Below are 161,954 nucleotides of genomic sequence, written 5' to 3'. Positions count from 1 at the left end.
GGAACGGACGCTTCCTTTGTACTCACCCGAGAGACTCTCTCAGGCTTTCCTCCGGGCGCTTCCCTTCGGTCTTGCGTTTCCGACTCTATCAGATCCTTTCGGGCCCTGATTCCCTGTCGGCGGGATTTGTCGTGGCCTTCTGGCTTTCGCCTGTCGGCCTTTCGACATTCACTACGTTAGCCGATTTCCCTGCGGACTCATAATCGAGTCTTGCGAGTTGGAATTCAGGCATGCGGACACGCCGAATTCGCCCCCGCTGAAGGGAAGTCGTAGGTAGTGGGTTGGCCGCTTCCGGCTGCAGGCGAATGCCGTACCCGGGTCAAGCGGCTCGGGCCACGTTACGCGTCTGCCAAGGGAGAGTCAACTTCGGCGTCGCCGGGGCACATGGGCCCGATAGGGGCTGACCGTCGGGTCGTCGGCAACCCAGTAGCGCCAGGGGTGGACGCCGCCCTCGCCGGCCACGCCGGTGCGTGGGCCGTTGCGTACCTGGTCGCGGGGCACAGGTGCGCCGGTCAGGACACGCAGGGGGGCGGCCTCGTCGGCGCACGCGTCCGTGCCGTTCAGGGCTCGGTCCACGCCCAGGGCGGTGGCCAGGCGGGCCGGGCCTTTGGCCAGTTCCTTGTCATTGCGGGCGGAGAGCCGACGGGTGCGGGCCAGCTCGGCGCCCTCGATGATCTCGCCGGCGCGGAGCAGAACGGCGCTCGCCCTGCCCTCGGGACCGCACACCAGGTTCATGCAGAACCACATGCCGTAGGTGAAGTAGACGTACACGTGTCCGGGGGGACCGAACATCACGTCGTTGCGGGGCGTGCGACCGCGGTAGGCGTGGGAGCCGGGGTCGTTCTGACCGTCGTAGGCCTCGACCTCCGTCAGGCGGAGGGCGATCGGCCCGTCCGGGGTGTCGCGGACGAGGATGCGGCCCAGGAGGTCGGGGGCCACCTCGAGGATGGGGCGGTCGAAGAATTTCCTGGGCAGAGGCGTACGGTCGGGGCTCGCGATCATGCTGTCCGAGCGTAACGCAGCCGGGTTCGTGCGCGGGGTGGCCACGCAACGTCCGCCTTGCCAGGGTGTGGGGCGCGGAACCGGCCACGGCCGAATCGCGTTTGTAGGGATCAAGGGTTCACACAAAGCCTGGAGAGGGAGAGACATGGCGTTCAAGAAGCTGCTCGCGAGCCTGGGGGCCGGCGGGGCTTCGGTCGAGACCGTGCTGAGCGAGGTCAACGTCGTTCCGGGCGGTGTCGTCCAGGGCGAGGTGCGGATCCAGGGCGGGTCCGTCGACCAGCAGATCGAGGCGCTGTCGGTCGGGCTGCAGGCCAAGGTCGAGGTGGAGAGCGGCGACCAGGAGTACAAGCAGGACATCGAGTTCGCGAAGAACCGGCTCGGTGGTGCCTTCGAGCTGAAGGCGAACGCCGTGCACGCCGTGCAGTTCGGGCTCGAGATTCCCTGGGAGACGCCGATCACGACGATCGACGGGCAGACGCTGCGCGGGATGAACATCGGCGTGACCACGGAGCTGGAGATCGCGCGCGCCGTGGACTCCGGTGACCTGGACCCGATCAACGTGCACCCGCTGCCGGCGCAGAAGGCGATCCTGGACGCGTTCATCGGGCTGGGCTTCCGCTTCAAGAGCGCGGACATGGAGCGGGGCCACATCCGCGGTACACGGCAGAAGCTGCCGTTCTACCAGGAGATCGAGTTCCTTCCGCCGCAGCAGTACCGGGGGCTGAACCAGGTCGAGCTGAGCTTCGTCGCCGACGCCCAGGCGATGGACGTCGTGCTGGAGATGGACAAGAAGCCCGGGCTGTTCAGCGAGGGCAGCGACACGTTCCGTTCCTTCAAGGTGGGGCTGAACGACTACCAGGGGACTGACTGGACGGCGTACCTCAACCAGTGGCTGTCCGAGGTCGGCAGCAAGCGGAACTGGTTCTAGGGGTTCTAGGCTCGGACTCCACTGCACCGAACGATCAGGAGGTACCGAGGTGACCGAGCTCAAGCGGCGGCCGCTCCCCCATGACTTCCACCCGCCCGTGCCGGCGTTCACGGTCACGAGTGAGGACGTCCAGGAGGGGGCGACGCTCAAGGACGCTCAGGTTCACGCGGCCGGCAACACCTCGCCGCAACTGCGGTGGGAAGGTTTCCCCGCCGAGACCAAGAGCTTCGCCGTGACGTGCTACGACCCGGACGCCCCGACGGGCAGCGGGTTCTGGCACTGGGTGGTGTTCGACATCCCGGCCTCGGTGACCGAGCTGCCGGTGGGCGCGGGCAGTGGCAAGTTCGAGGGGCTGCCGGAAGGGGCCGTACAGGCACGCAACGACTTCGGCAGCAAGGACTTCGGCGGTGCCGCGCCGCCGGCCGGGGACGGGCCGCACCGGTATGTGTTCACGGTGTACGCCGTGGACCAGGAGAAGCTGGGGCCGGACTCGGAAGGCACCCCGGCGTTCGTCGGCTTCAATCTGCGGTTCCACACGATCGCGCGTGCCCAGCTGATCGGTGAGTACGAGGTGCCCGCCGAGAGCTAGTGTTCCGAGCGTTCATGGAACGTTTGCCCGCCCCTGGTCTTGGAATGGATCAGGGGCGGGCATTTTTGTTGCCGGGGGTCGCGGGGGGAGCGTCCCCCGCAGGAGCAGCAGATATTGCGTTGTCCATCTCGGCGTGCCCGGCCAGAGTTGATCCCAGCCCGCCAGGGGGTGGGCCGGTGCGCACGGGAGGTGGGCTGATATGCGGGACACGCTGGTACTGAACGCGAGCTTCGAGCCGTTGTCGACGGTGACGCTTCACCGAGCCGTCGTTCTGGTGCTCCAGGACAAGGCCGTCGTCGAACAGGCCCACCCCGAACTGCGGATGCGCGGAGCCGCGCTCGACATACCGGCGCCCCGGGTGATCAGGCTGTGCCGATACGTACGGGTGCCCTTCCGAAGACGCGCTCCGTGGTCGAGGCGGGGCGTGCTGGTCCGGGACCGGCACCGGTGCGCGTACTGCGGGCGGCGGGGGACGACCGTCGACCACGTGGTGCCGCGGTCGCTCGGCGGGCAGGACACCTGGCTGAACACGGTGGCCTCGTGTGCGGAGGACAATCACCGGAAGGCGAACCGGACGCCCGAGCAGGCGGGTATGCCGCTGCTGCGGGAGCCGTTCGAGCCGACGCCTGCCGACGCGATGCTTCTCGCCTTGGGGCAGGACGACTTCGACGCGCTGCCGGAGTGGCTCGCCCAGCCGGCCGCGTAGCCCACTACGCCGATGGGGGCGTACCTCTCACCAGAGGTACGCCCCCATCGGCGTAGTGGGTACTGCCGTCAGTCGATGGACGGCTTCTCGCGCCGCTCCTGGGCCGGGACGCTCGCGCCGCCGCCGCCCGAACCACCGCCCATGCCACCGAAGTTGCCCATGGCACCGGACAGGCCCTTGAGAGCGTCGCCGATCTCGCTGGGGACGATCCAGAGCTTGTTGGCGTCGCCCTCGGCGATCTTCGGGAGCATCTGGAGGTACTGGTAGGAGAGGAGCTTCTGGTCCGGGTCGCCGGCGTGGATGGCCTCGAAGACCGTGCGGACGGCCTGGGCCTCGCCCTCGGCGCGCAGGGCGGCGGCCTTGGCCTCACCTTCGGCGCGCAGGATCTGGGACTGCTTCTCGCCCTCGGCGCGCAGGATCTCGGACTGCCGGACACCCTCGGCCTGGAGGATCGCGGCGCGCTTGTCACGGTCGGCCCGCATCTGCTTCTCCATCGAGTCCTGGATGGAGGTGGGCGGTTCGATGGCCTTGAGTTCCACGCGGTTGACGCGGATGCCCCACTTGCCGGTGGCCTCGTCGAGGACGCCGCGCAGGGCCGCGTTGATCTCCTCGCGGGAGGTGAGGGTCCGCTCCAGGTCCATGCCGCCGATGATGTTGCGGAGTGTGGTGACGGTCAGCTGCTCGATGGCCTGGATGTAGCTGGCGACCTCGTACGTCGCGGCGCGGGCGTCGGTCACCTGGTAGTAGATGACCGTGTCGATGTTGACGACCAGGTTGTCCTGGGTGATGACCGGTTGCGGCGGGAAGGGGACGACCTGTTCGCGCAGGTCGATGCGGTTGCGGATGGTGTCGATGAACGGGACGACGATGTTGAGGCCCGCGTTCAGTGTCCGCGTGTAGCGGCCGAAGCGCTCGACGATGGCGGCGCTGGCCTGTGGGATGACCTGGATGGTCTTGATCAGGGCGATGAAGACCAACACCACCAGGATGATCAAGACGATGATGACCGGTTCCATCGTGGTTGTCCGTCCCCTTCTCCGCCTCGGCGCTCTGGCAGATCCTATTGACCCTGACTACTGATCCTGACTACTGCTGATCTTACGGCTGTTGAGGATCTTGCTGGTCGAGTCTGTCAGACCGTCGCGTACCGCGGAGGGTGTTCGGTCCACTTGTGTACGGCGAGGTCACATGATGATCGCCGTGGCCCCCTCGATGTCCACAACGTCCACTTCCTCGCCCGCCTCGTAGGCGCGTCCGCTGTCGAGTGCGCGTGCCGACCAGACTTCTCCGGCGAGCTTGATCCGGCCGCCGGCGCCGTCGACCCGTTCCAGTACGACGGCCTGTCTGCCTTTCAGCGCGTCCACTCCCGAGGCGAGTTGGGGCCGTTGGGAGCGGTGCCGGGCGGCGATGGGCCGTACGACGGCGATGAGGGCTACCGAGACGATGACGAAGACGAGTACCTGGACGACGACGTCCGCGCCGAATCCGGATGCGACGGCGGCGGCGACCGCGCCGACGGCGAGCATCCCGAACTCCGGCATCGCGGTCACGACGAGCGGAATTCCGAGCGCTGCCGCGGCGACGAGCCACCACACCCATGCGTCGATGTCGTTCACATGGTCATGGTAGGTCCGGGTGACGTGCCGGGGACAGGGCGCACGGGGGGCGGGTCAGGACAGAGGGAGCCCCTGCGCGGTCCAGCGGTCGCCGACCTGCTCGACGACGAGCGGGAGTCCGAAGCAGAGGGAGAGGTTGCGGGAGGTGAGCTCCAGCTCCAGCGGGCCCGCGGCCATGACCTTGCCCTGACGGATCATCAGGACGTGGGTGAAGCCCGGGGCGATCTCCTCGACGTGGTGGGTGACCATGAGCATCGAGGGGGCGATCGGGTCGCGGGCGAGCCGGCCGAGGCGGCGGACGAGGTCCTCGCGGCCGCCGAGGTCGAGGCCGGCGGCCGGCTCGTCCAGGAGCAGCAGCTCGGGGTCGGTCATCAGGGCGCGGGCGATCAGGGTGCGCTTGCGCTCGCCCTCGGAGAGGGTGCCGAACTGCCGGTCCAGGTACTCGGTCATGCCCAGGCGGTCGAGGAAGGCGCGGGCGCGCTGCTCGTCGATGTCCTCGTACTCCTCCTGCCAGCCGGCGGTCATGCCGTAGGCGGCGGTCAGTACGGTCTGCAGGACGGTCTGGCGCTTGGGCAGCTTGTCGGCCATGGCGATGCCGGCCATGCCGATGCGCGGGCGCAGTTCGAAGACGTCCGTGCCGGGCCGGCCGAGGGTCTCGCCGAGGATGGTGGCGGTGCCGTTGCTGGGGTAGAGGTAGCTGGACGCGACATTGAGGAGGGTGGTCTTGCCGGCGCCGTTGGGGCCCAGGATGACCCAGCGCTCACCCTCCTTCACCGACCAGGAGACCTGGTCCACCAGAGCCCGGCCCTCGCGGACCACGGATACGTCCTGAAGCTCCAGAACATCGCTCATGAGCGCGTTGTCTCCCCTTGCATTGTGGCCGGTCTCGGCTGTCGCGTACGCCTCTGGCTCGGGCCGCCGCGCCGGTGGGCGCAGGCCCTCCAGGAAATCTACGCCACCGGTCGGCTTCACCGTTCCATCGGTCCGGTCCTTAGGGTGGGGGCATGCTCTCGGAACCACGCGCAGGGCGCCTCGCCGCCTGGGGAAATGCCCTTATTGCCGGAATGGTCTCGCCGGACGACGCCGCGGTCGCGATTGTCGGCGACGACGCGGTGCACCGGGTGGAGGGGCTGCCGGACGAATCGGCGCCGGTCGGTCTCACGCTGGCGCTGGGGCGGCTGCGGGCGCTCGGGGCGACCGGGCTGCGGGTCGCGCTGCCCGCGCCGGGGCATCCGCTGGGGCTGAGCGGGCCGCCGGAGTTCAACGCGCGGGCGCTGGAGGCCGAGGAGGCGGTGGTCTGTCACGGTGCCGCGCTCGGGCTGGTGCCGGAGGTGTACGAGGCCGGGCCCGAGGGTGACGTGCATGTCGAGGTCGTCTGGCACTGCCTGCCGGTGCGGGAGGCACCGCCCGCCGATGTGCCCTCGCTCGGGGAGGCCGAGCGGGAGCTGGCGGAGGCGCTGCGGGACGCGACGGAGGTGTTGACGCGGCTGGATGTCGCCGGGTCGGGGCCGGTGGCGGAGGCGGCGGTCGCGGCGTACCGGGCGCGGGCGGAGCGGGGGCGGGAGGTTCTTGCGCCGGGGTATCCGCCGCGGGCGGTGCGGGTGCTGGAGTTGGCGCAGCGGGTGGGGGCGTTGGTGTCGCTGGCGTGTGAGAACGGGCACGGGGGTGCGGTGAGCGCGTCCGAGATGGTGGCGCGGGGGGAGGCGTTGCGGCCGGTGGAGCGGACGGCTCGGCGTGCGCAGGTGGCGGCGTACAACTCCGTTGTGGAGGAGCGGGAGAGGGGGCGGGGGGTGGGGTGACGCCTCTCGGTGGGGGTGGCCGGCGTCGTGGTGGGCCGGGGGTGGGTCGCGCGGCCCGGCGCTGACGGGGTGCCGCTGCGCCCACCCGTGCCGCCTCAGCGGCACGACAGCCCGCAGCTGCGCGGGGCTCGCGGGGCGGCTGCCCGCAGTCACGGCGGCGTGCGACTGCCCGCAGCGGCGGGATGGGGGGCGGGAAGCACGACCGGCCTCCCGGGTGGGGGCCCGGGAGGCCGTGGTTGGCTTGGTGGCCTGGGTCAGTGGTTGACGCCGAGGTTGCCGAAGGCCGGGTTCAGGACGCCGATGACGTTGACGCTGTTGCCGACGGCGTTCACCGGGATGTGGACCGGCGCCTGGACGACGTTGCCGGAGGCGACGCCCGGGGAGCCGATGGCCTCGCCGTGGGCGGCCGAGCCGTCGGTGGCGGAGGCCATGCCCGCGCCGGCGGCGATCAGCCCGCCGGCCACCATCGTCACGGCCGCTGCCTTCTTCAGGTTCTTCACTTACAAGCCCTCCTTGCGATTGCCGCGGCAGTCGCCGCAGCACGCACTGAAGAACGGCCGGACCCCTCGAAGGATGCGCCATATGGGGGACATTCCCACGACGGTATGAATCTCTGACCGGAAGGGAACCCTCCGGGTTGCCGCCGCGTACGGGGTCGGCCGGTGGTCAGCCGACGGCCCCGTGGCGCACGGCCCACAGTGCGGCCTGGGTGCGGTCCGCGAGATCGAGTTTCATCAGGATGTTCGACACGTGGGTCTTCACCGTCTTCTCGGAGAGGACGAGGGCGCGCGCGATCTCCCGGTTGGAGCGGCCGTCCGCTATCAGGCCCAGCACCTCGCGCTCCCGCTCCGTGAGGGCACCCGCTCTGCCCTGCCCGGAGTTGTTCTCCTCCTGGGACAGCAGGGCGCCCGCGACCTCGGGCTGGAGCAGGATGTGGCCGGCGTGGACGGAGCGGATGGCGCCCGCCAGCGCCTCGGGATCGACGTCCTTGTAGACGTAACCGGCCGCGCCCGCCCGCAGGGCCGGGACGACGGTGCGCTGCTCGGTGAAGCTGGTGACCACCAGCACGCGCGCGCGGTTGTCCAGCTCGCGGAGTCTGCGCAGCGCGTCGACGCCGTCCATGCCCGGCATCTTGACGTCCATGAGGATCACGTCGGGTTTCAGCTCCTCGGCCCGGTCGACGCCCTCGGCGCCGTCCGCGGCCTCGCCCACCACCTCGATGTCGTCCTGCACCTCCAGGAAGGTGCGCAGGCCCCGGCGGACCACTTGGTGATCGTCGACGAGCAGCACCTTGATTGCGTCAGCCACCGGGGGCCTCCATCTCGATCGTGGTGCCCTTGCCGGGCGCCGATTGCACGGTCAGCCTGCCGCCGGCGCCGCTCGCCCGGTCCCGCATCGAGACCAGGCCCAGGTGGCGTCCCGCGCGGCGCACCGTACGGGTGTCGAAGCCGCTGCCGTCGTCGGTGACCCGCAGCACGGCTCCGGCGCCGCGCCGGTGCAGCGTCACGTCGACGTGCTGCGCCCCGGAGTGGCGCAGGGCGTTGTGCAGTGCCTCTTGGGCGACGCGCAGCATCGCCTCCTCCTGGGCGGCGGGCAGGGCCTTGACCCCGTGGCCGGTGAAGGTCACGCGCGCGGTGTGGGCGCGGTCCAGGACCTGGATCTGGGTGCGGAGGGTGGCGACGAGGCCGTCCTCGTCCAGGGCGGCGGGGCGCAGCTCGACGACGGCGGCGCGCAGTTCGTCGGCGGCCTCCGCCGCGAGCGCGGCGACCTGCTGCAGCTCGCCCTTGGCGCGCGTGGGGTCGCGGTCGACCAGGGTGGCCGCGGCCTGGGCGGTCAGGCGCAGCGAGAACAGTTTCTGGCTGACCGCGTCGTGCAGTTCGTGGGCGAGGCGGGAGCGCTCCTCGGCGATGGTCAGCTCGCGGCTGCGCTCGTACAGGCGGGCGTTGGTGAGGGCGATCGCGGCGTGCTGGGCGAGGATGCCCAGCAGTTCCTCGTCGTCCGGGGTGAAGCCGCAGCCGCCGTCGGGTTTCGGGCAGTTCTTGTTGGCGAGGAAAAGCGCGCCGATGACCTCGTCGCCGTCGCGGATCGGCAGTCCCAGGAAGTCGACCAGGTCCGGGTGGGCGGACGGCCAGCCTTCGAAGCGGGGGTCCTTGCGGACGTCGCCGAGGCGCTGGGGCGTCGCCTCGTGCAGCATCGCGGCCAGGATGCCGTGCTGGCGCGGCAGGGGGCCGATGGCCTTCCACTGCTCGTCGCTGACGCCGTCGACGACGAACTGGGCGAAGCCGCCGTGGTCGTCGGGGACGCCGAGGGCGGCGTACTGCGCGTCGAGCAGCTCGCGGGCCGAGGCGACGATCGTCTTGAGGACGTCGCGCACCTCGAGATGCCTGCTCATGGCCAGCAGCGCGGAACTGACCGCGGCGAGGCCGGACCGGGGGCCGTGACTCATGTCCTCACGGTACCGGCGGGCGCCGACAGCGGGATCGGACCTGTGGCCGCCGTCGCCTAGGGCGGTGGGCCTAGGCCCGAGGTCCCGCCCGCCGGTCCTAGGGCGAAGGGCCCCGCGCGGTTGCGGCCCGTGCCCGAGGCGGCCGGTGCGGCGCGGTTCCTACGTTGAGGATCACGCCGGCCGCTCAGGAGGCGTGGACGACGAGGGGACGTGTGTCATGCCGGTTGCGATCATCACGGGAGCTTCGAAGGGACTGGGCCGGGCGCTCGCCGAGGCTTTGGCGGCGCGGGGCTGGGACCTGGTGCTGGACGCCAGGACGCCGGAGGTGCTCAAGGAGACCGCGGCGGTGCTGGAGGCGTACGGAACGCGCGTGACGGCGCTGCCCGGGGACGTCACCGACGCCGGGCACCGGGCCGGGCTGATCGCGGCGGCCCGGCGGCTGGGCGGGGTGGATCTGCTGGTCAGCAACGCCAGCGCGCTGGGCGCGGAGCCGCTGGTGCGGCTGGAGGAGCTGCCGCCGGCCGGGCTGCGGCGGGCCCTGGAAGTGAACGTCGTGGCCGCGCTGGGCCTGGTCCAGGAGGCGCTGCCGTCGCTGCGCGCGGCCCCGGCGGGCGCGGTGCTGACGGTCAGCTCGGACGCCGCGGCGGAGGCCTACGAGACGTGGGGCGGCTACGGGGCGTCCAAGGCGGCCCTGGACCAGCTGGCGGCTGTGCTGGGCGCCGAGGAGCCGGGGCTGCGGGTCTGGGCGGTCGATCCCGGGGACATGGCCACCGACCTGTACGCGGCGGCCGTACCGGACGACGACGATCCGCGGCCCGATCCGGTGAATGTCGTCCCGGCGCTGCTCAGGTTGCTGGACGAGCGGCCGGCCAGCGGTCGCTACGGCGCTCCGGCGCTACTGGAGGGACCGCGATGACGCTGGCGCTGCGCGTTCCGGAGGAGCTGTCGGCGCGGGTACCCGCCGAACAGCGGGGGCCCGGGCTGGACCGGGACGGCGTACGGCTGCTGGTGTCGCGTGGCACCGAGGTGTCGCATCACGGGTTCCGGGAGCTGCCGGGGCTGCTGCGGGCAGGGGATCTGCTCGTCGTCAACACGTCGGCCACGCTGGCCGCGGCCGTCGACGGGCGTGTCGGGGACGCGCGCGTGGTGGTGCACTTCTCCACGCGCGGGGACGACGGCCTGTGGGCGGTGGAGCTGCGGGATCCCGACGGAAGCGGCACCACGCGCGCGCGTGCGGGCGGGCCGGAGGGGACGGAGGTGCGGCTCCCCGGCGGTGCGCGGCTCGTGCTGGAGGAGCCGTTGAGTGCGCGCGGGGAGCGGTTGTGGTGGGCCCGCGTGTCGGGGGCGGAGGTGCCCGTGGTGCTGCGGGAGAACGGACGGCCCATTCGTTACTCCTACACGGAGCGGGATCAGCCGTTGTCCGCGTACCAGACGGTGTTCGCGCTGCCGTCCGCGGACGGGACGGGCAGCGCGGAGATGCCGAGCGCGGCACGGCCCTTCACGGCGCGGTTGGTGGCGGAGCTGGTGAGCCGGGGGGTGCAGTTCGCGCCGGTGACGCTGCACACGGGGGTGGCTTCGGCGGAGTCGCACGAGCCGCCGTATCCGGAGCGGTTCTCCGTGCCGGAGGCGTCGGCACGGCTGATCAACGCCGCCGGGGCCGGTGACGGGCGGGTGGTGGCGGTGGGGACGACGGCCGTGCGGGCGGTGGAGTCGGCGGCCGGCGCCGACGGGGTCGTACGGGCCCGGGCGGGGTGGACCGATCTGGTCGTGACTCCGGAGCGCGGGGTGCGGGTGGTCGACGGGCTGCTGACGGGGCTGCACGAGCCCGAGGCCTCGCATCTGCTGATGCTGGAGGCGGTGGCGGGGCGGGCGGCGATCGACCGTGGGTACGAGGCGGCGGTGCGCGGTCGCTACCTGTGGCACGAGTTCGGGGACGTCCATCTCCTCCTGCCGTAGGAGCTGCCGCGGGCGGGGGTGCGCAGGCCCTCACACACTGCATTGCTTCAGCAACCAACGGTGAGAAGGGCGGGGGGCGGGTGTGAGCCCGCGCATAGGGCGCACGTCACGTACGAAGGGGAGTAGGAGAGCGACTCGTCCGTTTTGAGCGGGGCGGATGGTCCAATCTGCCCCGCTTCGCCCTTCCCTGATCCACTATCCCGGATCGTACGTCACACCTTTGCCTCCGAATTTTGCGGCCGCTAAGAATTGCTCTCGTCGCTCAACGCCGTGGGTTGTCGCCCCGCGGCGTTTGTGCCGGAAGCATCCCTGTCCCCACCGGACGAGAGCGACCTCCGCGCTATTCGAAGAGGTCTATCCCGCCATGCCCAAGAACATCTTCACCCGTGGTCATAGTCGTCCCCTGAACCGCACCCACAAGCTCGCGATAGCCGGTGTCGGCACGTTCGGCGCCGCCGCCGTCGCGCTCACCGCGGTGCCGGCCAGCGGTCAGACGACCACGAGCGAGGCTGCCGCTCCGAAGGCCAAGGTGGCGTACAGCACCGAGCAGATCCAGGACGTGCACGCCGGTGTCACCGGCCAGCTCGCCGGCGCCAGCCAGAAGGTCGCCTCCATCGAGGCGAAGAAGGAGGCGACCGCCAAGGCCGCCGCCAAGAAGAAGGCCGCCGCCGAGAAGGCCGCGGAGAAGCGCGAGGCCAAGGAGACCGCCAGCCGGTCCGCCAAGCGCGCCGAGGTCAAGAAGGCCTCGACGAAGAGCTACTCCGACAACCTCGACGGCTGGATCCGCGAGGCCCGGGACATCATGAAGAAGCACGGCATCCCGGGTACCTACGAAGGCATCCACCGCAACATCATGCGGGAGTCCTCCGGCAACCCGAAGGCCATCAACGACTGGGACATCAACGCCATCAACGGCATCCCGTCCAAGGGCCTGCTCCAGGTGATCCCGCCGACGTTCGAGGCCTACCACGTGCCCGGCACGTCCAAGAACATCTACGACCCGGTCGCCAACATCGTCGCCGCGTGCAACTACGCCGCGGACAAGTACGGCACCATGGACAACGTCGACAGCGCGTACTGAGGTCGGCGCGGACCTCTTCACGACGTCGCCGACGCCGATCCGAACGCCGAAGGGCGGCACCCTCCTGACGGGGTGCCGCCCTTCGGGGCGTCGCGGCCGCGGGTTACTTGCGCATGACCTCGGGCTCGTGGCGACGCAGGAAGCGGGCCACGAAGAAGCCGCAGATCACGCCGAGGACGATCAGCGCGGCCATGTTCAGGCCCCAGGCGCCGACGGTGTGCTCCCACAGCGGATCCGCCTCGGCGCCCTTCTCGGGCGGGCTGATCCTGTTGAAGTCCAGCGTGGCGCCGGCCGCGGCGACCGCCCAGCGCGACGGCATCAGGTACGAGAACTGGTTGACGCCGACCGCACCGTTCAGGGCGAAGAGGCAGCCGGTGAAGACGACCTGGATGATCGCGAACATGACCAGCAGCGGCATGGTCTTCTCGGCGGTCTTCACCAGCGAGGAGATGATCAGGCCGAACATCATCGAGGTGAAGCCCAGCGCCATGATCGGCAGGGACAGCTCGACGAGCGTCAGCCCTCCGAGGACCAGTCCCTCCTCCGGGATCTCCCGGGTGGCGAAGCCGATGACGCCGACCAGCAGACCCTGCAGGACGGTGATCATGCCGAGCACGAAGACCTTGGACATCAGGTACGCGGAGCGTGACAGGCCGGTCGCGCGTTCCCGCTCGTAGATGACCCGTTCCTTGATCAGCTCACGGACGGAGTTCGCGGCGCCGGCGAAGCAGGCGCCGACCGCGAGGATCAGCAGGACCGTGGTGGCCGTGCCGTTGGGAATGATCCGGCCGGTCTGCGGGTTGGCGGGATTGGGCAGCAGGCCCTTGTCGGCATCGATGAGCAGGCTCACCGCGCCGAGTACCGCCGGCAGGATCACCATCAGGGCGAGGAAGCCCTTGTCCGAGACGATCACCGACACGTAGCGCCGCACCAGCGTGACGAACTGGGACATCCAGCCCTGCGGCTTCGGCGGCTTCATCGCCTGCATCGCCGGTACCTGTACGGACTGCGGCGCGACGGCGTCGATGTCCGCGGCGTACATCTGGTAGTGCTGCGAGCCCTTCCAGCGGCCCGCCCAGTCGTAGTCGCGGTAGTTCTCGAAGGCGGAGAAGACGTCGGCCCAGGTGTCGTAGCCGAAGAAGTTCAGCGCCTCCTCGGGCGGGCCGAAGTAGGCCACCGAGCCGCCCGGCGCCATCACCAGCAGCTTGTCGCAGATCGCCAGCTCGGCAACCGAGTGGGTGACGACCAGGACGGTGCGGCCGTCGTCGGCGAGGCCGCGCAGCAGCTGCATGACGTCGCGGTCCATGCCCGGGTCGAGGCCGGAGGTCGGCTCGTCCAGGAAGATCAGCGACGGCTTGGTGAGCAGTTCCAGGGCCACGGAGACACGCTTGCGCTGGCCGCCGGACAGGGACGTGACCTTCTTGTCCTTGTGGATGTCCAGCTTCAGCTCGCGCAGCACCTCGTCGATGCGGGCGTCGCGCTCGGCGGCCGTGGTGTCGGCCGGGAAGCGGAGCTTGGCCGCGTACTTGAGGGCCTTCTTGACGGTCAGCTCCTTGTGCAGGATGTCGTCCTGCGGGACCAGACCGATGCGCTGACGCAGCTCGGCGAACTGCTTGTACAGGTTCCTGTTGTCGTAGAGGACCTCGCCCTGGTCGGCGGGCCGGTAGCCGGTGAGCGCCTTGAGCAGGGTCGACTTGCCGGAGCCGGACGGGCCGATGACCGCGATCAGCGACTTCTCGGGTACGCCGAAGGAGACGTCCTTGAGGATCTGCTTGCCGCCGTCGACCGTGACGGTCAGGTGACGGGCGGAGAAGGACACCTCACCGGTGTCGACGAACTCTTCGAGCCGGTCGCCGACGATGCGGAACGTCGAGTGGCCGACGCCCACGACGTCGGTCGGGCCGAGCAGCTGGGAGCCGCCCTTGGCGATCGGCAGACCGTTGACGTACGTGCCGTTGTGCGACCCCAGGTCGCGGATCTCCATGCGCCCGTCGGGCGTCGCGTGGAACTCCGCGTGGTTGCGGGAGACCTGCAGGTCGGAGACGACCAGCTCGTTCTCCAGGGCACGGCCGATGCGCATCACGCGGCCGAGCGAGAACTGGTGGAACGTGGTCGGGCTGCGGTCCCCGTGGACCGGCGGCGCCCCCGCCGCGCCACCGGGCCCCTGCTGCTGGGGGAAGGGCGGCGCGGCCTGCTGCGGCTGCGGCGCGTGCTGCTGCCAGCCGGCCTGCTGCTGCCCGTGCTGCTGGGCCTGGTACGGCGGGGCCTGCTGCTTCTGCGGCTCCTGCGCCGGTGCCTGCTGCGCCCAGCCGGCGTTCGCACCCTGCGCGGCGTACGGCTGCTGCTGGGGCTGGGCCTGCGGATTGCCGACGGCGGCCTGGGCGCCGGTCAGGCTCACGCGCGGTCCGTCGGTCGCGTTGCCCAGGTTCAGCACCGTGCCGGCGCCGAGCTCCACCTGCTGGATCCGCTGCCCGTGCACGAACGTGCCGTTGGTACTGCCGTGATCCTCGACGACCCAACCGCGGCCGTTGAAACTGATCGTGGCATGCCGCCAGGAGACCCTGGCATCGTCGAAGACAAGCTCCCCCTGCGGATCGCGTCCGAGCGCATATGACCGGGACGGGTCGAGCGTCCAGGTCTGTCCATTGGATTCCAGTACGAGTTCCGGCACTCCATGCCCCACTGAGTTGTCCCCCGATGTGCTCCCGTCGCGGGGAGTCTAGGGATGTCGAACATCGGGGGGAACTATTTCAGGCTCGGCCCCCTGACCGAAAGTCGGGCCTTGTGAAGAGTGCGTAGGCACCCTCCCGGCCGTTCCCGTTGACGGGGTTGAAACCTGCCCGGAGAGTGGTATTCCACGCGAGGGGGACATGCGCGGCAACTCCGCCGCGCAGCGGATCGGGGGGTCTGCCATGAGCGCGTCCACAAGCGTCGGAACCGAGGGGTACGACACCAAGGTGCCCTGGGGAGACGTCCTGCTGTCCGCGATCGCCTCCGTGAGCTGGGCGTTGATCGGTATGGCGGGGACGGCGGCGCTGGGTCTGCATCTGCTCGACGCGGACGCCGCGGGCTCGCTCGGCCCGATGACCGCGGCGGTCGTGGCGCTCGGCGCGGGCGGTTCGGTCACACCGGCCGGTGATGTGTCCGCGTTCGGGCTGCAAGGGGCCCAGGCGCACACGGCCATCGAGATCACGCCACTGGGTGTCGGTCTGGTCGGTGCGCTGCTGCTGTCGTTCTTCTTCCTACGGTCCCTGCGGGCGGCCGGAGTTGTGGTCGCGCCCGCCGAACTCCTCGCGCGCGCGGGTGCGGTGATCGCCCTTTTCGTGGCGATGACGGGCGGGCTGGCCTGGGCGGGGCACGGCGTCGTCACGATCGACGGCGGCTCGCTCGGACTGGACGACCTGCCCGGCGGGGGTGGCGGCGGCATCGAGATCCCGGGGCTCGGTGACGTGGGCGACATCGGCGGGCTGCTGCCCGACCGGATCGGTGACGTCGTCGACGCCGAGGCGGCCGTCGGCTTCACCGTCGACACCGCGCCGACGCTGCTCGGCGGGCTGATCTGGTCCGCCGGGGTCCTGCTGATCGCGCTGCTGGCCTCGCGTCGCACTCCCCTGCCGCGCGGGTTCGGGGCCGTGCACCGGGTGGTGCGACCGGCGGTGTCGGCCATCGTCACGGTGGCGCTCACCGCGGTGGCGGCCGGTTTCGCGGCAGCGGCCTGCGCGGCGATCGGCGACGACCACCCCCGGCGGATCGCCGGGGCCGCGCTGCTGGGCGCGCCGAACGGGGTCTGGCTCGGTGTTCCGATCGGCCTGTACGTGCCGTGGGACGGGCGGGCCACGGGCGGGCTGGTCGGGGTACTCCCCGCTCCGCTGGACGAGCTGCTGAGCGCCGGCGCCGAGGAACCGGTCACGCTCGGGCGGCTGGCGGAGCTGGACGGGCGGGTGTGGCTGCTGGGGGTGGCGGCGGCGCTGATGATGCTGCTGGCCGGTGTGCTGACGGCGGTACGGACACCGGTGGTGCGGGGCGACGCGCGCTCCCTCGCTTTCGCCGGGCGGTGTGCTCTGCGGCTGGGCGTCGCGACCGCGCCGGCGCTGCCGCTGCTGGCCTGGCTGACGGAGGTGTCCGTGAACGCCTCGCTGTCGGTGCTCGGCGTCGACGCGTTCGGCGCGGGCATCGCCCTGCGTGGACACCTCGGCACGGCGCTGCTGCTGGGTGCCGTGTGGGGCGCGGGGGCCGGAGCCGCCGGGGCGCTGCTGGCACGGGCGAGCGGGGCGGCCGGGGCGCGAGCGACGCCCTTGGCACGGGGTGCCGGGACGGCTGGCGCGGAGGCCGCGGTCGGGGGTGGCGGAATCGCGGGCGACATGACGTACGCGAGGCCACCGTCGGGACCGTACTGGCCGGGCGCGCCGCAGCGGCCGCCCGCCCCCGGCGCCAATCCGTACCTGCGGTTACGGGAGGGGGCGGGAGAACCCGAGGATGCGCGGCCGGCGGGGCCGCGTACCCCGCCACCGCCCGCTGCGGGGCGGACGCCGGCGAGCGGACGGCCCGCCCCCGGAGCCCAGCCGCACGGCGGCGCGGGGCAGGGGCGCGAGGACGTGGGTCGGCGCCCCGAAGGCGCAGGGCAGCAGCCCGACGGCGACGAGCAGCCCGACGGCGACGAGCGGCACGGCGGCGACGATGTGTACGGCGCCCCTACGGTGGCCGGGCCGCTGGGGCCGCCGCCGCGACGGCCTCCGCGGCCCGGGGGCCGGCCACGGTCCCGGTGGGGCGAAGGCCCCCCGCCCCCGCCTCCCCCGCCTCCGGCGCCGCCGCGGCACCCCGGGGACGGCCGGTGAAGCGCTCGGCCCCGGGCCGGGGTGGCGGTGGCCGACCCCGACGTCGCCGTACCGGAGCAGCCGCCGTCCCGGGCGGTGGCCTCGACGCCGGGAACGGCCGGCCGAGACGGGTCGCCGTCCCCCTGGGAGCGGAAGCCCCCTGCCGTCTCCTCCAGCAGCGCCGCGACGGACGAACAAAGGGCGGAACATGATGCGGGCGGCCCGCGTGGGTGTCTCGTATGCCTCCGGGCCGCGGTGGCCACCGCCCTGAGCGGTACGGCGGCCGCCGCGGCCTGGAGGACGGCCCGAGGTCGTGGCACCCGGCCGGGGTGGAGGCCGGCGTGCGCCGGGCCGCCGTCCTCGCCGGGGCGAGGAGCGATCGGCTCCCCGGGCTCCAGCGCCCGCGCTCGCCCTCGCAATTCCAGGAGGCGACAGTGGAAGGGAAGGGGCGAGTCGGCCCGTCCCGGGTGTCGTGTCCGTCAGGCGGACCTCGGGGGCGGGAGGCACCGGGTGCCGGATACGGTTGGAGCACCATGAGCGCTTCGCAGACCTCTGACGTTCCCACGCTTCTCGTCAAGATCTTCGGCAAGGACCGACCGGGCATCACGGCCGGCCTGTTCGACACCCTCGCCGCCTACTCCGTCGACGTGGTCGACATCGAGCAGGTCGTCACCCGTGGCCGGATCGTGCTGTGCGCGCTCGTGACCGAGCCGCCCCGAGGGCTGGAGGGCGACCTGCGGGCGACCGTCCACGGCTGGGCGGAGTCGCTGAAGCTGCAGGCGGAGATCATCTCCGGCATCGGCGACAACCGGCCGCGCGGTCTCGGCCGCTCCCTGGTCACGGTGCTCGGCCACCCGCTCACCGCGGAGGCGACCGCCGCCATAGCGGCCCGGATCACCGAGTCCGGCAGCAACATCGACCGTATCTTCCGGCTGGCCAAGTACCCGGTCACCGCCGTCGAGTTCGCAGTGTCCGGCGTGGAGACCGAGCCGCTGCGCACCGCGCTGGCCACCGAGGCCGCGGCGCTCGGTGTGGACGTCGCGGTCGTCTCGGCGGGGCTGCACCGGCGGGCGCAGCGCCTGGTCGTGATGGACGTGGACTCCACGCTGATCCAGGACGAGGTCATCGAGCTGTTCGCCGCGCACGCCGGCTGCGAGGACCAGGTCGCCGAGGTGACGGCGTCCGCGATGCGCGGAGAGCTGGACTTCGAGCAGTCGCTGCACGCGCGTGTGGCGCTGCTGGCGGGGCTCGACGCCTCGGTGGTGGAGAAGGTGCGCGGCGAGGTGCGGCTGACACCGGGTGCCCGCACGCTGATCCGCACGCTGAAGCGGCTCGGCTACCAGGTGGGGGTCGTCTCCGGCGGCTTCACCCAGGTCACCGATGATCTCAAGGAGCGGCTGGGGCTGGACTTCGCCCAGGCCAACACGCTGGAGATAGTCGACGGCAAGCTGACCGGCCGGGTCACCGGGGAGATCGTGGACCGGGCGGGCAAGGCGCGGCTGCTGCGCAGGTTCGCCGCCGAGGCGGGCGTGCCGCTGTCGCAGACCGTGGCGATCGGCGACGGGGCCAACGACCTGGACATGCTGAACGCGGCCGGGCTCGGCGTCGCCTTCAACGCCAAGCCGGTGGTGCGCGAGGCGGCGCACACCGCGGTGAACGTGCCCTTCCTGGACACGGTCCTGTATCTGCTGGGCATCACCCGCGAGGAGGTCGAGGCGGCGGACACGTCGGACGAGGGCCTCGGCGAGGGCCTCGGCCTCCCTCTCGACCGGATCTGACCCGGCGGGCGAGCGCCCGGCCCAGCCAGCACCCGACACAGCCAGTACCCGACACGGCGAGCACTCGACACGGCGAGCACTCGACACGGCCAGGAGCCGACAAGGCCAGGCCCCCCGCCCCGCGCAGGGCCCGGACCGCCTGGGTGCCGGGCCCTGCGGCGTGGGGTCGGATCAGTCGGTCGGCGCCCAGTAGTCGGCCAGGGAGGCCGCGCCCGGCTCCACGTCCTTCCAGGAGCCCGTGAAGGTCAGGACGGCGAAGGCCGCGGTCGGGAAGCCCCGGCTGCCCATCCGCTCGCGGGCCTCGTCCTCGGTCGAGCCGGCCAGGATCTCGGCGAGTCCCTCCATGCCCGGGTTGTGGCCGATCACCAGCACGTTCCGCAGGTCGTCGGGGGTCTCGTTGAGCACGGCGATCAGCTCGCCGGGCGAGGCCTCGTAGATCCGCTCCTCATAGACGGTTTTCGGCCGCTGCGGGAACTCCTGGACGGCGAGTTTCCAGGTCTCGCGGGTCCGGATCGAGGTGGAGCACAGGGCCTGGTCGAAGGGGATACCGGTATCCGCCAGCCGGCGCCCGGCCTCTGCGGCGTCCTTGCGGCCCCGATCGGCGAGCGGTCGCTCGTGGTCGGTCACCTGTGGCCAGTCGGCTTTCGCATGCCGGAAAAGGACAATCCTGCGGGGTTCTGCGACGCTCATGGCATCCAGCTTCGCATGAAACAGGCCACGGGGCGCAGGGAGTTGACATGCGGATTCGTCGCCTGGGGCGCATCCGGGCGCCGATCCGGCCTCAGTGCGCGGTCAGCTGCCGCACCCGCTCCAGGAGGTGGGCGATCGCGGGCTCACCGGCGGCGGCGTGTGCCTCGGCGGGATCGAGTATCAGCAGGAGCAGCGTGACGAAGGCGAGCACGGGCAGGGCGAGGGCCCACCAGGGCAGCCGGATCTCGACGCCGCCCCGGGTCGCCTGGGGAGGCCGGGTGTGGGTAGGGGCCGACATGAGTGCCTCCGCTGGTCTTCGGGCGTCCCGGTCCGTGCTCCGCGGCTCGCCTGTCGCGGCCACATCTCGAAACTACGGAATCCGCGGGCCCCAACCCATCCGGAAGTCCACCCACTTGACCCTGACCCTCGCCCCCTAGGGGATGGTGGGGTTAACCCCACCATCAGGCGGACGAGGCCGGCATCACGGCGAGGCGATCGTCGCGATGATGCCGATGATCACGAAGATCGCGAGGAAGCCGCCGAAGACGTACAGCATCTTCTTCTGGCCGTGCTGAGGGTTCGGGTCGAGGACTGGCATGAGGCAAGTCTCGCATCCGTCGCCCGCTCCGGGGCAGGCGGGCCGCCGACCGGGCGGGCGGGCCGCTGCCGGGATCAGCGGGCCGCTTCCTCCTCCACCGTGCGGTCGCGCCCCGCCAGGAAGCCCACCACGATCTGCGGCACCATCAGGGCGCTCATCAGCGCGATCGGCAGGCCCCAGCCCCCGCTGTGCTGGTAGAGCACGCCCACCAGCAGCGGGCCCGGGATGGAGATCAGGTAGCCGGTGCTCTGCGCGAAGGCGGACAGCTGGGCGACGCCCGCGCCCGTCCTGGCCCGCATCCCGACCATGGTCAGCGCGAGCGGGAAGGCGCAGTTGGAGACGCCGAGCAGCAGAGCCCAGGCCCAGGCGCCGCCGGCCGGGGCGAAGTACAGGCCGGCGTAACCGGCGAGCCCGCACACGCCCAGTACCAGCACGATCGGGCCCTGATGGGGCAGGCGGGTGGCCACGCGCGGGATGACGAAGGCGAGCGGCACGCCCATCATCATGATGACGGCGAGCAGCAGCCCCGCGGTGCCGGCGGACACGCCCGCGTCCCGGAAGATCTGCGCCATCCAGCCCATCGTGATGTAGGCGGCGGTGGCCTGGAGGCCGAAGAAGACGGCGAGCGCCCAGGCCGTACGGCTGCGGGTGATCCGCAGCGGGGGCTGTTCGGCGGGCTGCTCCGCCGGCCGGTCCGCACGCGCGGTCGCGGGCTCGGCGGTGCCCTCGTCGGCCCCGCGGGAGGCGTCCTGGGCGGGCGACGGGGTGGGCGGCGCCTTCCGGGGCCGTACGAACGGGATCCACGGCAGGACGGCCGCCGCCGCCAGCGCCGCCCACACCGCGAGGCCGGGCTGCCAGTGCCCGCCCAGCGCGTTCGTCACGGGCACGGTGGCCGCGGCGGCGATCGAGGTGCCGAAGGCGAGGGCCATCGAGTACAGGCCGGTCATGGTGCCGACCCGATCGGGGAAGAAGCGCTTGACGATGACCGGCATCAGGACGTTGCTGACCGCGATGCCCATCAGGGCGAGGGCGGTGGCGGCCAGGAAGCCTGCCGTGCCGCCTGCGTACGGGCGTATGAGCAGGCCCGCGGTGATGGCGGCCATGCCCGCGCAGACCACCGCGCCGGGCCCGAAGCGGCGGGCCAGCCGCGGGGCGGTGACCCCGAAGACGGCGAAGCAGAGAGGGGGCACGGAGGTGAGCAGTCCGGCCACGCTGCCGCTCATGCCGAGCCCGTCGCGGACCTCTTCCAGGAGCGCGCCCAGGCTCGTGATGGCGGGGCGCAGGTTGAGCGCGGCCAGGACGATGCCGAGGATGAGCAGGCGGGTCGTCCACGTCGTCCACGCGCGCGTGCCGGGCGCCGTGCCGGGCTCCTGGGCCTCGTGAGCGGCCGGCTCGCCGAGGGGCGCGGACTTGGAGGTTCCCGTCCGAGTTCCTGTCCGCGTTTCCGTCCGCGTTTCCGTCCGGGTTTCGTCACTAGCCATGAGACCCATCATAGAATCATGGGATGATTGATTGTCCACTCGCGTGCGAAGGTGAGCCATGCCTCTGAGTCACCCCCGTCGTTCGGCGCTGTCCGAGCAGGTCATCGCGGCACTGCGCCAGCAGATCACCTCGGGCGAGTGGCCGGTCGGCTCCCGCATCCCGACGGAGCCCGAGCTGGTCGAACAGCTCGGCGTCGCCCGGAACACGGTCCGTGAGGCGGTCCGCGCGCTGGCCCACAACGGCCTGCTGGACATCCGCCAGGGCTCCGGTACGTACGTCGTGGCGACCAGCGAGCTGGCGGGGGTGATGCAGCGCCGCTTCGCCGACGCCGACCCCCGGCACATCGCCGAGCTGCGTTCGACCCTGGAGTCCGCCGCCGCCCGGCTGGCCGCCGAGCGGCGCACGGAGAAGGACCTCAAGCAGCTCGACGCGCTGCTGGTACGCCGCGAGGAGGCCTGGGAGACGGGCGACACGGAGGCGTTCGTGACGGCGGACGCGACCTTCCACCTGGCCGTCGTGGCCGCCTCGCACAACGACGTGATGACCGCCATGTACGCGGACCTCGGCGAGGTGATGCGGGACTGGCTGCGCGTCGACGTCGGCAGCGAGCTGACGCCGGAGACGCACATGGACCACACGCGGCTGGTCGACGCCGTCCGCGCGGGGGACGCCGTGACGGCCGCGGAAGAGGCGGCCGGCTATCCGTTCCTGTGCCGCCCGGGCCGGGTCAGCGCGCCCGCTGGTGACTGACCCACGCCGCCTGGACCTCCTTCCAGCACCGTCCGTCCAGACGTACGGTCTGCGCGGGGCCGGCCCGGACCGCCGAACCGTCGCTGTCGAGGTCCCACCAGCGGGCGCACTCGACGTGCAGACGCACGTGGTCGGTCTCCGGGTACGGGTTGTGGCAGTAGGCGGTCACGTCGGAGTCGTCGACGCGAACCCTGCATTCGGCGCCGAACAGCTGTCCCGACACGCTGTCCGCGGCGGGCACGCGCGCGTGGGACATGGCTTCGTACGGCAGGACCAGCACGAACGCGAGGGCGACGGTCGCTGAGGCCAGGCGAGGGAGCAGACGCACAAGGGACCTCCTCGGCCGTACTGGGGAGGGAGAACGCGGGGTGGACCCGTGCTTCAGCGTGCGCCGCCGGCCGCCCCGCCGCCCGGCCGACTGGGCCGAACGGGTGACATGCCAAAGGCCCGCGCCCGGGAAGGACGCGGGCCCCGGAAGGGCGACCGGTCAGGCGCCGATGGCGTGCAGGCCACCGTCGACGTGGACGATCTCGCCCGTGGTCTTGGGGAACCAGTCGCTCAGCAGCGCGACGACACCGCGGCCGGCCGGCTCCGGGTCCTTCAGGTCCCACTCCAGCGGGGAACGGCTGTCCCACACCGAGGCCAGCTCGCCGAAGCCCGGGATGGACTTGGCGGCCATGGAGCCGAGCGGGCCGGCCGAGACCAGGTTGCAGCGGATGTTCTGCTTGCCCAGGTCACGGGCCATGTAGCGGTTGGTGGCCTCCAGGGCGGCCTTGGCCGGGCCCATCCAGTCGTACTGCGGCCAGGCGAACTGCGCGTCGAAGGTCAGGCCGACGACCGCGCCGCCGTTCTGCATCAGCGGCAGGCAGGCCATGGTCAGCGACTTCAGGGAGAAGGCCGAGACGTGCATGGCGGTGGCGACCGACTCGAACGGCGTGTTGAGGAAGTTGCCGCCGAGCGCGTCCTGCGGCGCGAAGCCGATGGAGTGGACGACGCCGTCGAGGCCGCCCAGCTCCTCGCCGACGACGTCGGCCAGGCGCCCGAGGTGCTCGTCGTTGGTGACGTCCAGCTCGATGACCTTGGTGGGCTTGGGCAGCTTCCTGGCGATGCGCTCGGTCAGCGTGGGCCGCGGGAACGCGGTGAGGATGACCTCCGCGCCCTGCTCCTGGGCCAGCTTGGCGGTGTGGAAGGCGATGGAGGCCTCCGTCAGCACACCGGTGATCAGGACGCGCTTGCCCTCGAGAATTCCGCTCATGGTGATCAGTGACCCATTCCCAGTCCGCCGTCAACGGGGATGACGGCTCCAGTGATGTACGAGGCGTCGTCCGAGGCGAGGAACCGCACCGTCGCGGCGATCTCCTCCGGCCGCGCGTACCGGCCCAGCGGCACCTGCGACACGATGTTCGACCGCTGCTCGTCGGTGAGCGCCTTGGTCATGTCCGTGTCGACGAAGCCCGGCGCGACGACGTTGAAGGTGAGGTTGCGCGAGCCCAGCTCACGGGCGAGGGAGCGCGCGAAGCCGACCAGGGCGGCCTTGGAGGCGGCGTAGTTCGCCTGCCCCGCGGAGCCGAGCAGCCCGACCACCGACGAGATGAGCACGACGCGGCCCTTCTTGGCGCGCAGCATGCCCCGGTTGGCACGCTTGACGACGCGGAAGGTGCCGGTGAGGTTGGTGTCGACGACGGAGGTGAAGTCCTCCTCGGACATGCGCATCAGGAGCTGGTCCTTGGTGACGCCGGCGTTGGCGACCAGGACCTCGACGGGACCGTGCGCTTCCTCGATCTCCTTGTAGGCCTGCTCCACCTGCTCGCTGTCGGTGATGTCGCACTTGACGGCGAGGCAGCCCAATTCGGTCAGGGCCTCCGGCGGCTCACCCGAACGGTACGTGATCGCGACCTTGTCACCGGCGTCGGCGAAAGCGCGGGCGATGGCGAGGCCGATGCCCCGGTTGCCTCCGGTGACGAGAACCGAGCGGCTCAACGGATCACCCTTTCGATAGCGTTCTGGTACCCGCCCGGACACCCGGTTGACAGGCGGCGATGACAGGCGGCTTCCTCGAAAACCTATCGGTCCCCGCCCGTCCGCAAAGACTCGGGCGCCCACAGTGGCTTACGGGGCTGGCTGTCGGGTCCCTACAGAAAGGACCCGGCCGCGGAGGCCCGGCCACGGCCCGAAAGGTGTGGTCCCCGTCCGGCCCGACGCGACATGATGCGGCGCAGCCCCCGGTGTCGCGGCAGACGACCGGTCACGTCGACAGAAAGAGACGCAGGTGCCTCACAGCATCGACGAAGCCTTCACGGCACTCCCCCTACGAGCCCTCGCCGACGCCGCCCTCGCACGCGCGCGTGCCCTCGGTGCCGAGCACGCCGACTTCCGGCTGGAGCGGGTGCGCGACGCCTCCTGGCGGCTGCGGGACGCCAAGCCCGCCGGGTCCTCCGACACCACCGACCTCGGGTACGCGGTGCGTGTGGTGCACGGCGGTACGTGGGGCTTCGCGTCGGGGGTGGACCTGACGATGGACGCCGCCGCCAAGGTCGCCTCCCAGGCGGTGGCGATGGCGAAGCTGTCCGCGCAGGTGATCAAGGCGGCGGGGTCCGAGGAGCGCGTGGAGCTGGCCGACGAGCCCGTGCACGCCGACCGGACGTGGATCTCGTCGTACGAGATCGATCCGTTCACCGTGCCGGACGCGGAGAAGTCGGCCCTGCTGGCCGACTGGAGCGCGCGGCTGCTGGCGGCCGACGGGGTCGACCACGTCGACGCCTCGCTGCTCACCGTGCACGAGAACAAGTTCTACGCCGACACCGCCGGGACCGTGACCACGCAGCAGCGGGTGCGGCTGCATCCGGTGCTCACCGCCGTTTCGGTGGACGACTCCAGCGGCGAGTTCGACTCCATGCGCACCCTCGCGCCGCCCGCCGGACGCGGCTGGGAGTACCTGACCGGCACCGGCTGGGACTGGGACGCCGAGCTGGCCGAGATGCCGGAGCTGCTGGCCGGGAAGATGCGGGCGCCGAGCGTCGAGGCGGGCCTGTACGACCTGGTCGTCGACCCGTCGAACCTGTGGCTGACCATCCACGAGTCCATCGGGCACGCGACCGAGCTGGACCGCGCCCTCGGCTACGAGGCCGCCTACGCCGGCACCTCCTTCGCCACCTTCGACCAGCTCGGCACGTTGCGCTACGGCTCGGAGCTGATGAACGTCACCGGCGACCGCACCGCCGAGCACGGGCTGGCGACCGTCGGTTACGACGACGAGGGCGTCGAGGGCCAGTCCTGGGACCTGGTGAAGGACGGCACGCTGGTCGGCTACCAGCTCGACCGGCGCATCGCGCGGCTCACCGGGTTCGAGCGGTCCAACGGGTGCGCCTACGCCGACTCCCCCGCCCATGTGCCCGTGCAGCGCATGGCCAACGTGTCGCTGCGGCCGGATCCCGGCGGGCTGTCCACGGAGGACCTGATCGGGGGCGTGGAGCGCGGGATCTACGTCGTCGGGGACCGGTCCTGGTCCATCGACATGCAGCGCTACAACTTCCAGTTCACCGGGCAGCGGTTCTTCCGGATCGAGAACGGGCGGCTCGCCGGTCAGCTGCGGGACGTGGCCTACCAGGCGACGACCACCGACTTCTGGGGGTCCATGGCGGCCGTCGGCGGTCCGCAGACCTATGTCCTGGGCGGCGCCTTCAACTGCGGCAAGGCGCAGCCGGGACAGGTCGCGGCCGTCTCGCACGGCTGCCCGTCCGCCCTCTTCAAGGGAGTCAACATCCTCAACACCACCCAGGAGGCGGGTCGATGAGCGCGGGTACGAACAGGCCGCACGAGATCGTCGAGCGGGCGCTGGAGCTGTCCCGGGCCGACGGGTGCGTCGTCATCGCCGACGAGGAGTCCACCGCCAACCTGCGCTGGGCGGGCAACTCGCTCACCACCAACGGCGTCACGCGCGGCCGCACGCTCACCGTCGTCGCCACCGTCGACGGCCGGGAGGGCACGGCGTCCGGGGTCGTGTCGCGCTCCGGCGTGACCGTGGACGAGCTGGAGCCCCTGGTGCGCGCCGCGGAGGCCGCCGCACACGGCGCCGGACCGGCCGAGGACGCGCAGCCGCTGGTCACCGGTGTGCCCGCCTCGCCCGACTTCACCGACGCGCCCGCTCAGACGTCGTCGGCCGTGTTCGCCGACTTCGCCCCGGCCCTCGGGGAGGCGTTCGCACGCGCGCGGGCGGGCGGCCGGGAGCTGTACGGCTTCGCCAACCACGAGCTGACGTCGACGTACGTGGGCACGTCCACGGGGCTGCGGCTGCGGCACGACCAGCCGGGCGGGACGCTGGAGCTGAACGCCAAGTCGCCGGACCGCACCCGGTCGGCGTGGGCGGGGCGCGCCACGCGGGACTTCAAGGACGTCGACCCGGCGGCGCTCGACGCCGAACTGGCCGTACGGCTCGGCTGGGCTCAGCGGCGGGTGGATCTGCCCGCGGGCCGGTACGAGACGCTGCTGCCGCCGACCGCGGTCGCGGACCTGCTGATCTACCAGCTGTGGTCGGCCTCGGGGCGGGACGCGGCCGAGGGGCGCACGGTGTTCTCGAAGCCGGGCGGCGGCACGCGCGTCGGCGAGCGGCTCGGCGAGCTGCCGCTGACCCTGCGCAGCGATCCGCACGAGCCGGGTCTGCAGAGCGCGCCCTTCGTGGTCGCGCACTCCTCGGGCGGCGATCAGTCGGTGTTCGACAACGGGCTGCCGGTCGGGGCCACCGAATGGATCCGCGCGGGCGAGCTGAACCGGCTGACGACCACCCGGCACAGCGCCGGGCTGACCGGGCTGCCGGTGGCACCGGCGATCGGCAACCTGATCCTGGACGGCGGCGACCCCGACCGGTCCCTGGACCGGATGGTCGCCGGCACCTCGCGCGGGCTGCTGCTCACCTGCCTCTGGTACATCCGAGAGGTGGACCCGGCGACGCTGCTGCTGACCGGGCTGACCCGGGACGGCGTCTACCTCGTCGAGAACGGCGAGGTCGTCGGCGAGGTGAACAACTTCCGGTTCAACGAGTCGCCGGTGAGCCTGCTGGGCCGGGCCACGGAGGCGGGGCGCACGGAGAAGACGCTGCCCAGGGAATGGGGCGACTGGTTCACCCGGGCCGCGATGCCCGCGCTGCGCGTCCCCGATTTCAACATGAGCTCTGTCAGCCAGGGCGTATAACCTCGTAGTCGGCTGTCACCCGACTGCCCGAAGATCATGAGCACGTAGGAGACACGAGAACCGTGACGGACATCGTCGACGAGCTGAAGTGGCGCGGGCTGTTCGCCCAGTCCACCGATGAGGATGCTTTGCGCAAGGCGCTCGCGGACGGTCCCGTCACGTTCTATTGCGGTTTCGACCCGACCGCGCCGTCGCTGCACGTGGGGCACCTGGTGCAGGTGCTCACCGTGCGCCGGCTCCAGCAGGCCGGTCACCGGCCGCTGGCGCTGGTCGGTGGCGCGACGGGCCAGATCGGCGACCCGCGCCCGACCGCCGAGCGCACGCTGAACTCGCCGGAGACCGTCGCGGGCTGGGTCGAGCGGCTGCGCGGCCAGATCGAGCCGTTCCTGTCCTTCGAGGGCGAGAACGCGGCCGTGCTGGTCAACAACCTCGACTGGACCGCGGGCCTCTCCGCGATCGAGTTCCTGCGGGACATCGGCAAGCACTTCCGGGTCAACAAGATGCTGACCAAGGACTCCGTCGCCCGGCGTCTGGAGTCCTCCGAGGGCATCAGCTACACGGAGTTCAGCTACCAGCTCCTCCAGGCGATGGACTTCCTCCAGCTCTACCGGAGGTACGGCTGCACGATGCAGCAGGGCGGCAGCGACCAGTGGGGCAACCTCACGGCCGGCCTGGACCTGCTGCACCGCCTGGAGCCGGACGCCACCGCGCACGCCTACGCCACGCCGCTGATGACCAAGGCGGACGGCACCAAGTTCGGCAAGACCGAGGGCGGCGCCGTCTGGCTCGACCCGGAGATGACCACGCCGTACGCGTTCTACCAGTTCTGGCTGAACGTGGACGACCGGGACATCTCGACGTACCTGCGCATCCTCTCCTTCCGCTCCCGCGAGGAGCTGGAGGAGCTGGAGCGGCAGACCGAGGAGCGTCCGCAGGCCCGGGCCGCGCAGCGCGCGCTGGCCGAGGAGCTGACGACGCTGGTGCACGGCGCCGACCAGACGGCCGCCGTGATCGCCGCGTCCAAGGCCCTCTTCGGCCAGGGCGACCTGGCCGAGCTGGACGACCGGACGCTGGCCGCGGCCCTCTCCGAGCTGCCGCACGTGCGGATCGCCGAGCTGGGTCCGGTCGTCGACCTGTTCGCCGAGGTCGGCCTGGTCGCCAGCAAGTCCGCCGCGCGCCGCACGGTCAAGGAGGGCGGCGCCTACGTGAACAACGCCAAGGTCACCGGCGAGGACGCCGTCCCCGCCAAGGAGGACCTGCTGCACGGGCGCTGGCTGGTGCTGCGCCGCGGCAAGAAGAACCTGGCCGCGGTGGAGGTCACCGGCGCCTGAGCGCGCGTGCGAGGGGCGGTTTCCGGTGCCTCGCGGCTTGCCGGAGGCCGCCCCGTCGCCGTACGGGTGTCGTACGCGCCGTCAGGCCCGTTCGCGCCGCTTGTTGCCCCGCACCGCCATGTAGATCGCGTCGCCCACGGCCACGATGATGATCGCGGCCACCAGCTGGAAGACGTGCCGCCACCAGTCGATGCCGGCGGTCGCGTCCACGCCGGCCGCCCGCGCGATCGCGTTGCCGGCGATGGCGCCGAGGATACCGAAGATGGTGATCAGCCACAGAGGGCTGTGCTGCTTGCCGGGAATGATCGCCTTGGCGATCAGACCGAGCACGAATCCGACGATGATCGCCCACAACCAGCCCATGACTGCCTCCTCATACGGCTCTACGCGAGCATTACCGCCAGTGTTCGGCCGTACCGCGTACAGCGCATGCCGGGTACGGCCGAACGAGGTACCCGGCTACGCGGTACGGCGCACGCCGTGCGCGCGAGTCGGGGGTGCCCCGGTCTCGTAAGCGGCGCAGGTGCGGCGTAACGTGGGGAGTTGTCCGGGACCGGAGTCCCCGAGCGGCCGCGGACGGGAGCGGGCGGGGAGAGTCCGATGCGGGCGGATGGTGGAACCAGATGCGGAAGCAGAGCGCCGGCGGCAGCACCGAGGTGTTCCGGATCACCGGGGCCCGGACGGGTCTCCAGGAGGATGTGCGCGGGCGGCAGCGCCGGTACATCATCTCGATGTCGGTCCGTACGGTGTCGGTGGTCCTCGCGGCCTGCCTGTGGAACGTGGAACGGCACGTCGCGATCGTGGCCCTGGTCCTCGGCGCGGTCCTGCCGTACATCTCGGTCGTGATCGCCAACGCCGGGCGCGAGAACGCGCCATCCTTGCCGTCGACGTTCGTCACCGTGCCGACCCCGCCGATGATCATGCCGCCGCGGGCCGACGACGGGGCCGCGGAGCCCGGCCCGGAAGATGTCGTGTCCGACCCGCCGCGGGGTGCGGCGAGCGAGCCCCGCGGCAGATCGTGACCGCGAGTGCCCCGCCGGGGCGGGCATCGATTCCGCGCCAGGCCTGAGAAATCCTCAGATCAATCATGTTGTTCCGGTGCCGGGCGATGGGTGACCCGTGACATACTTCGTACGCGCTCCGCATCCCCCGTCGGAGCGACGGACCGACGCCGGGCAGCTCCCCCCGTGGCTGCTCGGCGTCGCCTTGTGTGTGGACCTGTGAGACGAACCTGTGAGTGACGAGACCACCCCGATCTGCTCCGCCAAGGGCTGCCGCACCGCCGCCGTGTGGGTGCTGGCGTGGAACAACCCCAAGATCCACACGCCGGAGCGCCGCAAGACGTGGATCGCGTGCGAGGAGCACCGGGAGCATCTGTCCCAGTTCCTCGGGGTGCGGGGCTTCCTGAAGGACGTGGTCCCGCTGGCGGACTGGGAGTCCCCCGGCACCCCCTAGCCCCGGCTAGCCTCCGATCGCCGACATCGGCCGGTCGGGCTGGACGAACGTCGGGTCGTCGAGGCCCGCGCCGGCCTTCTTGCCCCACATGGCCAGCCGCCAGACGCGGGCGATCTCCTCGTCCGGGGCGTCGGAGCGCAGGGCGGCGCGCAGGTCGGTCTCCTCCGTGGCGAACAGGCAGGTGCGCACCTGGCCGTCGGCGGTCAGGCGGGTGCGGTCGCAGGCCGAGCAGAACGGCCGGGTGACGGAGGCGATGACGCCGACGCGGTGCGGGCCGCCGTCCACGAGCCAGCGCTCGGCCGGGGCCGAGCCGCGTTCCTCGGAGCCCTCGGCGGTCAGCTCGAAGCGGGTGCGCAGGGAGGCCAGGATGTCACCGGCGGTGACCATGCCCTCGCGCTTCCAGCCGTGCTGGGCGTCCAGCGGCATCTGCTCGATGAAGCGCAGCTCGTAGTCGTGCTCGACGGCCCAGGCCAGCAGGTCGGGGGCCTCGTCGTCGTTGAGCCCCGGCATCAGGACCGAATTCACCTTGACCGGGGTCAGACCGGCCTCACGGGCGGCTTCCAGGCCCTCCAGGACGTCCTTGTGGCGGTCCCGGCGGGTGAGGGTCTTGAAGACGTCCGGGCGCAGGGTGTCCAGCGAGACGTTGACCCGGTCCAGGCCCGCGGCCTTCAGGGCGGACGCCGTGCGGCGCAGGCCGATGCCGTTGGTCGTGAGGGACATCTGGGGGCGCGGCTCCAGGGCGGCGACGCGCTCGACGATACCGACCAGACCGGGGCGCAGCAGGGGTTCGCCGCCGGTGAAGCGGACCTCCTCGATACCGAGGGAGGTGACGGCGATGTCGATGAGGCGGACGATCTCGTCGTCCGTGAGCAGGTCGGGCTTGGCCAGCCACTGGAGGCCCTCTTCGGGCATGCAGTAGGTGCAGCGCAGGTTGCAACGGTCGGTGAGCGAGACCCTCAGGTCGGTGGCCACTCGGCCGTAGGTGTCGATGAGCACGTGGGCCCCCTCCCTCGACGCGGATCGGTGGAGCACTTCTCTCCTCCGACACCTGCGAGCCTACGTGACGGGTCCGACATCGACAGCGGCCCGATCCCACGACGTGGGACGCGGCCGCGTCGTAGGGATCTACGAGCGGCCGCGTCCTCGACGGGTCGGTACGGGGTTCAGTGTGCTCCGGTGCCGGTCAGGGACCGGACCTCCAGCTCCGCGTACTTCTTCACGTTGGGCTCCTCCTTCGACAGGACCGTGCCGAGCCAGCCCATGAGGAAGCCGAACGGGATGGAGATGATGCCCGGGTTCTTCAGCGGGAACCAGGCGAAGTCGACGTCCGGGAACATCGCCTTCGGGTCGCCGGAGACCACGGGTGAGAACAGCACCAGGCCGACGGCGACGATCAGGCCGCCGTAGATCGACCACAGGGCGCCCTGGGTGGTGAAGCGCTTCCAGAAGAGGCTGTAGAGGATGGTCGGCAGGTTGGCGGACGCGGCGACCGCGAAGGCCAGGGCGACCAGGCCGGCCACGTTCAGGTCGCGGGCGAGGGCGCCGAGCGCGATGGAGACGATGCCGATGAGGACGGTCGCCCAGCGGGCCGCCCGCATCTCCTCCTTCTCGGTGGCCTTGCCCTTGCGGATGACGTTGGCGTAGATGTCGTGCGCGAAGGACGAGGACGAGGCCAGGGTGAGGCCGGCGACCACGGCGAGGATGGTCGCGAAGGCCACCGCCGAGATCGTGGCGAGCAGGATCGCGCCCCAGGCCGAGTCGACGCCGCCCACGTGCAGGGCGAGCAGCGGCGCGGCCGTGTTGCCGGACGGGTTGGACGCGATGATCTCCTTCTGCCCGACGAGCGCGGCGGCGCCGAAGCCGAGCGCGATGGTCATCAGGTAGAAGGCGCCGATGATGCCGATCGCCCAGTTCACGGACTTACGGGCGGCCTTCGCGTTGGGCACCGTGTAGAAGCGGATCAGGATGTGCGGCAGGCCGGCCGTGCCGAGCACCAGGGCGATGCCCAGGGAGATGAAGTCGAGCTTGGTGGTGCCGCTGGCGCCGTACTGGAGACCGGGCTCCAGGAAGGCGGCGCCCTTTCCGCTGTTCTCGGCGGCCGTGCCGAGCAGGTCGGAGATGTTGAAGTTGAACTTCAGCAGCACCAGGAAGGTGATCAGGATGGTGCCGCCGATCAGCAGCACGGCCTTGACCATCTGGACCCAGGTGGTGCCCTTCATGCCGCCGATGGAGACGTACACGATCATCAGCAGACCGACGAGGGCGACGATCAGGATCTTGCCCGCGTCGGAGGTGATGCCGAGCAGCAGCGAGACGAGGATGCCCGCGCCCGCCATCTGGGCCAGCAGGTAGAAGATCGACACGACGATGGTGGAGGTACCGGCGGCCGTGCGCACGGGGCGCTGGCGCATGCGGTACGCGAGGACGTCGCCCATCGTGTAGCGGCCGGAGTTCCGCAGCGGCTCGGCCACCAGGAGCAGGGCGACCAGCCAGGCGACCAGGAAGCCGATGGAGTAGAGGAAGCCGTCGTAGCCGAAGAGGGCGATGGCGCCGGCGATGCCGAGGAAGGACGCGGCCGACATGTAGTCGCCGGAGACGGCGAGTCCGTTCTGGAAGGCGCTGAACTGGCGGCCGCCCGCGTAGAAGTCGGCGGCGTCCTTGGTCTGGCGGCCCGCCCAGACGGTGATGCCGAGCGTCGCGAGGACGAAGACCGCGAAGAGCGTGATGATCAGCGGGCGGTGCTCACTGGCCTCGTTGGCGGCCAGCTCGGCGGCGAGAACGGTCTGTGCGGGGCTCATGCGCCGCCCTCCATCCGGGACTTGATGGCCTCGGCCTTGGGGTCGAGCTTCGCGGCGGCGTACCGCGAGTACCACCAGGCGATGAGGAACGTGGTGACGAACTGGGCGATGCCGAAGACGAAGGCGACGTTGATGTTGCCGAACAGCTTGGTGCCCATGAAGCCGCCGGCGTAGTTCGACAGCAGTACGTACAGCAGGTACCAGGCCACGAAGGCGATCGTCAGGGGGAACGCGAAGGAGCGGAAGGAGCGGCGCAGTTCGGCGAACTCAGCGCTCTGCTGCACTTCGGAGAACTCCTCGGCGGAGGGAAGTGGGCGTTCCTCTTTCGAGGGGGGTGGTGCGTCGGTGGCCACGGAGTCTCCTCGTACGACGGACATGACGGCTTGGACCTCGGTGTTCTCACAGGAAGCCGGTGGTGCTCGGGCTTCCTGTCCAACGACACGGCGCCCCGCGGGCACCGGTTCAACACCCGGGGCACTTTCCGAAGTCACCGGTGGCGGGTCATTGCTGGCCAGCGGCTCCTGGGGATAGCTTCGCCCTGCACTACTCCGTCATGTACCTGCCCGAGCACCACCTGTGTCTCGGGCCGGTTTCGTTTCCGGATGATGTGGAGACCCCATGGATCATCTGTACGCGCCGCGTTCGTCGCGTTCCGCGCCTTCCAGACGACGGCTCACCCTCGCCGTACCCGTCGTACTGTCGCTGACCGCGTCGCTCGGCTTCCTGCCGGCGGCCGCCTCGGCCGCCCCGCAGGCGGAAGCCGCCGCGGAGGCGGCGCGGGCCGACCGGGCGGCGGACGCGCCCAGCCTGGCCTACGTCGTCAACACGAGGACGGACCACCGCACGATCGCGTCCGTGAAGCGGGCGATAGCCGAGGCCGGCGGCAGTGTCGTCACCACGTACCAGAAGATCGGCGTGATCGTCGTCCACTCGTCGAACCCGGAATTCGGCGAGCGGATACGCGAGGCGCGCGGAGTGCGGTCGGCGGGCGCGACCCGTACCGCGCCGCTGACCGCCGCCGGGACCACCGATCAGGGCGCCGCCGAGATGCTCTCCGCGGAGCAGGCCGCGAGGACCGCGAAGGCCTCCGAGGCAGCGGGCGCCGGCGAGCCGCTGGAAGCGGACCAGTGGGACCTGCGCGCGATAGGCGCCGACGAGGCCGCGAAGATCAACCCGGGCAGTTCCCGGGTCACCGTCGCCGTGATCGACACCGGCGTCGACGACACCCACCCCGACCTCGCCCCGAACTTCTCCGCGTCGCAGTCCGCCAACTGCGTCGGCGGCAAGGCGGACACCAGCGAGGGCGCCTGGCGGCCGTACACCGCCGACGACTACCACGGCACCCACGTGGCCGGTGAGATAGCCGCCGCCCGCAACGGCATCGGCGTCGCCGGTGTCGCGCCGGGCGTGAAGGTCTCCAGCATCAAGGTGAGCGACCCGGACAACGGGCTCTTCTACCCCGAGAACGTCGTGTGCGCGTTCATGTTCGCCGCCGACCACGGCGTGGAGATCACGAACAACAGCTACTACGTGGACCCCTGGCTGTACAACTGCATGGACGACCCGGACCAGCGCGCGATCGTCGACGCGGTCAACCGGGCCCAGCTGTACGCCCAGCGCAAGGGCACCCTGCACCTCGCCTCGGCCGGCAACTCCAACCACGACCTGGACTCCGACGCGATCGTCGACGACTCCAGCCCCGACGACTCCACGCCGGTGACGCGGACCATCGACCCGCACGAGTGCTTCGACGTGCCGACCCAGCTGCCGGGCATCGTCACGGTCAGCGCGACGGGCGTCGACAAGGAGAAGTCCTACTACTCCACGTACGGCAAGGGTGTCGTGGACATCGCGGCGCCGGGCGGCGACGCGCGCTACCAGATCCCTGACACGCCGTCGAAGAACGGCCGCATCCTGTCGACCATGCCGAACAACGAGTACGCCTGGCTCCAGGGCACCTCGATGGCCTCGCCGCACGCCGCGGGCGTCGCCGCGCTGCTGAAGTCGAAGCACCGGCACGCGTCCCCGGCGATGCTCCAGGCGCTGCTGAAGGCCCAGGCGGACAACCCGGGCTGCCCGGCCTCCTACGACCAGGACGGCGACGGCACGCAGGACGCCACGTGCGAGGGCGGCAAGCGGATCAACGGCTTCTACGGCTTCGGCATCGTCAACGCGCTGCGCGCGGTGAAGTGACCGGCCCGTCCGACTCCGAACGCCTGCTCCACCGTCCACGAACCACGAAGTTCCTCGAAGCAGATCCTCGAAGCAGATCCTCGAACCAACTGGAGACATCGCACATGACAGCGCCCCACCCGCGTCACCGTCGTGCCCTCGCGATCCCGGCCGGCATGGCCGTGGCAGTGTCCCTCGCCTTCCTGCCGGGCGTCCCGGCCTCCGCCGCGGAGGCTTCGGAGGCCGCTCAGGCCGCACCCTCCGTCTCGGCCGACTCGGCGTCCTCCCTCAGCTACGTCGTCAACGTCCGCCCCGGGCACGGCCCCTCGGCACACGTGAAGCGGGCGATCGCCAAGGCCGGCGGCACGATCGTGACGTCGTACGACCGGATCGGCGTGATCGTCGTCCATTCCTCGAACCCGGACTTCGCCAAGTCCGTCCGCAAGGCGCGCGGCGTGCAGTCGGCCGGTGCCACCCGCACCGCGCCGCTGCCCTCGGCCGCCACGACGGACACGGGCGCGCCGAAGGTGCTCAGCGGCAAGGAGATGGCCGCCGCGGAGGCCGCCGAGGGGCAGGACCCGTTGCAGCCCCTCCAGTGGGACCTGCCCGCCATCAAGGCGGACAAGGCGCACGAGAAGTCGCTGGGCAGCAGCAAGGTGACGGTCGCCGTCATCGACACCGGCGTGGACGACACCCACCCGGACATCGCCCCGAACTTCGACCGGGACGCGTCCGTCAACTGCGTGTCGGGCAAGCCGGACACCGCGGACGGCGCCTGGCGGCCCAGTGCGGCGGAGAGCCCGCACGGCACGCACGTGGCCGGGGAGATAGCCGCCGCCAAGAACGGCGTCGGCATGACCGGGGTGGCGCCCGGGGTGAAGGTCGCCGGCATCAAGGTGTCCAACCCCGATGGCTTCTTCTACACCGAGGCCGTGGTCTGCGGCTTCATGTGGGCGGCCGAACACGACGTCGACGTGACCAACAACAGCTATTACACCGACCCCTGGTACTTCAACTGCGAGGACGACCCGGACCAGAAGGCGCTTCTGGAAGCCGTCACCCGGGCCTCGCGGTACGCGGAGAAGAAGGGCGCGGTCAACGTCGCCGCGGCCGGCAACGAGAACTACGACCTCGCGGCCGACGAGATCACCGACCCGGTCTCCCCGAACGACTCCACGCCCTCGGACCGGGTGATCGACCCGTCCGAGTGCCTGGACATGCCGACCCAGCTGCCGGGTGTCGTGACGGTCGCGTCGACCGGCGCGAAGGACCTCAAGTCGTCCTTCTCCAACCATGGCCTCGGTGTCATCGACATCGCCGCGCCCGGCGGCGACTCGACGGCCTACCAGAGGCCGGAGCCGCCCGCCACCAGCGGACTGATCCTGGGCACGCTGCCCGGCGGCAAGTGGGGCTACATGGCCGGTACGTCGATGGCGTCGCCGCACGTCGCGGGCGTCGCCGCGCTGATCAAGTCGACGCACCCGTACGCCTCCCCGGCCATGGTCAAGGCCCTGCTGTACGCCCAGGCCGACGCCACGCCGTGCACCAAGCCGTACGACATCGACGGCGACGGCAAGGTCGACGCGGTGTGCGAGGGCTCGAAGAACCGCAACGGCTTCTACGGCTGGGGCATGGCCGACGCGCTGGACGCGGTGACCTGGTAAGCGGTACGCGCGCGTGAAGCGGGCCGGGAGACTGCTCCCGGCCCGCTTCCGCTTCGTGCGCACGGTTTCGCGCGTACGGCAGGATCTTCGTCACGCACACGTACGAGGACCCCGCGACCTGGACGCCCGAACCGGCCCGGCCGCGATGGCGATTGGCACCTCGCTTCGCCGCGACCCTGGTGTTCGTCCCGCTGCTGTGCGCGGTACGGCCGGCCGTCGCCGCCGTGCTCTTCGTGGTGAGCCTGTTCGCCGACGCGACAGCGGCCGTCAGCGAGGACTTCGAACGCGGCTGCATGAGGTTCATGGACGACACCCTGGACGGAATCGCGCGGCTGGGCTCCTGGTGCGTGTCCTGGCGATCCTGCCGGACCGCACGGGCGGTGCCGAGGACGCGGCGCACCCGGGGCCGCAGCCGTGGCTCGCCGAGCGGGACGGCAGGCTGGGGCGACCGACGCGGTACGCCCTGCCGCCGGTGTCCTTCACGGACGGTGGGTGTGACGCGTTACTCACCTGTTCCCCGGCCCTCCCGAACCGTTCGGCGGCCGAAAACGTCCTCATGTGCGGAATGCCGGACCGCCAGTCGTTTTCCGGAACTTGCCCGGATCTGGGGGAGCTGGTGAAGATCTCGAGGTGACCTTGACAAGACCCCCGTCCCGGACCCTCGGCACCGGACGGCACGCGCGGCCCGCCGGTACCGGCCGGACCGTGGCATTGCTCGTGCTGGTGGTGCTGGCCGCGCTGATACCCGTCCTCGGCCCGTCCCCCGCCCTGCGCGGCACCGGGGAGGCCGAGGCACCCGGCACCGGCGGCATAGCCCTGCTGCGTACGGTGCTCTTCGCCGCGCTGAGCGTTCCGGTCGGCGAGCTCTTCGTGAACCGGCTCACCCGGTCGCTCCCCGGCGCTCCCCCTCAGCGGCCCCGCATCTGGTCGCCGTACGCGGCCGCGGCCGGTTTCGTCGCCGCGCTGGGTCTGGCGTCGGTCGTGGCCACGGGCAATCTGGTGCCGGACAGCGTCGCCGACATCGACGTCGGCGGCCTCTACGAGTCCCGTGACGGCAAGCTCGCGCTCCTGGAGGTCAACGGGTTCCTCGCGGCCGGCCTGTGCGCCACCTCGCGCCGGCCCGGTCTCCAGGTCTGGCCGCTGGCCGCCGTGATCGTCGCGGAGGCGCTGCGCGCCCACCCCACGACCGAGTACAGCCCGCTGCTCGGCTCCGGTCTGACCCTCGTCCACCTGACGTGCGCTTCGCTGTGGGTGGGCGGTCTCCTGTACGTGCTGCGGACGCTGCGGCGGTGGCGGGGCGCTGAGGCGGGTCCGGCGCTGCTGGGTCTCTACGCGCGCGTGGCGGCCGTTCTGCTCGCCGCCATCACGGCGACGGGGGTGTGCAGTTCGCTGCGCCGGATGCCGCCGGGCACGATCGCGGACCAGCTGACGGAAACGGCGTACGGGCGGGTCCTGCTCGCCAAGGTGATCCTCGTGGCCGCCGTCGCCGCGCTCGCCCTGTGGGCCAGGATCCGGCTGGGCCGCGCGGCCGACCCGCTCACCGCGTGCTCGCCCGCGCGCGCGGAGGTCGTCGCCCTGGGTGTGGTGGTCGCGGTGTCGGGCCTCCTGACGGCCCTTCCGGTGCCGATCCGGTGGTGATCCCGCGCCAGGGCCCGGCCGCACCGACCGGTCGGGCCCTGGCCTCGCGATCGCGTGGCTTCCGTCACACGCGCCGGCCGACGCCACAACCCCGGCCGGAGGGAGGCACCTTGACGGAGGGACCGTTTCGCCGGGCGCCGCGGGGCATCTGCGGGTCCGGGGTGTCAGTCGCGGCCCGTATCCTCATTGACCATGCTCGAAGACCGCACGACCGCACCGCCGTCCGCCACGGCGTGGCCGGCCGCGTACCCGCAGGGGTACGCGGTCGTTGACGTGGAGACCACCGGCCTGGCCCGCGACGACCGCATCATCTCCGCGGCCGTCTACCGACTGGACGCCCGCGGTGAGGTCGAGGACCACTGGTACACCCTGGTCAATCCGCAACGGGATCCCGGCCCGGTGTGGATACACGGTCTGACGAGCGACGTGCTCGGGGGAGCACCGCTCTTCCCGGACGTCGCCGAGGAGTTCGCGGCCCGGCTCGACGGGCGGGTGCTCGTCGCGCACAACGCCGTCTTCGACTGGCAGATGATCGCCCGCGAGTACGCGCGCGCGAAGCGCGAGGCGCCGGTGCGCCAACGGCTGTGCACCATCGCGCTCTCCAAGGAACTGGGCCTGCCGCTGCCCAACCACAAGCTGGAGTCGCTGGCCGCCCACTTCGGCGTCGTACAGCAGCGGGCGCACCACGCGCTGGACGACGCGCGGGTGCTGGCGGAGGCGTTCCGGCCGAGCCTGCTCGCGGCGGCGGCGGGCGGTGTGCGGCTGCCGCTGCACGAGTGCCGGCCGCTGACCGAGTGGTCGGACCGGCCCGCGCCCCGGATCGGACAGCAGGCGGGCTACGGCGGCTACCGGTCGACCAGTTGGCGCCCCTCCCGCAAGAGGCCCGCATGCCCGTATCCCAACCCAGGCCGGTACGAAGAAGGCAAATGCCTCAAGCAGGGCATGCGGGTCGCCTTCTCGGGTGACACCTCCGTCGAGCGGGACCTGCTGGAGGACCGCGCGACCGAGGCCGGGCTGCACGTCGCCACCAGCCTGTCCCGGCTGACCAGCCTGCTGGTCACCAACGACCCGGACTCGGGCACGTCGAAGGTGGTCAAGGCCCGCCAGTACGGGACGCCGGTGGTGGACGAGGCGGCGTTCGGACAGCTGCTCGCGGACGTCGAGCCCGCGGACGGCTGAGCCGCACGTGAGCCGTACGGACGGGTGATTCCGGGCGACTCGCCCGGCGCCCGCTCGCCCGCGTCGCGGAGACGGCTCACCCTGTGGCGCATGGCGACATGTGAAGTCTGCGGCAACAACTACGGAATGACCTTCGAGGTCCACGCCCAGGGAGCGGTGCACGTCTTCGACTGCTTCTCCTGCGCGATCCACCGGATGGCGCCCATCTGCGAGCACTGCCGGGTGCAGATCATCGGCCAGGGCGTCGAGGTCGAGGGCCACTGGTACTGCGGCGCCCACTGCGCCCGCGCGGAGGGAAAGGCGGGGGTCGTCGACAAGGTCTAGCTCCACGGCCGACGGCCCCGCAAGGCCGTACCCGCCGCATCGCACCCCACGACCGAGTTGTACCGTCGTGGGGTGTACCGCTTCCTGTTGTCCCGCCAGTGGGTGATCCTCACCCTCGTGGCGCTCGCGCTCATCCCGACGATGATCGAGCTGGGCTTCTGGCAGCTGCACCGCCACGAGCGCAGGGTCGAGCTGAACGGCGAGATCGCCGACTCCCTGGCGGCGGAGCCCGTGCCGGTCGAGTCCATGTCCTCGCCGGGAGCGGAGGTCGACGACGAGGTCCGCTACCGCAGGGTGACCGCGAAGGGGCACTTCGACCCCGCCGACGAGGTCGTGGTCCGTCGCCGCACCAACGCGGACGACCGGGTCGGCTACCACGTGCTGACACCGTTCGTCCTGGACGACGGCAAGGTCCTGATCGTCAACCGGGGCTGGATCCCGTCGAGCGGCGGAAGCCAGACCGCCTTCCCGAAGATCCCGGCGCCCCCGGCGGGCGAGATCACCGTCACCGGCCGGCTGATGCCCGACCAGACGACCGAGGACAGCGGCATCAAGAACGTCGAGGGCCTGCCCGACCGCCAGGTCATGCTGATCAACAGCGAGCAGCAGGCCGAGCGCCTCGGCAAACCGGTCCTCGGCGGCTACGTCGAGCTGACCGAGCCCAAGCCCTCGGCCGACACCCCCGAGCTGATCACGGAGCCCGACCACGACAGCATCGGCAACCACATGGCGTACGCCGTCCAGTGGTGGCTGTTCGCCGCGGGCGTCCCGGTCGGCTGGTTCGTCCTGGCCCGCCGTGAGGCCCGGGACCGGGCGGCGGAGGACGCGCAGGAGACCGCGGAGGCGGAGCCCGCGGCGGTGTAGCCGGTACGGGGCCGTCCGGCGGGCGGACGGCGGCGGATCCGATTGCTCCGCCCCCGCTCGGGAAGACGGAATCCCGTGCACCCCCAAATCGAGGACTACGCGCTCATCGGCGACCAGCAGACGGCGGCCCTGGTCGGCACGGACGGATCCGTGGACTGGCTCTGTCTGCCCCGCTTCGACTCCGCCGCCTGCTTCGCCAAACTCCTCGGCGACGAGGACAACGGCCACTGGCGCATCGCCCCCAAGGGCGCCGAGCGCTGCACGCGGCGCGCCTACCGGCCGGACACCCTCGTCCTGGACACCGAGTGGGAGACCGAGGACGGCTCGGTGCGGGTCACCGACCTGATGCCGCAGCGCGACCGCGCCCCGGACGTCGTACGCATCGTGGAGGGCCTGAGCGGTGAGGTCACCATGCACAGCGTGCTCCGGCTGCGTTTCGACTACGGCTCGATCGTCCCGTGGATGCGCAGGGCCGACGGGCACCGGGTGGCCGTGGCCGGGCCGGACGCGGCGTGGCTGCGCAGCGAGCCCGAGGTACACAGCTGGGGACAGGACTTCGGGACGCACGCGGAGTTCACCGTCGCCGCGGGCGAGAAGGTCGCGTTCGTCCTGACCTGGCATCCCTCGCACGAGTCCCGCCCGCCGCTGGTCGACCCGTTCATCTCGCTGGAACACAGCGTCGAGGACTGGCGCGACTGGGTCGCGCACTGCCGCTACGACGGCCCGTACCGGGACGCCGTCGTCCGTTCGCTGATCACCCTGAAGGCGCTCACCTACCTGCCGACCGGCGGCATCGTGGCCGCCCCCACCACCTCGCTGCCCGAGGAACCCGGCGGCGTGCGCAACTGGGACTACCGCTTCTGCTGGCTGCGCGACTCCACCCTCACCCTGGGCGCGCTGCTGTCGGCCGGGTACCTGGAGGAGGCCGAGGCCTGGCGTGACTGGCTGCTGCGCGCGGTCGCGGGCAACCCGGCGGACCTGCAGATCATGTACGGCGTGGCGGGTGAGCGGCGGCTGCCCGAGTTCGAGCTGCCGTGGCTGTCCGGCTTCGCCGAGTCGACGCCCGTACGGATCGGCAACGACGCCGTGAACCAGCTCCAGCTGGACGTGTACGGCGAGGTCATGGACTCGCTGTCGCTGGCCCGGCTGGCGGGCATGCACCCGCAGCCGCAGATGTGGGAGCTGCAGTGCGCCCTGATGGACTTCCTGGCCACGGCGTGGCGGGAGCCCGACGAGGGGCTGTGGGAGGTGCGCGGCGGGCGCCGGCAGTTCGTGCACTCGAAGGTCATGACGTGGGTGGCCCTGGACCGGGCCGTGCGCACGCTGGAGGAGCATCCCGAGCTGGGCGGTGGTGACCCCGACGGCTGGCGCGCGCTGCGCGAGGAGGTGCACCGCGAGGTGTGCGAGAAGGGCTACGACCCGGAGCGCAACACCTTCACCCAGTCCTACGGCTCGCGGGAGCTGGACGCCGCACTGCTGCTCATCCCGCGCGTGGGCTTCCTGCCTCCGGACGACCCGCGGGTCGTCGGCACGGTGGACGCGATCGGCAAGGAGCTGACCCGGGACGGCCTGGTGCGCCGCTACAGCACCGAAGGGGACCCGGTCGACGGGTTGCCGGGCAGCGAGGGGACCTTCCTGGTGTGCTCGTTCTGGTACGCGGACGCGCTGTACGCGACCGGCCGGGCGAAGGAGGCCCGGGAGCTGTTCGAGCGGCTGGTGGGGCTCGCCAACGACGTGGGGCTGCTGGCCGAGGAGTACGACCCGGTGGCCGGCCACCAGCTCGGCAACTTCCCGCAGGCGTTCAGTCACATCGGCCTGGTGAACACGGCCCTCGCCCTGTTCGGTGACCAGGGGGCAGGATAGGGCCATGGATCTTGGACTGAAGGATCGGGTGTACGTCGTCACGGGAGCCACCCGGGGCCTGGGCAACGCCGCCGCGCGCGAGCTGGTCGCCGACGGGGCGAAGGTGGTCGTCACGGGACGGGACGAGAAGAGCGTCACCGACGCCGCGGCCGCGCTGGGCCCGGACGTGGTGGGGGTGGCCGCCGACAACGCCGACCCCGGGGCCGCCGGCCGGCTGATCGCGACCGCCCGTGAGCGCTTCGGCCGCTTCGACGGCGTACTGATCAGTGTGGGCGGGCCGCCGCCCGGCTTCGTCGCCGACAACACGGACGAGCAGTGGCAGGCGGCGTTCGAGTCGGTGTTCCTCGGTGCGGTGCGGCTGGCCCGGACGGCGGCGGCGGAGCTGGAGTCGGGCGGTGTCATCGGCTTCGTACTGTCGGGCTCCGTGCACGAGCCGATCCCGGGCCTGACCATCTCCAACGGCCTGCGCCCGGGGCTGGCCGGTTTCGCCAAGTCCCTCGCCGACGAGCTGGGGCCGCGCGGCATCCGTGTCGTCGGCCTGCTGCCGGGCCGTGTAGACACCGACCGGGTGCGCGAGCTGGACGGCCTGTCCGCCGACCCTGATGCGACCAGGGCGGCCGCCGAGTCCCGCATCCCGCTGCGCCGCTACGGCGCCCCGGAGGAGTTCGGCCGCGCGGCGGCGTTCCTGCTGTCCCCGGCGGCGTCGTACGTGACGGGCGTCATGCTGCCGGTGGACGGCGGGGTCCGGCACGGGTTCTAGACCCGTCGCCGAGCCACGCGGGCCCCGCCCGGGCTGTGCGGAACCGGCGTGACGCACCCCGCGCGCGGATGGCTCGCCCGGCCCGCTCGGGCGGGCGTTCTTCCCCGCCCTGGCCCGGCAGCGGATGCCCTTACGGGCGCGGGCCACGATCGTCGTCGGCCGGGGCCTGCCCGGAGGGCCGGCCCCGGCCTGCCCGGAGGGCCGCCTCCGCACTGCCGGCGCGTCCTACGGCTCTGCTGGCGCGTGGTTTTGCCGACCCGCGGCCCGGAGCGGATTCCCGGGTGCGTGGGGTCCCCGGTCGGCCGGGGCCCAGTAGTAGGCGCAGGCCCCGGTCGGCCGGGGCCCAGTAGGCGCGGGGTCCCGGTCGGCCGGGGCCCGCCCGGTCGACCCCGTCCCCTTCGCGCCCATGACTCCCCCGGCCCACCCGTCCGGCGCGGTAGGGCCACGCCCCTGGCCCTGGCCCTGGCACTGACCTCGGCCCGGCGACGGATGCCCCATGCACGCGGGACGGCCGGTCGCTGTCGGGAGGGCCGCTCACGGGGCCGTGCCCGGGCTGCCCGTGCCGACCTCAGTTGACCCGCTCGGCGCGGTGTTTGACGCCCCGGAGGTGGACCTCTGCGGGGAGGTCCTCGACGTTCGCCGAGGCGCGGGCGTGGGTGAGGGCGTGGGTGGTGAGGTCGTTCAGGGCGGTGCCGGGGTCCACATGGGGGGCCAGGAGCAGGCGGATGCGGGTTGCCGGGGCGGTGCGACGGCCGGTGAGGCGGACCTTGGCCCGTTCGACCCCGTCCACCCGGTCCGCCTCCTGGGCGAGGACGGCTTCCAGGGCCCGGCCGCGCAGCGCCGCGCCCTCGCCGTCTCCGGTGTCGACGAGGACCTCGGCGAGCCGGCGGCGGCGCACCACCGCGACCAGCCACCACAGGGCGAGCAGCAGCAGGACGGCGAGTGCGGCGATGACGACCGGCCACCACCAGCCGGCGTCCCGCCACCGGGTCCGCTCGGCGTCGCCGAGCAGCACGTCGCGCGGCCCGTCGTGGAGCCACCAGGAGGGCGCGGGGGCGCCGAGCCCGATGGCGAGGACCGAGCCGCCGAGGGCGAGCAGGATCAGGCCCACGAGCCCGAGCAGCACACGGTCGACGGTCCTGAGCACCGCCCTCACCCCTTTCGCCCCGGCCGCGCGACCCGCAGCGACACGGCGGGCGGCCGGGCCAGCCCCAGCCCCCGCACCGCGTCGTCGAGCGCGCCGTCCAGATCGGTCCGTACGTCGTCCAGTTCGCGGAAGTGTGACAGCGCGCGCACGCGGGCCTTCCGGCGGCGCATCCGGACCCGCGCGGACTGCACCCCGGCGACCTCCATGGCCCGGTCGCGCAGCACCGTGGCGGCGGCGTCCCGGTGGAGCCCCGCGCGTACGTCCGGGCGGGTGCGCCGCATCGGGAGCACCTTGCGCAGGCCGGGGGTGAGGGCCAGGGCGAGCAGCCAGAGCCCTAGGGCAGCGGCGACTCCCGCGCCGACGAGGACCCACGTGTCGTCGAGGGGCCGGTCGGCGAGCTGCCGGGCCAGTTCGCGGCGCCAGCCGAGGGCGGACCGGCCGGCGCGCACGGCGACGACGTCGTAGAGGAAGGCGCCCGTGACGAGCAGAAGCAGCAGCGCGACGATGCCCGCGGGGACGCGGCGCGCCGACCAGAAGCGGCCGGCCCGTCCGCTGCCGGGGTCGGGGTCGGGGACGGGCGGCGGCCCGGTGCCGGCTGCCGTCTCCTTCTCCATGACGGGCTCCATGACGGGCAGGCGCCGCGTGCTGCCTTCGGTGCCCTGGGGCTCGCTCATCGCGTCCTCCCCTGTCTCGCGCCGTACTCCGCCGCCAGGTGCAGCCGCTCCACCTGGACCGCGACCTCCGGCACCGCCATCCCCACCAGCGCGCGTACCCGCTGGACGACTTGGTGACGCACCCGCCCGCAGCGGGCGCCGATGTCGCACGGGTAGTCGAGTTCCAGGTGGACCCGGACGCGGGCGGTGTCGTGGTGGACGACGACGGTGGCGTGCGGGCGCTCGGCGTCCGGGGGGAGCGGGCCGACCGCCTCGCGCGCCGCCTGCGCGGCGACCTTGGCGACCACCCGGTCGGCGATCCGCGTGGCACCGCGCTCGCCCGGCGGAACGACGGCCGGGGGTTCGAGGAGCTCGCCGGCCCCACCGCTCACGCCGGTCACCGCCGCCGGTCGTCTCGGCTGCGGAAGAAGTCACCGAGGTCCATGTCCCCCTCCAGAAGGCGGCCGACGACGAACCCGACGGCTCCCAGGGCCGCCACCAGCAGAAAGGCTCCGAACCCGCCGAAGTACCCGGCGAATCCCAGTGCCATGCCGGCGATCATGCCGACCACGGCCATGCTCATGGTGCGCTCCCCTCGTTCACCGTTCAGTTCCACCGCTCAGTTCCACCGCTCAGTTCCACCGCTCAGTTCCACCGTTCGGTCAGTGTCGCGTCACTTGATCCGGGGCTCCGGCTCCTCGTCCTCCTCGTCGGGCAGTTTCACGTCGCTCACCGCGATGTTGACCTCGACGACCTCCAGGCCGGTCATCCGCTCCACCGCCGCGACCACGTTCTCCCGTACGTCCCCGGCGACGTCCGAGATCGACACGCCGTACTCGACGACGATCTCCAGGTCGAGCGCGGTCTGCTTCTCGCCGACCTCGGCCTTCACTCCGCGCGAGACACCCGACTTGGTCCCGCCTGGTACCCGGTCGCGCACGGCGCCGAAGGTGCGGGACATCCCGCTGCCCATGGCGTGCACACCGGCGACATCGCGTGCCGCCATTCCGGTGATCTTCTCCACGACGCCGTCGGCGATGGTGGTGCGGCCGCGGTCGGCGGGGGCTCCCCCACCGCGCCGGGCTCCCTGCCCACGCTGTGCGCCGGTCTCGGTCGTTTCCTTCTCCGTCAAGTCACTCATCGCCGCAGTCCCTTCCGGTCCATCCTTCTTCGACCACCGTAAGCACGGTTGCGCGATCCCGCGTCGTGGATACGGCAGGCTGGAGGAATGACGACGGCGGACCGGTGGGCGCGGACGGTGCGGGATCAGTTGGGGCTCGGCAGATTGCTGCCGCTGGGCGGACCTCGGGACGGCGCGTGGATCGCCGAACGTGCGGCACGGGAGGTACTGCTGGCCGCCGCCCGGGGCGTGGCGGGTGTGCGTCCGGGCGGCCTGCGTATCGCGCCCGCCGGCCGGGACGACGCGCACGAACCGGCCGTACCGCCGCCGCCGAGTGCCCTGCCGCCCGGCCCGCTACGGGTGACGGCCGACTTCGCGGCGACCGTCGGTCCCTCGGCGACGGGCGAGCCGCTGCCGGCGACGGCCGCCCGGCTGCGCGCCGTGCTGACGGCGGCGGCGCGGGGGCTCGGTCTGACGGTGACCGACGTGGACCTGCGGGCGACGGCCCTGCTGGACGCGGCCACGGAGCCGGACCCGGAACCGGCGCCTGGACGCGAGCCGGGGCGTCCCCCGGCCGTTCACCCCGGCGACGGTGACGAGGGCCGCGCGGCCGGCGCCGCGCTGGCGGTTCCGGGCGTCACCCGGCTGACGGCGACGCTGGGCCGTCCGGTGGACGTCACGGAGCTGCCGCAGGAACAGGCCTCCCTGCCGCGCCGCCATGTCCGGGTGGAGCTGGCGGTGGACGCGGACCACCGGGCCGTGGAGGTGGCCCGACGGGTCCGCGTGGCGGTGTCGGAGGCCCTGGCGGACCATCCGTCGGTCGCGGTGCTGGTGACGGCGGTCGGCTGAGCGGGCCCGCCCCGGGACCTCTCCCCGGACCGTCCGGACCGACCGTCCGGACCGACGGATCGTCGCGACGGTGCCGAACAGCCGCCTGCGGTGCCCGGACTACTCCCCGAGCCCGGCCAGGTCGCGCAGGCGGCGTGCCTGCGCGGCCCGCTCGGCGGCGCGCTGGGCCTCGTAGTCCCGGCTGTGGGCGCCCTGGAGCAGCGCCTTGGTCTCGATGACCGCGTCGCGCGGCGCGGCCAGGACCGCCGAGGCCAGATCGTGCACGGCGCCGTCGAGCTGGTCCGCGGGCACGGCGAGGTTGGCCAGCCCGGTGTTCACGGCCTCCTCGGCCATGACGAAGCGGCCCGTCGCGCAGATCTCCAGCGCGCGGGCGTAGCCGACCAGGGACACCAGGGGGTGCGTGCCCGTCAGGTCCGGCACCAGGCCGAGGCTGGTCTCGCGCATGGCGAACTGCGCGTCGTCGGCGACGACCCGCAGATCACAGGCGAGGGCGAGCTGGAAGCCGGCCCCGATGGCGTGGCCCTGCACGGCGGCGACCGACAGGATGTCGCTGCGCCGCCACCAGGTGAACGCCTCCTGGTATTCGGTGATGGTCGCGTCCAGCTCGGCGTCGCCGCCCCGTGCGAGGTCGATGAACGACGGTTCGCCGTCGAAGCCCTCGGGGGTGAACGCCTGCCGGTCGAGGCCGGCCGAGAAGGACTTGCCCTCGGCCCGCAGCACCACGACTCGGACGGAGCCCGGCAGCAGCCGACCGGCCTCGGTGAGCGCCCGCCACAGAGCGGGGCTCTGCGCGTTGCGCTTGTCCGGGTTGGTCAGCGTCACCGTGGCGATCGCGTCGTCGACGGTGAGCCGCACGCCGTCCTTGTCGAGTACGGGAGCGGGGTCGTGGGCGTGCGAAGCCATGGGGTGCCTCCGAAAGGTGCGGTCGTCGTCCCCGCCGTGCGCCGGCTGCAACGCCGTACGACGGCAGAGCTAAGTGACTGCACAGTAACCACCCGGACGGTCGGACGACCGGCCGGGTGGCCACCTTCACTTTCGGAGTCGAGGGGCCGCCCGGGACATCAGGCCGATGTGGCCTTTTTGCCCCGGGTAGCCCCGCCACGCCCTCGGAGCGTGACACCCGACTCGCTGAGCATGCGGTGCACAAAGCCATACGAGCGGCCGGTTTCCTCGGCCAACGCCCGGATGCTCGCACCGGCGTCGTACTTCTTCTTCAGGTCTGCCGCGAGCTTGTCGCGCGCGGCGCCGGTTACCCGGCTGCCCTTCTTCAGAGTCTCGGCCACCCGTGCCTCCTCATGGGAAGTGCGCTCTGGTCTCCTCATGATCACCCCTCCAGGGCTTCATGGCCACCCATTCGGCAAGGTCGATGAGACAAGGTTGTGACGACAGGAGCGAGTCCCCACATACGGAATCCGTGATTCCAGAGAATCGCGTCCGTACCGCCGAACGGGTTTTTCCGCGAAGTTCCAGGTCAGAAAGGCGTCGCGGCCGGACCCCCGGCATTGGGGCGTCCGGCCGCGAAATCGATGTAGGACACACCTCGTGATGAGGAGATCTCACACAGATGGTGGATCACGGATCGGCCGAATGATCCATACCCAGTGGATCATCCATTCGATCAAGCCAGGGCGACGAGATCCGCGTAGTCGGCGCCCCACAGGTCCTCGACGCCGTCCGGGAGCAGAATGATCCGCTCCGGCTGGAGTGCCTCGACGGCGCCCTCGTCGTGGGTGACCAGGACGACCGCGCCCTTGTAGGTGCGCAGCGCGCCGAGGATCTCCTCGCGGCTGGCCGGGTCGAGGTTGTTGGTCGGCTCGTCGAGCAGCAGCACGTTCGCCGAGGACACCACGAGGGTGGCCAGCGCGAGGCGGGTCTTCTCGCCGCCGGACAGGACGCCGGCCGGCTTGTCGACGTCGTCGCCGGAGAACAGGAACGAGCCCAGCGTCTTGCGGACCTCGACGAGGTCGAGGTCGGGGTTGGCCGAGCGCATGTTCTCCAGGACGGTGCGCTCGGGGTCGAGGGTCTCGTGCTCCTGCGCGTAGTAACCGAGCTTGAGTCCGTGGCCCTCGACGACCTCACCGGTGTCGGGCTTCTCGACACCGCCGAGGAGGCGCAGCAGGGTGGTCTTGCCGGCGCCGTTGAGGCCGAGGATGACGACCCGGGAGCCCTTGTCGATGGCCAGGTCGACGTCGGTGAAGATCTCCAGGGAGCCGTAGGACTTGGAGAGGCCCTCGGCGGTCAGCGGGGTCTTGCCGCAGGGCGCCGGCTCGGGGAAGCGGAGCTTGGCGACCTTGTCGGACTTCCGCTCGGCCTCCAGTCCGGCCAGCAGCTTGTCCGCGCGGCGGGCCATGTTCTGCGCGGCGACGGTCTTGGTGGCCTTGGCGCGCATCTTGTCGGCCTGCGAATGGAGGGCGGAGGCCTTCTTCTCCGCGTTCTGCCGTTCGCGTTTGCGGCGCTTCTCGTCGGCCTCGCGCTGCTGCTGGTAGAGCCTCCAGCCCATGTTGTAGACGTCGATCTGGGAGCGGTTGGCGTCCAGGTAGAACACCTTGTTGACGACCGTCTCCACCAGGTCGACGTCGTGGGAGATCACGATGAAGCCGCCGCGGTAGGACTTCAGGTAGTCGCGCAGCCAGACGATCGAGTCCGCGTCGAGGTGGTTGGTCGGCTCGTCGAGCAGCAGGGTGTCCGCGTCCGAGAACAGGATCCGGGCCAGCTCGATACGGCGGCGCTGACCGCCGGAGAGTGTGTGCAGGGGCTGCCCGAGCACCCGGTCGGGCAGATTGAGCGCGGCGGCGATGGTGGCGGCCTCGGCCTCGGCGGCGTATCCGCCCTTGGTGAGGAACTCCGTCTCCTGGCGCTCGTACTGCTTGAGCGCCTTCTCGCGGGTGGCGCCCTGGCCGTTGGCGATGCGCTGCTCGTTCTCCCGCATCTTGCGGATCAGGACGTCCAGGCCGCGCGCGGACAGGACGCGGTCGCGCGCGAGCACGTCGAGGTCGCCGGTGCGCGGGTCCTGCGGGAGGTAGCCGACCTCGCCGGAGCGGGTGACGTTGCCCGCGGCGGGCTGGCCCTCGCCGGCGAGGACCTTGGTGAGGGTGGTCTTGCCGGCGCCGTTGCGGCCGACCAGGCCGATGCGGTCGCCCTTGGCGATACGGAAGGTGGCGCTTTCGATGAGGACGCGGGCACCGGCGCGCAGCTCGATGCCGGAGGCGGAGATCACGGTCAGACTCCTGGGCGGGTGGTTGGCGGGATGGGCGGCTGGAGGACGTTCCCGCCGTCTAATGCGCGAGGAGAATGGCCATGGGGCCAGTCTAACGGGGCGGTGCAACCGCTTTTCCCGGGTTCCGGTGGCCGCGGCCTCCTGTTCGGGGTCCCCGTGTTCGGGAGCGCGGGTCCGGGGCGTTGTCAGTGGGCGGTGCAAGACTGGGCGACAGGGCTGGATTCCGTGATTTTCCGGGCTTTGGGGATCTTCGCGGCATCCGCTCCTCCGGCTTACCGGCTCACAAGGGAGTGATCGGCATGGCAGGCAACGACGGCGGGCGCCCGAGCATCTGCCCGACGCTGCTGTACGCGGACGCCAAGGCGGCGGTCCGGCAACTCACCCAGGCCTTCGGCTTCACGGAACTGGCGGTGTACGAGGGCGAGGACGGCTCGGTGGCCCACGCCGAGCTGGCCCAGGGCAACGGCGCGGTCATGCTCGGCTCGAAGGGCACGGGCAGCCGCTTCGACGAGGCGATGAAGAACGCCGGCACGACGGGGGTGTACGTCGTGGTGGCGGACGTCGACGCCCATCACCGGCGTGCGGTGGAACACGGCGCGGAGATCCTGATGCCTCCGACGGACCAGGACTATGGATCGCGGGACTACATGGCCCGGGACCTGGAGGGCAACATCTGGAGCTTCGGGACGTACGCGCCGGAGATCCACGGGTAGCCTCCGGCGGTTCGCGGTGGCCTTCGCGGCGGGCCGGTCGGTGAGGTGAGGTGGTGTTCCGGGCGTCCGGGGCCGGCGTCCCCGGTCCGTGCGGAGGGCGTCCCGGGCGGGTGGGGCGGGACACGTTCCCGTGGGTGGGCCGGGCCGGGCCGGCGGCGGGGTCCCGCAGGCCCGGCCGGGCGTGGGGTCGCGTCGTCCCCGAGTGCGGGTGCGGGTGTCCCAGGTGGTCAGCTGCCTCCGGTGTGGACCTGGAAGGCCGCCCTGCGCACGGCCTTGGCCAGGGCCGGGTCGGGGTGCGCGGCGGCGAGGGCGACCAGGACCTGCACGGTGCGGGGATGGCCGACGGCCCGGACCTCGTCCAGCAGGGCCGGGACGGTGGGCTGCACCGCGGACTCCAGGTGCCTCACGAGCAGCGGGGCCTCACCGTGGTCGGCGACGGCGGCGGCCGTGTCGACCCACAGCCACGTGGCCTCCTGGCGGGTGAGGACCTCGTGGGCGTCCTCGGGGTCGGCACCGTCGTGCTCGGCCAGCCACAGCAGGGCGTACGGCCGCAGCGTCGGCTCGTCGAGGGCGGCGCGGACATCGGGCTCGGCGGGGGCGCCGACGACGCGCAGCGCCTCGAAGGCGAGGCCGCGCAGCAGGGCGTCCTCACCGCGGGCGCCGTCGAGCAGCTCGGCGACGGCGCTGCCGACGGGGCGGGCGGCGAGCCAGGCGCGGTACTCGGCGCGGGCGGCGTTCGGGCGGAGCTGCGCGCAGCCGCGGAGCATGTCCTCCGCCGACTGCTCGATGTTCCCGGCGGGGCTCTGCGCGGCGACGCAGATCTGCTCGAGCTTGACCCAGACCGCCCAGCTGCCGAGCGGAGTGAGCGTGGCGTGCCCGTCGCCGCAGGTGAGGGCACCGACGGAGGCGAGGGCGTGCAGGGCCCAGTCCAGGAGGGGGGCGAGCGAGGTGTCGGCGGTGGCGGCCGGGAGCGGCGCGGCGGCGGCCGCGGCGGTCTGCGGCGTTCCGGGTTCGAGACGGGGGCCGTAGGGCACTTCGCAGCGCTCGGTGCGCAGTTCGGTGACGCGCTGCTCCAGCAGGTCCAGGAGCTGCGCCACCGGGACGGGCCCGGCGGACAGCTGGAGGAAGGAGAGCACCTGGGGCATCGCGGAGATGACCTCGGCCACGGCGGCGGGCTCCTGCCCGTCGGGCTCGGGGTGGGCCAGCGACCAGGCGTCGAAGAGGGCGACCCAGCCGCGCAGTACGGCGCTGTCGTCGCGGTTCCAGGCGCGCAGCCGCCAGCCCGGGCGGGCGCTGCCGCCGTGCACCTCGACCAGTCCGGCGAGTCGGGCGGTGTCCCAGTCGGCGCGGACCTTGGCGGTGGTCAGGCCCAGCTCCCGGGCCGCGTGGTCGGCGGTCGAGTCGGAGAGGGTGGCCTTGCCGTCGGCGGTCGCGCTGCCGCGCCCGGGGCCGAGGGCGGTGTCGGCCCAGCGGGCGACACGGGCCGCGTCGGCCAGACCGGAGCGCGCCATTCTGGCCAGCTCCGAACGGGCCGGTGTGCCCTCCGGGGGTCGCGGCGCGGCGCGGCGCGGACGCCGCTGGTTCATCGCTGGAGGGGCGGCGGCCAGGGGTCGCGGGCGGACGAGTCGAAGCCTGGAGTCGCGCGGGATACGGGACGTCACGGGTGCAGTCTTCCGGTTGACGGTCCGAAAACCCAAACGGAATGCCCCGGCGGGCGTCCGGGGCTGCGGACGCGTCGGGCCGGGACGGCGTCGGGGCATCGGAACAGGCCAGTGGTACGGCGCTAAGCGGAACCGGAGCGGCGTGCGGTGGGCCGGGCGTGCGGCGGGGTCACACCAGTGGGGTCATGAAGCGGCGCAGGGTCTCTTCGTAGTCGTCGGGGTCGGCGTTCCACATGGCGCCGTGCGGGGCGCCCTCGACCGTGTGGAGGGCGACCAGGCGCGGGTGGGTGTCGGCGAGGCGGCGGGAGAGCCGCCACGGGGCCACCACGTCGTCGGGGCCGTGGAAGATCAGGGTCGGGACCGCCGGGCGGTGGAGACCGGCGGTGTGGACGTCGCTGTCGGCGTGCAGTCCGGCGCGGCCCTGGGCGGCGCGGACGGCGAGCGGCAGCAGCGCGCCCGGGGTGTGGCGGGCGGCGGCCAGGGCGCGCAGGGTGGCCTCCCAGCTGAGCACCGGGGAGTCCAGCACGAGCCCCGCGACGCGCTCGCGTACGCCGGAGAGCGCGGCCGTGCGCAGGGCCATGGTGGCGCCGGTGGACCAGCCGAGCAGGACGACCTGGCGGGCGCCGTGGTCGAGGGCGTAGCGGACGGCCGCGTCCAGGTCGCGCCACTCGGTCTCGCCGAAGTGGTGCAGGCCGTCCGGCGAGGGCGGGGCTCCGACGTCGCCGCGGTAGGCGAGGGCGAGCACCGGGACGTGCCGGCGGCACAGCGGGGCCATGAAGTTCATGGCGTGTTCGCGGGTGGCCCCCAGGCCGTGCACGGCGATGATCCAGGTCGGGCGGGAGCCGGGAAGGAACCAGGCCGGGAGGGGGCCGAGTTCGCCGGGGACCTCGACGTCGGAGTACTCGAGGTCGAGGGCGGTGCCCGGGTTTCCGACGTACAGGTTCGGGGTGAACCACGCCCGGTCGCCGGCCGCGAGGGTGCCGTGTGTGACGCGTTCGAGGCGGCGGACGACGGTGTCGGCGCCGTGCTCGGCCGTGCCGAGGACCGGGCCGACCACCGCGTGCGAGCCGTCGCCGGCGAGGCCGTACCGGCCGGGGCGCAGCGCGGCCAGATCCCGGGTGAGGGTGATCTGCCCGGCGGCGGTGCCGTGCACGGTGAGCCGGGGTTCGGTGGGCAGGGGCCGGCCGGGAGGCGCCTTGAGCGCGGCGTCGCTGGCGAGCCGGCCGGCGGCGACGCTCGCTGCGCCGGCCGCCAGGGCCGCGGTGACGGCGGCGGCCGTTGCTGTCACAGTGCGCATGGGGCCAGTCTCCTGGTGGAGTCCTCGGGCGGCCAGTGGGCGGGCGGTGGGGAGTGACGAGCCCCCGCCGATCGCCCGGTCGGGCCCGGAGCCATGTGTCGGTCCCGCTGCCGGTACCCCCGAAGCAGCGCGGTACGCGCTTCGCCGCCGGCGGGTTCCGCCGCAGGGGGTGTCGGCGGCGCGGCACGGCGGGTGCCCGGGGTTCGCGGCGCGGCACGCCGGGTGCCCGGGGTTCGCGGCGCGGCACGCCGGGTGCCCGGGGCTCGCGGCGCGGCGCGGCGGGTGCCCAGGGATTGCGGCGCGGCACGCCGGGTGCCCAGGGCTCGCGGCGCAGCACGCCGGGTGCCCGGGGCTCGCGGCGCGGCGCGGCGGGTGCCCAGGGATTGCGGCGCGGCACGCCGGGTGCCCAGGGCTCGCGGCGCGGCGCGGCGGGTGCCCAGGGATTGCGGCGCGGCACGCCGGGTGCCCAGGGGGTGCCCCCACGCCAGGAAGGGCCGGCTGCCGCCCATCGCGCCGGCGACCGGCGACCCGATCGGCCGGGGCGTCCGGGGTGGCCCACGCCCTCCACCGGACGCCCTCGCCGCGCTGCCCGCGCTCCGTGCCCGCGCTCCCGAGCCGCCGCACCACCCTCTCTCGGCTCGACGGACGCGTCGGCGGCCGACCGTCCAGTCGGCCGCCCGAAGGCCCGAGGGGCGAGGCGCGAGGGGGCGAGGGGGCCGAGGGGCAGAACCCACGCCGGCCACCGAACACGCTCCCGACCCACCGCACCTCTCCCCCGCCCCGAGCCGCCCCAGCACCAGCCCCCCCCCCCCGGCCGGACGCGCCGACGACCGGCCGTTTCGTCGGCGTCCCGAGGGCCCGCAGGCCCGGGCCCCGCGCCCGTCGCCGGACGTCCGCGGCCCCGGCGGGCAACCGTTCGTCAGCCCCGTTGCCCGTACCCCCGGAGCCGTTCCGTCACCTCCGTCAGCTGGTCGTCCGTCAGCAGTGACGGTGTGCGGCCCGGTACCGAGGAGGCCGTCAGCCAGAGGTGACACATCCACTCCAGCTGGGCCGTGCGGTCGTAGGCCTGGTCGAGGGAGGTGCCGTAGGTGATCGTGCCGTGGTTCCGGAGGAGGCAGCCGGTGCGGTCGGTGAGGGCGTCGAGCATGTGGCGGGCCAGTTCGTCGGTGCCGTAGGCCGCGTAGGGGGCGACCCGGACGGGGCCGCCGAGCGCGGCGGTCATGTAGTGGACCGGCGGGAGCTCGGGGACGAGGAGCGAGACCGCCGTCGCGTGCACGGCGTGGGTGTGGACGACGGCCCGGGCGTCGGTGGCGCGGTACACGGCGAGGTGCATGGGCAGTTCGCTGGTGGGCACGAGCCTGCCGAGCACCTGCCGGCCGTAGAGGTCGACGCCGGTGGCGTCGGCCGGGGCCAGACGGTCGTACGGCACACCCGAAGGGGTGACCAGCACCGTGTCGCCCACGCGCACCGAGACGTTGCCGGAGGTGCCGACGACCAGGCCGTCCGCCACCGTTCGCCGGGCTGTCGCGACGAGGGCCTCCCAGGCTGCCTCCCTGGCCCGTTCCTCGTCCGCGCCCACCCCTCCGACCCGCGAATACGTCACAGTCACCGTCTCCCCTCGGGCACTTACGCGCCCCTCACGAACCACCGCCGACCGGCCTCGCGGCGATCCTGCCAGGCACGTCTCCGGAGAGCATCGGACCGGGCACACAGAGGGATGCGGCGGCGCCGGTTCCGGTCACCGTGACGCCCTGCCCAGTTCATCTTCCGTTCACTCTGGTTACCTACGTTCGTCCAGCCAATGACCTCGAACGATTGCCTGGGTAAATGGAAAGCTTCTCGCTGATCCTCGCGATTGTGGTAGTAACCGCACTCGCGTTCGATTTCACGAACGGTTTCCACGACACCGCGAACGCGATGGCAACGACCATTTCGACCGGTGCGCTCAAGCCCAAGGTGGCGGTGGCGATGTCCGCCGTCCTCAACCTTGTCGGCGCCTTCCTCTCGGTGGAGGTCGCCAACACGATCTCCAAGGGTCTCGTCGACGAGACCGGCATCCGTCCCGAGGTCATCTTCGCCGCACTGGTCGGCGCGATCCTCTGGAACCTGCTGACCTGGCTGGTCGGGCTCCCGTCCAGCTCCTCGCACGCCCTCATGGGCGGCCTGATCGGTGCCGCGGTCGCTTCGGCGGGCATCGGCGCGGTCAACGGCGACGCGCTCGTCACCAAGGTGCTGATCCCGGCGATCGCCGCTCCGCTCGTCGCGGGCGTCGCGGCGCTGCTCGGCGCACGGCTGACGTACAGGCTCGGCCGCAAGGCCGACGGAAAGGCCGCTGCCAAGGGTTACCGCGCCGGGCAGATCGCCTCCGCCGGGCTGGTCTCGCTGGCCCACGGCACCAACGACGCCCAGAAGACGATGGGCATCATCACCCTCGCCCTGGTCGCCGGCGGCGCCCTCGCCCCCGACTCCGACCCGCCCATGTGGGTGATCCTGTCCGCCGGTATCGCCATCGCGCTCGGCACCTACCTCGGCGGCTGGCGCATCATCCGCACCATGGGCAAGGGCCTGACCGACCTCCAGCCGCAGCAGGGCTTCGCCGCCCAGACCAGCGCCGCGACGGTCATCCTGGCCTCCTCCCACCTCGGCTTCTCCCTGTCCACCACGCACTCGGTCTCCGGCGCGGTGATGGGCGCGGGCCTCGGCCGCAAGGGCGGCGTGGTGCGCTGGTCCACGGCCACCCGGATGTTCGTCGCCTGGGGTCTGACCCTGCCGGCCGCGGCCCTGGTCGCCGCGATCGCCGAGTGGGTCTGCGGCCTGGGTGACTGGGGCACCGCGCTCGTCGCGGTCTTCCTGGTCGCCTCCAGCGCCGCCATCTGGAAGCTCTCCCGGCGCGAGGTCGTCGACCACACCAACGTCATCGACGAGCCCGAGCAGGCCGGTGTGGTGACCACGGCGATGGCCGCCGTGTCCCCGCCCCCGGCGGGCGTGACCGAGGACCTGGCCGCGGCCGGCGCCCCGGGGTCCGCGTCCGACTCCAAGGCCCCCCCGGCCACCACCTCCGTCTGAACCCCCGCCCGGGTACGAAGGAAAGCGAACCTCCATGAGCATCGACTGGGCAGCTCTCGGCTCCGTCTTCGGGGTCAGCCTCGTGGCCACCGTGGCCCTGGTGGGCCTGTTCACCCTCGGCATCGTCGGCCTCTCCCGCCAGGAGCGGGCGGCCGAACAGGGCGGCTCCGCCGCCCTAGCGGTCACCGGCGCGTACGCCTGCTTCGCGGCCTGCGCGGCCGCGGTGGCGTACGGCATCTATCTGATCGTCGCCTGAGCGACCGCGCGCGGACACCGCGCACATCCCCCTTCGAGGCGGGGCGCGGGACGGACAACGGCCGTCCCGCGCCCCGCCTCTTCTCGCGTTCCTCGCGCGCCGGGGCGCACCGCCCGCGTGTGGGCCTTCGCACACTCCCCCGTCGCAGGTCAACGCCAGGTTGACGGGTGTTCGCGGGCCGTGGTGGACTGCCGGAGCCAATACGGCGGCAGGAGAGGAAGCCCGGTGCGAATCCGGCGCGGTCCCGCCACTGTGACCGGGGTACAGCCCCGGGAGCCAGGAACTCTCACCGCCGGTCTCTTCTAACCAGGGCGCGGACACCCTGAGTGAGGACATATCGCCATGCGCGGCTGCCGTTCCAGGCACAGCGGTCCCGGGTACACCGGTTCCGGGCACACCAGCGACACGCTCTCCCACCCCGCGGCCGGTTGAGCCGTGCGCGCCGAACGCGTCTTCGCGTACGGCGCCGCCGCCGGCCTTCTCGGTGACCTCCTCCTCGGCGACCCGCGCCGCGGACACCCGGTCGCCGCGTTCGGCCGTGCCGCCGGTGCCGTGGAACGGGTGCTGTGGCGGGACCACCGGGGCTGGGGCGCGCTGCACACCGCCGTGTGCGCCGGTGGCGCCGCCGCCCTCGGGCTGGCCGCCGCCCGCGCCGTACGCCGCTCCCCCGCCGCCTCCGTCGCACTGACCGGCGCCGCCACCTGGGCCGTCGTCGGCGGCACCTCGCTCGCCCGCGAGGCCCGTGCGATCGGCCGTGCCCTGGAGGCCGGCGACGTCGCGGCGGCCCGCGCACGGCTGCCGCACCTGTGCGGCCGGGACCCCCATGCGCTGGACGCCGACGGGATCGCCCGGGCCGTCGTGGAGTCCGTCGCCGAGAACACCTCGGACGCCGTCGTCGGCGCCCTGGTGTGGGGCGCCGTGGGCGGGGTGCCGGGGCTGCTCGGCTTCCGGGCCGTGAACACCCTGGACGCCATGGTCGGCCACAAGTCCCCCAGGTTCCGGCGGTACGGCTGGGCCTCGGCCCGCCTCGACGACCTCGCGGGCTGGCCGGGGGCCCGTCTGACCGCCGTACTGACCACCGTGGCCGGCGGCGATCCGCGCGGCGCCGTACGGGCCTGGCGCGCCGACGCCGCACAGCACCCGAGCCCCAACGCCGGTCCCGTGGAGGCGTCGTTCGCGGGCGCCCTGGGCGTCCGGCTCGGCGGAACGCTCTCCTACGGCGGGCGGGTGGAGCACCGGCCCGTCCTCAACGGGGCGGCGGGACGCGCCGTCCGGGCCGGTTCCGGCGACATCGACCGGGCCGTCCGGCTCTCCCGGCGCGTGGGCTGGCTGGCGCTCGGCGTGTGCGCGGGCGCGCGGCTGCTCGCGCGCGGGGACGTCAGGAAGGGACGTACGCCATGAGCGGTCGCCTCCTCGAGAAGGGACGTACGTCATGAACGGTGGCCTCCTCGTCGCCGGCACCACCTCCGACGCCGGCAAGAGCGTCGTCACCGCCGGGATCTGCCGCTGGCTGGTGCGGCAGGGCGTCAAGGTCGCGCCCTTCAAGGCGCAGAACATGTCGCTCAACTCCTTCGTCACCCGCGAGGGCGCCGAGATCGGGCGGGCGCAGGCCATGCAGGCCCAGGCGTGCCGCGTGGAGCCGACCGCGCTGATGAACCCGGTGCTGCTCAAGCCGGGCGGCGAGCGCAGCAGCCAGGTCGTGCTGCTCGGCAAGCCGGTCGGCGAGATGAGCGCCCGCGGCTACCACGGCGGGCGGCAGCAGCGGTTGCTCGGCACGGTGCTCGACTGTCTGGCCGAGCTGCGGGGCACGTATGACGCGGTGATCTGTGAGGGGGCGGGCAGTCCGGCCGAGATCAACCTGCGCCGGACCGACATCGTGAACATGGGGATCGCCCGGGGCGCCGGGCTGCCCGTGCTGGTGGTGGGCGACATCGACCGGGGCGGGGTCTTCGCCTCGTTCTTCGGGACGGTGGCGCTGCTCGCGCCCGAGGACCAGGCACTGGTCGCCGGGTTCCTCGTCAACAAGTTCCGCGGTGACGTGTCGCTGCTGGAACCGGGGCTGGAGATGCTGCACGGGCTCACCGGGCGGCGCACGTACGGCGTGCTGCCCTTCCAGCACGGGCTCGGCATCGACGAGGAGGACGGGCTGCGTGTCTCCCTGCGGGGGACCGTGCGGGAGTCCGTCGTCGCGCCGCCGGTCGGCGAGGACGTGCTGCGGGTCGCCGTCTGCGCCGTCCCGTTGATGTCCAACTTCACGGACGTGGACGCGCTCGCCGCCGAACCCGGTGTCGTGGTCCGGTTCGTGGACCGGCCGGAGGAGCTGGCCGACGCCGATCTCGTCATCGTGCCGGGAACGCGCGGGACGGTCCGGGCGCTTCAGTGGCTGCGGGAGCGCGGGCTCGCGGACGCCATCGCGCGCAGGGTCGCCGACGGCCGGCCCGTGCTCGGTGTCTGCGGCGGGTTCCAGCTCCTCGGCGAGCACATCGAGGACGAGGTCGAGTCGCGCGCCGGGCACGTCGACGGACTCGGGCTGCTGCCCGTGCGGGTGCGGTTCGCCCGCGAGAAGACCCTCACCCGGCCGGTGGGCGAGGCCCTCGGCGAGCGCGTCGAGGGATACGAGATCCACCACGGGGTCGCCGAAGTGACGGGCGGCGCCCCCTTCTTGGACGGCTGCCGGGTCGGCCAGACCTGGGGCACGCACTGGCACGGTTCCCTGGAGTCGGACGGCTTCCGGCGGGCGTTCCTGCGCGAGGTGGCCGCCGCCGCGGGCCGCCGTTTCGTACCGGCCCCCGACACCACCTTCGCCGCGCTGCGCGAGGAGCAGCTCGACCGGCTCGGCGACCTGATCGAACAGCACGCGGACACGGACGCGCTGTGGCGGCTCATCGAGTCCGGCGCGCCACGAGGTCTGCCCTTCATTCCACCGGGAGCGCCCGCATGAGCACAGTGTTGTTGTTGTCGACCGCCGACACGGACCTGCTGGCGGCCCGAGCGTCGGAGGCCGCCTACCGGATCGGCAACCCGACCCGGGTCGACGTACGGGAGGAGCTGCCGGGGCTCGTCGACGGCGCGGACATCGCCGTCGTACGCCTGCTGGGCGGCAAGCGTGCCTGGGAGGACGGGCTCGCCGCGCTGAAGGCCGCCGGCATCCCGACCGTCCTGCTGGGCGGCGAGAGCGTGCCGGACGCGGAGCTGATGGCCGAGTCGTCGGTGCCGGCCGGAGTGGTGGCGGAGGCGCTGCGCTACCTCGTCGAGGGCGGGCCCGCCAACCTCACCCAGCTCGCCCGGTTCCTCTCCGACACCGTGCTGCTGACCGGCGAGGGCTTCGACGAGCCGGAGAAGATGCCGGAGTTCGGCGTCCACGGCTCCCGGGTCGTCGTGGCGGGGCGCCCGACGGTCGGCGTGCTCTTCTACCGCGCCCACCAGCTGAGCGGCAACACCGCCTTCGTCGACACGCTGTGCGACGCGATCGAGGCGCACGGCGCCAACGCCCTGCCCGTGTACTGCGGTTCGCTGCGCGGCGCGGACGCCGGGCTGTACGAGCTGCTGGGCCGGGCCGACGCCCTGGTCGCCACCGTCCTCGCGGCCGGCGGCACGCACGCCTCGCAGGCGTCGGCCGGCGGCGACGAGGAGGCCTGGGACATCGGCGCGCTGGCCGACCTGAACGTCCCGGTGCTGCAAGGGCTCTGCCTCACCTCCTCCCGCGCCGCCTGGGAGGCGTCCGACGCCGCCCTCTCCCCCATGGACGCGGCGATGCAGGTCGCCATCCCGGAGTTCGACGGACGCCTGGTCACCGTGCCGTTCTCCTTCAAGGAGCAGGGGCCGGACGACGTACCGGTGTACGTCGCCGATCCCGAGCGGGCCGGGCGGGTCGCCGGGATCGCCGTACGGCACGCGGCGCTGAAGCACAAGGCGAACGCCGACAAGAAGCTGGCGCTGGTCTTCACCGCGTACCCGACCAAGCACTCGCGCGTCGGCAACGCGGTGGGGCTGGACACCCCCGCCTCCGCGGTCCGGGTCCTGGACGCGCTGCGGGACGCCGGGTACTCGCTCACCGAGTACCCGGCCGGCGGCGACGAGTTGATCCACCGGCTCATCGAGGCCGGCGGCCACGACGTCGAGTGGCTGACGGAGGACCAGCTGGCGGCGGCGCCCGCGCGGGTGCCGCTGGCCGACTACCGGGCGTGGTTCGAGAAGCTGGACCCGCAGTTGCGGGAGGGCATGCGGGAGGCGTGGGGGGAGCCGCCGGGTTCGCTGTACGTCGACGGGGACGACATCGTGCTCGCGTCGCTCCAGTTCGGGAACGTCGTGGTCATGATCCAGCCGCCGCGCGGCTTCGGCGAGAACCCGATCGCGATCTACCACGACCCGGACATGCCGCCGTCGCACCACTACATGGCGGCGTACCGCTGGCTGGACAACAGCTTCGGCGCCGACGCGATCGTGCACATGGGCAAGCACGGCACGATGGAGTGGCTGCCGGGCAAGGGCCTCGGGCTGAGCGCCGGCTGCGCGCCGGACGCGGTGCTGGGCGACCTGCCGCTGATCTACCCGTTCATCGTCAACGACCCCGGCGAGGGCACCCAGGCCAAGCGCCGCGGGCACGCGACGGTGGTCGACCACCTCGTGCCGCCGATGGCGCGCGCCGACACGTACGGCGACCTGGCCAAGCTGGAGCAGCTCCTCGACGAGTACGCGCTCGTCTCCGACCTGGATCCGGTCAAGGCGCCGGCGGTCCGCGCGCAGATCTGGACCCTGGTCAAGGCGGCCGAGCTCCATCACGACCTGCACGTGGACGACCAGCCGGACGACGACGAGTTCGACGAGTTCGTCATGCACATCGACGGCTATCTGTGCGAGATCAAGGACGTGCAGATCCGCGACGGCCTGCACATCCTGGGCGGTGGCCCGGTCGGCGAGCCGCGCGTCAACCTCGTGCTGGCGGTGCTGCGGGCCTCGCAGGTGTGGGGCGGGCAGGCGAACGCGCTGCCGGGGCTCAGGGCGTCCCTGGCCGAGCACTTCGGGCTGGTGGAGAAGGAGCTGCTGGCCGAGCCGGGCGCGCCGGTGAAGGTGCCGGTGGAGCTGACGGATCTGGTCGAGGGGCCGTCCCGCAGCGCCGCCGACGCGGTCGACCTGCTGGAGCAGCTGTGCCGGCGGATGGCCGAGGGCATGGAGTCCCGGGCGTGGGACGCCGCGGCCGTACCGGCTCTGGTGCGCGAGGTGCTGCGCACCGAACTCCCCGACGCGGTGGCCGTGCTGGAGTTCGCCTGCACGGAGGTCGTGCCGCGGCTGGCCCGGACGACGGACGAGATCGGGCACATCCTGCGGGCCCTGGACGGCGGTTACGTCCCGGCGGGTCCGTCGGGCTCCCCGACCCGCGGGCTGGTCAACGTCCTGCCGACCGGCCGGAACTTCTACTCCGTCGACCCCAAGGCGATCCCGTCCCGGCTGAGCTGGGAGGTCGGGCAGTCCCTCGCGGACTCGCTGATCCAGCGGTATCTGAGCGACACCGGCGAGTACCCGAAGTCCGTCGGCCTCACGGTGTGGGGCACGTCCGCCATGCGCACCCAGGGCGACGACATCGCCGAGATCCTGGCGCTGCTCGGCTGCCGTCCGGCCTGGGACGACGCGTCGCGCCGGGTGACGGGCTTCGAGGTCGTGCCGGTGGCGGAACTGGGCCGGCCGCGCGTCGACGTCACGGTGCGTATCTCGGGCTTCTTCCGGGACGCGTTCCCGCACGTCGTGGGGCTGATCGACGACGCGGTGCGGGCGGTGGCGGAGCTGGACGAGCCCGCCGACCAGAACTACGTGCGCGCCCACGCCGACGCGGACACCGCCGAGCACGGCGACCGGCGCCGGGCGACCGCACGTATCTTCGGCTCCAAGCCGGGCGCGTACGGCGCCGGTCTGCTGCCGCTGATCGACGCCCGCAACTGGAGAAGCGACGCGGACCTGGCCGAGGTGTACGCGGTGTGGGGCGGCTACGCCTACGGGCGCGGGCTCGACGGGCGGGCGGCGCGCGGGGACATGGAGACGGCGTTCCGGCGGATCGCGGTCGCGGCGAAGAACGTGGACACCCGCGAGCACGACCTCGTCGACGCCGACGACTACTTCCAGTACCACGGCGGCATGGTCGCCATGGTGCGGCACCTGACGGGGACGAGTCCGGAGGCGTACGTCGGCGACTCGGCCACCCCGGACCAGGTGAAGACGCGGACGCTGGGCGAGGAGACGCACCGGGTGTTCCGGGCGCGGGTGGTCAACCCGCGCTGGATGAGCGCCATGAGAAGGCACGGCTACAAGGGCGCCTTCGAGATGGCGGCCACCGTGGACTACCTCTTCGGGTACGACGCCACGGCCGGGGTCGTGGACGACTGGATGTACGAGAAGCTCAGCGCCGAGTACGTCTTCGACCCGGAGAACCGGGACTTCATGAAGAAGTCCAACCCGTGGGCGCTGCGGGGCATCACCGAGCGGTTGCTGGAGGCGGCCGACCGCGGGCTGTGGGCCGAACCGGACGCGGAGACGCTGGAGCGGCTGCGCGCCACCTATCTGGAGCTTGAGGGCGACTTGGAGGGCGACGAGAAGTGAGTACCCCGTTCCCGTTCACGGCCGTCGTCGGACAGGACGACCTGCGGCTCGCGCTGCTGCTGAACGCAGTCTCCCCGGCCGTCGGCGGCGTGCTGGTGCGCGGCGAGAAGGGCACCGCGAAGTCCACGGCGGTGCGCGCGCTGTCGGCGCTGATGCCGGAGGTGGACGTCGTCTCCGGGTGCCGGTTCTCCTGCGACCCGGACGCACCCGACCCCGACTGCCCGGACGGCCCGCACGAGCCGGGGGCCTTCGCGTCCCGCCCGGCCCGCATGGTGGAACTCCCCGTCGGCGCCTCCGAGGACCGGCTCGTCGGCGCCCTCGACATCGAGCGGGCGCTCTCGGAGGGTGTGAAGGCCTTCGAGCCGGGCCTACTGGCCGACGCGCACCGCGGGATCCTGTACGTCGACGAGGTCAACCTGCTCCACGACCACCTGGTCGATCTGCTGCTGGACGCCGCCGCGATGGGCGCCTCGTACGTCGAGCGCGAGGGCGTGTCGGTGCGGCATGCCTCGAAGTTCCTGCTCGTCGGCACCATGAACCCCGAGGAGGGCGAGCTGCGGCCGCAGCTTCTGGACCGGTTCGGGCTGACCGTCGAGGTCGCCGCCTCGCGCGAGCCCGACCAGCGGGTCGAGGTCGTGCGGCGCCGGCTCGCCCACGACGACGACCCGGCCGGTTTCGCCGCCCGCTGGGCGGACGAGGAGGCCGCCGTACGGGCGCGGATCGTGGCGGCGCGGGAGCTGCTGCCCTCGGTGCGGCTCGGCGACGGGGCGCTTCGTCAGATCGCCGCGACCTGTGCCGCCTTCGAGGTGGACGGCATGCGGGCCGACATCGTGATGGCGCGGACGGCCACCGCGCTGGCGGCCTGGGCCGGGCGGACCGACGTACTGGCGGAGGACGTACGGCAGGCCGCTCTGCTGGCCCTCCCCCACCGGCGGCGGCGCAACCCGTTCGACGCGCCGGGACTGGACGAGGACAAGCTCGACGAGACGCTGGAGCAGTTCGGCGGGCAGGGCGGGGACGGTGGCGGGGACGACGATCCCGACCCGGGCCCCGACGGTCCCGGTGGTCCCGGTGGGCAGCCGGAGCCCGACGACGCCCCGCAGGGCGACGGTGACGCCGCCGCGCGCCCCGAGGCCGGGGAGGGCGGGGAGCCGCAGCCTTCCGGCGGCGCCGGTGAGCAGTCGCCGGCGCGGGCCGCCGAGCCGTTCCGAACCAAGGTGCTGAGCGTGCCCGGACTCGGCGAGGGCGCCGCCGGGCGGCGTTCGCGGGCGCGGACCGAGCACGGGCGGACCACCGGGGCCCGCCGGCCCCAGGGTGCGCTGACCAAGCTGCACCTGGCGGCGACGGTGCAGGCGGCGGCGCCGCACCAGCGGGCGCGGGGCCGGTCGGGGCGCGGGCTGGTGGTGCGCAGGGACGACCTGCGGCAGGCGACGCGCGAGGGGCGTGAGGGCAACCTCGTGCTGTTCGTCGTGGACGCCTCCGGGTCGATGGCGGCCCGGCAGCGGATGAGCGCCGTGAAGGGCGCCGTGCTGTCGCTGCTGCTCGACGCCTATCAGCGGCGGGACAAGGTGGGACTGGTGACCTTCCGGGGTTCGGCCGCCGAGGTCGCGCTGCCGCCGACCTCGTCGGTGGACGCGGCGGCGGTCCGGCTGGAGTCGCTGCCGACGGGCGGGCGGACGCCGCTTTCGGCCGGGCTGCTGCGCGCCCATGAGGTGCTGCGGGTGGAGCGGCTGCGGGATCCCGCGCGGCGGGCGCTGGTCGTGGTGGTGACGGACGGGCGGGCCACCGGTGGTCCTGAGCCGGTCGCGCTTGCCTCGCGGGCGGCGCGGCTGTTCGCCGCCGAGGGCGTCGCGTCGGTGGTCGTGGACTGCGAGTCGGGGCCGGTGCGGCTGGGGCTGGCCGGGCAGCTCGCGGGTGAGCTGGGCGGTACGGCCGTGACGCTGGACGAGCTGCGGGCGGACTCGATCGCCGGTCTGGTGAAGGACGTTCAGGGCAACAGGAGGGCCGCGTAATGCCGCAGGGGAAGCCGAGTGTCGTGCCGGACGACGGACTGACGACGCGTCAGCGGCGGAACCGTCCGCTGGTCGTCGTGCACACGGGTGTGGGGAAGGGCAAGTCCACCGCCGCCTTCGGGCTGGCGCTGCGGGCCTGGAACCAGGGGTGGCCGATCGGGGTGTTCCAGTTCGTCAAGTCGGCGAAGTGGAAGGTCGGCGAGGAGAACGCGCTGCGGGTGCTGGGCGCCAGTGGTGAGGGCGGGTCCGTCGACTGGCACAAAATGGGCGAGGGCTGGTCCTGGGTCCAGCGCGACGCGCAGATGGACAACGAGGAGAAGGCCCGGGAGGGCTGGGAGCAGGTCAAGCGGGACCTCGCCGCCGAGACGTACAAGCTGTACGTCCTGGACGAGTTCGCCTACCCGATGCACTGGGGGTGGGTCGACACCGACGAGGTCGTGTCCGTGCTGCGTGACCGGCCCGGGACCCAGCACGTCGTGATCACCGGGCGGAACGCCCCGGAGAAGCTGGTGGAGTTCGCCGACCTCGTCACCGACATGTCCAAGGTCAAGCACCCGATGGACGCGGGGCAGAAGGGGCAGAGGGGCATCGAGTGGTGACCTCGCCCTCCGTTCCCCGGCTGGTCGTTGCCGCGCCCTCCTCGGGCAGCGGCAAGACCACCGTCGCCACGGGGCTGATGGCCGCGCTCGCCGCGCGCGGGCTCGCCGTGTCGCCGCACAAGGTCGGGCCCGACTACATCGACCCCGGGTACCACGCGCTCGCCACGGGGCGGGTGGGGCGGAACCTGGACGCGTACCTGTGCGGGGCGGAGCTGGTGGCTCCGCTGTTCCTGCACGGGGCGCGCGGCTGCGACATCGCGGTCGTCGAGGGTGTGATGGGGCTGTACGACGGTGCCGCCGGGGAGGGTGAGCTGGCGTCCACCGCGCACGTCGCCAAGTCGCTGCGCGCGCCGGTCGTGCTGGTCGTCGACGCGTCGTCGCAGTCGCGGTCGGTGGCGGCGCTGGTGCACGGGTTCGTGTCCTGGGACCCGGAGGTGCGGGTCGGGGGCGTGATCCTCAACAAGGTCGGGTCGGATCGGCACGAAGCGCTGCTGCGGGAGGCGTTGGAGTCGGCCGGGGTGCCGGTGCTGGGCGTGCTGCGGCGGGCCGCGCCGGTGGAGACGCCGTCGCGGCATCTGGGGTTGGTGCCGGTTGCCGAGCGGGGGGCGGAGGCGGTCGACGCCGTCGCGGCGATGGCGGCGCTGGTCTCCGACGGGTGTGATCTGGAGGCGTTGGTGGCGCTGGCGCGGGCTGCCGGGCCGTTGCCAGGGGGCTCCGCCCCCTGGACCCCCGGGCCTTTGCCCACCCACCGCCCGACTCGGTCGGACAAGAAGTTTCCGTTGCGCGTCGCCGTCGCCGGCGGGTCCGCCTTCACCTTCTCCTACGCCGAGCACTCCGAGCTGCTCGCCGCCGCCGGGGCCGAGGTCGTCACCTTCGATCCGTTGCGGGACGAGGAGCTGCCGGAAGGCACTCGGGGGCTCGTCATCGGGGGCGGGTTCCCCGAGGTGTACGCCGCCGAGCTGTCCGCCAACGAGCCGCTGCGCAAGGCCGTCGCCGAGCTGGCGCTGAGCGGTGCTCCCGTCGCCGCCGAGTGCGCGGGGCTGCTGTATCTGTGCCGGGAGCTGGACGGGTTGCCCATGTGCGGGGTGCTGGACGCCTCCGCGCGGATGTCGGAGCGGCTGACGCTGGGTTACCGGGATGCCGTGGCCGTCACCGACAGTGCGCTGGCCGTCGCGGGGACGCGGATGCGGGGGCACGAGTTCCACCGGACGGTGGTGGAGCCGGGAGCCGGCGCGGCACCGGCGTGGGGGATGCGGGCGCCCGAGCGGCGCGTCGAGGGATTTGTGGAGCGCGGTGTGCACGCGAGCTATCTGCACACGCACTGGGCGTCCGAGCCCGGTGTCGCCCGTCGGTTCGTGGAGAGGTGCCGGACGTCATGAGCAGCAGGCTGATCGGGGTCGGAGTCGGGCCCGGGGACCCCGAGCTGGTGACCGTCAAGGGGGTCAACGCGCTGCGGGCCGCCGATGTCGTCGTCGTACCCGTGATGGACACTGGCGAGCGGGGACGCGCCGAGGCGACCGTGCTGCACTACGTGGGCGCGGAGAAGGTCGTACGGGTCGTGTTCGCGCTCAACGAGCGCACCGACCGGGCTCGGCGCGAGGCGGCCTGGGACGCGGCCGGGGAGCGGGTGGCCGCGCTGCTCAGGGAGCACGGCGGCGTCGCCTTCGCCACCATCGGCGACCCCAACGTGTACTCGACCTTCACCTATCTCGCGCAGACCGTCGGCGAGCTGGTGCCGGGCACCGTCGTGGAGACCGTGCCGGGCATCACCGCCATGCAGGACCTCGCGGCACGGTCGGGCGCCGTGCTGACCGAGGGCACCGAGCCGCTGACACTGGTGCCGGTCACCGCGGGGGCCGCCGTGCTCAAGGACGCGTTGAACGGGCCCGGCACGGTCGTCGCCTACAAGTTCGGCCGGCAGGCGGCCGAGGTCGCCGAGGCACTGCGGGAGACCGGGCGGCTGGACGACGCCGTGTGGGGGTCGGCGCTGGGGCTGCCGGAGGAGTCCGTACGGGCGGCGGCCGAGCTGGACGGCGGGCCGCTGCCCTATCTCTCGACGCTCATCGCGCCCGCGCGGCGCGAGGGCGGGCGGGGCGGCAAATTGTGAGCCGGGGTCCGTCACTCCGCCACGCCCACCACCAGCCAGATGAACGCCGCGCCGGCGACCGTGCACAGCAGGGTCGAGCGGGCGGGGTGCTCGTGGTGGGCCTCGGGGAGGATCTCGGCGGCGGCGAGGTAGAGCAGTACGCCGCCGAACAGGCCGAGATACGCGCCGAGTACGCCCTCCGGGATCGAGAAGAGGAGGGTGGAGGCCGCGCCGGCCACGGGCGCCACGGCGTCGGCGAACAGCATCGCGATCGCGCGGCGGCGGGCGTTCCCGTACAGGCTGGTCAGCGTGTAGGTGTTGAAGCCGTCCGCGAAGTCGTGGGCGATCACGGCCATCGCGACCGCCGCGCCCATGCCGCCGCCGACCTGGAAGGCCGCGCCGATCGCGACGCCGTCCATCGCGCTGTGCCCGACCATCGCGGCGGCGGCCGTCAGGCCCACCTGGGGCGAGCGCTGCCCGTGCTCGTCGGCGCCGTGCGCGGCGCGGCGGGCGGCCAGCAGGCGTTCCACGAGGTGTGCGAGCAGGAATCCGGCGACGAAGAGCAGCAGTGCCTCGGGCACGCCGAACACCTCGTCGCCCGCCGCCTCCAGCGCCTCCGGCAGCAGGTCGAGGCCGACCACGCCCAGCATCAGGCCGCCGGCCAGGCCCAGGACCAGGTGGCGCCGGTCGGTCACGCGCTGTGCCGTCCAGCCGCCGGCCAGCGTCATCAGGAACGCGCCGAGCGCGACGAAGACCGCCATGGGCCCTTGCTATCCGATCAGAGCGCGTATCCGTGCGCACGACAGCGACAACCGCAGTAAATATGCGTAGGAAAGGACCCCATCCCATGGCTTCCGTGGCTTCCGAGGCCTCCGTGGCCGATGTTTCCGTGGCCGACGCTTCCTCCGGCAAGGTGACCTTCGTCGGTGCCGGTCCCGGCGCCGCCGACCTGCTGACGTTCCGCGCCGCGCGTGCCATCGCCGAGGCCGACGTCGTGATCTGGGCGGCGAGCCTGGTCCAGGCCGAGGTCCTCCAGCACGCGCGCGGGGACGCGGAGGTCCTGGACTCGGCGACGATGTCGCTGGAGGACGTCGTCGCCGTCTACCGGCGGGCACGGGAGGAGGGGCTGCGGGTGGCCCGCATCCACTCCGGCGACCCGGCCCTGTGGGGCGGCACGCAGGAGCAGCTCGACCGGTGCGCGGAGATCGGCGTCGCGACCGAGATCGTGCCCGGCGTCTCCGCCTTCTCCGCGGTCGCCGCGCTCGCGCAGCGGGAGCTGACCATCCCGGAGGTCGCGCAGTCCGTCGTCCTCACCCGGCTCGGCGGCGGCAAGACGCCGATGCCGCCCGGGGAGGAGGTCCGCGAGTTCGCGAAGCACGGCACCACCATGGCGATCTTCCTGTCGGCGGCCCGCAGCGGCCAGCTGGTGCGGGAGTTGCTGGAGGGCGGCTATCCGACCGAGACGCCGGTGGTCGTCGCCTACCAGGCCACCTGGCCGGAGGAGCTGGTCGTGCGGTGCACGATCGGCACGCTGGAGGAGACGGTCAAGGAGCACAAGCTCTGGAAGCACACCCTGTTCCTGGTCGGCCCGGCTCTCGACGCGCACGGCACCCGCTCGCACCTGTACCACCCGGGGCACTTCCACGGCTATCGGAAGGCCGACCCGGAGGCTCGCAGGGAGCTGCGCACGCGGGGTGCGAGCACGTGATCACCGTGGTGGGGATGGGGGCCGGTGCGCCGCCCGGCGCGGACGTCGCCGCCGGTGCCGAGCTGGTCGTCGGAGGGCGGCGGCATCTGGACGCCGTACGGCTGCCGGAGGGGGCCGAGCGGGTCGTGCTCGGGGCGCTGGCGCCCGCCCTCGACACGGTCGCGGAGTACGTCGCGAAGGAGCGGCGGGTGGTCGTGCTGGCCTCCGGGGACCCGGGGTTCTTCGGGATCGTGCGGGCGCTGGCCGAGCGGTTCGGGCCGGAGCGGCTCGACGTACGGCCCGGTGTCTCCTCCGTCGCCGCCGCCTTCGCGCGGGCCGGGCTGCCGTGGGACGACGCCGTGGTGGTCAGCGCGCACGGGCGGGATCCGCGGACGGCGGTCAACCTGTGCCGGGCGCACCCGAAGGTCGCCGTGCTGACGGGGCCCGGGGCCGGTCCGGCGGAGATCGGCGCCGCGCTGCGGGCCGACGCGCGGGTCCTCGTCGTCGCCTCCGCGCTGGGGTCCGCCGAGGAGCGCGTGGAGCGGGTGACGCCCGCCGAGGCCGCCGTCCGTGACTGGGGGGCGGCGGTGAGCGTGGTGCTGTGCCTGGACGAGGCGCGGACGCTGGGGCCGGTGCGGACGGTCGCCGGGCCGCCGCGGCCGGGAGCCGCCGGGTGGGCACTGGACGAGGCCGAGTTCGCGCACCGCGACTCGATGATCACCAAGTTCGAGGTGCGGGCGCTGGCGCTGGCCCGGCTCGGTCCTCGCCCCGGTGACCTGGTGTGGGACGTCGGCGCGGGCTCCGGGTCCGTGGCCGTGGAGTGCGCGCGGCTGGGCGCCGCCGTCACCGCCGTCGAGAAGACGCCGGACGGTGTCGCGCGCGTCCGCGCCAACGCCGCCGCGCACGGTGTCGACGTCCGGGTGGTGCACGGGGCGGCGCCCACGGTGCTGTCCGACCTGGACGACCCCGACGCCGTGTTCGTCGGCGGTGGCGGGCGCGAACTGCCCGCGATCGTCGCGCAGTGCGCGCGGCGGGCGCGGCGGGCCGTGGTCGTCGCCATGGCCGCGCTGGACCGGGTGCCGGCGGCCCGCCGGGCGATGCTCGACGCCGGGCTGGTGTGCGACGGGGTGCTGTTGCAGTCGTCCCGGCTCGCGCCGCTGCCGGGGGACGTGACCCGGCTCGCGGCCACGAATCCCGTCTTCCTGCTGTGGGGCGCGAGGCCGCACAGCCGTACCGAAGGAGTTGCCCCTTGATCGGCCTCATTTCCGCCACCGCGGCGGGCGCGGTCGCGCGGGACCGGCTGGCCGCGGCGTGGCCGGACCGCACGCGCGTGTACGAGGGTCCCGTCGCGGACGCCGTACGGGCCGCGTTCGCCGAGTGCGAGCGGCTCGTGTGCTTCCTGGCCACGGGGGCCGTGGTCCGGCTCGTGGCGCCGCTGCTGGACGACAAGCGGACCGACCCCGGTGTGGTGTGCGTCGACGAGGGCGGGCGGTTCGCCGTGTCGCTGGTCGGCGGCCACGGGGGCGGCGCCAACGAACTCGCCCGTGCGGTCGGCGAGGTGCTGGGTGCCGAGCCGGTGGTGACGACCGCGACGGACGCCGTCGGGCTGGCCGGCCTGGACACGCTCGGGCTGCCCGTGGAGGGTGATGTCTCCGGGGTCTCGCGGGCTCTGCTGGACGGCGAGCCGGTCGCGCTGCGCTCGGAGGTGCGGTGGCCGCTGCCGCCCCTGCCCGTCGCCGAGGAGGGGGCGTACACGGTCCGGCTGACGGACCGTCTGGTGGAGCCGGCCGAGCGCGAGGCCGTGCTGCGTCCGCCGTCCCTGGTCGTCGGCGTCGGCGCCTCGAAGGGGGCGCCGGTCGACGAGGTGCTCGGGCTGGTGGAGGAGGCCCTGCGCGGCGCCGGGTTGTCCGCCGCGTCGGTCGCCGAGCTGGCCACCGTGGACGCCAAGGCGGAGGAGCCCGGGATCGTCGGGGCGGCCGAGCGGCTCGGTGTCCCCCTGATGACGTACTCCGCCGGGGAGCTGGCGGGCGTGGAGGTGCCCAACCCCTCCGACGCGCCGCTCGCGGCCGTGGGCACGCCGTCCGTCGCGGAGGCGGCGGCGCTCGTGCGCGGCGGCGAACTCCTCGTGCCCAAGCGGAAGTCGGCGGCGAGCCCCGCCATGGCGACCTGCGCCGTCGTACGGCGGCCGGGGCGCGGGCGGCTCGCGGTGGTCGGGCTCGGGCCGGGCGCCCGGGACCTGGTCACGCCGCGCGCGCAGGCGGAGCTGCGGCGGGCCTCGGTGCTGGTCGGCCTCGACCAGTACGTCGACCAGATCCGCGACCTGCTGCGGCCCGGCACACGGGTCCTGGAGTCGGGGCTCGGCGCGGAGGAGGAGCGGGCCCGGACCGCGGTGGAGGAGGCCCGCCGCGGGCACGCCGTCGCGCTGATCGGCAGCGGGGACGCCGGGGTGTACGCCATGGCCTCGCCCGCCCTGGCGGAGGCGTCCGACGACATCGACGTGGTCGGGGTGCCCGGTGTGACGGCGGCGCTGGCGGCCGGGGCGATCCTGGGCGCGCCGCTGGGCCACGACCACGTGTCGATCAGCCTGTCCGACCTGCACACGCCGTGGGAGGTCATCGAGCGGCGGGTGCGGGCGGCTGCCGAGGCGGACATCGTCGTGACGTTCTACAACCCGCGCAGCCGGGGCCGGGACTGGCAGTTGCCCAAGGCGCTGGCGGTCCTCGCGGAACACCGGGAGCCGGCGACGCCGGTCGGGGTCGTACGCAACGCGTCGCGCGCCGACGAGTCCGGCCGGCTGACCACGCTCGCCGCTCTCGACCCGGCGACGGTCGACATGATGACGGTCGTCACGGTGGGCAACACCGCGACCCGGGAGATCGCCGGGCGCATGGTGACGCCGCGCGGCTACCGCTGGCAGGAGGAGCCGAAGTGAGCCGTGTCGTGCACCCCATCGAGCAGGAGTCCTTCCGGCGGCTGCGCGCCCGGCTGGACACCTCGCCCTTCCCGCCGCTGACCCGGGCGGTGGTGGAGCGGGTCATCCACTCCGCCGCCGACCTGGAGTACGCGTCCGACCTCGTCATGGACGAGGGCGAGCTGGCGCGTGCGCATGCCGCGCTGCACGCCGGGGCGCCGGTCGTCGTGGACGTGGAGATGGTCGCGGCGGGGATCACCCGGCGCCGGACCGTGTGCCGGCTGAAGGACGCCGTCGCCGGTCCCGGGCTGACGCGTTCCGCGCACGCGATGCGGCTGGCGTACGAGCAGGTCGGGCCCGGCGCACTGTGGGTGATCGGCTGTGCGCCGACCGCGCTGGAGGAGCTGCTCGCCCTCGACGCCTCGCCCGCGCTCGTCGTCGGGCTGCCCGTCGGCTTCGTCGGGGCGGCCGAGTCCAAGGCCGCGCTGCGGGAGAGCGGACTGCCCGCCGTGAGCAACGTGTCCGAGAAGGGCGGCTCGGCGGTCGCCGCGGCCGCGCTGAACGCCCTGCTGTACCACCCCACTTCGTACGCCGATCCGTACGCCGATTCGTACCCCGAGGAGAAATCGTGACCACCCCCCCGCCCGCCCTGCTCATCGCCGGACACGGCACCCGGGACGAGGCCGGAGCCGAGGCGTTCCGCGACTTCGTGCGCGAGCTGGGCCACCGCCACCCCGAACTGCCCGTCGCGGGCGGCTTCATCGAGCTGTCCCCGCCACCGCTGGGCGAGGCGGTCGCCGAGCTGGTCGAGCGAGGTGTGCGCCGGTTCGCCGCGGTGCCGCTGATGCTGGTGTCCGCCGGGCACGCCAAGGGCGACATCCCGGCGGCGCTCTCCCGCGAGAAGGAGCGGCATCCGGGCATCTCCTACACGTACGGGCGTCCGCTGGGCCCGCACCCGGCGCTGCTGCGGGTGCTGGAGCGGCGGCTGGCGGAGGCGGTCGACCCGTCCTGGGACCTCGGCGAGGTGACCGTGCTGCTGGTCGGGCGCGGGTCGACGGACCCGGACGCCAACGCCGAGGTGTTCAAGGCGGCGCGGCTGCTGTGGGAGGGGCGCGGGTACGCGGCCGTGGAGACGGCGTTCGTGTCGCTGGCGAAGCCGGACGTGCCGGGCGGCCTGGAACGGTGTGTGCGGCTGGGGGCGCGGCGGGTCGTGGTCCTGCCGTACTTCCTGTTCACCGGCATCCTCCCGGACCGGGTCCGGCACCAGACCGAGGAGTGGGCCGCGGCGCACCCGGAGACCGAGGTCCGGTCGGCCGACGTGATCGGACCGGAGCCGGAGCTGCTCGACCTGGTGTGGGAGCGGTACGAGGAGGCGGTGAAGGGCGACCTCCGGATGAACTGCGACTCGTGCGTGTACCGGATCGCGCTGCCGGGGTTCGAGGACAAGGTGGGACTGCCGCAGCAGCCGCACTTCCACCCCGACGACGACGGCCATCACCACCACGGGCACCATCACGGGCATGGACACGCACACTCCCATGCGCACTGAGGCCGGTTCCGGGCCCGGGGGTCCCGATCTTCGGCACCACGGGGACGCCGAGGTCCGCGACGACGGCTCGGCGCTGGTGGACCTCGCGGTGAACGTCCGCGCGGACACGCCCCCGGCCTGGCTGCGCGAGCACGTCGCCGCCTCGCTCGGTACCCTCGCGGTCTACCCGGACGGGCGGGCCGCGCGGGCGGCGGTGGCGGCGCGGCACGGACTGCCGGTGGAGCGGGTGCTGCTGACGGCGGGAGCGGCGGAGGCGTTCGTGCTGCTGGCGCGGGCGCTGAAGGTGCGCCGGCCGGTCGTGGTGCACCCCCAGTTCACTGAGCCGGAGGCGGCGCTGCGGGACGCCGGGCACCCGGTCGACCGGGTGCTGCTGCGGGAGGCGGACGGCTTCCGGCTGGACCCGGCGGCCGTCCCGGAGGACGCCGACCTGGTGGTGATCGGCAACCCGACGAACCCGACGTCGGTACTGCACCCGGCGGCCACGATCACGGGACTGGCCCGCCCAGGGCGGACGCTGGTCGTGGACGAGGCCTTCATGGACGCGGTGCCGGGCGAGCGGGAGGCGCTGGCCGGGCGTACGGACGTGCCCGGACTGGTCGTCCTGCGCAGCCTCACCAAGACGTGGGGGCTGGCCGGGCTGCGCATCGGATACGTCCTGGCGGCCCCGGAGACGGTCACCGACCTGGAGCGCGCGCAGCCGCTGTGGCCCGTGTCCACGCCCGCGCTGGCGGCGGCCGAGGCGTGCGTGGCCCCCCGGGCTCTGGCGGAGGCCGCCCACGCCGCCCACCGCGTCGCCGCGGACCGGGGACATCTCGTCGCCGGGCTGGCGGAGTTCACCGGCGCCGGGGTGCGGGCCGTCGCCCCCGCCGAGGGTCCCTTCGTCCTCCTCCGCCTCCCTCACGCCGCCGCGGTACGCCACCGGCTGCGCGATCTCGGGTACGCGGTACGGCGCGGGGACACGTTCCCGGGGCTGGGCGAGGAGTGGCTGCGCCTGGCGGTACGGGACCGGACGACGACGGACGGCTTCCTACGGGCCCTGGGGCGAGCGGTGACCCAACCGGCCTGACGCGGCGCCCGGGCCCCGCCCCCCCCAACCGGCCTGACGCGGCGTCCGACCCCGGCCCGGAACTCCCCTCGACGCACCCCGCCACGTCCGGCGGGACCATCGGCCCCGGCGCCGGCAACCGGACCCACACAAGCCCGGCCCGGCCCGCCGCGCCCACGCAGGCCCCGAACCCACCCGACCCCGTACGCCCCGGGCAGGGCCCTGACCCGCACAAGTCCAGCTCGGCCCGGCCCGGCGCGCCCACGTGGGCCCCGAACCCACCCGACCCCCGTACGCCCAGGCAGGGCCCCTGACCCGCACGCCGTACGGTGTCCGGCCCCGCCCCGGAACTCCCCTCGACGCACCCCACCACGTCCGGCGAGACCATCGGCCCCGGCGCCGGCAACCGGACCCACACAAGCCCGGCCCGGCCCAGCCCGACCCGGCGCGCCCACGCACGCCCCCAGACCCACCCGACCCCCGTACGCCCCAGCCAGGGCCCCCGACCCACACGCCGTACGGTGTCCGGCCCCGCCCCGGAACTCCCCTCGACGCACCCCGCCACGTCCGGCGAGACCATCGGCCCCGGCACCGGCAACCGGACCCACACAAGCCCGGCCCGGCCCGCCCACGCAGGCCCCCAGACCCCCCTCCCCGACCCCCGTACCCCCAGGCAGGGCCCTGGCCCGCACGCCCGTGCGGCGGCCGGCACCGCCCCCGAGGTGGGCCGGGAGCCGCGTGACCGGGCCACATCCCGAACCACCGGGCACCCCCAACGCCCCGGCAGGCCCCACGGGCCCCCGCCCCCGCTCGGCTCCGGCCCCCTCGGCCCCAGCCCCGCTCGGCCCCCCTCACACGAGCCCTCCCCGCCCAATCCGCGCCGGCGCCCGCCCCGCCCCCCCTCTGCCATCAGCCGCGCCTACGGCGAGCCGGAAGCCACCGGGACGGGCGGCCGCTCCCCCGGCGCCCCCAGGCACCACGAGGGCCCCCAGGCACCACGAGGGCCCCAGCCGCGCCCCGTCCGCCCCGTCCGCCCCGCACCTCCGTTCGCCCCTCCCGCCGACCGCCCGGGACGGGCAGCGTTCGCGCCCTCCTCCTGCGGTCAGCCGCGCCTGCGGCGGGCCATGGCCAGGGCTCCGCCGCCCGCCAGAACCAGCGCGGCAGCGCCTGCGGCGATGTACGGGGTCGCCGAGCTGCCGCCCGTCTCGGCCAGGTCCGCCTCGGCGCGGGAGCCCTGGGCCTGCACGTCGGCCGCCGGTTCGGCGTCCGGCTCGGCGTCCCGTTGCGCGGGCGGCTCCTCGGCCTTCGCCGGCGGCTGCCCGGCCTCGGCCGCCGGAGCCGCCGGGGATTCGCAGGTCGCCTGCGCCAGGGTCAGAGTGCCGTCGACCTCGGCGACGTTCAGGTCGAGGGGGTTGACGGACACCCTGAGTTCGAGCGCGGTGGCGGCGGCCGTACGGGACGTGGTCTCCGTCCTGGAGAGGTCGAGCCGTACCTCGCCGACGCCGGGCACCTTCACCTCCGTCGTCCCGCCGGTGGTCAGCGTGACCTTCTTGCCGAGGACGGTCACCGCTCCCAGCAGGTTCGCGTCGGCGACCGGCTGCTTCCCGGCCTCGCAGGTCGCCACGGAGGTGACCTGCTCGACCTCGACCACCGACAGCAGCGGCAGACCGGGGACGTGGAGCCTGGCGCGGGCCAGGTTGGTGTAGCCCTCGCTCTTCGCCGCGGTCGCCGTCGCCTTGGCCTCGGCCACGTCGGCACGCAGGACGCTGAAGGGCTTGCCGCCGTCGACGCCGTCCAGCCGTGCGGTCAGCGCGGTCTTCTGGGCGGTCTCGGGCGCGTGCACCTCGTTGAGGGTGACCGCGAGCGGGACGTTCACGGTCTTGTTGAGCAGGGACACGTCGAGCCCGGTACGCAGGACGGTGGCGCTCGCGCGGCCGTGGTCGCCGGTCGCGTGTGCGGTGCCCGCGCCGGCCAGCACAGCGGGACCGGCGGCCAGGGCCGTGGCCGCCGCGACGGTGACGAGGCGGCGTGCGGGCATGCGGAAGGTGTTGCCGTTCAAGGTGGTGGGACCCCCAGTGAGACATGCGTGCGGGACACGCATGAGCGACATGCTTGGGACCCGGAAAGAATGTCTCCGCGCACGCCGAACCGTCAGCGATCCCGGGGCACTTCACCCCTTCGTGGGGTTTCCGCGTGCCTATTCGAATCTCCGGGCACGGTTGTTCCCCGGCCTCACCCGCGTCGGCTAACCGACGACCCGCCCGTTCAGCACCACCCGGCGCGGAGCGGCGAGCACGCGCACGTCCGCGCGCGGGTCCTCGTCGAACACCACCAGGTCCGCCGGCGCGCCCTCGTCCAGGCCGGGACGCCCGAGCCAGTTCCGGGCGGCCCAGGTCGTCGCGGCGAGGGCCTCGACGGGCGGAATGCCGGCGGTGACCAGTTCCGCGACCTCCGCCGCCGCCAGGCCGTGGGCCAGGGAGCCGCCCGCGTCGGTGCCGACGAAGACCGGGATGCCGGCGTCGTAGGCGCCCCGCACGGTGTCGTAGCGGCGTTCGTGGAGCCGGCGCATATGGGCCGACCAGCGCGGGAACCTCGACTCGCCGCCGTCCGCGAGCGCGGGGAAGGTGGCGATGTTGACGAGGGTGGGCACGATGGCGACGCCCCGCTCGGCGAAGAGGGGGATGGTGTCGTCCGTCAGTCCCGTGGCGTGCTCGACGCAGTCGATGCCGGCCTCGACCAGGTCGCGCAGGGAGTCCTCGGCGAAGCAGTGCGCGGTGACGCGGGCGCCCAGCCGGTGGGCCTCCGCGATCGCCGCCTCGACGGCGCCGCGGGGCCAGCAGGCGGACAGGTCGCCGAGGTCGCGGTCGATCCAGTCGCCGACCAGCTTCACCCAGCCGTCGCCGCGCCGGGCCTCCTGGGCGACGTAGGCGACGAGGTCCTCGGGCTCGACCTCCCAGGCGTAGTTGCGGATGTAGCGGCGGGTGCGGGCGATGTGCCGGCCGGCCCGGATGATCTTCGGGAGGTCCTCGCGGTCGTCGATCCAGCGGGTGTCGGAGGGGGAGCCCGCGTCGCGGATGAGGAGGGTGCCCGCCTCGCGGTCGGTCAGCGCCTGCTTCTCGGCGACGTCCTCGGGGACGGCCCCGTGCTGGTCGAGGCCGACGTGGCAGTGCGCGTCGACCAGGCCGGGCAGCGCCCAGCCCTCGACGGTGCGGACGTCGGCGGCCCCGGTGGGGCGGTCGTACGAGACCCGGCCGTCGATCACCCACAGCTCGTCGCGGACGTCCTCGTCCCGCGGTCCGACGAGCACCCGACCCTTCACGTGCAGCACCGTGTGATCGCTCATGTCCCGCACCCTAGACCGGTGCGGCGGGGTGTTCGAAGGCCCGGTCACCGGCCGCCCTCGCGAGTGGCTGCGCGGGTGCGGAGCTCGGTCGCGTACCCGGCCGCGACGGCGCCGGCGACGGCGGTCAGGGCGAGGACGGCGACGCCGGGGTTGACGTAGCCGGGGATGTAGGCGGAGTCGTAGCCGTCGCCGTCGGCGGTCTCGCAGCGGAAGCCGAGGGGCAGGAGGGAGGCGTCGTAGTCGATCACCCGCCCGGACAGCTCCGGGGACACGCCGGTACGGCAGGGCTGCATCGGCGAGGAGCCCGCGCCGCCGTCTTCCGCCCCCAGGACCGCGAGCCCCACGCACAGCGCGCCCCAGGCGTACAGCAGGGCGGCGGCCGCGCCGGCGGCCACGGCGACGGCGCGGAAGGGCGCGCCCGCCCTGCGCGGCGCCGCAGCGGCGGCCGGAGGACCTGCCGCCGGGTAGGGGCGGCGCCCGTACGTGCCGGCGCCCCGGCCGAGGACGACGGCCGTCGCCACCGCGACGAGGACGAGAAGGAGGAGGATCACGGGGGCGAGTCCATCACCCGGGCGATCACCATGACTGTGGCGGAAGCCACAATTCCGGGCGTGGGGGTGTCGCAACGGATGCCCTCCGGCGCGAGTGGCGGCAGGGGCCGTGGTTACTCTCGACTCCGTACGTGCCGTACACCTGCCCGTGAGCGAAGAGAGCAGCACAGTGACCCACCCCTTCCTGGACCTCGCCCCGCTGAGCGCCGGCCGTTTCGCCGCGATCGAGGACCGGGTCGCGCGCCTGCTCGGCACCGGCCAGGACGTCGTGATCATGCAGGGTGAGGCGCTGCTGCCGCTGGAGGGCGCCATCCGCGCCGCCGCGGGGCCGGGCACCGTCGCGCTGAACGTCGTCACGGGGCCGTACGGGCAGACCTTCGGGAACTGGCTGCGGGACTGCGGCGCGACCGTGCACGACCTCTCCGTGCCCTTCCACACGGCCGTCTCCGCCGAGCGGATCCGCCAGGCCTTCACCGAGCACCCGGAGATCGACTTCGTGTCCCTGGTGCACGCCGAGGCGGCGACCGGGAACACCAACCCGGTCGCGGAGATCGGCGAGGTGGTACGGGCGCACGGCGCGCTGTTCTACCTGGACGCCGTGGCCTCCGTGGGCGCCGAGCCGGTGCTGCCGGACGCGTGGGGCGTGGACCTGTGCGTCATCGGCGCGCAGAAGGCGATGGGCGGTCCGGCCGGTGTGTCGGCGGTGTCGGTGAGCGAGCGGGCGTGGGCGCGGATGGCCGCGAACCCCGGGGCGCCGCGCCGGTCGTACCTCTCGCTGCTGGACTGGAAGGAGCGCTGGATCGACGGCGGGCGCAAGGCGCTGCCGCACGCGCCGGCGCAGCTGGAGATGCTCGCGCTGGAGGCGTGCGTGGAGCGCATCGAGGCGGAGGGCCTCGGGACGGTGATGGCGCGGCACGCGTCGGCGGCGGCGGCCACGCGGGCCGGCGCGCTCGCGCTGGGCGGCGGTCTGGAGCCGTACGTGTACGAGGCCGGGGACGCGGCGCCGGTCGCGACGACGCTGCGGGCGCCGTCGGACGTCGACGCGTCCGAGCTGGTGGCCCGGGCCCTGGCGTCCGACCCGGCGCTGCCGCTGGCCGCGGGCGGGGGCGCGCTCGCCACGGAGATGATCCGCGTCAACCACTACGGTCCGGACGCGACACGCGGGGTCGTGCAGGGCTGTCTGGCGGCACTGGGTGCCGCGCTGGCCGAGAAGGGGCTGAAGGCCGACCTGGAGGCGGCTCGGCGGGCCGTCGAGGACGCCTGGGTCCGGCCGGCCGGACCCGACCTTCCGGAAGCATGAATTCAGCGGAATTCCCGAAGCTCACACAAACAGAATTAAGTAATTACACTCAGCACAGCTTCCCGTATTCTTCTGCCCGCTTTCCCGAGACCTAAACACAAAGATTTCGCGAACCTCGATCTTCGCATTTCGGACACGTCTCGCACGGGTTACGCGATTGTGACCCGATCCACATGCTGCCCGTTTCGCGGCCTATGACCGGGCCAAACCCTCACATATCGCCGCCATCTCGCGCGGAAGCACGCGCCCGCGTGATAACACAGGACGCGTCCATACGTAACCCCATCCGGCGATGCAATTTCGAATTTCGCTGGGTAAATTCAATTTGCATGACTGCCGCGCAAGCAGACCTGCAAATCGACCGTCCGAGAGTGGCCGACGGGGCCGCCCTGTGGCGGATAGCGAGGGATTCGAAGGTCCTCGACCTGAACTCGTCCTACAGCTATCTGCTCTGGTGCCGGGACTTCGCCGCCACGTCGGCCGTCGCCCGGGACGGGCACGGTGTGCCGGTCGGCTTCATCACCGGGTACGTACGCCCGGACCGGCCGGACACACTGCTCGTGTGGCAGGTGGCGGTTGACGAGGCGTATCGCGGGCGCCGGCTCGCCGCCTCCCTGCTCGACGGGCTGGCCGCCCGGACCGTCGCGGAGCGCGGACTGACCACCGTGGAGACCACCATCTCACCCGACAACACCGCCTCCCAGCGGCTGTTCACCTCGTTCGCCGAGCGCCACGGTGCCCGGCTGGAGCGCGAGGTGCTGTTCGACACGGACCTGTTCCCCGACGGGCCGCACGAGCCCGAGGTCCTGTACCGCATCGGCCCCCTGTCCGCAGCCGGCCGCTGACGCCCGGCTCCCCGGGCGGTCCGGCCACCCCAGACCGTCCGGCCCCCTCAGACTTCCCGGCCGGGACCGCACCGGTTCCGCCGGACCAGTACGACCTTCCTCTCCCACCCTCACCCAACGAGGAGCGATTCGTCGTGACCATCACCCAGCCCGACCTCAGCGTCTTCGAGACCGTCGAGTCCGAGGTGCGCAGCTACTGCCGCGGCTGGCCCACCGTCTTCGACCGCGCGCTCGGCAGCCGCATGTACGACGAGGACGGCCACGAGTACCTCGACTTCTTCGCCGGAGCGGGCTCGCTCAACTACGGGCACAACAACGCCGTCCTGAAACGCGCGCTGATCGACTACCTGGAGCGGGACGGCGTCACGCACGGTCTCGACATGTCGACCACCGCCAAGCGCCGCTTCCTGGAGACGTTCCAGAACCTGGTGCTGCGGCCGCGCGACCTGCCGTACAAGGTCATGTTCCCGGGCCCGACGGGCACCAACGCCGTGGAGTCCGCGCTGAAGCTGGCGCGGAAGGTGAAGGGGCGCGAGTCGATCGTGTCGTTCACCAACGCCTTCCACGGCATGTCGCTGGGCTCGCTCGCCGTGACCGGCAACGCCTTCAAGCGGGCCGGCGCCGGCATCCCGCTGGTGCACGGCACGCCCATGCCGTTCGACAACTACTTCGACGGCACGGTCGAGGACTTCCTGTGGTTCGAGCGGCTCCTCGAGGACCAGGGCTCCGGCCTCAACAAGCCGGCCGCCGTGATCGTCGAGACCGTGCAGGGCGAGGGCGGCATCAACGTCGCCCGGGCCGACTGGCTGCGCGCCCTGTCCGAGCTGTGCCGGCGCCAGGACATGCTGCTCATCGTCGACGACATCCAGATGGGCTGCGGCCGTACCGGCGCCTTCTTCTCCTTCGAGGAGGCGGGCATCACGCCGGACATCGTCACCGTCTCCAAGTCGATCAGCGGCTACGGAATGCCCATGGCGCTGACCCTGTTCAAGCCGGAGCTGGACGTCTGGGAGCCGGGCGAGCACAACGGCACCTTCCGCGGCAACAACCCCGCCTTCGTCACGGCGACCGCCACGCTGGAGGCGTACTGGGCCGACGGGTCGGCGATGGAGAAGCAGACCCGCGCCCGCGGCGAGCAGGTCGAGCAGCACATGATCGCCATCACCGAGGAGAACCTCGCCGACGTCAAGGAGTACCGCGGCCGCGGCCTGGTCTGGGGCCTGGAGTTCCACGACAAGGGCCGTGCGGGCCGGATCGCCAAGCGCGCCTTCGAGCTCGGGCTGCTGATCGAGACGTCCGGCCCCGAGAGCGAGGTCGTCAAGCTGCTCCCGGCGCTCACCATCACGCCCGACGAGCTGGACGAGGGCATGAAGACCCTCGCGCGGGCCGTGCGCGAGACCGCCTGACACCACCACTGCTTCCGGCGCCTTCGGCCCGTGCGGCCGAAGGCGCCGGGGACCATGGCACACCCTTCACCTAGGAGGCATCGCAACACCGTGATCGTCCGTTCGTTCAAGGAGATCGAAGGCACCGACCGGCACGTGAAATCGGCGTCCGGCACCTGGGAGAGCAAGCGCATCGTCCTCGCGAAGGAGAAGGTCGGCTTCTCCGTGCACGAGACGATTCTGTACGCGGGTACGGAGACGTCCATGTGGTACGCGAACCACATCGAGGCCGTCGTCTGCACCAAGGGCGACGCCGAGTTGACCGACCGGGAGACGGGGAAGACGTACCGCATCACGCCGGGCACGATGTACCTCCTCAACGGCCATGAGCGGCACACGCTCAAGGTCAAGGAGGACTTCCACTGCATCTGCGTCTTCAACCCGCCCGTGACCGGACGGGAGGATCACGACGAGAACGGCGTCTACCCGCTGCTCACCGAGGAGGTGTGAGTCACCGTGACCATCACGACCACGAACGTCACCGATCTCTATCCCACCCGCGGCGCCACCGAGGTGGCGACTCCCCGGCAGGACCCGGTCGTCTGGGGCTCCCCGGACACGCCCGGTCCCGTCTCGGCCGGTGACCTCCAGGCGCTGGACCGCGACGGCTTCCTCGCCATCGACCAGCTCATCGGACCGGACGAGGTCGACATCTACGCGCGTGAGCTGGAGCGGCTCACCACGGACCCGGCCATCCGCGCGGACGAGCGCTCCATCGTGGAGCCGCAGTCCAAGGAGATCCGGTCCGTCTTCGAGGTGCACAAGATCAGCGAGGTCTTCGCGAAGCTGGTGCGCGACGAGCGGGTGGTCGGGCGGGCCCGGCAGATCCTCGGCTCGGACGTCTACGTCCACCAGTCGCGGATCAACGTCAAGCCGGGCTTCGGGGCCAGCGGCTTCTACTGGCACTCGGACTTCGAGACCTGGCACGCCGAGGACGGCCTGCCGAACATGCGGACGATCTCGGTCTCGATCGCGCTCACGGAGAACTACGACACCAACGGCGGTCTGATGATCATGCCGGGGTCGCACAAGACGTTCCTCGGGTGCGCGGGGGCCACGCCGAAGGACAACTACAAGAAGTCCCTGCAGATGCAGGACGCGGGGACACCGTCCGACGAGGCGCTGACGAAGATGGCCTCGGAGTACGGCATCAAGCTGTTCACCGGCAAGGCCGGCTCGGCGACCTGGTTCGACTGCAACTGCATGCACGGGTCTGGCGACAACATCACGCCGTTCCCGCGCAGCAACGTGTTCATCGTGTTCAACAGCGTGGAGAACACGGCTGTCGAGCCGTTCGCGGCACCGATCCGGCGGCCGGAGTTCATCGGCGCGCGGGACTTCACTCCGGTGAAGTGACCCGCGTCTGAACTCGGGCAGGGGCCTTTTCGTGTGGGACGGGAGGCCCCTGCCCGATGTCGTCCCGGCCCGGGCGTCTCAGTCCGCCAGTACGTCCAGCAACCGGTCGACGTCCGCCGCCGTGTTGTACAGGTGGAAGGCGGCCCGCAGATTGCCCGCCCGGTCCGAGACCTGGACGCCGGCCCGGCCCAGCTCGCCCTGCCGGTGGCCGAGTCCGGGCACGGACACGATCGCGGAACCCGGCGCGGGCACCGGCTCGTGGCCGAGCGAGCGCACCCCCTGCCGGAACCGGTCGGCGAGGCCGGTGTCGTGGGCGTGCACGGCGTCCACGCCCAGTTCCTCGATCAGGGCCAGGGAGTGCCGGGCACCGGTGTAGGAGAAGAGGGCCGGGCTCTCGTCGAAGCGCCGCGCGGAGTGCGCGAGTTCCTCGACGGGTCCGTAGCAGCTGTCCCAGGGGTGCTCTCCCGACGCCCACCCGGCGAACAGCGGCGTGAGCCCACCGAAGTCCTCCGGTACGACGAGGAAGGCGACGCCCCGGGGGCAGAGCACCCACTTGTAGGCCACGGCGGCCACGTAGTCGAAGTCGTCGGCGGCCAGCGGCAGCCACCCGTTGGACTGCGAGGCGTCGACCAGCGTCCGCGCGCCGTGCGCCCGGGCGGCGTCCCGCAGCGCCGAGAGGTCGGCGATCCGCCCGTCGGCGGACTGCACGGAGCTGACCGCGACGAGCGCGGTGTCCGGGCCCACCGACTCGGCGATCCGCTCCAGCGGCACGCTGCGCACCTTCAGGTCGCCGCGGGAGTGCAGGGGGTTCACCAGGGAGCTGAAGTCGGCCTCCGCGGTGAGGACTTCGGCACCCGCGGGCAGCGAGGCGGCGACGAGCCCGCTGAACGTGGCGACCGAGGCGCCGGCCGCGACCCGGGTGGCGGGCACCCCCACGAGCCGGGCGAAGGCGGACCGGCACGCCTCGACGTCGGCGAACATGTCGAGCGGCTGCCCCTCGGCGGCGGACGCCGCCGCGTCACGCATCGCGACGAGGGTCCGGGCGGGAAGCAGGCCGGTGCTGGCGGTGTTCAGGTACGTGGTCTTCGGGGCGAACTCGGTGCGGACGAGGTTCTCGAAGCTCTCCATGGCACCACTGTGCGGCTCCCGCGACCTCCCCGTCCATCGCGTATTCCTACGCGGTTCCTCCAAGCGACGCTTATGTACGGGCCCTCACCTGGGGTTCTCGGTCCCCGGCACCGCACAGCCGTCGGGACCGCACGCCTCGGCACCCCCGTCGTCGATCAGCTTCAGGGGCGTGCGCTCGCCCCACGCCTGGGTCAGCGCCTGGGCGAAGACCTCGGCGGGCTGGGCGCCGGAGACGCCGTACGCCCGGTCGAGCACGAAGAACGGCACGCCCGTGGCCCCGAGCTGCGCGGCCTCGTCCTCGTCGGCACGCACCTCGTCGGCGTACGCGGCGGGGTCGGCGAGCACCTCGCGCGCGGCGTCCGCGTCCAGTCCGGCGGCCACGGCCAGCTCCACGAGCCGCTCGTCGTCGTTGAAGACGGAACGCTCGTCGGCGAAGTTGGCCCGGTAGAGCGCGTCCAGCAGCGCTTCCTGCCGGCCCCGCTCCTTGGCGAGGTGCAGCAGCCGGTGCATGTCGAAGGTGCTGCCGTGGTCGCGGCCCCGGGTGCGGTAGTCCAGTCCCTCGGCGGCGGCCTGCGCGCCGAGATTGTCCTCACCGGCGTGCGCCTGCGCCTCGCTCATGCCGTACTTGGCGGTGAGCATCGTCAGCACGGGCTGAACGTCGTCCTTGGCCCGCCCGGGGTCCAGCTCGAACGACCGGTGGACCACCTCGACACCGTCACGGTGCGGGAAGGCCGCCAGCGCCTTCTCGAAGCGGGCCTTGCCCACGTAACACCACGGGCAGGCGATGTCGCTCCAGATCTCGACGCGCATGTCTCGGCTCTTCTCCAGGTCGTACGGGTGCGGAGGCCCTCTCCACCCCGTACGTGAACGTTCAAGCAGCGGGCCTCATTCCCCCGGTACGCCAAAACGCAGGAGCAGGTGGTGGTCGCCCTCGGCGGGCGGGTTCGCCGGGTCGGGGTGCCAGCCCCGGCGGGCGTAGAAGGCCTGGGCGCGCCGGTTGCCGACGTGCACGCCCAGTACGGCCGTCCGCCTGCCGTCGGCCCGCCACTGCTCGACGCAGGCCGTGTGCAGGGCGGTGCCGATGCCGGAGCGCCAGTGGTCCGGATCGACGTGGAACTGGAACAGCTCGACCGTGTCCGCCGGGCCGCCGTCCGGGACCCGGAAGGAGGCGATGCCCACCAGGCTTCCCCGCTGCACGGCGCACAGCACGTGCCCGTCGGCCCGCCCGGCGGCGCTGCGCCAGGCGGCGACCCAGTCGAAGCCGTCATCGGGGAGCCCGTCCGGATAGTACGTCGCCCGGGCCCGGGCGTGCAGGGCGGCTACGGTCTCCGCCTCGGCGGGCAGGACGGTGCGGATCACCCGGCCTCCGGTCACACGTTCGTTGATCATGCACCGCAGGACGCGGGAGCCGGGCCTTCCGGTTGCGTCAGCCGCCGTCGCGCAGGTTCGCCGGCCAGGCCGGCCGGAACTCCAGGTGGTCGTACGTCACCACGCACCCCTCCCCCGTCGGCGCCTGCGCCAGGAAGCCGACCAGCGCCGCGCCGGCCTCCTCCTCGTCGCCCAGGGTGAACAGCCGGACGAAGGTCCAGCGTTCGCCGTCGAGGGAGGCGTGGAAGGCGAAGGCCCGTCCGGTCCGGCTGACCCGCAGCCAGACGGAGCTTCCCGCCACCGTGAAGGAGTTGCAGTCGTCGGAGTGGCCCCGGGTGACCACCGTGCAGACGGTGGGCACGTCCGGGGAGTACTCCAGGCACAGCTTGGCCCAGGCCCGCTCGCCGACGTGGACGTAGAGGACCCCGGCGTCGAAGGCGCCGTTGAACCCGACCGTGACACGGGCGATCAGCTGGAAGTCCCCGTCGGGGGCGCCCAGCAGCCGGGGCGCGTCGGAGGCGGGGTCCAGTGCTTCCCCCGTCGGCGGCACGAACCGGTCCTGCCGGGGGCCGGCCGCCCCGGTGAGCGCGCCGTCCTTGTAGGACCAGTGGCCGTCGGGTCCATAGGGGCGGAGGGGAAAGGGCAGTTCGGATGGTTCGATGTCCATCTGCGGATTGTCTCCGATCCGTGCGGATCCCCAGGGGCGCGGGGCTGCATCGATTTGCGGCTCCGCCGCGTGGGCGCGAACAGCCACGGCGGCGCAGCACCCCGCAGACAACCGAACCCTGACGGCGCTACCGCTCCAGAACCCCGTTGAACCGCCGAGGCAGCCCCAGCGGATTGTCGTCCCGCAACTCCGGCGGCAGCAACGCCTCAGGCGCCCCCTGATACGCGACCGGCCGCAGCCACCGCTCAATGGCCGTACCCCCCACCGAGGTGGACGTCGACGTGGTCGCGGGGTACGGCCCCCCGTGCTGCTGAGCCGCCGCCACGGCGACACCGGTCGGCCAGCCGTTGACCAGCACCCGCCCCGCGAGCGGCGTCAGCTCCGCGAGGATCTCCGCCCCGCGCCCCTGACCCGCCGCCTCCTCGGCGGAGAAGTGCACGGTCGCCGTGAGGTTGCCGGGGAGCCGGGACAGCACGCCCCGCACCTCGGCCTCGTCCTCGTAGCGGGCCACCACGGTGACCGGCCCGAAGCACTCCTCGAGGAGCAGGTCGTGCTCGCCCTCCGCCGCCAGCCGCCCGGCCGGCACGGTGAGGAACCCGGCGGCGACGGTGTGCTCGCCGCCCGAGCCCGGCGTCACCGGGGAGTCCACGTCGGGCAGCGCCGCGCGCTCGGCGACGCCGGCGACGAAGTTGTCCCGCATGCGGTGGTCGAGCAGCACGCCGGCGTCGGTGTCGCTGACCGCGTCCGTGAGGGACTTGACCAGGCCGTCACCGGCGGCGCCCGACGGCACCAGGACCAGGCCGGGCTTCACGCAGAACTGGCCGACGCCCAGCGTCATCGAACCGGCCAGGCCGGCACCGATCGCCTCCGCCCGCTCGGCGGCCGCCGCCTCCGTGACGACGACCGGGTTCAGCGAGCCCAGCTCGCCGTGGAAGGGAATGGGGACGGGGCGGGCCGCCGCCGCGTCGAACAGCGCGCGGCCACCCCGGACGGACCCGGTGAAGCCGGCCGCCGCGACCAGCGGGTGCTTGATCAGTTCGACGCCGGACTCGAAGCCGTGCACCAGGCCGACGACGCCGTCCGGGATGTCGTGCCGGGCGGCGGCCCGGCGCAGCACCTTGGCGACCAGCTCGGACAGGGCCGGGTGGTCGGGGTGGGCCTTGACCACGACCGGGCAGCCGGCCGCGAGCGCGCTCGCCGTGTCGCCGCCGGGGACGGAGAAGGCGAAGGGGAAGTTGGAGGCCGAGTAGACGGCGACGACGCCGAGGGGCACCTTGTAGCGGCGCAGGTCCGGGATGGGCGGGGTCGCGGTGTCGTCGGGGTGGTTGACGACGACGCCGAGGAACTCGCCCTCGTCGACGATGTCGGCGAAGGCCCGCAGCTGGTAGCAGGTGCGGGCGAGTTCGCCGGTGAGCCGGACCGGGCCGAGCGCGGTCTCCGCGTCGGCCACCTCGACGAGGGTGCTCTCGGCCGCCTTCAGCTCGTCGGCGGCGGTACGCAGGAACGCCGCGCGGACGGTACGGTCGGCGAGCGCGTCCCGGGCGGCGTGCGCGGCGCGGACGGCGGCGTCCACCTCCTGGGCCGTGGCTTCCACCGCGACCTGTTCACGCTGCTTCCCGGTACGGGGGTCGACACTCCAGACTGGTGCTGCTGCCACCGCGGGTCCCTCCACGTGCTCTGCTCGGAACGTGCTCTGCGCCGGACTCGTTCGCCATCGACTCGTCCGCCATCGACTCGTTCGATATACTGAACGCTGTCTCTGATGATGAATATGCTGTCGGAGACTATTTCCCGTCTAACGAAGGGGTCAAGGGCGATGTCGGCTGTCGAGACGGGGGGCGGAGCGCAGGTCAAGTCCGCGGTACGGACGGTTGAACTGCTCGAGTACTTCGCCGGACGCCCCGGTATGCACTCCCTGGCGTCGGTCCAGGAGGCCGTCGGGTATCCCAAGTCCAGTCTCTACATGCTGCTGCGCACGCTGGTGGAGCTGGGCTGGGTGGAGACGGACGCGACGGGCACGCGGTACGGCATCGGTGTCCGGGCGCTGCTGGTCGGCACGTCGTACATCGACGGCGACGAGGTGGTCGCGGCGGCGCGGCCGACACTGGACCGGCTCTCCGACGACACCACGGAGACCATCCACCTCGCGCGCCTGGACGGCACCAACGTCGTCTACCTCGCCACCCGCCAGTCGCAGCACTACCTGCGGCCGTTCACCCGGGTCGGCCGCCGGCTGCCCGCCCACTCGACGTCGCTGGGCAAGGCGCTGCTGAGCACGTACACCGACGAGCAGGTCCGCAAGCTGCTCCCTCAGACCCTGCCCGCGCTGACCGAGCACACGATCACCGACCGGGAGAGGCTCATCGAGGAGCTGCGGCAAGTGCGGGAGCAGGGCTTCGCCGTGGACCGCGAGGAGAACACGCTGGGGCTGCGCTGCTTCGGTGTGGCGGTCCCCTACCGCACCCCCGCGCGGGACGCGATCAGCTGCTCGGTGCCGGTGGCGCGGCTGACGCCCGCGCACGAGCAGATGGTGAAGGACGCGCTTTTCGACGCGCGGGACCGGCTGACGCTGGCCACGCGTAGGCTCTGATCCATGCACATCGCTCTGCGCGAGGTACACGACAGTGATCTGCCCGTCTTCTTCCGGCAGATGAACGATCCGGAGGCCCTGCGCATGGCGGCCTTCACCCCCGAGAATCCGGCGGACTGGGACGCCTTCGAGACCCACTGGAGCAAGATCCGGGCCTCGGCCGACGTCGTGCGGACGATCCTCGGCGACGGTGACGTCATCGGCAGCGCGGCGGTGTACGGGGAGCCGGGCGAGCGCGAGGTGACGTACTGGGTGGACCGGGCCTACTGGGGCCGGGGCGTGGCCACGGCGGCGCTGCGCGTGTTGCTGGCCGAGGTGCCGGACCGTCCGCTGTACGCGCGGGCGGCGGCGGACAACACCGGGTCGCTGCGTGTCCTGGAGAAGTGCGGCTTCGAGGAGAGCGCCCACGCCCGGGGGTTCGCCCCGGCCCGGGGCGAGGAGATCGACGAGCTGGTACTCCACCTCGCGGGCTGACCGGCTCCGCCGCGCGGCGGAGCCGGATCGTCGGTGCGCAGGACGTGCCCGGGGTGGTCCGCGCGGGAGCGTGGAGGCATGACGCAGACGTTCGCATCCACCCCCTCCCCGGCCACCGCGTCCCCCGGCACCGCCCGGACCCGCCGGCTGCTGCGGGCGGTCGCCGTCCTCGCCTGCCTGCCGTACGTCGGTCTCAAGGTCGCCTGGATCGCGGGGAGTCGGACCGGGATCCCGGAAGGCAGCGTCCTGCTGGACCACCGGGCCACCATGATCGCGGCCAACGGGCTCACCCTGCTGCTGGACAGCTGTGTGATCGTGCTGGCGCTGATGCTGACCCGGCCGTGGGGCGTGCGGGTGCCGGCGTGGCCGCTGGCGTTCCCGGTGTGGGTCGCCGCGGGGCTGCTCGCGCCGATCATGACGGGGTTCCCGCTGCAGCTCCTGACGCGGGCGCTCGGCGGCGACACCGCCACCGAGTCCGGTCCGGGGCGTGAACCCTTCCTCGACGCATGGGTGTTCGGCATCGTGTACACCGGGTTCATCGTGCAGGGACTCGCCCTCGGGACACTGTTCGTGTTCTACGCACGGGACCGCTGGGGACATCTGTGGCGCGGGCGGGTGTGGGAGCTGCCGGTCGGCGTCGTCCGGACGCCGTTCAAGGCCGTCGCCGTCGCCGGGGCGGCCCTCGCGTCGTTCCCGCTCGCCGTGCGGCTGTACTGGGCGTGCGGCGGCACGGCGGGGCTCGGGGCCGGGGACCGCACCAGCGACTTCCGGGTGCTGGAGGGCATGCACGTCGCCTTCCTCCTCGCGGCGGTCGGCGGCACGCTGCTGCTCGCCTTCCACCGCGCCCGCGTCCTGCCGGTGACGGTGCCGCTCGCCGCCGCCTGGGTCGGTTCCGGTGCCGCGGCCTGCTGGGGCGGCTGGGTGCTGCTCGCCGCGCTGCTGCCGGCCGATGATCCCGCCGACCGCCCGGCACAGCTGATGTTGCTCGCCTACGCTGGGCAGATGACCGTCGGTCTTCTCCTCGCCTCAGTCGGCGCCCACTTCCTCGCCCGGCGGTCGGCCACGGCCCGCAGGCTGCCGTGACCGCACTCGCCCGGTTCCTGTTCGGCCGGCGGGCGCGCCTGCGGTGGGTCCACCTGATCCTCGGTGGCGCGCTCGCCATGCCGTACGTCCTCGTCGGCTCGGTCGTCGTAGGCCCGGTCGCCGGGGACGCGGACGTCTTCCGCTCGTTCTCCCTGCAACTGGCCTCGTTCGCCTTCGGTTTGCCGCTCGCCGCCGTCACCTCGCTGTTCCCCCTGACCCGCCCCCTGGAGTCCGGCGTGGTGCGGTGGCTGTGCGGGGTCGGGGCCGACCGGCTCGCCTACGGGCCCGCCCGGACCAAGGGCGAGAAGGGGCGCACGGCGGCCTGGTTCACGCTGCACCTGGGGGCCGGCGGGATCATCGCGGGGATGTCGCTCGCGGTGCCGCCGTTCGCGGCCGCGCTGATCGCGCTGCCCTTCGTGCCGGCACTGCGCGACGAGCGGGCGGGCCTGCCGGGCGTCCTCCACCACACCTGGGCGCTCGCGCTCGCGCCGGTCGCGGGCGCCGCGATGCTGGTCGCGCTCGCCGGATGCGCCGCCGGGTGCGGCGCGCTGCTGGCCCGCTGGGCGCCCGCGCTGCTCGGCCCCTCCCCCGAGGACCGGGTCGTGGCGGCCGAGGCACGCGCCGCCGACCTCGCCGTCCGCAACCGGCTCGCGCGCGAGCTGCACGACTCCGTCGGCCACGCCCTGAGCGCGGTCACCCTCCAGGCGAGCGCGGCCCGCCGGCTCCTGGACACCGACCCGGAGTTCGCCCGCGAGGCCCTCGCCGCGATCGAGGACACCACGCGGCGCACGGTCGGCGAACTCGACGCCGTCCTGGGCGTCCTGCGCGACGGCGACGCGCCCGGCACCGCGCCGGCGCCGACGCTCGCCGCCGACCTCGACGGCCTGCTGCGCCGCACCCGCGCGGGCGGACTGCGGGTGACGGCCACCGTCGCCACCGACCCGGAGGCGCTGCCGCCGCTGGTCTCCCGCGAGGCGTACCGCATCGTGCAGGAGGGGCTGAGCAACGCGCTCAGGCACGCGGGCGGACAGGTCGCCGTGGCGCTGTGCGTCGACGTGATGGACGATCACCTGCGGATCACCGTCGAGAACCCCCTCGGCGAGGCAGGCGAGGCCGGCCGGGCCGACGACACGTCACGCCGCCCCGGTGGCGGCCACGGCCTGCGCGGCATCGCCGACCGGGCCCGTCTGCTGGGCGGCGCGGCGGAGGCGGGCAACGTCGAGGGGACGTGGCGGCTCCACGTACGACTGCCGCTGAAGGGAACCGTGTTCCCCCCGCCCGAAGGTGACCGTGTGACCCACTCGCCAGAGAACGCGTGACCCGTCCGACGGAGACCGTGTGAGCCCGCCCGAAGCCAGACCGTATGGCGCCGCCCGAAAAAGACCGCGTGACCCACCCCAAGGAGACCGTGTGACCCGCCCGCCGATCCGGATCGTCCTCGCCGACGACGAGCGCATGGTCCGCAGCGCCCTGCGCGCCATCCTCTCCGCCGAGCCGGACATGGAGGTCGCCGGCGAGGCGGCCACCGGGGCCGAGGCCGTCTCCGTCGTGCGGGAGACCCGGCCGGACGTGGTCCTCATGGACGTCCGCATGCCCGAGGTCGACGGCATCCGCGCCACCGAGCAGATCCTCGCCACGCTCGACGCACCGCCCCGCATCGTGGTCGTGACCACCTTCGAGAACGACTCCTACGTCTACGACGCGCTGCGCGCCGGAGCCGCCGGCTTCCTGCTCAAGCGCGCCGACGCCGACACCCTCGTCCAGTCCGTACGGCTGGTGGCGCACAGCGACACGCTGCTGTTCCCGGCGGCGGTACGGACGCTGGCCGCCGAGCACGCGCGCGCGAACCCCGCCCCGCCGGCCTGGGTGGCGCGGCTCACCGAACGCGAGGGCGAGGTGCTGCGCCTCATGGCGACCGGGCTGACCAACGCGGAGATCGCCGAGCGCATGCGGGTGGGGCCCGCCACGGTGAAGACCCACGTCGCGTCGGTACTCGCCAAGACCGGCACGCGGGACCGTACCCAGGCGGTGATCCGGGCCTACGAGGCGGGCTTCACCAAGCCCCTTTCATGAACGGAAGATGAGAAATCGGGGCGGACGGAACGATTCGCTCCCGCCCGTTCGTCCTCTCAGTGGGATGAACAAGACGATCAGGCGCGCATCGGTCTTCACGCTGCTCCTGGTGTTCGCTCTGCTGGTCAGGGCGACCTGGGTGCAGTTCTACGACGCCGAGGCACTCGCGGACGACAAGGAGAACCGGCGGAACGCGATCGAGACGTACGCGGAGCCGCTCGGGAACATCATCGTGGCCGGCCGGTCGATCACCGGCTCGGCGCCGACGGAGGGGGGTGACCTCGCCTACAAGCGCACGTACGACAAGGGCAGGCTGTACGCGGCGGTGACGGGCTACGCCTCGCAGGCGTACGCGCCGACGCAGCTGGAGGGCATCTACCAGGACGTGCTCAACGGCACCGACCCGCGGCTGAAGACGGTGATGGACACGATCACCGGCACGCGGGCCGAGCCGGGCAACGTGGTCACGACGATCGACCCGGCCGTGCAGAAGGCCGGGTTCGAGGCGCTGGGCGAGACCAAGGGCGCCGCCGTCGCGATCGACCCGAAGACGGGCCGGATCCTGTCGGTCGTGTCGACCCCGTCGTACGACCCGACGTCGCTGACCGACGCCAACACCGCAGGTGAGGCCTGGGAGAAGCTCACCAGCGACCCCGACAAGCCGCTGACCAACCGCGCGCTGCGCCAGCCGCTGCCGCCGGGCTCGACGTTCAAGCTGGTGGTGGCGGCCGCCGCGCTGGAGGACGGGCTGTACGGCTCGGTGGACGAGAAGACCGACAGCCCGGACCCCTACACGCTGCCGGGCACCGTGACGGACCTGACCAACGAGAACCCCAACGCGCCCTGCGAGGACGCCACGATCCGCACCGCGCTGCAGTACTCGTGCAACAACGTCTTCGCGAAGATGGCCGTCGACCTCGGCCAGGACAAGCTGCGGACGACGGCCGAGAAGTTCGGCTTCAACGACGAGTCGCAGGACGTGCCGGTGCGCGCCTACACGAGCGTGTACCCGAAGGACATGAACGAGTCGTCGACGGCCCTGACGGGCATCGGCCAGTTCGACGTGACGGCGACCCCGCTCCAGATGGCGATGGTCTCCGCGGCCCTCGCCAACGGCGGTGAGCTGGCCTCCCCGCACATGGTGTCGCAGATCACCGACAGCGGCGGCGACGTCCTGGAGGACCACACCGACCCGGACTCGAAGCGGATCGTCAGCGCCTCCACCGCCGAGCAGTTGCAGTCGGCCATGGAGACCGTCGTCGACAAGGGCACGGGGTCGAACGCGCAGATCTCCGGCGCGACCGTGGGCGGCAAGACGGGCACGGCCCAGCACGGCGAGAACAACAGCAAGACCCCGTACGCCTGGTTCACCTCGTACGCCAAGTCCGACACGTCGGACAAGGAGGTCGCCGTGGCGGTCATCATCGAGCAGTCCGACGCGGCCCGTTCCGAGGTCAGCGGCAACGGCCTGGCGGCCCCGGTGGCCAAGGCGATGATGGAGGCGGCGCTCAAGGGCTGACTCTCCCGGGCCGGTTCGGTCTGCCATACGGCGTTCGACGCACCGCACGGTCGGTGCGTCGAACGCTGCTACAGTTCCGGACTCGGGCCCGGCGCACGGCTGTTCGACGCCGGGGAAGCCGCTGCGAGGAGAGTCCGCCGTGGGGACAGTCGTCGACGACGCCGCCTCCGCGGAGTTCCACGCCTTCTTCGAGCGCCACTACGCCGAACTCTCCCGCCTCGCCCACCTGCTGACCGGCGAGCCGGACGCCGCCGACGACCTGGCGGCGGACGCCCTGCTGGCCCTGTGGCACCGCTGGGACCGGGTCCGCGCGGCCGACCATCCGGCGGCGTACGCGCGCGGTGTCGTCGCCAACCTCGCCCGCACCCGGGTCCGCACCGCCGTACGGGAGCGCAGACGGGTCGCCCTGTTCTGGTCGCAGCGCGAGGAGAGGACGGAGAACCCGGACGTCGCGGGGGTGGTGGACGTCCAGGAGGCGCTGCGCCGGCTGCCGTTCCGCAAGCGGGCGTGTGTGGTGCTGCGGCACGCGTTCGACCTCTCCGAGAAGGACACGGCGCTCGCCCTGGGCGTCTCGGTGGGTACGGTGAAGAGCCAGACGTCGAAGGGGATGGCCGAACTGCAGCGGTTGCTCGGTACGCGGGCGGCTCCGAAGCAGGTGCACGCGGCGATCGCGCGCAGCGGTGGAGCCGCGGGAAGGAACCGATGACCGGGCAGCGGGACGTGGACGAGGAGCTGCGCGCCCGGCTGCACGGGGCGGCCGGTGCGCACGAGCCCGACCGGGCGCGCATCCTGGCCCGGGTCGAGCGCGGCATGGCGGGCCAGGGCCGGGACCGCCCCGGGCACCACCGGGCGACGCGACCACCGCTGCTGGGCTGGGCGCGGGTGGCCGGTGCCACGGCCGCGGTGGCGGGCGTCCTGGCGGTCGGCGGCTACGCGGTCGCGTCCGCGGTCAGGGACGACGCTCCCCCGCAGCGTTCGGTCGCCACCTCGCCGACCCCCACGCCGTCACCGGAGGCCACCACCAGCCGGGCCCCCGTCCCGCCGGCCGACCCGACGCCGAGCGCCCCGCCCGGGACGAAGACCCCGGACGCCCCCGCGTCCTCCCGGCCACCGGCGGCGACCGGGAGCGCGACCGCCCGGCGGCCCGTCTCCGCCGTCGAGGACGGCCCGCTGTGGTCGGACGGCTCGGTGGACCCGCACAGCAACGACTTCTGGGCACAGAGCAACATCACCTTGAAGACCGGTGAACCGCTGACCGCGCTCACCGTCGAACTCCGGGTGGCGCAGACCGGCGGGGTCACGTCCACCGGCGCCTGGCGGTCGCTGCCGGAGGACGACTTCACGTTCACGGTCGAGGAGCGGGACGGTTTCCTCGTCCACCGGTGGACGCTCGAGCAGGGCCGTACGGTCCCGGCGGGCGAGTGGATGTTCGCCGGCCAGTACGACCACGAGCGCGGCGGCCGGGACGCGGGCGGCGACCGCTACTCCGCGACGGCCACCGCCGGCTCCGAACGACTCTCGGTGCAGGGCGACTTCGCTCCCCGCGACGGCGGTTCGTGAAGAGCCGCCGCGTGGCAGCCGAGTCATGAGAAACCTTGAGGACGCGGCAACCCTTTCCTCACCAGTGGCGACCAGGAAGCGCGAAGATCCTCTCCCCACGCAAGGAACACGAGCATGACTGCACGAGCTGAACAGCGCGTCCGCCACCGCCGCCGGGTCACCAAGCGGCGGGCGGTGATCGCCGGAACCGCTGCCTTCGGCCTCACCGGTGCGGCGGTCGTCACCACGACGATGCTGTCCACCGCGGGTGCCGCGTCGTCCTGGCCCACGGACACCGGCGGCAAGCCCGTCTCGTCGACGATCCCGGTCAAGGGGACGTACGACGGCGGGATGAAGAAGTTCTACGGCACCGGCGCCCTGGGCGGCGACAGCCAGGACGAGGGCCAGGATCCGGTCTTCGAGCTGGCGGACGGCGCCACGCTGAAGAACGTCGTCATCGGCACCCCGGCCGCCGACGGCGTCCACTGCAAGGGCTCCTGCACCCTGCAGAACGTGTGGTGGCTGGACGTCGGCGAGGACGCCGCCAGCTTCAAGGGCACCTCGGCCTCGGCGGTCTACAAGGTGTACGGCGGCGGCGCGAGGAACGCCGACGACAAGGTGCTCCAGTTCAACGGCGCGGGCAAGCTCGTCGTCTCGAAGTTCCGGGTCGAGAACTTCGGCAAGCTGGTCCGCTCCTGCGGCAACTGCGGCAAGCAGTACCAGCGCACGGTCATCATCAACGACGTGGACATCACCGCGCCCGGCAAGTCGATCGTCGGCGTCAACCAGAACTACGGCGACACGGCGGCCCTGCGGAACATCCGCGTCCACGGCGACGGCAAGAAGAAGATCGAGACCTGTGTCCGCTTCGAGGGCAACAGCTCGGGCAAGGAGCCCAAGAAGCTCTCCCCGGTCGGCCCGTACGGCAAGACGTGCGACTTCACCGGCTCGGACATCGCGTACGAGTGACCGCCGGGGCGCACCCCTGATCCGCCGGCCCGCCCCCCGGGCCGGTGCGCGCCGTCCGAGCCCCCACTCGGCCGGCCGTCGAACGCCCCCGCCGGTGACGACCGGTGGGGGCGTTCCCCTTCTCAGGGACCGGGCCCGGTCCGAAACTTTCGCCCCCTGCCGTCCCGTTGACGTCTCGACTCCCACCGGTGACACTCCGAGGGCACACCATCCAACAGAACCCCTCAGACTCCCACAGGAAGTGTCATGCGCCGCCACACCGCCCGTCGCACGCTTCTGATCCCCTTCCTCGCTCTCCTCCTCGCCCTGCTCGCCGCCCCGCCGGGTGCCGCACACCCGGGAGCACCGCCCGTGAGCCCCGCCGGGTCCCCGAAATACGCGGGATACCTCTTCGCCTACTTCACCGGCGAGGGCACCGCCGACGGCGAGCAGATCCGCTACGCCCTCAGCCGCGGCAACGACGCCCTGCACTGGCGCGAGCTGAACGCCGGGAAGCCGGTGCTGACGTCCACGATCGGCGAGAAGGGGCTGCGCGACCCGTTCGTGATCCGCTCGCCCGAGGGCGACAAGTTCTACATGATCGCCACCGACCTGCGGATGTACCGGAACAGCAGCGGCAGCTGGGACGAGGTCCAGCGGCACGGCAGCAAGTCGATCATGGTGTGGGAGTCCACCGACCTGGTCCACTGGACCGACCAGCGCCTGGCGAAGGTGTCCCCGGACAACGCGGGCAACACCTGGGCACCGGAGGCCTACTGGGACGACGAGCTCGACGCGTACGTGGTCTTCTGGGCGTCCAAGCTCTACGCCGACGACGACCCGGACCACACCGGTTCGACGTACAACAGGATGCTGTACGCGACCACCGAGGACTTCCGCACCTTCAGCGAGCCGAAGGTCTGGAACGACCCGGGCTACTCGGTCATCGACTCGACGGTCGTCGAGCACGACGACACGTACTACCGCTACACCAAGGACGAGCGCGACCCGTCCTCCGGCTCGCCCTGCTCGAAGTTCATCACCGGCGAGAAGTCGACGTCCCTGACCGACACCTCGTACGACTTCGTCTCGGACTGCATCGGCCGCGGCGCGATGGACCGCGGCGAGGGACCGACGGTGTTCAAGTCCAACACCGAGGAGAAGTGGTACCTGTTCGTCGACGAGTACGGCGGCCGGGGATACCTCCCCTTCGAGACCACCGACCTCGACTCGGGCGAGTGGACGCCGTCGACCGACTACCAGCTGCCCGCGAGCCCGCGGCACGGCACGGTGATCCCGGTGACGCAGGCGGAGTACGACCGGCTGCTGGGCGCCTACCCGGCCAGTCCCGCGTCGGTCGTGGACGTCACGGCACGCGGCCAGAAAGGGTACGCGGTCGTCAGCGAGGAGACGAGCAGGGTCGTCCTGCCGATGGAGCCCCGCGCGAACCCGCGCGACCTCGCCCCGAAGCTGTGGGCCGGCGAGGGCGCGACGGTCAGCCCGAGGTCCGGCACGCGCCGCGACTTCCGCAAGCCGCAGACGTACACGGTGACGGCCGCGGACGGCACGAAACGCGCCTGGACGGTCGAGGCGGTGCCCACCCGCAGCCCGGTCCTGCCCGGCCTGTACGCGGACCCGGACGTCCGGTACATGGACGGCCGGTACTGGATCTACCCGACGACGGACGGCTTCCCCGGCTGGAGCGGTACGCGGTTCAAGGCGTTCTCGTCGAAGGACCTGGTCCACTGGAAGGACCACGGCGTCATCCTCGACCTGGGGCCGGACGTCGCCTGGGCCGACAAGAACGCCTGGGCCCCGGCGATCGCCGAGCGGGACGGCAAGTACTACTTCTACTTCTGCGCCGAACAGCAGATCGGCGTCGCGGTGGCCGACTCGCCGGCCGGCCCGTTCCGGGACGCGCTGGGCAAACCGCTGGTGGCCAAGGGGCGGTTCGGCGGGCAGATGATCGACCCGTCCGTCTTCACGGACGACGACGGGACGTCGTACCTGTACTGGGGCAACGGGCGCGGCTACGTCGTCCCGCTCAACGACGACATGGTGTCCTTCGACGCCTCCCGGGTGAAGGACATCACCCCGGAGGACTTCCGCGAGGGGTCCTTCGTCGTGGAGCGCGACGGCACGTACTACTTCATGTGGTCCGAGGACGACACCCGCAGCGAGAACTACCACGTGGCCTACGCGACCGGACCGACCCCGCTCGGCCCGTGGACCGAGCGCGGCACGATCCTGTCCAAGCGCCCGGAGTACGGCATCCTCGGCACCGGCCACCACTCCGTGGTCAACACGCCCGGCACCGACGACTGGTACATCGTCTACCACCGCTTCGCGCTGAACGGGCCCGGGAAGCCGGGCGGGGACGGCACGCACCGGGAGACCACGATCGACCGGCTGCGCTTCGCGGCGGGCGGCACGATCGAACCGGTGGTGCCGACCCTGGAGTCGGTCAGGCCGGTGCGGCGGTGACCGACTCCAGCCACGCGAAGACCTCGTCCTGCATGCGCCGCGGAAAGGCGTGTCCGACGTCCGGCCAGGTCTCGGTGCGCAGCCGATCGGCGGCGCCCCGGGAGTGCCAGACGGCGCGCAGCCTGTCGTAGGCGGTGCGCACACCCTCGGCGGTGAACAGGTGGTCCTGCGCACCGCCGAGGAACAGCATCGGCCTGGGCGCGGCGATGCTCGCCACGTCGGGGAGGTCGAGGTGCCGGGCGAGGCCGGGGTGGAGCATGTGGAACGCGGACTGCCCGCGCAGGGTGTTGCTGCCGGGCACCAGCAGCTCCTTCAGGCCGGTCATCCAGCACACGCTCACCGCGGCGGCGACGGCGTCGCTGAGGGCGGCGGTCTGCCAGGCGCGGTAGCCGCCCATGGAGAAGCCGACGGCCGCGATCCGCCGGGCGTCCACGCGGTCGAGGGAGGCCAGGAAGCCGGCGGCGCGCTCGTCCTCCCGGGCCAGGAGCCCGGCGAGCGAGCTGCCGAGGTGGAAGAGGCCACTGGCGAGGGCCTGTTGCCGCTCGTAGGTGAGCGGCTCGCGGTCGCCCCAGCCCAGGGCGTCCGCGCAGAACACCACGTACCCGCGCCGGGCCAGTTCGTCGCCGGGGAAGCGCCCGTCGAAGTGCCGGTCCGCCCACTCTTCGGCGGCGGCGAGCCGGGAGTCGTCGTACCAGGGCCGGACCGCCTTCTCCTTGCCGATGTCGAAGCGGGAGCCGTGGTCGTGCAGGAGCAGGACGGCCGGGAAGGGCCCGGCGCCGTGCGGGGTGAGCAGGGCGCCGCGGACCCGTCCGTAACGGGTGAGGGAGAGGGTGACCAGTTCCCGTGTGTACCCGTCACCGTCCGAGCGGGCGGCGAACTCCGGGGCGTAGGGCGTGTCGTCCTGCCGGTCGACGAGGAGATGTTCCTCGACCGTCGCGCGGGCCGTCCGCCGCCACGCCTCGAAGTCCCGCACCGGCGAGCTGCCCCAGGCGAGCGGGAACGTCAGCTCGTCCTTGAGCGCCGGATGGAAGCCGGGCAGCCCACCGTGCGGGCCGCCGGCCGGGTCGTCGGGCAGGTCACCGCCGGCCGTCATACGGGCGCCAGTCGCCGAGGTACGCCTCCCGGGTGTGCGACGCGGCCTCGGCGCGGGTGAGCTGGGGCCGGTTCTCGGGGACGGTGATCGCGGCGCCGGGGCCGGTGTTGCGGTACTCCCGGAACCGCTGCTCCTGCCAGGGGTGGGCGTCCCGCATGTTGGCGTAGGGCGCGGCCGCGTCGATGCCCGCGCCGAGGCGGGTCTCGCGCACGGTGAGCATCGGTCGGGCGGTGGTGTCGGAGCTGGGCACCCAGGGGCGGGCCAGCTTGTAGTAGCCGTCGGGGGCCGCACTGCTGACGCGGCCGTGCGTGACGAGGTAGCCGCGCGGGTTCTCGCCCACCGTGGACGGCGCGAACACGAAGCCGTGGGGGGCGCCGGACAGGTCGGTGCGGACCAGGGTGCGGAAGTGGCAGTGCTCGTACACGGCCGTCGCCCGGCCGAAGACGAAGTCGACGTCGCCCTCGACGTAGCAGTGGGCGTAGTACTGGCGGGCGAAGAGGCCCCGGTCGCGGGAGTCGGCGTAGAGGGTGTCCTGGTGGCCGAGGAAACGGCAGTGGTGGAACGCCGAGCGGTCGCCCTGGACCTTGATGGCGACGGCCTGGGTGCCGCTGAAGCCGGGGTGGTCGGCGCGCAGCCAGTCGTTGGCGAAGGTGATCCGGTGGGCGGTGAAGCCGTCGGCCCGCACGGTGGTGGTGGCGGAGCCGCTGGTGCCGTAGTTGCCGGAGCCGTCCGGCTTGGGGGTGCCGGCCGCGTTGTCGTAGACGACGACGACGTCGCGCGGGTCCTCACCGGCGCCGATCCAGGTCGCCTCGGTGCGGTCGGCGTCGACGGAGACCGTCTCACGGTAGATGCCGGGGGCGAGGACCAGCGTCCAGCCGCTGCCCTCGGCGGCGGTGACGGCGGCCTGGACGGAGGTGAAGTCGCCGCGGCCGTGCGGGTCGACGTACAGGGTCCTCGGGGTGCGGCGGTCGGCCGGTGAGCCGTACCGGCCGAAGGGGCGCGGGCGCGGCCGGGTGCCGGCGGCGGCGGGGCCGGCCGCGAGGCCGAGGGCGGCGCCCGCGCCGGCGGTCGTCAGGAGGAAGCCTCTGCGGGAGGGGGCGGGTCGGTGCATGCCGGTGCTCCTTCGGTGCGCGTACGTTGCGGGTGCGGGAGGGCCGGGGCGGTGCGGGCGCCCCGGCCCTCGGTTCTGGGGCGTCAGCGCAGGCGGCCGGCGCCCGCGCCGTGGTCGACGACGACGGGGACCGCCCAGGCCGGGAGGACCTTGGTGCGCAGGGTGGGCGTCCAGCCCGCGCCGGACCGCAGGGGCGTGTCCGGGTTCTCGGCGTTGTGCGCGGCGATCAGGTCGACGCTCCGGCCGTTGACGCGGTTGTGCGCGGCGGTGAGCGGCGAGTCGTTCCACCGCTTCAGCACCTTCCCCGGGCTGACGCCGTCCGGCAGGGTGAAGGCGTTGTGCTCGGCGACGAGCTGGGACTCCTTGCCGACGCCGAAGCTGTAGGCGTAGTCCTCGCCCGCCACGAAGTGGTTGTTGTAGACGTCGACCTGCCCGAACCGCACCCGGGGCGCGCGCTCGACGAGGCCCTTGAAGACGTTGTGGTGGAAGGTCGTCTTCAGGTGCCCGCGGTCACCGGCGGCGGTGGACTCGCTGTCGCTGTTGCCGATCAGGATCGTCTTGTCGTGTTCGGTGAAGACGTTCCAGGAGGCGGTGACGTAGTCGGCGCCGCGCACGATGTCGAGCTGGCCGTCGTGCTGCTGGTAGAGCATGCCGAAGTAGGTGGGTGCCGCGCTGTCGGGGTGCTCGCCGTCCGTGAAGGTGTTGTGGTCCAGCCACACGTGCGTCGACCCGTACACGACGGCGCTGTCGTACTCGGAGTTCCAGTTGCCCTTGTCGCCGTCGGTGGGGTCCCACTGGGGGAAGCAGTCGACGGGGCTCTCGAAGGTCAGGTTGCGGACGATGACGTTGTCCACGCCCTTGATCTGGAGGCTGGCGCCCTTGATACCGGCGTTCCGCCCGACGCCGATGATCGTGGTGTCGGCGGGGACGTTCGCCTTGATGGCCCGGTCCTGCCGGTCGGCGGAGGCGCGGCGCAGTCCCTCGGGGCTGTCGTCGGGCTCGTCGCTCAGGTCGGTCTCCAGGCCCCAGCTCTGCGGGGAGTACTTCTCCAGGTAGGCGTCGAAGTCGTACCCGGGTTCGGCGAAGGCGTCGCAGCCCTCGGAGACGGCGTCGATCGTGCCCTTCACCTTGATGATCCGCGGCGCGGTGCCGCCGGCGGCGAGGGCGGCCTTGAACTCGGCCCAGGTGGAGACGGTGTACACGTGCTCCGCGTCGGCGGCGGCCCCGCCGGTGGTGCCGGTGCCGTGGGAGGCCCAGCCGTCGTTCGCCGGCAGCGTCTGACGGGCGGTGTCGCGGGGGTGGTGGTGGCCGGGGCGGGCCTGTGCGGTGGCGGCGGTCAGGGTCAGTACGAGGGCGGTGCAGCCGACCAGCGCGGCGGCTCTCTTCGTGGCATGCCCATGCCATCTCTGTGTGCTCATGAAGCGGCTCTCCCTTTTCCGTGGTTCGGGGGTGCTACGCGCCGGCCGGCGCCGGCCAGTTGATCCAGGACTCGGGGATCTCCTCGTCCAGCCGGCGCACGTCCCGGTGCGCCAGCACCCGCGTGCGCAGCAGCTCCCGTGCGACGAGCCGGGCGACCGCGATCGCGCCGGGCGGGTTGAAGTGGGTGTTGTCCTGCTCGGTGGCGGTCCAGTTGAAGTACGCCTTGGTCCCCTCGGCGCCGAGCCGCTGCCACAGCGCGAGCGACAACGCCTGTGCGTCGAGCAGCGCCACGCCCTCCTGTCGCGCCAGCGCCCGCATCGCCGCCGGGTACTCCCCGTGGCTCGGCCGCGCGTCGCCCGCCGCGTCGAACCGCCGCCGCTCGACGGACGTGGCCAGCACCGGCCGCGCCCCGCGGGCCCGGGCGCCGTCGACGTACAGCCGGAGGTGGTCCTGGTACGTCGTCCAGGGCTCGGTGTAGCGGGTGGGGTCCTCGTCCTTCTCGTCGTTGTGCCCGAACTGGACGAGCAGGAGGTCACCGGGTCGGATCGCGTCGAGGACGACGTCCAGCCGCCCTTCGTCGACGAAGCTCTTGGAACTCCGCCCGTTCACGGCGTGATTGGACACACCGAGGTCCTTGCGGAGGAAGAACGGCAACGCCATCCCCCACCCGGTCTCGGGCGCGGCGTCGGTGTACTTCTGCGCGGCGGTGGAGTCGCCGGCGATGTAGAGGGTACGGGGGCGACGTCCGCCGGCCTGGGCGGTGCCGGTGGCGGCGAACGCGAGGGGAACAGCGGAGACGGCAGCCGAAGTGACCTGTCTTCGGGTGAGTGACACGCCGGAACGCCTTTCGAGAGAGGGGACGGGGCAGGGACGGCCCGCGGGCCTGCGATTCGCGGGCCGCCCCACGGCGAAGCACAGGACTAACCCATCTGCTCCGTCCACTCGGCCTGTGCCTCGTTCAGCTGCTCAGCCATCGTGTCGAGGAACGACTTCGCACTCATCTTCCCGAGCAGCACCTTCTGCAGGTTCGGCTCGTTGTCCGCCTTGGAAATGGTGTTCCAGTCCGGCAGGTAGTACGGCAGCTGGACAATGGTCGTGGAGCCGTCGTTCAGCGCCTTGGCCGCCAGCTTCGTCGGCTCCGCCTTCTGGATCCACGCGTCCTTCGCGGCCTCCGTGTTCGACGGCACCTGCCCCGCCGACTCGTTGAACTTCGAGTTCTGCTCGGGTGAGGTGGCGAACTCGATGAACTTCCAGGCGGCCTCCTTGTTCTTGGAGCTCTGGAACACGCCGAGCCCGTCGACCGGGTTGGACACCTGGACCCGCTTGCCGGAAGCGCCGACCGGCTGCGGAATGCCGCGGAACTTCTCGACGCCGAGCGCCTTCACGTGATCCTGGTAGGAGCCCAGGTTGTGGTTCAGCATGCCGATCGTGCCGGAGTCCCACTGGGCGACCATCTTGGCGAAGTCGTTGTTGACGTCGGCGGCCGGCGTGGCCTTCTTGTAGAGGGCCGCGTACTTCTCCAGCGCCTCCACGTTCTTCGGGTCGTTGACGGTGGTCTTCTTCTTGCCGGCGTCCCAGAACGAGGTGATGCCGGACTGCCCGTACATCGCGTCGAGCGCCTGCGCGATGGAGCCGGAGCCGCCGCGGATGGTGTAACCGAACTCGTTCTGGTCCTCGTCGGTCAGCTTCTCGGCGGCCTCGTAGAACTTGTCCCACGTCGTCGGCGCGTCCAGACCGGCCTTGTCGAACAGGTCGGTGCGGTAGTAGAGGACGCCGTTGTTCGCGGAGGTCGGCACCGAGTACAGCGTGCCGTCGCCGCCGCCGGCGGCCTTCAGGGACTCGACCATGTCCTTGTTGAGCTTGCCGCCGAGGGAGGACTTGGCGAGCCGGTCGTCCAGCGGCTCCAGGGCGTTCTGGGCCGAGAACCCGGCGAGCATCGCCGCGCCGACACCGCCGACGTCCGGCAGGCCGCCGCCCTGGATGGCGGTGTCGACCTTGGACTGGTACTCGGTGGCGGCGATCCCGACGTACTCCACGTCGATGTCCGGGTTCGCCTTCTCGAAGTCGGCGATGATCTCCTTCCAGACGGCCGTACGGATACCGCCGTTGTTGTCCCAGAAGACGATCTTCCCCTTGCCGCTGCCCTCGGCGCCCTTGTCGCCGCCCGCCCCGCTGCCGTCGTCACCGCAGGCGGTGGCGGTCAGCGCGAGCACGGCCCCCAGGGCGACGGCGGCGGAGGTCCGGCGCCTGCCTGTGCTTCTGCTGCTGCGATTGCTGGTCTTCATTGATCGGCTCTCTTCTTCTGGATCCAACGGAGCGGTGAACGTGCTGAACACGTGGGGGAGTCAGTGGTGGTTCAGTGTGCCGAGCTGCTTCTGCGGCCCGGAGAAGCGCTTGACCAGGGCGGGAACGGCGGCCGCCGGGTCGAGCCGGTAGTCGTAGAAGTCGCGCGGTTCGAAGGCGTCGCCCCATGCGTCATGCCGGCCGGTCGTGTCCTTCAGGACCGATCCTCGCTGCACCAGTTCCGCGGTGGCGTCCGCCTGGTAGGGGTGCTGGACCCCGTCGTAGTAGCTGTTCTCGATGACCATCCGCGTCGCGCCGCGCGCCCAGTTCCCGTACGTCCACAGCGGGTCGCCGTCGACCACCTGTGCGGAGAGGTAGTTGTTGTACAGGTGCGCGTAGGCGCAGTTGTCGGCGGACGGGTTGCGCTGTTTCGTACCGGCGAACCAGTTGTGGTCGATGGTGATCTGGGTGCGGACGTTGTCCGTCCAGCCGATACCGAGCGCCTTGTTGTGGTTCTCGAACCGGTTGTAGGAGACGGTGACGTACTCGCTGTCCTTGCGGATGTCGAGCAGTCCGTCGCCCATGTGCGTGAGGCGGTTGTGGTCGATCCAGACGTGGTGGACGGAGTCCATCTGGATCGCGTCGAAGTCGGTGGTCTTGCCGTCCCAGTCGCCCTCGACGTAGCTGTCGCGGATCGTGAGGTTGCGGATGATCACGTTGTGCGTGCCGGGGTCGAGGTGCAGCTCGCCGTGGACGATCTCGCCCGTGTCGCCGACACCGATGATCGTCTTGTCGGAGCCGACCACGATGTCCGAGCCGAAGGGGGCGACGGCGATCGAGCCCGCCACCCGGATGACGTACGGCTCCTTCGCCGCCGCGTACTTCGCCAGCGCGGCCTGGTCGGTGACGGTGACGACCTCGCCGCCCGCGCCGCCGGTGGTACCGCCGGCGAGGGAGGCGAAGCCGTGCGCCCTGTCGGTGAGGCGGGGTGAGCCCGTCTCGTGGGCCGGGGCGGCCTGTGCCTCCCCGGCCGTCCCGAGGGCCAGGGCGGCGACCAGACCGAGGACGGCGGCCAGGGTCCTGCCGGTTCCCGGCAAGCGCTTGCTACGGAGGTGCGTCATTGCGGCTCCCAACAGGCGTACGGGTGGGGTGACTTAACGGGGCTCGATCCGGAACTGCGTGAAGGTGGCCGCGCCGGCGTCTCCCTGGCCGACGGGCGCGAGCGCGAACAGGCCGAGCAGGGCGCCGACCCAGCGCCACGGAGTGGCGGCGAAGACCTGGCCGGTGGGGCGCGGTCTGTCGCCGAGATCGTAGGAGAAGCGGCAGCGTGCCCCGGGGCCGGCCTCGATCCGCAGCCGTGCCCGGCCCTCGGGCGCGGGGCGGGGGTGGTCGGCGTCCCGGTCGGCCTCCGCCACCGACTCGGCGAACCGGTGCACCAGGCGCACGGTCCCGTCCGCGCCCCGCTGGAGCCCGATCCAGCGGTAGGCGTCGCCGAGCACCGCGAGCCCGGCCCGTGCGCCCGGCTCCTCGCTGTCCAGGCGCAGCTCCACCTCGATGGCCGCGGGGCCGCCGGGCAGCCGCTGCGTGAGCACGTTCGGCAGTCTGCGCAGGTCGTGCGCGTCGGCCGAGCGGACGCAGGCGAGGCGCAGCCCGTCCCCGGAGTGCTGGGTGGCCCAGCCGTCGCGGGGGTTGGCCGTCCACGACCACTGGCGGCCGAACCGTCCGCCGGGGAAGTCGTCGTCGGTCGCGGGCGCGGCGGGCGGCTGCGCTGGCAGCGCGGGGCGCGTGTGCTCGGTGACCGGGGCGCCGTCGTCGCCCAGGACCGGCCAGCCGTCCGTGCCCCACCTCATCGGCTGGAGGTGGACCACCCGCCCGTACGCGCCGCGCTGCTGGAAGTGCAGGAACCAGTCCTCGCCGGTCCCGGTGCGTACCCAGCCGCCCTGGTGGGGGCCGTTGACGTCGGTGTCCTTCTGCTCCAGGACGACCTTCTCCTCGTACGGCCCGAAGAAGCCGCGGGAGCGGAAGGCGCCCTGCCAGCCGGTCTCCACTCCCCCGGCGGGGGCCAGGATCCAGAACCAGCCGTCGTGCTTGTAGAGCTTGGGGCCCTCCAGGGTGAACCAGCCGGGGAGGCGGTCGGCGTCGACGATCACCTTGCCCTCGTCGAGGAGTCCGGTGCCGTCGGGGCGCATGCGGTGGCCGGTGAGACGGTTCTTGATGCCGGAGCGGGACCTGGCCCAGGCGTGCACGAGGTAGGCCTCGCCGGTCTCGTCGTCCCACAGGGGGCAGGCGTCGATCAGGCCCTGGCCGGCCTTGACCAGGTGGGGCGCGGTCCACGGGCCCCGGATGTCAGGGGCGTTGACCTGGAAGATCCCGTGGTCGGGGTCGCCCCAGAAGATCCAGAAGCGGCCCGCGTGGTGGCGCAGGGACGGGGCCCAGACGCCGCAGTCGTGACGGGGCGTCGCGAACGCCTCCGCCGGTTCCAGGCGGGTCAGGGCGTGCCCGACCAGGGTCCAGCCGACCAGGTCGCGGGAGTGCAGGAGCGGCAGGCCGGGGACGCGGCCGAAGCTGGACGCGGTCAGGTAGAAGTCGTCGCCGACGCGAAGCACGTCGGGGTCGGACCAGTCGGCGTTCAGGACGGGGTTGGTGTACGTCTCCGCGGTCTCGGGGGTGGTCTCGGGGGTCACGGGCTCACCGCCTTTCGTACGAGGGTTGCGGCGCCGTCGGCGTCGAGCCGGCCGTCGGCGACGACGGTGACGATCCGGCGGACGAGGGTGTCGCCGGGGGCTATCGCCGGCCGCTCGTCGTGGGCCAGGGAGGAACCCACGCCCGGGTACTCCTCGGTGCGCACGAACCACGGGTCGCGCCGGGTCTGCTCCGTGGCCCCCGCGAACACCAGCGTCCAGGTGTCGCCGGTCAGGGCGAGCCAGTCGGCGCGGGTGCCGTGGACCGCCCGCTCGCCCTCGCGGTCGGCGGTGAAGACCCGGGGGGCCGTGCTCTCCTTGCGGGCGCGCCAGAAGAAGCCGCCGTAGGCGGCGCCGGGGCGCCCGTTGGTGGCGGGGCTGCCGATGCTGAGCGGGTGCGGGGTGACGTTGGTGAGGGAGAAGGTGAAGTCCAGCGCCCAGGCGGTGGCGGTGGAACCGGTGGCGGCGGGTCCGGTGGCGGCGAGTTCGGTGGCCGCGACGGTGCGGCGCTCGCGCAGCAGCTCGCCGCCGGCGGCGACCCAGCGCAGCTCCTCGACGAAGCCGTCGGGGTCGCGGAGCTGGAAGGCGGCGTGCCGCTGCGAGCCGTGGTTGTCCAGCTCGGTCGGACCCCGGTCCCGCACGTAGGTGCGCCCGCCCCAGAAGTTGTGCCCCTCGACGTCGGGAACGGCGACACCGACGCCGAGGTGATGGAGGTGGTCGGCAGGGCTGAACTCGGTCACGGCCGTGCCGGCCAGGGTGGTGACGGGGTGCAGGTAGGGGCGCGGGGAGAGCCGGGCGGGCAGCTCGGGTCGGGTGACGTACCGGGCGACGGGGCGGCCCGCCACGCGCAGCACCGGGGAGTCGTTGCCGGTCATCGGGTGGTCACCTCGTTCAGCGGGCGCTCCGTGCGCGGTGCCCAGGGCGCGCCCAGCTCGGAGTAGAGGGAGAGGGTGTCGGCGGCGGCTGCCACCAGGCCGTCGATGCCGGGAACCACGCGGCGGCTCTCACCGGGGACGCGGCGCCAGGCGGCGTCGGGCAGCGGCTCCGGGTCGGGGGCCAGGCGGATCGCCTCCACGACCCGCATGAAGGCGCCCGTCTCGTCCGGCGGGACCAGCAGGGCGGCGCCGGTGGTGAGGTGTTCGACCAGGTTCTCCAGCAGGTCGGTGCGGCCGTGGTGGTACTCCTCGGGACCGTGGCCGCCGCGCTGGAGCAGGACGCGGTCCTGCTTGTACCAGAAGGTGACGCGGCCGCTGCTCCCGTGGACCAGGACGTACGGCTCGTCGGCCCGCTCGGCGCACAGGGTCGCGGCGACGGTGACGCGGTGCCCGCGCGCGGTGGTGATCCGCACGCAGGAGGTGTCGTCGGCCTCGATGTCGTTGGCGTGCGCCAGCTCGGTCTCGATGCCGGCGACGTCCTCGGCGCGGGTGGAGCCGCCGAGCGCGAGGGCGGTGGCGACGGCGTGCGCGAGGGGGTTGGTCAGCGCGCCGTCGATCACGTCGGCGCCGTCCAGCCGCCGCCGGCCCGACCAGGGCGCCCGGCGGAAGTAGGCCTCGTCGCGCACCCAGGCCCCGGCCCCGCCGATGCCCACCACCTCGCCGACCGCGCCCTGGGCGATCAGCTCGCGGACGGCCGGCACGGCGTGCGAGCCCAGCGACTGGAACCCGACCTGGCAGGCGACGCCGGCCTCGGCGACCCCGTCGGCCATCCGGCGGAACTCGGCGTACGAGGGTGCCGGGGGCTTCTCCAGCAGCAGGTGCACGCCTTTGCGGGCGGCGGTCAGGGCGAGGTCGGTGTGGGTGGGGATCGGCGTGCAGATCACGGCGATCCGGGCGCCGGTGGAGTCGAGCAGGGCGCCGAAGTCGGCGGACTGCTCGGGGAGTTCCCCGCCGGCCTCCTCCTGGGTCAGCGGGGTGAGTTCGCAGATGCCGGCCAGCCGGACGAGTCCCGCCCGCTCCAGGCGGCGGATGTTGGCGACGTGCCAGCGGCCGTGGCCGCGGGCGCCCGCCAGGACGACGGGCAGCGGTGTCCTCATCGAAGCCTCCCCGCGCCCGCACCCCTCGCCACCGCCCGGTCGGCCGCGGCGGCGCTCTCGACCTCGCCGTACAGGGTGGGCGTCCAGCCGACGTCGGCGGTCAGGTCGCGCTCGCTGCCCGAGTTGTAGGCGTTGTGGATGGCGAGCAGGTCGACCGGATAGCCGTTGAAGAGGGTGCCGCTCTGGTGCAGGGCGCTGCCGTTCCAGCTCTTGACCAGGTCGGCGGCCTCCACGTGGCCGGGCGTGGTGAAGGCGTTGTTCTCCGCGTAGAGGGCGGACTCGGTGCCGACGCCGAGGGAGTAGCGGTGGCCGGCGTCCCGGTCGTCGATCACGTACCGGTTGTTGTAGAGGTGCACCTGGCCGAAGCGGACGCGCGGGGCGCGCTGGGCGACGGACTCGAACTCGTTGTGGTGCAGGGTGACCCGGAGCCTGCCGCGGTCGCCGGTGGCCGAGTCGCTGTTGCCGATGAGCATCGCCTTGTCGTGGTCGGCGAACCGGCTCCACGAGACGGTGACCAGGTCGGACCCGTTGGTGATGTCGAGCAGGCCGTCGTGGCGCAGGTAGTTGCGGGCGAAGTGTGTGGGCTCCTTCCCGTCCGGGTGGCCCTTGTCGCTCGCGGTGACGTGGTCGATCCAGACGTGGGTGGCGCCGTTCAGCCAGAGGTTGTCGTACGCCGTCTTCCAGTCGCCGAGGCCACCGGTGTTGGGCTGCCAGGCGGGGAAGCAGTCGTAGGCGTCGCGGAGTTCGAGGTTGCGGACGATGACGTTGTCCGCGTTCTTCACCTGGAGGCTCGCGCCCTTGAGGACGGCGTCGTCGCCGAGGCCGATGAGGGTGGTGTTCGAACCGACGGGCAGCACGATCCGTTCGGCCTGCCGGGCGGCGGACGCCTTGCGGGCCTCCTCCTGCGGGCCGCTGGGCTTGGCCGGTCCCCAGGTGCGCGGGTCGTAGGCGGCCAGGTACCTCTTCAGGACGTAGCCGTCGGTGGCGTAGTCGGCGCAGTCCAGGCGGCGGCCGTCGTCGTCGGTGTTGGCGTCGATGGTCCCGGCGATCTTGATGATCTTCGGGGTGTCGCTGCCGCCGTCGAGGGCGCGGACGAGTCCGGCCCGGTCGGTCACGGTGTACACGTGGGTGTCGTCGGCGGCGGCGCCTCCGGTGGTGCCGCCTTCCGCCGCGGCCCATCCGTCGTTCGGGGCGAGGGTGTCGCGGCCGATGCCGTGGGTGGCGGGGCCGGCGCCACGGACGTCCTGGCCGGCGGCCGGAACGTCCTGACCGGTGGCCCGAACGTCCTGACCGGTGGCACGTGCGCCGTCGGCGTGCGCCGGCCCGCAGAGCAGGCTCAGCAGGGTGGCGGCCACGGCCGCCTGACGCAGTCTCATCCCTTGACCGCCCCCGCGCTGAAGCCGGTGATCAGCCACTTCTGGATGAAGGCGAACACGAGCACCACGGGCACGGCCGCGATGATGCCGCCGGCGGCGAGCGCGCCGAGGTCGACGCTGTCCGCGCTCATCAGGGTGTTGAGGCCGACCGGGATCGTCTGCTTGTCCTGGTTGTTGAGGAACATCAGGGCGAACAGGAAGTGGTTCCAGGAGTGCACGAAGGCGAAGGAGCCGACGGCGATCAGGCCCGGCCGCAGCAGCGGGAGGACGACGACCAGGAAGGCCCGCATCCGGCCGCAGCCGTCGACCCAGGCGGCCTCCTCCAGGGAGTACGGCACGTTCTTGATGAAGTTGCTGATCAGGATCATCGACAGCGGCAACTGGAAGACCGTCTCGGCGATGATGACGCTGCCGAGCGAGTTGATCATCTGGAGTTCGGCGAAGATCTCGAAGAGCGGGACCAGCAGCAGCGCGCCGGGCACGAACTGGGAGCAGAGCAGGGCGAGCATGAAGGCCCGCTTGATCTTGAAGTCGAACCGGGCGAGGGCGTAGCCGCCGGCCAGGGCGACGAGTGTGGTCATCACCAGGGTCGCGAGTCCGACGTACACGCTGTTCTCGAAGAAGGTGCCGAAGCTCCGGTCGGTCCACACCTTCTCGAAGTGCTCGAAGGTCATCGGCCAGGGCACGAGCGAGGTCGAGCCCGCCGGGCGCAGCGCGAAGAGCAGGATCCAGTAGAACGGGATCAGGGTGAAGACCAGGTAGACGCCGAGCGGGAGATAGATCTGCCAGCGGGGGACCTCGTCCCAGGCGGGGCGGCGCTTCTTCGCCTGCCGCGGCGGTTCGTGGTCGGCCGGCGCGGGCGCGGGGGCGGGCGCGGTGGCCTCCTTGGTGATCACTTGTTCTCGCCTCCGAACTTGCTCAGCCGCAGATAGACGATCGAGCAGAAGAGCAGGATCACGAACGCGACCGTGGTGAGGGCCGACGCGTAGCCGAAGTCGTGGGCGTCGACGCTGGTGTTGGCGATGTACAGCGGCAGTGTCGTGGTCACTCCCGCGGGTCCGCCGCCGGTCAGGGTGTAGAGCAGGTCCACGTTGTTGAACTCCCACACCGCGCGCAGCAGCGTGGACAGGATGATGGCGTCCTTCAGGTGCGGCAGAGTGATGTGCCAGAACTGCTTGATCCGGCTCGCCCCGTCGACCTCGGCGGCCTCGTACAGGTCCTTCGAGACGGACTGGAGGTCGGCGAGGATGAGGATCGCGAAGAAGGGGACGCCGCGCCACAGGTCGGCGACGACCGCCGCGGAGAACACGGTCGAGGTGTCCGACAGCCAGCTGGTGCCGTAGTCGCCGATGCCCATGTCGGCGAGGTAACGGGTGATGCCGGTCTGGGAGTTGTAGAGCAGCACCCAGATCGCGGAGGTCAGCACGCCGGAGACGGCCCACGGGGAGAAGACCAGGGCGCGCCCGATGCCCCGGCCCACGAAGGTCTGGTTGACGATGAGCGCCAGTGCCAGACCGAAGAGCAGTTGCAGCCCGACCTCGACGAAGACCCACTTGGCGCTGAAGACGAGGGTGTCCCAGAACATCGGGTCGTCGGTGAAGATCTTGACGAAGTTGTCGAAGCCCGCGAAGCCGTTCCGCCACGGCTTGGTGGGGTTGTACTCCTGCAGGCTGTAGTAGAAGACGCTGATGACCGGGTAGGCGATGAAGCCCAGCATCAGCAGGGCGGCCGGTGCGATCAGCAGGTACGGGAGCCTGCGCGGTGTGGCGGAGGTACGGCGCCGCCGGGGTGGCGCGGGCGGTTTCGCCACGGCTGCGGCTTGGGCCATGACAGTTCTCCGTTCTGGTACGTCGTGCGTGGGTGGTGCGTGGTCGCGCGGGAAGCGCTTTCTCGCCCGGCAGGGGTGTGCGCGGTTCTGCCGTGTGGTTCAGCCGGCGTACGGGTCCTGCACCTTGCCCGGGCGGGCCAGGAACTCGAAGTCGCAGCCGGTGTCGGCCTGGGTGATCTGTTCGTTGTAGAGCGCGCCGTAGCCCCGCTCGTAGCGGGCGGGCGGTGGTGTCCACGCGGCCCGGCGGCGCTCCAGCTCGTCGTCCTCCACGTGGAGCCGTAGGGAGCGGGCCTCGACGTCGAGGGTGATCGAGTCGCCGGTGCGCACCAGCGCCAGTGGTCCACCGACGTACGACTCGGGGGCCACGTGCAGGACGCACGCGCCGTAACTCGTGCCGCTCATCCGGGCGTCGGAGATCCGGACCATGTCCCGCACGCCCTGCTTGAGCAGGTGGTCGGGGATGGGCAGCATCCCGTACTCGGGCATGCCCGGTCCGCCCTTGGGGCCGGCGCCCCGCAGGACCAGCACACTGTCGGCGGTGATGTCCAGGGCCGGGTCGTTGATGGTGCGCTGCATCGTCCGGTAGTCGTCGAAGACGACCGCGGGGCCGGTGTGCTTGAGCAGGTGCGGCTCGGCGGCGATGTGCTTGATGACGGCGCCGTCGGGGCAGAGGTTGCCGCGCAGGACGGCGACCCCGCCCTCGGCCGCGACGGGGTTGTCGCGGGGCCGGATGACGTCGTCGTCGTGGACGAGGGCGCCGTCCAGCTGCTCCCGCATCGTGTCGTGCGCGACCGTGGGCCGGTCCAGGTGGAGCAGGTCCGGGATGCGGGAGAGGAAGCCGGGCAGACCGCCGGCGAAGTGGAAGTCCTCCATCAGGTACGTCTGTCCGCCGGGGCGGACGTTGGCCAGCACCGGGACCGTGCGGGCGATGCGGTCGAAGTCGTCGAGGGTGAGGGTGACTCCCGCGCGGCCCGCCATGGCGATCAGGTGGATCACGGCGTTGGTGGAGCCGCCGAGGCCGAGGACCGTGGTGACGGCGTCCTCGAAGGCGTCGGCCGTGAGGATGTCGCTCAGCTTGCGGTCCCGGTGGACCAGTTCGACGATGCGCAGTCCGGCCGCCGCCGCCATCCGGTCGTGTCCGGAGTCGACGGCCGGGATGCTGGAGGCGCCCGGGACCGTGACGCCGAGGGCCTCGGCGGCGGCGGTCAGCGTGGACGCCGTACCCATCGTCATGCAGTGGCCGGGCGAGCGCGCCAGGCCGCTCTCCAGCTCCTGCATCTCACAGTCGCCGATGAGGCCGGCCCGCTTGTCGTCCCAGTACTTCCACATGTCGGTGCCGGAGCCGAGGGTCTCGCCGCGCCAGTGTCCGGGGAGCATCGGGCCGGCGGGCACGAAGACGGCGGGCAGGTCGACGCTGGCGGCGCCCATGAGCAGCGCGGGCGTGGACTTGTCGCAGCCGCCCATCAGCACGGCGCCGTCGACCGGGTAGGAGCGCAGCAGCTCCTCGGTCTCCATCGCGAGCAGGTTGCGGTAGAGCATCGGGGTCGGCTTCTGGAAGGTCTCGCTGAGCGTGGAGACCGGGAACTCGAGCGGGAAGCCGCCCGCCTGCCAGACGCCCCGCTTGACCGCCTGGGCGCGGTCGCGCAGGTGGACGTGGCAGGGGTTGATGTCGGACCAGGTGTTGAGGATCGCGATGACCGGCTTGCCGAGGTGCTCCTCGGGCAGGTAGCCGAGCTGGCGGGTGCGGGCGCGGTGGCTGAAGGAGCGCAGGCCGTCGGTGCCGTACCACTGGTGGCTGCGGAGGTCCTCGGGGCGCTTGCGGCCGGTCGAGCCGGTCAGGTCGGTCATATCGACCACCCCGCGGCGATGGCGGCGACCTCGGCGCGCTCGTCCTCGGGCAGCGGCTTGCTCGGCGGGCGGACCTCCCTGCGGCACAGGCCCAGCGAGGCGAGGGCCTCCTTGACCACGGTGACGTTGTTGGCGGAGCCGTTGGCGGCGCGCAGCTCCTCGAAGCGGCGGATCTGCTCCCAGACCTTCATCGCGGCCGTGTAGTCGCCGGATCGCAGCGCTTCGATCATGTTCAGCGAGACGGCCGGGGCGACGTTCACAAGACCCGAGGTGAATCCGGTGGCGCCCGCGGAGAAGTACGAGGGCGCGTACGGTTCGGCCAGCCCCGCGACCCAGACGAAGCGGTCGAGGCCGGCGTCGCGGGCGAAGGCGGCGAACCTGGCGGCGTCCGGGACGGCGTACTTGACGCCGATGACGTTGGGGCAGGCGTCGGCGAGTTCGGCGAGGCGGGCGCCGGTGAGCTGTGGGTTGCGGATGTAGGGGACGACGCCCAGCGCGGGCACGGCCTCGGCGATGGCGCGGTGGTAGTCGACCCAGCCGCCCTGGGAGACGTAGGGGTGGACGGGCTGGTGGACCATCACCATGGAGGCGCCCAGGTCCCGGGCGTGCCGCGCGGAGGCGACCGCGGTCGGCACGTCGTGGCCGACGCCGACCAGGACCTCCGCGCGGTCGCCGGCCTCCTCGACCGTCAGCTCGGTGACGAGGCGGCGCTCGGCCGGGGTGAGGGCGTAGAACTCGCCGGTGTTGCCGTTCGGGGTGAGGGTCGTGATGCCACCGTCGAGGAGACGACGCAGCAGGGCCCGGTAGGTGGCGGGGTCGACGGTGCCGTCCTCGGCGAACGGGGTCACCGGGATCGCCACCACGTCGGCCAGGGCCGCCCGCTGGGTCTCGAACGTCGCTGTCATGCCTGACCGTCCTCTTCCTGGGCCGCCGTCCCCGCCTCGGGGAAGGCCCGCTCGACGAACGAAGCGATGTGCGCGTGCAGGGCGCGGGCCGCGCCGTCCGCGTCACCGGCGAGGGCGAGGCGCAGGATCTCCTGGTGCTCGCCGGCCTCCCGCTCCCAGGAGGGGTCGGCGGCCCAGGCGACGGCGGAGACGAGGGCCGCCTGGTCGCGGACCTCGTCGAGCATCCGGCCGAGCAGCGGGTTGCCGCACGGCACGTACAGGGCGCGGTGGAACTCCCGGTTGGCGAGCGACCGTTCGGCCGTGTCCGTGGCCTGGTCGGCGCGGGTCAGCGCGTCCCGGGCGGCCTCCAGGGTGGCGCCGCGGCGCACGGCGCGCCCCAGCGCCTCGGGCTCCAGGAGCAGCCGCACGTCGTAGACCTCGCGCGCCATGTCCGCGTCCACCATGCGCACGGTGACGCCCTTGTACTGGCTCATCACGACCAGTCCGGTACCGGCCAGCGTCTTGAGCGCCTCGCGCACCGGTGTCTTGGACACCCCGAACTGTGCGGCGAGGTCGGTCTCGACCAGGGCCTGGCCGGGCGTCAGCCGGCCGGTGAGGATGCGGCGTTTGATCTCCTCCAGCACGTACTGCGTGCGGGAGGGGATCGGCGTGGGCACAGAGGTCATGCGCGCCTCTCGGAATCTCGCGTCGGATGCGCGGGCCGGATGTCGCGTGTCGGACCCGGTGGGATCCCTCGCGTATCTGATCTCGCGTATCGCGTCTCATATATGACGTACGGAGTACGACGCGTTGAAGGTAAGAGGGGCGCGGAGCCACGTCAATGCTTCTGACAAAGGAAGTTGAGGTTGTGGTGCTGTCCCTACGCGGGCCGCGTCCAGCCGGGGTCGCGTCCGCTCAGGCCCACGGACCGGTCCAGCAGCGGGGCGCCGGCGGGGACGGCGACGACGGGACCGAACATGCCGGAGTCCCGGTCGGACTCCTCGGCGGACGCGGAGAGCAGGCCGTACGCCACCTGGAGAGCGGCCGGGTCGGGCTCGTACTCCTGGCCGGTCGCGCGGGCCAGGTCCCAGCCGTGGATCACCAGCTCGTCGGCGACGACGGCACCGGCGACCTCGCCGGGCAGGTCGATGCCGCCCGCCCGGGTCATGCCGGTCCAGGCCTGCGGCGCGCGCCACGCCTCGGCAAGCTCACCGAGCACCTTCGGCAGCTCCTCGCGCCAGCCGGGCCCGATGTCCGGCACGGTCGCTTCGGGGCTGGTGTCGGTGGTGGCGCCCAGGTCCTTGCGCGCGGCGTCGCGGAAGGCGATGGCCAGGCCGGTCAGATGGCCGAGCAGATTGCGGACCGCCAGGTCCGGGCACGGTGTCGGGTCGCCGAGCCGCGCGTCGCTCACGCCCTCGGCGAGGCGCGCCAGGACTCGCGCCTGCGGTCCGAGGTCGAGGGTGGTGGTGTCGTGGGTCATCGGTTGCTCCTCGGGAGGCATGGCCTGCGCTGTCGGAAGGTAGACCGATCACGGCCGCGAAACTCATCGGCCGCCGGGCCCGCTTCCAGGGCATCCGCCCGATGCCGGCCCGCCCGCCTTAGACCCACGATGGCCAGGCATGACGGCAAGGATCACACATACGAGGAAGACGACGCGCGGGGACTGGCCCGTGGCCCGCGTCCTGCGCGACCGCGACGCGGGCCTGTATCTCGCCGGGGCGGTGGTGTCCGGCTTCGGCACCTCGGCGCTGTGGCTGGCGTCCGGCGTCTGGGTGAAGGACCTCACCGGCTCGGACGGACTCGCGGCGCTGTGCATGCTCGCGATGTGGGCGCCGACGCTGGTGGGCCCGGCGCTGGGCACGCTCGCCGACCGCGTCCGCCGCAAGCCGCTGCTGATCGCCACGAACCTGCTGTTGGCCGGCCTCCTGCTCTCCCTCTTCGCGGTGGACTCGCCGGACACGCTGTGGCTGCTGTTCGCGGTGCTGTTCGTGTACGGCGCGGCGGGCGTCGTCCACGACGCGGCCGAGTCGGCGCTCGTCGCCGCCGTCATCGCCCCTCGCCTGCTCGGCGACTTCAACGGGCTGCGCATGACCGCGGGCGAGGGCATGAAGCTGGTGGCGCCGCTGGCGGGGGCGGGCGTCTACGCGGCGTACGGCGGCGCGAGCGTGGCGGCGCTGGACGCGGCGACGTTCGTGCTGGCCACGGGGTTGTACGCGGCTCTGCGGGTACGGGAGGCACCGCCGCGGCGGCCCGCGGTGAACTGGCGGCGGCGCACGGCCGAGGGCGCGCGGTACCTGTGGGGGCACCCGCGCCTGCGCCCGCTCGTCGTCGCGGGCGGCGTCATGATGCTGTGCGCGGGCGTCTGCGGGCCCACGCTGTACGCCGTGGTCGACGCGCTGGGGCACTCCCCCACGTACGCCGGTGTGCTGTACGCCCTCCAGGGCGCCGGCTCGGTGGCGGCCGGCCTGCTGGCCGGGCCCGCCCTGCGGCGACTGGGCGAGCGGCGGTTCGCGGCGGCCGGGATCGCGCTGCTGGCGGTGGCGGTGGCGGCGCGGGCCGTTCCCCACGACGCGGTGGCGCTGGTGTCCGGCGCGGCGGCCGGAGCGGGGATGCCCGCGGTGCTGATCGCCGCCCTGACCGCCGTCCAGCACGAGACGCCGGGACCGCTGCTGGGCCGGGCCACGGCGACGGCCAACTCCCTGATCTTCGTACCGAACGTGCTCGGACTGGCGGTCGGCGCGGCCCTGGTGGAACTGGCCGACCTCCGGCTGCTGCTACCCGCCCTGGGGGCCGTACTGCTGGCGACGGCGGTACCGCTCGCCCGACGACCGGCGAACACCGATACCGTCGCCTCCGGGCCGCCGCCGACCACCGACCCGGCATGAGTCGGCCACCGGCCCGGCATGAGTCGGCCACCGACCCGGCATGAGTCGGCCACCGGCCCGGCATGAGTCGGCCACCGGCCCGGCATGAGACGCCCGGGCCCCGCCGCACTCACCTCACCTCGCCTCGGCACGCTCACCACACCAGACCACACCGCACACCACACGGCACTCACCGCCCCGCAAGCCCCGCCCGTACCGCCTCCAGGTCACCGTCCGACGCCAGCCCGGCGTGGTAGAGCCGCAGTTCCGTCGCGCCCAGCTCACGGGCGCGTGCCGCGTCCTGGGCGAGCGCGTCCGGTCTGCCGCCCATGCCGGAGACCACGGTGAGGTTGGCCGCGAGTACGGCCCCGGCGCGGTCCTGCTCGGCGAACGGCGTCAGCAGGCCCGCGCCCCCCGTGCAGGGCACGACCACGCCGTCCGCGACGGACAGGATGTGCGCGGGGTCGACGCCGGCGTTGGCGCCGCAGTGGTAGGAGACCGGGTCGGCGTGCAGCAGGACCCGGAAGCCGCCGGGCGCGGCGGCGCGTACGGCCGCGATCGCCGCCTCCTGGAGCGTGCGGGCGGTCTCGTCCCGCCACGCGCGCGTGGCGTTCGCCGACGCCTCGCCGAGCAGCTTCTCCACGCCCGCCCAGCCCCCGTCCGACGGCACCGCTCCCCGCCACACCGGTTCGAGCGCGGCGCGTACGGCGGCGGCCAGTTCGCCGGGGTCGAGGCCCTGCCCGCCGTAGCCCGCCCGGCAGTCCGGGCAGAAGCACAGCGACATCAGGTACTGCCCGGCGTCCCCGAGGCCGACTCCGCCGGTCTTGTCGTGGGCGTGCAGGTGGGCGAGGCCGTACCAGCCGAGGGACTCCAGTTCGGTGCCGCGCGCCCCCGGCCGTACCGCCGCCTCGGCGGCCAGGCCGGTGAGGTACGCGCGCGTGGCGGGCTGCGCGATACAGGGCGCCCATGGGTAGCGGTCGCCGTAGGCGTTGACGACGGACGTATGCGGACGCTCGGCGCCGAGGCGGGAGTTGTGGGCGAGGACGACCCAGGTGTGCACTTCCAGGCCCACGCCCGCGAGGGCGGCGGCGGCCTCGCCCCAGGCGTCACCGGGCGCCCAGTCCCCGGCCTCGTACGGGCGCAGGTCCCGTCCCTCCCAGCGGGCGCCCGGCGGGTAGAGGACGGCGGCGTACTCGGCGGTGACGACGCGGTGGCGCGGGTGGCGGGGGGTGAGGGCGCGGGTGGAGTGGTAGGCGGCGGCGAGCGTCACCTGCTCGACGCCGGTCCCGGCGATGCACTCCGCCGCCGCCGGGTCCCCGTTGACGTCCCAGGGGTAGACGAATGCCGACGCCTTCACTTGGGGCCCTCCTCGTCCAGCAGCGCGTATCCCCGCTCGATCACCTGGGCCAGTTGCTTCACATGGTCCTCGGTCGGCTCCTGCAACGGCGGCCGCACCTCCCCCACGTCCAGCCCGCGCAGCCGTACGCCCGCCTTGACCAGGGCGACGGCGTACCCGCGGCCCCGTGCGCGCAGTTCGACGAACGGCCGGTAGAAGCCGTCCAGCAGGCGGTGCGCGACGGCGTCGTCGCCCGAGCGGAGCGCCCGGTGGAAGGCGAGGGCCAGCTCGGGGGCGAAGCAGAACACGGCGGACGAGTAGAGGGTGACGCCGATCGCGCGGTAGGCGAGCTGGGTCTGCTCGGCGGTCGGCAGCCCGTTGAAGTAGAGGAAGCCGTCGTCTCCGGGCGCCTCCCCGTCGCCGGGCACCTCGGTGCGCACGGCGCTGACGATCCGCTGCATGAGGTCGAGGTCGCCGAGCCCGTCCTTGAGGCCCACGATCCCGTCCGTGCGGGCCAGTTCGACCACGCTCTCCGGCGTGAACACGGCGTTGTCGCGCTGGTAGACGATCACCGGCAGGGAGGCCGCGGCGGCCACCTCCCGGTAGTGCCGCAGCAGTCCCTCCTGCCCGGCGAGCACCAGGTACGGCGGCATGGCGAGCAGCCCGTCGGCCCCGGCCTCCTCGGCGAGGCGGGCGTAGCGCACGGCGAGGGCGGTGCCGTAGCCCGCGCCCGCCAGGACGGGCACCCGCCCCGCGGTCTCCTCGACGGCCGCCCGGACGCAGGCCTGGAACTCCTCCGGGGTGAGCGCGTGGAACTCGCCGGTGCCGCAGCAGGCGAACACGGCGGCGGCTCCGGCCTCGACCCCGCGGCGCACGTGCGTGCGGTAGACGGCGAGGTCGACCTCGCCGTCGGGGCCGTAGGCCGTGACGGGGAAGAACAGCGGACCGCTGGGTGTGGTGAGCCGGGCGGCGAGAGGGGCTGAGGTCACGGGCGCTCCCCATTCCATAGGTAAGGTCTGCGTCATACGCGTGCTTCACACTCATGATCTGTGTCTACATTTCTGAACGCGACCACGTTAAGCCGCCCTGTGAACACCGTCAAGCAGGCCGCCTCTTGACGGGCCACCACCGGTTCTTTAGCGTGTCCACGCATATGAACGCCAGGCGCCCATACGCACGTCTAGGCACGGCTGGCGATTCAGGAGACCCACAGGAGACCTAGGAGTCCCGAGGATGCCCGCTCCCCGCACCGTCCTGCTCACCGGCGCCGCCGGCGGCCTCGGCACCCTGATGCGGGACCTGCTCCCCGACCACGGGTACACGCTGCGCCTGCTCGACCTGCGCCCGATCGAGGGCGAGCCGGACGCGGTGGTCGCCGACCTCGCCGACCGGGCGGCCGTGCGCGAGGCGGTCCGGGGCGTCGATGCGATCATCCACCTCGCGGGCATCTCCCTGGAAGCCCCGTTCGAGAAGATCCTGAAGGCCAACATCGAGGGGACGTACAACCTCTACGAGGCCGCCCGCGAGGAAGGCATCGGACGTATCGTCTTCGCCTCCTCCAACCACGCCGTCGGCTACACCCCGCGCCCCCAGGGTGACGACCCCCTCATCCCGGTCGACACCCCGCGCCGCCCGGACACCTTCTACGGCCTGTCCAAGTCCTTCGGCGAGGATCTCGCCCAGTTCTACTGGGACAAGCACGGCATGGAGACCGTCTCGGTCCGCATCGGTTCCTGCTTCCCCGAGCCGACCAGCGTGCGCATGCTCTCGGTGTGGATGAGCCCCGCCGACGGCGCCCGCCTCTTCCACGCCGCCCTGACCGCGGAGAACGTCGGGCACACCGTCGTCCACGGCTCCTCCGCCAACACCCGCCTGTGGTGGGACCTCACCTCCGCGCGGGCGCTCGGTTACGAACCGCGGGACGACTCCGAGCCGTACGCCGAGAAGCTCGTCGCCGAGCAGGGCGACCTCGACCCGGACAATCCGGCGCACGCCCGCCTCGGCGGCCACTTCGTGACCGACCCCCCGATCTGGCCGTACTGACCGGAACCGATCGATCACGAGGCGGGCGGGCACCGAACGGGCCCGCCCGCTTCCGCATGCGGGCATCCGCAGTGCCCGTTCTCACGCCCCGCCCCGCCGCGTTCCAGGTCCGCGACGGGCACCCGGCGACCGGAACGGGCACAAGCGGGCAGTATCGGGTCCGCAACAGGCCTGGTCAGTGCCGCACGGCCGCTGTAGAAATTCCCCCATGGCCCCCACGGGCCCGAACGGGCAAGGACACGGCGACAAGGCGGTGAGGCAGGTGTTCGGCATGGGCACGAGGACGGCGGAAGAACGCCGGCACGAGATCGTGCGGGTCGCCCGCGCCACCGGCTCGGTCGACGTCACCGCGCTCGCGGCCGACCTGGGCGTCGCCAAGGAGACCGTACGACGGGATCTGCGCGCTCTGGAGGACCACGGCCTGGTCCGCCGCACCCACGGGGGCGCCTATCCCGTGGAGAGCGCCGGGTTCGAGACGACGCTCGCCTTCCGCGCCACCAGCCACGTGCCCGAGAAGCGCCGGGTCGCCGCAGCGGCGGCCGAACTGCTCGGCGACGCGGAGACGGTCTTCGTCGACGAGGGCTTCACTCCCCGGCTCATCGCCGAGGCCCTGCCCCGGGACCGGCCGCTGACCGTGGTCACCGCGTCCCTGCCGGTCGCCGGCGCGCTCGCCGAGGCGGGCGACACCTCCGTCCTGCTGCTCGGCGGCCGGGTCCGCTCGGGCACGCTGGCCACCGTCGACCACTGGACGACGAAGATGCTGGCCGGCTTCGTCATCGACCTGGCGTACATCGGTGCCAACGGCATCTCCCGCGAACACGGCCTCACCACCCCCGACCCGGCGGTCAGCGAGGTCAAGACCCAGGCGATCCGCGCCGCCCGCCGCACCGTCTTCGCGGGCACGCACACCAAGTTCGGGGCGGTCAGCTTCTGCCGGTTCGCGGAGGTCGGCGCCCTGGAGGCGATCGTCACCAGCACACTGCTGCCCACGGCCGAGGCCCACCGCTACTCGCTGCTCGGGCCGCAGGTCATCCGCGTCTGAGAAGCCGACTCCCTCCCCGCAGGCCCGACTCACGCCCCCGGAGGGCAAGCGCACGCCCTCCTCTGCCCCATACCTCCCCATATGTTCAGGAGCGATCCATGCGAACCCAGAGCCGACGGAGGCCGCGAGCCACGCTCGCCATGGCCGCCGCAGGGACGCTGCTCGCCCCGCTGCTCACCGGCTGCTGGGTCGGCGCGGGCGGGGCCGGATCCGGCGGCAACGCCATCAACGTCCTGATGGTCAACAACCCGCAGATGGTCGAGCTGCAGAAGCTCACCGCGGACCACTTCACCGAAGAGACCGGCATCAAGGTGAACTTCACCGTCCTGCCGGAGAACGACGTCCGCGACAAGATCAGCCAGGACTTCGCCAACCAGGCCGGCCAGTACGACGTCGCCACCCTCTCCAACTACGAGATACCGATCTACGCCCGCAACGAGTGGCTGCGGCCGATGGACTCCTACGTCGCCGAGGACCCGGCGTACGACGAGAAGGACATCCTGGGGCCGATGCGCGAGTCCCTCACCGGCGACGACGGCAAGCTCTACGGCCAGCCCTTCTACGGCGAGTCGTCCTTCCTGATGTACCGCAAGGACGTGTTCCAAAAAGAGGGCCTGACGATGCCCGAGCACCCCACCTGGACCCAGGTGGCCGAGCTGGCCGCCGAACTCGACGGGGCCGAGCCGGACATGAAGGGCATCTGTCTGCGCGGCCTGCCCGGCTGGGGCGAGCTGATGGCACCCCTGACGACGGTCGTGAACACCTTCGGCGGCACCTGGTTCGACCAGGACTGGCAGGCGCGGCTGGACTCCCCCGAGTGGGAGAAGGCGACGAAGTTCTACGTCGACCTCGTCCGCGAGCACGGCCAGTCCGGCGCCGCCCAGTCCGGTTTCGCCGAGTGCCTGAACAACATGACCCAGGGCAACGTCGCCATGTGGTACGACGCCACCTCCGCCGCCGGCTCACTGGAATCGGCGAACTCCCCGGTCAAGGGCAAGATGGGCTACGCGCCCGCCCCCGTGGAGAAGACCGAGTCGGCCGGCTGGCTCTACACCTGGGCCTGGGGCATCCAGGATGCCTCCCGCAACGCCGACAAGGCGTGGCAGTTCGTCTCCTGGGCGTCCAGCAAGGAGTACGAGCAGTTGGTCGGTGACGAGATCGGCTGGTCCGACGTGCCGGCCGGCAAGCGCGCCTCGACGTACGAGAACCCCGCCTACCGGGCAGAGGCCGCCGCCTTCCAGGAGATGACCAGGGAGGCCATCGAGGGCGCCAAGCCGAACGACCCCGGAGTGCAGCCGCGCCCCGCGCCCGGCATCCAGTTCGTCGGCATCCCCGAGTTCACCGATCTCGGCACCCAGGTCTCCCAGGAGATCAGCGCGGCCATCGCCGGACGCCAGTCCGTCGAGGAGGCCCTGAAGAAGTCCCAGCAGCTCGCCGAGAAGATCTCCGAGGAGTACGAGGGACGATGACCGCCACGACAACGGCCCCCTCGGCCGCACCCGACCACGCACGCCCCACCGTCCGTCCGCCGTCCTCCCGACTGCGGGCCTGGGCCACCCGGGCCCCGCTCCTCCCCGCCCTGATCTTCATGATCGTGGTCACCCAGCTGCCCTTCGTGGCGACCCTGGTGATCTCCTTCTTCGACTGGAACGCCCTCTACCCGGACGCCCGCGCCTTCACCGGCTTCGGCAACTACGGCGAGGTCCTCAGCGACCCGGACCTGCGCGGGTCGGTGTGGACGACGATCCTGCTGACGGTGGCGGTGGTCCTGGCCAGCCTGGTCCTCGGCCTGGCACTCGCCCTGCTCCTGGACCGCCGGTTCAAGGGCCGGGGCGTGGTCCGCACCCTGCTGATCGCCCCTTTCCTGGTGGTCCCGGTGGCGGCGGCCCTGCTCTGGAAGCACGTCCTCTACAACCCCGAATACGGCCTGCTGAACGGCCTGTTGCACTACGTCGGCGGCCCGCAGCCCGACTGGATCTCGAACACCCCGCTGCTCGCGGTCGAGGCCTCACTGGTGTGGCAGTGGACGCCCTTCATGATGCTCATCCTGCTGGCCGGACTGCAGAGCCGGGACCAGCAGCAGATCGAGGCCGCCCGGGTGGACGGCGCGAGCGACTGGCAGATCTTCGTCCACCTCACCCTTCCCCACCTGCGCCGCTACCTGGAGCTCGGCGCCCTGCTGGGCTCGATCTACATCGTCCAGAACTTCGACGCCGTCTTCACGATCACGTCCGGCGGCCTGGGCACGGCCAACCTGCCCTACACCGTCTACCAGAGCTTCTACCAGGCCCACGAGAACGGCCTCGCCTCGGCCGCGGGCGTCCTGGTCGTCATCGGCTCGATCATCATCGCCACCTTCGCGCTGCGCGTGGTGTCGTCCCTGTTCCGCGAGGAGGTCGGCCGCGCATGAGCGCCACCGCCGTACGACCCGCCGCCACCGGCACCACCGGCACCGAGCCCGTACGAGCCCGCCGGAAGGCGGGTGCCGGTCTGGGCCTGGTGGCCTGGCTGGCCGGAATCGTCTTCTTCCTGCCGATCGCCTGGATGGCACTCACCTCCTTCCACTCGGAGGAGGACGCGGCCACCAACCCGCCGTCCTTCGCGGCGTCGCTGACGCTGGACGGATACCGCGAGTTCTTCGGCGCGGGCGGTGGCGCCAGCCCCTGGCCGGCGCTGATCAACTCGGCGGTGGCCTCCGTCGCCTCGACCCTCTTCGTCCTGGTCCTGGCCCTGCCCGCCGCGTACGCCCTCTCCATCCGCCCGGTGAAGAGGTGGACGGACGTCCTCTTCTTCTTCCTCTCCACCAAGATGCTGCCGGTGGTGGCGGGCCTGCTGCCGATCTACCTGTTCGCCAAGAACACGGACATGCTGGACAACATCTGGCTGCTGGTCATCCTCTACACCTCCATGAACCTGCCGATCGCGGTCTGGATGATGCAGTCCTTCCTGGCCGAGGTCCCGGTCGCGATCATCGAGGCGGCCCGCGTGGACGGCGCGAAACTGCCGACCATCCTGGCCCGGGTGGTCGCCCCGATCGCCCTCCCCGGCATCGCCGCGACGTCGCTCATCTGCTTCATCTTCAGCTGGAACGAACTGCTCTTCGCCCGGGTGCTGACGGGCGTGGTCGCCGAGACCGCCCCCGTCTTCCTGACCGGCTTCATCACCAGCCAGGGCCTCTTCCTGGCCAAGGTGTGCGCCGCGTCGCTCGTCATCTCCCTGCCGGTGCTCGCCGCGGGGTTCGCCGCCCAGGACAAACTGGTCCAGGGCCTGTCGTTGGGAGCCGTGAAATGAAGGCCGCCGTCATCGAGTCCGTGGGCCGTGCCGTCGTCACCGAGGTCCCCGACCCGACGCCAGGGCCGCGCGAGGTCGTCGTGGAGGTCGCCGCCTGCGGCCTGTGCGGCACCGACCTGCACATCCTCCAGGGCGAGTTCGCGCCCAAGCTCCCCATCGTGCCGGGCCACGAGTTCGCCGGCGAGGTGGTCGGCGTCGGCGCACAGGTCACGGAGGTGTCCGTCGGCGACCAGGTCGCGGTGGACCCGTCCCTCTACTGCTACGAGTGCCGTTACTGCCGCACCGGCCACAACAACCTCTGCGAACGCTGGGCGGCCATCGGCGTGACGACGGCGGGCGGCGCCGCGAAGTACGCGGTGGCACCCGTGGCGAACTGCGTGCAGCTCCCCGAGCACGTCCGCACCCAGGACGCGGCCCTGATCGAGCCCCTGTCCTGCGCGGTCCGCGGCTACGACGTCCTCCAGTCCCGCCTCGGCGCCCACGTCCTGATCTACGGCTCCGGCACGATGGGCCTGATGATGCTGGAGCTGGCCAAGCGCACCGGCGCGGCCAGCGTCGACATGGTCGACCTCAACCCGGCCCGCCTGGAGACGGCCCGCGGCCTCGGCGTCTCGGCCTCGGCCGCGACCCCGGACGAACTGGACCGCCCCCAGGGCTGGGACCTCGTCATCGACGCGACCGGCAACGCGGCGGCCATCCAGGACGGCCTGGACCGGGTCGCCAAGGCGGGCACCTTCCTCCAGTTCGGCGTGGCCGACTACGCGACGCGGGTGCAGATCGACCCGTACCGCATCTACAACCAGGAGATCACCATCACCGGCTCGATGGCGGTCCTGCACAGCTACGAACGCGCGGCGGAGCTGTTCGCGAACGGCGTCCTCGACCCGGACGTCTTCATCAGCGACCGCATCCCGCTGGTCCGCTACCCCGAGGCGCTGGAGCAGTTCGCCTCCGGCGTCGGCAGGAAGATCGTCGTCACGCCCTAGTGGACGGCGTGCCGGTTCAGCACTCGCCGTCGTCCGAAGCCGGGCCACCGCCCAGGACGTGGGCGGTGGCCAGTTCCCGGTAGGCCGGGCTGGAGGCGAGGAGTTCGTCGTGCCGGCCGCCGGCCACCGTACGACCGTCCTCGAGGACGACGATCCGGTCGGCGTGCCGCACGGTGGCGAGGCGGTGCGCGATGACGAGCACCGCGCAGTCCCGGCTGACGGCGTTCAGCGTCCGGATCAGCGCCGTCTCGTTGACGGCGTCGAGGTGTGAGGTGTGCTCGTCGAGGAGGAGCAGTCGCGGCCGGGCGAGCAAGGCGCGGGCCAGGGCGACGCGCTGGCGTTCCCCCGCGGACAGGGTGCCGCCGCGGTCGCCCAGTCTGCCGTCCAGGCCCCCGGGCAGCCGCCGCACCACGTGCTCCAGCCGGGTCAGGCGTACGACACGGAGGACGTCGTCGTCGGTGGCTCCGGGGGACGCGTAGGTGATGTTCTCCCGCAGGGTGCCCTCCAGGACGTGCGTGTTCTGGTCCACGAGGGCGATGCCCGCGCGGCACTCCCGGCGGCTCAGCTCCGCGGTCGGGCGGCCGTCGAACCGGATGGTCCCGGCGTCGGGTTCGTACAGGCGCGCGACCAGGGCGAAGAGCGTGCTCTTGCCGGCTCCGGAGCGGCCGACGAGTGCCACCAGGCCGCGCCGCGGCACGGTGAGGCTCGCCCCGCGCAGCACCGCCCGGTCCGGGACGTAGCCGAAGCGGACGTCGGTCAGCTCCAGCACGGGGGCCGGGAGACGCGGGGTGGCCGGTGGGGCGCCGGGGGCCGTGCGGCCGGGCTCCTTAGAGGACCGCTGGGCTTCCTGGGGCTCCTGGGGAAGGGCCAGGACTTCGTCGATCCGCACACACGCGCCCGTGCCGCGCTGGATCAGGCCGATGGCGCGGAACACCGAGGACAGCGGCATGACCAGGTACGACGCGTACAGCAGGAAGGCGACCAGATCGCCGAGGGAGCCGGCGCCCCCGCTGCCGACCCGCATGCCGCCGACGACCAGCACGAGCAGGAAGGAACCCTGGACCGCGAGTTCGACGGCACTGCTCATGACCGCGGCCAGCTTCGCGGCCCGCACGCCCGACCGGTAGGCCGAGTCCACCCGTTCGCCGATGCGGCGCTCCTCGCGTTCCTCGGCCCGGTACACCCGTACCACCGGCAGGGCGCCGAGGGCACGCTCCAGTTCGGCCGCGACGGCGCCCACGGAGGCCTGCATGTGCTGCGACGCCACCCGCATGCCCTTCAGGAGCGTGGTGACGACGGCCGCGGCGAGGGCGACCGTCAGCACGACGAGGAGCAGCAGCAACGGGTCCAGCCACAGCATCAGCAGCAACGCCCCGGCCGAGACGAGGCAGCCGGTGAGCAGGTCGACCAGCGCCTGGGACACGACGTCCCGCAGCAGGGTGGTGTCGGCGGTGACCCGCGAGACCAGGTCGCCGCCGCGGTGCCGGTCCGCCTCGCGCATCTCCAGCCGCAGCAGCCGCGAGACGAGTCCGTGCCGCACCATGCGGATCACGCCCTCGCCCATGCGGTCCAGCAGGAAGCGGCCGGCCGCTCCCGTGACGGCCTCCGCGACGAAGAGCCCGCACAGCAGCAGCAGGAACGGCCACAGCAGCTCCCCGCGGGCGCTGGAGTCCACGACGTGCTTGGCGACGAGCGGCTGGGCGAGTCCGAGCGCCGATGCGGCCAGGGTCAGCGCGGACGCCACCGTGATGCTGCGCCGGTGGCCGGACGTCAGGCGGAACAGGGAGGCGACCGAGCCCCGCGTCGTCCGGCTCGCGGACGGCACGCGGGACTCGGGTCCTCGGTCGCCGGTGTCAGTGCCGGTGCCGGTGCCGGCACCGGGCGCAGCGTCGTCCGCGACGACCGTCTCGCTCACGTCCGCGTCCGCCGTGCCGGGGCCACCGTCACCAGCCGCGCGAAGTAGTCGTCCGGGACGCCCTCCCCCACCGGGCGGCCGTCGGCCTCGATCCAGGCGTGGGCGGAGAACGGCGGCACCTTGCGCACCCCGGTGCACCAGGTGGGCCAGGTGCCGTGCAGTCTGCAGAGCAGGGCCGCCCCCAGCGACCGCGGCAGGCAGCCGCGCGGCCCCGCGCAGCGCAGGCTCACCGCGCACAACGCCTCCCGGGCCGCCGCGGCCTGTGCGGTGGTGGCGGGCCGCGCGCCACGGCGTACCCGCTCCAGTACGGCGCGGATGTGCCGCGGCGGCAGGAAGGACAGGGCCAGCGCGGGGACGAGGACGAGACGGGCGGCCAGTCGCCGGGCGAGGGGGACTCCGGTGGGCCGGTCCAGGGCACTGGGCGTGGTCACGAGACCAGCCCCGCGGCCCGCAGGTCGCGCACCAGCGCCGTCACGTCCTGCTCGGCGCGGTCGCGGTCGATCTCGAACCGCGCGACCAGCGCCGCGGCGGCGGCCGCCTCGTCGCCGCCGTCCATGAGGGTGCGCACCACCAGTTCACCCGTGGGGTTGAGTTCCCAGTAATCCCCGGTGCGTTGGTCGAGCAGCACGGTTCCGTACTGGGTCTGCGCGGTGGAGACGTCGGTGTCGAATCGGAGCGTCATGGGAGCGGCACCTTTCTGCTGTCTCGCGTCATCCGAGGGCGGATCCGGGACGTGGGGCGCGGTCGCGGGAGCGCAGCCACACCTCGCCCGCGATGGTCGAGTAGAGAATCGCGTCGCGCAGGCCCGGCGCGGACGGCCGCTGCGCGAGCCGGCACAGATCACCGCCGTCCACCAGGCCGAGGTTCTCCAGTCGGGAGCCGGTCCACAGGGTCATCAGGTCGCCCCGGTGGCGGCGCAGGCCGTCCGACGCGTCCATCGACGCCTCGGCCTTGTTGGCTCGTCGCAGGCACTCCTCGGGGACGACACCGCGCATCGCCTCGGTGAGCAGCGGTTTGTACCGCCACGGCGTGACGCGTTCGTCGGGCCGCACCGCGAGGCACGCCTCGATGACGCGGTCGTCCAGGTACGGCGATGCCATCGGAAGTCCCGCCCGGGCCGCCATCCGCTCCCACTGCCGGATGATGCGCGTGCAGGTGCGGATCAGCTCCAGGTCGGTGTGCAGGCCGCGGTCCGCGTGCAGCGACTCGGCCCGCGCGGCGGAGTCCAGCAGGGCCCGGCGGGCCAGCCGTTCCGTCTCGGCGGTCATCCAGGGGAACAGGCGGGGGGACATCCCCCAGCCGAGGCCGCCGGTCACCGAGGACTCGGGCATCGGATCGCGCAGGTGCCGCACGGAGTCCGCCAGCCAGCGCGGGTAGGAACGGGAGTCGGCGAGGGCGCGCGCCGTCCCGCCGAGTGGCCAGTTCCACAGGGCCCGAAAGCCCCGCAACTGGCGCAGCGCGAACAGCGGGCGGGTCCGCAGCAGCCTGTGGTAGTACGCCTCCGAGCACCAGGCGACATGGTCGCCGCCGATGCCGGTGAGGTGCACCCGGCTGCCGCGCTCGGCGAGCCACGGCAGGTGCTGCAGGACACGTGAGCGGTCCATCACCCCGATGGTCGGCTCGTCGAGCAGGTCGTCGACGCCGAGCAGGTCCGAGTAGACCAGCGCCGAGGCGTCCGCGTCCCAGACGACGTGGTCGATCTGCGGGAGGTGCCGCGCCGCCTGTCCGGCCCAGGCCAGATCGGTGTCCGCGGGGTCCCGTCCGGGCCAGGTCGCCGCCACCACGGACGCGTCGGAGCGGGCGGCCAGGAAACAGACGGAGGTGGAGTCCAGCCCGCCGGACAGGTCGCAGCTGACCACGCCGCCCGTCCGGGTCCGGACGTCCACGGCCTCGGCCAGGGCATCACGGACGGCCGGGGCACCCTGCGCGAGGGTGCGGGTGGCCTCCGGGGGCCGCCACCACCGTGTGGTACTGACCCTTCGTCCGTCCGCGGAGACGAGCAGGGCGTCCTCGGGGGAGACCGCCTCCACTCCCTGCCAGACGGAGGTCTCGTACAGCGGGTGCGGCACCGGCCACAGGAGCCGGACCGCCAGCCGGCCGGTGTCCGGGCTGCTCCCCAGGGCCTCGGCGAGCAGGTCCGCGCTCGTCGCGGCCACGTGGACACCACCGATTCGCGCGTGGAAGACGAGACGCAGCCCGGAGGCGGTGCCCTGCACCCGCAGCCGCCCGCCGTGGGTGGCCACCAGGTGGAAGCTGCCCGGCAGGGACCGGGCCAGGACGTCGAGTTCGGTGAGGTCGCGCAGACGGGCGGCCCGGCGTTCGAGCTGTTGGCCGTCGGCCGGACACCAGCCGACGGCGGCGAGGGCCGTCGCGCCCGCCCGGGCCGTGGTGATCTCCGCGCCGGACCACCGGCCGATCAGCCAGGGCCGGCCCGAAGCGTGGGGCAGGACGCGGGTTCCGGGGCGGCGGAAGAAGCGGGCCGCGGCGGCCGCCTCCTCGCAGTCGGGGAAGACCGCGAAGTGGGCGTCGCCGCGACCCGGTTCCGCGCTCTCGTGCATGTCGGACATGCAGTCGCGCTACGTGCCGGCCGTCAGTTCTTGCTGAGGATCAGACGGTCGTTGCCGCTGCGCTGCAGCAGCCCGGTCTTCTCGCGGAAGGACCCGAGCCGGACGAGCGTCGGGGCCTCGTACGTCTTCTTCATGCCATCACCTCGATGTGAGCGGTGCCGTCGGCCCTCCTTGCGGCCGGCGGCGGGAACACCAGGTAGCGGGGCGGCGCACGGCACAGGCAAGACAGCCGAAATAAGACATATGATCAGACTTTAAGAGGTCTGGTCCGGACGATATGCGCCCCGTCGGTCACCCTCCCCGGAAACCAAGGGGGGTGGCGTGGGGAGGCGAACGGGCGGCGCATGCCCTCCGACCTGCCTGGCACGGTCGACGCACCGGACAGGGAGACCGCCGGAGCCGGGACGTGCGGTGCGGGGGCGCCGACCGGCGCACAGCGCACCGGGAACGCAACCGACGGGCCCGGAATCCGGTCGGCAGGCGGACCGCCCCCGCCTCCGGCCACCCCCGACCCGATTGGCCCCCGGGTAAGGGAACGGTAAAACGCCCTCGCTCGTTCACCCGGCATGACAGCTATGACCCCCGGCTCGAACATCCCCCTCTCCGCCGCCCGCGTGACGGTGGACGTCGCCGCGCCCGTGCGGCTCGACGTATCGGGCCTGCTGCTCACCGCCGACGGCAAGGTGCGCTCCGACGACGACTTCATCTTCTACAACCAGCCCACCGGCCAGGGCGTGACCTACCGCTCCGGCGGCGGCACCGCCCCGGACGCGATCGTGGTCGACACCTCCGCCGTCCCGCCGGGCATCGAGAAGATCGTCGTCACCGCCAGCCCGGACGCGGCCGGGCAGACCTTCCAGGGCATCGAACCGACCGCCACCATCCGCAACGCGGACGACAACTCCGCCCTCGCCACCTTCACGCCCCCGCAGCTCGGCACCGAGACCGCGCTGGTGATCGTGGAGGTCTACCTGCGCAACGGCGCCTGGAAGGCCCGCGCGGTCGGCCAGGGCTACTCAAACGGCCTCGCCGGCATCGCGACGGACTTCGGTGTCTCGGTGGAGGAGCCCGCCGCCCCGGCCCAGCCCGCCGCCCCCGCGCAGCCCGCGCCCCCGGCACGGGCGCAGGCGGCCACCCCGCCGCCCCCGCCCGCCGCCGCGCCGACGATGCCCGCCGCTCCCCCCGCGGCACCGGCCGCCCCGGCGGCCCCCGCCCCGGGCGCCGGGAAGATCAACCTCGACAAGGGCCGGGTCAACCTCCAGAAGAACCAGACCGTCTCCCTGGTCAAGGGCGGCCGCCCGGTGCTGTCGCAGGTCAAGATGGGCCTCGGCTGGGAGCCGGCCTACCGCGGCAAGGACATCGACCTGGACGCGTCGGTCATCGCCTACGGCCCGCAGCGCAACCACATCGACAGCTGCTACTTCGGCAAGCTCCAGATCGTGGGCGGCGCGATCAAGCACTCCGGGGACAACCTCACCGGTGAGGGCGGCGGGGACGACGAGGTGATCACCGTCGACCTCGGCCGACTCCCGCAGGAGGTCAGCGGCCTGGTCTTCACGGTGAACTCGTTCTCCGGGCAGAAGTTCACGGAGGTCGCCAAGGCCTACTGCCGCCTCATCGACGCCGCGAGTGGCGAGGAGCTGGTCCGCTTCGACCTCACCAGCGCCGAGCCGCAGACCGGCGTGATGATGGCGAAGCTGATCCGCCAGTTCTCCGGCGAGTGGGAGATGACCGCCATGGGCGAGTTCGTCAAGTCCCGCACGGTCCGGGGCATGGTGAAGCCGGCGGCGAAGGCGCTGTAGCCCTTCCGGACAGTGGGGCGCTCGCCACTCGGCGGGCGCCCCACCGCCCCTTACGCCCGCAGCCCGTCCCACATCAGCGACAGATACCTGCGGATCGACTCCCCGTCCTCCCCGCCCTCCCCGTCGGTCGCCCCGGCCGCCGTGGCCACCCCGTGCACCAGCCGCAGCACCTCGATCGGCTCGACGTCCCGTCGCAGCGTCCCCGCCTCCTGCGCCGCCCGCACCAGCCGCCCGGCCGCGCCCCGCAGGCAGTCGCCGCACGCCGTGTCCACCGCCGAGCCCCCGGCCGTGACTGCGGTGCCGAGCAACGCCCTCATCCCGCGGACCTGGATCATGCCGACGGCCAGCTCGTCCAGCCACTCCCGCAGCGCCTCGCCCGGCGCCCGGTCGCCCGCGACGATGTCCGCCCGCGCCGCGATCGCCTCGATCCGGTCGAGGTAGGCCGCCTCCAGCAGCGCCTGTCGCGTCGGGAAGTGCCGGTACAACGTGCCGGTCCCGACCCCCGCGCGCCTGGCGATGTCGTCCAGGGAGGCGCCTTCACCGTGCTCGGCGAAGGCCGCCGCCGCGACCTCCAGCAACCGCTCACGATTGCGACGGGCATCCGCGCGCATGGGCCTGACCTGCGCCATCCCACTACTCCCTGCACCCGGGGTCTTCCGCCGAACCCTACCGCCCGCCCGCGGGCCGCCGCCCGGCCCACCGAACGGAGGGAACCATTCCGCACCGGCCGGGTCTCCAGTCCAAGGATGACAGCCTTGTTGATGTTGCTGTTCGCGCTGTACGCGATCAGCGGTTGGGTGGCGGTCCTCATCGCCTTCGGTTATCTGCTGGGCGCGCTGGCGCGCACCCGGCCGGCGGACCTGATGCGCGACGAGGGGCCGCGGACGGTGCGACTGCTGTTCCCGACACCCGCCTACCTGCGCCTGGACCGGATCGCGACCCTGTGCCTGGTCCTCTTCGACCTGTGGGTCGTGTCCCTGATCCTGCTGCTCGGGCAGGACGGCATCTTCACCGAGGACTGGATGGGATCTCCGGGCATGATGGACTCCACCGGCGCCTCCTTCCAGGACGACGCCGTGCACGGCCTGCTCACCGTGATGGGGTGGACGTGCGGTGTCACGGTCCTGTTCCGGTGGTGGACGGCCGCGGTGACCCAGCTGTGCCTCCTGTCCGCCGCGGCCTGGTGGATCGCCTCCTTCGAGACATGGTGGAGCGGCTGACGCCCCGCGGACTAGAACAGCGCGCTGTACGCGTTCAGCGCCGGCTGCCCGCCCAGGTGGGCGTAGAGGACGGTGGCGTCGCGGCCGATCTCGCCGCGGGTGACCAGGTCGACCAGTGCCGCCATCGACTTCCCCTCGTAGACCGGGTCGGTGACCATGCCCTCGGTCCGGGCGGCCAGCCGTATCGCCGCGAGCGTGGTGTCGTCGGGGACGCCGTACGTGCCCGCGTGGTACCGCTCGTCCAGCTCGACGTCCGCCTGGGTCAGTTCCGCCGACACGCCGATGAGCCGCCCCGTGCGGTGTGCGATCCGCGCGATCTGTTCCCGGGTGCGGTCGGGCCGGGCGGACGCGTCGACGCCGATCACCCGCCGGGTCCGGCCGCCCGCCTCCTCCAGCGCGCGGAAGCCGGCGACCATGCCGGCCTGGGTCGAGCCGGTCACCGAGCAGACGACGACGGTGTCGAAGAAGACGCCCAGCTCCCGTTCCTGCTCGGCGACCTCGTACGCCCAGCCGGCGAAGCCCAGCCCGCCGAGCGGGTGGTCGGAGGCGCCGGCGGGGACGGCGTAGGGCTTGCCTCCCGCGTCCTCGACCTCCTTGAGCGCCTGTTCCCAGCTCTCCTTGAAGCCGATCCCGAACCCGGCCCGCACCAGCCGCACATCGGCGCCGGCGAGCCGGGAGATCAGGATGTTGCCGACCTTGTCGTAGACGGCGTCGGGCCAGTCCACCCAGCTCTCCTGCACCAGCACGCACTTCAGTCCGGCCCGGGCCGCGACGGCCGCCACCTGACGCGTGTGGTTCGACTGCACCCCGCCGATGGAGACGAGCGTGTCGCAGCCTTGCGCGAGGGCGTCGGCGACCAGGTACTCCAGCTTGCGGGTCTTGTTCCCGCCGTAGGCGATGCCGGAGTTCAGATCCTCCCGCTTGGCCCAGAGCGTGGCCCCGCCGAGGTGTGCGGTGAGCCGTTCGAGCCGGTGCACGGGCGAGGGGCCGAGGAGCAGCGGGTAGCGCTCGTACGAGGAAAGCGACACGGTTCCTCCCGGGTCGGTACGGATCAGTCGGAGTCGGCGAGTTCTGCGAGGCTCCGCCAGATGTCCGCCGTCACACGGAGCGCCGTCTCCGTGTCGCCGGCCGCGCAGGCCTCGATGAGCCGTTCGTGCAGCCCGGCCGAACGGCAGGTGCCGCCCTCGCCGAAGCGGCGGCGCTCCAGCCTGCGGATGAGCGGGGTGTAGCGGGCGACGGTGCAGGCGGCGGCCCGGTTGCCGGCGGTGCGGACGAGGACGTGGTGCAGTGCGTCGTCGGCGCGCAGGGCACCGTCGACGTCGCCGGCGCGGACGGCCGAGGCGAACCGCTCGTTGGCCGCGCGCATCGCGTCGAGGTCCGCCTCTCGGAGCCGGGGTACGGCGACGCGCGTGACCAGTTCGTGCATGGCGCCGACGACGGCGGCGGCGTCCCGCACATCGGCGGCGACCACCGGGGTGACCCGGGTGTAGCTCTGCGGCTTGCTCTCCAGCAGCCCTTCGTCCACCAGCCGCGAGAACGCCTCGCGCACCGGGGCCCGGGACAGCCCCAGCCGCTCGGCCAGGTCAGCGTCGCGCACGACGGCGCCGGGTTCGATCTCCCCGGCGACGATGGCGTCCCGGATGGCTTCGCAGGCGCGGTCACGGAGCAGGGTGCGGGATACGGGGCGGATGGCGTCCACGACTGAAATGTTAGATGTCAACGCGCACCCGGACAAGGCTGTGGCCCGCACCTGCGCAGCACAGGTGCGGGCCGCGGTGGACCTCGGGGCCGGCGCTCAGGCCACTCGGGAAGGGCAGCGGCCGGGTCGTGTGATCCCCCGTTCTAACGCCGCTGCCGCTTCCACGGCCCGGTGATCGCCAGCAGGATGCCGGGGTCCTGGATATTGGCGTAGAGGGTCTTGCCGTCGGGCGAGAAGGTGACGCCGGCGAACTCGCTGTACTCCGGCTCCTCTTCGGAACCGACGTTCAGGTCGTTGCGGGCGATGGGGTACGTGCGCCCGCTGTCGGTGGCGCCGAACAGGTGCTGGACGCCGTCGCCGTCCTCGGCGATGACGATGCCGCCGTACGGGGAGACGGTGATGTTGTCGGGGCCGTCGAAGGCACCGTCCGCCGACGGGTCGGGGTTGACGCCGAGGAGGACCTTGAGGGTGAGGGTGCGGCGCTTGGGGTCGTAGAACCAGACCTGGCCGTCGTGCGGCCGGCCGGGGCTCTCGTCACGGGCGAACGAGGAGACGATGTACGCGCCGCCGTCGGCCCACCACATGCCCTCCAGCTTGCGGGCGCGGGTGACCTGGCCGGCGCTGAACTGCTTGCGCGCGGAGGTGTTCTGCGCGTCGCGGTCGGGGACGTCCGTCCAGTCGACGCCGTAGACGGTGCCGGTCTTCGTCGCGCGGGAGAGGTCGTCGACGAACTTGCCGCCGGAGTCGAAGCACTTGAAGGCCTGGAGGACACCGGCGTCGTCGGCGAGGGTGCGCAGCCTGCCGCGGCCGTGCCGGAAGCCCTCCGGCGGGGTCCAGCGGTAGAAGAGGCCGTTGGGGCCGGAGGCGTCCTCGGTGAGGTAGAGGTGGCCGCGCTTGGGGTCGACGACGACGGCCTCGTGGGCGTAGCGGCCGAGCGCCTTGATCGGCTTGGGGTCCCGGTTGGCGCGGCGGTCCTCGGGGTCGACCTCGAAGACGTAGCCGTGGTCCTTGGTCATCCCCTCCTCGCCGGCCTTGTCCTCGGTCTCCTCGCAGGTCAGCCAGGTGCCCCACGGGGTGCTGCCGCCCGCGCAGTTGGTGGCGGTGCCGGCGATGCCGACCCACTCGGCGACGTGGCCGCCGCGGCGGACCTCGACGACCGTGCAGCCGCCGGCCGCGGCGGGGTCGTAGACGAGGCCCTCGGCGAGCGGGACGGGGTGGTCCCACTCGTCGCGGTGGCCGCCGAGTTCGTGGTTGTTGACGAGGAGGGTGGTGCCGCGCGGGCCGTCGAAGGTGGCGGTGCCGTCGTGGTTGGACGGGGTGTACTCACCCGACTCCAGCCTGGTCCGGCCGCAGTAGGTGATGATCTCGTACCGGAACCCGGCGGGCAGGGCGAGGATGCCGTCCGGGTCGGGGATCAGCGGCCCGTAGCCGACCCCGCCGTGGTCGTGCCCGTGTCCGTGGCCTCTGCCGTGCTCCTCCCCCGCGCTCTCGGTGTCCGTGGAAGCGAGGGCGTTCGGGGCGGTGGCGAGGGCGCCGACGCTGCCCGCCAGCACGACTCCGGCGCCGGTGAGCGCGGATCGGCCGGCGAAGTCCCTGCGAGTGAGCGACATGGTGTCTCCTGTGACGGTGGACGTGCCGTGGAGGGTGGCGGACCTCGGTCCGGCGCCACGGTTCCGCCCGCGCCTGAACGGCGGTTGAACTGCGCACGGCACCCGCGAGGCAGCCCGCACAACCGCGGAGACGCCCGCCACAATCGCCAACCGCGGGCATTCGTGCCGCCTGGGGCGGCACGGCTGGGCGCGGCGACACCCCGCAACGCCGGGTCGCGCCACCCGCCCCCGCCCAGCTGAACCGGCGTGCACAGGCTCCGCCGGGGGCGCCCGGCGCGCACAGGCTCCGCCCGGCGCGCCCGGCGTCAGCCGCCCTGCTGCGACCGCGCCTTGAACGCCGCCTTACGCGCTTCCTTGGCGACCTTCTTGTCGGGATGCAGCCGCCCCATCGCCTCCAGGACGTCCGGCGTGGCCGGGTGGTCGATCCGCCAGACCGTGTCGAAGAACCCGCTGTGCTGCCGGGCCAGTCCCTCCACCAGCGCACGCAGTTCCTCGGAGTTCCCTTCGGCCGCGAGCTGTGCCGCCACGGTGTCGATGGTCAGCCAGAAGACCATCTCCTGCGGCGGGGCGGGAACGTCCTGCGCGCCGTGCTCGGTCAGCCAGACCCGGGCCAGGCCGCCCAGCTCGGCGTCGTCGAGGACCTCCCGCAACGCGGGCTCCGCCTCGGCGCCGACCAGGGACAGCGCCTGCTGGCAACGCAGCCGGCGCAGGGGCGCGCCGGTGTCCGAACCGCGTGCCGCCGCCAGCAGCTCGCGTGCCGCGTCGAGGGGGCCCCGGCCGGCGAGCCACAGCTCGGTCTCTGCGTGGGCCGCGGCCGGCGGGAAGGGGGCGGTGCCGTCGAGCAGCGCGTCGGCGCCCTTGTCGGCGAGGTCGCCGACGGCGGGCGCCTCGAAGCCGGCCTCCAGGAGCCGGGCGCGCAGTCCGTACAGTCCGAGCGGGGTGAGCCGCACCATGCCGTAGCGGGCGACGTCGGTCTCGTCGACGGGCGCCGCGGGCTCCTCGTCCGCGTCGGCCATCAGGGCCTCGTCGACCGGCTGGTACTCGACGAGACCGATGGGCTCCAGCAGCCGGAACTGGTCGTCCAGCCGCATCATCGCGTCGGACACCTGCTCCAGCACGTCGTTGGTGGGCTCGCCCATGTCGCTGGGCACGATCACGGACGCCGCCAGCGCGGGCAGCGGCACGGACGCGTCGCCGGGGTGGTCCTCGCCGACGGTGAGCAGGTAGAGGTTGCCGAGCACGCCGTCGAGGAACTCCGCCTCGGCCTCCGGGTCCCAGTCGAGGGACGACAGGTCGACCTCGCCGCCCTCGGCCATCGCGTCTACCAGGTCGTCGAGGTCGGGCACGCTCGCGTCGGCGAGCAGCGCCTCCAGGGCGGCGAGCCACAGCCCGAGCACGTCCTGCGGGGAGCCGCCGGTGAGCAGCGCGACGTCCTCGCCCGCCGCGACGGTGCCCGCCTCCTCGTCGGTGATCTCGACGAGCCCGGTGTCCACGGCGATCCGCCACGCCTCGCTCGCGTGCGCCGCGGCGTCGTCCCCGCTCAGCCCGAGGTGCTCGGCCGCCGTCGGCAGCTGCTCCTCGACGAGCCCGCCCCCGGCGTCGACACGGGTGTCAGGACCGGCCCAGCGGGCCAGCCGGGCGGCCCGGGAGAGCACCGGCGTGGACAGCGCGTCGCGGGCCAGTTCCGCTTCGGGGCGCAGCCGTGCGGGCGGCAGGGTGGAGCTGTCTGACATCGGCTGTTTCTCCTCGCGCGCCTTGGCCGCCGTACGGCCATCCGGACGCCGTACGGCTCAACGGCTCAGCCTAGACGGGTTTCCACCCATGCCGCCCGGTTCATCTCCCCGACGGGTGGAGTACATGGCCGAAACCTTGACAACTGGCGTGGCCAAGCAGGAGATTGACGCGCGTAGAAAGCGGGGGGACAAGTGTTCACTCAGCTCCATGTGTGCCCTGCGGCCCCTCGCGTCCCACCCTCGTCCCATCGCGCCCCACCCTCGCCCCACCCTCGTCCCGGCGCTCTGTCACGTCCCCGGAGGGATCACGTTGGCCAGCAAGTCTTCCGCGCGCCTCGCCGCGCTCACCGTCGCCGCAGTCTGCTCGGCGGCGTCCACGGTCGTCCTCACCTCGCCCGCGCACGCCGACTCCGTGCGCGTCCACGACATCCAGGGCAGCACCCGGCTGTCGCCGTACGCCGGCGAGCAGGTCACGGACGTGGCCGGAATCGTCACCGGAGTCCGCGGCTACGGCAACTCCAGAGGTTTCTGGATCCAGGATCAGAGGCCCGACGCCGACCCGGCCACCAGCGAGGGCGTCTTCGTCTTCACCGGCTCCACGCCGAAGGGCGTCGCCGTCGGTGACGCGGTCACCGTCTCCGGCACGGTCTCGGAGTACGTCCCGGGCGGCACCTCGTCCGGCAACCAGTCACTGACCGAGATCACCCGCCCGTCGTTCACCGTCGTCTCCAGCGGCAACGAGGTCCCGGCCGCGACGACCGTCTCCGCCCGCACCGTGCCGCGCGTGTACGCCCCCGAGGGCGACGAGGCCGCGAACGGCTCGGTCAACGGCCTGACGCTGCGGCCGGACAAGTACGCCCTGGACCACTACGAGTCCCTGGAGGGCATGAACGTCCGGGTCGCCGACGCCCGCGTGGCCGGCGCCACGGACCCGTACACCGAGCTGTGGGTCACGGTGAAGCCCTGGGAGAACGCCAACCGCCGCGGCGGCACGGTGTACGGCTCCTACGACTCCCAGAACACCGGCCGGCTGCAGATCCAGTCCCTGGGCAAGCCGGCCGACTTCCCCGACGCCAACGTGGGCGACACCCTCGCCGGAACCACCGCGGGCCCGCTGGACTACAACCAGTACGGCGGCTACACGCTGGTCGCGAGCGAGATCGGCGCGCTGGAGAGCGGGGGCCTGGAGCGCGAGTCGACGCGCCGGCAGAGCAGCCGGGAGCTGGCGGTGGCGACGTACAACGTCGAGAACCTCGACCCGTCCGACGACACCTTCGCCGCGCACGCGGAAGCGATCGTGCGCAATCTCGCGTCGCCCGACATCGTGTCCCTGGAGGAGATCCAGGACAACAACGGCGCCACGAACGACGGCACCGTGGCCGCCGACGCGACGGTCGGCAAGCTGATCGACGCGATCGTCGCGGCCGGCGGCCCGCGCTACGACTGGCGCGGCATCGACCCGGTGGACGGCGAGGACGGCGGCCAGCCCGGCGGCAACATCCGCCAGGCGTTCCTGTTCAACCCGGAGCGGGTCTCCTTCACCGACCGCGGGTCCGGCGACGCGACCACCGCGACCGAGGTGACGAAGGTGCGCGGCAAGGCGGCGCTCACCCACTCCCCCGGCCGCGTGGACCCGGCGAACGCGGCCTGGGAGGACAGCCGCAAGCCGCTGGCCGGCGAGTTCGTCTTCCGCGGCCGGACGGTCCTGGTCATCGCCAACCACTTCAACTCCAAGGGTGGCGACCAGAGCCTGTCCGCCCAGTACCAGCCGCCCTCGCGCGGCTCGGAGACGCAGCGCCACCTCCAGGCGAAGGCCGTGAACACCTTCGTCAAGGACGTCCTCTCCACTCAGAAGAACGCGGACGTCATCGCCCTCGGCGACATCAACGACTTCGAGTTCTCGCAGACCACGCGCATCCTGGAGGGCGACGGCGCCCTGTGGTCGGCGGTCAGGTCGCTGCCGCCGAGCGAGCGTTACTCGTACGTCTACCAGGGCAACAGCCAGGTCCTCGACCAGATCCTGGTCAGCCCGTCGATCCGGTGGGGCGGGCGCCTGTCGTACGACAGCGTGCACGTCAACGCCGAGTTCCACGACCAGATCAGCGACCACGACCCGCAGGTGCTGCGGTTCCGCCCGTGACCGGCGGCCGGAGGGAGCGGGTTCAGCGGGGTACGAGGCCGAGGGCGTGGTCGTAGCGGTTGACCGCACTGCTCTTCAGGCCCGGCCAGTTCCGCACCCGCTCCCACTGTGCCGACGCCGAGCCGATGCCCTCGCCCGGTGCGGCGAGGGCGTCGATGTGGGCCTGGGCGCTCTCCCACTCGGCGTAGTTGAGGACGCGGGTGCCGTCGGTGCTGAGGTGGAAGTGGGCGGAGATGCCGCCTGGGTGCGGCTCCGGCCCGCTCTCCAGTGCCTCGAAGACGGCGTCCACCCAGGCGCGCTGGCGCTCGGGGTCGGGCCCCTCGAACTCGACGTCGACGATCACGACGCAGCCCGGAACGGGCGCCGGCCCGTTCTCGCGGGTGCCGCTGCGGTAGTGCCGGTACCTGCCGAGCCCGAGCCGTTCGATGCCGGGCACGGCGGTGTCGATCTCGTCGACGCGCTCCTGCCGGTGCGTCTTCACGAAGGCCTCGTACGCCTGCTCGTTCGCCCACTGCGAGTGGTGCAGCAGCGTGCTGCCGTCGTGGCCGGTGTAGACGTGGTAGCCCAGCAGGTCGTCGGCGGGCCAGGGGCGGCGCTCCCAGGTACGGGCGATGGCGTCGACCGTCTGCCGCTGCCGCTCGGGCGTGCCCACCCGCCAGGTGCTGAAGAAGGGGGCCCGGACGTCGGAGCGGGCGAGTTCGGGGTGTGCGTCGGTACGGCGGGACATGCCGGCCTCCACTGATCGGGTCGTCGGGTGCACGCACCACTCTCCGACCTCGACCAAGGTTGAGGTCAAGTGCCCTCCTCCGGAGTGCGCTCCGGTGCCGGTACGACATGCGTGACGAGGGGCCCCGCCCCGGAGCCCCTCGTCACGCCCGCGCCCTCAGCAGGGCCCGTGACGGTGGCGGCGCCGCAGCACGCCCACCGCGACCACCGCGCCCGCCGCCGCACCGGCGACCAGCACCGCACGGGGATGCCCGAGCCCGGCCCGAACCGCACCGCGCGCCCGTCCCGGCACCCGCTGCTCCACGGTCTGCCCGGCCCTGCCCGCCTTGTCCTGCGCGGTGTGCCCGGCCCGGCTCGCCTTGTCCTGCACGGTTTGCCCGGCCTGCGCGGCGGAACTGCGCAGCTGCACGGTCATGGCGCCGGCCTTGTCCCGGAGGTCGGCGGCCCGGGCCTTGGCGCGGCCCTTCACATCCGCCTTCCCCGCCAGTTCCTCCACGGTGTCGCCGAGCTGACCGCGGGTCTGTTCGATCTGCTGCCGCAGCTCGTCGGGCCCCTTGGCCCCGCCGATCGGCTGTGCGGTGGAGCCGCTCCTCGTGCCGTCACCGCTTGTCGCGTCGGTCATCGATGCGCCCTTTCCCTGATCTGGTCCACGTCGGCCCTGACGCTGCCGAGGGTCTCCTCGGGTTTCGGGGGCACCGCGCGGCGGAGCTGGGCGCGGCCCATCATGGCCAGTACGCCCGCGATCACGAAGAGCACCGCCGTCACGATGAGCGCCGCGGCCCAGACGGGCAGCGCCAGCGAGAGCGCGGCGGTGGCCGTACCGGCCAGGGCGAACAGCCCGACGTACGCGATGGCGCCCGCGGCGCCGAGCATCCCGCCGCCCCGCCCGGCCCGCTTGCCCTTCTCGGCCAGCTCCATCTTGGCGAGGGCCACCTCCTGGCGCACGAGCCGGGAGAGCTGTTCGGTGGCCTGACCGACGAGTTCACCCACGGAGTGCTGCTGCTCGTCGTGCACAGGCCTGGTGTGCATGGTCCCGGTCACGGTTCCGCCTCCTCTCGGTTCGGAGCACCCCGGGTACCCATGGCCGACCGGCACTACCCCTGCCCTCTCCCACCGCCGACCCCGCAGCGCTCCTTACGGGTACCTCGTAGCAGATTTAAGTGGAGCTACACGATCTGTCCGCCGACACTACTCCCATGACGACAGACGACGACCGCCCCTCCCCTCCCCCCTTCGGCCGCGCCCTGTGCGCCATGGTCACGCCCTTCACCGAGACCGGCGCGCTCGATCTCGACGGCGCCCAGCGGCTGGCCGACCGGCTGGTGTCGCGGGGCTGTGACGGCCTGGTGCTGTCCGGCACCACGGGTGAGTCGCCGACCACCACGGACGCCGAGAAGGCGGCGCTGGTCACGGCGGTGCGGGAGGCGGTCGGGAGCCGGGCGTCAGTCGTCGCCGGGGTGGGCACCGCCGACACCCGGCACACGGTGGAACTGGCGCTGGCCGCGGAGAGGGCCGGCGCGGACGGGCTGCTGGTGGTCACGCCGTACTACAGCAGACCTCCGCAGGACGCCCTGGAGGCGCACTTCCTGGAGGTCGCGGACGCCTGCGGGCTGCCGCTCGCCCTCTACGACATCCCGGGCCGCACCGGCACCCGCATCGAACCCGACACGCTCGTCCGCCTCGCCGGACACCCGCGGATCGTCGCCGTCAAGGACTGCTCCTACGACCTCCTCGGCACTCAGAAGGTGCTCTCCCGCTCGGATCTGGCGTACTACGCGGGCTGCGACGAGCAGATCCTCGCCCTGTACGCGGTCGGCGCGGCGGGATACGTCAGCACGGTCGCGAACGTCGTGCCGGACCTGTTCCGGGCGGTCCTCGACGCCTTCGACGCGGGCGACACCGGGCGGGCCGCCCTGCTCCAGCGGCGGGCGATCCCACTCGTCGAACCGATGATGGCCGCGGGCCTGCCCGGCACGGTCACCGCGAAGGCCCTCCTCGGCGCACTGGGCCTGCCCGCGGGGCCGGTCCGGGCACCGCTGCGGCCCGCGGACCGCGAGACGACCGACAGGCTGTTGGCGGCCTACGAGGAACTGGTCGCCGGTACCGATCAGCTCCAGGTGTAGCCGTCCCCGAACAGCAGCGTGTGCTCCAGTACGTCCTCCGCCGGGTCGTCGATCTGTCCCACGTTGACGTTGAGGAGACCGACCCGGGGACCGTTGTGCGAACCGGAGGTGGTCTCGTCCGCCTGCGCGGCCCCTGCCGAACCCCAGCACACCAGTACCGCGGCGCCCGCCCCGGCCAGCCAACGCACCACGGTCCTCGCCCGTTCGTTCGTCATACCAGGCCCCTCGTTTCGTCGGATCGGCGTCTGATCGGACTCTGCGTCCACCAGTTCATCCGCCAAGACCACCGGAAGGTCACGGGGGGTCATCCGTACGTGCGCGGGGCGCTCGCGGCACGCGCCTTCACCGCGTCGGCGGAACACACCCCCACAGCCGCGCCCGGAAACGGCGAGCGCCCTCCCGACAGCCCGGCAGGGGCACGTCGGAAGGGCGGCTCGGCCGTCGGCGACCGGCTACGGCGTCAGGTGTGGCTGCTCAGTTGTGGCTGTGCAGGATCTCGTTCAGGCCGCCCCACACCGCGTTGTTCGGGCGGGCCTCGACCGTGCCCGTGACCGAGTTGCGGCGGAAGAGGATGTTCGAGGCGCCGGAGAGTTCGCGGGCCTTGACGATCTGGCCGTCGGGCATGGTCACGCGGGTGCCGGCGGTGACGTAGAGGCCGGCCTCGACCACGCACTCGTCGCCCAGCGCGATGCCGACGCCCGCCTCGGCGCCGACCAGGCAGCGCTCGCCGATGACGATCCGGACGTTGCCGCCGCCGGAGAGGGTGCCCATGGTGGAGGCGCCGCCACCGATGTCGGAGCCGTCACCGACGACGACGCCCGCGGAGATGCGGCCCTCGACCATCGAGGTGCCGAGCGTGCCCGCGTTGAAGTTGACGAAGCCCTCGTGCATGACCGTGGTGCCCGCGGAGAGGTGCGCGCCGAGGCGGACGCGGTCGGCGTCGGCGATGCGCACGCCCTTGGGGGCGACGTAGTCCGTCATGCGCGGGAACTTGTCGACCGAGGTGACCTGGAGGTGCAGGCCCTCGGCGCGGGCGTTGAGGCGCACCTTCTCGATGTCGTCCACGGCGACCGGGCCGAGCGAGGTCCAGGCGACGTTGGCCAGGTGGGCGAAGATGCCGTCCAGGTTCTGGCCGTGCGGCTCGACCAGGCGGTGGGAGAGCAGGTGCAGACGCAGGTAGACGTCGTGCGTGTCGACCGGCTTCTCGTCCAGCGAGGCGATGACCGTGCGGACCGCGACCACTTCGACGCCGCGCCGGGCGTCCGGACCGACCGCCGCGGTCGCGCCGCCGCCGAGGAGTTCGGCGGCCTGTTCGGCGGTGAGGCGCTCGGTGCCGGACGGGCCGGGCTCAGCGGTCAGTTCGGGGGCCGGGAACCAGGTGTCGAGAACGGTGCCGTCGGCGGCGATCGTGGCAAGCCCGGCGGCCACGGCGCCGGTGGTACGGGGAGCAGTCGTGTCGGTCATGAGGGCAACCTAACCGGCCGTCGCCCGCGGAAGCGAGCCGACCCCTCGGGCGTCTCGCCCCGCGGTCACCGGCCCGGTGGGATCACCCGCGCCAGTACCTCCCGCGTGTACTCCTCGTCGTACGGCGTGTCCGTCAGCAGCACCTGGAGGCAGACGCCGTCCATCAGCGCGACCAGGGCCCGTGCCGTGAGCGGGTCCGTGCGGTGGGCGAGCAGGTCGGAGACGCCCTCGGCCCACTCCGCCGCCACCGGACGCAGGGCGGGGCGGCGCAGCGCGGCCAGGTACAGCTCGTACTCCAGCTCCACGCCCGTGCGGTCGCCGCCCAGCCACTCGCCAAGGACGCCGGCCAGTTCGCCGGGCAGGTCGGCGTCGGGGTCGGACAGGCCCGGGTGCGCGGCGACCACCTTGGCGAAGCCCTCGTTGGCCTGGCGCAGGGCGGCGACCAGGAGTTCGTCCAGGGTCGCGAAGTGGTACGTCGTCGACCCGAGGGGTACGTCGGCCTCGGCCGCGACGGTGCGGTGGCTGAGGCCGGCGATGCCCTTGCGGCCGACGACCCGGATCGCCGCGTCGATGATGCGCTGACGTCGCTCGGGGTCGTAGCGGCGGCCGGACATCAGTGCGCGCCGCCCAGGTTGAGGACGACGACCCCGATGATGATCAGCGCGATGCCGGCGGCCTTGGTGAGCGTCATCCCCTCCCCCATGAACACCACCCCGATCGCGGCGATGGCTGCCGTGCCCACGCCGGCCCAGATGGCGTACGCCGTGCCTACGGCGAGGACCTTCAGGGTCTGGGCGAGCAGTGCGAAGGAGAGCACGTACGCGAGTGCCGTGAGCAGCGACGGACCCAGTCTGCTGAAGCCCTCGCTGTACTTCATGGCGGTGGTCCCGGCGACCTCGGCGGCGATGGCTCCGGCCAGGAGCAGATATCCCATGTGTACGAGCGTACATAACGATGGGGGGCGCGTACACGAAAACGGCGACACCCGAAGGTGTCGCCGTCTTCCGGAATGGGGCGGGTGGGTCTCAGACGTTGAAGCCCAGCGCGCGCAGCTGCTCGCGGCCGTCGTCCGTGATCTTGTCCGGGCCCCACGGCGGCATCCAGACCCAGTTGATCCGCAGCTCGTTGACGATGCCGTCGGTGGCGGACTTGGCCTGGTCCTCGATCACGTCCGTCAGCGGACAGGCCGCCGACGTCAGGGTCATGTCGATGGTCGCGATGTTCGCGTCGTCGATGTGGACGCCGTAGATCAGGCCCAGGTTGACGACGTCGATGCCCAGCTCGGGGTCCACGACGTCCAGCAGGGCCTCGCGGACCTCCTCCTCGGAGGCCGGCTTCATTTCCACGGTCTCACTCATGCCGTCGTCTCCTTCTCGGCGTCGGCGCCGTCCAGTGCCTGGGCCGTCGCGTCCTTCCAGGCCATCCAGCTCAGCAGGGCGCACTTGACCCGGGCCGGGTACTTCGAGACCCCGGCGAACGCGACCGCGTCCTCCAGGACCTCCTCCATCGCGTCGTCCGGCTCGATCCTGCCCTTGGACTGCATCAGCTCCAGGAAGGTCTCCTGGATCCGCTGCGCCTGGGCGAGGTCCTTGCCGACCAGCAGGTCGTTCAGCACGGAGGCGCTCGCCTGGCTGATCGAGCAGCCCTGGCCCTCGTAGCTGACGTCGCTGATCGTCGTGCCGTCGTACTTCACGCGCAGCGTGATCTCGTCACCGCACGTCGGGTTGACGTGGTACACCTCGGCGTCGCCGTCCCTCAGACCACGCCCGTGCGGGTTCTTGTAGTGGTCCAGGATGACTTCCTGGTACATGGAGTCCAGCTTCATGCTCTTCGCTCGTCCCGTCAGCCGAAGAAGTTCCGTACGTGCTCCAGACCGTCGACCAGTGCGTCGATCTCGGCCGGCGTGGAGTACAGATAGAACGACGCTCGCGTGGTCGCAGGAATTCCGTAGCGGAGGCAGACGGGGCGGGCGCAGTGGTGGCCGACCCGGACCGCGATGCCCTGCTCGTCGAGGACCTGGCCCACGTCGTGGGGGTGGATGTCGCCGAGCGTGAAGCTGATCGCCGCGCCGCGCTCCTCGGCCGTGGTGGGGCCGATGATCCGCAGGTCGGGTACCTCCAGCAGACGCTTGACCGCGTACTCGGTCAGCGCGTGCTCGTGGGCGAGGATCTTGTCCATGCCGATCGAGTTGAGGTAGTCGATCGCCGCGCCCAGGCCCACCGCCTGCGCGACCGGGGGCGTGCCCGCCTCGAACTTGTGGGGGGCCGGGGCGTACGTGGAGGAGTGCATCGAGACCGTCTCGATCATCTCGCCGCCGCCGAGGAAGGGCGGGAGGTCCTCCAGCAGTTCCTGGCGGCCCCACAGGACGCCGATACCCGTCGGGCCGCACATCTTGTGGCCGGTGAAGGCCACGAAGTCGGCCTGGAGGGCCTGTACGTCCATCGGCATGTGCGGCGCGGCCTGGGAGGCGTCGACGCAGACGAGCGCGCCGACCTCCTGGGCGCGGCGCACGATCGCCTCGACCGGGTTCTGGGTGCCCAGGATGTTGGAGACCAGCACGAAGGAGACGATCTTCGTCTTCTCCGTGATGACCTCCTCGATGTTCGAGAGGTCCAGGCGGCCGTCGTCCGTGAGGCCGAACCAGCGGAGCTTCGCGCCGGTGCGCTGCGCCAGCAGCTGCCACGGCACGATGTTGGAGTGGTGCTCCATCTCCGTGATGACGATCTCGGTGTCGGCGTCCACGCGGTAGGGGTCGTCGGCCCAGCCCAGCATGTTCGCGACCAGGTTGAGCGACTCCGAGGCGTTCTTGGTGAAGATCACCTCGTCGCGGGAGGGCGCGTTGATGAACTCCGCGACCTTGTCCCGCGCGCCCTCGTACAGTGCCGTGGCCTCCTCGGCGAGGACGTGCACACCACGGTGGACGTTGGCGTTGTAGCGCTCGTAGTACTCGTTGAGCGCGTCCAGCACCTGTCGCGGCTTCTGGCTGGTCGCCGCGTTGTCCAGGTACACGAGCTTCCGCCCGTCGTGGACCTGGCGGTCCAGGATCGGAAAGTCCTTGCGGATCGCCTCGGTGTCGAGGAGGCCCGGCAGCTGTGTCACTCGGATGCGCCGCCCTTCGTGTATGCCTCGTAGCCCTCGGCCTCCAGCTTGTCGGCCAGCTCGGCGCCGCCCGACTCGGCGATGCGGCCGCCTGCGAAGACGTGGACGTGGTCGGGCTTGATGTAGCGCAGGATGCGCGTGTAGTGCGTGATCAGCAGGGTGCCGACCTCACCGGACTCGTGGACGCGGTTGACGCCCTCGGAGACGACGCGCAGGGCGTCGACGTCGAGGCCGGAGTCGGTCTCGTCGAGGATGGCGATCTTCGGCTTGAGCAGCTCCAGCTGGAGGATCTCGTGGCGCTTCTTCTCACCGCCGGAGAAGCCCTCGTTGACGTTGCGCTCGGCGAAGGCGGGGTCCATGTTGAGGCGCTCCATGGTCTCCTTGACCTCCTTCACCCAGTGGCGCAGCTTGGGGGCCTCGCCGCGGACGGCGGTGGCGGAGGTGCGCAGGAAGTTGGAGACCGAGACGCCGGGGACCTCGACCGGGTACTGCATCGCGAGGAACAGGCCGGCACGGGCGCGCTCGTCGACGGACATCTCCAGGACGTCCTCGCCGTCGAGCAGCACGGTGCCGCCGGTGATCGTGTACTTGGGGTGACCCGCGAGGGAGTAGGCGAGGGTCGACTTGCCGGAGCCGTTCGGGCCCATGATGGCGTGCGTCTCGCCCTGCTTCACGGTGAGGTCGACGCCCTTGAGGATCTCCTTCGTGGCGTTGTCGGCCTCGACGGTGACGTGCAGGTCTCGGATTTCAAGCGTTGCCATGGGTGCCTCAGGACTCCTGGGTGAGGGAGACGAGCACGTCGTCCCCTTCGATCTTTACGGGGTATACGGGGACGGGGCGCGTCGCGGGAAGACTGTCGGGCTTGCCGGAACGGAGGTCGAAGCGCGAGCCGTGCAGCCAGCACTCGATGTGGCAGTCGTCGACCTCGCCCTCGGCGAGGGAGACGTTCGCGTGCGAGCAGATGTCGTGGATCGCGAACAGCTCGCCCTCGGTCCGCACGACGGAGATCGGCGTGCCGTCGAGTTCCACCCTCTTGGGGGTGTCCTCTTCCAGCTCGCCCGCTCCACAGACGCGTACGAAGGTCATGCGACCGACGCCTCCAGCTCCTCGTCGATCTTGGCGAGCAGACGCTCCTCGATGTCCGCGACGCCGATCTGCTGGACCAGCTCGGCGAAGAAGCCGCGGACCACCAGGCGGCGGGCGTCGATCTCGGGGATGCCGCGCGCCATCAGGTAGAAGAGCTGCTCGTCGTCGAAGCGGCCGGTGGCGGAGGCGTGACCGGCGCCGACGATCTCGCCGGTCTCGATCTCCAGGTTCGGCACCGAGTCGACCCGCGCGCCGTCCGTGAGGACGAGGTTGCGATTCATCTCGTAGGTGTCGGTGCCCTCGGCCGCGGCCTCGATGAGCACGTCGCCGATCCAGACCGCGTGCGCGTCCTCGCCCTGCAGCGCGCCCTTGTAGACGACGTTGGACTTGCAGTGCGGGACGTTGTGGTCGACCAGGAGGCGGTGCTCCTGGTGCTGGCCCTGGTCGGTGAAGTACAGACCGAACAGCTCGGCCTCGCCGCCGGGGCCGGCGTAGGCGACGCGCGGGTGCAGCCGGACCAGGTCGCCGCCGAAGGTGACCACGAACGACTTGAAGGTCGCGTCCCGGCCGATCAGCGCGTTGTGCTGGCCGACGTGCACGGCCTTGTCGTCCCAGTCCTGGACGGAGACGACGGTCAGCTTGGCACCGTCGCCCAGGACGTAGTCGACGTTGGCGGCGAGCACCGCGTCACCGGTGTGGTCGATGACGACCACGGCCTCGGCGAAGGCGCCCAGCTCGACGACCTGGTGGGCGTAGGCGGTGCCGCCCTCGCCGTGCACGGCGATGCGGATCGGCTCGGTGAGGACCGTCTCCTTGGGGACGGTGAGCACGCCGGCCTTCTCGAACGCCGAGTAGGCCTGGGCGGCGACCCGGTCCACCGGGGTGCCCGCCCTGCCGATGCGCGCGTCGTCACGGCCGACGGTCTCGACGACGACGCCCTCGGGCGCGTCGATGTCGACCTTCACACCGTCGCCGGTGGCGACGGCGGTGCCGTCGTGCAGCCCGCGCAGCCGCTCCAGCGGCGTGAACCGCCACTCCTCCTCGCGGCCGTGGGGGACCGGGAAGTCCGCCACGTCGAAGGACGCGGGTGCGCTCATGCGCGTGGCGACGGTCGACTCGGCGGCCACCGCGATCTGGCCCGCGGTGGTGGACCCCACGGGGATGTTCTGAGCCTCAGCCATGGCTGTCGGTCTGCTCTCTTCCTACGTCAGAAATCTGGCGACTGCTTCGGGGGCGGGTCTTAACCGACCGCGCCTTCCATCTGCAGCTCGATCAGCCGGTTGAGCTCGAGGGCGTACTCCATCGGCAGCTCCTTGGCGATCGGCTCGACGAAGCCGCGCACGATCATCGCCATCGCCTCGAACTCGCTCAGACCGCGGCTCATCAGGTAGAAGAGCTGGTCCTCGGAGACCTTGGAGACGGTCGCCTCGTGGCCCATGGACACGTCGTCCTCGCGGACGTCCACGTACGGGTACGTGTCGGAGCGGGAGATGGTGTCGACGAGCAGCGCGTCGCACAGCACGTTCGACTTGGAGCCGTGGGCGCCCTCGCCGATCTCGACGAGACCGCGGTAGGACGTACGGCCGCCGCCGCGCGCCACGGACTTGGAGACGATGTTGGAGGACGTGTTCGGCGCCATGTGGACCATCTTGGAGCCGGCGTCCTGGTGCTGGCCCTCGCCCGCGAAGGCGATGGACAGGGTCTCGCCCTTGGCGTGCTCGCCCATCAGGTAGACGGCCGGGTACTTCATCGTCACCTTGGAGCCGATGTTGCCGTCGATCCACTCCATGGTCGCGCCCTCGTACGCCACGGCGCGCTTGGTGACCAGGTTGTAGACGTTGTTCGACCAGTTCTGGATGGTCGTGTAGCGGCAGCGGGCGTTCTTCTTGACGATGATCTCGACGACCGCGGAGTGCAGCGAGTCCGACTTGTAGATCGGGGCGGTGCAGCCCTCGACGTAGTGCACGTAGGCACCCTCGTCGACGATGATCAGGGTCCGCTCGAACTGGCCCATGTTCTCCGTGTTGATACGGAAGTAGGCCTGGAGCGGGATCTCGACGTGCACGCCCTTCGGCACGTAGATGAAGGAGCCGCCGGACCACACCGCGCTGTTCAGCGAGGCGAACTTGTTGTCGCCGACGGGGATGACGGTGCCGAAGTACTCCTTGAAGAGCTCCGGGTGCTCCTTCAGGGCCGTGTCGGTGTCCAGGAAGATGACGCCCTGCTCCTCCAGGTCCTCGCGGATCTGGTGGTAGACGACCTCCGACTCGTACTGGGCGGCGACACCGGCGACGAGGCGCTGCTTCTCCGCCTCGGGGATGCCGAGCTTGTCGTACGTGTTCTTGATGTCCTCGGGCAGGTCCTCCCAGGACTCCGCCTGCTTCTCCGTGGAGCGCACGAAGTACTTGATGTTGTCGAAGTCGATGCCCGACAGGTCCGAGCCCCAGTTCGGCATGGGCTTCTTCTCGAAGAGGCGCAGGCCCTTGAGGCGGAGCTTGGTCATCCACTCCGGCTCGTTCTTCTTCGACGAGATGTCGCGGACGACGTCCTCGTTGATGCCGCGCTTGGCAGAGGCGCCGGCCGTGTCGGAGTCGGCCCAGCCGTATTCGTACTTGCCCAGGCCCTCGAGCTCAGGGTGAGCAGTCTCCGTGGGGAGAGTCATGCGGGGTTCCTCCCGGCCGTGCTTGCAGATGCGTTAGCGGTGTTCGTGGGCGCCTGCGCCGCGGGCGGCGGCGCGTGCGAAGTCTTCGGAATGAACGTGGTGCAGACCCCGTCGCCGTGCGCGATGGTCGCGAGCCGCTGTACATGCGTACCGAGCAGCTCGGCGAAAAATTCCGTCTCCGCCTCGCACAGCTGCGGAAACTGCTCTGCGACGTGGGCGACCGGGCAGTGGTGCTGGCACAGCTGCTCGCCCTGCTGGGGGTGGGGTGCGCTCCGCGCGGTAGCAGCGTACCCGTCCGCGCTCAGGGCCTTGGCCAGCGCTTCCGTGCGCTTCTCGGGCGGGACGGACTCGACCGCCTTGCGGTACGCGCCGCCCTGGGCGGCGATCCGGGCACGGGCGAAGGCGGCGATCGCCTGCTCCCCGCCCTCCTGCCGGCCGATCCAGCGCAGGGCGTCCGCGGCCAGCTTGTCGTACGACTGGTCGAAGGCGTCCCGGCCGCAGTCGGTGAGCGCGAAGACCTTGGCGGGCCGCCCGCGCGTGCGCGCGCCGTAGACCCGCTGCTCACGAGCTTCGACCACGTCGTCGGCGACCAGCGCGTCGAGGTGGCGCCGGACGGCGGCCTGGGTGAGGCCCAGACGCCCGGCGAGCTCGGCGACGGTCGACGGCCCGTGGTCCAGGATGGAGCGCGCGACGCGATTGCGGGTGGACCGCTCACCGGTCGCGAGTTCCTCCTGCGGAGCCTCGCCAACGTATTTCACAACGCCATTGTTGCGTAATTCCTCCGGGGCGGGCAAGCCGCGCCCGGATCTTCGTGCGGTGCCCTGCGTCACTTAGGCACACCTAACCTGACCTGCGGAAACGATCTTTGATCGATCAATCCGGTGGCGCCCCGGACCGGCCTGCGGGACACTCCCCGGCATGCCCACACCCCCTCCCACCGGCCCACTCGTCACCCGCGGCACGATCGCCGCCGGGCTGCGCGAGCTGGGTGTGCGGACCGACGACACCCTCCTCGTGCACTCCTCTCTCAGCTCCCTCGGCTGGGTCTGCGGAGGTCCGGTCGCGGTCGTCCAGGGACTGCTCGACGCGCTCGGCCCGGACGGCACGCTGGTGGTTCCCACCCAGACCGGCGACCTCTCGGACCCGGCCCTGTGGAAGAGTCCGCCGGTGCCCGAGGAATGGTGGGACACCGTCCGGACCGCGATGCCCGCCTACGACCCGCTGATCACGCCCTCGCGCGGGGTCGGGGTGCTCCCCGAGACCGTGCGCACCTGGCCGGGCGCCCTGCGCAGCGCCCACCCGCAGACGTCCTTCGCGGCCCTGGGCCCGCGCGCCGCCGAGGTGGTCGCGGGGCACGCGACCGACTGCCGGCTGGGCGAGCGCAGTCCGCTGGCGACCCTGGAGCGGCTGGGCGCCCGGGTGCTGCTGCTCGGCGCGGGCTTCGAGGCGTGCACGGCCTTCCACCTCGCCGAGTACCGGATTCCGTCCCCGCTGGTGGAGGTGGGACGGCCGGGACCGGTGGGCTGGGAACGGGTGACCGAGGTGTCGATCACCTCGGACCGGTTCGACGAGCTGGGCCACGACTTCGAACGGGACGGGCCCGTCGTACGGGGGCGGGTCGGCGCGGCCGTCACGCGGCTGTTCCCGCTGGCGGACGCGGTCGCCTACGCGGCGCGCTGGCTGCCGGTGCATCGTCCCCGTGAGTGACGGCCCGGGCGACCGGCCTCGAGCGACGTGCCCGGTCGCGTGCCCGCCCGCACCGGCATCGGTGAGCGGCCCGCGCGCGAGGCCTCGCCGGTCCCGCACGCCCCGCGAGCGACGGCTCACGGGGCCCTGAGCGCCGTACGCCGATGAGCGCCGCCCCCGGGCCCGCCCGCGCACGGACGCCACAAGCACCGCCCGCCCGACCCCCGCGGCCATCCGCGTACGGCCACCTCACGCCGTATCCCCCCGCGGCCGTCCGCGTACGACCACCTCACGCCGTAGCCCCCCGGCCGCCCGCACACGGCCCCTGAGCGGCGTACGCCGTCCCGGTGCGTGAGCATCCGCCGGTCTCCACGAGCGCCCCGTACGCCCACCCCTCCGGAGGAGATCCCGCACCCCCGCGCCTGAGCCCCCGCTCGCGTACCTAGACTCGTGACCCATGCGAAGCGAGCCCGTGGTCCAGGTCCAGGCCCTGGTGAAGCGGTACGGCACGAAGACCGCGGTGGACGGCCTCGACCTGGTGGCCCGGGCGGGTGTGACCGCCGTACTCGGCCCCAACGGGGCGGGCAAGACGACCACCGTCGAGACCTGCGAGGGTTACCGCAAGCCCGACTCCGGCACGGTGCGCGTGCTCGGCCTCGACCCGGTGGGACAGGGCTCCGAGCTGCGGCCCCGGATCGGCGTGATGCTCCAGTCCGGCGGCGTCTACTCCGGCGCCCGCGCGGACGAGATGCTGCGCCACGTCGCGAAGCTGCACGCCCACCCGCTGGACGTCGACGCGCTGATCGAGCGGCTCGGCCTCGGCTCGTGCGGCCGGACGGCGTACCGCAGGCTCTCCGGCGGCCAGCGGCAGCGGCTCGCCCTCGCGATGGCCGTGGTCGGCCGCCCCGAGCTGGTGTTCCTGGACGAGCCGACCGCCGGTCTGGACCCGCAGGCCCGCCGCGCCACCTGGGACCTCGTACGGGACCTGCGCGGCGACGGCGTCTCGGTGATCCTCACCACGCACCACATGGACGAGGCCGAGCAGCTGGCCGACGACGTCGCCATCATCGACGCCGGCCGGGTCATCGCGCAGGGCTCCCCCGAGGAGCTGTGCCGCGGCGGCGCCGAGAACACCCTGCGGTTCTCCGGCCGGCCCGGACTGGACGTCGCGTCCCTGCTCAAGGCGCTGCCCGCGGACTCCGCGGCCGCCGAGCTGACCCCGGGCTCCTACCGCGTCAACGGCAAGGTCGACCCCCAGCTGCTCGCCACGGTGACCTCCTGGTGCGCCCAGCACGGGGTGATGCCGGACCGCATCTCGGTGGAGCGGCACACCCTGGAGGACGTCTTCCTGGAGCTGACCGGCAAGGAGCTGCGCTCATGACGACGACGACCAAGGGCACGTACACGCCGAAGCCCGGTGCCGCGCCGCTCGGCCGCATGATCGCGACCCAGGCCGCGCTGGAGACGAAGATGCTGCTGCGCAACGGCGAGCAGCTGCTGCTGACGGTGATCATCCCGACGCTGCTGCTCGTCCTGTTCAGCTCCGTGGACATCATCGACACCGGCGCCGGCGAGGCCGTCGACTTCCTCGCGCCCGGCGTCCTGGCGCTCGCCGTGATGTCGACGGCGTTCACCGGGCAGGCCATCGGCACCGGCTTCGAGCGCCGGTACGGGGTGCTGAAGCGGCTGGCCGCCTCGCCGCTGCCGCGCTGGGCCCTGATGACCGCGAAGACCGTGTCCGTGCTGGTCACCGAGGTACTCCAGATCATCCTGCTGACGGTGATCGCCTTCGCGCTGGGCTGGTCGCCGCACGGCGACCCGTTCGCCGTGCTGCTGCTCCTCATCCTCGGCACGGCCGCCTTCTCCGGGCTCGGGCTGCTGATGGCGGGCACGCTGAAGGCGGAGGCCACGCTGGCCGCCGCCAACCTGGTCTTCCTGCTGCTGCTCGTGGGCGGCGGGGTGATCGTGCCGCTGGACGAGTTCCCGGACGCGGCGCAGAGCGTGCTGGGGCTGCTGCCGATCTCCGCCCTGTCGGACGGGCTGCGGGACGTCCTCCAGCACGGGGCCGGGATGCCCTGGGGCAACCTGGGAATCCTCGCCGTATGGGCGGTCGTGGGGCTCGCGGCGGCCGGGAAGTTCTTCCGCTGGGAGTAGGCGCCCGGGCCGGAGACCGGACCCTCGTGAATGCGTGCACAAGCGGACGCCTACGATGGACGGCGTGCCAAACGTGACCCGCGCCGACGCCGCAGCCGCCGTGCGCAATCCGCTCGCCTTCATCGCCGCACGCTGGACCCCGGAGCCCCGGACGGTCCGCCGGGCGGCCCTCGCCGCGCTCACCATGGCGGTGCTCATCGTCGTCACCGGCGGCGCCGTACGCCTGACCGGCTCGGGCCTCGGCTGCCCGACCTGGCCCAAGTGCACCGACGACTCGCTGACCACCACCAGTGAGATGGGCTTCCACGGCGTCATCGAGTTCGGCAACCGCCTGCTGACCTACGTGCTGTGCGCCGCGGTCGGCTGGGCGATCATCGCCGCGCGGTCCCAGAAGCCCTACCGGCGCGGCTTGACGCGGCTCGGCTGGCTGCAGTTCTGGATCGTGATGGGCAACGCGATCCTCGGCGGCATCGTGGTCCTGGTCGGCCTCAACCCTTACACCGTCGCGGCCCACTTCCTGCTGTCGACCGCGCTGATCGCGGTCGCGACCGTGATGTGGCAGCGCACCCGGGAGGGCGACGCGGCACCGCGCCCCCTGGTCGGCAAGGCGGTCCAGCAGCTGGTGTGGGCGCTGATCGCCGTCTCCGTGCTGCTGATCGCGGTCGGCACGGTGGTCACCGGGGCCGGTCCGCACGCGGGCGACTCCAGCGACGTCCCCCGGATGCCGCTCGACTGGGAGACGGTGAGCAAGCTGCACGCCGTGCTGGCGTGGATCGTGGTGACGCTGACGTTCGCCCTGTGGTTCGTCCTGAAGGCGGTCGACGCGCCCAAGGGCCCGCTGGCCCGCACCCGCGACCTGTTCCTGGTGCTGCTCGCGCAGGGGGCCATCGGCTACGTCCAGTACTTCACCGACCTTCCCGAGGTCCTGGTCGCCCTGCACATGTTCGGCTCGTGCGTGATGTGGATCGCGGCGCTGAGGGTGCTGCTGGCGCTGCGCGAGCGGCCGCAGGAGACGGCGGCCGCGCTGCCGGCTCAGGAGTACGAGGCGACCAGCGTGTCGATGGCCGGTCCCAGGTAGCTCCGGGTCAGCTCCGCCCGGCGGGCGGGCCACCCGTCGGCGGGGTCCGCGGGGCTTCCGTAGCGCCGTTCCGTGATGTCCCGGACGACCTCGTCGGGCGCCCCGAGGCCGGGCAGTTCGTCCAGGGCCTCGCGTTTGCTGATCAGACGGCCGTCCCGCAGCGTGACGGTGGCGCGGGCGAAGGTGAGCAGGCCGAGATCGACCCAGACGTCCTGCCGCCACACAGCGGGCCGGCGGACGATCGGCCGCCAGAAGTCCCGCTGGTCCCGGACGACGAACTCCGCCAGCTCGGTCTCCGGCACCGGCGGCAGCAGTTCCTTCGGCGGTGCGCCGTACAGGACACGCCCGAAACCGTGGAGTTCGCTCCGGGTGACCGGGGTGACCGTCCGCTTGTAGAGCTCTTCGTGGGCCCAGGTCAGGTGGCGGCGCCCGGAGTCCTCGACGGTGCCGGGCGACAGATAGGTGCAGTGGAGCTTCGGGGCGAGCGGCTCGGCGCGGAGCCGGGCGTGCAGCAGACCCAGCCGCCAGGCCGTACGGACCGTCACCGGGTGCTCCAGCACGGCGATCAGGTCGAGGTCGCTGCGGCCCTCCTGGTAGTCGCCGCCGGCCAGCGAGCCGTGGGCCCAGACGGCGACGGGGGCGAGCGGCATCAGGTCCGTCACGAAGCGGTCGAGCAGGGTGTCGGTCGGCATCCGCCCAGCTTGGTCCGTTCAGTGCAGTCCGTAAACCCGGCTCGCGTTCCCCGAAGCGATCATCCCCGCCACCCGCTGCGCGTCCCCCAGGGACCACGCCCCCTCGGCCACCCAGGTGCCCAGTACCCGTCCCAGGGCCTCGCGGAACAGCCGGGCGGCCACCACGTGCAGTTCGGGCAGGCCCTGGGCGCCGCTGGAGAACAGGATCTTGCCGAAGGGGGCCAGCTCCAGGATCTCCGCGAGGACCGTCGCCGCGCGAGCGCCGGTGCGCACCAGGGCGGCGCCCGAGTCGGCGTAGACGTGCGGGAAGACGCCGGCGAGGTGGGCGGCGTGGCGGTGGTACGGGTAGCCGTGCAGCAGGACCAGGTCGGTGCCGAGGCCGGCGGTGGCCCGTACGAAGTCGGTCAGCAGGACCGGGTCGGTGCGGTCGATGCGCAGGCCGGGCTCGCCGAGGCCCGCGTGCAGCTGGAGCGGCAGGCCCGAGGCGACGGCGATCCACAGCAGGTGGCGCAGCAGTACCGGGTCGCTCAGCTCGCCGCCGACCTCGCGTCCGGTCAGCCAGCGGGCGGCGGCCCCGCGCACCTCGCCCGGGCCCGGCGGTTCCGGCGCGAGCGCCAGACCGTGCCGTACGCCCGCGACCGAGGTGAAGGCGACCGCGTTCGCGGCGGCGCCGTGCACGGCTTCGGCGAGGTTGGCGAGGAAGGACTCGACGGTGCCGGAGGTGTCCGCGACCTGCTCGGCCAGCAGTTCGAGGCGCACGATCTCGTGAGCGTCCGCGCCTGCCGCGGACGCCATCTCGGCAGGGCCGGTGAGGTCGCCGGGCAGGCCCGCGTCGACCAGGTACGTCGTGATGCCGCTGCCGCGCAGCAGCCGGCGGTCGGCCTCCATGACGCCCAGCTCGCGGCGCCGGGCCAGATAGCGGGCGGGCGGGCAGTGCGGTTCCAGGCCCAGCAGGGGCGGGCACCAGCGGCGTACCGCGAAGCCGGTCTGGGTGTCGAAGAGGGTGGTGCCCGGCGCGGGCGGGCCCTCGGTGCGGGCCAGCTGGGCCTCGAAGGTGCCGAGGCCCAGCTCCGTTCTCAGGACGCCGTGGCAGTACTGGTCCACCAGGGACGGCGTTTCGATCATCCGGACTCCCCGTGCTGGGACCGTGCGCCTTGCGGCTCGTGCGCCATACGGCTCATACGCCTTGCGGCTCGTGCGCCTGACGGCTTCCTACGGTCCTAACGGGTGAACCCGGTCTCAGGTGTTGCTCGGGCCGCCCACCTGGATGCCCGCCATGCGCGACCACTCGTAGGGGCCGGTCTCCACCTTGGCCGCGAACTCGCCGTCGAAGTCCTCGTGGACGGTGATCCCGGACTTCTCCACGGCCTGCTGTGCCGTCTCGTAGGAGCGCGCGACCAGGTCGCCCCAGGCGCCGTCCGCGCCGACGAGCACGATCCGGGCGCCGCGCTCACCGAGGTAGGCCACCTGGCCCTCGGCGCCGCCGTGCGCCTTGGAGAAGGAGTCGATCCGCCCGGCCAGCCGGGTCACCCGGCGCTCGGCCCACCGGTCGGCCTTCGTGTCAACCTGCTGCGTGTCTGCCATGACCAGGATGCTACCGACGGGTAGATCAAACGGCGACGGGCGGGGTGCGTGGCCTTGACCACGCACCCCCCCCCCCCCCCCGGTTCAAAACGGAGGAACCGGAGAAACACCAAAACCACACAAACAACCACCACCGCAATGAAAAACCCAAATAA

At 72.5% G+C, this 161,954-nt stretch carries 154 protein-coding genes, 1 pseudogene and 1 riboswitch; of the genes and pseudogenes, 70 read left to right on the top strand and 85 right to left on the bottom strand.

Annotation, left to right across the window (positions count from 1 at the left end; translation table 11 throughout):
- Positions 1-360 precede the first annotated feature (360 nt).
- Positions 361-1,002 carry a DNA-3-methyladenine glycosylase gene (locus ACFW48_RS31875; RefSeq protein ID WP_386320815.1) on the bottom strand — a complete coding sequence of 214 codons (642 nt, stop codon included), beginning with the start codon at positions 1,000-1,002 and terminating at the stop codon, positions 361-363.
- Between the two features lie 145 nt (positions 1,003-1,147).
- On the opposite strand from ACFW48_RS31875, the gene ACFW48_RS31870 reads away from it, so the two are divergent.
- From ACFW48_RS31870 to ACFW48_RS31860, 3 genes are all read left to right on the top strand, one after another.
- Entirely contained in the window at positions 1,148-1,930 is a 783-nt protein-coding gene (locus tag ACFW48_RS31870) for a sporulation protein (RefSeq protein WP_386320812.1), read from the top strand.
- Positions 1,931-1,979: 49 nt separating this feature from the next.
- On the top strand, positions 1,980-2,519 hold the full coding sequence (locus tag ACFW48_RS31865; RefSeq protein ID WP_386320810.1) for a YbhB/YbcL family Raf kinase inhibitor-like protein: 540 nt from the start codon (positions 1,980-1,982) through the stop codon (positions 2,517-2,519).
- 199 nt (positions 2,520-2,718) lie between these two features.
- Positions 2,719-3,225, top strand: coding sequence for an HNH endonuclease (locus tag ACFW48_RS31860; RefSeq protein WP_386320807.1), 507 nt, complete (start codon positions 2,719-2,721; stop codon positions 3,223-3,225).
- Between the two features lie 68 nt (positions 3,226-3,293).
- Here the strand turns inward: ACFW48_RS31860 and ACFW48_RS31855 are convergent, their stop codons facing one another.
- From ACFW48_RS31855 to ACFW48_RS31845, 3 genes are all read right to left on the bottom strand, one after another.
- Entirely contained in the window at positions 3,294-4,241 is a 948-nt protein-coding gene (locus ACFW48_RS31855) for an SPFH domain-containing protein (protein WP_386320804.1), read from the bottom strand.
- A 168-nt stretch (positions 4,242-4,409) separates the two neighbouring features.
- Positions 4,410-4,841 (bottom strand): NfeD family protein, encoded by a 432-nt coding sequence (locus ACFW48_RS31850; protein WP_386320803.1) that lies wholly within the window; start codon positions 4,839-4,841, stop codon positions 4,410-4,412.
- 54 nt (positions 4,842-4,895) lie between these two features.
- Positions 4,896-5,693, bottom strand: a complete 798-nt coding sequence (locus tag ACFW48_RS31845; RefSeq protein WP_386320800.1) for an ABC transporter ATP-binding protein — start codon at positions 5,691-5,693, stop codon at positions 4,896-4,898.
- Between the two features lie 152 nt (positions 5,694-5,845).
- Here ACFW48_RS31845 and ACFW48_RS31840 point away from each other — a divergent pair, with 152 nt between their 5' ends.
- Entirely contained in the window at positions 5,846-6,640 is a 795-nt protein-coding gene (locus ACFW48_RS31840; protein WP_386320797.1) for a hypothetical protein, read from the top strand.
- 254 nt (positions 6,641-6,894) lie between these two features.
- Here the strand turns inward: ACFW48_RS31840 and chpE are convergent, their stop codons facing one another.
- The 3 genes from chpE to ACFW48_RS31825 form a co-directional block, all read right to left on the bottom strand.
- Positions 6,895-7,140 (bottom strand): chaplin ChpE, encoded by a 246-nt coding sequence (chpE, locus tag ACFW48_RS31835; protein ID WP_019329385.1) that lies wholly within the window; start codon positions 7,138-7,140, stop codon positions 6,895-6,897.
- Between the two features lie 166 nt (positions 7,141-7,306).
- Positions 7,307-7,948, bottom strand: coding sequence for a response regulator (locus ACFW48_RS31830; protein ID WP_386320795.1), 642 nt, complete (start codon positions 7,946-7,948; stop codon positions 7,307-7,309).
- Positions 7,941-9,086 (bottom strand): GAF domain-containing sensor histidine kinase, encoded by a 1,146-nt coding sequence (locus ACFW48_RS31825; protein ID WP_386320793.1) that lies wholly within the window; start codon positions 9,084-9,086, stop codon positions 7,941-7,943. Before ACFW48_RS31825 ends, ACFW48_RS31830 begins: the two co-directional genes overlap by 8 nt.
- A gap of 217 nt (positions 9,087-9,303) precedes the next feature.
- Between ACFW48_RS31825 and ACFW48_RS31820 the strand changes: the two genes are divergently transcribed.
- The 3 genes from ACFW48_RS31820 to ACFW48_RS31810 all read left to right on the top strand — a co-directional run bounded on the left by ACFW48_RS31820 (position 9,304) and on the right by ACFW48_RS31810 (position 12,123).
- On the top strand, positions 9,304-10,002 hold the full coding sequence (locus ACFW48_RS31820) for an SDR family NAD(P)-dependent oxidoreductase (RefSeq protein ID WP_386320791.1): 699 nt from the start codon (positions 9,304-9,306) through the stop codon (positions 10,000-10,002).
- A complete protein-coding gene (locus ACFW48_RS31815; protein ID WP_386320788.1) occupies positions 9,999-11,042 on the top strand; it encodes an S-adenosylmethionine:tRNA ribosyltransferase-isomerase in 1,044 nt (347 codons plus the stop codon). Before ACFW48_RS31820 ends, ACFW48_RS31815 begins: the two co-directional genes overlap by 4 nt.
- 364 nt (positions 11,043-11,406) lie before the next feature.
- A complete protein-coding gene (locus ACFW48_RS31810) occupies positions 11,407-12,123 on the top strand; it encodes a transglycosylase SLT domain-containing protein (protein WP_386320785.1) in 717 nt (238 codons plus the stop codon).
- 103 nt (positions 12,124-12,226) lie between these two features.
- On the opposite strand, the gene ACFW48_RS31805 is transcribed toward ACFW48_RS31810, so the two are convergent.
- The gene (locus ACFW48_RS31805) at positions 12,227-14,794 is read right to left on the bottom strand and encodes an FHA domain-containing protein (RefSeq protein WP_386320783.1); all 2,568 of its coding nucleotides are present in this window, start codon (positions 14,792-14,794) and stop codon (positions 12,227-12,229) included.
- 241 nt (positions 14,795-15,035) lie between these two features.
- Here ACFW48_RS31805 and ACFW48_RS31800 point away from each other — a divergent pair, with 241 nt between their 5' ends.
- Both ACFW48_RS31800 and serB read left to right on the top strand, forming a co-directional pair.
- The gene (locus ACFW48_RS31800) at positions 15,036-16,958 is read left to right on the top strand and encodes a streptophobe family protein (RefSeq protein WP_386320781.1); all 1,923 of its coding nucleotides are present in this window, start codon (positions 15,036-15,038) and stop codon (positions 16,956-16,958) included.
- A gap of 512 nt (positions 16,959-17,470) precedes the next feature.
- Positions 17,471-18,715: a phosphoserine phosphatase SerB gene (gene serB / locus ACFW48_RS31795; RefSeq protein WP_386320779.1), complete on the top strand. Its 1,245-nt coding sequence runs from the start codon at positions 17,471-17,473 to the stop codon at positions 18,713-18,715.
- Between the two features lie 171 nt (positions 18,716-18,886).
- Here the strand turns inward: serB and ACFW48_RS31790 are convergent, their stop codons facing one another.
- From ACFW48_RS31790 to ACFW48_RS31775, 4 genes are all read right to left on the bottom strand, one after another.
- Positions 18,887-19,405 (bottom strand): SixA phosphatase family protein, encoded by a 519-nt coding sequence (locus tag ACFW48_RS31790; protein WP_386320776.1) that lies wholly within the window; start codon positions 19,403-19,405, stop codon positions 18,887-18,889.
- A 91-nt stretch (positions 19,406-19,496) separates the two neighbouring features.
- Positions 19,497-19,703 carry a hypothetical protein gene (locus ACFW48_RS31785; protein ID WP_386320773.1) on the bottom strand — a complete coding sequence of 69 codons (207 nt, stop codon included), beginning with the start codon at positions 19,701-19,703 and terminating at the stop codon, positions 19,497-19,499.
- 183 nt (positions 19,704-19,886) lie between these two features.
- Positions 19,887-20,003, bottom strand: coding sequence for an SGM_5486 family transporter-associated protein (locus ACFW48_RS31780; RefSeq protein ID WP_121746300.1), 117 nt, complete (start codon positions 20,001-20,003; stop codon positions 19,887-19,889).
- 74 nt (positions 20,004-20,077) lie between these two features.
- On the bottom strand, positions 20,078-21,496 hold the full coding sequence (locus tag ACFW48_RS31775; protein ID WP_386320771.1) for a CynX/NimT family MFS transporter: 1,419 nt from the start codon (positions 21,494-21,496) through the stop codon (positions 20,078-20,080).
- A 46-nt stretch (positions 21,497-21,542) separates the two neighbouring features.
- Here ACFW48_RS31775 and ACFW48_RS31770 point away from each other — a divergent pair, with 46 nt between their 5' ends.
- Entirely contained in the window at positions 21,543-22,235 is a 693-nt protein-coding gene (locus ACFW48_RS31770; protein WP_386320768.1) for a FadR/GntR family transcriptional regulator, read from the top strand.
- On the opposite strand, the gene ACFW48_RS31765 is transcribed toward ACFW48_RS31770, so the two are convergent.
- From ACFW48_RS31765 to fabG, 3 genes are all read right to left on the bottom strand, one after another.
- Positions 22,213-22,563: a hypothetical protein gene (locus ACFW48_RS31765; RefSeq protein WP_386320766.1), complete on the bottom strand. Its 351-nt coding sequence runs from the start codon at positions 22,561-22,563 to the stop codon at positions 22,213-22,215. The two genes, ACFW48_RS31770 and ACFW48_RS31765, sit on opposite strands and share 23 nt — an antisense overlap.
- 159 nt (positions 22,564-22,722) lie before the next feature.
- Positions 22,723-23,490 carry an enoyl-ACP reductase FabI gene (fabI, locus tag ACFW48_RS31760; protein WP_386320764.1) on the bottom strand — a complete coding sequence of 256 codons (768 nt, stop codon included), beginning with the start codon at positions 23,488-23,490 and terminating at the stop codon, positions 22,723-22,725.
- A 5-nt stretch (positions 23,491-23,495) separates the two neighbouring features.
- Positions 23,496-24,215 carry a 3-oxoacyl-[acyl-carrier-protein] reductase gene (gene fabG, locus ACFW48_RS31755; protein WP_386320762.1) on the bottom strand — a complete coding sequence of 240 codons (720 nt, stop codon included), beginning with the start codon at positions 24,213-24,215 and terminating at the stop codon, positions 23,496-23,498.
- A 289-nt stretch (positions 24,216-24,504) separates the two neighbouring features.
- Between fabG and ACFW48_RS31750 the strand changes: the two genes are divergently transcribed.
- From ACFW48_RS31750 to tyrS, 3 genes are all read left to right on the top strand, one after another.
- Positions 24,505-26,028, top strand: coding sequence for a TldD/PmbA family protein (locus ACFW48_RS31750; RefSeq protein WP_386320761.1), 1,524 nt, complete (start codon positions 24,505-24,507; stop codon positions 26,026-26,028).
- Positions 26,025-27,422, top strand: coding sequence for a metallopeptidase TldD-related protein (locus ACFW48_RS31745; RefSeq protein WP_386320759.1), 1,398 nt, complete (start codon positions 26,025-26,027; stop codon positions 27,420-27,422). Before ACFW48_RS31750 ends, ACFW48_RS31745 begins: the two co-directional genes overlap by 4 nt.
- Before the next feature lie 62 nt (positions 27,423-27,484).
- Positions 27,485-28,753 (top strand): tyrosine--tRNA ligase, encoded by a 1,269-nt coding sequence (gene tyrS / locus ACFW48_RS31740; protein WP_386320756.1) that lies wholly within the window; start codon positions 27,485-27,487, stop codon positions 28,751-28,753.
- An 81-nt stretch (positions 28,754-28,834) separates the two neighbouring features.
- On the opposite strand, the gene ACFW48_RS31735 is transcribed toward tyrS, so the two are convergent.
- Positions 28,835-29,116 (bottom strand): GlsB/YeaQ/YmgE family stress response membrane protein, encoded by a 282-nt coding sequence (locus ACFW48_RS31735; protein ID WP_386320754.1) that lies wholly within the window; start codon positions 29,114-29,116, stop codon positions 28,835-28,837.
- Between the two features lie 260 nt (positions 29,117-29,376).
- Between ACFW48_RS31735 and ACFW48_RS31730 the strand changes: the two genes are divergently transcribed.
- Positions 29,377-29,775, top strand: a complete 399-nt coding sequence (locus tag ACFW48_RS31730) for a DUF3099 domain-containing protein (RefSeq protein WP_386320752.1) — start codon at positions 29,377-29,379, stop codon at positions 29,773-29,775.
- Positions 29,776-29,986: 211 nt separating this feature from the next.
- Entirely contained in the window at positions 29,987-30,208 is a 222-nt protein-coding gene (locus ACFW48_RS31725; protein ID WP_386320750.1) for a hypothetical protein, read from the top strand.
- A gap of 6 nt (positions 30,209-30,214) precedes the next feature.
- Here the strand turns inward: ACFW48_RS31725 and moaA are convergent, their stop codons facing one another.
- From moaA to ACFW48_RS31710, 3 genes are all read right to left on the bottom strand, one after another.
- Positions 30,215-31,204 carry a GTP 3',8-cyclase MoaA gene (gene moaA, locus ACFW48_RS31720; RefSeq protein ID WP_386320747.1) on the bottom strand — a complete coding sequence of 330 codons (990 nt, stop codon included), beginning with the start codon at positions 31,202-31,204 and terminating at the stop codon, positions 30,215-30,217.
- 167 nt (positions 31,205-31,371) lie between these two features.
- The gene (locus tag ACFW48_RS31715) at positions 31,372-33,006 is read right to left on the bottom strand and encodes a cation acetate symporter (RefSeq protein ID WP_386320744.1); all 1,635 of its coding nucleotides are present in this window, start codon (positions 33,004-33,006) and stop codon (positions 31,372-31,374) included.
- Complete coding sequence (locus tag ACFW48_RS31710) at positions 33,003-33,359, bottom strand: DUF485 domain-containing protein (RefSeq protein ID WP_375922535.1); 357 nt, start codon at positions 33,357-33,359, stop codon at positions 33,003-33,005. Before ACFW48_RS31710 ends, ACFW48_RS31715 begins: the two co-directional genes overlap by 4 nt.
- Positions 33,360-33,624: 265 nt before the next feature.
- Between ACFW48_RS31710 and ACFW48_RS31705 the strand changes: the two genes are divergently transcribed.
- From ACFW48_RS31705 to ACFW48_RS31670, 8 genes are all read left to right on the top strand, one after another.
- Positions 33,625-35,199: a S8 family serine peptidase gene (locus ACFW48_RS31705; RefSeq protein ID WP_386320740.1), complete on the top strand. Its 1,575-nt coding sequence runs from the start codon at positions 33,625-33,627 to the stop codon at positions 35,197-35,199.
- A gap of 104 nt (positions 35,200-35,303) precedes the next feature.
- A complete protein-coding gene (locus ACFW48_RS31700) occupies positions 35,304-36,842 on the top strand; it encodes a S8 family serine peptidase (protein WP_386320738.1) in 1,539 nt (512 codons plus the stop codon).
- Positions 36,843-37,472: 630 nt separating this feature from the next.
- Positions 37,473-38,480, top strand: a complete 1,008-nt coding sequence (locus ACFW48_RS31695; protein ID WP_386320736.1) for a CopD family protein — start codon at positions 37,473-37,475, stop codon at positions 38,478-38,480.
- A gap of 192 nt (positions 38,481-38,672) precedes the next feature.
- Entirely contained in the window at positions 38,673-39,659 is a 987-nt protein-coding gene (locus tag ACFW48_RS31690) for a DEDDh family exonuclease (RefSeq protein WP_386320734.1), read from the top strand.
- Between the two features lie 90 nt (positions 39,660-39,749).
- Positions 39,750-39,983, top strand: a complete 234-nt coding sequence (locus ACFW48_RS31685; RefSeq protein ID WP_386320732.1) for a hypothetical protein — start codon at positions 39,750-39,752, stop codon at positions 39,981-39,983.
- A 72-nt stretch (positions 39,984-40,055) separates the two neighbouring features.
- A complete protein-coding gene (locus tag ACFW48_RS31680; protein ID WP_386320729.1) occupies positions 40,056-40,847 on the top strand; it encodes an SURF1 family protein in 792 nt (263 codons plus the stop codon).
- Positions 40,848-40,922: 75 nt separating this feature from the next.
- Complete coding sequence (locus tag ACFW48_RS31675; RefSeq protein ID WP_386320727.1) at positions 40,923-42,710, top strand: glycoside hydrolase family 15 protein; 1,788 nt, start codon at positions 40,923-40,925, stop codon at positions 42,708-42,710.
- A 4-nt stretch (positions 42,711-42,714) separates the two neighbouring features.
- Positions 42,715-43,470, top strand: coding sequence for an SDR family oxidoreductase (locus tag ACFW48_RS31670; protein ID WP_386320725.1), 756 nt, complete (start codon positions 42,715-42,717; stop codon positions 43,468-43,470).
- A gap of 568 nt (positions 43,471-44,038) precedes the next feature.
- Here the strand turns inward: ACFW48_RS31670 and amaP are convergent.
- The 5 genes from amaP to ACFW48_RS31645 form a co-directional block, all read right to left on the bottom strand.
- Positions 44,039-44,626 carry an alkaline shock response membrane anchor protein AmaP gene (gene amaP / locus ACFW48_RS31665; protein ID WP_386320722.1) on the bottom strand — a complete coding sequence of 196 codons (588 nt, stop codon included), beginning with the start codon at positions 44,624-44,626 and terminating at the stop codon, positions 44,039-44,041.
- Positions 44,623-45,291: a DUF6286 domain-containing protein gene (locus tag ACFW48_RS31660; RefSeq protein ID WP_386320719.1), complete on the bottom strand. Its 669-nt coding sequence runs from the start codon at positions 45,289-45,291 to the stop codon at positions 44,623-44,625. The genes amaP and ACFW48_RS31660 overlap by 4 nt, the downstream gene beginning before the upstream one ends.
- Positions 45,288-45,671: a hypothetical protein gene (locus ACFW48_RS31655; RefSeq protein WP_386320717.1), complete on the bottom strand. Its 384-nt coding sequence runs from the start codon at positions 45,669-45,671 to the stop codon at positions 45,288-45,290. Before ACFW48_RS31655 ends, ACFW48_RS31660 begins: the two co-directional genes overlap by 4 nt.
- Positions 45,668-45,853, bottom strand: coding sequence for a hypothetical protein (locus tag ACFW48_RS31650; protein WP_031047637.1), 186 nt, complete (start codon positions 45,851-45,853; stop codon positions 45,668-45,670). The genes ACFW48_RS31655 and ACFW48_RS31650 overlap by 4 nt, the downstream gene beginning before the upstream one ends.
- A 90-nt stretch (positions 45,854-45,943) precedes the next feature.
- Positions 45,944-46,411: an Asp23/Gls24 family envelope stress response protein gene (locus ACFW48_RS31645; RefSeq protein WP_386320714.1), complete on the bottom strand. Its 468-nt coding sequence runs from the start codon at positions 46,409-46,411 to the stop codon at positions 45,944-45,946.
- Positions 46,412-46,498: 87 nt separating this feature from the next.
- Between ACFW48_RS31645 and ACFW48_RS31640 the strand changes: the two genes are divergently transcribed.
- Complete coding sequence (locus ACFW48_RS31640; protein ID WP_386320712.1) at positions 46,499-47,239, top strand: nucleopolyhedrovirus P10 family protein; 741 nt, start codon at positions 46,499-46,501, stop codon at positions 47,237-47,239.
- 99 nt (positions 47,240-47,338) lie between these two features.
- Here the strand turns inward: ACFW48_RS31640 and ACFW48_RS31635 are convergent, their stop codons facing one another.
- From ACFW48_RS31635 to ACFW48_RS31625, 3 genes are all read right to left on the bottom strand, one after another.
- Positions 47,339-48,142, bottom strand: coding sequence for an enoyl-CoA hydratase/isomerase family protein (locus tag ACFW48_RS31635; RefSeq protein WP_386320709.1), 804 nt, complete (start codon positions 48,140-48,142; stop codon positions 47,339-47,341).
- 158 nt (positions 48,143-48,300) lie between these two features.
- Entirely contained in the window at positions 48,301-48,522 is a 222-nt protein-coding gene (locus ACFW48_RS31630; RefSeq protein WP_003976983.1) for a helix-turn-helix domain-containing protein, read from the bottom strand.
- A 335-nt stretch (positions 48,523-48,857) separates the two neighbouring features.
- Entirely contained in the window at positions 48,858-50,456 is a 1,599-nt protein-coding gene (locus ACFW48_RS31625) for an ABC-F family ATP-binding cassette domain-containing protein (RefSeq protein ID WP_386320706.1), read from the bottom strand.
- 299 nt (positions 50,457-50,755) lie between these two features.
- Between ACFW48_RS31625 and ACFW48_RS31620 the strand changes: the two genes are divergently transcribed.
- On the top strand, positions 50,756-51,169 hold the full coding sequence (locus ACFW48_RS31620; RefSeq protein ID WP_386320704.1) for a VOC family protein: 414 nt from the start codon (positions 50,756-50,758) through the stop codon (positions 51,167-51,169).
- 227 nt (positions 51,170-51,396) lie between these two features.
- Here ACFW48_RS31620 and ACFW48_RS31615 read toward each other — a convergent pair whose 3' ends face one another.
- The 3 genes from ACFW48_RS31615 to ACFW48_RS31605 form a co-directional block, all read right to left on the bottom strand.
- Positions 51,397-52,830 (bottom strand): hypothetical protein, encoded by a 1,434-nt coding sequence (locus ACFW48_RS31615; RefSeq protein WP_386320701.1) that lies wholly within the window; start codon positions 52,828-52,830, stop codon positions 51,397-51,399.
- A 169-nt stretch (positions 52,831-52,999) separates the two neighbouring features.
- Entirely contained in the window at positions 53,000-54,127 is a 1,128-nt protein-coding gene (locus ACFW48_RS31610; RefSeq protein ID WP_386320700.1) for an alpha/beta hydrolase family protein, read from the bottom strand.
- Between the two features lie 919 nt (positions 54,128-55,046).
- Entirely contained in the window at positions 55,047-55,730 is a 684-nt protein-coding gene (locus ACFW48_RS31605) for a class II aldolase/adducin family protein (RefSeq protein ID WP_386320697.1), read from the bottom strand.
- A 224-nt stretch (positions 55,731-55,954) separates the two neighbouring features.
- Between ACFW48_RS31605 and ACFW48_RS31600 the strand changes: the two genes are divergently transcribed.
- The 9 genes from ACFW48_RS31600 to cobI all read left to right on the top strand — a co-directional run bounded on the left by ACFW48_RS31600 (position 55,955) and on the right by cobI (position 68,758).
- Entirely contained in the window at positions 55,955-57,193 is a 1,239-nt protein-coding gene (locus tag ACFW48_RS31600) for an anion permease (protein ID WP_386320694.1), read from the top strand.
- 34 nt (positions 57,194-57,227) lie between these two features.
- Positions 57,228-57,449, top strand: a complete 222-nt coding sequence (locus tag ACFW48_RS31595) for a hypothetical protein (protein WP_386320692.1) — start codon at positions 57,228-57,230, stop codon at positions 57,447-57,449.
- A gap of 166 nt (positions 57,450-57,615) precedes the next feature.
- Positions 57,616-57,756, top strand: a riboswitch (cobalamin riboswitch).
- Between the two features lie 128 nt (positions 57,757-57,884).
- On the top strand, positions 57,885-58,850 hold the full coding sequence (locus ACFW48_RS31590) for a cobalamin biosynthesis protein (RefSeq protein WP_386320689.1): 966 nt from the start codon (positions 57,885-57,887) through the stop codon (positions 58,848-58,850).
- Positions 58,851-58,881: 31 nt separating this feature from the next.
- Positions 58,882-60,390 (top strand): cobyric acid synthase, encoded by a 1,509-nt coding sequence (locus tag ACFW48_RS31585; RefSeq protein ID WP_386320686.1) that lies wholly within the window; start codon positions 58,882-58,884, stop codon positions 60,388-60,390.
- Positions 60,387-64,040, top strand: a complete 3,654-nt coding sequence (gene cobN / locus ACFW48_RS31580) for a cobaltochelatase subunit CobN (protein WP_386320683.1) — start codon at positions 60,387-60,389, stop codon at positions 64,038-64,040. Before ACFW48_RS31585 ends, cobN begins: the two co-directional genes overlap by 4 nt.
- On the top strand, positions 64,037-66,052 hold the full coding sequence (locus ACFW48_RS31575) for a putative cobaltochelatase (RefSeq protein WP_386320681.1): 2,016 nt from the start codon (positions 64,037-64,039) through the stop codon (positions 66,050-66,052). Before cobN ends, ACFW48_RS31575 begins: the two co-directional genes overlap by 4 nt.
- Positions 66,052-66,651, top strand: a complete 600-nt coding sequence (gene cobO, locus ACFW48_RS31570) for a cob(I)yrinic acid a,c-diamide adenosyltransferase (protein ID WP_386320678.1) — start codon at positions 66,052-66,054, stop codon at positions 66,649-66,651. Before ACFW48_RS31575 ends, cobO begins: the two co-directional genes overlap by 1 nt.
- On the top strand, positions 66,645-68,030 hold the full coding sequence (locus tag ACFW48_RS31565; RefSeq protein WP_386320675.1) for a cobyrinate a,c-diamide synthase: 1,386 nt from the start codon (positions 66,645-66,647) through the stop codon (positions 68,028-68,030). Before cobO ends, ACFW48_RS31565 begins: the two co-directional genes overlap by 7 nt.
- Positions 68,027-68,758, top strand: coding sequence for a precorrin-2 C(20)-methyltransferase (gene cobI, locus ACFW48_RS31560; RefSeq protein ID WP_386320672.1), 732 nt, complete (start codon positions 68,027-68,029; stop codon positions 68,756-68,758). Before ACFW48_RS31565 ends, cobI begins: the two co-directional genes overlap by 4 nt.
- A gap of 11 nt (positions 68,759-68,769) precedes the next feature.
- Here the strand turns inward: cobI and ACFW48_RS31555 are convergent, their stop codons facing one another.
- The gene (locus ACFW48_RS31555) at positions 68,770-69,498 is read right to left on the bottom strand and encodes a ZIP family metal transporter (protein WP_386320669.1); all 729 of its coding nucleotides are present in this window, start codon (positions 69,496-69,498) and stop codon (positions 68,770-68,772) included.
- Positions 69,499-69,584: 86 nt separating this feature from the next.
- Here ACFW48_RS31555 and cobM point away from each other — a divergent pair, with 86 nt between their 5' ends.
- Genes cobM through cobC form a run of 6 tightly spaced genes read left to right on the top strand, consistent with a single transcriptional unit; the run spans position 69,585 to position 75,950 of the window.
- Positions 69,585-70,445, top strand: coding sequence for a precorrin-4 C(11)-methyltransferase (cobM, locus tag ACFW48_RS31550; RefSeq protein WP_386320667.1), 861 nt, complete (start codon positions 69,585-69,587; stop codon positions 70,443-70,445).
- Positions 70,442-71,677: a precorrin-6y C5,15-methyltransferase (decarboxylating) subunit CbiE gene (cbiE, locus tag ACFW48_RS31545; RefSeq protein WP_386320664.1), complete on the top strand. Its 1,236-nt coding sequence runs from the start codon at positions 70,442-70,444 to the stop codon at positions 71,675-71,677. The genes cobM and cbiE overlap by 4 nt, the downstream gene beginning before the upstream one ends.
- Entirely contained in the window at positions 71,674-73,356 is a 1,683-nt protein-coding gene (cobJ, locus tag ACFW48_RS31540; RefSeq protein ID WP_386320662.1) for a precorrin-3B C(17)-methyltransferase, read from the top strand. Before cbiE ends, cobJ begins: the two co-directional genes overlap by 4 nt.
- Positions 73,353-73,967 carry a precorrin-8X methylmutase gene (locus tag ACFW48_RS31535; protein ID WP_386320660.1) on the top strand — a complete coding sequence of 205 codons (615 nt, stop codon included), beginning with the start codon at positions 73,353-73,355 and terminating at the stop codon, positions 73,965-73,967. The genes cobJ and ACFW48_RS31535 overlap by 4 nt, the downstream gene beginning before the upstream one ends.
- Positions 73,964-74,884, top strand: coding sequence for a sirohydrochlorin chelatase (locus tag ACFW48_RS31530; RefSeq protein ID WP_386320657.1), 921 nt, complete (start codon positions 73,964-73,966; stop codon positions 74,882-74,884). Before ACFW48_RS31535 ends, ACFW48_RS31530 begins: the two co-directional genes overlap by 4 nt.
- Positions 74,856-75,950 (top strand): Rv2231c family pyridoxal phosphate-dependent protein CobC, encoded by a 1,095-nt coding sequence (gene cobC / locus ACFW48_RS31525; RefSeq protein WP_386320655.1) that lies wholly within the window; start codon positions 74,856-74,858, stop codon positions 75,948-75,950. Before ACFW48_RS31530 ends, cobC begins: the two co-directional genes overlap by 29 nt.
- A 1,081-nt stretch (positions 75,951-77,031) precedes the next feature.
- Here cobC and ACFW48_RS31520 read toward each other — a convergent pair.
- The 3 genes from ACFW48_RS31520 to ACFW48_RS31510 form a co-directional block, all read right to left on the bottom strand.
- The gene (locus ACFW48_RS31520) at positions 77,032-77,988 is read right to left on the bottom strand and encodes an SCO1860 family LAETG-anchored protein (protein WP_386320652.1); all 957 of its coding nucleotides are present in this window, start codon (positions 77,986-77,988) and stop codon (positions 77,032-77,034) included.
- A gap of 186 nt (positions 77,989-78,174) precedes the next feature.
- Positions 78,175-79,272 (bottom strand): amidohydrolase family protein, encoded by a 1,098-nt coding sequence (locus ACFW48_RS31515; protein ID WP_386320649.1) that lies wholly within the window; start codon positions 79,270-79,272, stop codon positions 78,175-78,177.
- 44 nt (positions 79,273-79,316) lie between these two features.
- Complete coding sequence (locus tag ACFW48_RS31510) at positions 79,317-79,823, bottom strand: hypothetical protein (RefSeq protein ID WP_386320647.1); 507 nt, start codon at positions 79,821-79,823, stop codon at positions 79,317-79,319.
- A 169-nt stretch (positions 79,824-79,992) separates the two neighbouring features.
- Here ACFW48_RS31510 and ACFW48_RS31505 point away from each other — a divergent pair, with 169 nt between their 5' ends.
- From ACFW48_RS31505 to thpD, 5 genes are all read left to right on the top strand, one after another.
- The gene (locus ACFW48_RS31505) at positions 79,993-81,123 is read left to right on the top strand and encodes a pyridoxal-phosphate-dependent aminotransferase family protein (RefSeq protein WP_386320827.1); all 1,131 of its coding nucleotides are present in this window, start codon (positions 79,993-79,995) and stop codon (positions 81,121-81,123) included.
- Between the two features lie 329 nt (positions 81,124-81,452).
- Positions 81,453-81,968, top strand: a complete 516-nt coding sequence (gene ectA / locus ACFW48_RS31500) for a diaminobutyrate acetyltransferase (protein WP_386320645.1) — start codon at positions 81,453-81,455, stop codon at positions 81,966-81,968.
- Positions 81,969-82,102: 134 nt separating this feature from the next.
- Positions 82,103-83,374 carry a diaminobutyrate--2-oxoglutarate transaminase gene (gene ectB, locus ACFW48_RS31495; protein ID WP_386320642.1) on the top strand — a complete coding sequence of 424 codons (1,272 nt, stop codon included), beginning with the start codon at positions 82,103-82,105 and terminating at the stop codon, positions 83,372-83,374.
- A gap of 90 nt (positions 83,375-83,464) precedes the next feature.
- The gene (locus tag ACFW48_RS31490) at positions 83,465-83,863 is read left to right on the top strand and encodes an ectoine synthase (protein ID WP_386320639.1); all 399 of its coding nucleotides are present in this window, start codon (positions 83,465-83,467) and stop codon (positions 83,861-83,863) included.
- A 6-nt stretch (positions 83,864-83,869) separates the two neighbouring features.
- A complete protein-coding gene (gene thpD / locus ACFW48_RS31485) occupies positions 83,870-84,769 on the top strand; it encodes an ectoine hydroxylase (protein ID WP_386320636.1) in 900 nt (299 codons plus the stop codon).
- Positions 84,770-84,847: 78 nt separating this feature from the next.
- On the opposite strand, the gene ACFW48_RS31480 is transcribed toward thpD, so the two are convergent.
- From ACFW48_RS31480 to ACFW48_RS31460, 5 genes are all read right to left on the bottom strand, one after another.
- Entirely contained in the window at positions 84,848-85,897 is a 1,050-nt protein-coding gene (locus tag ACFW48_RS31480; RefSeq protein ID WP_386320633.1) for an aminotransferase class V-fold PLP-dependent enzyme, read from the bottom strand.
- A gap of 84 nt (positions 85,898-85,981) precedes the next feature.
- Positions 85,982-86,707 carry a DsbA family oxidoreductase gene (locus ACFW48_RS31475; RefSeq protein WP_386320630.1) on the bottom strand — a complete coding sequence of 242 codons (726 nt, stop codon included), beginning with the start codon at positions 86,705-86,707 and terminating at the stop codon, positions 85,982-85,984.
- A 75-nt stretch (positions 86,708-86,782) separates the two neighbouring features.
- A complete protein-coding gene (locus ACFW48_RS31470) occupies positions 86,783-87,286 on the bottom strand; it encodes a GNAT family N-acetyltransferase (protein WP_386320627.1) in 504 nt (167 codons plus the stop codon).
- Between the two features lie 37 nt (positions 87,287-87,323).
- Entirely contained in the window at positions 87,324-87,932 is a 609-nt protein-coding gene (locus tag ACFW48_RS31465) for a DUF1349 domain-containing protein (RefSeq protein WP_386320625.1), read from the bottom strand.
- 127 nt (positions 87,933-88,059) lie between these two features.
- A complete protein-coding gene (locus tag ACFW48_RS31460; protein ID WP_386320622.1) occupies positions 88,060-89,589 on the bottom strand; it encodes an aldehyde dehydrogenase (NADP(+)) in 1,530 nt (509 codons plus the stop codon).
- A gap of 159 nt (positions 89,590-89,748) precedes the next feature.
- Between ACFW48_RS31460 and ACFW48_RS31455 the strand changes: the two genes are divergently transcribed.
- From ACFW48_RS31455 to ACFW48_RS31410, 10 genes are all read left to right on the top strand, one after another.
- Entirely contained in the window at positions 89,749-90,522 is a 774-nt protein-coding gene (locus tag ACFW48_RS31455; RefSeq protein WP_386320619.1) for an IclR family transcriptional regulator, read from the top strand.
- 3 nt (positions 90,523-90,525) lie between these two features.
- Positions 90,526-90,996: a GNAT family N-acetyltransferase gene (locus ACFW48_RS31450; RefSeq protein WP_386320617.1), complete on the top strand. Its 471-nt coding sequence runs from the start codon at positions 90,526-90,528 to the stop codon at positions 90,994-90,996.
- 78 nt (positions 90,997-91,074) lie between these two features.
- Entirely contained in the window at positions 91,075-92,079 is a 1,005-nt protein-coding gene (locus ACFW48_RS31445; protein WP_386320615.1) for a hypothetical protein, read from the top strand.
- Positions 92,076-93,398, top strand: coding sequence for a sensor histidine kinase (locus ACFW48_RS31440; RefSeq protein ID WP_386320612.1), 1,323 nt, complete (start codon positions 92,076-92,078; stop codon positions 93,396-93,398). Before ACFW48_RS31445 ends, ACFW48_RS31440 begins: the two co-directional genes overlap by 4 nt.
- Before the next feature lie 91 nt (positions 93,399-93,489).
- Positions 93,490-94,152: a response regulator gene (locus ACFW48_RS31435; RefSeq protein ID WP_386320609.1), complete on the top strand. Its 663-nt coding sequence runs from the start codon at positions 93,490-93,492 to the stop codon at positions 94,150-94,152.
- Between the two features lie 64 nt (positions 94,153-94,216).
- Positions 94,217-95,671, top strand: coding sequence for a peptidoglycan D,D-transpeptidase FtsI family protein (locus ACFW48_RS31430; protein WP_386320607.1), 1,455 nt, complete (start codon positions 94,217-94,219; stop codon positions 95,669-95,671).
- Positions 95,672-95,810: 139 nt separating this feature from the next.
- Entirely contained in the window at positions 95,811-96,377 is a 567-nt protein-coding gene (locus tag ACFW48_RS31425; RefSeq protein ID WP_386320606.1) for a SigE family RNA polymerase sigma factor, read from the top strand.
- Entirely contained in the window at positions 96,374-97,231 is an 858-nt protein-coding gene (locus ACFW48_RS31420; protein ID WP_386320604.1) for a hypothetical protein, read from the top strand. The genes ACFW48_RS31425 and ACFW48_RS31420 overlap by 4 nt, the downstream gene beginning before the upstream one ends.
- 114 nt (positions 97,232-97,345) lie before the next feature.
- Positions 97,346-98,179, top strand: coding sequence for a pectate lyase (locus ACFW48_RS31415; protein WP_386320601.1), 834 nt, complete (start codon positions 97,346-97,348; stop codon positions 98,177-98,179).
- 246 nt (positions 98,180-98,425) lie between these two features.
- The gene (locus ACFW48_RS31410; RefSeq protein ID WP_386320599.1) at positions 98,426-100,642 is read left to right on the top strand and encodes a family 43 glycosylhydrolase; all 2,217 of its coding nucleotides are present in this window, start codon (positions 98,426-98,428) and stop codon (positions 100,640-100,642) included.
- On the opposite strand, the gene ACFW48_RS31405 is transcribed toward ACFW48_RS31410, so the two are convergent.
- The 16 genes and pseudogenes from ACFW48_RS31405 to ACFW48_RS31330 form a co-directional block, all read right to left on the bottom strand.
- Positions 100,623-101,735, bottom strand: a complete 1,113-nt coding sequence (locus tag ACFW48_RS31405; protein WP_386320597.1) for a dienelactone hydrolase family protein — start codon at positions 101,733-101,735, stop codon at positions 100,623-100,625. The two genes, ACFW48_RS31410 and ACFW48_RS31405, sit on opposite strands and share 20 nt — an antisense overlap.
- Positions 101,719-102,846 carry a pectinesterase family protein gene (locus ACFW48_RS31400; RefSeq protein ID WP_386320594.1) on the bottom strand — a complete coding sequence of 376 codons (1,128 nt, stop codon included), beginning with the start codon at positions 102,844-102,846 and terminating at the stop codon, positions 101,719-101,721. Before ACFW48_RS31400 ends, ACFW48_RS31405 begins: the two co-directional genes overlap by 17 nt.
- Positions 102,847-102,929: 83 nt before the next feature.
- Complete coding sequence (locus ACFW48_RS31395) at positions 102,930-104,264, bottom strand: polysaccharide lyase family 1 protein (protein WP_386320592.1); 1,335 nt, start codon at positions 104,262-104,264, stop codon at positions 102,930-102,932.
- 34 nt (positions 104,265-104,298) lie between these two features.
- The gene (locus ACFW48_RS31390) at positions 104,299-105,099 is read right to left on the bottom strand and encodes a rhamnogalacturonan acetylesterase (RefSeq protein ID WP_386320591.1); all 801 of its coding nucleotides are present in this window, start codon (positions 105,097-105,099) and stop codon (positions 104,299-104,301) included.
- Positions 105,100-105,185: 86 nt separating this feature from the next.
- Positions 105,186-106,550, bottom strand: coding sequence for an ABC transporter substrate-binding protein (locus ACFW48_RS31385; protein WP_386320588.1), 1,365 nt, complete (start codon positions 106,548-106,550; stop codon positions 105,186-105,188).
- A gap of 75 nt (positions 106,551-106,625) precedes the next feature.
- A pseudogene (locus tag ACFW48_RS31380) lies at positions 106,626-107,669 on the bottom strand (polysaccharide lyase family 1 protein); the annotation flags it as partial.
- Positions 107,670-107,702: 33 nt separating this feature from the next.
- On the bottom strand, positions 107,703-109,232 hold the full coding sequence (locus ACFW48_RS31375; RefSeq protein WP_386320585.1) for a family 43 glycosylhydrolase: 1,530 nt from the start codon (positions 109,230-109,232) through the stop codon (positions 107,703-107,705).
- Positions 109,229-110,104 (bottom strand): PmoA family protein, encoded by an 876-nt coding sequence (locus ACFW48_RS31370; protein WP_386320583.1) that lies wholly within the window; start codon positions 110,102-110,104, stop codon positions 109,229-109,231. The genes ACFW48_RS31375 and ACFW48_RS31370 overlap by 4 nt, the downstream gene beginning before the upstream one ends.
- A complete protein-coding gene (locus tag ACFW48_RS31365; RefSeq protein WP_386320581.1) occupies positions 110,101-111,261 on the bottom strand; it encodes a Gfo/Idh/MocA family protein in 1,161 nt (386 codons plus the stop codon). Before ACFW48_RS31365 ends, ACFW48_RS31370 begins: the two co-directional genes overlap by 4 nt.
- Positions 111,258-112,637, bottom strand: coding sequence for a polysaccharide lyase family 1 protein (locus ACFW48_RS31360; RefSeq protein ID WP_386320580.1), 1,380 nt, complete (start codon positions 112,635-112,637; stop codon positions 111,258-111,260). Before ACFW48_RS31360 ends, ACFW48_RS31365 begins: the two co-directional genes overlap by 4 nt.
- Positions 112,634-113,533: a carbohydrate ABC transporter permease gene (locus tag ACFW48_RS31355; RefSeq protein WP_386320579.1), complete on the bottom strand. Its 900-nt coding sequence runs from the start codon at positions 113,531-113,533 to the stop codon at positions 112,634-112,636. The genes ACFW48_RS31360 and ACFW48_RS31355 overlap by 4 nt, the downstream gene beginning before the upstream one ends.
- Entirely contained in the window at positions 113,530-114,465 is a 936-nt protein-coding gene (locus ACFW48_RS31350) for a carbohydrate ABC transporter permease (RefSeq protein ID WP_386320576.1), read from the bottom strand. The genes ACFW48_RS31355 and ACFW48_RS31350 overlap by 4 nt, the downstream gene beginning before the upstream one ends.
- 99 nt (positions 114,466-114,564) lie before the next feature.
- A complete protein-coding gene (gene araD, locus ACFW48_RS31345; RefSeq protein ID WP_386320574.1) occupies positions 114,565-116,313 on the bottom strand; it encodes an L-arabinonate dehydratase in 1,749 nt (582 codons plus the stop codon).
- The gene (locus ACFW48_RS31340; protein ID WP_386320571.1) at positions 116,310-117,218 is read right to left on the bottom strand and encodes a dihydrodipicolinate synthase family protein; all 909 of its coding nucleotides are present in this window, start codon (positions 117,216-117,218) and stop codon (positions 116,310-116,312) included. Before ACFW48_RS31340 ends, araD begins: the two co-directional genes overlap by 4 nt.
- A complete protein-coding gene (locus ACFW48_RS31335) occupies positions 117,215-117,883 on the bottom strand; it encodes a GntR family transcriptional regulator (RefSeq protein WP_386320568.1) in 669 nt (222 codons plus the stop codon). Before ACFW48_RS31335 ends, ACFW48_RS31340 begins: the two co-directional genes overlap by 4 nt.
- Before the next feature lie 194 nt (positions 117,884-118,077).
- On the bottom strand, positions 118,078-118,677 hold the full coding sequence (locus tag ACFW48_RS31330; RefSeq protein WP_386320565.1) for a TIGR03086 family metal-binding protein: 600 nt from the start codon (positions 118,675-118,677) through the stop codon (positions 118,078-118,080).
- 139 nt (positions 118,678-118,816) lie between these two features.
- Between ACFW48_RS31330 and ACFW48_RS31325 the strand changes: the two genes are divergently transcribed.
- Positions 118,817-120,082: an MFS transporter gene (locus ACFW48_RS31325; RefSeq protein WP_386320563.1), complete on the top strand. Its 1,266-nt coding sequence runs from the start codon at positions 118,817-118,819 to the stop codon at positions 120,080-120,082.
- 169 nt (positions 120,083-120,251) lie between these two features.
- On the opposite strand, the gene ACFW48_RS31320 is transcribed toward ACFW48_RS31325, so the two are convergent.
- A complete protein-coding gene (locus tag ACFW48_RS31320) occupies positions 120,252-121,418 on the bottom strand; it encodes a hypothetical protein (protein ID WP_386320560.1) in 1,167 nt (388 codons plus the stop codon).
- Positions 121,415-122,386: a 5-dehydro-4-deoxyglucarate dehydratase gene (locus ACFW48_RS31315; RefSeq protein ID WP_386320557.1), complete on the bottom strand. Its 972-nt coding sequence runs from the start codon at positions 122,384-122,386 to the stop codon at positions 121,415-121,417. Before ACFW48_RS31315 ends, ACFW48_RS31320 begins: the two co-directional genes overlap by 4 nt.
- Positions 122,387-122,630: 244 nt before the next feature.
- Between ACFW48_RS31315 and ACFW48_RS31310 the strand changes: the two genes are divergently transcribed.
- From ACFW48_RS31310 to ACFW48_RS31285, 6 genes are all read left to right on the top strand, one after another.
- Entirely contained in the window at positions 122,631-123,440 is an 810-nt protein-coding gene (locus tag ACFW48_RS31310; RefSeq protein WP_386320554.1) for an NAD-dependent epimerase/dehydratase family protein, read from the top strand.
- Positions 123,441-123,711: 271 nt separating this feature from the next.
- A complete protein-coding gene (locus ACFW48_RS31305; RefSeq protein ID WP_386320824.1) occupies positions 123,712-124,482 on the top strand; it encodes a DeoR/GlpR family DNA-binding transcription regulator in 771 nt (256 codons plus the stop codon).
- Between the two features lie 98 nt (positions 124,483-124,580).
- Positions 124,581-125,951: an ABC transporter substrate-binding protein gene (locus ACFW48_RS31300; protein ID WP_386320551.1), complete on the top strand. Its 1,371-nt coding sequence runs from the start codon at positions 124,581-124,583 to the stop codon at positions 125,949-125,951.
- Positions 125,948-126,892 carry a carbohydrate ABC transporter permease gene (locus ACFW48_RS31295; RefSeq protein WP_386320548.1) on the top strand — a complete coding sequence of 315 codons (945 nt, stop codon included), beginning with the start codon at positions 125,948-125,950 and terminating at the stop codon, positions 126,890-126,892. The genes ACFW48_RS31300 and ACFW48_RS31295 overlap by 4 nt, the downstream gene beginning before the upstream one ends.
- On the top strand, positions 126,889-127,773 hold the full coding sequence (locus ACFW48_RS31290) for a carbohydrate ABC transporter permease (RefSeq protein WP_386320546.1): 885 nt from the start codon (positions 126,889-126,891) through the stop codon (positions 127,771-127,773). The genes ACFW48_RS31295 and ACFW48_RS31290 overlap by 4 nt, the downstream gene beginning before the upstream one ends.
- Entirely contained in the window at positions 127,770-128,759 is a 990-nt protein-coding gene (locus ACFW48_RS31285) for a zinc-dependent alcohol dehydrogenase family protein (protein WP_386320544.1), read from the top strand. Before ACFW48_RS31290 ends, ACFW48_RS31285 begins: the two co-directional genes overlap by 4 nt.
- Before the next feature lie 16 nt (positions 128,760-128,775).
- On the opposite strand, the gene ACFW48_RS31280 is transcribed toward ACFW48_RS31285, so the two are convergent.
- The 5 genes from ACFW48_RS31280 to ACFW48_RS31260 all read right to left on the bottom strand — a co-directional run bounded on the left by ACFW48_RS31280 (position 128,776) and on the right by ACFW48_RS31260 (position 133,375).
- Entirely contained in the window at positions 128,776-130,584 is a 1,809-nt protein-coding gene (locus tag ACFW48_RS31280) for an ABC transporter ATP-binding protein (protein WP_386320821.1), read from the bottom strand.
- Positions 130,585-130,670: 86 nt separating this feature from the next.
- Positions 130,671-131,105, bottom strand: coding sequence for a lasso peptide biosynthesis B2 protein (locus ACFW48_RS31275; RefSeq protein ID WP_386320541.1), 435 nt, complete (start codon positions 131,103-131,105; stop codon positions 130,671-130,673).
- A complete protein-coding gene (locus tag ACFW48_RS31270) occupies positions 131,102-131,356 on the bottom strand; it encodes a lasso peptide biosynthesis PqqD family chaperone (protein WP_310873975.1) in 255 nt (84 codons plus the stop codon). The genes ACFW48_RS31275 and ACFW48_RS31270 overlap by 4 nt, the downstream gene beginning before the upstream one ends.
- Positions 131,357-131,384: 28 nt before the next feature.
- On the bottom strand, positions 131,385-133,241 hold the full coding sequence (locus tag ACFW48_RS31265) for a lasso peptide isopeptide bond-forming cyclase (protein WP_386320539.1): 1,857 nt from the start codon (positions 133,239-133,241) through the stop codon (positions 131,385-131,387).
- A 23-nt stretch (positions 133,242-133,264) separates the two neighbouring features.
- Positions 133,265-133,375 carry a keywimysin-related RiPP gene (locus ACFW48_RS31260; RefSeq protein WP_386320536.1) on the bottom strand — a complete coding sequence of 37 codons (111 nt, stop codon included), beginning with the start codon at positions 133,373-133,375 and terminating at the stop codon, positions 133,265-133,267.
- A 441-nt stretch (positions 133,376-133,816) separates the two neighbouring features.
- On the opposite strand from ACFW48_RS31260, the gene ACFW48_RS31255 reads away from it, so the two are divergent.
- On the top strand, positions 133,817-135,043 hold the full coding sequence (locus ACFW48_RS31255) for a TerD family protein (RefSeq protein ID WP_386320818.1): 1,227 nt from the start codon (positions 133,817-133,819) through the stop codon (positions 135,041-135,043).
- A 50-nt stretch (positions 135,044-135,093) separates the two neighbouring features.
- Here ACFW48_RS31255 and ACFW48_RS31250 read toward each other — a convergent pair whose 3' ends face one another.
- A complete protein-coding gene (locus ACFW48_RS31250; protein ID WP_386320535.1) occupies positions 135,094-135,672 on the bottom strand; it encodes a TetR/AcrR family transcriptional regulator in 579 nt (192 codons plus the stop codon).
- Between the two features lie 117 nt (positions 135,673-135,789).
- Here ACFW48_RS31250 and ACFW48_RS31245 point away from each other — a divergent pair, with 117 nt between their 5' ends.
- Positions 135,790-136,263, top strand: coding sequence for a hypothetical protein (locus tag ACFW48_RS31245; protein WP_310873971.1), 474 nt, complete (start codon positions 135,790-135,792; stop codon positions 136,261-136,263).
- Positions 136,264-136,274: 11 nt separating this feature from the next.
- On the opposite strand, the gene ACFW48_RS31240 is transcribed toward ACFW48_RS31245, so the two are convergent.
- From ACFW48_RS31240 to ACFW48_RS31225, 4 genes are all read right to left on the bottom strand, one after another.
- A complete protein-coding gene (locus ACFW48_RS31240) occupies positions 136,275-137,291 on the bottom strand; it encodes a 1-aminocyclopropane-1-carboxylate deaminase (RefSeq protein WP_386320532.1) in 1,017 nt (338 codons plus the stop codon).
- A 23-nt stretch (positions 137,292-137,314) separates the two neighbouring features.
- Entirely contained in the window at positions 137,315-137,962 is a 648-nt protein-coding gene (locus ACFW48_RS31235; protein ID WP_386320530.1) for a GntR family transcriptional regulator, read from the bottom strand.
- Between the two features lie 143 nt (positions 137,963-138,105).
- Complete coding sequence (locus ACFW48_RS31230) at positions 138,106-139,572, bottom strand: alkaline phosphatase PhoX (RefSeq protein WP_386320527.1); 1,467 nt, start codon at positions 139,570-139,572, stop codon at positions 138,106-138,108.
- A 305-nt stretch (positions 139,573-139,877) separates the two neighbouring features.
- Positions 139,878-141,305 carry a hypothetical protein gene (locus ACFW48_RS31225; protein WP_386320525.1) on the bottom strand — a complete coding sequence of 476 codons (1,428 nt, stop codon included), beginning with the start codon at positions 141,303-141,305 and terminating at the stop codon, positions 139,878-139,880.
- A 310-nt stretch (positions 141,306-141,615) separates the two neighbouring features.
- On the opposite strand from ACFW48_RS31225, the gene ACFW48_RS31220 reads away from it, so the two are divergent.
- The gene (locus ACFW48_RS31220) at positions 141,616-143,445 is read left to right on the top strand and encodes an endonuclease/exonuclease/phosphatase family protein (protein WP_386320522.1); all 1,830 of its coding nucleotides are present in this window, start codon (positions 141,616-141,618) and stop codon (positions 143,443-143,445) included.
- Positions 143,446-143,467: 22 nt separating this feature from the next.
- On the opposite strand, the gene ACFW48_RS31215 is transcribed toward ACFW48_RS31220, so the two are convergent.
- The 3 genes from ACFW48_RS31215 to ACFW48_RS31205 all read right to left on the bottom strand — a co-directional run bounded on the left by ACFW48_RS31215 (position 143,468) and on the right by ACFW48_RS31205 (position 145,212).
- Positions 143,468-144,172 (bottom strand): antibiotic biosynthesis monooxygenase, encoded by a 705-nt coding sequence (locus tag ACFW48_RS31215; RefSeq protein ID WP_386320520.1) that lies wholly within the window; start codon positions 144,170-144,172, stop codon positions 143,468-143,470.
- A gap of 156 nt (positions 144,173-144,328) precedes the next feature.
- Positions 144,329-144,793: a DUF3618 domain-containing protein gene (locus ACFW48_RS31210; RefSeq protein ID WP_386320517.1), complete on the bottom strand. Its 465-nt coding sequence runs from the start codon at positions 144,791-144,793 to the stop codon at positions 144,329-144,331.
- Entirely contained in the window at positions 144,790-145,212 is a 423-nt protein-coding gene (locus ACFW48_RS31205) for a phage holin family protein (RefSeq protein ID WP_310873963.1), read from the bottom strand. Before ACFW48_RS31205 ends, ACFW48_RS31210 begins: the two co-directional genes overlap by 4 nt.
- A gap of 155 nt (positions 145,213-145,367) precedes the next feature.
- Here ACFW48_RS31205 and dapA point away from each other — a divergent pair, with 155 nt between their 5' ends.
- A complete protein-coding gene (dapA, locus tag ACFW48_RS31200; RefSeq protein WP_386320513.1) occupies positions 145,368-146,294 on the top strand; it encodes a 4-hydroxy-tetrahydrodipicolinate synthase in 927 nt (308 codons plus the stop codon).
- Here the strand turns inward: dapA and ACFW48_RS31195 are convergent.
- The 12 genes from ACFW48_RS31195 to ACFW48_RS31140 all read right to left on the bottom strand — a co-directional run bounded on the left by ACFW48_RS31195 (position 146,279) and on the right by ACFW48_RS31140 (position 155,363).
- The gene (locus ACFW48_RS31195) at positions 146,279-146,509 is read right to left on the bottom strand and encodes a hypothetical protein (RefSeq protein ID WP_386320510.1); all 231 of its coding nucleotides are present in this window, start codon (positions 146,507-146,509) and stop codon (positions 146,279-146,281) included. The genes dapA and ACFW48_RS31195 overlap by 16 nt on opposite strands.
- 259 nt (positions 146,510-146,768) lie before the next feature.
- Positions 146,769-147,758: a 2,3,4,5-tetrahydropyridine-2,6-dicarboxylate N-succinyltransferase gene (gene dapD, locus ACFW48_RS31190; protein WP_386320508.1), complete on the bottom strand. Its 990-nt coding sequence runs from the start codon at positions 147,756-147,758 to the stop codon at positions 146,769-146,771.
- Positions 147,759-147,823: 65 nt separating this feature from the next.
- Entirely contained in the window at positions 147,824-148,372 is a 549-nt protein-coding gene (locus ACFW48_RS31185; RefSeq protein WP_386320506.1) for a TetR/AcrR family transcriptional regulator, read from the bottom strand.
- Positions 148,372-148,692, bottom strand: coding sequence for a DMT family transporter (locus tag ACFW48_RS31180; RefSeq protein ID WP_386320503.1), 321 nt, complete (start codon positions 148,690-148,692; stop codon positions 148,372-148,374). Before ACFW48_RS31180 ends, ACFW48_RS31185 begins: the two co-directional genes overlap by 1 nt.
- 91 nt (positions 148,693-148,783) lie before the next feature.
- The gene (locus ACFW48_RS31175; RefSeq protein WP_055416328.1) at positions 148,784-149,116 is read right to left on the bottom strand and encodes a metal-sulfur cluster assembly factor; all 333 of its coding nucleotides are present in this window, start codon (positions 149,114-149,116) and stop codon (positions 148,784-148,786) included.
- Positions 149,113-149,583, bottom strand: coding sequence for a Fe-S cluster assembly sulfur transfer protein SufU (gene sufU, locus ACFW48_RS31170; RefSeq protein ID WP_386320500.1), 471 nt, complete (start codon positions 149,581-149,583; stop codon positions 149,113-149,115). The genes ACFW48_RS31175 and sufU overlap by 4 nt, the downstream gene beginning before the upstream one ends.
- Positions 149,584-149,600: 17 nt before the next feature.
- Complete coding sequence (locus ACFW48_RS31165) at positions 149,601-150,857, bottom strand: cysteine desulfurase (protein WP_386320497.1); 1,257 nt, start codon at positions 150,855-150,857, stop codon at positions 149,601-149,603.
- Entirely contained in the window at positions 150,854-151,618 is a 765-nt protein-coding gene (gene sufC, locus ACFW48_RS31160) for a Fe-S cluster assembly ATPase SufC (RefSeq protein ID WP_386320494.1), read from the bottom strand. Before sufC ends, ACFW48_RS31165 begins: the two co-directional genes overlap by 4 nt.
- 7 nt (positions 151,619-151,625) lie before the next feature.
- Positions 151,626-151,943, bottom strand: coding sequence for a non-heme iron oxygenase ferredoxin subunit (locus ACFW48_RS31155; protein ID WP_279565804.1), 318 nt, complete (start codon positions 151,941-151,943; stop codon positions 151,626-151,628).
- Positions 151,940-153,124 (bottom strand): Fe-S cluster assembly protein SufD, encoded by a 1,185-nt coding sequence (sufD, locus tag ACFW48_RS31150; RefSeq protein ID WP_386320491.1) that lies wholly within the window; start codon positions 153,122-153,124, stop codon positions 151,940-151,942. The genes ACFW48_RS31155 and sufD overlap by 4 nt, the downstream gene beginning before the upstream one ends.
- A gap of 59 nt (positions 153,125-153,183) precedes the next feature.
- Complete coding sequence (gene sufB / locus ACFW48_RS31145; RefSeq protein ID WP_121746398.1) at positions 153,184-154,605, bottom strand: Fe-S cluster assembly protein SufB; 1,422 nt, start codon at positions 154,603-154,605, stop codon at positions 153,184-153,186.
- Complete coding sequence (locus ACFW48_RS31140) at positions 154,602-155,363, bottom strand: helix-turn-helix transcriptional regulator (RefSeq protein WP_386320488.1); 762 nt, start codon at positions 155,361-155,363, stop codon at positions 154,602-154,604. Before ACFW48_RS31140 ends, sufB begins: the two co-directional genes overlap by 4 nt.
- 160 nt (positions 155,364-155,523) lie before the next feature.
- Between ACFW48_RS31140 and ACFW48_RS31135 the strand changes: the two genes are divergently transcribed.
- From ACFW48_RS31135 to ACFW48_RS31120, 4 genes are all read left to right on the top strand, one after another.
- Entirely contained in the window at positions 155,524-156,312 is a 789-nt protein-coding gene (locus ACFW48_RS31135) for an aminoglycoside N(3)-acetyltransferase (protein ID WP_386320485.1), read from the top strand.
- A 436-nt stretch (positions 156,313-156,748) separates the two neighbouring features.
- On the top strand, positions 156,749-157,672 hold the full coding sequence (locus ACFW48_RS31130) for an ABC transporter ATP-binding protein (protein ID WP_386320483.1): 924 nt from the start codon (positions 156,749-156,751) through the stop codon (positions 157,670-157,672).
- A complete protein-coding gene (locus ACFW48_RS31125; protein WP_386320480.1) occupies positions 157,669-158,445 on the top strand; it encodes an ABC transporter permease in 777 nt (258 codons plus the stop codon). The genes ACFW48_RS31130 and ACFW48_RS31125 overlap by 4 nt, the downstream gene beginning before the upstream one ends.
- 55 nt (positions 158,446-158,500) lie before the next feature.
- Complete coding sequence (locus tag ACFW48_RS31120) at positions 158,501-159,523, top strand: heme A synthase (RefSeq protein WP_386320477.1); 1,023 nt, start codon at positions 158,501-158,503, stop codon at positions 159,521-159,523.
- On the opposite strand, the gene ACFW48_RS31115 is transcribed toward ACFW48_RS31120, so the two are convergent.
- The 3 genes from ACFW48_RS31115 to ACFW48_RS31105 all read right to left on the bottom strand — a co-directional run bounded on the left by ACFW48_RS31115 (position 159,478) and on the right by ACFW48_RS31105 (position 161,799).
- The gene (locus tag ACFW48_RS31115; protein ID WP_386320474.1) at positions 159,478-160,215 is read right to left on the bottom strand and encodes a nucleotidyltransferase domain-containing protein; all 738 of its coding nucleotides are present in this window, start codon (positions 160,213-160,215) and stop codon (positions 159,478-159,480) included. The genes ACFW48_RS31120 and ACFW48_RS31115 overlap by 46 nt on opposite strands.
- Before the next feature lie 18 nt (positions 160,216-160,233).
- Positions 160,234-161,340 (bottom strand): amidohydrolase family protein, encoded by a 1,107-nt coding sequence (locus ACFW48_RS31110; protein ID WP_386320472.1) that lies wholly within the window; start codon positions 161,338-161,340, stop codon positions 160,234-160,236.
- A gap of 114 nt (positions 161,341-161,454) precedes the next feature.
- Positions 161,455-161,799 carry a hypothetical protein gene (locus tag ACFW48_RS31105; protein WP_386320470.1) on the bottom strand — a complete coding sequence of 115 codons (345 nt, stop codon included), beginning with the start codon at positions 161,797-161,799 and terminating at the stop codon, positions 161,455-161,457.
- Positions 161,800-161,954: the final 155 nt, after the last annotated feature.

Origin of the sequence: Streptomyces sp. NPDC058812 (assembly GCF_042744565.1) — a bacterium.
Classification (GTDB): domain Bacteria; phylum Actinomycetota; class Actinomycetes; order Streptomycetales; family Streptomycetaceae; genus Streptomyces; species Streptomyces thinghirensis.
Note: the sequence above shows the minus strand (reverse complement) of the source record. Positions and strands in the feature narration are given on the sequence as shown.

Bases quoted from the DNA above. Each gene is read 5' to 3' on its own strand.
- ACFW48_RS31110 (WP_386320472.1), bottom strand. From the start codon at position 161,340: ATGATCGAAACGCCGTCCCTGGTGGACCAGTACTGCCACGGCGTCCTG.
- ACFW48_RS31735 (WP_386320754.1), bottom strand. From the start codon at position 29,116: ATGGGCTGGTTGTGGGCGATCATCGTCGGATTCGTGCTCGGTCTGATC.
- ACFW48_RS31770 (WP_386320768.1), top strand. From the start codon at position 21,543: ATGCCTCTGAGTCACCCCCGTCGTTCGGCGCTGTCCGAGCAGGTCATC.
- sufU (WP_386320500.1), bottom strand. From the start codon at position 149,583: ATGAAGCTGGACTCCATGTACCAGGAAGTCATCCTGGACCACTACAAG.
- serB (WP_386320779.1), top strand. From the start codon at position 17,471: ATGAGCGCTTCGCAGACCTCTGACGTTCCCACGCTTCTCGTCAAGATC.
- ACFW48_RS31810 (WP_386320785.1), top strand. From the start codon at position 11,407: ATGCCCAAGAACATCTTCACCCGTGGTCATAGTCGTCCCCTGAACCGC.
- ACFW48_RS31775 (WP_386320771.1), bottom strand. From the start codon at position 21,496: ATGATGGGTCTCATGGCTAGTGACGAAACCCGGACGGAAACGCGGACG.
- ACFW48_RS31290 (WP_386320546.1), top strand. From the start codon at position 126,889: ATGAGCGCCACCGCCGTACGACCCGCCGCCACCGGCACCACCGGCACC.
- ACFW48_RS31825 (WP_386320793.1), bottom strand. From the start codon at position 9,086: ATGAGTCACGGCCCCCGGTCCGGCCTCGCCGCGGTCAGTTCCGCGCTG.
- ACFW48_RS31730 (WP_386320752.1), top strand. From the start codon at position 29,377: ATGCGGAAGCAGAGCGCCGGCGGCAGCACCGAGGTGTTCCGGATCACC.
- ACFW48_RS31430 (WP_386320607.1), top strand. From the start codon at position 94,217: ATGAACAAGACGATCAGGCGCGCATCGGTCTTCACGCTGCTCCTGGTG.
- ACFW48_RS31120 (WP_386320477.1), top strand. From the start codon at position 158,501: ATGGACGGCGTGCCAAACGTGACCCGCGCCGACGCCGCAGCCGCCGTG.
- ACFW48_RS31860 (WP_386320807.1), top strand. From the start codon at position 2,719: ATGCGGGACACGCTGGTACTGAACGCGAGCTTCGAGCCGTTGTCGACG.
- ACFW48_RS31465 (WP_386320625.1), bottom strand. From the start codon at position 87,932: ATGGACATCGAACCATCCGAACTGCCCTTTCCCCTCCGCCCCTATGGA.
- ACFW48_RS31620 (WP_386320704.1), top strand. From the start codon at position 50,756: ATGGCAGGCAACGACGGCGGGCGCCCGAGCATCTGCCCGACGCTGCTG.
- ACFW48_RS31845 (WP_386320800.1), bottom strand. From the start codon at position 5,693: ATGAGCGATGTTCTGGAGCTTCAGGACGTATCCGTGGTCCGCGAGGGC.
- ACFW48_RS31705 (WP_386320740.1), top strand. From the start codon at position 33,625: ATGGATCATCTGTACGCGCCGCGTTCGTCGCGTTCCGCGCCTTCCAGA.
- ACFW48_RS31185 (WP_386320506.1), bottom strand. From the start codon at position 148,372: ATGTCCGGCCGCCGCTACGACCCCGAGCGACGTCAGCGCATCATCGAC.
- ACFW48_RS31105 (WP_386320470.1), bottom strand. From the start codon at position 161,799: ATGGCAGACACGCAGCAGGTTGACACGAAGGCCGACCGGTGGGCCGAG.
- ACFW48_RS31195 (WP_386320510.1), bottom strand. From the start codon at position 146,509: ATGACGAACGAACGGGCGAGGACCGTGGTGCGTTGGCTGGCCGGGGCG.
- ACFW48_RS31610 (WP_386320700.1), bottom strand. From the start codon at position 54,127: ATGCGCACTGTGACAGCAACGGCCGCCGCCGTCACCGCGGCCCTGGCG.
- ACFW48_RS31300 (WP_386320551.1), top strand. From the start codon at position 124,581: ATGCGAACCCAGAGCCGACGGAGGCCGCGAGCCACGCTCGCCATGGCC.
- ACFW48_RS31555 (WP_386320669.1), bottom strand. From the start codon at position 69,498: ATGGCGGTCTTCGTCGCGCTCGGCGCGTTCCTGATGACGCTGGCCGGC.
- ACFW48_RS31450 (WP_386320617.1), top strand. From the start codon at position 90,526: ATGCACATCGCTCTGCGCGAGGTACACGACAGTGATCTGCCCGTCTTC.
- ACFW48_RS31365 (WP_386320581.1), bottom strand. From the start codon at position 111,261: ATGAGGACACCGCTGCCCGTCGTCCTGGCGGGCGCCCGCGGCCACGGC.
- ACFW48_RS31405 (WP_386320597.1), bottom strand. From the start codon at position 101,735: ATGACGGCCGGCGGTGACCTGCCCGACGACCCGGCCGGCGGCCCGCAC.
- ACFW48_RS31800 (WP_386320781.1), top strand. From the start codon at position 15,036: ATGAGCGCGTCCACAAGCGTCGGAACCGAGGGGTACGACACCAAGGTG.
- dapD (WP_386320508.1), bottom strand. From the start codon at position 147,758: ATGACCGACACGACTGCTCCCCGTACCACCGGCGCCGTGGCCGCCGGG.
- ACFW48_RS31650 (WP_031047637.1), bottom strand. From the start codon at position 45,853: ATGAGCATGGCCGTGGTCGGCATGATCGCCGGCATGGCACTGGGATTC.
- sufD (WP_386320491.1), bottom strand. From the start codon at position 153,124: ATGGCTGAGGCTCAGAACATCCCCGTGGGGTCCACCACCGCGGGCCAG.
- ACFW48_RS31260 (WP_386320536.1), bottom strand. From the start codon at position 133,375: ATGAAGAAGACGTACGAGGCCCCGACGCTCGTCCGGCTCGGGTCCTTC.
- ACFW48_RS31455 (WP_386320619.1), top strand. From the start codon at position 89,749: ATGTCGGCTGTCGAGACGGGGGGCGGAGCGCAGGTCAAGTCCGCGGTA.
- ACFW48_RS31310 (WP_386320554.1), top strand. From the start codon at position 122,631: ATGCCCGCTCCCCGCACCGTCCTGCTCACCGGCGCCGCCGGCGGCCTC.
- ACFW48_RS31340 (WP_386320571.1), bottom strand. From the start codon at position 117,218: ATGACAGCGACGTTCGAGACCCAGCGGGCGGCCCTGGCCGACGTGGTG.
- ACFW48_RS31855 (WP_386320804.1), bottom strand. From the start codon at position 4,241: ATGGAACCGGTCATCATCGTCTTGATCATCCTGGTGGTGTTGGTCTTC.
- dapA (WP_386320513.1), top strand. From the start codon at position 145,368: ATGACGACAGACGACGACCGCCCCTCCCCTCCCCCCTTCGGCCGCGCC.
- ACFW48_RS31785 (WP_386320773.1), bottom strand. From the start codon at position 19,703: ATGTCGGCCCCTACCCACACCCGGCCTCCCCAGGCGACCCGGGGCGGC.
- ACFW48_RS31360 (WP_386320580.1), bottom strand. From the start codon at position 112,637: ATGAGACTGCGTCAGGCGGCCGTGGCCGCCACCCTGCTGAGCCTGCTC.
- ACFW48_RS31685 (WP_386320732.1), top strand. From the start codon at position 39,750: ATGGCGACATGTGAAGTCTGCGGCAACAACTACGGAATGACCTTCGAG.
- ACFW48_RS31330 (WP_386320565.1), bottom strand. From the start codon at position 118,677: ATGACCCACGACACCACCACCCTCGACCTCGGACCGCAGGCGCGAGTC.
- sufC (WP_386320494.1), bottom strand. From the start codon at position 151,618: ATGGCAACGCTTGAAATCCGAGACCTGCACGTCACCGTCGAGGCCGAC.
- cobN (WP_386320683.1), top strand. From the start codon at position 60,387: ATGAGCACAGTGTTGTTGTTGTCGACCGCCGACACGGACCTGCTGGCG.
- ACFW48_RS31790 (WP_386320776.1), bottom strand. From the start codon at position 19,405: ATGAGCGTCGCAGAACCCCGCAGGATTGTCCTTTTCCGGCATGCGAAA.
- ACFW48_RS31875 (WP_386320815.1), bottom strand. From the start codon at position 1,002: ATGATCGCGAGCCCCGACCGTACGCCTCTGCCCAGGAAATTCTTCGAC.
- ACFW48_RS31350 (WP_386320576.1), bottom strand. From the start codon at position 114,465: ATGGCCCAAGCCGCAGCCGTGGCGAAACCGCCCGCGCCACCCCGGCGG.
- ACFW48_RS31175 (WP_055416328.1), bottom strand. From the start codon at position 149,116: ATGAGTGAGACCGTGGAAATGAAGCCGGCCTCCGAGGAGGAGGTCCGC.
- ACFW48_RS31180 (WP_386320503.1), bottom strand. From the start codon at position 148,692: ATGGGATATCTGCTCCTGGCCGGAGCCATCGCCGCCGAGGTCGCCGGG.
- ACFW48_RS31745 (WP_386320759.1), top strand. From the start codon at position 26,025: ATGAGCGCGGGTACGAACAGGCCGCACGAGATCGTCGAGCGGGCGCTG.
- sufB (WP_121746398.1), bottom strand. From the start codon at position 154,605: ATGACTCTCCCCACGGAGACTGCTCACCCTGAGCTCGAGGGCCTGGGC.
- ACFW48_RS31595 (WP_386320692.1), top strand. From the start codon at position 57,228: ATGAGCATCGACTGGGCAGCTCTCGGCTCCGTCTTCGGGGTCAGCCTC.
- ACFW48_RS31305 (WP_386320824.1), top strand. From the start codon at position 123,712: ATGGGCACGAGGACGGCGGAAGAACGCCGGCACGAGATCGTGCGGGTC.
- ACFW48_RS31415 (WP_386320601.1), top strand. From the start codon at position 97,346: ATGACTGCACGAGCTGAACAGCGCGTCCGCCACCGCCGCCGGGTCACC.
- araD (WP_386320574.1), bottom strand. From the start codon at position 116,313: ATGACCGACCTGACCGGCTCGACCGGCCGCAAGCGCCCCGAGGACCTC.
- ACFW48_RS31700 (WP_386320738.1), top strand. From the start codon at position 35,304: ATGACAGCGCCCCACCCGCGTCACCGTCGTGCCCTCGCGATCCCGGCC.
- ACFW48_RS31210 (WP_386320517.1), bottom strand. From the start codon at position 144,793: ATGACCGACGCGACAAGCGGTGACGGCACGAGGAGCGGCTCCACCGCA.
- ACFW48_RS31600 (WP_386320694.1), top strand. From the start codon at position 55,955: ATGGAAAGCTTCTCGCTGATCCTCGCGATTGTGGTAGTAACCGCACTC.
- ACFW48_RS31715 (WP_386320744.1), bottom strand. From the start codon at position 33,006: ATGAGCCCCGCACAGACCGTTCTCGCCGCCGAGCTGGCCGCCAACGAG.
- ACFW48_RS31870 (WP_386320812.1), top strand. From the start codon at position 1,148: ATGGCGTTCAAGAAGCTGCTCGCGAGCCTGGGGGCCGGCGGGGCTTCG.
- ACFW48_RS31635 (WP_386320709.1), bottom strand. From the start codon at position 48,142: ATGGCTTCGCACGCCCACGACCCCGCTCCCGTACTCGACAAGGACGGC.
- ACFW48_RS31670 (WP_386320725.1), top strand. From the start codon at position 42,715: ATGGATCTTGGACTGAAGGATCGGGTGTACGTCGTCACGGGAGCCACC.
- ACFW48_RS31130 (WP_386320483.1), top strand. From the start codon at position 156,749: ATGCGAAGCGAGCCCGTGGTCCAGGTCCAGGCCCTGGTGAAGCGGTAC.
- ACFW48_RS31295 (WP_386320548.1), top strand. From the start codon at position 125,948: ATGACCGCCACGACAACGGCCCCCTCGGCCGCACCCGACCACGCACGC.
- ACFW48_RS31225 (WP_386320525.1), bottom strand. From the start codon at position 141,305: ATGTCAGACAGCTCCACCCTGCCGCCCGCACGGCTGCGCCCCGAAGCG.
- ACFW48_RS31840 (WP_386320797.1), top strand. From the start codon at position 5,846: ATGCTCTCGGAACCACGCGCAGGGCGCCTCGCCGCCTGGGGAAATGCC.
- ACFW48_RS31420 (WP_386320604.1), top strand. From the start codon at position 96,374: ATGACCGGGCAGCGGGACGTGGACGAGGAGCTGCGCGCCCGGCTGCAC.
- ACFW48_RS31230 (WP_386320527.1), bottom strand. From the start codon at position 139,572: ATGTCGCTCACTCGCAGGGACTTCGCCGGCCGATCCGCGCTCACCGGC.
- ACFW48_RS31780 (WP_121746300.1), bottom strand. From the start codon at position 20,003: ATGCCAGTCCTCGACCCGAACCCTCAGCACGGCCAGAAGAAGATGCTG.
- ACFW48_RS31690 (WP_386320734.1), top strand. From the start codon at position 38,673: ATGCTCGAAGACCGCACGACCGCACCGCCGTCCGCCACGGCGTGGCCG.
- ACFW48_RS31820 (WP_386320791.1), top strand. From the start codon at position 9,304: ATGCCGGTTGCGATCATCACGGGAGCTTCGAAGGGACTGGGCCGGGCG.
- cobO (WP_386320678.1), top strand. From the start codon at position 66,052: ATGCCGCAGGGGAAGCCGAGTGTCGTGCCGGACGACGGACTGACGACG.
- ACFW48_RS31480 (WP_386320633.1), bottom strand. From the start codon at position 85,897: ATGGAGAGCTTCGAGAACCTCGTCCGCACCGAGTTCGCCCCGAAGACC.
- ectA (WP_386320645.1), top strand. From the start codon at position 81,453: ATGACTGCCGCGCAAGCAGACCTGCAAATCGACCGTCCGAGAGTGGCC.
- ACFW48_RS31135 (WP_386320485.1), top strand. From the start codon at position 155,524: ATGCCCACACCCCCTCCCACCGGCCCACTCGTCACCCGCGGCACGATC.
- ACFW48_RS31640 (WP_386320712.1), top strand. From the start codon at position 46,499: ATGACGACGGCGGACCGGTGGGCGCGGACGGTGCGGGATCAGTTGGGG.
- ACFW48_RS31395 (WP_386320592.1), bottom strand. From the start codon at position 104,264: ATGAGCACACAGAGATGGCATGGGCATGCCACGAAGAGAGCCGCCGCG.
- ACFW48_RS31470 (WP_386320627.1), bottom strand. From the start codon at position 87,286: ATGATCAACGAACGTGTGACCGGAGGCCGGGTGATCCGCACCGTCCTG.
- ACFW48_RS31445 (WP_386320615.1), top strand. From the start codon at position 91,075: ATGACGCAGACGTTCGCATCCACCCCCTCCCCGGCCACCGCGTCCCCC.
- ACFW48_RS31335 (WP_386320568.1), bottom strand. From the start codon at position 117,883: ATGACCTCTGTGCCCACGCCGATCCCCTCCCGCACGCAGTACGTGCTG.
- ACFW48_RS31215 (WP_386320520.1), bottom strand. From the start codon at position 144,172: ATGTCCCGCCGTACCGACGCACACCCCGAACTCGCCCGCTCCGACGTC.
- ACFW48_RS31660 (WP_386320719.1), bottom strand. From the start codon at position 45,291: ATGAGCGAGCCCCAGGGCACCGAAGGCAGCACGCGGCGCCTGCCCGTC.
- cobC (WP_386320655.1), top strand. From the start codon at position 74,856: ATGGACACGCACACTCCCATGCGCACTGAGGCCGGTTCCGGGCCCGGG.
- ACFW48_RS31125 (WP_386320480.1), top strand. From the start codon at position 157,669: ATGACGACGACGACCAAGGGCACGTACACGCCGAAGCCCGGTGCCGCG.
- ACFW48_RS31155 (WP_279565804.1), bottom strand. From the start codon at position 151,943: ATGACCTTCGTACGCGTCTGTGGAGCGGGCGAGCTGGAAGAGGACACC.
- cobM (WP_386320667.1), top strand. From the start codon at position 69,585: ATGGCTTCCGTGGCTTCCGAGGCCTCCGTGGCCGATGTTTCCGTGGCC.
- fabI (WP_386320764.1), bottom strand. From the start codon at position 23,490: ATGAGCGGAATTCTCGAGGGCAAGCGCGTCCTGATCACCGGTGTGCTG.
- ACFW48_RS31815 (WP_386320788.1), top strand. From the start codon at position 9,999: ATGACGCTGGCGCTGCGCGTTCCGGAGGAGCTGTCGGCGCGGGTACCC.
- ACFW48_RS31370 (WP_386320583.1), bottom strand. From the start codon at position 110,104: ATGACCGGCAACGACTCCCCGGTGCTGCGCGTGGCGGGCCGCCCCGTC.
- ACFW48_RS31265 (WP_386320539.1), bottom strand. From the start codon at position 133,241: ATGTCCGACATGCACGAGAGCGCGGAACCGGGTCGCGGCGACGCCCAC.
- ACFW48_RS31400 (WP_386320594.1), bottom strand. From the start codon at position 102,846: ATGCACCGACCCGCCCCCTCCCGCAGAGGCTTCCTCCTGACGACCGCC.
- ACFW48_RS31410 (WP_386320599.1), top strand. From the start codon at position 98,426: ATGCGCCGCCACACCGCCCGTCGCACGCTTCTGATCCCCTTCCTCGCT.
- ACFW48_RS31250 (WP_386320535.1), bottom strand. From the start codon at position 135,672: ATGGCGCAGGTCAGGCCCATGCGCGCGGATGCCCGTCGCAATCGTGAG.
- ACFW48_RS31515 (WP_386320649.1), bottom strand. From the start codon at position 79,272: ATGAGCGATCACACGGTGCTGCACGTGAAGGGTCGGGTGCTCGTCGGA.
- ACFW48_RS31645 (WP_386320714.1), bottom strand. From the start codon at position 46,411: ATGAGTGACTTGACGGAGAAGGAAACGACCGAGACCGGCGCACAGCGT.
- ACFW48_RS31475 (WP_386320630.1), bottom strand. From the start codon at position 86,707: ATGCGCGTCGAGATCTGGAGCGACATCGCCTGCCCGTGGTGTTACGTG.
- ACFW48_RS31245 (WP_310873971.1), top strand. From the start codon at position 135,790: ATGACAGCCTTGTTGATGTTGCTGTTCGCGCTGTACGCGATCAGCGGT.
- ACFW48_RS31270 (WP_310873975.1), bottom strand. From the start codon at position 131,356: ATGACGCTCCGATTCGACACCGACGTCTCCACCGCGCAGACCCAGTAC.
- ACFW48_RS31385 (WP_386320588.1), bottom strand. From the start codon at position 106,550: ATGAAGACCAGCAATCGCAGCAGCAGAAGCACAGGCAGGCGCCGGACC.
- ACFW48_RS31585 (WP_386320686.1), top strand. From the start codon at position 58,882: ATGAACGGTGGCCTCCTCGTCGCCGGCACCACCTCCGACGCCGGCAAG.
- ACFW48_RS31255 (WP_386320818.1), top strand. From the start codon at position 133,817: ATGACCCCCGGCTCGAACATCCCCCTCTCCGCCGCCCGCGTGACGGTG.
- ACFW48_RS31325 (WP_386320563.1), top strand. From the start codon at position 118,817: ATGACGGCAAGGATCACACATACGAGGAAGACGACGCGCGGGGACTGG.
- ACFW48_RS31285 (WP_386320544.1), top strand. From the start codon at position 127,770: ATGAAGGCCGCCGTCATCGAGTCCGTGGGCCGTGCCGTCGTCACCGAG.
- ACFW48_RS31115 (WP_386320474.1), bottom strand. From the start codon at position 160,215: ATGCCGACCGACACCCTGCTCGACCGCTTCGTGACGGACCTGATGCCG.
- cobI (WP_386320672.1), top strand. From the start codon at position 68,027: ATGAGCAGCAGGCTGATCGGGGTCGGAGTCGGGCCCGGGGACCCCGAG.